General features: G+C 65.5%; 210 protein-coding genes (2 of these 210 running past the window's edge). 101 read left to right on the top strand and 109 right to left on the bottom strand.

The features are described 5' to 3' along the window. Positions 1–668, top strand: the end of a protein-coding gene (locus tag ACVRRC_RS01310; protein ID WP_472996529.1) for a complex I subunit 5 family protein. The gene continues 982 nt to the left of window position 1, outside the view; 668 of the gene's 1,650 nt are visible here — the last part of the coding sequence; its start codon lies beyond the left edge, outside the window; it ends in the stop codon at positions 666–668. Here ACVRRC_RS01310 and ACVRRC_RS01305 read toward each other — a convergent pair whose 3' ends face one another. From ACVRRC_RS01305 to ACVRRC_RS01270, 8 genes are all read right to left on the bottom strand, one after another. Next, complete coding sequence (locus tag ACVRRC_RS01305; protein WP_013981526.1) at positions 669–1,112, bottom strand: ketosteroid isomerase-related protein; 444 nt, start codon at positions 1,110–1,112, stop codon at positions 669–671. A 76-nt stretch (positions 1,113–1,188) separates the two neighbouring features. Further along, positions 1,189–2,586, bottom strand: coding sequence for an ATP-binding protein (locus tag ACVRRC_RS01300; protein WP_013981527.1), 1,398 nt, complete (start codon positions 2,584–2,586; stop codon positions 1,189–1,191). Continuing rightward, a complete protein-coding gene (locus ACVRRC_RS01295; protein WP_011911625.1) occupies positions 2,583–3,260 on the bottom strand; it encodes a response regulator in 678 nt (225 codons plus the stop codon). The genes ACVRRC_RS01300 and ACVRRC_RS01295 overlap by 4 nt, the downstream gene beginning before the upstream one ends. A 75-nt stretch (positions 3,261–3,335) precedes the next feature. After that, positions 3,336–3,941, bottom strand: a complete 606-nt coding sequence (locus ACVRRC_RS01290) for an outer membrane beta-barrel protein (protein WP_013981528.1) — start codon at positions 3,939–3,941, stop codon at positions 3,336–3,338. A 133-nt stretch (positions 3,942–4,074) separates the two neighbouring features. Next, positions 4,075–4,485 carry a hypothetical protein gene (locus ACVRRC_RS01285; RefSeq protein ID WP_011911627.1) on the bottom strand — a complete coding sequence of 137 codons (411 nt, stop codon included), beginning with the start codon at positions 4,483–4,485 and terminating at the stop codon, positions 4,075–4,077. A gap of 44 nt (positions 4,486–4,529) precedes the next feature. Beyond that, entirely contained in the window at positions 4,530–5,411 is an 882-nt protein-coding gene (locus tag ACVRRC_RS01280; RefSeq protein ID WP_011911628.1) for a hypothetical protein, read from the bottom strand. Between the two features lie 17 nt (positions 5,412–5,428). Beyond that, complete coding sequence (locus tag ACVRRC_RS01275) at positions 5,429–5,920, bottom strand: curli production assembly protein CsgB (RefSeq protein WP_013981531.1); 492 nt, start codon at positions 5,918–5,920, stop codon at positions 5,429–5,431. 194 nt (positions 5,921–6,114) lie between these two features. Beyond that, a complete protein-coding gene (locus tag ACVRRC_RS01270) occupies positions 6,115–6,699 on the bottom strand; it encodes a helix-turn-helix transcriptional regulator (protein WP_014595614.1) in 585 nt (194 codons plus the stop codon). A gap of 262 nt (positions 6,700–6,961) precedes the next feature. Here ACVRRC_RS01270 and ACVRRC_RS01265 point away from each other — a divergent pair, with 262 nt between their 5' ends. The 4 genes from ACVRRC_RS01265 to ACVRRC_RS01250 all read left to right on the top strand — a co-directional run bounded on the left by ACVRRC_RS01265 (position 6,962) and on the right by ACVRRC_RS01250 (position 10,756). Beyond that, positions 6,962–8,674 (top strand): OPT family oligopeptide transporter, encoded by a 1,713-nt coding sequence (locus tag ACVRRC_RS01265; protein WP_111481897.1) that lies wholly within the window; start codon positions 6,962–6,964, stop codon positions 8,672–8,674. Positions 8,675–8,744: 70 nt separating this feature from the next. Next, on the top strand, positions 8,745–9,815 hold the full coding sequence (locus ACVRRC_RS01260) for an AI-2E family transporter (protein WP_019407546.1): 1,071 nt from the start codon (positions 8,745–8,747) through the stop codon (positions 9,813–9,815). Positions 9,816–9,937: 122 nt separating this feature from the next. Beyond that, positions 9,938–10,309, top strand: a complete 372-nt coding sequence (locus ACVRRC_RS01255; RefSeq protein WP_472996528.1) for a hypothetical protein — start codon at positions 9,938–9,940, stop codon at positions 10,307–10,309. 150 nt (positions 10,310–10,459) lie between these two features. Continuing rightward, positions 10,460–10,756, top strand: coding sequence for a hypothetical protein (locus ACVRRC_RS01250; protein ID WP_013981536.1), 297 nt, complete (start codon positions 10,460–10,462; stop codon positions 10,754–10,756). Between the two features lie 82 nt (positions 10,757–10,838). On the opposite strand, the gene serA is transcribed toward ACVRRC_RS01250, so the two are convergent. Beyond that, positions 10,839–12,068: a phosphoglycerate dehydrogenase gene (gene serA, locus ACVRRC_RS01245; RefSeq protein WP_020306786.1), complete on the bottom strand. Its 1,230-nt coding sequence runs from the start codon at positions 12,066–12,068 to the stop codon at positions 10,839–10,841. A gap of 199 nt (positions 12,069–12,267) precedes the next feature. Here serA and ACVRRC_RS01240 point away from each other — a divergent pair, with 199 nt between their 5' ends. The 4 genes from ACVRRC_RS01240 to ACVRRC_RS01225 all read left to right on the top strand — a co-directional run bounded on the left by ACVRRC_RS01240 (position 12,268) and on the right by ACVRRC_RS01225 (position 16,327). Then, positions 12,268–13,662 (top strand): FAD-binding oxidoreductase, encoded by a 1,395-nt coding sequence (locus ACVRRC_RS01240; RefSeq protein ID WP_472996526.1) that lies wholly within the window; start codon positions 12,268–12,270, stop codon positions 13,660–13,662. 27 nt (positions 13,663–13,689) lie between these two features. Next, a complete protein-coding gene (locus ACVRRC_RS01235; protein ID WP_011911636.1) occupies positions 13,690–14,355 on the top strand; it encodes a fumarylacetoacetate hydrolase family protein in 666 nt (221 codons plus the stop codon). Between the two features lie 95 nt (positions 14,356–14,450). Next, positions 14,451–15,353 carry an SdiA-regulated domain-containing protein gene (locus ACVRRC_RS01230; RefSeq protein ID WP_045633281.1) on the top strand — a complete coding sequence of 301 codons (903 nt, stop codon included), beginning with the start codon at positions 14,451–14,453 and terminating at the stop codon, positions 15,351–15,353. A 77-nt stretch (positions 15,354–15,430) separates the two neighbouring features. Next, positions 15,431–16,327 carry an SdiA-regulated domain-containing protein gene (locus ACVRRC_RS01225; protein WP_045157933.1) on the top strand — a complete coding sequence of 299 codons (897 nt, stop codon included), beginning with the start codon at positions 15,431–15,433 and terminating at the stop codon, positions 16,325–16,327. Positions 16,328–16,360: 33 nt separating this feature from the next. Here the strand turns inward: ACVRRC_RS01225 and ACVRRC_RS01220 are convergent, their stop codons facing one another. Together ACVRRC_RS01220 and rpiA are read right to left on the bottom strand one after the other, a co-directional pair. Then, positions 16,361–16,708 (bottom strand): YegP family protein, encoded by a 348-nt coding sequence (locus tag ACVRRC_RS01220; RefSeq protein WP_014595622.1) that lies wholly within the window; start codon positions 16,706–16,708, stop codon positions 16,361–16,363. A gap of 88 nt (positions 16,709–16,796) precedes the next feature. Next, positions 16,797–17,468, bottom strand: coding sequence for a ribose-5-phosphate isomerase RpiA (gene rpiA, locus ACVRRC_RS01215; protein WP_019407549.1), 672 nt, complete (start codon positions 17,466–17,468; stop codon positions 16,797–16,799). 166 nt (positions 17,469–17,634) lie between these two features. Between rpiA and ilvA the strand changes: the two genes are divergently transcribed. Then, entirely contained in the window at positions 17,635–19,149 is a 1,515-nt protein-coding gene (gene ilvA, locus ACVRRC_RS01210) for a threonine ammonia-lyase, biosynthetic (protein ID WP_014595623.1), read from the top strand. Between the two features lie 20 nt (positions 19,150–19,169). Continuing rightward, positions 19,170–19,598 (top strand): DUF2269 family protein, encoded by a 429-nt coding sequence (locus ACVRRC_RS01205; protein ID WP_013981545.1) that lies wholly within the window; start codon positions 19,170–19,172, stop codon positions 19,596–19,598. On the opposite strand, the gene ACVRRC_RS01200 is transcribed toward ACVRRC_RS01205, so the two are convergent. Then, positions 19,599–20,825, bottom strand: coding sequence for an MFS transporter (locus ACVRRC_RS01200; protein WP_045157931.1), 1,227 nt, complete (start codon positions 20,823–20,825; stop codon positions 19,599–19,601). It lies immediately after the preceding gene. A gap of 114 nt (positions 20,826–20,939) precedes the next feature. Beyond that, positions 20,940–21,596, bottom strand: coding sequence for a histidinol-phosphatase (locus ACVRRC_RS01195; protein WP_049340649.1), 657 nt, complete (start codon positions 21,594–21,596; stop codon positions 20,940–20,942). A 193-nt stretch (positions 21,597–21,789) separates the two neighbouring features. On the opposite strand from ACVRRC_RS01195, the gene ACVRRC_RS01190 reads away from it, so the two are divergent. Together ACVRRC_RS01190 and ptsP are read left to right on the top strand one after the other, a co-directional pair. Then, on the top strand, positions 21,790–22,269 hold the full coding sequence (locus tag ACVRRC_RS01190; protein ID WP_011911645.1) for an RNA pyrophosphohydrolase: 480 nt from the start codon (positions 21,790–21,792) through the stop codon (positions 22,267–22,269). A 25-nt stretch (positions 22,270–22,294) separates the two neighbouring features. Next, positions 22,295–24,568, top strand: a complete 2,274-nt coding sequence (gene ptsP / locus ACVRRC_RS01185; protein ID WP_011911646.1) for a phosphoenolpyruvate--protein phosphotransferase — start codon at positions 22,295–22,297, stop codon at positions 24,566–24,568. A gap of 21 nt (positions 24,569–24,589) precedes the next feature. Here the strand turns inward: ptsP and ACVRRC_RS01180 are convergent, their stop codons facing one another. Then, positions 24,590–25,345 (bottom strand): NRDE family protein, encoded by a 756-nt coding sequence (locus tag ACVRRC_RS01180; protein ID WP_061373836.1) that lies wholly within the window; start codon positions 25,343–25,345, stop codon positions 24,590–24,592. Between the two features lie 145 nt (positions 25,346–25,490). On the opposite strand from ACVRRC_RS01180, the gene ACVRRC_RS01175 reads away from it, so the two are divergent. The 4 genes from ACVRRC_RS01175 (at position 25,491) to ACVRRC_RS01160 (ending at position 28,844) form a co-directional block, all read left to right on the top strand. Further along, positions 25,491–26,273, top strand: a complete 783-nt coding sequence (locus tag ACVRRC_RS01175) for a sulfite exporter TauE/SafE family protein (RefSeq protein ID WP_048328373.1) — start codon at positions 25,491–25,493, stop codon at positions 26,271–26,273. Between the two features lie 10 nt (positions 26,274–26,283). After that, positions 26,284–27,084: a prolipoprotein diacylglyceryl transferase gene (lgt, locus tag ACVRRC_RS01170; RefSeq protein ID WP_011911649.1), complete on the top strand. Its 801-nt coding sequence runs from the start codon at positions 26,284–26,286 to the stop codon at positions 27,082–27,084. Positions 27,085–27,189: 105 nt separating this feature from the next. Then, positions 27,190–27,984, top strand: a complete 795-nt coding sequence (locus ACVRRC_RS01165) for a thymidylate synthase (RefSeq protein ID WP_048328375.1) — start codon at positions 27,190–27,192, stop codon at positions 27,982–27,984. An 86-nt stretch (positions 27,985–28,070) separates the two neighbouring features. Then, positions 28,071–28,844 carry a ParA family protein gene (locus ACVRRC_RS01160; protein WP_011911651.1) on the top strand — a complete coding sequence of 258 codons (774 nt, stop codon included), beginning with the start codon at positions 28,071–28,073 and terminating at the stop codon, positions 28,842–28,844. A 5-nt stretch (positions 28,845–28,849) separates the two neighbouring features. On the opposite strand, the gene ACVRRC_RS01155 is transcribed toward ACVRRC_RS01160, so the two are convergent. The 6 genes from ACVRRC_RS01155 to ACVRRC_RS01130 form a co-directional block, all read right to left on the bottom strand. Next, a complete protein-coding gene (locus tag ACVRRC_RS01155) occupies positions 28,850–29,836 on the bottom strand; it encodes a branched-chain amino acid ABC transporter permease (RefSeq protein ID WP_125459936.1) in 987 nt (328 codons plus the stop codon). Beyond that, positions 29,836–30,723, bottom strand: a complete 888-nt coding sequence (locus ACVRRC_RS01150) for a branched-chain amino acid ABC transporter permease (protein WP_011911653.1) — start codon at positions 30,721–30,723, stop codon at positions 29,836–29,838. Before ACVRRC_RS01150 ends, ACVRRC_RS01155 begins: the two co-directional genes overlap by 1 nt. After that, the gene (locus ACVRRC_RS01145) at positions 30,723–31,427 is read right to left on the bottom strand and encodes an ABC transporter ATP-binding protein (protein WP_011911654.1); all 705 of its coding nucleotides are present in this window, start codon (positions 31,425–31,427) and stop codon (positions 30,723–30,725) included. Before ACVRRC_RS01145 ends, ACVRRC_RS01150 begins: the two co-directional genes overlap by 1 nt. Then, on the bottom strand, positions 31,420–32,220 hold the full coding sequence (locus ACVRRC_RS01140) for an ABC transporter ATP-binding protein (RefSeq protein WP_011911655.1): 801 nt from the start codon (positions 32,218–32,220) through the stop codon (positions 31,420–31,422). The genes ACVRRC_RS01145 and ACVRRC_RS01140 overlap by 8 nt, the downstream gene beginning before the upstream one ends. Beyond that, complete coding sequence (locus tag ACVRRC_RS01135) at positions 32,217–33,422, bottom strand: ABC transporter substrate-binding protein (protein ID WP_011911656.1); 1,206 nt, start codon at positions 33,420–33,422, stop codon at positions 32,217–32,219. The genes ACVRRC_RS01140 and ACVRRC_RS01135 overlap by 4 nt, the downstream gene beginning before the upstream one ends. 403 nt (positions 33,423–33,825) lie before the next feature. Next, positions 33,826–34,623 carry a universal stress protein gene (locus ACVRRC_RS01130; protein ID WP_181119452.1) on the bottom strand — a complete coding sequence of 266 codons (798 nt, stop codon included), beginning with the start codon at positions 34,621–34,623 and terminating at the stop codon, positions 33,826–33,828. A gap of 198 nt (positions 34,624–34,821) precedes the next feature. Here ACVRRC_RS01130 and ACVRRC_RS01125 point away from each other — a divergent pair, with 198 nt between their 5' ends. Both ACVRRC_RS01125 and ACVRRC_RS01120 read left to right on the top strand, forming a co-directional pair. Continuing rightward, positions 34,822–35,736, top strand: coding sequence for a response regulator (locus ACVRRC_RS01125; RefSeq protein WP_472996525.1), 915 nt, complete (start codon positions 34,822–34,824; stop codon positions 35,734–35,736). A 143-nt stretch (positions 35,737–35,879) separates the two neighbouring features. Beyond that, positions 35,880–36,776 (top strand): peptidoglycan DD-metalloendopeptidase family protein, encoded by an 897-nt coding sequence (locus ACVRRC_RS01120; RefSeq protein WP_196111909.1) that lies wholly within the window; start codon positions 35,880–35,882, stop codon positions 36,774–36,776. Between the two features lie 54 nt (positions 36,777–36,830). On the opposite strand, the gene ACVRRC_RS01115 is transcribed toward ACVRRC_RS01120, so the two are convergent. The 12 genes from ACVRRC_RS01115 to glcC all read right to left on the bottom strand — a co-directional run bounded on the left by ACVRRC_RS01115 (position 36,831) and on the right by glcC (position 57,338). After that, positions 36,831–38,930, bottom strand: a complete 2,100-nt coding sequence (locus ACVRRC_RS01115) for a site-2 protease family protein (RefSeq protein WP_472996524.1) — start codon at positions 38,928–38,930, stop codon at positions 36,831–36,833. A 2-nt stretch (positions 38,931–38,932) separates the two neighbouring features. Then, on the bottom strand, positions 38,933–40,234 hold the full coding sequence (locus ACVRRC_RS01110; RefSeq protein WP_045157920.1) for an efflux RND transporter periplasmic adaptor subunit: 1,302 nt from the start codon (positions 40,232–40,234) through the stop codon (positions 38,933–38,935). After that, on the bottom strand, positions 40,234–47,466 hold the full coding sequence (locus ACVRRC_RS01105) for a VCBS domain-containing protein (RefSeq protein ID WP_472996523.1): 7,233 nt from the start codon (positions 47,464–47,466) through the stop codon (positions 40,234–40,236). Before ACVRRC_RS01105 ends, ACVRRC_RS01110 begins: the two co-directional genes overlap by 1 nt. 49 nt (positions 47,467–47,515) lie before the next feature. After that, on the bottom strand, positions 47,516–48,295 hold the full coding sequence (locus ACVRRC_RS01100) for an efflux RND transporter periplasmic adaptor subunit (RefSeq protein ID WP_196111913.1): 780 nt from the start codon (positions 48,293–48,295) through the stop codon (positions 47,516–47,518). Next, positions 48,292–49,812, bottom strand: a complete 1,521-nt coding sequence (locus tag ACVRRC_RS01095) for a TolC family protein (protein WP_313288329.1) — start codon at positions 49,810–49,812, stop codon at positions 48,292–48,294. Before ACVRRC_RS01095 ends, ACVRRC_RS01100 begins: the two co-directional genes overlap by 4 nt. Before the next feature lie 606 nt (positions 49,813–50,418). Continuing rightward, positions 50,419–51,180 (bottom strand): outer membrane protein, encoded by a 762-nt coding sequence (locus ACVRRC_RS01090; protein WP_014595635.1) that lies wholly within the window; start codon positions 51,178–51,180, stop codon positions 50,419–50,421. A 173-nt stretch (positions 51,181–51,353) separates the two neighbouring features. Further along, complete coding sequence (locus ACVRRC_RS01085) at positions 51,354–52,697, bottom strand: hemolysin family protein (protein WP_019407567.1); 1,344 nt, start codon at positions 52,695–52,697, stop codon at positions 51,354–51,356. A gap of 100 nt (positions 52,698–52,797) precedes the next feature. Then, complete coding sequence (gene phoR, locus ACVRRC_RS01080; RefSeq protein ID WP_013981562.1) at positions 52,798–54,099, bottom strand: phosphate regulon sensor histidine kinase PhoR; 1,302 nt, start codon at positions 54,097–54,099, stop codon at positions 52,798–52,800. Positions 54,100–54,161: 62 nt separating this feature from the next. Next, positions 54,162–54,851, bottom strand: a complete 690-nt coding sequence (gene phoB / locus ACVRRC_RS01075; RefSeq protein WP_011911663.1) for a phosphate regulon transcriptional regulator PhoB — start codon at positions 54,849–54,851, stop codon at positions 54,162–54,164. Between the two features lie 118 nt (positions 54,852–54,969). Next, complete coding sequence (ubiA, locus tag ACVRRC_RS01070) at positions 54,970–55,863, bottom strand: 4-hydroxybenzoate octaprenyltransferase (protein ID WP_125886312.1); 894 nt, start codon at positions 55,861–55,863, stop codon at positions 54,970–54,972. Positions 55,864–55,904: 41 nt separating this feature from the next. After that, entirely contained in the window at positions 55,905–56,444 is a 540-nt protein-coding gene (locus ACVRRC_RS01065) for a chorismate--pyruvate lyase family protein (RefSeq protein ID WP_472996522.1), read from the bottom strand. 120 nt (positions 56,445–56,564) lie between these two features. Beyond that, a complete protein-coding gene (gene glcC / locus ACVRRC_RS01060) occupies positions 56,565–57,338 on the bottom strand; it encodes a transcriptional regulator GlcC (RefSeq protein ID WP_472996521.1) in 774 nt (257 codons plus the stop codon). Positions 57,339–57,571: 233 nt separating this feature from the next. Here glcC and glcD point away from each other — a divergent pair, with 233 nt between their 5' ends. From glcD to ACVRRC_RS01010, 10 genes are all read left to right on the top strand, one after another. After that, on the top strand, positions 57,572–59,071 hold the full coding sequence (gene glcD / locus ACVRRC_RS01055) for a glycolate oxidase subunit GlcD (RefSeq protein ID WP_045159313.1): 1,500 nt from the start codon (positions 57,572–57,574) through the stop codon (positions 59,069–59,071). Beyond that, positions 59,071–60,132: a glycolate oxidase subunit GlcE gene (gene glcE, locus ACVRRC_RS01050; protein ID WP_013981566.1), complete on the top strand. Its 1,062-nt coding sequence runs from the start codon at positions 59,071–59,073 to the stop codon at positions 60,130–60,132. Before glcD ends, glcE begins: the two co-directional genes overlap by 1 nt. Positions 60,133–60,138: 6 nt before the next feature. Then, positions 60,139–61,356: a glycolate oxidase subunit GlcF gene (gene glcF / locus ACVRRC_RS01045; RefSeq protein WP_343427057.1), complete on the top strand. Its 1,218-nt coding sequence runs from the start codon at positions 60,139–60,141 to the stop codon at positions 61,354–61,356. A gap of 73 nt (positions 61,357–61,429) precedes the next feature. Next, positions 61,430–61,834 (top strand): heme-binding protein, encoded by a 405-nt coding sequence (locus ACVRRC_RS01040; protein ID WP_011911670.1) that lies wholly within the window; start codon positions 61,430–61,432, stop codon positions 61,832–61,834. 20 nt (positions 61,835–61,854) lie between these two features. Continuing rightward, on the top strand, positions 61,855–64,035 hold the full coding sequence (locus ACVRRC_RS01035) for a malate synthase G (RefSeq protein WP_472996520.1): 2,181 nt from the start codon (positions 61,855–61,857) through the stop codon (positions 64,033–64,035). 216 nt (positions 64,036–64,251) lie between these two features. Further along, positions 64,252–65,955, top strand: a complete 1,704-nt coding sequence (locus ACVRRC_RS01030) for an L-lactate permease (protein ID WP_197860978.1) — start codon at positions 64,252–64,254, stop codon at positions 65,953–65,955. A 114-nt stretch (positions 65,956–66,069) separates the two neighbouring features. Continuing rightward, on the top strand, positions 66,070–66,237 hold the full coding sequence (gene rd / locus ACVRRC_RS01025) for a rubredoxin (RefSeq protein WP_011911673.1): 168 nt from the start codon (positions 66,070–66,072) through the stop codon (positions 66,235–66,237). A gap of 35 nt (positions 66,238–66,272) precedes the next feature. After that, entirely contained in the window at positions 66,273–67,457 is a 1,185-nt protein-coding gene (locus ACVRRC_RS01020) for an FAD-dependent oxidoreductase (RefSeq protein ID WP_243363764.1), read from the top strand. 149 nt (positions 67,458–67,606) lie between these two features. Continuing rightward, complete coding sequence (locus ACVRRC_RS01015; RefSeq protein ID WP_003283322.1) at positions 67,607–67,879, top strand: HU family DNA-binding protein; 273 nt, start codon at positions 67,607–67,609, stop codon at positions 67,877–67,879. Positions 67,880–68,021: 142 nt separating this feature from the next. Continuing rightward, entirely contained in the window at positions 68,022–68,396 is a 375-nt protein-coding gene (locus ACVRRC_RS01010) for an SCP2 sterol-binding domain-containing protein (RefSeq protein ID WP_020306777.1), read from the top strand. A gap of 147 nt (positions 68,397–68,543) precedes the next feature. Here the strand turns inward: ACVRRC_RS01010 and ACVRRC_RS01005 are convergent, their stop codons facing one another. Next, the gene (locus ACVRRC_RS01005) at positions 68,544–69,446 is read right to left on the bottom strand and encodes a LysR family transcriptional regulator (RefSeq protein ID WP_279643130.1); all 903 of its coding nucleotides are present in this window, start codon (positions 69,444–69,446) and stop codon (positions 68,544–68,546) included. Positions 69,447–69,620: 174 nt separating this feature from the next. On the opposite strand from ACVRRC_RS01005, the gene ACVRRC_RS01000 reads away from it, so the two are divergent. Beyond that, positions 69,621–70,802, top strand: a complete 1,182-nt coding sequence (locus tag ACVRRC_RS01000; RefSeq protein ID WP_111481758.1) for an acyl-CoA dehydrogenase — start codon at positions 69,621–69,623, stop codon at positions 70,800–70,802. A gap of 65 nt (positions 70,803–70,867) precedes the next feature. Further along, a complete protein-coding gene (locus ACVRRC_RS00995; RefSeq protein ID WP_472996756.1) occupies positions 70,868–72,091 on the top strand; it encodes a CaiB/BaiF CoA transferase family protein in 1,224 nt (407 codons plus the stop codon). A gap of 17 nt (positions 72,092–72,108) precedes the next feature. Here ACVRRC_RS00995 and ACVRRC_RS00990 read toward each other — a convergent pair whose 3' ends face one another. Then, positions 72,109–73,122: a zinc-binding alcohol dehydrogenase family protein gene (locus tag ACVRRC_RS00990; RefSeq protein ID WP_061373846.1), complete on the bottom strand. Its 1,014-nt coding sequence runs from the start codon at positions 73,120–73,122 to the stop codon at positions 72,109–72,111. Between the two features lie 101 nt (positions 73,123–73,223). On the opposite strand from ACVRRC_RS00990, the gene ACVRRC_RS00985 reads away from it, so the two are divergent. Genes ACVRRC_RS00985 through ACVRRC_RS00970 form a run of 4 tightly spaced genes read left to right on the top strand, consistent with a single transcriptional unit; the run spans position 73,224 to position 76,226 of the window. Next, complete coding sequence (locus ACVRRC_RS00985; RefSeq protein WP_019407005.1) at positions 73,224–74,171, top strand: LysR family transcriptional regulator; 948 nt, start codon at positions 73,224–73,226, stop codon at positions 74,169–74,171. A 46-nt stretch (positions 74,172–74,217) separates the two neighbouring features. Beyond that, complete coding sequence (locus ACVRRC_RS00980; RefSeq protein ID WP_017246143.1) at positions 74,218–74,841, top strand: LemA family protein; 624 nt, start codon at positions 74,218–74,220, stop codon at positions 74,839–74,841. Beyond that, positions 74,838–75,590, top strand: coding sequence for a TPM domain-containing protein (locus tag ACVRRC_RS00975; protein ID WP_013981578.1), 753 nt, complete (start codon positions 74,838–74,840; stop codon positions 75,588–75,590). Before ACVRRC_RS00980 ends, ACVRRC_RS00975 begins: the two co-directional genes overlap by 4 nt. An 18-nt stretch (positions 75,591–75,608) precedes the next feature. Then, positions 75,609–76,226 (top strand): TPM domain-containing protein, encoded by a 618-nt coding sequence (locus tag ACVRRC_RS00970; protein ID WP_011911684.1) that lies wholly within the window; start codon positions 75,609–75,611, stop codon positions 76,224–76,226. A gap of 51 nt (positions 76,227–76,277) precedes the next feature. Here ACVRRC_RS00970 and ACVRRC_RS00965 read toward each other — a convergent pair whose 3' ends face one another. After that, positions 76,278–77,555: a tetratricopeptide repeat protein gene (locus tag ACVRRC_RS00965; RefSeq protein ID WP_472996519.1), complete on the bottom strand. Its 1,278-nt coding sequence runs from the start codon at positions 77,553–77,555 to the stop codon at positions 76,278–76,280. Positions 77,556–77,666: 111 nt separating this feature from the next. Between ACVRRC_RS00965 and ACVRRC_RS00960 the strand changes: the two genes are divergently transcribed. Beyond that, positions 77,667–78,746 (top strand): GlxA family transcriptional regulator, encoded by a 1,080-nt coding sequence (locus tag ACVRRC_RS00960; protein WP_013981580.1) that lies wholly within the window; start codon positions 77,667–77,669, stop codon positions 78,744–78,746. Between the two features lie 27 nt (positions 78,747–78,773). On the opposite strand, the gene ACVRRC_RS00955 is transcribed toward ACVRRC_RS00960, so the two are convergent. After that, on the bottom strand, positions 78,774–80,747 hold the full coding sequence (locus ACVRRC_RS00955; protein WP_017246146.1) for an AAA family ATPase: 1,974 nt from the start codon (positions 80,745–80,747) through the stop codon (positions 78,774–78,776). 506 nt (positions 80,748–81,253) lie between these two features. Here ACVRRC_RS00955 and ACVRRC_RS00950 point away from each other — a divergent pair. Beyond that, a complete protein-coding gene (locus tag ACVRRC_RS00950) occupies positions 81,254–82,009 on the top strand; it encodes a substrate-binding periplasmic protein (protein ID WP_013981582.1) in 756 nt (251 codons plus the stop codon). A gap of 35 nt (positions 82,010–82,044) precedes the next feature. On the opposite strand, the gene ACVRRC_RS00945 is transcribed toward ACVRRC_RS00950, so the two are convergent. From ACVRRC_RS00945 to ACVRRC_RS00935, 3 genes are read right to left on the bottom strand one after another with little or no spacing between them, the layout of a single operon-like run. Continuing rightward, positions 82,045–83,274 (bottom strand): c-type cytochrome, encoded by a 1,230-nt coding sequence (locus ACVRRC_RS00945; RefSeq protein WP_472996518.1) that lies wholly within the window; start codon positions 83,272–83,274, stop codon positions 82,045–82,047. 11 nt (positions 83,275–83,285) lie between these two features. Next, a complete protein-coding gene (locus ACVRRC_RS00940; RefSeq protein ID WP_472996517.1) occupies positions 83,286–85,484 on the bottom strand; it encodes a xanthine dehydrogenase family protein molybdopterin-binding subunit in 2,199 nt (732 codons plus the stop codon). A gap of 11 nt (positions 85,485–85,495) precedes the next feature. Then, on the bottom strand, positions 85,496–85,948 hold the full coding sequence (locus tag ACVRRC_RS00935) for a (2Fe-2S)-binding protein (RefSeq protein WP_011911691.1): 453 nt from the start codon (positions 85,946–85,948) through the stop codon (positions 85,496–85,498). A 264-nt stretch (positions 85,949–86,212) separates the two neighbouring features. Between ACVRRC_RS00935 and ACVRRC_RS00930 the strand changes: the two genes are divergently transcribed. Both ACVRRC_RS00930 and ACVRRC_RS00925 read left to right on the top strand, forming a co-directional pair. Continuing rightward, the gene (locus tag ACVRRC_RS00930) at positions 86,213–86,671 is read left to right on the top strand and encodes a FecR domain-containing protein (RefSeq protein WP_013981585.1); all 459 of its coding nucleotides are present in this window, start codon (positions 86,213–86,215) and stop codon (positions 86,669–86,671) included. Positions 86,672–86,682: 11 nt separating this feature from the next. Further along, positions 86,683–87,246 carry an OmpA family protein gene (locus tag ACVRRC_RS00925; RefSeq protein ID WP_472996755.1) on the top strand — a complete coding sequence of 188 codons (564 nt, stop codon included), beginning with the start codon at positions 86,683–86,685 and terminating at the stop codon, positions 87,244–87,246. A gap of 40 nt (positions 87,247–87,286) precedes the next feature. On the opposite strand, the gene ACVRRC_RS00920 is transcribed toward ACVRRC_RS00925, so the two are convergent. From ACVRRC_RS00920 to ACVRRC_RS00900, 5 genes are all read right to left on the bottom strand, one after another. Next, positions 87,287–87,667: a RidA family protein gene (locus ACVRRC_RS00920; protein WP_011911694.1), complete on the bottom strand. Its 381-nt coding sequence runs from the start codon at positions 87,665–87,667 to the stop codon at positions 87,287–87,289. A gap of 149 nt (positions 87,668–87,816) precedes the next feature. Further along, a complete protein-coding gene (gene spoT / locus ACVRRC_RS00915) occupies positions 87,817–89,925 on the bottom strand; it encodes a bifunctional GTP diphosphokinase/guanosine-3',5'-bis pyrophosphate 3'-pyrophosphohydrolase (protein WP_013981587.1) in 2,109 nt (702 codons plus the stop codon). Positions 89,926–89,985: 60 nt separating this feature from the next. Next, on the bottom strand, positions 89,986–90,249 hold the full coding sequence (gene rpoZ / locus ACVRRC_RS00910) for a DNA-directed RNA polymerase subunit omega (protein WP_003295433.1): 264 nt from the start codon (positions 90,247–90,249) through the stop codon (positions 89,986–89,988). Between the two features lie 119 nt (positions 90,250–90,368). Next, the gene (gmk, locus tag ACVRRC_RS00905) at positions 90,369–90,989 is read right to left on the bottom strand and encodes a guanylate kinase (RefSeq protein ID WP_014595655.1); all 621 of its coding nucleotides are present in this window, start codon (positions 90,987–90,989) and stop codon (positions 90,369–90,371) included. Positions 90,990–91,050: 61 nt separating this feature from the next. Next, positions 91,051–91,914: a YicC/YloC family endoribonuclease gene (locus ACVRRC_RS00900; RefSeq protein ID WP_340065737.1), complete on the bottom strand. Its 864-nt coding sequence runs from the start codon at positions 91,912–91,914 to the stop codon at positions 91,051–91,053. 149 nt (positions 91,915–92,063) lie between these two features. Between ACVRRC_RS00900 and rph the strand changes: the two genes are divergently transcribed. Further along, on the top strand, positions 92,064–92,786 hold the full coding sequence (gene rph, locus ACVRRC_RS00895; RefSeq protein WP_013981593.1) for a ribonuclease PH: 723 nt from the start codon (positions 92,064–92,066) through the stop codon (positions 92,784–92,786). 17 nt (positions 92,787–92,803) lie between these two features. Next, positions 92,804–93,172 carry a DUF4870 domain-containing protein gene (locus ACVRRC_RS00890; RefSeq protein ID WP_011911699.1) on the top strand — a complete coding sequence of 123 codons (369 nt, stop codon included), beginning with the start codon at positions 92,804–92,806 and terminating at the stop codon, positions 93,170–93,172. Positions 93,173–93,244: 72 nt separating this feature from the next. Here the strand turns inward: ACVRRC_RS00890 and ACVRRC_RS00885 are convergent, their stop codons facing one another. Beyond that, a complete protein-coding gene (locus tag ACVRRC_RS00885; protein WP_011911700.1) occupies positions 93,245–94,024 on the bottom strand; it encodes an exodeoxyribonuclease III in 780 nt (259 codons plus the stop codon). 85 nt (positions 94,025–94,109) lie between these two features. Here ACVRRC_RS00885 and pyrE point away from each other — a divergent pair, with 85 nt between their 5' ends. The 3 genes from pyrE (at position 94,110) to ACVRRC_RS00870 (ending at position 97,044) form a co-directional block, all read left to right on the top strand. Beyond that, on the top strand, positions 94,110–94,751 hold the full coding sequence (gene pyrE / locus ACVRRC_RS00880; protein WP_013981594.1) for an orotate phosphoribosyltransferase: 642 nt from the start codon (positions 94,110–94,112) through the stop codon (positions 94,749–94,751). 46 nt (positions 94,752–94,797) lie between these two features. Further along, on the top strand, positions 94,798–95,364 hold the full coding sequence (locus ACVRRC_RS00875; protein ID WP_041771627.1) for a DUF4124 domain-containing protein: 567 nt from the start codon (positions 94,798–94,800) through the stop codon (positions 95,362–95,364). 204 nt (positions 95,365–95,568) lie between these two features. Further along, complete coding sequence (locus ACVRRC_RS00870) at positions 95,569–97,044, top strand: DUF3360 family protein (RefSeq protein ID WP_011911703.1); 1,476 nt, start codon at positions 95,569–95,571, stop codon at positions 97,042–97,044. A 56-nt stretch (positions 97,045–97,100) separates the two neighbouring features. Here the strand turns inward: ACVRRC_RS00870 and argB are convergent, their stop codons facing one another. From argB to coaBC, 4 genes are read right to left on the bottom strand one after another with little or no spacing between them, the layout of a single operon-like run. Then, a complete protein-coding gene (gene argB, locus ACVRRC_RS00865; protein WP_011911704.1) occupies positions 97,101–98,003 on the bottom strand; it encodes an acetylglutamate kinase in 903 nt (300 codons plus the stop codon). A gap of 16 nt (positions 98,004–98,019) precedes the next feature. Beyond that, positions 98,020–100,590: a phosphomannomutase/phosphoglucomutase gene (locus tag ACVRRC_RS00860; RefSeq protein WP_013981596.1), complete on the bottom strand. Its 2,571-nt coding sequence runs from the start codon at positions 100,588–100,590 to the stop codon at positions 98,020–98,022. A gap of 44 nt (positions 100,591–100,634) precedes the next feature. Then, complete coding sequence (gene dut, locus ACVRRC_RS00855) at positions 100,635–101,090, bottom strand: dUTP diphosphatase (RefSeq protein WP_011911706.1); 456 nt, start codon at positions 101,088–101,090, stop codon at positions 100,635–100,637. 1 nt (position 101,091) lies between these two features. After that, positions 101,092–102,300, bottom strand: a complete 1,209-nt coding sequence (gene coaBC / locus ACVRRC_RS00850) for a bifunctional phosphopantothenoylcysteine decarboxylase/phosphopantothenate--cysteine ligase CoaBC (RefSeq protein WP_472996516.1) — start codon at positions 102,298–102,300, stop codon at positions 101,092–101,094. A gap of 137 nt (positions 102,301–102,437) precedes the next feature. Here coaBC and radC point away from each other — a divergent pair, with 137 nt between their 5' ends. Next, on the top strand, positions 102,438–103,112 hold the full coding sequence (gene radC, locus ACVRRC_RS00845) for a RadC family protein (protein ID WP_014595659.1): 675 nt from the start codon (positions 102,438–102,440) through the stop codon (positions 103,110–103,112). A gap of 6 nt (positions 103,113–103,118) precedes the next feature. Here radC and ACVRRC_RS00840 read toward each other — a convergent pair whose 3' ends face one another. Then, the gene (locus tag ACVRRC_RS00840) at positions 103,119–104,447 is read right to left on the bottom strand and encodes a hypothetical protein (protein WP_256518576.1); all 1,329 of its coding nucleotides are present in this window, start codon (positions 104,445–104,447) and stop codon (positions 103,119–103,121) included. 3 nt (positions 104,448–104,450) lie between these two features. Continuing rightward, complete coding sequence (locus tag ACVRRC_RS00835) at positions 104,451–104,879, bottom strand: PaaI family thioesterase (protein ID WP_013981598.1); 429 nt, start codon at positions 104,877–104,879, stop codon at positions 104,451–104,453. Positions 104,880–104,994: 115 nt separating this feature from the next. On the opposite strand from ACVRRC_RS00835, the gene ACVRRC_RS00830 reads away from it, so the two are divergent. The 3 genes from ACVRRC_RS00830 to ACVRRC_RS00820 all read left to right on the top strand — a co-directional run bounded on the left by ACVRRC_RS00830 (position 104,995) and on the right by ACVRRC_RS00820 (position 108,878). Further along, positions 104,995–106,518 carry a 3-hydroxyacyl-CoA dehydrogenase gene (locus tag ACVRRC_RS00830; protein ID WP_106442713.1) on the top strand — a complete coding sequence of 508 codons (1,524 nt, stop codon included), beginning with the start codon at positions 104,995–104,997 and terminating at the stop codon, positions 106,516–106,518. A gap of 171 nt (positions 106,519–106,689) precedes the next feature. After that, entirely contained in the window at positions 106,690–108,252 is a 1,563-nt protein-coding gene (locus ACVRRC_RS00825; protein WP_014595662.1) for a methyl-accepting chemotaxis protein, read from the top strand. A gap of 101 nt (positions 108,253–108,353) precedes the next feature. Then, positions 108,354–108,878: an Mpo1 family 2-hydroxy fatty acid dioxygenase gene (locus ACVRRC_RS00820; RefSeq protein WP_068506899.1), complete on the top strand. Its 525-nt coding sequence runs from the start codon at positions 108,354–108,356 to the stop codon at positions 108,876–108,878. A gap of 6 nt (positions 108,879–108,884) precedes the next feature. On the opposite strand, the gene ACVRRC_RS00815 is transcribed toward ACVRRC_RS00820, so the two are convergent. The 4 genes from ACVRRC_RS00815 to ACVRRC_RS00800 form a co-directional block, all read right to left on the bottom strand. Further along, positions 108,885–109,622 carry a hypothetical protein gene (locus tag ACVRRC_RS00815; RefSeq protein WP_472996515.1) on the bottom strand — a complete coding sequence of 246 codons (738 nt, stop codon included), beginning with the start codon at positions 109,620–109,622 and terminating at the stop codon, positions 108,885–108,887. Positions 109,623–109,824: 202 nt separating this feature from the next. Further along, a complete protein-coding gene (locus ACVRRC_RS00810) occupies positions 109,825–111,372 on the bottom strand; it encodes a phospholipase D family protein (protein WP_053526902.1) in 1,548 nt (515 codons plus the stop codon). Positions 111,373–111,432: 60 nt separating this feature from the next. Then, positions 111,433–112,767, bottom strand: coding sequence for an NAD(P)/FAD-dependent oxidoreductase (locus ACVRRC_RS00805; protein ID WP_017246159.1), 1,335 nt, complete (start codon positions 112,765–112,767; stop codon positions 111,433–111,435). Between the two features lie 102 nt (positions 112,768–112,869). Continuing rightward, positions 112,870–113,358, bottom strand: coding sequence for an Lrp/AsnC ligand binding domain-containing protein (locus ACVRRC_RS00800; RefSeq protein ID WP_003295466.1), 489 nt, complete (start codon positions 113,356–113,358; stop codon positions 112,870–112,872). 147 nt (positions 113,359–113,505) lie between these two features. On the opposite strand from ACVRRC_RS00800, the gene dadA reads away from it, so the two are divergent. The 5 genes from dadA (at position 113,506) to ACVRRC_RS00775 (ending at position 117,069) form a co-directional block, all read left to right on the top strand. After that, positions 113,506–114,804 carry a D-amino acid dehydrogenase gene (dadA, locus tag ACVRRC_RS00795; protein WP_013981605.1) on the top strand — a complete coding sequence of 433 codons (1,299 nt, stop codon included), beginning with the start codon at positions 113,506–113,508 and terminating at the stop codon, positions 114,802–114,804. Continuing rightward, on the top strand, positions 114,779–115,153 hold the full coding sequence (locus ACVRRC_RS00790; RefSeq protein ID WP_014595665.1) for a RidA family protein: 375 nt from the start codon (positions 114,779–114,781) through the stop codon (positions 115,151–115,153). The genes dadA and ACVRRC_RS00790 overlap by 26 nt, the downstream gene beginning before the upstream one ends. A 112-nt stretch (positions 115,154–115,265) precedes the next feature. Next, on the top strand, positions 115,266–115,814 hold the full coding sequence (locus ACVRRC_RS00785; RefSeq protein ID WP_011911718.1) for a cupin domain-containing protein: 549 nt from the start codon (positions 115,266–115,268) through the stop codon (positions 115,812–115,814). 159 nt (positions 115,815–115,973) lie between these two features. Continuing rightward, positions 115,974–116,399 (top strand): c-type cytochrome, encoded by a 426-nt coding sequence (locus ACVRRC_RS00780; RefSeq protein ID WP_011911719.1) that lies wholly within the window; start codon positions 115,974–115,976, stop codon positions 116,397–116,399. A gap of 133 nt (positions 116,400–116,532) precedes the next feature. Further along, a complete protein-coding gene (locus ACVRRC_RS00775) occupies positions 116,533–117,069 on the top strand; it encodes a cupin domain-containing protein (RefSeq protein WP_045159340.1) in 537 nt (178 codons plus the stop codon). 17 nt (positions 117,070–117,086) lie between these two features. Here the strand turns inward: ACVRRC_RS00775 and ACVRRC_RS00770 are convergent, their stop codons facing one another. The 4 genes from ACVRRC_RS00770 to ACVRRC_RS00755 form a co-directional block, all read right to left on the bottom strand. After that, positions 117,087–117,659 carry a xanthine phosphoribosyltransferase gene (locus ACVRRC_RS00770; RefSeq protein WP_013981607.1) on the bottom strand — a complete coding sequence of 191 codons (573 nt, stop codon included), beginning with the start codon at positions 117,657–117,659 and terminating at the stop codon, positions 117,087–117,089. Between the two features lie 136 nt (positions 117,660–117,795). Further along, entirely contained in the window at positions 117,796–118,380 is a 585-nt protein-coding gene (locus ACVRRC_RS00765; RefSeq protein ID WP_011911722.1) for a 3-keto-disaccharide hydrolase, read from the bottom strand. A 9-nt stretch (positions 118,381–118,389) separates the two neighbouring features. Further along, positions 118,390–120,012, bottom strand: coding sequence for an alpha-amylase family protein (locus ACVRRC_RS00760; protein WP_011911723.1), 1,623 nt, complete (start codon positions 120,010–120,012; stop codon positions 118,390–118,392). Positions 120,013–120,014: 2 nt separating this feature from the next. Then, on the bottom strand, positions 120,015–121,550 hold the full coding sequence (locus ACVRRC_RS00755) for an alpha-amylase family glycosyl hydrolase (RefSeq protein WP_068506850.1): 1,536 nt from the start codon (positions 121,548–121,550) through the stop codon (positions 120,015–120,017). A 186-nt stretch (positions 121,551–121,736) separates the two neighbouring features. Here ACVRRC_RS00755 and gap point away from each other — a divergent pair, with 186 nt between their 5' ends. The 5 genes from gap to ACVRRC_RS00730 all read left to right on the top strand — a co-directional run bounded on the left by gap (position 121,737) and on the right by ACVRRC_RS00730 (position 127,050). Continuing rightward, the gene (gene gap, locus ACVRRC_RS00750; RefSeq protein WP_068506851.1) at positions 121,737–122,747 is read left to right on the top strand and encodes a type I glyceraldehyde-3-phosphate dehydrogenase; all 1,011 of its coding nucleotides are present in this window, start codon (positions 121,737–121,739) and stop codon (positions 122,745–122,747) included. Beyond that, positions 122,744–123,331 carry a cyclodeaminase/cyclohydrolase family protein gene (locus ACVRRC_RS00745; RefSeq protein ID WP_472996514.1) on the top strand — a complete coding sequence of 196 codons (588 nt, stop codon included), beginning with the start codon at positions 122,744–122,746 and terminating at the stop codon, positions 123,329–123,331. The genes gap and ACVRRC_RS00745 overlap by 4 nt, the downstream gene beginning before the upstream one ends. Positions 123,332–123,490: 159 nt before the next feature. Next, entirely contained in the window at positions 123,491–124,657 is a 1,167-nt protein-coding gene (locus ACVRRC_RS00740; protein WP_019405720.1) for an iron-containing alcohol dehydrogenase, read from the top strand. 4 nt (positions 124,658–124,661) lie between these two features. After that, positions 124,662–126,164 carry a CoA-acylating methylmalonate-semialdehyde dehydrogenase gene (locus ACVRRC_RS00735; RefSeq protein WP_472996513.1) on the top strand — a complete coding sequence of 501 codons (1,503 nt, stop codon included), beginning with the start codon at positions 124,662–124,664 and terminating at the stop codon, positions 126,162–126,164. A gap of 91 nt (positions 126,165–126,255) precedes the next feature. After that, positions 126,256–127,050, top strand: coding sequence for an IclR family transcriptional regulator (locus ACVRRC_RS00730; RefSeq protein ID WP_472996512.1), 795 nt, complete (start codon positions 126,256–126,258; stop codon positions 127,048–127,050). Here ACVRRC_RS00730 and trhA read toward each other — a convergent pair. Then, entirely contained in the window at positions 127,038–127,655 is a 618-nt protein-coding gene (trhA, locus tag ACVRRC_RS00725) for a PAQR family membrane homeostasis protein TrhA (RefSeq protein ID WP_045632858.1), read from the bottom strand. The two genes, ACVRRC_RS00730 and trhA, sit on opposite strands and share 13 nt — an antisense overlap. Positions 127,656–127,749: 94 nt before the next feature. Next, positions 127,750–129,759, bottom strand: coding sequence for a DNA helicase Rep (gene rep, locus ACVRRC_RS00720; protein WP_079328072.1), 2,010 nt, complete (start codon positions 129,757–129,759; stop codon positions 127,750–127,752). Positions 129,760–130,003: 244 nt separating this feature from the next. Between rep and ACVRRC_RS00715 the strand changes: the two genes are divergently transcribed. After that, on the top strand, positions 130,004–131,641 hold the full coding sequence (locus ACVRRC_RS00715) for a putative bifunctional diguanylate cyclase/phosphodiesterase (RefSeq protein WP_017246172.1): 1,638 nt from the start codon (positions 130,004–130,006) through the stop codon (positions 131,639–131,641). A 39-nt stretch (positions 131,642–131,680) separates the two neighbouring features. On the opposite strand, the gene ACVRRC_RS00710 is transcribed toward ACVRRC_RS00715, so the two are convergent. From ACVRRC_RS00710 to ACVRRC_RS00700, 3 genes are all read right to left on the bottom strand, one after another. Beyond that, positions 131,681–133,654: a BCCT family transporter gene (locus tag ACVRRC_RS00710; protein WP_084902368.1), complete on the bottom strand. Its 1,974-nt coding sequence runs from the start codon at positions 133,652–133,654 to the stop codon at positions 131,681–131,683. Positions 133,655–133,783: 129 nt separating this feature from the next. Then, on the bottom strand, positions 133,784–135,280 hold the full coding sequence (locus tag ACVRRC_RS00705) for a YifB family Mg chelatase-like AAA ATPase (RefSeq protein WP_019405714.1): 1,497 nt from the start codon (positions 135,278–135,280) through the stop codon (positions 133,784–133,786). Positions 135,281–135,316: 36 nt separating this feature from the next. Then, the gene (locus ACVRRC_RS00700) at positions 135,317–135,577 is read right to left on the bottom strand and encodes an accessory factor UbiK family protein (protein WP_013981620.1); all 261 of its coding nucleotides are present in this window, start codon (positions 135,575–135,577) and stop codon (positions 135,317–135,319) included. Positions 135,578–135,973: 396 nt separating this feature from the next. Here ACVRRC_RS00700 and glnK point away from each other — a divergent pair, with 396 nt between their 5' ends. The 5 genes from glnK to sutA all read left to right on the top strand — a co-directional run bounded on the left by glnK (position 135,974) and on the right by sutA (position 139,968). Continuing rightward, on the top strand, positions 135,974–136,312 hold the full coding sequence (gene glnK / locus ACVRRC_RS00695; protein ID WP_003096476.1) for a P-II family nitrogen regulator: 339 nt from the start codon (positions 135,974–135,976) through the stop codon (positions 136,310–136,312). Between the two features lie 38 nt (positions 136,313–136,350). Next, entirely contained in the window at positions 136,351–137,667 is a 1,317-nt protein-coding gene (locus ACVRRC_RS00690; protein WP_011911736.1) for an ammonium transporter, read from the top strand. A 116-nt stretch (positions 137,668–137,783) separates the two neighbouring features. Then, positions 137,784–139,034, top strand: coding sequence for an ammonium transporter (locus ACVRRC_RS00685; protein ID WP_014595677.1), 1,251 nt, complete (start codon positions 137,784–137,786; stop codon positions 139,032–139,034). 101 nt (positions 139,035–139,135) lie between these two features. Further along, complete coding sequence (locus ACVRRC_RS00680) at positions 139,136–139,561, top strand: secondary thiamine-phosphate synthase enzyme YjbQ (RefSeq protein WP_011911738.1); 426 nt, start codon at positions 139,136–139,138, stop codon at positions 139,559–139,561. A 77-nt stretch (positions 139,562–139,638) separates the two neighbouring features. Further along, positions 139,639–139,968, top strand: a complete 330-nt coding sequence (gene sutA, locus ACVRRC_RS00675; protein WP_011911739.1) for a transcriptional regulator SutA — start codon at positions 139,639–139,641, stop codon at positions 139,966–139,968. Positions 139,969–140,037: 69 nt separating this feature from the next. Here the strand turns inward: sutA and ACVRRC_RS00670 are convergent, their stop codons facing one another. From ACVRRC_RS00670 to lptM, 6 genes are read right to left on the bottom strand one after another with little or no spacing between them, the layout of a single operon-like run. After that, on the bottom strand, positions 140,038–140,739 hold the full coding sequence (locus ACVRRC_RS00670) for an HAD family hydrolase (protein WP_011911740.1): 702 nt from the start codon (positions 140,737–140,739) through the stop codon (positions 140,038–140,040). Next, positions 140,736–141,635: a tyrosine recombinase XerC gene (xerC, locus tag ACVRRC_RS00665; RefSeq protein ID WP_068506857.1), complete on the bottom strand. Its 900-nt coding sequence runs from the start codon at positions 141,633–141,635 to the stop codon at positions 140,736–140,738. The genes ACVRRC_RS00670 and xerC overlap by 4 nt, the downstream gene beginning before the upstream one ends. 56 nt (positions 141,636–141,691) lie before the next feature. After that, a complete protein-coding gene (locus tag ACVRRC_RS00660) occupies positions 141,692–142,384 on the bottom strand; it encodes a DUF484 family protein (protein WP_011911742.1) in 693 nt (230 codons plus the stop codon). Next, entirely contained in the window at positions 142,381–143,211 is an 831-nt protein-coding gene (gene dapF / locus ACVRRC_RS00655) for a diaminopimelate epimerase (RefSeq protein ID WP_053526887.1), read from the bottom strand. Before dapF ends, ACVRRC_RS00660 begins: the two co-directional genes overlap by 4 nt. A 10-nt stretch (positions 143,212–143,221) precedes the next feature. Continuing rightward, the gene (lysA, locus tag ACVRRC_RS00650; RefSeq protein WP_019405709.1) at positions 143,222–144,469 is read right to left on the bottom strand and encodes a diaminopimelate decarboxylase; all 1,248 of its coding nucleotides are present in this window, start codon (positions 144,467–144,469) and stop codon (positions 143,222–143,224) included. A 12-nt stretch (positions 144,470–144,481) separates the two neighbouring features. Further along, positions 144,482–144,622, bottom strand: a complete 141-nt coding sequence (gene lptM / locus ACVRRC_RS00645; RefSeq protein WP_003283423.1) for an LPS translocon maturation chaperone LptM — start codon at positions 144,620–144,622, stop codon at positions 144,482–144,484. A 187-nt stretch (positions 144,623–144,809) separates the two neighbouring features. On the opposite strand from lptM, the gene cyaY reads away from it, so the two are divergent. Both cyaY and rnk read left to right on the top strand, forming a co-directional pair. After that, a complete protein-coding gene (gene cyaY, locus ACVRRC_RS00640) occupies positions 144,810–145,142 on the top strand; it encodes an iron donor protein CyaY (protein WP_011911746.1) in 333 nt (110 codons plus the stop codon). Between the two features lie 160 nt (positions 145,143–145,302). Next, on the top strand, positions 145,303–145,707 hold the full coding sequence (gene rnk / locus ACVRRC_RS00635) for a nucleoside diphosphate kinase regulator (protein WP_068506860.1): 405 nt from the start codon (positions 145,303–145,305) through the stop codon (positions 145,705–145,707). 82 nt (positions 145,708–145,789) lie between these two features. On the opposite strand, the gene ACVRRC_RS00630 is transcribed toward rnk, so the two are convergent. The 8 genes from ACVRRC_RS00630 to argH all read right to left on the bottom strand — a co-directional run bounded on the left by ACVRRC_RS00630 (position 145,790) and on the right by argH (position 153,656). Further along, positions 145,790–146,020, bottom strand: coding sequence for a FecR/PupR family sigma factor regulator (locus tag ACVRRC_RS00630; RefSeq protein WP_068506861.1), 231 nt, complete (start codon positions 146,018–146,020; stop codon positions 145,790–145,792). A gap of 77 nt (positions 146,021–146,097) precedes the next feature. After that, positions 146,098–146,565, bottom strand: a complete 468-nt coding sequence (locus ACVRRC_RS00625) for a sigma factor-like helix-turn-helix DNA-binding protein (RefSeq protein WP_014595680.1) — start codon at positions 146,563–146,565, stop codon at positions 146,098–146,100. An 85-nt stretch (positions 146,566–146,650) separates the two neighbouring features. Continuing rightward, positions 146,651–149,467: a class I adenylate cyclase gene (locus ACVRRC_RS00620; RefSeq protein WP_068506863.1), complete on the bottom strand. Its 2,817-nt coding sequence runs from the start codon at positions 149,465–149,467 to the stop codon at positions 146,651–146,653. Positions 149,468–149,617: 150 nt separating this feature from the next. After that, positions 149,618–149,863 carry a TIGR02647 family protein gene (locus ACVRRC_RS00615; protein WP_011911750.1) on the bottom strand — a complete coding sequence of 82 codons (246 nt, stop codon included), beginning with the start codon at positions 149,861–149,863 and terminating at the stop codon, positions 149,618–149,620. A gap of 78 nt (positions 149,864–149,941) precedes the next feature. Further along, positions 149,942–150,382, bottom strand: a complete 441-nt coding sequence (locus tag ACVRRC_RS00610) for a hypothetical protein (RefSeq protein WP_011911751.1) — start codon at positions 150,380–150,382, stop codon at positions 149,942–149,944. A 70-nt stretch (positions 150,383–150,452) separates the two neighbouring features. Further along, on the bottom strand, positions 150,453–150,980 hold the full coding sequence (locus ACVRRC_RS00605) for a hypothetical protein (RefSeq protein WP_011911752.1): 528 nt from the start codon (positions 150,978–150,980) through the stop codon (positions 150,453–150,455). A gap of 77 nt (positions 150,981–151,057) precedes the next feature. Then, complete coding sequence (locus ACVRRC_RS00600) at positions 151,058–152,206, bottom strand: NnrS family protein (RefSeq protein WP_013981626.1); 1,149 nt, start codon at positions 152,204–152,206, stop codon at positions 151,058–151,060. 55 nt (positions 152,207–152,261) lie between these two features. Then, positions 152,262–153,656, bottom strand: a complete 1,395-nt coding sequence (argH, locus tag ACVRRC_RS00595) for an argininosuccinate lyase (RefSeq protein WP_068506866.1) — start codon at positions 153,654–153,656, stop codon at positions 152,262–152,264. A gap of 206 nt (positions 153,657–153,862) precedes the next feature. Here argH and ACVRRC_RS00590 point away from each other — a divergent pair, with 206 nt between their 5' ends. The 9 genes from ACVRRC_RS00590 to ACVRRC_RS00550 all read left to right on the top strand — a co-directional run bounded on the left by ACVRRC_RS00590 (position 153,863) and on the right by ACVRRC_RS00550 (position 162,240). After that, positions 153,863–154,921, top strand: coding sequence for a sensor histidine kinase (locus ACVRRC_RS00590; protein ID WP_013981628.1), 1,059 nt, complete (start codon positions 153,863–153,865; stop codon positions 154,919–154,921). Next, positions 154,918–155,664: a LytR/AlgR family response regulator transcription factor gene (locus ACVRRC_RS00585; RefSeq protein WP_013981629.1), complete on the top strand. Its 747-nt coding sequence runs from the start codon at positions 154,918–154,920 to the stop codon at positions 155,662–155,664. Before ACVRRC_RS00590 ends, ACVRRC_RS00585 begins: the two co-directional genes overlap by 4 nt. A gap of 155 nt (positions 155,665–155,819) precedes the next feature. Beyond that, positions 155,820–156,758 (top strand): hydroxymethylbilane synthase, encoded by a 939-nt coding sequence (hemC, locus tag ACVRRC_RS00580; protein WP_014595684.1) that lies wholly within the window; start codon positions 155,820–155,822, stop codon positions 156,756–156,758. After that, the gene (locus ACVRRC_RS00575) at positions 156,755–157,525 is read left to right on the top strand and encodes a uroporphyrinogen-III synthase (protein WP_068506868.1); all 771 of its coding nucleotides are present in this window, start codon (positions 156,755–156,757) and stop codon (positions 157,523–157,525) included. The genes hemC and ACVRRC_RS00575 overlap by 4 nt, the downstream gene beginning before the upstream one ends. 16 nt (positions 157,526–157,541) lie before the next feature. Then, complete coding sequence (locus tag ACVRRC_RS00570; protein ID WP_041755264.1) at positions 157,542–158,726, top strand: uroporphyrinogen-III C-methyltransferase; 1,185 nt, start codon at positions 157,542–157,544, stop codon at positions 158,724–158,726. Next, positions 158,723–159,943 carry a heme biosynthesis HemY N-terminal domain-containing protein gene (locus ACVRRC_RS00565; protein ID WP_472996506.1) on the top strand — a complete coding sequence of 407 codons (1,221 nt, stop codon included), beginning with the start codon at positions 158,723–158,725 and terminating at the stop codon, positions 159,941–159,943. The genes ACVRRC_RS00570 and ACVRRC_RS00565 overlap by 4 nt, the downstream gene beginning before the upstream one ends. Before the next feature lie 118 nt (positions 159,944–160,061). Next, positions 160,062–160,553, top strand: coding sequence for a disulfide bond formation protein B (locus ACVRRC_RS00560; RefSeq protein ID WP_011911761.1), 492 nt, complete (start codon positions 160,062–160,064; stop codon positions 160,551–160,553). Between the two features lie 263 nt (positions 160,554–160,816). Further along, positions 160,817–161,278, top strand: coding sequence for an Rsd/AlgQ family anti-sigma factor (locus ACVRRC_RS00555; protein ID WP_011911762.1), 462 nt, complete (start codon positions 160,817–160,819; stop codon positions 161,276–161,278). 104 nt (positions 161,279–161,382) lie between these two features. Further along, positions 161,383–162,240 carry an AlgP family protein gene (locus ACVRRC_RS00550; RefSeq protein ID WP_017244278.1) on the top strand — a complete coding sequence of 286 codons (858 nt, stop codon included), beginning with the start codon at positions 161,383–161,385 and terminating at the stop codon, positions 162,238–162,240. Here the strand turns inward: ACVRRC_RS00550 and ACVRRC_RS00545 are convergent. After that, on the bottom strand, positions 162,216–162,692 hold the full coding sequence (locus ACVRRC_RS00545) for a TIGR02444 family protein (protein ID WP_045159361.1): 477 nt from the start codon (positions 162,690–162,692) through the stop codon (positions 162,216–162,218). The two genes, ACVRRC_RS00550 and ACVRRC_RS00545, sit on opposite strands and share 25 nt — an antisense overlap. Before the next feature lie 69 nt (positions 162,693–162,761). On the opposite strand from ACVRRC_RS00545, the gene ACVRRC_RS00540 reads away from it, so the two are divergent. From ACVRRC_RS00540 to ACVRRC_RS00520, 5 genes are read left to right on the top strand one after another with little or no spacing between them, the layout of a single operon-like run. After that, positions 162,762–164,672, top strand: a complete 1,911-nt coding sequence (locus tag ACVRRC_RS00540; RefSeq protein ID WP_045159362.1) for an ATP-binding cassette domain-containing protein — start codon at positions 162,762–162,764, stop codon at positions 164,670–164,672. Beyond that, complete coding sequence (locus ACVRRC_RS00535) at positions 164,669–165,250, top strand: mechanosensitive ion channel domain-containing protein (RefSeq protein WP_045159363.1); 582 nt, start codon at positions 164,669–164,671, stop codon at positions 165,248–165,250. Before ACVRRC_RS00540 ends, ACVRRC_RS00535 begins: the two co-directional genes overlap by 4 nt. A 9-nt stretch (positions 165,251–165,259) precedes the next feature. Further along, entirely contained in the window at positions 165,260–166,018 is a 759-nt protein-coding gene (locus ACVRRC_RS00530) for a TerC family protein (RefSeq protein ID WP_011911767.1), read from the top strand. Positions 166,019–166,048: 30 nt separating this feature from the next. Then, a complete protein-coding gene (locus ACVRRC_RS00525; protein ID WP_011911768.1) occupies positions 166,049–166,681 on the top strand; it encodes a LysE family transporter in 633 nt (210 codons plus the stop codon). Positions 166,682–166,695: 14 nt separating this feature from the next. After that, on the top strand, positions 166,696–167,151 hold the full coding sequence (locus tag ACVRRC_RS00520) for a YaiI/YqxD family protein (RefSeq protein ID WP_013981638.1): 456 nt from the start codon (positions 166,696–166,698) through the stop codon (positions 167,149–167,151). Here the strand turns inward: ACVRRC_RS00520 and ACVRRC_RS00515 are convergent. The 3 genes from ACVRRC_RS00515 to elbB all read right to left on the bottom strand — a co-directional run bounded on the left by ACVRRC_RS00515 (position 167,126) and on the right by elbB (position 170,647). Then, positions 167,126–169,258 carry a putative bifunctional diguanylate cyclase/phosphodiesterase gene (locus tag ACVRRC_RS00515; protein ID WP_472996501.1) on the bottom strand — a complete coding sequence of 711 codons (2,133 nt, stop codon included), beginning with the start codon at positions 169,256–169,258 and terminating at the stop codon, positions 167,126–167,128. The genes ACVRRC_RS00520 and ACVRRC_RS00515 overlap by 26 nt on opposite strands. A gap of 111 nt (positions 169,259–169,369) precedes the next feature. Then, on the bottom strand, positions 169,370–169,837 hold the full coding sequence (locus ACVRRC_RS00510) for a thioesterase family protein (protein ID WP_013981640.1): 468 nt from the start codon (positions 169,835–169,837) through the stop codon (positions 169,370–169,372). Between the two features lie 144 nt (positions 169,838–169,981). Then, positions 169,982–170,647 carry an isoprenoid biosynthesis glyoxalase ElbB gene (elbB, locus tag ACVRRC_RS00505; protein WP_011911772.1) on the bottom strand — a complete coding sequence of 222 codons (666 nt, stop codon included), beginning with the start codon at positions 170,645–170,647 and terminating at the stop codon, positions 169,982–169,984. 303 nt (positions 170,648–170,950) lie between these two features. On the opposite strand from elbB, the gene hemB reads away from it, so the two are divergent. Together hemB and ppk1 are read left to right on the top strand one after the other, a co-directional pair. Then, complete coding sequence (hemB, locus tag ACVRRC_RS00500) at positions 170,951–171,964, top strand: porphobilinogen synthase (RefSeq protein WP_011911773.1); 1,014 nt, start codon at positions 170,951–170,953, stop codon at positions 171,962–171,964. Positions 171,965–171,984: 20 nt separating this feature from the next. Next, the gene (gene ppk1, locus ACVRRC_RS00495; RefSeq protein WP_019405691.1) at positions 171,985–174,201 is read left to right on the top strand and encodes a polyphosphate kinase 1; all 2,217 of its coding nucleotides are present in this window, start codon (positions 171,985–171,987) and stop codon (positions 174,199–174,201) included. Between the two features lie 55 nt (positions 174,202–174,256). Here the strand turns inward: ppk1 and ppx are convergent, their stop codons facing one another. After that, on the bottom strand, positions 174,257–175,759 hold the full coding sequence (gene ppx / locus ACVRRC_RS00490) for an exopolyphosphatase (RefSeq protein ID WP_102839576.1): 1,503 nt from the start codon (positions 175,757–175,759) through the stop codon (positions 174,257–174,259). Between the two features lie 183 nt (positions 175,760–175,942). Between ppx and trxA the strand changes: the two genes are divergently transcribed. The 4 genes from trxA (at position 175,943) to ACVRRC_RS00470 (ending at position 180,397) form a co-directional block, all read left to right on the top strand. Continuing rightward, positions 175,943–176,269 carry a thioredoxin TrxA gene (trxA, locus tag ACVRRC_RS00485; protein ID WP_013981643.1) on the top strand — a complete coding sequence of 109 codons (327 nt, stop codon included), beginning with the start codon at positions 175,943–175,945 and terminating at the stop codon, positions 176,267–176,269. 233 nt (positions 176,270–176,502) lie between these two features. Further along, positions 176,503–177,762, top strand: coding sequence for a transcription termination factor Rho (gene rho / locus ACVRRC_RS00480; RefSeq protein ID WP_011911776.1), 1,260 nt, complete (start codon positions 176,503–176,505; stop codon positions 177,760–177,762). A gap of 123 nt (positions 177,763–177,885) precedes the next feature. Then, on the top strand, positions 177,886–179,352 hold the full coding sequence (ubiD, locus tag ACVRRC_RS00475; protein WP_045632881.1) for a 4-hydroxy-3-polyprenylbenzoate decarboxylase: 1,467 nt from the start codon (positions 177,886–177,888) through the stop codon (positions 179,350–179,352). A 73-nt stretch (positions 179,353–179,425) separates the two neighbouring features. Further along, positions 179,426–180,397 (top strand): CDP-6-deoxy-delta-3,4-glucoseen reductase, encoded by a 972-nt coding sequence (locus ACVRRC_RS00470; RefSeq protein ID WP_048328479.1) that lies wholly within the window; start codon positions 179,426–179,428, stop codon positions 180,395–180,397. 54 nt (positions 180,398–180,451) lie between these two features. Here ACVRRC_RS00470 and ACVRRC_RS00465 read toward each other — a convergent pair whose 3' ends face one another. From ACVRRC_RS00465 to ACVRRC_RS00455, 3 genes are all read right to left on the bottom strand, one after another. Then, positions 180,452–181,117: an SPOR domain-containing protein gene (locus tag ACVRRC_RS00465; protein WP_472996499.1), complete on the bottom strand. Its 666-nt coding sequence runs from the start codon at positions 181,115–181,117 to the stop codon at positions 180,452–180,454. Beyond that, a complete protein-coding gene (gene argS, locus ACVRRC_RS00460) occupies positions 181,118–182,857 on the bottom strand; it encodes an arginine--tRNA ligase (protein ID WP_045159366.1) in 1,740 nt (579 codons plus the stop codon). Between the two features lie 114 nt (positions 182,858–182,971). Continuing rightward, positions 182,972–185,194, bottom strand: coding sequence for a primosomal protein N' (locus tag ACVRRC_RS00455; protein ID WP_061373874.1), 2,223 nt, complete (start codon positions 185,192–185,194; stop codon positions 182,972–182,974). A gap of 194 nt (positions 185,195–185,388) precedes the next feature. On the opposite strand from ACVRRC_RS00455, the gene rpmE reads away from it, so the two are divergent. The 3 genes from rpmE to ACVRRC_RS00440 all read left to right on the top strand — a co-directional run bounded on the left by rpmE (position 185,389) and on the right by ACVRRC_RS00440 (position 187,826). Continuing rightward, positions 185,389–185,601 (top strand): 50S ribosomal protein L31, encoded by a 213-nt coding sequence (gene rpmE, locus ACVRRC_RS00450; RefSeq protein WP_003301052.1) that lies wholly within the window; start codon positions 185,389–185,391, stop codon positions 185,599–185,601. A gap of 20 nt (positions 185,602–185,621) precedes the next feature. Continuing rightward, on the top strand, positions 185,622–186,416 hold the full coding sequence (locus tag ACVRRC_RS00445; protein WP_407042658.1) for a thermonuclease family protein: 795 nt from the start codon (positions 185,622–185,624) through the stop codon (positions 186,414–186,416). 141 nt (positions 186,417–186,557) lie between these two features. Next, positions 186,558–187,826 (top strand): malic enzyme-like NAD(P)-binding protein, encoded by a 1,269-nt coding sequence (locus ACVRRC_RS00440; RefSeq protein ID WP_011911783.1) that lies wholly within the window; start codon positions 186,558–186,560, stop codon positions 187,824–187,826. 66 nt (positions 187,827–187,892) lie between these two features. Here ACVRRC_RS00440 and ACVRRC_RS00435 read toward each other — a convergent pair whose 3' ends face one another. Continuing rightward, entirely contained in the window at positions 187,893–190,316 is a 2,424-nt protein-coding gene (locus tag ACVRRC_RS00435; RefSeq protein ID WP_472996497.1) for a penicillin-binding protein 1A, read from the bottom strand. A gap of 179 nt (positions 190,317–190,495) precedes the next feature. Between ACVRRC_RS00435 and ACVRRC_RS00430 the strand changes: the two genes are divergently transcribed. The 11 genes from ACVRRC_RS00430 (at position 190,496) to hemE (ending at position 206,094) form a co-directional block, all read left to right on the top strand. Then, positions 190,496–191,560: a pilus assembly protein PilM gene (locus ACVRRC_RS00430; RefSeq protein WP_019405683.1), complete on the top strand. Its 1,065-nt coding sequence runs from the start codon at positions 190,496–190,498 to the stop codon at positions 191,558–191,560. Then, entirely contained in the window at positions 191,560–192,132 is a 573-nt protein-coding gene (gene pilN, locus ACVRRC_RS00425; protein ID WP_045159371.1) for a type 4a pilus biogenesis protein PilN, read from the top strand. Before ACVRRC_RS00430 ends, pilN begins: the two co-directional genes overlap by 1 nt. Beyond that, the gene (gene pilO / locus ACVRRC_RS00420) at positions 192,129–192,755 is read left to right on the top strand and encodes a type 4a pilus biogenesis protein PilO (protein ID WP_020307760.1); all 627 of its coding nucleotides are present in this window, start codon (positions 192,129–192,131) and stop codon (positions 192,753–192,755) included. The genes pilN and pilO overlap by 4 nt, the downstream gene beginning before the upstream one ends. Beyond that, on the top strand, positions 192,752–193,279 hold the full coding sequence (gene pilP, locus ACVRRC_RS00415; RefSeq protein WP_014595707.1) for a type 4a pilus biogenesis lipoprotein PilP: 528 nt from the start codon (positions 192,752–192,754) through the stop codon (positions 193,277–193,279). Before pilO ends, pilP begins: the two co-directional genes overlap by 4 nt. A 53-nt stretch (positions 193,280–193,332) precedes the next feature. Next, complete coding sequence (locus ACVRRC_RS00410) at positions 193,333–195,453, top strand: type IV pilus secretin PilQ (protein WP_181119374.1); 2,121 nt, start codon at positions 193,333–193,335, stop codon at positions 195,451–195,453. 3 nt (positions 195,454–195,456) lie between these two features. Next, entirely contained in the window at positions 195,457–196,002 is a 546-nt protein-coding gene (gene aroK / locus ACVRRC_RS00405; protein ID WP_017244294.1) for a shikimate kinase AroK, read from the top strand. A 24-nt stretch (positions 196,003–196,026) separates the two neighbouring features. Then, the gene (aroB, locus tag ACVRRC_RS00400) at positions 196,027–197,130 is read left to right on the top strand and encodes a 3-dehydroquinate synthase (protein WP_472996495.1); all 1,104 of its coding nucleotides are present in this window, start codon (positions 196,027–196,029) and stop codon (positions 197,128–197,130) included. Positions 197,131–197,140: 10 nt separating this feature from the next. Further along, entirely contained in the window at positions 197,141–198,742 is a 1,602-nt protein-coding gene (locus ACVRRC_RS00395; RefSeq protein ID WP_472996493.1) for an AAA family ATPase, read from the top strand. Positions 198,743–198,915: 173 nt separating this feature from the next. Next, entirely contained in the window at positions 198,916–203,364 is a 4,449-nt protein-coding gene (gene gltB / locus ACVRRC_RS00390; protein WP_472996492.1) for a glutamate synthase large subunit, read from the top strand. A 107-nt stretch (positions 203,365–203,471) separates the two neighbouring features. After that, the gene (locus ACVRRC_RS00385) at positions 203,472–204,890 is read left to right on the top strand and encodes an FAD-dependent oxidoreductase (protein WP_014595713.1); all 1,419 of its coding nucleotides are present in this window, start codon (positions 203,472–203,474) and stop codon (positions 204,888–204,890) included. A 139-nt stretch (positions 204,891–205,029) separates the two neighbouring features. Continuing rightward, positions 205,030–206,094: a uroporphyrinogen decarboxylase gene (hemE, locus tag ACVRRC_RS00380; RefSeq protein ID WP_014595714.1), complete on the top strand. Its 1,065-nt coding sequence runs from the start codon at positions 205,030–205,032 to the stop codon at positions 206,092–206,094. A 58-nt stretch (positions 206,095–206,152) separates the two neighbouring features. On the opposite strand, the gene ACVRRC_RS00375 is transcribed toward hemE, so the two are convergent. Continuing rightward, positions 206,153–207,379, bottom strand: coding sequence for an MFS transporter (locus ACVRRC_RS00375; protein ID WP_411848501.1), 1,227 nt, complete (start codon positions 207,377–207,379; stop codon positions 206,153–206,155). Positions 207,380–207,609: 230 nt separating this feature from the next. On the opposite strand from ACVRRC_RS00375, the gene ACVRRC_RS00370 reads away from it, so the two are divergent. Further along, positions 207,610–208,509, top strand: coding sequence for a LysR family transcriptional regulator (locus ACVRRC_RS00370; RefSeq protein WP_017244300.1), 900 nt, complete (start codon positions 207,610–207,612; stop codon positions 208,507–208,509). A gap of 8 nt (positions 208,510–208,517) precedes the next feature. Here the strand turns inward: ACVRRC_RS00370 and ACVRRC_RS00365 are convergent, their stop codons facing one another. From ACVRRC_RS00365 to trxC, 21 genes are all read right to left on the bottom strand, one after another. Continuing rightward, positions 208,518–208,808: a hypothetical protein gene (locus ACVRRC_RS00365; RefSeq protein WP_013981662.1), complete on the bottom strand. Its 291-nt coding sequence runs from the start codon at positions 208,806–208,808 to the stop codon at positions 208,518–208,520. Between the two features lie 117 nt (positions 208,809–208,925). After that, positions 208,926–209,366 (bottom strand): hypothetical protein, encoded by a 441-nt coding sequence (locus tag ACVRRC_RS00360; protein ID WP_045159379.1) that lies wholly within the window; start codon positions 209,364–209,366, stop codon positions 208,926–208,928. A gap of 30 nt (positions 209,367–209,396) precedes the next feature. Continuing rightward, the gene (locus tag ACVRRC_RS00355) at positions 209,397–210,629 is read right to left on the bottom strand and encodes a beta-ketoacyl-ACP synthase (protein ID WP_019405672.1); all 1,233 of its coding nucleotides are present in this window, start codon (positions 210,627–210,629) and stop codon (positions 209,397–209,399) included. Next, on the bottom strand, positions 210,629–211,357 hold the full coding sequence (gene fabG, locus ACVRRC_RS00350; RefSeq protein ID WP_472996491.1) for a 3-oxoacyl-ACP reductase FabG: 729 nt from the start codon (positions 211,355–211,357) through the stop codon (positions 210,629–210,631). Before fabG ends, ACVRRC_RS00355 begins: the two co-directional genes overlap by 1 nt. Further along, positions 211,354–211,806, bottom strand: coding sequence for a hotdog family protein (locus tag ACVRRC_RS00345; RefSeq protein WP_019405670.1), 453 nt, complete (start codon positions 211,804–211,806; stop codon positions 211,354–211,356). Before ACVRRC_RS00345 ends, fabG begins: the two co-directional genes overlap by 4 nt. Further along, complete coding sequence (locus ACVRRC_RS00340) at positions 211,803–212,996, bottom strand: beta-ketoacyl-[acyl-carrier-protein] synthase family protein (RefSeq protein WP_068506891.1); 1,194 nt, start codon at positions 212,994–212,996, stop codon at positions 211,803–211,805. The genes ACVRRC_RS00345 and ACVRRC_RS00340 overlap by 4 nt, the downstream gene beginning before the upstream one ends. Next, complete coding sequence (locus ACVRRC_RS00335) at positions 212,993–213,499, bottom strand: DUF3261 domain-containing protein (RefSeq protein ID WP_423565952.1); 507 nt, start codon at positions 213,497–213,499, stop codon at positions 212,993–212,995. Before ACVRRC_RS00335 ends, ACVRRC_RS00340 begins: the two co-directional genes overlap by 4 nt. A 10-nt stretch (positions 213,500–213,509) precedes the next feature. Beyond that, a complete protein-coding gene (locus tag ACVRRC_RS00330; RefSeq protein ID WP_019405667.1) occupies positions 213,510–214,760 on the bottom strand; it encodes an NAD(P)/FAD-dependent oxidoreductase in 1,251 nt (416 codons plus the stop codon). Further along, positions 214,747–217,095: an MMPL family transporter gene (locus ACVRRC_RS00325; protein ID WP_472996490.1), complete on the bottom strand. Its 2,349-nt coding sequence runs from the start codon at positions 217,093–217,095 to the stop codon at positions 214,747–214,749. The genes ACVRRC_RS00330 and ACVRRC_RS00325 overlap by 14 nt, the downstream gene beginning before the upstream one ends. Then, complete coding sequence (locus tag ACVRRC_RS00320) at positions 217,085–217,696, bottom strand: outer membrane lipoprotein carrier protein LolA (RefSeq protein WP_472996489.1); 612 nt, start codon at positions 217,694–217,696, stop codon at positions 217,085–217,087. Before ACVRRC_RS00320 ends, ACVRRC_RS00325 begins: the two co-directional genes overlap by 11 nt. Beyond that, positions 217,693–218,118: an acyl-CoA thioesterase gene (locus tag ACVRRC_RS00315; RefSeq protein ID WP_015278361.1), complete on the bottom strand. Its 426-nt coding sequence runs from the start codon at positions 218,116–218,118 to the stop codon at positions 217,693–217,695. The genes ACVRRC_RS00320 and ACVRRC_RS00315 overlap by 4 nt, the downstream gene beginning before the upstream one ends. Beyond that, a complete protein-coding gene (locus ACVRRC_RS00310; RefSeq protein ID WP_472996488.1) occupies positions 218,111–219,643 on the bottom strand; it encodes an HAL/PAL/TAL family ammonia-lyase in 1,533 nt (510 codons plus the stop codon). The genes ACVRRC_RS00315 and ACVRRC_RS00310 overlap by 8 nt, the downstream gene beginning before the upstream one ends. Further along, positions 219,636–220,580 (bottom strand): LpxL/LpxP family acyltransferase, encoded by a 945-nt coding sequence (locus ACVRRC_RS00305; RefSeq protein WP_472996487.1) that lies wholly within the window; start codon positions 220,578–220,580, stop codon positions 219,636–219,638. Before ACVRRC_RS00305 ends, ACVRRC_RS00310 begins: the two co-directional genes overlap by 8 nt. Then, the gene (locus ACVRRC_RS00300; protein ID WP_472996486.1) at positions 220,577–221,392 is read right to left on the bottom strand and encodes a glycosyltransferase family 2 protein; all 816 of its coding nucleotides are present in this window, start codon (positions 221,390–221,392) and stop codon (positions 220,577–220,579) included. The genes ACVRRC_RS00305 and ACVRRC_RS00300 overlap by 4 nt, the downstream gene beginning before the upstream one ends. Then, on the bottom strand, positions 221,389–223,065 hold the full coding sequence (locus ACVRRC_RS00295) for an ApeI family dehydratase (protein ID WP_472996485.1): 1,677 nt from the start codon (positions 223,063–223,065) through the stop codon (positions 221,389–221,391). The genes ACVRRC_RS00300 and ACVRRC_RS00295 overlap by 4 nt, the downstream gene beginning before the upstream one ends. Beyond that, the gene (locus ACVRRC_RS00290; RefSeq protein ID WP_243363819.1) at positions 223,062–223,637 is read right to left on the bottom strand and encodes a COG4648 family protein; all 576 of its coding nucleotides are present in this window, start codon (positions 223,635–223,637) and stop codon (positions 223,062–223,064) included. Before ACVRRC_RS00290 ends, ACVRRC_RS00295 begins: the two co-directional genes overlap by 4 nt. 49 nt (positions 223,638–223,686) lie before the next feature. Continuing rightward, positions 223,687–223,944 (bottom strand): acyl carrier protein, encoded by a 258-nt coding sequence (locus tag ACVRRC_RS00285; RefSeq protein WP_019405658.1) that lies wholly within the window; start codon positions 223,942–223,944, stop codon positions 223,687–223,689. 12 nt (positions 223,945–223,956) lie between these two features. Further along, entirely contained in the window at positions 223,957–224,220 is a 264-nt protein-coding gene (locus ACVRRC_RS00280) for a phosphopantetheine-binding protein (protein ID WP_048328508.1), read from the bottom strand. Further along, on the bottom strand, positions 224,201–225,007 hold the full coding sequence (locus tag ACVRRC_RS00275) for a lysophospholipid acyltransferase family protein (RefSeq protein ID WP_472996484.1): 807 nt from the start codon (positions 225,005–225,007) through the stop codon (positions 224,201–224,203). The genes ACVRRC_RS00280 and ACVRRC_RS00275 overlap by 20 nt, the downstream gene beginning before the upstream one ends. Then, a complete protein-coding gene (locus ACVRRC_RS00270) occupies positions 224,983–225,708 on the bottom strand; it encodes a beta-ketoacyl synthase chain length factor (RefSeq protein ID WP_427756428.1) in 726 nt (241 codons plus the stop codon). Before ACVRRC_RS00270 ends, ACVRRC_RS00275 begins: the two co-directional genes overlap by 25 nt. A gap of 196 nt (positions 225,709–225,904) precedes the next feature. Next, positions 225,905–226,185: the 3' portion of a thioredoxin TrxC gene (trxC, locus tag ACVRRC_RS00265; RefSeq protein ID WP_472996483.1), read on the bottom strand. It continues 157 nt past the right edge of the window; only the last 281 of its 438 coding nucleotides appear in the window; the start codon falls outside the window, past its right edge — the gene reads right to left on this strand; the stop codon is at positions 225,905–225,907.

Genomic DNA, 226,185 nt, shown 5'->3' with positions numbered 1-226,185 from the left:
TGTTCCTGGCCGCCGGGATGGTGCACGAGGGGCGCCTGCCACGCCCGGGCTGGCTGCTGCTGGTCCTGCCGGCGCTGGCGATCATGGGGGCGCCGCTGACCAGCGGGGCGGCGGTGAAATACCTGTTCAAGGACGCCCTGCACGACAGCCATTTCGCCGCCTGGGCGCCCTGGCTGACGCTGGCCAGCTTCGCCACCGCGCTGTTGCTGTTGCGCGCGCTCTGGCTGATGTGGCGCGACCAGCAACATGCCAGCGCACCACCGGCGGCCGGGCAATGGCTGCCCTGGGCGCTGCTCAGCCTGGCGTCGGTGGCGCTGCCTTGGCTGTGGTCGGCCCTGCGCGAGCCGTTGCTGGCGGGGTTGTATCCGGCCGGCCTGTGGGCAGCGCTGTGGCCATTGCTGCTGGCCGTCGTGCTGGCGGGGCTGGCCCGGCAGCGCCACTGGCGTGTGCCGGCGCGCCTGGCCCGGCTGCCGAATCCGGCACTGTCGGCTTCGCTGGCGCTGACCCGGCTGCTGCGGCAGCCGCCTTTGCCCGAGCCGTCGGTTCGCCTCGATGGGAGCCGCTGGCGACAGCGTGAACGGCGCTGGAATCGCCGCTGGGAAGGCGGCGCGCTGACCCTCAGCGCCTGGCTGCTGGTGCTGTTGCTCTGGCTGGGCTGGTGGTGGTGATCAGGGCAACGCCTTGTCGGCGTAGGGGCGGGTATCCAGGCCCAGCTGGGCGCGGAAGCTTTCCATGTCGAACATGGTGCAGATCTCCTGCACCTGCTGCGTCGGGGTGATTGTCCAGAACGCCATGGCGGAGATGCTCAGCACCTTGTCGCTGGGCGGGTAGCCGAACGCCGCATGCTCGATGGTGCCGATCAGCGTGCTCCAGGTGACCACCCGGTTGCCTTCGGCGATGCATTCTTCGACCACCACTTCCAGCTCCGGCATGGCGTGACGGATCTGCCGGACCATGTCGAGAAACTCGGCACTGACCAGCGGCCGGCCGATAAAGGAGCTCTTGTAGAGAAAATCCTTGCTGTGGAGATGCTCGGCGAGCGCCAGGTGCCCGCGGTTCCAGGTCAGGTCGATGTGCTGACGGACGAGTTTCTTGCGGTCATCCAGTGACATGCGCGTTCCATGAGGCTGCGGGTGGCTCGGTAGCGAACTCTAGCAGCGGTCGGGACGCAACGGGAGTGCCGTTCGTTCAGTCGGCGCGCAGCCGTACCTGGAAAGCCGCGCCGCCCAGGGGCGACTCGCCCAGGCTGAGTTCGCCGCCGTAGCTGTCGAGGATGTCCTTGACGACGGCCAGGCCGATGCCCTGGCCGGGATGCTGGGCGTCGAGGCGTTCGCCGCGACGGATGATCCGTGCGCGCTGGTCCACCGGCACGCCGGGGCCGTCGTCCTCGATGCCTAGCAGCAGGTCGCCGTCATGCGTGCGGGCGCTGATGCGGATCTGCCCAAGGCACAGCCGGTAGGCGTTTTCCAGCAGGTTGCCGAGCAGCTCCATCAGCGCGCCCTGTTCCATCGGTACGACACAGGGCTCGACCAGCTGCACGTCGATCTGCACGCGCTTGTCGCGATAGACCTTGTCCAGCGTGCTGCACAGGCTGTCGAGCAACGGTCGCAGTTCGACCCGGTGGCGCACCAGGCCGCTCTTGCCGAGGCTGGCACGCTGCAGCTGATAGCCGATCTGCTGGCTCATGCGCTCGATCTGCGCCTGCATCACCTGCGCCTGCTCGCGGCTTTGGCTCTGCGCCGAGAGCGTCTCGCCGACGCCCTGCAGCACGCTGAGCGGGGTTTTCAGGCTGTGCGCCAGATCGCCCAGGGAGTTGCGGTACTGCTCGCGCTGGCGACGTTCGCTGTCCAGCAGGCGGTTCAGCGAACGGGTCAGGCGCAGCAGTTCGCGCGGGTGGTCGTCGCTCAGACGCTCGCGCTGCCCGGCTTCGACCTGGTCGAGTTCGGCGCTGACCCGCTTGAGCGTGCGAAAGCCCCAGGTCAGGCCTAGCCAGAGCAGGGCCAGCAGCACCAGCAGACCGCTGCCCAGCCAGAGATAGAGCTGCCGGCGAAATTCCTCGAACAGGCTGAGGTACTCGCTGGTCGGCTGCATGGTGACGAAGCTGAAGGCGTTGTCGCGGCTGCCGGCCAGGTGCAGTTCCACGTCGTAGACGAAGTACTCCACGCCATCGGCATCGCGCACCCGCAGGAATTCGGTGGCGCCGCCCTCATAGCGCGGACGGTAGTCGATGCGTTCGTCGGCAGCCGAGCGGGAATGCCAGATCAGCTCGCCGCGGCGGTCGTAGATGAAGCCGAGCAGCTGTGCATCCGGCAGGTCGAACTCCTCGTCCGGCAGCCGCTCGGGCATCTGCAGCCGGCCGCCTTCGACCTGGGCGGCGGTGATCAGGGTGCTGGCATCGGCCGCCAGGCGCTGTTCGATGACCTTCTCGAAGGTCAGGCTGAAGGCGCCCTGCAGTGCGGGCAGCAGTGCCAGCATGAACAGCGCGGCCAGGCTCGCGGCGCCGAGCATCAGCCGCAGGCGCAGCGACATGGCGCCGGTCAGGCGGGTTCGCACGCGCGCCTGCAGCCGGCGCCAGCGTCGGCTCATCGGCAGCGCTCGGTGAACAGATAGCCGAGGCCGCGTACGGTTTCGATGGGTTTCATCGCGCACTGCGCCTCGAGCTTGCGACGTAGCCGTCCGACCAGCACCTCGATCACGTTCGGATCGCGCTCCTCGTCGCCGCTGTAGAGCTGTTCCATCAGCCGCTCCTTGGCCACCACCTGCTGCTGATGACGCATCAGGTACTCGAGGATGCGGTATTCGTAGGCGGTCAGCGCCAGCGGCTCGCCGTTGGCCGTGGCCTGTTTGCGGTTGAGGTCCAGCAGCAGCGGGCCGGCTTCGATGGTGGCCTGGGTGAAGCCGCTGGAACGGCGCAGCAGGGCGTTCAGCCGGGCTTCCAGTTCCTCGAACTGGAACGGCTTGACCACATAGTCATCGGCGCCGGCCGCCAACCCCTCCACCTTGTCCTGCCAGTTGCCGCGGGCCGTGAGGATCAGGATCGGAAAGGTCTTGCCGCGGCTGCGCAGCTGGCGGATCAGGTCCAGCCCGCTGATGCCCGGCAGGCCGAGGTCGATGACGGCAAGGTCATGATTGAATTCGTGGGTCTGATACAGCGCTTCTTCGGCATTGGGCACGGCATCGACGATATGCCCGCTTTCACCGAGCCGCGTCTGCAAGTGGTGACGCAGCAGCGCCTCGTCTTCCACCACCAGCACTTTCATGTTTTTGTGCTCCCAGTGCAAAAAACGGCCGGGTTCGTCCCGGCCGTCGTTCGACATTCTGTCAGCGAAACGCCATCAGAAGTGATAGTTCAGACCCAGGTAGGCCTGCTTGCTGCTGTGCACGTCGATCGAGCCCAGCTTGCCGACCCCTCGCTCGGAGACCTCGGTACCGGCGTTGCTGCGCAGGTAGCGGTAACCGGCTTCCACCGAGGTGTTGTCGCCGAGCTTCTGCAGGATACCGGCCTGCAGGCCGACCAGGTAGCCGATGTCGGTATCACGGCTGTAGCCCTTGGACTCGTTCTCCAGCTTGGTCAGACCGGCGCTGGCACCGCCGAACAGGCGGGTGGTGTCGCCCAGCGGGACGAACATGTCGTAGCTGCCGATCAGGTTCTGCTGACGCAGCTTGAGGCTGCTGCCGTAGTCGTCCGAAACGTTCTCGTAGGTCATGTAGTAGCGGCCTTCGTCGGTCATCTGACCGGCGCGCACGCCCCAGGTGCCGCTGTTCTTGATCACGTCATCGAAGCGGTTCTTGCCGTCCATGTTCTGCTTCAGCGAGCTGGAACGGTCGGTATTGACGGTGCTTTCGCCCCAGGTGAAACCGGCGAAGTTCTCGGCGGCATGAGTGCCGAGGCTGAAGATGCCGAAGGTGGTGGCGATGGCCAGGGTGCTGAGTTTTTTCATCGGTGACTCCTTTTCAGGCAGCGGGATACTGACGGCCCCTAGCCTGAACGGGTATCACTGAACCCAGACTGAACCTTGCCTGAACCTGCGCTGAACGGATGCCCCATGGGCTGCCATTGGTCGGTCGCGACCTTCAGGCGAGCTGTTGCGGCTGGTCCGGATCGGGCTCTTCGTCGCTGTCGCTGCCGCGCGGCGGATAGCGCTCGAGCAGCGGCGGCTGCTCCTGATCATCGATCCACCACTGCAGTTCGGCCTCCACGGCGGTATCGGCGGCGATGCCGAGCCGGTTGCGCAGCGGGCACTGTTCGCTTTCGCCGGCAGTCAGGCTGCCGCTCTGGGTGGTCTGGCCCGTGCCGGCGGTGCCACTGGAGCGGACCTTGAGACGGTAGCGGACCTGCTGGCCGCTGCCCTTGAAGCATAGCGAGAGCGTCAGTCGTTGCTCGGCGGCGGCGGGCTGCAGGTCGAGGCGGACCTGCACCGGGGCGTCGGTTGTCGCGGCGGCGGCGGCCGCCAGCAGCCAGGGGGCGAGGGTCATGACGAGCATCCTTGTGGTTCCTGCGAGCCGGTCCGTGGCCTTGGATGATGGTGCTACTGCTGGATGATGGTGGCGCTGTTGCCGGTGCCGCTCTGATGAATCGTCGCGACGCCCGGCAGGCGCGTGTTGTCGTTCGCCGGGAAGCCCTGGCGAATCATCGCCTCGTTGGCGCTGCCCAGCTGCATGATGGTGGCCTGATGGCCCCAATTGCCCTGCTCGATGCTGGCCAGGTTGTCGTCGCCGTTCTGGGTCACCGATGCACGGTTCGAAGCAAAACGCTGATCGATGTCCACGCTGTTGCGGTTGCCGGTGGACGAGCCGCTGATGACGCCGCCATAGCCGTTCTGGTCGACGGTCAGGCGGTTGTCGTCACCGCTCTGGGTGAAGCTCAGTTCGTTGTGGTAGTCGCCTTGGCGGATGTCGGCGTCGTTGTAGTTGCCATCCTGCACGAGCGCCAGGCGATTGCCGTCACCCTGCGCGATCTCGGCCTGGTTGCTCACGCCGTCCTGGCTGACGCTCAGCCGCGAACCTTCGTAGTAGGTCTGCTGGCTGAAGCTGAGCGAGTTGTTGTCACCGCGCTGGGTGATCTCGGCCACGGCGAAGCCGGTCTGGCTGCCGCTGAGCTGGTTGCCGTCACCGGTGCTGCTGGCGGTCAGGGTGTTGGCTCGCCAGGTCTGCTCCAGTGAGGCGACGTTGAGGTTGCCGGTCTGCTGCAGATTGGCGACGTTGAAATGGCTTTCGCCAACCTGGGTGACACTGGCGTCATTGAAGTCGCCCACTTGGCTGACGGCGATGTCGCTGGATTGCACCAGGCCGATCTGCTGGAGCACGGCGACATTGCCGGTACCCGTCTGCTCCAGCTCGGTGCTGTTCTGCGCCATGACCTGGGTGGCGCCGAAGGCGAGCAAGGTAGCGATTGCTGCGGGTTTCAACATGCGATTCTCCATGGCCTCTAGCGGCCCTGCACGATATTGATCTGCTGGCCGTAGCCATATTGCGTGACGGTGCTGCGCAGGCCGTCGCCGACCTGTTCGATACGCGCGTCGTTGTAGGCGCCGTACTGGCTGATGCTGGCCTGGTTGTCGCTGCCGGTCTGGCGGATCTCGGCGTAATTGCCGTGGCCGACCTGTTCGATGACGGCCAGCAGGTCTTCCCCGTGCTGCAGGATAAAGGCTTCCTGGTCGCTGCCTTGTTGCAGCACCTGGGCGCTGAGCGCCTGACCGTTCTGCCGCAGTTCGGCCAGGTTGCCCTGACCCAGCTGCTGCAGATAGGCCTGCTGCGCACCTGCCGCCTGTGTCAGTCGGGACGGTGCGGCGCCGAGCGGGATGCCGCCCGGCGCGAGGTCGCCGTTGTCCATCAGGTCGGCAGCGAGCAGCGGGGAGCCGATCAGGCTGAGGATCAGGGCCAGCAGCAGTGCGGCGCGGGGCGGAGAGCAAAGGGTCATTGGTAGATACCGGATGACAGTGGAGGCGATTCTTGAACGCCGCGCGCGACCTTGGATATCCATCGGATGATGTAAAAGTCCGCCTGGATAACGCGTTTCATGGATTAATCCCAGCGGTGCCATGGAGCTCCACTCAGCTCGAGCGCGCCCCGGAATGCCGCCTGCTCGGCGTGCGCTGCCGGGGCGGCCCGCGCTCAGACGCTGCAGGACTTGTCCCAGTCCAGATGGCTGCGCAGCAGGTAGGCCGCCTCGGCGCGGTTGGAGGCGCCGATCTTGCGCAGCAGGTTGTGGATATGACTCTTGATCGTGTGCGGGCTGAGGCACAGCTGCTCGGCGATCTCGGCATTGGACAGGCCCTTGCCGGCAAGGCTGAGGATTTCCCGCTCGCGCAGCGTCAGGCTGGTCTTGCTTTCCGCCAGCTGGCGCATGCGCCGCCACTGGCCCAGTAGCCGCTCGGTGAGCACCCGCGGCAGCCAGTCGCCGCCCTTGAGCAAAACGCGAATGCCTTCGAGCAGGTGTTCGCGGGTGGCGTGGCTGTAGAACACCCCACGGATAACCGGGTGTTTCTCCACCAGCTGTTCGGCCTGTTCCGGGACGATGTTCACCAGTGCCACCGGGGTGTGGTCGTCCAGTTGGTCGATCAGGCTGGAAATCTGTTCGGCCTCGCTGTGGCCGGCGTCCACCAGAAACAGGTCGGCATCATGCTGCTCCGGCGGTTCCAGGCCGGCGAGGGAGACTTCGACCTGGGCCTGTTCGCCGAGGAAGTGGCGGAAGAACAAGCCAAGCAGTTCGTTGCCGGTTAATAGCGTGACGGTTGGGGATGTGTTGCCCCGCGTAAGATCCGCGTCCATGTTCGGTACCTAGTCAGTCGGGCGTAATCGTTTAAAAAGCTACTAAACGACCAGCACCTTGCAGCGAAGTTCAGCCCAGAGATGGCGAACGGGCACTATCCGGCCAGCAGGTGCGCAACCTGGCCCAGAGACGGGCGAGCCGCCGGTAAGGCCGCGCGTTTTTGCACGGAACGGCTGCTAAGGTAGCTGCATGAGCCAAACCTCTGCTGCCGTTTCACCTCGCGAACTCAGCGCACGCGCTCTGGCGACCGGGTTGTTGCTGGGGGCGCTGCTGGCGCCATCGAATGTCTACTCGGGCCTCAAGATCGGCTGGTCGTTCAATATGTCGATCATTGCGCTGCTGGTCGGCTTCGCCTTCTGGCAGGGAATCGCCAGGGCATTCGGGCGCCCGCGCTGGTCGTTGCTGGAGAGCAACATCAACCAGACCACCGCCTCGTCCTGTGCCTCGATCATCTCCGGCGGGCTGGTGGCGCCGATTCCGGCCTACACGCTGCTCACCGGTCAGCAGCTGGACAGCCTGGCGCTGATGGCCTGGGTGTTCTCGGTGAGCTTTCTCGGGATCTGGGTGGCCTGGTACCTGCGCCCGGGGCTGATCGCCGGCTCTGGGCTGCGCTTTCCCGAAGGCATGGCGACGCTGGCCACCCTGCAGCAGATCTACAGCCAGGGTGCCGAAGCCGGGCGCCGGTTGTGGGTGCTCGGCAGCGCTGCGCTGCTCGCCGCCGGCACCAAGCTGATCGATACCTTCTTCTGGAGCCTGCCGCGCTGGGCACCCTCGGCGCAGCTCGAGCGACTGACCTTCACCTTCGAGCCGTCGCTGCTGCTGGTGGGTTTCGGTGGCATCGTCGGCCTGCGCGTCGGCTTGTCGTTGCTGCTCGGCGCACTGCTGGCGTGGGGGCTGCTGGCGCCCTGGCTGCTTGCCGAGGGTCTGGTGCGCCTGCCAGCCGCTGCCACGGGTCCGCAGTTCGCCACGCTGATCGAGTGGCTGCTGTGGCCCGGGGTCAGCCTGATGGTCTGCGCCACGCTGACCTCGCTGGGGCTGCGCCTGCTGCGTTCGCGCACGGCGACACGGCGCGGGTCACGCCGGTGGCGTCCACAGGGCTGGCCGGCCGCTGGCCTGGCGCTGGCGATCACGCTGGTGGTGGCGCTGCAGATCAGCCTGTTCGGCATCGCCCCGGCGCTGGCCTTGCTTTCGATCCCGCTGGCGCTGCTGCTGGCGATGGTCGCCGCGCGAGTGGTCGGCGCTACCGGGATTCCACCGATTGGCGCAATCGGGCAGCTGTCGCAGCTTGGCTTCGGCGTGTTCGCACCCGGGCAGGTGCCGGTCAACCTGATGAGCGCCAACACCGCCGGCGGCGCGGCCGGGCAGTGCACCGACCTGCTCAATGATTTCAAGGTCGGGCACGCCATCGGTGCCACGCCGGCCCGCCAGGCGGTGGCGCAATGCGTCGGCATCCTGCTCGGCAGTGTGGTGGGTGTGCTGGCCTATCAGTTGCTGATCCCGGACCCGCAGGCGATGCTGATCACCCCCGAGTGGCCGGCGCCGGCGGTGGCGACCTGGAAAGCGGTGGCCGAAGCGCTGACCGGCGGGTTGGGGGCGCTGACGGTCGATGTCCGCTGGGCGATGCTGGTCGGCGCGCTCTGCGGGGTACTGCTAGGTGCGCTGGAAGGTCTGTTGCCGGAGGCGCAGCTGCGCTGGCTGCCAAGTTCGGCAGCGCTCGGCCTGGCGTTCATCATTCCCGCTTCGATCTCGCTGCTGATGACCTTCGGCGCCGTGCTCGCCTGGGCCTTCACCTCGCGCTGGCGTAGTCTCGGCGAGCGTTTCGTGATCGTCGCCGCCGCGGGGCTGGTGGCCGGCGAAAGCATGGCGGGCGTCGGTGCATCGCTCTGGCAATTGCTGCGCTGATTTAGCGAAACGCCTGAATTAAAGCGCCGCGTGGTCGGTCGTACCCCTTGTACTCATCTGGGGGAGAGGCATGACCAAGCCAACATCGCCGGACGACAACAAGCAGGTCGCCAACCGCGCCATGGTGCAGGCGGCCGTCCTGGCCGCTGTGGTGCTGCTGTGCATCGTCGCCTGGCTGGCCTTCGACTTTCTCTTGCTGCTGTTCGCGTCCATCCTGTTCGGCGTGTTGATCCACGGCGTGAGCTGCTGGCTGAGCAGGCACAGCCCGTTGCCCTACAAGGCTTCGATGGCCGCATTCTTCGTGGTCCTGCTGCTGGGCCTGGGCGGCGGGGGCTGGCTGGTGGCGCCGAGCATCGCCGAGCAGGCCGACGCGCTGTCCGATTCGCTGCCGGAGGCGGTCGAGCGGCTGCGTGAGCGTGCCGAGCAACTGCCCTGGGCCAACGAGCTGCTGCAGCAGAGCGATCGGCTGGCGGATTCGTTGCCGGAGGGCTCCAGCGCCTTCAGCGTGGTGACCAAGGTGATGGGCTCGGTGGCGGGCGCGCTGAGCAGTTTCGTCATCGCCTTCGCCATTGGCATCTGCCTGGCGATTGACCCGCGAATCTACCGCAGCGGGTTGCTCAAGCTGGTGCCGCAGGGCTATCGCCCGCGTGCCGCCGAGGTGCTCGACGAGAGTGGCGCGACGCTGCGCGCCTGGTTGCTGGCCAAGCTGCTGGAGATGCTGCTGATCGGCGTGCTGACCACCCTCGGCCTCTGGCTGCTGGGCATCGAGCTGGCGCTGGTGCTCGGGCTGATCGCCGGATTGCTGTCGTTCATCCCCAACATCGGCCCCGTCCTGGCGGTGATTCCCGCGCTGTTGCTGGCCTCGCTGGAGGGTGGGCGCACAGTGCTCTATGTCGCCGGGCTCTACCTGTTCGTCCAGGCGCTGGAGAGCTACGTCTTCACGCCGTTCATGCAGCAACGCATCGTTTCGATCCCTCCGGCGCTGACCATCGGCGTTCAGCTGCTGTTCGGCTTGCTCGCCGGCACCCTCGGTCTGCTGCTGGCCACACCGCTGGCGGCGCTCGGCATGGTGCTGGTGCGCATGCTGTACGTGGAGGATCTGCTCGGTGATCGCGAGCAGGTGACCGACGGTTCGTCGTAGCGGCCGCTCTGCGCCGCCGCCTGGCGGGCATGTCATGTTTTGTAAAGGCTGGCGAGGAAACCCCTGGCCAGCCCTGCTGCCGGAACCTGTGTACCCCCTGAAAAAATGGCAGGAGACGCATCATGAACATGCACAAGATCGCGGCATTCACCCTGGCGGGTCTGCTTTCCGGCGCGGCGTTCGCGGCGGACAACACCGGCACCGGCACGCACAATTCCATGGATCACGGGACCCATGAGCAGGGCACCATGGGCGGCACTGGCACTGGCACTGGCACTGGCACTGGCACTGGCACTGGCACCGGCGGCATGGACAACGGAACCGGTACGGGCACAGGCACAGGCACGACCGATATGCCGGGTTCGGCAGATCGTCCGGCCACCACTACCGGCAGTGACCAGGGCACCGGTGCCGATACCGGCGCGGATGGCGCCACCGGTGCGCCGGGTACCACTGGTACCGGCGGCGAGGGCGGCGAGCGCGGCGCTTACTGATTCCGCGAACAGCACGACGGCCCGGCAAGCCTCTGGCTTCCGGGCCGTTTCGCGTCCTGCCGGTGACCGCTCGGCCGAAGACCGTGGCGCCGGCGAAACCTTGGCGGCGCGGATGTGCCGAAAGCGCAAGAGACGATCGGAGGTGCGACGATGAATTTTGTGCGCTACGGCATCCTGCTGCTTTCGCTGGCGTTCGCCTCGGGCGTGATGGCAGAAGGCACCGGCCCCACCCAGCCCGACAAGGCGCGGCAGCACCCGCTGGACAACAGCGAGCCCCGTGACGAACCGGCCGAGCAGCCGAGGCAGCAACAGCAGCTCGATCAGCCGCCGACGCTGCAACCGCGCCAGTCGCCGATCGAAACCGATGTTCCGCCTCAGCTCGATCCGGTGGACGAGCAGCCCGGTAGCGATGTGGACGCGGCCGGCCCGCGCGTGCTGCGCAGCTAGCGCGCCGCTGCGTGCCTGGCGAAGGCTGCGGGAATGAAAAAGGGAGGCCGAAGCCTCCCTTTCACTCGACCGCTTCGCAGCGTCAGAACAGCACGCGACTGCGGATGGTGCCGTTGACGTGCTGCAGCTTTTCCAGCGCCAGGTCGGAGTATTCCTTGTCCACGTCGATGACGACGTAACCGACCTTCTCGTTGGTCTGCAGGAACTGGCCGCAGATGTTGATGCCGTTGTCGGCGAAGACCTTGTTGATCTCGCTCATCACGCCCGGAATGTTCTGGTGGATGTGCAGCAGACGGTGCTTGCCCGGGTGCGACGGCAGGGCGACTTCCGGGAAGTTGACCGAAGACACCGAGGTGCCGTTGTCGCTGTACTTGACCAGCTTCTCGGCGACTTCCAGGCCGATGTTGGCCTGCGCTTCGGCGGTGGAACCACCGATGTGCGGGGTCAGGATCACGCGATCCAAGCCACGCAGCGGGCTTTCGAATTCCTCGTCGTTGGACTTCGGCTCGACCGGGAACACGTCGATGGCGGCGCCGATCAGGTGCTCGTCCTTGATCGCGGCGGCCAGGTGATCCAGCTCGACCACGGTGCCGCGGGCGGCGTTGATCAGGATGGCGCCTTTCTTCATGGCGCGGATTTCCTTCTCGCCGATCATCCACTGGGTGGACGGCAGCTCCGGAACGTGCAGCGAGACGATGTCGCACATGCCCAGCAGCTCGTACAGCGAGCCGATCTGGGTGGCATTGCCCAGCGGCAGCTTGGTCACCACGTCATAGAAGAAGACCTGCATGCCCAGCGCTTCGGCCAGTACCGACAGCTGCGTGCCGATGGAGCCGTAGCCGATGATGCCGAGCTTCTTGCCGCGGATCTCGAAGGAGTTGGCTGCCGACTTGATCCAGCCGCCGCGATGGCAGGAAGCGTTCTTCTCGGGGATGCCGCGCAGGAGCAGGATGGCTTCGGCCAGCACCAGTTCGGCCACGGAACGGGTGTTGGAATAGGGCGCGTTGAACACCGCGATGCCGCGCTCGCGGGCGGCGTTGAGGTCGACCTGGTTGGTGCCGATGCAGAAGCAGCCGACGGCGATCAGCTTCTTGGCGCAGTCGAAGACTTCCTCGGTGAGCTGGGTACGCGAGCGGATGCCGATGAAATGGGCGTCGGCGATCTTTTCCTTCAGCTCATCGCCGGACAGCGCGGTCTTGAGGTACTCGATGTTGGTGTAGCCGGCCGCCTTCAGGGTATCGACAGCGTTCTGGTGCACGCCTTCGAGAAGAAGGAACTTGATCTTGCTCTTGTCGAGAGAGGTCTGGCTCATCTGCATTAAAACCTTAAGGCCGAAGGATAGGACTGAAGTGTCCAGCGAAGGCTGGCCGACCCGGCAATGCCGGTGCCGGGAGTCTGCCGAGGCACGTTTCAAAGGGGTGCGTATGCTAGCATACGAGCCCCTCGAAACACCCCCACCCCTGTGCTGAAGCGTGCTCAGGGTGACCATGAATCGTATGAGAGTTCCCGTGATGACCGACCCCGCCCTGATCGATGAGCTGAAAACCCTGGTCGAGCCCGGCAAAGTGCTGACCGACGCCGATTCGCTGAACGCCTACGGCAAGGACTGGACCAAGCATTTCGCTCCCGCGCCGTCGGCCATCGCCTTCCCCAAGAGCATCGAGCAGGTGCAGGCCCTCGTGCGCTGGGCCAACGCCCACAAGGTCGCGCTGGTGCCGTCGGGCGGTCGCACCGGGCTTTCGGCCGCCGCCGTAGCGGCCAATGGCGAGGTGGTGGTGTCGTTCGACTACATGAACCAGATTCTCGGATTCAACGAGATGGATCGCACCGCCGTCTGCCAGCCCGGCGTGGTCACCGCGCAGCTGCAGCAGTTCGCCGAGGACAAGGGCCTGTACTACCCGGTGGACTTCGCCTCCGCCGGCTCCAGTCAGATCGGCGGCAACATCGGCACCAATGCCGGTGGCATCAAGGTGATCCGCTACGGCATGACCCGCAACTGGGTCGCCGGCATGAAGGTGGTGACCGGCAAGGGCGACCTGCTGGAGCTGAACAAGGACCTGATCAAGAACGCCACCGGCTACGACCTGCGCCAGCTGTTCATCGGCGCCGAGGGCACGCTGGGCTTCGTCGTCGAGGCGACCATGCGCCTGGAGCGTCAACCGACCAACCTCACCGCGCTGGTGCTGGGCACCCCGGATTTCGACTCGATCATGCCGGTGCTGCACGCCTTCCAGGACAAGCTGGATCTGACCGCCTTCGAGTTCTTCTCCGACAAGGCGCTGGCCAAGGTGCTGGCGCGTGGCGACGTGCCGGCCCCGTTCGAAACCGACTGCCCGTTCTACGCGCTGCTGGAATTCGAGGCCACCACCGACGAGCGCGCCGACCAGGCACTGGCGACCTTCGAGCATTGCGTCGAGCAGGGCTGGGTGCTCGACGGCGTGATGAGCCAGAGCGAGCAGCAGCTGCAGAACCTGTGGAAGCTGCGCGAGTACATCTCCGAGACCATCAGTCACTGGACACCGTACAAGAACGACATCTCGGTCACCGTCGGCAAGGTGCCGGCCTTCCTCAAGGAAATCGATGCGATCGTCGGCGAACACTACCCGGATTTCGAGATCGTCTGGTTCGGCCATATCGGTGACGGCAACCTGCATCTGAACATCCTCAAGCCCGACGCCATGGACAAGGACGAGTTCTTCGGCAAGTGCGCGACGGTGAACAAATGGGTGTTCGAGACCGTGCAGAAGTACAACGGCTCGATCTCCGCCGAACACGGCGTCGGCATGACCAAGCGTGACTACCTCGAATACAGCCGCTCGCCGGCGGAAATCGAATACATGAAAGCGGTCAAGGCGGTGTTCGATCCGAACGGCATCATGAACCCCGGCAAGATCTTCGCGGCCTGAGTCGCCCACCGACCCAAGGAGTCATCGATGAGCTACCAGCACCACTACACCGACGGCACGCCGATCCACTACCCGCTGGGCAAGGTGGTCTGCATCGGCCGCAACTACGCCGAGCACGCCAAGGAACTGAACAACCCGGTGCCCACCGAGCCGCTGCTGTTCATCAAGGCCGGCAGCTGCACCGTGCCGCTGGAAGGCGGCTTCAGCATCCCGAGCGATCGTGGTGCGGTGCACTACGAGGCTGAAATCGCCGTGCTGATCGGCAAGCCGCTGTCGCGCAAGCCCAACGAGGAAGAGGTGCGCGATGCCATCTCCGGCTTCGCCCCGGCGCTGGATCTGACCCTGCGCGACGTGCAGGCCAGGCTCAAGGAAAAGGGTCACCCGTGGGAAATCGCCAAGAGCTTCGACGGCGCCTGCGTGCTGGCGCCCTTTGTGCCGGGCGACGCGGTGGAGGATCTGGGCGACATCGGCATCCGCCTGAGCATCAACGGCGAAGTCCGCCAGGACGGCAACAGCAGTCAGATGCTCAATGCCATCCTGCCGCTGCTGCAGCACATCGCCGGGCATTTCAGCCTGCAGCCGGGCGACGTGGTACTGACCGGCACGCCGGCCGGTGTCGGCCCGCTCAACCAGGGCGATGAGCTGGTGCTGGAGCTGGTCGGCCTGTCCCGCTTCGAGAGCCGCGTGCTCTGATCCATCGACGCGGCGGGATTCACCCGCCGCGTTTGCCGCTTCTTTGCGAAACGTTCTCGTGTTGTAATCCGGCACCCTCCGCTGGAACGCTTTTCATGCCCGTTCGTTATTCCCGTTGGCGCCTGCTCGTCGCTGTCGCCCTGTTGTTGCTGTTCGTTGCGCTGCTCGTCGCCGGTCGGCTGCTGCATTGGGATGACCAGCTGCGGCTGTACTGGAGCGAGCGCTCGGTCACTGCCGAACAGCGTGCCGCCGGCATCTGGCTGCCGGACTATGAGCTGGCGCTGGAGACCACGCTGGCCGGGCTCGAGGACGACGAAACCTCCGGGCTGACCTGGAACCCGCTGACCGGCACGCTGTTCACCGTTACCGGCAAACATCCGCAGCTGATCGAGTTCACCCCGGCCGGTGTCGTATTGCGGCGCATCGCACTGACCGGCTTCTCCGATCCGGAAGCGGTGGAGGCGCTGGATGATGGCCGCCTGGCGATCGTCGACGAGCGCCGCCGGCTGGTCGCGGTATTCCGCCTGGAGCCGGGCGTGGAGAGCCTGGAGCTGGACGACCTCGCCAGCTATGACCTCGGGTTCGCCGAGGCCGGCAACAAGGGCTTCGAGGGGCTGGCGTGGAATCCGCATACGCAACGCCTGCTGCTGGCCAAGGAACGCGACCCGCAGGGGCTGTTCGAGCTGCCATTCCCCGGTGAGGACGGTGCCGTCGGCGCGCTGAAGGCATTGCCCAGCCAGCCGCTGCTGGTGCGCGACCTGTCATCGGTGACGATCGATCCGCGCAGCGGTCATACGCTGCTGCTCTCGGACGAGTCCCGGCTGCTGGTGGAGCTGGACCTGCAAGGCAAGCCACGCAGCTTCATCGCCTTGTTCGGTGGTCTGAATGGCCTGGTGCAGGGCATCGAGCAGGCCGAGGGCGTCGCCATGGACGGTGAAGGCAACATCTATGTGGTAGGCGAGCCGAACCGCTTCTACGTGTTCAGCCGCAAGCGCTGAGACGTTGCGCCCGTTAAGCCTGGTGTAAGCCGGGCCCGACACAATCGCGATTTCAGAATTAGAAGAAAGTGGGTGTCATGCGTGCGTTGAAAATCCTTCTGGCTGCGCTGCTCGGCGTTGCCCTGTTACTGGCCGTGGCGGCCGGTGTTCACTACCGTCTGTTCGAGCGCGGCTGGTTCCACTTCACCCAGTGGCAGCAGGGCGAGCAGAGCGGCAGCGCGTCGTTGTGGCTGCCGGACTACCGGGTCGCGATCCAGGGCAAGGTCGTCGCCGGTATCGACGATGACCTGTCGGCGCTGACCTTCGATCCGGATCGCAACAGCCTGATCGCCGTCACCAACGGCGATCCGCACTGGCTGGAACTCAGCCTGGAAGGCGATCTGCTGCGCGCCATTCCGCTGGTCGGCTTCGGCGATCCGGAGGCCATCGAGTATATCTCCGAAGGCGTCTACGTGATCAGCGATGAACGCCTGCAGCGGTTGCTGCGCGTCGAGGTCAATGAGCAGACGAGCGTCATCGATGCCGAGCAGGCGCAACAGCTGTCGCTGGGGATCGACCTCAACGGCAACAAGGGCTTCGAGGGGCTCGCCTACGATACGGCGGGCCAGCGCCTGTACGTCGCCAAGGAGCGCAACCCGGTGCGCATCTACGAGATATCCGGCTTTCCGTTTGCCGAGCCGACGCCCTCGGTGCATATCAGTGAGCACCAGGCGCGACTGTTCGTGCGCGACCTTTCCAGCCTGCAGTTCGACGAGCAGACCGGCCACTTGCTGGCGCTTTCCGACGAGTCGCGCCTGGTGGTCGAGCTGGACGCCGATGGCCAGCCGCTCAGCAGCCTGTCGCTGAGCGCGGGCCGGCACGGGTTGGAGCGGGACGTGCCGCAGGCGGAGGGGATGGCGATGGGACCGGACGGCACGCTCTATCTGGTCAGCGAACCGAACCTGTTCTACGTGTTTCGCAAACCGGCCAGGTGATCGGACGACCAGCCGATCACCTGGCACCAGCGATCAGGCGACCGGCGAGGCGCTTTCGTCCTGCAGGGCGGCGTTCGGGGCGTGGCGACGGACCGAGTCGCAGCCCTGCTCGGCGCTGTGCAGGCTGGCGTACATCTGGCTCTGACCGATGACCTGGCCATTCGTGGCCTTGAGCACGAAGTAATGCTTGCCGTTGCTCGACTCCCTGACCTCGAACGCCTCTTCGCGCACGGCATTCTTGCGTACCGAATCGATGCCGTTGAGCGCCGAAGCGTGGGCCTTGTACTGTTCGCTGGACAACACGACCTGGCCGTTGCTGGCCAGCAGATTGAAATGAAACTGGCCATTGCTGGCGCGTTTCAGCTGGAATTTGCCGGACATGGCGACACCTCCTGTGAATTGCTGCGACGGACTCGGCGCAGCAATTCAAGCGTAGTCGCCCGTGGCGAGAGGCGCCGCTGTGTGACGGTCAGCGCGTGAGGGTCTGCACGCCGTCCTGGGTGCCGAGCAGCAGCAGGTCGGCCGGGCGCATGGCGAACAGGCCGTTGCTGACCACGCCGACGATGTCGTTGATCTTGCCTTCCAGCTCCGGGGCGAAGCCGATCATCAGGTTGTGCACGTCAAGGATGACGTTGCCGTTGTCGGTCACCACGCCGTCGCGGTAGACCGGGTCGCCGCCGAGCTTGACCAGCTCGCGCGCCACATGGCTGCGCGCCATCGGGATGACCTCCACCGGCAGCGGAAAGGCGCCCAGCTGCTCGACCAGCTTGCTGCCATCGGCGATGCAGACGAAGGTCTTGGCCACCGCCGCGACGATCTTCTCGCGGGTGAGTGCCGCGCCGCCGCCCTTGATCAGCTCCAGGTGCTTGTTCGCCTCGTCGGCGCCATCCACGTAGAACTCCAGTTCGCTCACCGAGTTCAGGTCGTAGACCGGAATGCCGTGTTGCTTGAGACGTTCGGCGGTGGCTTCGGAGCTGGCCACGGCACCGTCGAAGAAGCCCTTGTGCTTGGCCAGCAGGTCGATGAAGAAGTTGGCGGTGGAGCCGGTACCGACGCCAACGATGCTGCGATCGTTGAGCTTGGGAAGGATATGGTCGACAGCGGCCTGGGCGACGGCCTGCTTGAGCTGGTCCTGGGTCATGGGGGAATCCGGGCGGGAAAGACGAAGCGCGGATTATAGCCCCGCGCCGGCGACCGGTCTCGTGTGCTGCGGCAATGCCGAGGCCTTCGCGGATTGCCGGTGGTCGCCGGGGCGCTCGCGAGGGTAGACTCGGCGTTCCCCGCAAGGCCCGCCCAAGATAGCCAGAATGCTCGAACACTACGTCAAGAAGATCCTCACTTCGCGCGTCTATGACGTCGCCGTCGAAACGCCGCTGCAACCCGCCCGCCAGCTTTCCGAACGGATCGGCAACCAGATTCTGCTCAAGCGCGAGGATCTGCAGCCCGTGTTCTCCTTCAAGGTGCGTGGCGCCTACAACAAGCTGGCGCAGCTTTCGCCCGAGGAACTGGCGCGCGGTGTGGTCACCGCGTCGGCCGGCAACCATGCCCAGGGCGTCGCGCTGGCGGCCAAGCAACTGGGGATCAAGGCCACCATCGTCATGCCGCGCACCACGCCGGAGCTGAAGGTGCAGGGCGTGCGAGCCCGTGGCGGCAAGGTGGTACTGCATGGCGATGCCTTCCCCGAGGCGCTGGCCTATTCGCTGAAGCTGGTGGAAGAGAAAGGCTACGTCTATATCCACCCGTACGACGATCCCGACGTGATCGCCGGACAGGGCACCGTGGCGATGGAAATCCTCCGCCAGCATCAGGGGCCGATCGATGCGATCTTCGTTCCGGTGGGCGGTGGCGGGCTGGTGGCGGGAATCGCCGCCTACGTGAAATACCTCTATCCGCAGACCCGGGTGATCGGTGTCGAGCCGGACGACTCCAACTGCCTGCAGGCGGCCATGGCGGCCGGCGAGCGGGTGGTGCTGGAGCAGGTCGGGCTGTTCGCCGACGGCGTGGCCGTGGCGCAGATCGGCCAGCACACCTTTGATGTCTGCAAGCATTACGTCGATGAGGTGATCACCGTCAGCACCGACGAGATCTGCGCGGCGATCAAGGACATCTACGACGACACCCGCTCGATCACCGAGCCGGCCGGTGCCCTGGCCGTGGCCGGGATCAAGAAGTATGTCGAGCGCGACGGCGTCAGCGGTCAGGTGCTGGTGGGCATCGACTCGGGCGCCAACGTCAATTTCGACCGCCTGCGCCATGTCGCCGAGCGCGCCGAACTGGGCGAGAAGCGCGAAGCGATCATCGCCGTCACCATTCCCGAGCAGCCCGGCAGCTTCAAGGCCTTTTGCGAGGCGATCGGCAAGCGCCAGATCACCGAATTCAATTACCGCTACCACACCGACCGCGAGGCGCACATTTTCGTCGGCGTGCAGACCCATCCGGAAAACGACCCGCGCGCGGCGCTGGTGCAGGGCCTGCGTGACAAGGGCTTCCCGGTGCTCGATCTGACCGACAACGAACTGGCCAAGCTGCACACCCGACACATGGTCGGTGGGCACGCGGCCGGGGTCAGCGACGAGATGGTGCTGCGCTTCGAATTCCCGGAGCGGCCCGGCGCGCTGTTCAACTTCCTCAACAAGCTGGGCGGGCGCTGGAACATCTCGATGTTCCACTACCGCAACCACGGTGCGGCCGATGGCCGGGTGGTCGCCGGCCTGCAGGTGCCGGCCGAGGAGCGCCACCTGGTACCCGCGGCGTTGGACAAGATCGGCTACCGCTACTGGGATGAAAGCGACAACCCCGCCTACAAGCTGTTTCTCGGCTGAGCGCAGATAAAGGAAAGCCAATGGAACACTACCTGACCCTCCGCATCGTGCATGGCGCCACCGCAGTGCTCTTGCTGCTGGGCGTGATCGTGCACTTGCTGATGCTGTGGAAGGCGGCCCGCGGCGGCGACCAGGCCGTGCTGCAGCGCAAGTTGCAACGCACCCGCCGGCTGTCCCTGCCGCTGTTGGCGGTGATCGGCCTGTCATTGCCGCTGACCGGATGGTGGATGACACATCTGGCCGGATGGCCGCTGGGGCAGCTATGGCTGCTGGCCAGCTCCGTGCTGTTCGTCGTGCTGGTAGCGCTGGTGCCGCTGCTGGCCGGCCGCCTCGCCGCCTGGCAGGCACCGGGCAACGCCACCGCCGCACGCAATGCCGGCATCTACGGCGTGCTGGTACTGCTGGTGCTGATCGCAATCACGGCGCTGATGGGCGCCAAGCCGGTCTGATCAATCGCCCGCACGGCCCCTGCGGCGCAGCCAGGCCAGGGCCAGCAGCAGGTAGATCGCCGAGCCGCCCCAGTACAGCCAGGCGAAGCCGTCGGCCAGCCCGATCAGCAGGTAGGCGAGCAGCGGCCCGAGGGCGGCGCCCAGGTCCTGGGCGATCGAATAGCGCGTCATGAAGGCGACGACGTTGCCGGCGCTGGCGACGTCGCTGGCCAGCGCATCGGTAAGGGTGGTCAGCGCCGTCGCCAGCAGCATCACCAGCAGGGTCACGGCGAGCCAGGGCAGCAGCGGCAGGCCGCTGGCCATCAGGCCGAAACTCAGCGCCGCCACCAGCAGCGTTCCGCCATAGAGCCGCGAGCGGCCGCGCGGGCCGTCGGACCAGGCACCGAAGCGCCGACCCAGCCAAGGCTCCCATGACCAGCGCAGCGCCTGCAGGATGCCAGACAGCGCGGTCGCGCTGAGCAGCAGGCCGAACAGGTCGAGCCGGTTGCCGTAGAAGCGTTCGATCAGTGCGCTCAGGGTCGCCGCCAGCACGCCCTGGATCAGCATGGCGGTGCAGAAGCCGCTGACGATTACCCGGTATTTGCCGTTCAGCCGTGCGGACCGTCGCGGGGTGTCGGCGGCGGGCGCCGCCGGCAATTGGCGCTCGTCGAGCGCCGCCGGGGGCTGGAAGTGGCGCAGCAGCAATGGCAGGCCCAGCAGGGCCATGGCGGCGAAGCTCAGGGCCAGTGCCGGCAGGCCGTAGACCGGCACCAGCAGGCCGCCGAGCAGCATGCCGACGAGGCTGCCGAGTCGATAGAGACCGTTGTACAGGCCCATCGCCTGGCCGCGCGACTGGCCGGCGGCACAGTAGACCACCGCCGATAGGCCGCCGATGCGGAAGAACGACCAGCCGATGCCCCACAGCGCGCGCAACAGCAGCCAGGCGATGAACCCCTTGGCGATGCCGTAGCCCAGGGTGGTCAGGGTGCCGAGCGTGGTGGCCAGCAGCAGGCCGGCGCGCAGACTGATGCGCTGGTACAGCCACCCGATCAGCGGGTTGAACGGCAGGCGGATCAGGCGGTTGACCGAGAGCAGTACGCCCACCTGCCAGAGCGCCTCGAGGCCGACTTCGTGCCAGTAGATCGGCAGGGCGATGTACAGCATGGAATCGCCGGTCAGGCACAGTGCGGTGGCCAGGGCGACCACCACGATCGGTCGGGAACTGCGTTGTTCGAGGGACGCGGGCATGCTGCTCCTCTTGTGAGCGTGCGAGCGGTGTCCCGGGCAGGCTGACCGCGGTGTCGGGCCCCTTTGGGGTGTCGCATTAGCGCCGCGCCGCAGCACGGCGCGTCATTCGTCGGATCACGGGCGCAGCGAGATGACCTGCCAGCCGCGCTCCTCGGCGACCGCCCGCAGCACCGGGTCGGGATCGACCGCCACCGGATGGGTGACCCGCTCGAGCAGCGGCAGGTCGTTGCGCGAGTCGCTGTAGAAATAGCTGCCTTCCAGGCTCTGCTCGGTTTCCGCCAGCCAGCGCTCGATACGCTGGACCTTGCCTTCCTGGAAGCAGGGGATGTCGGTCAGGCGGCCGGTGTAACGGCCGTCGCGCATCTCGCATTCGGTGGCCAGCAGGGTGTCGACGCCCAGGCGTGCGGCGATCGGTCCGGTGATGAAACGGTTGGTGGCGGTGACGATCGCCACCTTGTCACCGGCTTCCAGGTGCTGGCGCAATAGCGCTTCGCCCTTGCTCAGCACGATGGGCTCGATGTGCTCGCGCATGAACTCCTCGTGCCAGGCCTGAAGCTGCGTCATTTCGCTGCGCCCCAAGATTTCCTGGCAGAAGTTCTGGTAGGCGTGCACGTCGAGGTTGCCGGCCAGGTAGTCCTGATAGAAGGCATCGTTACGGGCCCGGTAGTGGCTCGCATCGACGATGCCGCGCTGGCAGAGGTATTCGCCCCAGGCATGGTCGCTGTCACCTGCCAGCAGGGTGTTGTCGAGATCGAATAGAGCCAGGCGCACGGAAGATTTCCTCGGGGATGGTCAGGGCAGCGCCAAGCATAGCGGTTAGATCGTCCGCGGTGCAGTCTCGGCCCATCTGCCAGGCGGTGCAGCGCGGGTCAGGAGCGCGGGCCGAACGGCGGCTTGCTGCGCTTTCGGCTTGTTGCGGTTTTGTGGAACAATGCCGCGACATGCGTCTGCGAGGTGGTATGCCGTGATCGATTCCGATGGTTTTCGCCCCAATGTCGGCATCATCCTGACCAATGATGTCGGTCAGGTGCTGTGGGCTCGGCGGATCAATCAGGATGCCTGGCAATTCCCCCAGGGCGGTATCAACGCCCGTGAAACGCCGGAAGAGGCGTTGTTTCGCGAACTCAACGAAGAAGTGGGCCTGGAAGAGCAGGATGTGAAGATCCTCGCCTGCACCCGTGGCTGGTTGCGTTATCGTCTGCCGCAACGCCTGGTGCGAACCCACAGCCAGCCGCTGTGCATCGGCCAGAAACAGAAGTGGTTCCTGCTGCGCCTGACCGGCGCCGAGGACCGTGTACGCATGGATCTGACCGGCAAGCCCGAGTTCGATGGCTGGCGCTGGGTCAGTTACTGGTATCCGCTGGGGCAGGTGGTCACCTTCAAGCGCGAGGTCTATCGTCGCGCACTCAAAGAACTTGCGCCGCGTCTGCCGGTGCGGGACTGAAAAATCGGGGAGAAAGCCTCTGAGCATGCTCGGCACGCTGCGCAAGATTGTCCAGGAAGTGAATGCCGCCAAGGACCTCAAGGCGGCGTTGGGCATCATCGTGCTGAGAGTCAGGGAGGCCATGGGCAGCCAGGTCTGCTCGGTCTATCTGCTCGATCCGGAAACCGAACGCTTCGTCCTGATGGCCACCGAAGGTCTCAACAAGCGCGCCATCGGCAAGGTCAGCATGGCGCCCAACGAGGGTCTGGTGGGCCTGGTGGGCACCCGTGAGGAGCCGCTCAACCTCGAACACGCCTCCGAACATCCGCGCTACCGCTACTTCGCCGAGACCGGCGAGGAGCGCTACGCCTCCTTTCTCGGTGCACCGATCATCCACCACCGTCGGGTGATGGGCGTACTGGTCATCCAGCAGAAGGAACGCCGCCAGTTCGATGAAGGCGAGGAAGCCTTCCTGGTGACCATGAGCGCGCAGCTCGCCGGGGTTATCGCCCATGCCGAGGCGACCGGTTCGATCCGCGGCCTCGGCCGCCAGGGCAAAGGCATTCAGGAAACCCGCTTCATCGGCATTCCCGGCGCCCCGGGCGCCGCGGTGGGAACCGCGCTGGTGGTGCTGCCGCCGGCCGATCTGGACGTAGTGCCGGACAAGCACATCGATAATATCGAGGCCGAGCTGACATTGTTCGAGGCGGCGCTGGAGGCGGTGCGCGCGGACATGCGCAACCTGTCGGAAAAGCTCGCCACGCAGATGCGCAAGGAAGAGCGCGCGCTGTTCGATGTGTACCTGATGATGCTCGATGACTCGGCGCTCGGTGGCGAGGTGACCAAGGTCATCCGCACCGGCCAGTGGGCCCAGGGCGCGCTGCGCCAGGTGGTCACCGAGCACGTTCGGCGCTTCGAAATGATGGACGATGCCTACCTGCGCGAGCGCGCCTCGGACGTCAAGGACATCGGCCGGCGCCTGCTCTCCTATCTGCAGGAGGCACGCCAGCAAGCGCTGGTGTATCCGGACAAGACCATCCTGGTCAGCGAAGAACTGTCGCCGGCCATGCTCGGCGAGGTGCCCGAAGGCAAGCTGGTGGGGATGGTCTCGGTGCTGGGCTCGAGCAACTCCCACGTCGCCATCCTGGCCCGTGCCATGGGCATTCCGACGGTGATGGGCGCGGTCGACCTGCCCTACTCGAAGGTCGACGGCATCGAGCTGATCGTCGACGGCTACCGCGGCGAGATCATCACCAACCCCGGCAAGGTGCTGCGCGAGCAGTACGAGGTGCTCGCCGAGCAGGAGCGGCAGCTCTCCGAAGGCCTCGACGTACTGCGCGAGCTGCCCTGCGAAACCACCGATGGTCACCGCATTCCGCTGTGGGTCAATACCGGATTGCTGGCCGATGTGGTGCGCGCCCAGGAGCGTGGCGCCGAAGGCGTGGGACTGTATCGCACCGAAGTGCCCTTCATGATCAAGGAGCGCTTCCCCAGCGAGAAGGAGCAGATGGCCATCTACCGCGAGCAGCTGGAAGCCTTCCATCCGCTGCCGGTGACCATGCGCAGCCTCGACATCGGCGGTGACAAGTGCCTGCCGTACTTCCCGATCAAGGAAGAGAACCCGTTCCTCGGCTGGCGCGGCATTCGCGTCACCCTCGATCATCCCGAGATCTTCCTGCTGCAGACCCGCGCCATGCTCAAGGCCAGCGCCGGGCTGAACAACCTGCGCATCCTGTTGCCGATGATTTCCGGCATTCGCGAGCTGGAAGAGGCGCTGCACCTGATCCATCGCGCCTGGTGCGAGGTGCGCGACGAGGGGCTGGACGTGATCATGCCGCCGGTCGGCGTGATGATCGAGGTGCCGGCGGCGGTCTACCTGACCCGCGAGCTGGCGCGCATGGTGGACTTCATCTCGGTCGGCTCCAACGACCTGACCCAGTACCTGCTGGCGGTGGACCGCAACAATCCACGGGTCGCCGATCTCTACGACTATCTGCATCCGGCCGTGCTCGAGGCGCTGCAGCGGGTGGTCAAGGAGGCCCATGGCGAGGGCAAGCCGGTGAGCATCTGCGGCGAGATGGCTGGCGATCCGGCGGCGGCCATGCTGCTGCTGGCGATGGGCTTCGACAGCCTGTCGATGAACGCCACCAACCTGCCCAAGGTGAAATGGCTGCTGCGTCAGATCAGCATGGACACCGCCCAGCAGCTGCTCGCCCGCGTAATGCTGCTGGACAGCCCGCAGGTCATCCACAGCACGGTGCAGCTGACGTTGCGCAACCTCGGCCTTAACAAGCTGATCAACCCGTCCGCCGCGGTCTGAGCCCGCCGCGGTCGCGCGCTATCAGCTGGCGGGTGGGTGGCGGTAGCGCACCTCGCCCGATGGCCCGGCCGGGCCGAAGCTGCGTTCGATGATGTTCAGCGAACCGTCTGCATGACGGATCAGCGCCGTACTGGCGCGAGTGCCGTACTCAGGGCTGGCGATGAAGATGCTCGACAGCCGCCGCTCCCACTCCAGTGGCACCCCAGTCTGTGGGAGCTCATGCTCGGCGGCCGGCTCGGCATCGGCGAGCAATGCCAGCAGGCGTTCCGGCTCCGGTTGCTGAAGGATGGCGGTGAGTGCTGCGCGGGCTCTTCTCAGCTTGGGCCAGGGCGTATCCAGCCCGGCGTTGGACAGGCCGTACACGCCGGGCTGCAACTCCTTGGGCTCGCCGTCATGGGAATTCAGATGCCACAGCGTCTGCCGATCGCCTACCAGCAGGTTGTAGCCGGCGTAGTCGCCGCGACGCTCGGCCAGTTCGGCCAGGTAGTCGGCCGGCGGCAATTCACCCCGCAGATAGCGTTCCGGCAGCTCGCCCCGTGAGCGCGCGCCGATCGGCTGGTCGGGTGCGCGGATGTTGGTCAGCGCGGCGAAGCGGCCGCGGGCGGTGACGCCCATCCAGGTGCCGCCGGCTTGCAGATCGCGTCCGCCGATGATCCAGGGTGCGTCTTCCCAGCAGCCGAGCGGCAGACTGGGACGCGCGTGGAACTCGTCGCGATTGGCCGCCACCACCAATGGCTGGGAGTGGTCGGGGCGCCAGGCGAAAACGATCAGGCACATGGGACACCTTCGCAGTTGTAGACCTGCAAGGGTACAGGCGCGGCGGCGTAAAGGGCCATGGCCAGCCGGCGGCAGCGCGTCGGCGAGCAAGCGCCAGTCGGGCATTTTCGCTACCATGCCGGTTTGTTTCGCCGGGACGGGGCGCATGGAGTTTCTGCTTTATCTGCTGCTGGGCGGCTTCGCCGGAGTGCTGGCCGGTCTGTTCGGCGTGGGTGGCGGGCTGATCATCGTGCCGGTGCTGGTGTTCAGCTTCAGCGCGCAGGGCTTTTCCCAGGACATTCTCACCCACCTGGCGGTTGGAACCTCGCTGGCGACCATCGTTTTCACGTCGGTCAACTCGATTCTCACCCACCATCGCCTAGGTGCGGTGCGCTGGCCGATGGTGCTCTGGATGACCTTCGGCATCCTGCTCGGCGCGGCGCTGGGCAGCCTGACCGCGGCGGCGATCCAGGGGCCGATGCTGCAGAAGATCATCGGCGTGTTCGCCCTGGCGATGGCGGTACAGATGGGCTTCGACCTGCGTCCAAAGGCCACCGGTCGTGTACCGGGACGACCCGAACTGTCGCTGGTGGGCGTGGTGATCGGCTGGGCGTCCGCGATCTTCGGCATTGGCGGCGGCTCGTTATCGGTCCCGTACCTGACCTGGCGCAGCGTGCCGATGCAGCAGGCGGTGGCGACCTCGGCAGCCTGCGGGCTGCCGATCGCCATCGCCGGGGCGTTGAGTTTCATGGCGGTAGGCTGGCACGAGGCGCACCTGCCACAGTGGAGCCTGGGTTTCGTCTACCTGCCGGCCCTGCTGGGCATCGCCGCCACCAGCATGTTCTTCGCACGGCTCGGCGCGCGGCTGGCGCATCGCCTGTCGGCCAAGGTTCTGAAACGGCTGTTCGCTCTGCTGCTGCTGAGCGTCGGCATCAACTTTCTGGTTTGAGGAGTAACGGATGCTGCCCTATCCGCAGATCGATCCGGTGGCCATCGCCATCGGACCCTTGCAGATTCACTGGTACGGCCTGATGTACCTGATCGGCATCGGCGGCGCCTGGTGGCTGGCCTCGCTGCGGGTGCAGCGCTTCGCGCCGGAATGGCCGAAGGACAAACTTTCCGACCTGGTGTTCTGGGTCGCCATGGGGGTGATCGTCGGCGGCCGCCTGGGTTACGTGCTGTTCTACGACCTGGCCGCCTACATCAATCAGCCGAGTCTGATTCTGCAGGTGTGGAAGGGCGGCATGTCGTTCCACGGCGGCCTGATCGGCGTGCTGCTGTGCAGCTGGATCTTCGCCCGGCGCAACGGCAAAAGCTTCTTCGAGCTGATGGACTTCATCGCACCCTTCGTGCCGATCGGCCTGGGTGCCGGGCGCATCGGCAACTTCATCAATGCCGAGCTGTGGGGCAAGGCCACCGATGTGCCCTGGGCGATGGTCTTCCCGACCGATCCGCAGCAGCTGGCGCGACATCCGTCGCAGCTCTACCAGTTCGCCCTGGAAGGCGTCGCGCTGTTCGTCATCCTCTGGCTGTATTCGCGCAAGCCGCGGCCGACCATGGCGGTGTCCGGACTGTTCGCGGTGTGCTACGGCATTTTCCGTTTCATCGTCGAGTTCGTCCGCGTGCCTGATGCGCAGCTGGGCTACCTTGCGTTCGGCTGGCTGACCATGGGCCAGGTGCTGTGCATTCCCATGGTGTTGCTGGGCGCCGGGATGATTGCCTGGGGTTACCGGCGCGAAGCCGGCCGGGCACCGGCCTGAATCTGATCCCGGCTTGTCGCCGCACACGCGACAAGCCGGGCGTCGCCTTTTACTATTCGCGCAGCCTTTTTTCACCGCGCTTTGGCGCCTGCTTCGAGTCAATCGATGAAACAGTATCTCGACCTGATGCGCCACGTGCGCGAACACGGCACCTTCAAGAGCGACCGCACCGGCACCGGCACCTATAGCGTGTTCGGCTACCAGATGCGCTTCGACCTGGCCGAAGGCTTCCCGCTGGTGACCACCAAGAAGTGTCACCTCAAATCCATCATCCACGAGCTGCTGTGGTTCCTTCAGGGCGATACCAACATCAAGTACCTGAAGGAAAACGGCGTGCGCATCTGGGACGAGTGGGCCGACGAGGACGGCGAGCTGGGCCCGGTCTACGGCTACCAGTGGCGCTCCTGGCCGGCGCCGAACGGCGAGTCCATCGACCAGATTGCCAACCTGCTGGCGATGATCAAGAAGAATCCGGATTCGCGCCGGCTGATCGTCTCGGCCTGGAATCCGGCGCTAGTCGAGCAGATGGCGCTGCCGCCGTGCCACGCCCTGTTCCAGTTCTACGTCGCCGACGGCAAGCTCAGCTGCCAGCTGTACCAGCGCTCGGCCGACATCTTCCTCGGCGTGCCCTTCAACATCGCCAGCTATGCCCTGCTGACGCTGATGGTGGCGCAGGTCTGCGACCTCGAGCCGGGCGAGTTCATCTGGAGTGGCGGCGATTGCCACCTTTACGCCAACCACCTGGAGCAGGCCGATCTGCAGCTGACCCGCGAGCCGCTGCCGCTGCCGACCATGAAGCTCAATCCCGAGGTGAAGGACCTGTTCGCCTTCCGCTTCGAGGACTTCGAGCTGGTCGGCTACGAGGCGCACCCGCACATCAAGGCGCCCGTCGCCGTCTGACTTTGGTCGGGTTTGCCGCCGCGGATAACGCGGCTGTCATATTTGCCGTATAGACTCGACCGCTCAGGGTTCTTGGGAGGCGAGTCATGCGCAGGGTCGTGTTCAATCAGAAGGGTGGTGTCGGCAAGTCGAGCATCGCCTGCAATCTGGCCGCGGTCAGCGCATCGCAGGGCTACCGCACACTGCTGGTGGACCTGGACGCCCAGGCCAACTCCACGCACTACCTGACCGGCCTGACCGGCGATGACATTCCTACCGGCATTGCCGACTTCTTCAAGCAGATTCTCGCTGGCGGCAACGCTGGCAAAAAGGCGCGCCCGCCGATCCTCGAAACAGCGTTCGACAACCTGCACCTGATCAGCGCCACGGCCGAACTGGCCGACCTGCAGCCCAAGCTGGAGGCCAAGCACAAGATCAACAAGCTGCGAAAGCTGCTCGAAGGCCTCGCCGAGGATTACGACCGGATCTACCTGGACACCCCGCCGGCGCTGAACTTCTACACCGTGTCGGCGCTGATAGCGGCCGACCGCTGCCTGATCCCCTTCGACTGCGACAGCTTTTCCCGTCAGGCCCTGTACGGCCTGCTGAACGAGATCGAGGAGATGAAGGACGACCACAACGAGGCGCTCGAAGTCGAGGGCATCGTGGTCAACCAGTTCCAGCCACGGGCCGCGCTGCCGCAGCAGATGATCGACGAGTTGCTGGGTGAAGGCCTACCGGTGCTGCCGATCAACCTGATGAGTTCGGTGAAGATGCGCGAGTCGCACCAGGCCTGTACGCCGCTGGTGTACCTGGATCCGCGGCACAAGCTCAGCCAGCAGTTCGTCGAGCTGCACGACCTGCTCGAGTCCGCCGGCTGAGGAAATCAGTCCTCGGCGCGCCGCTCCAGCTTCTTGCCCAGCCGCGAGGCATAGAGTTCGCCGATCATCCCACGGCGGAACACCAGCACGCAGACCATGAAGATGATCCCGGTGACCAACGTCACCGGCAGTTCCGAGGTGGCGAAGTAGTTGCCCAACGTGGTCACCAGTGCGGCGCCGAAGACCGGCCCGACCAGGGTGCCGATGCCGCCAAGCAGCGTCATCAGCACCACTTCGCCGGACATCTGCCAGCTGACGTCGGTCAGCGTGGCGAACTGGAACACCAGCGCCTTCAAGCCACCGGCGAGCCCTGCCAGCGCGGCGGACATCACGAAGGCGCCCAGCTTGTAGCGCGACACCGTGTAGCCGAGGGAGATCGCGCGGTTTTCGTTCTCGCGGATCGAGCGCAGGATCATGCCGTACGGCGAATGGATCACCCGCCAGATCAGCAGCATGCCGGCGAGGAACACCGAGAGCACGAAGAAGTACATGTACAGCGGCTCTTCCAGGTCGATCAGGCCGAACAGGTGGCCGCGCGGGATATTCTGGATGCCGTCCTCGCCGTGGGTGAACGAAGCCTGCAGGCAGAAGAAAAAAAACATCTGCGACAGTGCCAGGGTGATCATCGTGGAGTAGATGCCCTGCCGGCGTATTGCCAGGAAACCTATGATCAGCCCGAGAAACGCCGCGCCGGCAACGCCGACGAGAATCCCCAGTTCCGGCGTCAGTCCCCATTCCTTCACCGCATGGGCGGTGAAATAGGCGGAGCCGCCGAAAAAGGCCGCATGGCCGAACGAGAGGATGCCGGTGTAGCCGAGCAGCAGGTTGAAGGCGCAGGCGAAGAGGGCGAAGCACAGCACCTTCATCAGGAAGATCGGGTAGAAGTAGAACGGCGCCATGGTCAGGGCGGCCACGCCGATCAGGATCAGCACGGTTTCCAGGCGCAGCAGCGGACGTTTGGTGGTCGGGGTGACGCTCAGCTGGCTGTTCATCAGGCATCTCTCCCCATCAGGCCGGCCGGGCGTACCAGCAGCACGATCGCCATGATCACGAAGATCACGATATTGGACGCTTCCGGATAGAACACCTTGGTCAGCCCCTCGAGGATGCCCAGCAGGTAGCCGGTGATAATGGCGCCGAGAATCGAGCCCATGCCGCCGACCACCACCACGGCGAACACCACGATGATCAGGTTCGAGCCCATCAGCGGGCTGACCTGGTAGATCGGCGCGGCGAGCATGCCGGCCAGCCCGGCCAATGCCGCGCCCATGCCGTAGGTGAAGGTCAGCAACAGCGGCACGTTGATGCCGAAGGTGCGCACCAGGGTCGGGTTCTCGGTGGCGGCGCGCAGGTAGGCGCCGAGCTTGGTCTTCTCGATCAGCAGCCAGCTGGCGATGCAGATCACCAGCGAGGCCAGCACCACCCAGGCGCGGTACTTGGGCAGGAACATGAAGCCCAGGTTGTAGCCGCCGGCCAGCTCCTTGGGCACCGCATAGGGTTGCCCGGAGGAGCCGTAGAAGTAGCGGAAGGCGCCCTCCAGGGCGAGCGCCAGGCCGAAGGTGAAGAGCAGGCTGTAGAGGTGGTCGAGGTTGTACAGCCGCGACAGCGCCAGGCGCTCGATCACCGCGCTGCACAGGCCGACGACGATCGGCGCAAGGATCAGTGCCGGCCAGTAGCCGATGCCCAGGGTGGCCAACAGCAGGTAGCCGGCGAAGGCGCCGATCATGTACTGCGCACCGTGGGCGAAGTTGATGATCTTCAGCATGCCGAAGATGATCGCCAGGCCCAGGCTGAGCATGGCGTAGAACGAGCCATTGATCAGGCCGATCAGGAGCTGGCCGAGAAACGCCTGGATCGGCACATCGAAAATCGTTGTCATCAGACCCCCAGGGCTTCGTTGAGCATGCTCATGCGGCCAGGCAGATCGGCAACGTCGAAGGTGTCGATGACCTGGCCGTGGTCCACCACGTAGAAGCGGTCGGCCACCTTGCTGGCGAAGCGGAAGTTCTGCTCCACCAGCAGGATGGTCATGCCGCGCTGCTTGAGCGTCTGCAGCACCTCGCCGATACGCTGGATGATCACCGGCGCCAGGCCTTCGGTGGGCTCGTCGAGGAGTAGCAGCCGGGCGCCGGTGCGCAGGATGCGCGCCATGGCGAGCATCTGCTGCTCGCCGCCGGAGAGCTTGGTGCCCGGGCTCTTGCGGCGTTCCTCGAGGTTGGGAAACAGCTGGTAGATCTCCGCCAGGCTCATGCCGCCCTTGGCGATCACCGGCGGCAGGGTGAGGTTCTCCTCGACGGTAAGCGTGGAGAAGATGCCGCGCTCCTCCGGCACGTAGCCGATGCCGTGGCGGGCAGTGCGGTGCAGTGGCACGCGCAGCATGTCCTTGCCGTCGAAGCGGATCGTCCCGCTGCGCTTGCGGATGATGCCGACGATGGCGCGCAGCGCGGTGGTCTTGCCCACCCCGTTGCGGCCGAGCAGGGTCACCGTCTCGCCCGCATGAACGTCCAGGTCGATGCCGTGCAGGGCATGGCTTTCGCCATACCAGGCATTCAGCTCGCGCACGCTGAGCAGCGGTTCAGTCATCGTCTGTCCCCATGTAGGCCACGCGCACGCGCTCGTCCTGGCTGACTGTGCGGTAGTCGCCGGAGGTGAGGATTTCGCCGCGCTGCAGCACGGTCACCTGATGGCAGAGGTCGGCCACCACCTTGAGGTTGTGCTCGACCATCAGCACCGCACGCTGGGTAGCCACTTCGCGGATGATCTCGGCCACCACGTGCACGTCTTCATGGCCCATGCCGGCCATGGGTTCGTCGAGCAGCAGCACCTTGGGCTCCAAGGCCAGGGTGGTGGCGATTTCCAGCACGCGCTTGCGCCCGTACGAGAGATCGGCGGCCGGTTCGTGGCGCTTGTCGGCCAGGCCGACCGACTCGATCAGCTGCATGGCACGTTCGTTCAGCCGGTTCAGCGAACGCATCGGCAGCCAGAACTGGGTGGCCAGCCCGCCCGGGCGCTGCAGGGCGACGCGCACGTTGTCCAGCACCGAGAGGTGCGGGAACACCGCCGAGATCTGGAACGAGCGAACCAGCCCCATGCGCGCCACCTTGGCCGGGTCGGTACGGGTGATGTCATGGTCGAGCAGGCGGATGCTCCCGGCGGTGGGCTGCAGGAACTTGGTCAGCAGGTTGAACACCGTGGTCTTGCCCGCACCGTTGGGGCCGATCAGGGCGTGTACCCGGGCATGATGCACGTCCAGATCGACGTTGTTGACCGCGACGAAGCCGCCGAACTCCTTGCGCAGGCCGCGCGCCGAGAGCATCACGGGAGTATCCCGTCCGACGTCGCCAGCCGCGCTGGGCTGAACGGCGGCCATGCTCATTGCCCGACCAGCTCGCAGCCGCTGTCGGCCGGCTTGATGTAGGCCTCATCGCCCGGCACGGTGGCCAGCACCTTGTAGTAGTCCCAAGGCCGCGAACTCTCCTCGGGTTTCTTCACTTCCATCAGGTAGACGTCGCTGATCAGCCGGCCGTTGGCGCCGACCTTGGCGTTGCGCGCGAAGACGTCGTCCACCGGCAGCTCGTGCATCGCCTTGGCCACCGGCTCGGTGGCGTCGGTGCCGGCCTTCTCGATCGCCTTGAGGTACTGCATGACGCCGGAATAGGTGCCGGCGTGGACCATGTTCGGCATGCGCCCGGTGCGCTTGAAGAAACGCTCGCCGAACTCGCGGGACTTGTCGTCGCGGTCCCAGTAGAAGCTCTCGGTCAGGGTCAGGCCCTGGGCGGCGTCCAGGCCCAGGCCGTGCACTTCGGCGAGGGTGAAGAGCAGTGCGGCGAGGCGCTGGCCGCCGGCGACGATGCCGAACTCGGCCGCCTGCTTGATGCTGTTGGCGGTGTCCAGACCCGCGTTGGCGAGGCCGATGACCTTGGCCCCGGAGGATTGCGCCTGCAGGAGGAACGAGGAGTAATCGGTGCTCGCCAGCGGATGGCGCACCGCGCCCTTGACCTCGCCACCCTTGGATTTGACGAACTTGGAGGTCTGTTCCTCCAGCGAATAGCCGAAAGCGTAGTCGGCGGTCAGGAAGTACCAGCTGTCGCCGCCCTGGGACACCAGCGCACCGCCGGTGCCGACCGCCAGCGCATGGGTGTCGTAGGCCCAGTGGAAGCCGTAGGGCGAGCACTGCTTGCCGGTCAGCTCGGTGGTGGCAGCGCCGGTGACCAGGTTGATCTTCTTCTTGCTCTTGGAAATGCCCTGTACCGCCAGCGCCACCGAGGAGGTGGTCAGCTCCATGATCGAGTCGACCTGCTCGCGGTCGTACCACTGCCGCGCGATGTTGGAGGCGATGTCCGGCTTGTTCTGGTGATCGGCGGTGACGATCTCGATGGGCGCGTCGAGCACCTTGCCGCCGAAGTCTTCGGCCGCCATCTTCGCCGCTTCGAACGACCACTTGCCGCCGAAGTCCGCGTACACGCCGGACTGGTCGTTGAGGATGCCGATCTTCACCTTGCCGTCGGAAATCTCGGCCGAGGCGGGAACGGCGACCGCGGCCGTCAGGGTTGCCGCTGCGATTGCTGAAAGCTTCATGCGTATCTCCTTGCACGGTTTGTTCGGCATACGGGCGCGCGCCGATGCGAGGCGAGCCGTACGGGCGGTTTAGGGGAAAGCTGGGGAGGCGGGTAACAACGCAGCGCCGGGCTCGCTCCGCGCGAGGGCCGCCGTGGTGCACCGGCGGACGACAGTGCGTGGCAATCCGCGCATCAGGCAGGCTGCCGCCGTCGCGTCATGCTGCGAAGTCGAATGGCTGGATAGCGAAAGGGTAGGGCGAGAATCAGTCGAAGCAGGGCACATGGGCGTCTTCTTCTTATTGTTGTTCTGGCTCTAACCGTAGCAGGGCTTCGACGGGACGCAACTCGATGCCGCTGCGATGATGGCGCTGCGGCGCAGATTCACGCCCGTAGCGGGGCCACGGGCGCAGGCGGGCGGGGGATCAGCGGGCGATCAGGATGTCGCAGGGCGGCTGGTCGAGAAACTGACGCGCCAGGCTGCCGAGTAGCGCACTGCTCATCTCGCCACGGCTGTGGCTGCCCAAGGCGAGCAGCTGCGGTTGCCAGTCGCGCAGGGCGGCGTCCAGACAGTTGCTGCGCTCGCCCTGATGCAGGCTGTAGCTCAGCAACGCACCGGTTTGCGGCAGTTGCTGCTGGATATCCTCCACCAGCTGATCGAACAGCTCCTGCTGCAGCACCAGACCCTCGGGGTCCGGGCCGTGCACCTCGGCCATCTCATGCACGTGCAGGGCATGCAGCTCGGCGTCGCCATCCAGCAGCTGCCAGGCGCACTGCATGGCGCGGGTGGCGCAGCGGGAGAAGTCCAGCGCGGCCATCGCGCGACGGTACGGCGCCTCGGCCGGCGCGACCACCAGCAGCAGCGGCGAGGTGCTCTCGAGCATGATGCGTTCCAGCGTGGTGCCGGCGAAGCCCTGGCTGGAGCCACGGTGGTGGCGGCCCAGGACCAGCAGGTCGGCTTCCAGCCCTTCGGCCTGGGTGAGGATTTCCTCCACCGCCGGGCCGCGGCGAATCCAGGGCTCGAGCTGGTCCAGCTGCTGCTCGCGCAGACGCTCCTGCAGCCAGGCGCGTGCCGCGTGCTCGTCGGCTGACGGGTCGCGCTCGTCGAGCACGTGCAGCAGGCTGAGCCGTGCGCCTGTCTGTCGCGCCAGCTGGACGGCACGCTGCAGGGCCAGATCGGCGTCCGGGCTGAGATCGTGAGCGACGAGAATGTGCTGGAACATGACTGGCCTCGCGAAGCTGGAGAAGAGGCGAGTATGCCGCGCCGCGGCAAGGCTGTCCTGCTGCAAGCCAGCAGCGGAGGGGGCGTCGCGGCGGTTTCTGGCTGATCCGGCGCAACAACTTGCGCATCCATGCCCTTGCGCGCTTTTGTCGATACGCTCCTGCGGCTATGCTTGCCGGCATTCGAGCAGGAGTGAAGGATGAGCAAGGTCAGTGTGCTGGTAGTGGATGACGCGCCCTTTATCCGCGACCTGGTGAAGAAGGCGCTGCGCAGCCAATTTCCCGGGATTCGCACCGAGGATGCGGTGAATGGACGCAAGGCCCAGCAGATGCTCGCCCGTGAGCGCTTCGACCTGATCCTCTGCGACTGGGAGATGCCGGAGATGTCCGGCCTGGAGCTGCTGACCTGGTGCCGCACTCAGGACGCGCTGAAGGCCGTGCCGTTCATCATGGTGACCAGTCGTGGCGACAAGGAGAACGTGGTACAGGCCATCCAGGCCGGCGTATCCGACTTCATCGGCAAGCCCTTTTCCAACGAACAACTGACCAGCAAGGTGCGCAAGGCCCTCGGCCGTGCCGGCAAGCTGGATGCGTTGGCTGCCAGCGCACCGACACGGGTCCTGTCCACCGGCGTGGCCAATGACTCGCTGGCCGCACTGACCGGCGGCAAGGCGGAGGTCGTCCGTCCCGCTGCCGCTCCTGCTCCGGAAGCGAAGGCTGCGCCACTGATCCAGCCCTCATCGGCAGCCCCTGCCGCCGCCCCGGGTGCCGCCTCGTCCGGGCGCGGCCAGGGCCAGCTGCGGCTGGCCCATGGCAGCATTGCCTGTGTGATCAAGGCGCTGAGCCTCAAGGAAGCGCTGCTGGTGGTCAAGCGTGGCGAGCCGCTGCCGCAGGTGCTGGAAAGCGCCGTGCTCGACCTGGAGCAGGGCGAGGGCGGCGAGATCGCGCGGCTCAATGGCTATCTGCATGCCGTCGCGGCGTTCGAGCCCAAGCCCGACAGCGACTGGCTGCAGCTCTCGTTCCGCTTCGTCGATCGCGATCCGCAGAAACTCGACTACCTGTCGCGCCTGATCGCCCGCGGCACCGCTCAACGCCACTTCACGCCCGGCGCCTGAATGCGGACCAGGCGACCGTTCGGCGCCTGGTCCACGCGACAAGCTGACAAGCTTCACACCCCGACGGTCGGTGGCTCGCGTAGGCCAACCGCCACTGCTAGTCTTTGCGCTCCAACACCATAATCACTAGAAAATCTGCCGTTATGCTGGGGCGCATTCTTCTGTTGCTCGGGCTGCCGCTGCTGGCCTCGCCGGCCTTGGCCCTGACCATCTACAAATACACCGACGCCAATGGAGTCGTGACCTATAGCGACCAGGCCGCGCCTGGTGCGCAGGTGTTCGTCTTCCGCGACCGCATGGTGGAAAAGCTCGACACTCAGGTGAAGCTGGAAACCCGCAAGCACGATGCGGGCGAAACGCTGCTGGTGCGCAACGACCTGTTCGCGCCGGTGGATATCGAGCTGAAGCTGGAGAACGTCGAGAACGCCGTGGGCGCACCGACCAAGCCGATCCGCTGGGTGCTGCCGCCACGCAGCCAGATCCGCCTGGCGACCCTGGCGCCGCGTGACGCCAGCAAGCCGCTCAAGTACACGCCCAAGCTGCGTCATGCGCTGGGCGATCCGCGTCTGATACCCAAGCCCTACAAGTACCCGCTGCCCTGGCGCGGTGGCCCGTTCCGCCTGACCCAGGGCGCCAACGGCCAGTACAGCCACTTCACACCCAAGGGCCGCTATGCCGTGGATATCGCCATGCCCGAGGGCACGCCGATCGTCGCGGCGCGCGGTGGCATGGTAGTGAGGATCGAGAACGAGCAGAGCGGCCGCGGCAACAATCCTGCCGGCAACTTCGTGCGCATCCTGCACGACGACGGCACCATGGGCGTCTATCTGCACCTGATGAAAGGGTCGGTGGCCGTGCGCGAAGGCCAGCGGGTCGAGACTGGCACCCGCATCGCGCGCTCCGGCAACACCGGCAACAGCACCGGCCCGCACCTGCACTTCGTGGTGCAGCGCAACGTGGGCTTAGCCATCGAGTCCATCCCGTTCGACTTCTCCCAGCCGGTCAACAGCCTGCCGAACTTCGCAGTCGGTGGCGAATAAGGCGCCGTTGCGCGGCCAGTGTCTTGGCGGGCGCAGCGATTGCTGCGCGGCCCGTCAGAAGCCCGCCTCGCGCAGCAGCACGGCCAAGGCATTGCGCAGATAACGCAAGGCCGGCGCTTCCCCCTCTCCATGGATCACCAGCGTGCCGCGCCAGGAGCCGCCGGCCAGCGCGCCGACGGGCGTTTCCACCGCCAGGCTGACCCGATACTGAGCGTGCTCGGGAATGAGTTCGCCGCGTCGTTCGCGGACCATGATGTGGCCGCCGGCCTGTGCTGCCAGCCGGCCGTCGTCGAGGGTGCGCGTGGCGTCCAGGTCCACATGACTGACCCGCAGGCGCAGTACGGTGCCTTCCCCTCCATCGCTGACGAAGCGAGCCGTGTCGCCGACGCGCACGCGCTTGACCACGTCCTCGTCCAGGTAGGTGTCGACCCGATAGCCATCGTCGCCCACCAGCAGAGCCAGGCGCTCCTTGTCCGCCAGCCACTGGCCGCTGTGCAGATCTGGGTCGAGATCATGCAGGTGGCCGGCGAAGGGCGCGCGCGGCTCGTAGCGAGTGAGTTCGCGGTCCAGCGCGGCCAGTTCCGCTTCGGCAGTGGCCAGTTCTTCCTGCACGCTCTGCAGCCGCGCCCGGGAGTCCGCGCCGAAACCGGCGGAGGCCGCCAGCCAGCGCAGTCGCTCCGCCTTCGCCGCCGCGGCCTCGCGCTGCGCCAGCAGCATCGGCGACACCATTCGCGCAATGGGCTCGCCGGCCGCCACGACGGCGCCTTCCCGGTGGGGTAATGCCTCGAGCTGGGCCGGGCCGGGCGCATGCACCGGCCACACGGAAACCGGCCGCAGTATGCCGCTGGCGCTGATGCGCCCCGGCCAGGGCATCAGCATCAGGGCGATCACGACCGCCAACAGCACAACCGTCAGCAGGCTGCGGCGCCGGCGGCGGATCGCCGGCCAGCGCTCGCGCCAGGCGCGCAGCTCGTGCCGTATCGGCTTGAGGATGAACCAGGCGATTTCCACGGCGAACAGCAGGATGCCGATCAGCTTGACCGCGAAGTGGTAGACCAGCACTGCAATGCCCAGGAACACCACCAGACGATAGAGCCAGGTGACCCAGGCGAAGGCGATCAGCGCTCGTTCCTTGCCGCGGGCAAAGTGTTCGGGGCGCTCCTCGCCCAGGTCGAACAGCCATTCGCGCAGCTTCCAGCGCGCCAGGGCGAAGCTGCGCCCGTGCAGGTTCGGCATGTCCAGCCAGTCGGAAAGAATGAAATAGCCATCGAAGCGCATGAACGGGCTGGCGTTGATCGCCAGGGTGGCTACCCAGCTGGTGGTCGCGAGCACGAACGCCGCCGACCGTAGCTCGCCGTCAGGTAACAGGCCCCAGGCCAGGGTGGCCCAGGCGGCTACGCCCAGTTCGGTGACGATGCCGGCAGCGGCGACCCGGAGCCGCTGCCAGCGGCTGGACAGGCGCCAGGTCTCGTTGGTATCGGTGTAGGCCATCGGCCAGAGCACCAGGAACGCCACGCCCATGCTCGGCACGCGACAGCCCAGGCGCTTGGCGGTAAAGGCGTGGCCCAGCTCGTGCAGCAGCTTCACCACGAACAGTGCCACACCATAGGCGGCCAGGCCGCGCCAGGTGAAGGTATCCACCAGGGAGGCTGCAAAGCTGTCCCAATGGCGCGCGACCTGGGTAAGCCCCAGGAGCAGGGCGGCAAGCGTGAGAAGGGCGAAACCGCGGCTGTCCAGGCGCCCGGCCAGGCCCTGCCAACGGCTGAGCCAGGCGTCCGGCCTCACCAAGGGCACGCGAAAGAACAGGTAGTGGTGCAGCAGCCAGTTGAAGCGGCTACCCCGTGCCGTGGCCAACCGCTCCGCCTGTTGCCGCGCGTTGCCTGGGCGCGCTTGCAGGAGCTGGTTTTCGCCGAGGAAGCGGGCGACCTGCTCGACATCTTCTGCACCGAGCTGCAGCGCCGAATCCTGACTGATGCTGGCGGCGATGGCCTGGTGATCGCCGAACGACCACCGGCTGAGAATCTCGAAAGTCGGCCAGTCGAGGCTGAAGAAGCGGTTGCGGGTGGGGTCGTGCAGCGTCCAGCTGGGCTGCCCGTCGGCCAGGCGTGGTCCGGGCAGCAGAGCCAGTTCTTCGCGCAGCGGCAGCCAATTCATGGTCACCACCCGATGGCGGCGCGCAGGCTGGCCAACGGCCGGCGCAGCGCCCAGTAGCCAAGGGGCACCCAGCCGCCACTGAAGCGCGCGGTGCCCTTGAGGCCGACGCGATGTTCGGTGGGGGCGTCGAGGCGGGCACGGACGCGGTAGGCGAAGCTGCCGTCCGGACGTTCCACCGCGTCGTGGGCGAAGTAGCGCAGGGTGGCGCGGGCCGGCGCCAGCGGGCTGGCGTTGAGGTGCAGGGCTACCGGGCTGCCTTCGTCCAGCGGAATCGCATCGGCCAGCGGCACCCAGGCCTCGACCTCGACGTCGGCCGGCGCAGCGATACGCATGATGCGCTCGCCGATGCCAAGCGGGCGGCCGATCCACTCGGACGGATCATCGAACAGCGCAATGCCGTCCCGTGGTGCCAGCACCCGGGCGCGGGCCAGCTGGTCGGTGCCGTAGACCACCTCGGTGCGTTTCTCCTCGATACGCCCGGTAAGGACTGCCAGCTGCGCCTTGGCGCGGGGATCGCCGAGCGCCTGCTGGGCCGTCTGGCGATACTCGGCCTCTGCCGTGGCGAGGGCCTGGCGGGCGATTTCCAGGCGATTCTGGATCAATACCTCATCGAAACCGAACAACGGCTGGCCCTGGCGAACCTGCTCGTTGGGCTGCACGTGGAACACGTCGATGACGCCTTCCAGCGGCGCGCGAATCACAGCCGGGCTGGCCGGCACCAGTTCGCCGGGCGCCAGCACGGTCAGCCGCACGGGAATCAGCGCAGCTACCAGTAACGAGACGGCGACATACAGGGCCCGCCGACGTCCGCGTGAAGCCGGCCGCGGGCGACGACCACGGGCCCATCGATGCCGTGGCGCCTGGTGCGATTGCCAAGCGTGATGCCAGATTCCGGCCCACTCGCCGAGCAGGGCGATTTCGCCCTCGCGCCACGGCAGGTCGCGCGCGAGCAGCACGCCACCGGCATTGCCCAGCGACAGCCACAGCACGTCGGCTGGCAGCCATTCGTCCCAGTCACGGACGAGTGCGTCTGGCAGCGCGTCGCGTGCGACCACGCGGGTGCCCTGAGTCTGCGCCAACTGTCGGCACAGTGCCTGCAGCCAGAGCACGTAGGGCACGTTGGCTTCCACCTGCATCACGCCGGACAGCGCCCGCACGCCGTCGTCGAGCCACAACGCGGCCTGCCTGTAGGGGGCCAGGCCGTGGCTGTCGTTGACCAGCAGAAACTGCAGCTCGGCCGACGACTCGGCCTGTCTGGCTTGCCGACCGAGTTCCAGCAGCGTGGCGAGTGGCGAGCGCTCCATCAGCCGGCCCGGTGCGCTTTGCCGGCAGCGTCAGCCGATGCGCTGACGGCCTCCACCGCCGGGCTGGCCAGCGCGCGCTCCATTGCCTGCACCGGGCGCTGCGCCGCAGCCTTGCGCAGCAGGTCCGAGAGACCGGCGCGGCCGGCCTCGCTCGCCCTGCGCTCGCCGACACTGAAGCGGAACAGTGCACTGGCTTCCCGGCCTTGGCTGTCACGCGCCACGACCTTGATGGTCAGCTCGCCGCGATAGCCGGACGGGGCAACCAGTTCGAACTTGCCGCTCTGCGGGTCGAAGCGCACCCAGCCGGGCAGTGGCTGGCCGTTGGCCTGGGTTGCGCTGAGCAGGATGCGCTCGTTCGGATCGGTGTGCGCGAAGGCGTCATAGGGCACCGAGAAGCTGCTGGTCGCACCGGCGTCGGCGTACTGATCAGAGATGCCGTGATACAGGCTCAGGCGTGGCTGAGGGGACTCGATGACGACGATCTGGAAACCACTCCGTTGGGTATAGAGGTCCCCGAAGTCGCCGCGGGCCTGGAACGTGATATCCAGTTCGCGGCTCTGCACCGCCGCGATCAGTGGCGCAGCAACCGCCGATGGTGCCGCCAGGGTAGTGGCCGGCGCCACTGCCGTGTCGAACGGTGCGGGCGCGGGCGGCGGTGCTGCAGGCTCCGGTACGGCCGGAGCCGGAAGCGGCACTGGCGCAGCCGGCTGGGGCGGGCTGACGACCACTGGAGGCAAAGGTTGCGGCTGCGGTGGCTGCGGCTGAGGCTGTACCGGCTCGGGTTGTGGTTGTGGTGCGGGCTGCGGTGGTGTTGGCCGCGGTGGTTGAGGTTGAGGCGCGACGGCCTCGTCCAGCCCCTGCACGGTAATGGACACCGTCGTCGTACTGCCGTCGGCCGTGGTGACGGCAAAGGTCTCGGTGCGAATGTCCGCGGTGCCGAGCGCTTGCACGATGGGAGCGGTGTTATCCAGTACATAGCGCCAACGCCCGGCTGCGTCGATGCTGAACTCGCCATACGTGCCGCGCGTTCCCGGCTGCGCTACCACAACCGCTTCGCCCAGGTCGGCATCCGTCACGCTGAGCTGCCCCTCCGAGGTGAGCAAGGTGTCCTCCTGAACATAGCCCTGTTGGCCGCTCGGCGCGAACTGCGCTGGATCGTTCACGCCGTGGATGGTCACGGTGATGGTGTGCGCGGTGCCATCGGCGGACTGGACGGTAAAGGTTTCCACCTTGGTCTGACCGGCTTTCAGATACTGCACCGCGCTGTTGGCCACGCTGTAGGACCAGGTGCCGTTGGGGGCGATGGTCAGGGTGCCGAGGGCGCCGGCCGAAGGCGTGACGGTGCCTTGGAAGCTGGCGTCGCCGGTATCGGGATCGGTGATAGTCAGGCTACCGCCCGTGGTGAGGTTGCCCTGTCCGTTGACGTTGAGGTCCTCGGTCACTGCGCCCACCGCGTTGCCGCCGATCACGGCTATGTCGCTTACGCCGTGGATGGTCACGGTAACGGTGTGTGCGGTGCCATCGACGGACTGGACGGTAAAGGTCTCGACCTTGGTTTCACCGGACTTCAGGTACTGCACCGCGCTGTTCGGCACGCTGTAGGTCCAGGTGCCGTTGGGGGCGATGGTCAGAGCGCCCAGTGTTCCGGCCGGAGCGCTGGCGGTGGGCTGGAAGCTGGCTTCACCGGCATCCGGGTCGGCGACGGTCAGCGTGCCACCGGTGGTCAGGTTGCCCTGTCCGTTGACGTTGAGGTCCTCGGTCACTGCGCCCGCCGCGTCGCCGCCGATGACAGCTGTGTCGCTTACGCCGTGGATGGTCACGGTAACGGTGTGTGCGGTGCCATCGACGGACTGGACGGTAAAGGTCTCGACCTTTGTTTCACCGGACTTCAGGTATTGCACCGCACTGTTGGCCACGCTGTAGGACCAGGTGCCGTTGGGGGCGATGGTCAGGGTGCCGAGGGCGCCGGCCGAAGGCGTGACGGTGCCTTGGAAGCTGGCTTCACCGGCATCCGGGTCGGTAACGGTGAGTGCGCCACCGGTGGTCAGGTTGCCCGCTGTGACGTTGAGGTCCTCGGTCACTGCGCCCGCCGCGTCGCCGCCGATCACGGCTATGTCGCTTACACCATGGATGGTCACGGTGACGGTCTGCTGGGTGCCGTCCACGGTGCTGACGGTAAAGGTCTCGACCTTTGTTTCACCGGATTTCAGGTACTGCACCGCGCTGTTCGGCACGCTGTAGGTCCAGGTGCCGTTGGGGGCGATGGTCAGGCTGCCGAGGGCGCCGGCCGAAGGTGTGACGGTGCCATGGAAGCTGGCTTCACCGGCATCCGGGTCGGTAACGGTGAGTGCGCCACCGGTGGTCAGGTTGCCCGCTGTGACGTTGAGGTCCTCGGTCACTGCGCCCGCCGCGTCGCCGCCGATCACGGCTATGTCGCTTACACCATGGATGGTCACGGTGACGGTCTGCTGGGTGCCGTCCACGGTGCTGACGGTAAAGGTCTCGACCTTTGTTTCACCGGATTTCAGGTACTGCACCGCGCTGTTCGGCACGCTGTAGGTCCAGGTGCCGTTGGGGGCGATGGTCAAAGTGCCCAGTGTTCCGGCCGGAGCGCTGACGGTGGGCTGGAAGCTGGCTTCGCCGGTATCCGGGTCGGCAACGGTCAGCGTGCCGCCGGTGGTCAGGTTGCCCGCTGTGACGTCTAGGTCCTCGGTTACCGAGCCGGTATCTGTACCGCCGATTACGGCAGGATCGTTCACCGCCGCTACGGTGATGGTCACCGTGGCGGGCGCCGAGAGCAGGTTGCCGTCGCTTACGGTGTAGGTGAAGGTCGCGGTGCCGTTGAAGTTCGGAGCCGGCGTGAACGTGACAGTGCCGTCCGGGTTTAGCGTCACATCGCCGCCGACCCCGCGAGTCACGGAGGCAATGAAGATGCTGTCGTTGTCCGGGTCGCTGTCGTTGCCGAGCAGCTGCGTGGCGGTGTAGCTGGCGGTAGTGTCTTCGGTGGCGCTTAGCGTGTCGTTGACGGCGATCGGTGGGCGGTTGTTCGGGGCCGGCAGGTCATTGTCCAGAATGGTGGCAATACCCTCGGCGCCGCCCAGGTTGGTGACCGTGCCGGAGACTGCGCCGGTACGCAGGGCGAAGGTCTCGCTGGTTTCGACGAAGCTGTCATCTTCCGTGGCGATGCGCAGACGTACGGACAGCTCGCCGGCGGCAATGGTGACCGGTCCTCTGACCTCGACCCAGGCGCTGCCATCGAACCACTCCAGCGTCCCGGTCGTATCAACACCGATACCTGCCGTTGCGCTGGCCAGTACCGGGCTGAAGCTGACCGGCTGGGTGGAGCGCTTGTCGAGACTGACGATGAACTCGGCGTACGCACCCTCGTTGACCGACGGACTGGATACGCTGAGCGTAGGCCGATCGTCGTCCAGGACTGCGCCGCTATCGGGCGTGCCGCTGGTATTGCCGGGCTGATAGATGTCGCCCTCGCCTTCGTCGTTGATGGTGCCGATGCCGGTGCTGCTGTTGTCCTGACTGACAAATGCGGTCAGGGTGAAGGATTCGTTGCCTTCATGAACGTCGTCCTGCCGGACCGCCACGCGCACCAGCAGCTTGTCGCCGGTGGGAATGACGACCGAGCTGTTGGCGACATAGGTCTGCCAGCTGCTGCCGTTGAAATATTCCAATGTACTGGCGATATCTGCGCCCGCGCCGGACAGCGTGGCGCGTGCATCGGTCGGCGGCAGGCCCGCGCTGCCCAGTTCCAGGCGCACCGCGACACCGGCGCTGCCGGTGACGGTGAACACGGCGTAGGGCGAGGCCTCGTTGACGAACACGCTGTTGACCGCGACGGTGTCCTGAGCCCCTTCGATGGTGATGGTCAGGACTGCGATATCCGTCAGCCCGTTGCCGGAGCGGTCGGTGACGGTGTAGTTGAAGCGTTCGGTCAGCGTCTGGCCGGGGCTCAATGCCTGGACGGCGGCGTTGCTGTTATTGAGGGTGTACGTCCAGCGACCATCGGCAGACAGCGTCAGAGACCCATACAGGCCGGCCAGTGGCGAGCCGAGTGTGCCGGCTGTGCCGCTGCCTTCCGTGCCGCCCACGCGCACGGCCGTCACGCGCAGTTCGCTGCGCGCGTCGTCCACGTCGGTGACCGAATCCAGCACGTTGCCGCCTGGGTTGTAGCCAGGAGTGCCATTGTTGATGCCGCCAGCTTCGATTGCCGTGGCGATGGTGTCCGCAGCCACCGGCGCATCGTTGGCGCCACGGACGGTGATGGTCAGGGTGGCGGAGTCCTGCAGACGAGCGCCGTTGGCGGCAGTCAGGCCGTTCTCGACGGTGTAGATGAAGGTTTCCGTCAGCGTGGTGCTGGTGTCCCGCAGGGCCTGCACGGTGGCGTTGCTGTTGTCGACGACATAGGTGTAGCTGCCGTTGGCGCTGAGGGTCAGGGTGCCGTAAAGGCCGACCAGCTGGGTGTTGGTCCCGACGGCGGTGCTCGCGCTACTGCCTGTGGCGCGTGCCGAGACGATGCTATTGCTGCCGCTGGGCGTAGTGTCGTTGGTGAGCAGATTGCCGCTCGGGTTGGTACCGACGGTGCCATTGGCGATGCCGCCCGCTTCGGTGGCCGTCGCAACATCGTTCACTGCATTGGGATCATTGGTACCAGAGCCGAGCACCGTGATGTGCAGGGTCGCGCTACTGGTTGCACCACTGGCGTCGCGTGTCGTGTATCTGAACTGCTCGACGCCTGACTCACCTGCACTCAATGCTGGGTTGTTGGCCGTGGGCGTATAGACATAACTGCCATCTGCGTTGAGCTGGAGCGTGCCGTAACGGCCGGTGATTGTGCTTCCGACCGCTGCGTAGAACGACAGGGTCGCGTCCGCTGTGCTGGTGATGGTCTTGTTAAGCACGATGGAGATCGGTGTGCCCTGCGCGTCATAGGTAACGCTTTGCACCGAAGTACCTTCGGATACTCCATTGCCAGAGACCAGCATGCCTGCTGCGATCAGCCCACTCGAACGGTTCGGCGTCAATGTGACGGTTGAGGTGCCGACACTCTGCGACGTTGCGACGTCGCCGATTTTCATCGAGTTGGTACCTTCGGTTGTCGTCGAAGTGGAGTTCTTGAAACCGATCTTCTGTCCATCGAGCGACGTGATAGCCACGCGATTGCCCGGGGCAGCAGAGTCGTAATAGGTGGCAGGCGAGCTGCTCAACGGAATGGTGCGTGCTGTGCTGTCATAGCCGCCGGTGGCCGTGATCTGCACACCGGTGGCGCTGAACATGGCCCGGTAGGTGCCGTTTACCAGAATCCAGGCTTCGTCACCGTTGCCCACAGGGCTGAACGTAGTACCGGGTACGAAAACCAACGTAGCTGATGTGGCTGTCGTGCTTACCGCGCCAATCACCGCGCTGCCAGCGAGATCAGCAACCGTCTTCGTGTCGCCACGATCCACATCGGTGTCGTTGGTCAGCACATTGCCCGTCGCAAGCGAGCCCTGAGGGTCGTTAGTGCCGTAGGCGCCGCTGGTCTGCAGCGACTCCTTCGCCGTGTTGTAGTCATCCCTGGCCACCGGCGCATCGTTGGCACCCTGGATGGTCACGCTGAGGGTGGTGGTGGAGGTCGCGCCGGAGGCATCGGTCATGCGGTAGGTGAAGGTATCGACCAATGTATCGCTGGCAGTTCGCAGGGCCTGCACCTGCGCATTGGTGTCGTTGACCACGTAGCGGTAGCTGCCATCGGCACCAAGGGTCAGCGTGCCGTAGAGGCCCGTCACGACCGCACCGTTGGCCGAAGTGGTCGCAACGGTGACGCTCTGGCTGGCGGAAGTGGTGCCCGCTGCGGTTACCCGCTTGCCGTCGCCGCCGGTGTCGTTGCTCAGTACGTTGCCGGTGGCTGCGCTGCCAGCGATGCCGTTCGCGATACCGCCGGCTTCCACCGCCGCGCCGCCGCTGGTACCGGGTGTGCCGTTGGCGACATCGGCGACGGCGGTCGGCGTCGGCACCGGACCGACCAGGGTGTTGAGTGCTGCGTCGACACGGTCGGACGAGGAGCCGACGTTCTTGATGTTCAGCGCCTGGTTCTTCCACCCCAGGCTGTCGAACCAGGCCTGATCCACCACCAGCAGGAAGCCACGGTTGTCGGCGACATTGCTGTCGCCATCCATGTTGCCGTCGGCCTGGGCGGCGGCCAGAGAGGTGAAGTCCGCGTCGGTCCAGAAGTAGAAGCCGCGCACGATGCCGCCGCTCTTGATCGGACGGCTGATCCACCCGTAGTAGGTGGTGTTGCCAATCGTCACGGCCGTTGCCGAGACGTCGTTGCCGCTGAAGAAGCGACTGTTGATCGCGTCGCTGACGATCACCTGGCCGAGGGGGGCATAAACGAAATCGTGCGAGTTCGATTCCTTCCCTGCCGGGGTGGTTGCGGTGTTGACTTCATAGGCGTTGCTGAAGGTCAGGGTGGCGAATTCCACCGCAACGGCTTCGCCGTCCAGGTCCAGAGTGGCGTGGTCGTCATCGCCGGCGAAGCCGGGCGTGCTGCTGTCCAGGCCGGTGACTGCAGCGGCGAAGCGCTGGCCTTCGTCTCCCGGCGTGTCCAGCCCCTGATTGAGCAGGTGGTCCAGGTGATGGCCGTACTCCTCGACCAGCAGGCGCGACACCTGCTGGGTGTCGAGCACCCCGAGCCAGTCGCTGTTGAGATAGATCACCGGTGCGGCGCCAGGACCTTCCGGGGCGTAGGCGGCCATGGCGCCCTTGATCTGGGCGTTGTCCAGCAGGGCTACATCGATCTGCATGGTGCCGTCCGCGATTGCCGTGCGCAGTTGGGCCAAGGTTTGCTGCCAGGCCTCGTTTGGTGCGCTCTGGTCACCGTTGAAGAGCGCGAACAGCTGTCCGTCACTGGCCTGGGCGAGGAACTGGCGGATCTGCTCGGCGGCGCTCGCTGAGGCCTCGCTCAGAGCAGGGTCGTCGCTGCCTGGGCGGAATAACCCGGGTTGTGCCGTGATGCCCGCTGGCAGCGACACCGCAGCGGCGTGGTCGAAATCGGTCGTCGGCTCGTGTGCAGCGTCTGCCATATCGGCCGTGTCGGCGAGCGGGGCGCTGGCGGCATCCACCGCGTCGGCCGCTGCCGCCCCGTCGAAGACGAAGCGCTGCTCGAGCGCCATGGGCCGCGGGCGATTGCGCACCAGGCGGGAGGGGGCGGTGTTGGTTCGGGTCTTGTCAGCCATGTCGGACCTCGATGGGCAGCGTCAGCAGCACCAGCGGAAATGCCTGCGTTTATTGATTGGGCGTCTGGTTGGCATTGGGCGGCGTGACACGCACGCGGCCGCTCATGCCAGCGATCAGTTCGGGGAAGCGGCCATCGATGGCCGCAGCGACCTTGACCGACTGGCTGACCGGGTCGACCCGCGCGCCTATGCGCTCGAAGCGTGCCGGGTAACGCTGGCCGGTCTCGTCGATTTCCACATCGAAGGTCTGCCCGGTGCGTAGCCAGACCAGCCAGGCAGACGGCACCAGAAATTCGAGCTCCAAGACGCTGTCGTCGAGGATGTCCAGCAACGGCTGGCCGGGCTGGACGAACTGCTGCTCGCGCACCTTCTGCTCGGCGACGCGCCCGGCGAAGGGCGCGCTGATACCGCACTTGCCGAGCACCGCCTGCTGCGCGCCGACTTCGGCGACGGCTTTCTGCCGACCGGCGCGACCGAGGTCCACTTCCAGCTGACCGACGGAATTCAGCTCGGCCAGACGCTGGTTGGCCTTGTCGGTCGCCTCGGCGGCGTTCAGCTCGGCGCGCGCCTTCTGCAACATCGCCTGTTGCACACTGCAATCGAAGCTGACCAGCAGCTGCCCGGCCTTGAATGCGCCGCCCTCGGGAACCGGCAGCCTGTTGACCTTGGCACCGATCTCCGCAGCCAGGGTGGTGAACTGCCGTGGCAACAGCTGTGCGCGGATTTCCTGACGCTCCAGCCCGGCGCGTGCCGGCGCGGTTTCCGCGGTTTGCGCCTGGGCCATGCCAGTCGCGGCGATCAGCAGCAGAACCAGAGGGATTGTCTTCATCGGCTGGATTCCTGGCCGTCGCGGCGGGCGAGCGTCTGCCAGTTGCCGTGGCCGGCGGCCAGCTTCCGGGTCAGTTCGGCCAGCGTCAGATCACCGACGCTGCCGATCTCCGGCTCCACCCCGAGCGTGGCCTGCAGCCGCGCTTCGGCGGTCTGCGCCTGGGCGAGCGCCTGGTAACGGCGCAGCAGGCTGAGAATGGTGGTGGTCTGGTTGGCGACCCGGTCGAGCTTGCTCTGCACCTGCATCGCCTCACGGTTATCCATGTGCTCGCTGATGCGGCGGTCGATGGTCCAGATGGCATCGGCACGGCTGAATTGATGCTGGGCGTTGACCAGTTGCTGACGTGCCAGGTGAACCTGGGCGAGCACCGCCATCTGCATGGACACCCGCCGCTGGTCGGCCAGCGCGACACCGGCCTCGGCCAGCTTGAGCTGTCCCGGGCCGGTCAGCAGGTTGAACAGGTTGAAGGAAAGCTGCACACCGGCTTCGTTCCACTGGCGGTTCACCAGGTAGCTGTCGGTGTCGTAGTTCAGGCCGTAGCTGAAGTTCAGGCTGGGAAACAGCCGCACCAGTGTCTTACGGGTTTCCTCGCGGGCGATGCGGGCGTTGTAGTGGGCCTCGCGCAAATCGGCGTTGGCGCCCAGCGCAGTGTCTTCCATCACGGCGACCGGCACGGCCAGTGCCTGGCGGTCGAGCTCGAAGGCCGGCTCGACGAGGGTGATCGGCTGGCCCAGCGGGGCGTTGATGAGCAGCGCCAGTTCGGTCTGGGCGGTGGAGAGTTCCTGTTCGATGGCTTCGAGCAGACGCAGGTTTTCCAGCACCTGGCGCTGGTAGCGCAGCGAGTCGAGCGGGTTGCGCAGGCGTTCGGCCTCGGCCTGGCGGGCATCGGCAAGCGCTTCTTCGGCCATCTGGGTGGCGGCACGTACTTCGCTGCCGAGCTTCTGTGCGCTCACGGCGCGCCAGAAGGCGGTGCGCACATCCTGCATCAGCAGATGCATGGCCTTGCGCCGCTTCTCGCCGGCCACCAGCGCGCGGTCGGCCTGCTGGCGCGCTCCGTAGTAGCCAACTCCCAGATCGAGCATGTTCCAGCTCAGCGCCAGGGAGCTGACGGTGTGATCGCGGTCCTGGGAGATGAAGCGTGATTGCGACAGGGAGCCGTCTTCGGCATTGCGGCTCTGACTGATCTTGTCGTTGTCGCGCGAGCTGTAGCCGGCCTGGGCCAGCAGCTTGGGCAGCATGTCGTAGCGCGATACGTCGTACTGCTGGAAGGCCAGCGCCTGCTCGAGCAGGCGCGCGCGGCGATCGAGGTTGTACTTGAGGGCGCGGGCCATGGCCTCGTCAAGCGTCAGAGCGCCGATGATGGGCTCCACGTCCTGCTGCGCGCTCTGCTGATCAGCGCGGTTCTGATCGATCAGCGTCTGCTCGGTCAGCGGGCGCGGCTCCAGCTGTGCACAGGCGGTAAGGGACAGGGCGGCAACTAGGGCCAGGGTGGTCTTAGCGTAAGGTAGATACGTCATCGGAAGCGTCTGCGAAACGGTTTGGGTTACCGCGCGGTCGTAGCTGCGCGAAATCGGTCGATCTCCGGCTTCCATGCCGGACGTGCACCAGGCACGGCGGTTTCGCACAGGCACCAGCAGTCCTCACAGCACCGTTGTGCTCCGATCGCTTCGAGTCCACTGAGGCGAGGGTCTAGCTCCCGACCCTGACCAGGCCGGGGAATTCGGCTGGCGCAGGAAGCCGCAGCCGATGTTGTTTTCTTGTCGTTAAGTAGGCATTAGCAAGTGATATGCCTCACAGACCAACTGTGATGCAGTTCCCGACGAACTGTATGGGGATTAATTCTTATCGTCTATTCCCGAAATTCTGGCGCCAAACGGGTGGCTAAGCGAGCGTCCCGGGCGTGTCAGTCGTCGGATCAGTACTAAGGGATTAGTCCACTCCGCCTTTCGTATCGGTCGGCGGATAAGTGCGGCAGGGATCAGGGGGGCGTTGCCGCCGTCAGAAGGCTGGCGGTAGCCCTCGGGGCGCCGAGCGCACCCCGGGACTTCACAATTTGCAGTTGCCTTTCTGCCCGCCCGGCTGCGGCGAGGCGCGCGCTGAGCGGCGGCGGGCAGTCTTCTAGGCTAGAACGCCAGACCAACCTTCAGGCCGACCTGCTCCTGCTTGAGCTTGCTGTTCTCGGCGAGCTCGCTGTTGCTGTCGAGTTCGTAGCGGGTCTGGGTGTAGTACAGGCTGGTGCTGATCGGCATGTTGTTGATGCCCTTGTTCCACAGCACGGTCAGCTCGCCGTAGGGGTTGACCTTGTCCTTCAGGTCGACGGTATCGCTTTCACCGCCGACCTTGAGCTTGCTGTCGGCCTCGATGGAATAGCGGGCTCCGACCTCCAGGCGCACGGTGTAGTCGGGCGTCAGGTAGTTGTAGCCGAGGCCGGCCTTGGCGAAAGGTGAGCGCGTGGTCAGCTTGACGTCTTCCTCGAACGGACCGACCCGAACGTCGTCCTGCTCGATGCGGCCCCAGTCGTAGCCACCGCCGACGATCACATCCACGTAGTTGTTGGTGCTCAACGCTGCGCGCAGGCCCAGGTCGAGATCGGCGCGAGCGGAGAGGAACTCGACATCATCCTTGTCGCGGTACTGCCCCTCGATGCCGGCCTGGTAGATGAAACCTTCCTGGCCGGTGAGCTTGTTGCCGAAGTTGTAGTACAGGCCGCCCTGGTTCAGGCGCTCCTTGTCACTCTCGTCATCGATGGTCAGCTTGTACTGATTGTGCGAGCCGATGACGCCGATGTTGGAGATCGGGCCGGTAGCGGACTGGGCGAAGGCGTGGGACGTGCCGGCCAGGCACAGGGCCAGCGCCGCCGTGGTGGTCAAACCGTTGATGCGCATGAGATTGCTCCATCGTCACTTGAAAGCCATGGCGCCCCGGGCGAGGCGCCTATGCCGTGGAGCAGGGCGAGGCGGCAAAATTCTCGAGATCACGATGAGCGGTCGTAAATTCTTGTAAATCAAGTATTAGCGAGCGGCATGTAAAGCAGAATGTAAATATCGGGCCAGCGACGCTAGCCCTGATATTTCAGCACCTTGGCCAGTACGATCTTGGGGCCGCGCATCTTCTTGATGACGATCTGCAGGCCTTCGACCTGCAACACTTCATCTTCGTCGGGAACGCGCTTGAGCGTTTCGTAGACGAGTCCGGCCAGGGTCTCGGCCTCCACATGATCGAGGTCGATGTCCAGCAGGCGCTCCAGCTTGAACAGCGGCGTGTCGCCACGCACCAGCAGCTTGCCGGGCTGGTAGGCGAGAACCCCGCGTTCGGTCTTGCGGTGCTCGTCCTGGATGTCGCCGACCAGCACTTCCAGCACATCCTCCATGGTCAGGAAGCCGATCACCTTGTGGTCGCCTTCTTCCACCAGCACGAAATGTGCGCCGCCCTGGCGGAACTGCTCCAGCAGGCTGGCCAGCGGCATGTGCTTGGACACCCGCTCCAGCGGACGCAGCAGCTCGTCCAGGCAGAAATGCTCGGCCAGGCGATCGTCGGCCGCCAGCGCCAGCAGCAGGTCCTTGATGTGCAGCAGGCCGACGTACTCGCCCTTGATGCCGTCATAGACCGGGTAGCGGCTGTACTTGTGGCGGCGGATGACTTCCAGAATCTCGCTCAGCGGAGCGTCGTGCTCCAGCTGCAGCAGGTCCTCTCGGGAGTTGGCCCAGTCGACGACCTCCAGTTCACTCATCTCTACCGCCGAGGCCAACACCTGGATCTGCGGGTTGCTCGGGTCGCGGGCGCGGTTGGAGTGCAGGATCAGCTTGAGCTCCTCGCGGCTGTAGTGATGGTCGTGGTGTGCGCCTGGCTCGCCCTGGCCGGCGATGCGCAGGATGGCATTGGCGCTGGCGTTGAGCAGGTAGATCGCCGGGTACATCAGCCAGTAGAACAGGTACAGCGGCACGGCCGTCCATAGCGACAGCAGCTCGGGCTTGCGGATCGCCCAGGACTTGGGCGCCAGCTCGCCGATGACGATGTGCAGGTAGGAAATGATGAAGAACGCCGTGAAGAAGGCGATGCCGTGCACCAGTGCCGGCGACTGGATGCCGAAGCTGGCCAGCACGGGTTCGAGCAGGTGGGCGAAGGCCGGCTCGCCGACCCAGCCAAGCCCCAGCGAGGCCAGGGTGATGCCCAGCTGGCAGGCCGAGAGATAGGCGTCCAGTTGCTGGTGCACGGTGCGCAGGATGTGTCCGCGCCAGCCGTGACGGCTGGCAATGGCTTCCACCTTGGTGGCGCGCAGCTTGACCATGGCGAACTCGGCGGCGACGAAGAAGCCGTTGAGCAGCACGAGGAACAGGGCAAAGAGAATCAGACCGAAATCGGCGAAGTAGGAGGAGGCGGTGTAACTAGGGGAAGGGTCCATGAAGGGGTCGGGTGGCCAATGATCGCGACAGGATGGCGGCGGCGCAGCGGCTTTTCAAGCGACGAAGCGGGAAATTCCCGCCTCGCCGTCGGCTGATCGGTCAGCGTCCGGGCACCTGGGCGGTGGGGAAGTGGCAGGAAAAGCAGCTGCCCCGGCCCGGCGCGCTGGTGATGTCCAGACGGCCCTGATGGCGCAGCAGCACGTGCTTTACGATGGCCAGGCCAAGGCCCGTGCCGCCGGTGCTGCTGGCACGGCTCGAGTCGACGCGGTAGAAGCGCTCGGTCAGGCGCGGCAGGTGCTTCTGTTCGATGCCGATGCCGCTGTCCTCGACGCTCAGGTGCGCACCGGCCTCGTCGCCCCACCAGCGCACATGGATGGTGCCGCCGTCGGGGGTGTATTTCACCGCGTTGAAGACCAGGTTGGAGAAAGCGCTGCGCAGTTCCGTCTCGCTGCCCTTGAGCTGCAGCTGCGGATCGGCATCCAGGCTGATCAGATGGGCGCGGGCTCCGGAGAGCGCGCGGGCATCGCTGATGATCGACTGCAGCAGCAATCCGACCGCCACTGGCTGGTTGTCGGTCGGGCGGCTGCTGGTCTCTAGTCGCGCCAGCAACAGCAGGTCGTTGAGCAGGTGCTGCATGCGCCCGGCCTGCTGGTTCATCTGCTGTAGCGCGCGGAGCCAGCGCGGGTTCACCCCCTCGGCATGCTCCAGCAGGGTTTCCAGATAACCCGCGATGACGGTGAGCGGCGTGCGCAGTTCATGGGAGACGTTGGCAACGAAATCCTTGCGCATCTGCTCCAGCTGATGCAGCCGGGTGACATCGCGGACCAGCAGCAGGTGCTCGCGATTGCCGTAGCGGGTGATGTTGAACTGCAGGCGGATGCGATCGTCCACCGGCGAGGCCAGCTCCAGCGGCTGGTCGTAGTTGCCGCTGTCGAAGTACTCCTTGAACGCCGGGTGACGCACCAGATTGCCGATCGGATGGCCGGCATCCTGGGGCTTCTTCAGCCCGAGCAGGCGGTTGGCGGCTGGGTTCCACCACTCCAGGTTGCCATCGCTGTCGAGCATGATCACCGCATCCTTGAGCGCTGCGGTGGACCCCTGGGCGCGATCGATGATGCCCTGCAGCTCGCCTCGCAGGCGCAGGTCGCGGCGCTGCAGCTGGTAGAGGTTGTCGAACACGTCGCCCCAGATGCCGGCCGAATCGGGCGGTGGTTCGTCCGGATCGCTGCGGTGCAGCCAGCGCTGCAGGCGCAGCAGCTGGCGCAGGGTCCAGATGAGGTAACCGCTCAGACCGAGCACCAGTGCCCAGGCATATTCGCCACTGATCAGACCGAGCAGCAGGCAGCCGCCCAGCAACAGCAGCAGGCGGCGAACGAGGGCTCCTTGCCAGTCCTGATTCAAGCGATGTACTCCGAAGAGAACGCGACGGTGCGCGGTTGGGAACGCATGCTAAGGCGGCGCGCTCAGCTCTTGCTGGAGAAACGATAGCCGGTGCCGCGTACGGTCTGCACCAGGTTCTCGTAGGCCTCGCCGAGGGCCTTGCGCAGCCGGCGGATGTGTACATCCACGGTGCGTTCCTCGACGTAGACATTGCCGCCCCAGACCTGATCGAGCAGCTGGCTGCGGGTGTAGGCGCGTTCCTGGTGGGTCATGAAGAACTGCAGCAGGCGGTATTCGGTCGGGCCCATCTCGGCCGGTTTGCCGTCGATGGTGACTCGGTGGCTGACCGGGTCGAGCAGCAGGCCGCCGATCTCGATGGGCGCCTCGCTGTCCACCGGCGTCGCGCGGCGCAGCACGGCCTTCAGCCGGGCCACCAGTTCGCGTGGCGAAAAGGGCTTGGTGATGTAGTCGTCGGCGCCGACCTCCAGGCCCTGGATCTTGTTGTCCTCTTCGCCTTTGGCGGTGAGCATGATGATCGGCGTGTCGGCGGTCAGCTCGTCGCGCTTGAGCCGTCGCGCCAGTTCGATGCCCGATGTGCCGGGCAGCATCCAGTCGAGCAGGATCAGGTCCGGTTTGCGGTCGATGATCAGCGCGTGGGCCTGTTGGGTGTTTTCCGCTTCGAGACAGTCATAGCCGGCCATTTCCAGGGCGACGACGATCATCTCCCGAATCGGCGCCTCGTCATCGACGATCAGTATGCTCTTGCCATTCATGGTCACGCCTCGGGTCCGTTCTTGTCGCTCGGCATTAGATAACGGAAATATTGCAGCCATGTGACAGGCAGACGGCAAGCCGGAGCAAGAAAGATTGCCTTCGATAGTGGCGTTTTGCTCAGGCCTTCGTCGCGTAATCCAGCACGATGCCGGCGAGAATCGCCAGGCCCGCCCAGTGATTGTGCAGGAACGCCTTGAAGCAGGCTTGTGGCTTGCGCGAGGCGGTCTTCCAGTATTCCCAGGCGAAGCAGCCGGCTGCGACCACCAGCCCCAGGTGGAACCACTGGCCCAGCTCGAAACGCACTCCGGCGAGGATCAGGCAGAACAGCGCCAGCCCCTGCAGGGTGACGATGATGATGCGGTCCGCTTCACCGAAGAGGATGGCGGTGGACTTGATGCCGATCTTCAGGTCGTCTTCGCGATCGGCCATGGCGTAGTAGGTGTCGTAGGCCACTGTCCACAGCAGGTTGGCGATGAACAGCAGCCAGGCTTCCGGCGGCAGGCTGCCGGTCTCGGCGGTGAAGGCCATCGGCATGCCCCACGAGAATGCCGCGCCGAGCACCACCTGAGGGTAAAAGGTGTAGCGCTTCATGAACGGGTAGCAGGCGGCCAGCGCCAGCGCGCCGAAGGACAGATAGACAGTGGTTGCGTTGGTCAGCAGCACCAGCACGAAGCTCAGTCCCACCAGGATGGCGAACAGCGTCCAGGCCTCCCGCGAACTGACCCGCCCGGCGGCCATGGGGCGCGCCTGGGTGCGCTGCACGTGGCCATCGAAGTTGCGATCGGCGAAATCGTTGACCACGCAGCCGGCTGCGCGCATCAGGATCACCCCGGTGATGAAGATGAGCAGGTTCTTCGCGCTGGGCACGCCTTCGGCGGCGATCCACAGTGCCCACAGCGTCGGCCACAGCAGCAGATAGGTGCCGATGGGCTTGTCCAGGCGCATCAGCTGGATGAAATCCCAGGCGCGCGGGTGCAGGCGATTGCACGATTGCAGCAACTTCAAATACATCAGCGGCTCTCCTTGGCGAAGGGGGACATGCAGCGGTTCGCTCAGGGTGTGACGGCAGCGGCCTGCCACAGCGCGGGCAGGAACACCTCGGCGACCAGCACGCCGAGTCGATTCTGGCGGAAGCACGAGCGCCGCGCCCAGAGGCCGTCGACACGCTGTGCTTGCGGCAGCCATTGCGCCGGGTAGTGACAGGCTTCGAGCTGCCCGCGGGCGAAGGCGGGGTCGCTGAACAGCAGTTCGCCCAGGGAGCGATTGCCCAGGCTTTGCAGGTCCAGCCCGGCGGCGTCCAGCTGGGCGCGCGCAGCGACGCTGCGGGCGAACACCCAGGGTTGTTCATGCCCGCACAGGTAGACCTCGCGCACCCATCCCACGCTCGCCTCGCCCACGCCGAGCGCGGCGCACTCGTCGGCGCGCAGGGGCTGCCAGGCCTGGTGCAGGGGAATCACACTGAAGGCGCCATCGGCCAGCTCGGTCAGGCGGCGGGTCAGTGAGCCCTTGTCGACGTAAAGCCAGTCGTGCAGGGCGGGGTCGAGCGGGAAGGGCAGGCGGTCGGGGCTCAGCCAGTCTGGATTCGGGGACACGGCGATTCGGGCATGACGGAAAGAGCGGCGAGTCTAGCATGCGCCTGGCTGGCGGGCGGCTGCATGCGTCCCTGTGCCGGCGCGCGGCCTGTAGCAGCGCGGGCGGGACGCTACAGGGGGTCAGGTCCAGCCTTCCAGGCGCATGGTGGCGCGCACCAGGCGCTGTTCTTCCTGCTCGATCTCCTTGAGATTGTCGCGAATGCCGTGGATATGGTCGCGCGCGGCACGCTGGGCCTGCTCGGGCAGGCGTTCGATCACCGCGTAGTAGAGCCGCGAGTGCTGGCGGTCGATCTGTCGTTTCTGCGCCGGCCGGTGATAGAGGTTGTTCACCGAGGCGAACACGGTGCTGAGCATCAGGTCGGTCAGCGACTGCAGCGTATGCACCAGTACCGGGTTGTGCGAGGCCTCGCAGATGGCCAGGTGGAAGGCATGGTCCAGGCGCGCGTGTTCACGCGGGTCGGCACCCTGCTCGCTGGCGTGGGCGGCGAGCATCTCCTCGTAGCGCCGACGCAGCAGGACGAAATCCGCGTCGGTGCCGCGCAGTGCGGCGAGCCGTGCGGATTCGCTTTCCAGCAGCGCGCGCACTTCCAGCAGGTCGTAGAGGGTGCGCGGCTGCGAGTTGAACAGGTGCATCAATGGGCTGGCGTCGTGGTTGCCGGACAGCTCGGCGACGAAGGAGCCGCGGCCCTGGGAGGTCTCGATGATGCCGCGCCCGCGCAAAACGCGCAGGCCTTCGCGCAGTGCCGACCGGGAGATGCCGAGCTTCTCGCACAGGCGGCGCTCGGAGGGCAGCGCCTGGCCGACCTTGAGCACGCCGTCGACGATCAGCCGTTCGATGCGCTCGGCCACCACGTCGGCGACTTGACGGCGGTCATTGTTGGGTTCGTTCGACATGCCACTTCTCCAGCTGGTAGGACCAGTTGGCTGGCAGTTTACCTCGAATGCTGAAAAGCACCTAACGGCGCAGTCTGGAGGGGCTCCAGGTAGTGCTTTGAACGGGATGACTACAAAAAACTGGTAGGACCAGTTGGTGCGGGCATGGACGGCTCGCGGCCATCGGCGCTAAAGATGCGTCATTCCACCGCAGCTGCCCGCGCTGGCGGTGACTCACGAAAGCGGAACCTGCCATGAACATTCTCTACGACGAACGCGTCGATGGTGCGTTGCCCAAGGTCGACAAGGCCGCCCTGCTGGCCGAGCTGCAGGCGCAGTTGCCCGATCTGGACATCCTCCACCGCAGCGAGGACCTCAAGCCCTACGAGTGCGATGGGCTGTCCGCCTATCGCACCACGCCGCTGCTGGTGGTGCTGCCCGAGCGCATTGAGCAGGTCGAGACGCTGCTCAAGCTCTGCCATCAGCGCGGCGTTCCGGTAGTCGCTCGCGGCGCCGGTACCGGGCTGTCCGGCGGTGCGCTGCCGCTGGAGCAGGGCATCCTGCTGGTCATGGCGCGCTTCAACAAGATTATCGAAGTGGACCCGGCCGGTCGTTTCGCCCGCGTCCAGCCCGGTGTACGCAACCTGGCGATCTCCCAGGCCGCGGCTCCCTTCGATCTGTATTACGCACCGGACCCCTCGTCGCAGATCGCCTGTTCCATAGGCGGCAACGTCGCCGAGAACGCCGGTGGCGTGCACTGCCTGAAATACGGGCTGACCGTGCATAACCTGCTCAAGGTGGACATCCTCACCGTCGAAGGCGAGCGCATGACGCTCGGCTCCGACGCCCTGGACTCGCCGGGCTTCGACCTGCTGGCGCTGTTCACCGGCTCCGAAGGCATGCTCGGCATCGTCACCGAAGTCACGGTCAAACTGCTGCCCAAACCGCAGGTGGCCAAGGTGCTGCTGGCCGCCTTCGACTCGGTTGAAAAGGCCGGTCGTGCGGTGGGCGACATCATCGCCGCCGGCATCATCCCCGGTGGCCTGGAAATGATGGACAACCTGTCGATCCGCGCCGCCGAGGACTTCATCCACGCCGGCTACCCGGTGGATGCCGAGGCGATCCTGCTCTGCGAGCTGGATGGCGTGGAAGCCGACGTGCACGACGACTGCGCGCGCGTCAGCGAAGTGCTCAAGCTGGCCGGCGCCACCGAAGTGCGCCTGGCCAAGGACGAAGCCGAGCGCGTTCGCTTCTGGGCCGGGCGCAAGAATGCCTTCCCGGCGGTTGGACGTATCTCGCCGGATTACTACTGTATGGACGGCACCATCCCGCGCCGCGAGCTGCCCGGCGTGCTCAAGGGCATTTCCGATCTGTCCGAGCAGTTCGGCCTGCGCGTGGCCAACGTGTTCCACGCCGGCGACGGCAACATGCACCCGCTGATCCTCTTCGATGCCAACCAGCCCGGTGAGCTGGAACGCGCCGAAGACCTGGGCGGCAAGATTCTCGAGTTGTGCGTGAAGGTGGGCGGCAGCATCACCGGCGAGCACGGCGTCGGCCGCGAGAAGATCAACCAGATGTGTTCGCAGTTCAACGCCGACGAGCTGACGCTGTTCCATGCGGTGAAGGCGGCCTTCGACCCGAGCGGCCTGCTCAACCCCGGCAAGAACATCCCGACCCTGCATCGCTGCGCCGAATTCGGCCGCATGCACATCCACAACGGCCAGCTGCCTTTCCCCGAACTGGAGCGTTTCTGATGTCCGTAATCGCCAACGACGCCAGCGCGCTGTTGCTGGACCAGGTCAACCAGGCGCTCGCCGCCAAGACCCCGCTGCGCATCCAGGGCAGCGGCAGCAAGGCCTTCCTCGGCCGCGCGGCCGAGGGTCAGCTGCTCGACGTGCGCGAGCACCGCGGCATCGTCAGCTACGACCCCACCGAGCTGGTAGTGACAGCGCGTGCCGGTACGCCGCTCGCCGAACTCGAGGCCACGCTGGACGAGGCCGGGCAAATGTTGCCTTGCGAGCCGCCGCACTTTGGCGAAGGCGCCACCGTCGGCGGCATGATCGCCGCCGGGCTGTCCGGGCCGCGTCGCCCGTGGAGCGGTTCGGTGCGCGATTTCGTGCTCGGCTCGCGGGTCATCACCGGCCAGGGCAAGCACCTGCGTTTCGGCGGCGAGGTGATGAAGAACGTCGCCGGTTACGACCTGTCGCGCCTGATGGCCGGCAGCTTCGGCTGCCTCGGCGTGCTCACCGAAGTCTCGCTCAAGGTACTGCCCAAGCCACGCCTGTGCACCAGCCTGCGTCTGGAAATCGATCTCGAACGTGCGCTGCTCAAGCTCGCCGAATGGGGCCAGCAGCCGGTACCGATCAGCGCCGCCAGCCATGACGGCAAGGCCCTTTACCTGCGCCTGGAAGGTGGCGAAGGGTCGGTCAATGCCGCGCGCGAACGCATCGGCGGCGAGGATCTCGACCCTGGCTACTGGAACGAGCTGCGCGAGCAGCGCCTGGCCTTCTTCGCCGACCCGCGCCCGCTGTGGCGCCTGTCGCTGCCGAACAACACGCCAGCCGTGGCGTTGCCGGGCGACCAGCTGGTGGACTGGGCCGGTGCCCAGCGCTGGCTGAAGTCCGACGCCGATGCGGTGACCATCCGCGGCATCGCCATCGAGGTCGGCGGCCACGCCACCTGCTTTACCGCAGGCGCCACGAGCAATCCGTTCCAGCCGCTGTCGGCGCCGCTGTTGCGCTATCACCGCCAGCTCAAGGCCGCGCTGGATCCGCAGGGGATCTTCAACCCCGGCCGCATGTATTCTGAGGTCTGACGACGTATGCAAACGAATCTGAGCGAAGCCGCGAAAAAACTGCCGCGCGCCGAGGAAGCGGAAAGCATCCTGCGCTCCTGCGTGCACTGTGGCTTCTGCAACGCCACCTGCCCGACCTACCAGCTGCTGGGCGACGAGTTGGACGGCCCGCGCGGGCGGATCTACCTGATGAAGCAGATGCTCGAGGGCGGTGAGGTGACCGAGAGCACCCAGCTGCACCTGGACCGCTGCCTGACCTGCCGCAACTGCGAGACCACCTGCCCGTCCGGGGTGAAGTACCACAACCTGCTGGACATCGGCCGCGACTTCATCGAGCAGCAGGTGCAGCGCCCGTTGGGCGAGCGCGTCGTGCGCGGCGGCCTGCGCACGGTGATCCCGCGACCGGGCCTGTTCAAGGCACTGCTGGGTGCCGGCAATGCGCTCAAGCCGTTGATGCCGGCCTCGCTGAAGGATCACCTGCCGCGCGAGATCCGCCCGGCCAAGCCACGCCCGCAGGTGCTGCACAGCCGCCGCGTGCTGATGCTCGAAGGCTGCGTGCAGCCGAGCCTGTCGCCGAACACCAACGCCGCCGCTGCACGGGTGCTCGACCGCCTGGGCATTAGCGTCAGCCCGGCGCGTGAGGCCGGCTGTTGCGGTGCGGTGGACTACCACCTCAACGCCCAGGAGGCCGGCCTGGACCGCGCGCGGCGCAATATCGACGCCTGGTGGCCGGCCATCGAGGCCGGTGCCGAAGCCATCGTGCAGACGGCCAGCGGCTGCGGCGCCTTCGTCAAGGAATACGGCCATCTGCTCAGGGACGACCCGGCCTACGCGGCCAAGGCCGCCCGTGTCAGCGAGCTGGCCAAGGACCTGGTCGAAGTGCTGCGCAGTGCCGAACTGGAAAAGCTCGACGTGCGTGCCGACAAGCGCATGGCCTTTCACTGCCCGTGCACCCTGCAGCACGCACAGAAGCTCGGCGGCGCGGTCGAAGACGTGCTCACCCGTCTGGGCTACCAGCTCACTGCGGTGCCCGATGCGCACCTGTGCTGCGGCTCGGCCGGCAGCTATTCGATCACCCAGCCGGAGATTTCCCACCAGCTGCGCGACAACAAGCTCAACGCGCTGGAGAGCGGCAAGCCGGAAGTGATCGTCACCGCCAACATCGGTTGCCAGACCCACCTCGATGGCGCCGGCCGCACGCCGGTCAAGCACTGGATCGAAGTGGTCGAGGAATCGATGCAGTAGCAATGCCTCATGGTTCGGCCGCCCAGACAGGGCGGCCAACGAACAACCGAAATACGAAGACAGGAGAATCGAGATGAAAAGCAAAGCCGTACTGAGCCAGACCGAAGTCGCCACCATCCTCGCCGCCGCCCGTGCCGAAGCGCAGGCCAACGGCTGGGCCGTGACCATCGTCGTCGCCGACGACGGCGGCCATCCGCTGGCGCTGGAGCGTCTGGACGGCTGCGCGCCGATCGCCTCCTACATCGCCACCGAGAAGGCCCGCAGTTCGGCCCTCGGTCGCCGCGAAACCAAGGGCTATGAAGACATGGTCAACAACGGCCGCACTGCCTTCCTCTCCGCGCCGGTGGTCTGCTCGCTGGAAGGCGGCGTGCCGGTGGTGGTCGACGGCCACGTCATCGGTTCGGTCGGCGTATCCGGCGTGACCGCCGCGCAGGACGCCCAGATCGCCAAGGCCGGCGTCGCCGCCCTGGCCAACTGAACAGACAAGGAGAACGACAGATGACCGAGCGTGTAACCCTGGGCCGCCTGCAGGTCGCGGCCAATCTGCAGCGATTCATCGAAGACGAAGTCCTGCCGGGCACCGGTATCGAAGCCGCCGCCTTCTGGCAGGGGCTGGACACCCTGGTCCACGACCTGGCACCGAAGAACCGTGAGCTGCTTGCCGAGCGCGATCGCATGCAGGTCGAGCTGGACAGCTGGCACAAGGCCAATCCGGGCCCGATCAAGGACATTGCGGCCTACCGCGCCTTCCTCGAGTCCATCGGCTACCTGCTGCCGGTGCCGGGTGAGGTGAAGATCGAGACGGCCAACGTCGATAGCGAGATCGCCACCCAGGCCGGCCCGCAGCTGGTGGTGCCGATCATGAACGCGCGCTATGCGCTGAACGCCGCCAACGCCCGCTGGGGCTCGCTGTACGATGCGCTCTACGGCACCGACGCCATCTCCGAAGAGGGCGGTGCGCAGAAGGGCCCGGGCTACAACGAAGTCCGTGGCGCCAAGGTCATCGCCTATGCACGCACCTTCCTCGATCAGGCCGCGCCGCTGGCCGAAGGCAGCCACGCCGACGCCACCGCCTATCGCGTGCAGGACGGCCAGCTGAAGGTCACCCTGGAGAACGGCAGTGTCACCGGCCTCAAGCAGCCAGAGAAGTTCGTCGGCTTCCAGGGCGAAGCGGTCGAGCCGAAGGCCGTGCTGCTGAAGAACAACGGCCTGCACATCGAGATCCAGATCGACCCGAACAGCCCGATCGGCCAGACCGATGCCGCCGGCGTGAAGGACCTGCTGATCGAGTCCGCGGTTTCCACCATTCTCGACTGCGAAGATTCGGTCGCCGCGGTGGATGCCGACGACAAGGTGCTGGCCTACCGCAACTGGCTGGGCATCGTGCAGGGCACCCTCAGCGAGGAAGTGGCCAAGGGCAGCTCGAGCTTCGTCCGCCGCCTGAATCCGGACCGCGAATACAGCGCGCCCAACGGCGGCGAGCTGAAGCTGCACGGCCGCTCGCTGCTGTTCATCCGCAACGTCGGTCACCTGATGACCAATCCGGCGATCCTGCTGGAAGACGGCCGCGAGATCCCGGAAGGCATCATGGACGGCGTGTTCACCAGCCTGATCGCCAAGCATGACCTCAAGCGCAAGGGCAACTCGCGCACCGGCAGCGTCTACATCGTCAAGCCGAAGATGCACGGGCCGAAGGAAGTCGCCTTCGCCGACGAATTGTTCGGTCGCGTCGAGGACCTCATCGGTGTGCCGCGCTACACCCTGAAGATGGGCATCATGGACGAGGAACGCCGTACCAGCGCCAACCTCAAGGCCTGCATCGCCGCGGCCAAGCACCGCGTGGCGTTCATCAACACGGGCTTCCTCGACCGTACCGGCGACGAGATGCACACCTGCATGGAAGCCGGACCGGTGCTGCGCAAGGGCGACATGAAATCCACCCCGTGGATCCAGTCCTACGAGCGCAACAACGTACTGGTCGGCCTGGCCTGCGGCCTGCGCGGCAAGGCGCAGATCGGCAAGGGCATGTGGGCCATGCCGGACCTGATGGCGGCCATGCTCGAGCAGAAGATCGGCCATCCGAAGTCCGGCGCCAACACCGCCTGGGTGCCGTCGCCCACCGGCGCCACCCTGCATGCGCTGCATTACCACCAGGTGAACGTGCAGGCCGTGCAGAGCGAGCTGGAAAAGGTCGACCTGGCCGCCGAGCGCGAGCAGCTGCTCAACGATCTGCTGACCATCCCGGTGGTCGCCGAAGACAAGTGGAGCGCGGAGGAGAAGCAGCAGGAGCTGGACAACAACTGCCAGGGCATCCTCGGCTACGTGGTGCGCTGGGTCGAGCAGGGCGTCGGTTGCTCCAAGGTGCCGGACATCCACAACGTCGGCCTGATGGAGGACCGCGCCACCCTGCGCATCTCCAGTCAGCACATCGCCAACTGGCTGCACCACGGCGTGGTCAGCCGCGAGCAGGTGCAGGAAACCCTGGAGCGCATGGCCAAGGTGGTCGACCAGCAGAATGCCGGCGATCCGCTCTATCGCGCCATGTCCAGCGACTACACTCAGTCGATCGCCTTCCAGGCGGCGTCCGATCTGGTGTTCAAGGGCCGCGAGCAGCCGTCCGGTTATACCGAGCCGCTGCTGCACCAGTGGCGCCAGCGCTTCAAGGCCGCCCAGGGCTGATGAACAGGGGGAACCGCGTGCGGCCGGAGGTTCGGCCCCCGCGGTGAGGACAGGAGCCCCAGGCGTCCAACGGCGCCCGGGGCTTTCGAGCATGAGCGGCACGGCTTCGGCCGGGCCGTCGGGAAGCGCACCGCGTGGCTGCGCTTCATGCGAAGCACCGGGCACGCCCGGACACAATAGAAGTGGTTCACAACAAAAAACGCAGGGACCCAACAAATGAGTCAAACACTACTGTCCATCCTGGCCTTCGTGCCGCTGGTGCTGGCGGGTGTGCTGCTGATCGGCTTTCGCTGGCCGGCCAAGTACGCCATGCCGCTGGTTTTCGTCCTCACTGCGCTGATCGGCCTGCTGGCCTGGGACATGACCCTCAACCGGGTTATCGCCTCGACCTTCCAGGGCCTGATCCTCACCGCGGCGATCCTCTGGATCATCTTCGGTGCGATCCTGCTGCTCAACACGCTGAAACATTCCGGGGGGATCAGTTCGATTCGGCGTGGCTTCTCCAACATCAGCCCTGACCGTCGTGTCCAGGTGCTGATCGTCGCCTGGCTGTTCGGCTGCTTCATCGAGGGGGCCTCGGGCTTCGGTACGCCAGCGGCGGTGGCGGCACCGCTGATGGTGGCGCTGGGCTTCCCGGCGTTGGCGGCGGTGGTGATGGGGATGATGGTGCAGTCCACGCCGGTGTCCTTCGGTGCGGTGGGCACGCCGATTCTGGTGGGTGTCGGTGCCGGCCTGGACAAGACCGGCATCAGCGAGCAGCTGGCGGCGGTGGGCAGTAACTGGGAGGTGTTCTTCCACCTGATCTTCTCGCGCGTCGCGATCATTCATGCGCTGTGCGGGATTCTCATGCCGCTGATCATGGTCAGCATCATGACCCGCTACTTCGGCCGCAACAAATCCTGGACCGAAGGCCTGGCAATCGCACCGTTCGCGGTGTTCACCGGCCTGGCCTTCGTCATCCCGTATGCCGCGGCCGGTGTGTTCCTCGGGCCGGAATTCCCGTCGATGATCGGTGCGCTGGTCGGTCTGGCCATCGTCGTGCCCGCGGCCAAGGCCGGTTTCCTGCTGCCGAAGGACAGCTGGGATTTTGCCCCGGCGAGCGAGTGGCCATCCGAGTGGATGGGCAAGATCGAGATGAAGATCGAGGACGTCGCCGGCAAGACGCCGATTTCCGTGCCGATGGCCTGGGCGCCGTACCTGATCCTGGCCGGCTTGCTGGTGGCCTCGCGGGTGTTCCCGGACTTCAAGGCCTTGCTGATGTCGCTGTCGTTCGGCTGGAAGGACATTCTCGGTGAGACCGGCGTCTCCGGCACGCTGGAGCCGCTGTACCTGCCCGGTGGCATTCTCTGCATCGTGGTGCTGATCACCTTCTTCCTGCATCGCATGAGCGCGCGGGAACTGGGCGCGGCGATCTCCGAGTCGAGCAAGACCCTGCTCGGCGCGGGCTTCGTGCTGATCTTCACCATCCCGATGGTGCGCATCCTGATCAACTCGGGCGTGAACGGCTCCGACCTGGTGTCCATGCCGGTGGCCATGGCGCAGCTGGTGGCCAACAGCGTGGGTGACGTCTATCCGTTCTTCGCGCCGGCGGTCGGTGCGCTGGGCGCCTTCATCGCCGGTTCCAACACCGTGTCCAACCTGATGCTGTCGCAGTTCCAGTTCAACACCGCGGGCCTGCTGGGGCTGTCCGGTGCGCTGATGGTGGCGCTGCAGTCGGTCGGTGCGGCGGCGGGCAACATGATCGCCATCCACAACGTGGTGGCGGCCTCGGCCACCGTCGGCCTGCTCGGTCGCGAAGGGATCACCCTGCGCAAGACCATGCTGCCAACCCTGTACTACCTCATCGTGGCCGGCACCATCGGCCTGATCGGGTTCTACGTGATGGGTATCAGCGATCCGCTGGTGGGTGCCGCAGGCTAAGCCTGGCGGTAGTTTGACGGGCGGCCCAGGCCGCCCGTTTTCATTTGTGCAGTTGGTGCGGCGCGCCGTTCTGGTATAGCGTGCGTCGCAGTCGACGGAACATCGAGGTTACCCATGAAGAAATGGCAATGTGTGGTGTGCGGCTACATCTATGACGAAGCGCTGGGCGCGCCGGAAGAGGGCATCGCCCCCGGCACGGCCTGGGAAGATGTGCCGGAAGACTGGGTCTGCCCCGATTGCGGCGTCGGCAAGCTGGACTTCGAAATGATCGCCATCGGCTGATTCCGTTTCGCCAACCTACCCCATGAGGACCTGACGTGAGCGCACCCGTAGTCATCATCGGCACCGGCCTGGCCGGTTACAACCTAGCGCGGGAGTTCCGCAAGCTGGACCCGCAGACGCCGCTGTTGCTGATCACCGCCGACGACGGTCGTTCCTATTCCAAACCACTGCTGTCCACCGGTTTCGCCGCCAACAAGGACGCCGACAGCCTGGGTATGGCCACCGCCGGGGCCATGGCCGAGCAGCTGAACGCGGAGATTCGCACGCACACCCGCGTCACCCGTCTGGACCCGACGCACCGCCGTGTCTGGATCGGCAACGAGCCGGTGCCCTACCGGGATCTGGTGCTGGCCTGGGGCGCGCAGACGATCCGTGTGCCGGTGGCGGGCGATGCGGCGGATGCGGTCTATCCGATCAACGACCTGCACGACTATGGACGCTTCCGTGCCGCTGCCGCCGGCAAACGCCGCGTGCTGATCCTCGGCGCCGGGTTGATCGGCTGCGAGTTCGCCAACGACCTGCTGCAGGGCGGCCACGAGGTGGATCTGGTCGCCCCCAGCGAGCAGGTCATGCCGGGCCTGCTGCCGCTGCAGGCCGCCGAGGCGGTGAAGCGCGGCCTGGAGGGCATCGGCGCGCGCTTTCATCTCGGGGCCACGCTGGAGCGCCTGCAGCGCAGCACCGACGGTCTGCAGGCGACCCTGTCCGACGGCTCGCAGCGGGCCTGCGATCTGGTGGTCAGTGCCGTCGGCCTGCGGCCGCGTACCGAGCTGGCCGCCGAGGCGGGGCTTGAGGTCAAGCGCGGCATCGTCGTCGATCGCCTGCTCAAGACCTCGGCGGAGCACGTCTATGCCCTGGGCGATTGCGCCGAGGTGGAAGGGCTCAGCCTGCTCTACGTGATGCCGCTGATGGCCGGCGCACGGGCCTTGGCTAAAACGCTGTTTGGCAATCCGACCTTTGTCAGTTATGGCCCCATGCCGGTAACCGTGAAGACCCCGGCCTGTCCGGTAGTGGTCTCGATGCCCGCCGTGGGCAGTGCCGGCAGCTGGTCCGTCGAGGCCCGGGGCAACGACGTCAAGGCGCTCTATCTCGGGGCTTGCGGAGAGTTGCTCGGCTACGCGTTGACCGGCGCGGCGGTGCAGGAGCGACTGGCGCTGAACAAGCAGTTGCCACCGGTATTGGCGGAACTACCGCAAATTCTGTCGCTAAAGTCCCCCAACTGAGCTTGCAGGGCGTCCGCGGGGACTGGCGCAGGTGCTAGCGCCGTGCCATTCTCCATGGGTCTGCCCCAGCCTAGAGCTGTTGCAGCGCCTTTAGCGCTGTTCTTGTGAACAGTACGGACACAACAACAAAAACGTCTCAGAGGCTCCCAATGCGTAAACCGGAACTCGCCGCAGCCATTGCCGAGAAGGCTGATCTGTCCAAGGACCAGGCCAATCGCGTACTCAACGCCGTGCTGGATGAAATCACCAATGCGCTGAACCGCAAGGACAGCGTCACCCTGGTCGGTTTCGGCACCTTCGTTCAGCGCCACCGTGGCGCCCGCACCGGGAAAAACCCGCAGACCGGGCAACCGGTCACCATCAAGGCCAGCAATACCGTCGCGTTCAAACCGGGCAAGATGCTCAAAGACGCCGTCAACTGACGCTGCGCCGACCCGGAGCCGATCGGCTCCGGGTAAACCTGACCGACTGGTCTTCCCCGGACCCGTTCGTACCCGTCCTTCCCCCCGCCGACCAAGCCACTACAATGCGGCCTTCCTCTCGTACCGGTCGGGACAACACGTCATGAAATTCCGCTTTCTGCTTTGGATGCTGGGCCGCCTGATGGCCAAGGCCAGCCGCACCAACCCCGAGTTCCAGCAGCAGCTGGGCGACAAGGATCTGACCTTTCAGCTGCACACCTTGGATGGCAAGGTCGCCCGGCACTTCGTGGTGAAAGACCAGCGCGTCACCAGCAAGCGCGGCCCGGCGAGCGAGCCGGCGTTCTCCCTGGGGTTCAAGGATGCCGCCTATGGCTTCGCCACCATGACGGCGAAGAACAAGCAGCTGGCGTTCATGCAGGGGATTCAGAACAAGGACATCCAGATCCAGGGGAACCCGGCGCTGGTGATGTGGTTCCAGGGGCTGACCAAATACCTGAAGCCGAAAAAGAAGAAGTAGTGTCGCCCTGAGCCCGCGATTCGGCGCGCTCATTTCTGGATGTCCGGCACCCGGCTCGTCAGACCCAAGCCTGCACGCCACCTGTGGTGGAAAACGCTGCGCGGCTTCCACCCTGCCGCCTTCCCGGTGCCAGATTCCTACACCTTCCTACGCCCCCTCCCGCCAGACCCTCGCCTCATCCTTCAGCCAGTCCCGAAACGCCACCAGCCCCGCCGACTCCACCTTGCGCTCCGGAATCATCAGGTAGTACGCCCGCGTCTCGCTGCGATAGGCGTGGGGATGCGCCAGCACCAGCCGCCCCTCGGCCAGTTCCCGCTGGATCAGGAACGGCGGAATCAGCGCTACCCCCATGCCGTGCTCGGCCGCCTGCGCCAGCATGGAGAACAGCTCCAGCCGCGGGCCGGTCATGTCGCGGGCGACTTTCAACCCCAGTGAATCGAACCACTGCCGCCAGGCATAGGGTCGGGTGGTCTGCTGCAGCAGCGGCAGTTCGGCCAGGGCTTGGGTCGTGAACGGCTGACCGTCGCCCAGCAGGGCGGGGCTGCAGACGGGCTGCAGGTCCTCGGGCATCAGGTAGTGCGCCTCGGTACCGGACCAGTCGGCATCGCCGAAGTAGATGGCGGCATCGAACTCGGTATCGGCAAAGAGAAAGGGCCGGGTGCGGTTGGTCAGGTTCACCGTGATATCCGGATGCAGCGCCTGAAAATGCCTGAGGCGCGGCACCAGCCACTGGGTGCCAAAGGTCGGCACCACGGCCAGCTGCAGGCTCATCGCGCCCTGCTGGCCCATCACCGACAGCGTGTCGCGCTCCACCGCGTCCAGCTGCGCTGCGATGCGGCGGGCGTAGGACTGGCCGGCGGCGGTGAGCTTCACGCCGCGCCGCGAACGACGGAACAGCGCCAGGCCGAGGAATTCCTCCAGCCCGCCGATCTGCCGGCAGATGGCGCTCTGGGTCAGCGCCAGCTCGTCGGCCGCGCGGGTGAAGCTCTCATGGCGGGCAGCGGCCTCGAAGGCGATCAGCGCGGCGGTGCTGGGAATCTTGCGGCGCATTATGCAAAGACCTCACGGGATAAGCCTCACAATGGCCAAGGAGCTTATCTCGGAGTGAGCGAAACGCACAGTTTGGTGCGAAATCCTCGTTTGCGACGCACCGTTGCGGCGCCTAGGATCAGCTCATCCCGCCCCGCGCCCGCGGTGCCGAAGACAACAAGAGGAGCCTCCCGAATGGCCGGCAAAGCAAGCTTCAACTGGATCGACCCGCTGCTGCTCGACCAGCAGCTGACCGAGGAAGAGCGCATGGTGCAGGCCAGCGCCGCGCAGTTCGCCGCCGACAAGCTGGCGCCGCGGGTGCTGGAAGCCTTCCGCCATGAGCGCACCGATCCGGCGATCTTTCGCGAGATGGGCGAGACCGGTCTGCTCGGCGCGACCATTCCGGAAGCCTACGGCGGCAGCGGGCTGAACTACGTGTGCTACGGCCTGATCGCCCGCGAGGTCGAGCGCATCGATTCGGGCTACCGCTCGATGATGAGCGTGCAGTCCTCGCTGGTGATGGTGCCGATCTTCGAGTTCGGCAACGAGGCGACCAGGCAGAAGTACCTGCCCAAGCTGGCCAGCGGCGAATACATCGGCTGCTTCGGCCTCACCGAGCCGAACCACGGCTCCGACCCTGGCTCGATGGTCACCCGGGCGAAAAAGGTCGACGGCGGCTATCGCCTATCCGGCAGCAAGATGTGGATCACCAACAGCCCGATCGCCGATGTCTTCGTGGTCTGGGCCAAGGATGACGCCGGCGAGATTCGCGGCTTCGTGCTGGAAAAGGGCTGGGAAGGGTTGTCCGCCCCGACGATTCACGGAAAAGTCGGTCTGCGCGCCTCGATCACCGGCGAGATCGTCATGGAAAACGTGTTCTGCCCGGAAGAGAACGCCTTCCCCGACGTGCGCGGGCTGAAGGGCCCGTTCACCTGCCTGAACAGTGCCCGCTACGGCATCAGCTGGGGCGCACTGGGCGCCGCCGAGTTCTGCTGGCACACCGCGCGCCAGTACGTGCTCGACCGCCAGCAGTTCGGCCGGCCGCTGGCGGCCAACCAGCTGATCCAGAAGAAACTGGCCGACATGCAGACCGAGATCACCCTGGCCCTGCAGGGTTGCCTGCGCCTGGGCCGCATGAAGGACGAGGGCACCGCCGCGGTGGAAATCACCTCGATCATGAAGCGCAACAGCTGCGGCAAGGCGCTCGACGTGGCGCGCATGGCGCGCGACATGATGGGCGGCAATGGCATCAGCGACGAGTTCGGCGTGGCCCGGCACCTGGTCAACCTGGAGGTGGTGAACACCTACGAGGGCACCCATGACGTGCATGCACTGATCCTCGGCCGTGCGCAGACAGGCATTCAGGCGTTCTTCTGAAACTGCACCCCTCTCCCAGGAGGAGAGGGTGCTTGCTCCGTCCAATAGCCTTCGAGGTTTCGTCCATGCCCGGCGCCCTGTCCCATATCCGTGTTCTCGACCTGTCGCGCGTGCTCGCCGGGCCCTGGTGCGGGCAGATCCTCGGTGATCTCGGCGCCGAGGTGATCAAGGTCGAGCGCCCTGGCACGGGCGACGATACCCGCCATTGGGGCCCGCCCTATCTCAAGGACCAGCACGGCGAGAACACCTCGGAGGCTGCCTATTACCTGACCGCCAACCGAAACAAGCAGTCGCTGACCGTCGACTTCACCCGGCCCGAGGGCCAGCGCATCATCCGCGAGCTGGTGGCGCAGTGCGATGTGCTGCTGGAGAACTTCAAGGTCGGCGGGCTGGCCGCCTACGGGCTGGATTACGAAAGCCTGAAGGCGATCAATCCGCGGCTGATCTACTGCTCGATCACCGGTTTCGGCCAGGACGGCCCCTACGCCACACGTGCCGGCTACGACTTCATGATCCAGGGCCTCGGCGGGCTGATGAGCCTGACCGGCCGCAGCGATGCGGAGGAGGGCGCCGGGCCGGTGAAGGTCGGCGTGGCGCTGACCGATATCCTCACCGGCCTGTACGCCACCGTTGGCGTGCTCGCTGCGCTGGCACATCGCGAACGCAGCGGCGAGGGCCAGCATATCGACACGGCGCTGCTCGACGTGCAGGTCGCCTGCCTCGGCAACCAGGCGCTCAACTATCTCACCACCGGCGTGGCGCCCAGGCGCATGGGCAATGCCCATCCGAACATCGTGCCCTATCAGGATTTCCCCACTGCCGACGGCGACATCATCCTCACCGTTGGCAACGACGGTCAGTTCCGCAAGTTCTGCGAGGTGGCCGGGCGTCCCGAGTGGGCGGCCGATGCCCGCTTCGCCACCAATCGCGCGCGCGTTGCACATCGCGCCGAACTGATTCCGCTGATCCGCCAGGTCACGGTGTTCCGCACCACGGCCGAATGGGTCAGTGCGCTGGAGCAGGCCGGCGTGCCCTGCGGGCCGATCAACGACCTGGCGCAGGTGTTCGCCGACCCGCAGGTGCAGCATCGCGGGCTGAGCGTGGAGATGCCGCACCCGCTGGCCGACCGCGTGCCGCAGGTGGCCAGCCCGCTGCGGCTGTCCGCTTCGCCAGTGGCGTACCGCAACCCGCCACCACTGCTCGGCGAGCACAGCGAGGCGCTGCTGCAGCGCCTGCTGGGCATGAGCGACGAGCAGATCGCCGGCCTGCGCGCGGCCGGAGTGGTCTAGCCTGGAGGCTATCTAGCTCAGAAGCCTTCCAGCACGATCTTGCCCTTGGCCTTGCCGCTTTCCAGCAGGGCATGGGCGCGGCGCAGGTTGGCCGCGTTGATGGTGCCGAAGTGCTCGCCGAGGGTGGTGCGCAGCACGCCCAGATCGACCAGCTGGCTGACGCGCTGCAGCAGGTGGTGCTGCTCGATCATGTCCGGCGTCTCGAACAGTGAGCGGGTGAACATCAGCTCCCAGTGCAGCGACAGACTCTTGCGCTTGAGCTTCATCACGTCCAGCGGCTGGGCCGGATCGTCGATCAGCGCCAGGCGGCCCTGGGGCGTCAGTGCCTCGACCAGCTGGTCGAAATGCTGATCGGTCTGGGTCAGGCTGGCGACATGGCTGACGCTGGCGAAACCGGCGCGCTGCAGCTCGGCGTGCAACGGCTGGCTATGGTCGATGACATGATGGGCGCCGAGTTCGCGGGCCCAGGACTGGGTTTCCGGACGCGAGGCGGTGGCGATCACGCTGACCTTCGTGAGCTGACGGGCCAGCTGCAGCATGATCGAACCGACGCCGCCGGCGGCACCGACGATCAGCAACTGCTGCCCGGCGCCCTGGCCTTCCACCAGTTGCAGGCGTTCGAACAGCAGCTCCCAGGCGGTGATGGCGGTCAGCGGCAGTGCGGCGGCCTCGCCGAAGCTCAGGCTCCGCGGCTTGCGCCCGACGATGCGCTCGTCCACCAGATGGCGTTCGCTGTTGCCGCCGGCGCGGGCGATGGAGCCTGCGTAGAACACCTCGTCGCCGACCTTGAACAGGCTGACTTCGCTGCCCACCCCGACGACCACACCGGCGACGTCCCAGCCCAGCACCTTCGGCTGACCGCCCTCGGGCTGCGTGTTGCGGCGTACCTTGGTATCCACCGGGTTGACCGAAATGGCGCGCACCTCCACCAGTAGATCGCGCGGGCCGGGTACCGGCTCGGGCAGTTCCACGTCCTGCAGCGCGCGGGGATCGTCAATGGCGAGGGATTCGAAGTAGGCGACCGCTTTCATGCTGTTGCTCCGTATGGATTCGGTTGGGAGGGCATGCTCAGCTATTTGACTCGGCGGAAAAACGGGGTGATAAGCGAGGCTCTTTCAACAGGATTTTGAAAATGCTGCGTATCGACGACCTCCAGCTGTTCGTCCGCACCGCCGACAGCGGTAGCCTTTCCGCGGCCGCGCGCGGGCTCGACGTGTCGCCGGCGGTGGCCAGTGCGGCCTTGAAGCGCCTGGAGGCGAGCCTGGGGGCGCGACTGTTCGCGCGCTCCACCCGCAGCCTGCGCTTGACTGCCGAGGGTGAGGCGTATCTGCTGCATGCCCGGGCGGCACTGGCCAGCCTGCACGAGGGCGCCCAGACCCTCGCTGGCGGGCGCGAGGCGATCCGCGGCGTGCTGCAGCTGTCGGCGCCATCGGACTTCGGTCGCAACGTTCTGCTGCCCTGGCTCGACGAATTCCAGGCGCGCCACCCGCAGTTGCAGCTGCGCCTGCTGCTGGGCGACGGGTTGACCGACCTGTTCCGGCAGCCGGTGGACCTGGTCCTGCGTTACGGTGAGCCGCAGGATTCCAGCCTGGTGGCGCTGCCGGTGGCGGCTGGCAATCGCCGGGTGCTGTGCGCTTCGCCGGCCTACCTGCAGCGCCATGGCGCGCCGCAGCGGCTGGACGAACTGGCCGGGCACAACTGCCTGCGCTTCATGCTCGCCGGACGCGTGCACGACCGCTGGTGCTTTCAGGAAGGGCGCCGCGCGCGCACCGTGCAGGTCAGTGGCGACCGCGTCAGCGATGATGCCGATGTGGTGCGACGCTGGGCCCTGGCCGGCCTCGGGCTGGCCTACAAGTCCTGGCTGGACATCGCCGATGACGTGACGGCCGGTCGCCTGCGGGTGCTGTTGCCGGAGTGCCTCGGCGAAGCAGCGCCACTGGGCCTGCTCTGCGCCCATCGGGCCCAGCTGAGCAAGCCGGTACGGCTGCTCCACGAGCATCTGCAGGCGCGTTGTGCAGCCCTGCTGACGAGGGCACCGTGGGCGCAGCGTGCGGCGGAGGGAGTTTCATCGTCGGCCTGAACTCTTATGGCCCTTGGCTATTCTTATCTGCGTACTGGTTAACAGAATGGACAAGCGCATCATGCAGACGCAGCGTTTTCGAAACACCTGGCAACTGGCGGTTGTCGTCCTCATGTCCTGGCTGCTGGCCGGCTGCGGCATCAATAACATTCCGCGTTACGACGAGCAGGTGAAATCTGCCTGGTCGCAGGTAGAGAACCAGTACCAGCGGCGCGCCGACCTGATTCCCAACCTGGTCGAAACGGTCAAGGGCTTCGCGCGCCAGGAGCAGGAAACCCTCACCGCGGTGGTCGAGGCGCGGGCCCGGGCGACCTCGATCCAGGTCGATGCCAATACCCTCGACGATCCGCAGAAGCTGCAACAGTTCCAGCAGGCACAGAACCAGCTGACCGGCGCCCTCAGCCGCCTGATGGCGGTGTCCGAGCGCTACCCGGAGCTCAAATCCAACCAGAACTTCCTCGCCCTGCAATCACAGCTCGAAGGCACCGAGAACCGCATCGCGGTGGCCCGGCGTGACTTCATCGCAGCGGTGGAGCGCTACAACACCGAGATCCGCACCTTTCCCGGCCGCATCTGGCACAAGCTGATGTACAGCGACATGCCGATCCGCGAGAACTTCGAGGCGACGGCCGAGAACGCCGAGCAGGCGCCGCAAGTGCAGTTTCAATGACGCGCCGGTTTCCGCTGCTGCTGGCCCTGCTGCTCTGGGCCGGCAGCCTGTTCGCGCAGCAGGCCGAGCTGCCGGCGTTGACCGGTCGGGTGGTCGATCGCGCCGAATTGCTCGATACCCAGGCCGAGGCGCGCCTGACCAGCATGCTGGCGGCCCACGAGCAGGCCACCGGCGAGCAGGTGGTGGTGGTCACCGTACCGGACCTGGGCGGGCGCAGCATCGAGGAATTCGGCCTGGAGCTGGGTCGCACCTGGGGTATCGGGCAGGAGGGCGAGGACAACGGCGCACTGCTGATCGTCGCCCGTGACGACCGCAAGATCCGCATCGAGGTCGGCTACGGGCTGGAGGATCGCCTGACCGACGCGCAGTCTTCGGTGATCATCAACCGGGTCATCGCGCCGGCCTTCCAGCGCGGCGACTTCACGGCCGGCATCACCGAAGGCACGCAGGCGATCATCACCGTGCTCGGCGGCGATCCGCTGCCGGCGGAGCTGCGGCCGGTCATGCCGATGGGCCAGCAGGAACCCGGTGGCTTCGGCGTGCTGGCGTTCTTCCTGATGCTGGTGGCGATCTTCGTGCTCGGCGGTGGCCGTGGCGGTCGCGGCGGTGGACGTCGCGCCCTGCTACTCGGCGCGCTGCTCGGTGGCATGGGGCGCGGAGGTGGCTTTGGCGGTGGCGGTTTCGGCGGCGGAGGCTTCGGTGGAGGCGGTGGTGGCTTCGGTGGCGGCGGCGCTTCCGGTGGCTGGTAAACGGACGATGGACGAACGATGACCTTACTCAGCGAAAGCGAACTGCGGCAGGTGGCCGAGGCGATCGAGCGCGTAGAGCGCAGCACCGACGCCGAACTGGTGACGGTGCTCGCCGCGCAGGCCGACGACTACCACTACATCCCACTGCTCTGGGCCAGCCTGATCGCGCTGCTGCTGCCTGGTGCATTACTGTTCTTCAGCGGCTGGCTGAGCGCCTGGCAGCTGCTGTTGGTGCAATGGGCGACCTTCATCGTGCTGGCGCTGCTGTTCAGGCTACCCGGGGTGACCAGCCGACTGATTCCGCGTTCGGTGCGCTGCTGGCGCGCCTGCAATCTGGCGCGGCGGCAGTTCATCGAACTCAATCTGCACCACACCGAGGCCGATACCGGCGTGCTGATCTTCGTCTCCGAAGCCGAACGCTATGTGGAAATCCTGGTGGATCGCGGTATCTCAAGCCGCATCGACAACGCCGCCTGGGAATCCATCGTCGGCTGCTTCACCGAGCGGGTGAAGCAGGGACAGGTGCTCGAAGGTTTCCTCGGTTGCATCGAAGCCAGCGGTGCACTGCTGGCGCAGCATGTACCCAAGACCCACGAGCGCAACGAACTGCCCAACCGCCTGGTGCTGCTGCCTTAGCGTCACGCAAGGGGAGAGGCGTGCATTGCCTCTCCCCGTCACTCCCTTCCTTCACTGCATGCGCCGCTGCTCGGCCAGCATCAGGCGCTCGCGCTGCAACGCACGAGCGAGACCCTGCTGGCCCGCACGCTGGGTGGCGACGATCAGCGTCTGGTCGATCAGGTCTCGCTGGGCGTGGCTGCCGCCGAACAGCTGCGCCTGATTGCGGATGCCCCGCAGCCGATCGACGCAGCGCGCATGGTCGCCCTCGACGAAGGCTTCGACCGCCTCGACTCCCGGAGCGCCGACCAGGGCGGTAAAGCGTGCATTGTCGTCAGCGCGCCCGCAGGCCCGCCGCTGTGCGTCGTGCAACAGGTCGAGCAGGTCGTCGCGACCGGCGCAGGCGAAGGCCATCGCCGCATGGAAGTCGTTGAAGGCGTAGCAGCCATCCGCGGCCATCGCCGCCCAGCGCTCGGCCACGCCGGACCAGCGCTGGCCGACCTCCACCCCGCGCAGCTGCAGGCGCCACAGCAGCGCGCTGGCGTCGATCAGCTCCAGCGCCAGGGTGCTGCCGTGGCCGTTCAGCGGGCCGTCGAACAGGGCCAGGACGCTGTCGAAGTCGTCCATTTCCAGATGGTGCAGCGCCAGGTGCCACCAGTTGTGCACGGCGAGCATGCTGTCCTGCTGCCAGGCCGGATTGCCGCGTATCCAGGCGATGCCTTCCTCGCGCCGCCCCTGCATTTCCAGTACATGCGCAACGGCGTGCTGGGCCCAGGCATCGTCGGGCTGCAGTGCCACCGCTTCACGGCCCAGGCGCTCGGCAAGGCGGTAGTCGCCGCTTTCCTCGAGGCCGAACGCGTACAGCCCGAGCAGGGCGTGGTAGCCCGGCATTTCCAGCGACCAGTCCGGCAGTACGCGGGCGATGCGGTCGCGCAGCATGCGGGCGTCGCCGGTGAAGAAGTCGATCTGGTGGCCGGCCTGCAGGGCGAGCAGGTCGTGGGGGTAGTCGACGCTGAGGTCTTCCAGCGCGCGGCCGGCGGCGTACCAGCGGCCATCCATGAGCAGCCCCAGGGCGTGCAGGTGACGGGCTTCCCGCTCGTTGTGTGGCAAGGCCAGGGCGCGGTCACGCGAGGCCCGGGCCACCGGGAGGGCAGCTGCCTCCGTGCCAAGCAGATAGAGCCAGGCGTGCAGGACATGGCCCATCACCAGTTCAGGCGAGGCCTGCAGCGCGGCCTCGGTGGTTGCCAGCGAGGCGGCGTGCAGGCAGCGGAATTGCGCCAGCGCCTGGTCGAGCAGGGCCTGCGCCGCGCCGTTGCAGCCGGTCAGTTGGTACCCGTGTGCGTCTTTCATTGTTCTATGCTCCATGAGTCCGGTTCGTTGGTGTCGGCCAACGCGCCAGTACTCGGGGTTACGCTTGCTTTGCACCCCAGTCATCCTGGAAACAAAACGGCTATTTCCGCCATGGCCCGCTCCGAGATCGCCGAACGTCCGCCATTGACCGTCGCCCTGCTGGCGACGCCGGACAGCACGGCCTCGACGCTCTTCGGCCTCTATGACCTGCTGCTTGGCACCCGTCGCGACTGGCAGCAGCTGATGCACCGCTGCGATGTGGCGTCGCCGTTCCGGCCACTCATCGTCAGCCGTGACGGCGGGCTGCTGCGGGTCTATAACGACATTCCGGTCCAGCCCCATGCGAGCCTCGCCGAAGCTCCGCCGGCGGACGTGGTGATCGTCAGCAATCTAGCCGTCAGCCCCTGGGAGCCCTTGGACGAGCGCTATGCGCCCGAGGCGCAATGGCTACGCGAGCGCTACGCGGCCGGGGCGACGCTGGCCGCGGCCTGCTCGGGGGCGATGCTGCTGGCGCAGACCGGGCTGCTGGCCGGTTGCGAAGGCACCTCGCACTGGGGTTACTGCGATTGCCTGCGCCGCGAGTATCCGGACGTGCACTGGCATCCGGACAAGGCGCTGGTCAGTACCGGCATCGGCCAGCGCCTGGTGATGTCCGGCAGCGGCAGCAGCTGGCACGCGCTGGGGCTGTTTCTCATCGCCCGTTTCGTCGGTGCGCGCGAGGCGATGGAAGTGGCGCGGCTGAACCTGTTCGACTGGGACGCCACCAGCCCGTTGGCCTACGCGGCGATGATGCGCACCGGTCAGCTGGCCGATCCGATCATCGCCCGCTGCCAGGAATGGGCCGCACAGCATTACGAGGAGGAGGCGCCGGTGAGTGCCATGGTGCGCATCAGCGGCCTGCCGGAGCGCACCTTCCAGCGCCGCTTCGCCCTGGCCACCGGGCTGACGCCGCTGGACTACATCCACACCCTGCGTCTGGAGGAGGCCAAGCAATTGCTAGAGAGCGGCGAGCTGTCGGTGGAGGCGATCGCCTGGGAGGTGGGCTATCAGGATGCGGGCTTTTTCGGCCGGCTGTTCCGGCGCAAGGTCGGCCTGACCCCGGCACAGTACCGCCGACGCTTCGGCGTGCTGTCGCGGCGTCTGGCCGGTATCGCCACGCTGCAGGAGGAGCGGGCGCCGGCCTTGCACTGAGCGGGCCGGCACCCGGTTATACCCGACTCAGAGCCGGGTCGGGCCTTCGTCGTCCTCGTCCGGCGAGACCACCGGAGCCAGTTCGAAACGGTCGGCCCCCTCCATGGCGCTGGCGGCGACACGGTCGATGCTGCTCAGCGCATGGCCGATGATGGAGCTGACGCTGGCTTCGTGATGCTGCGCCGGCAGTCGCTCGATGGCCGCCAGCACGTCTTCGCCCGGCACGGTTTCTTCGGCCAGCAGCTTGTCGGCGATCTCATCCAAGGCCGGCTTCAGACGCTGCAGCAAGGCGATGCAGTCGCTGTAGAGCTGCTGCAGCAACTGGTCGGCGGCGCGGATGGACTCGCCGGAATCGAACTCGATATGGGCGTCGCGCACGGCCTGCAGGCTGAGCAGCGAGCCGTTCGGTCCCATGCCCAGCGCGCCGACCATCGACAGGGCGATCTTCGAGGCTTCCTGCAGATCCTGGCCTGCGCCGGAGGAGACTTCGTGGAAATACAGCTGCTCGGCACCGCGCCCGGCCAGCAGCATCTGGATGCGGTTGCGCAGCTCGGAATACATGTGCAGGCGCTTGTCCTCCACCGGCGTCACCAGGGTCACGCCCAGTGCCTGGCCGCGTGGCAGGATGGTGACCTTCTCCACCCGGCCGACATTCAACGCCGCGGCCACCAGCGCGTGGCCGGCCTCGTGCACGGCGATGCGCTTGCGGTCGGTGGGCGACATCGGCGTCACGCCGGACGGCTGCTCACCGATGCGGCAGGTTTCCACTGCATCGACGAAGTGCGCCATGTCCACCTGCCGCGCGCCGGTACGGGCGGCCAGCAGCGCGGCATGGTTGGCGATGTAGGCGATCGCCGCCGGCGTCAGGCCGACGGTATTGCGCGCCAGCTGCGGGAAATCCAGGTCGTCGGCGGCGTTGAGCTTGCCGGCGTAGAGGCGGAACAGCGCCTCGCGGTCATCCAGTCCCGGCAGGCCGACGGCGATGGAGCGGTCGAAGCGGCCTTCGCGCACCAGCGCCGGGTCGAGCGAGTTGGGGAAGTTGGTGGCACCGAGCACCAGCACGCCGCTGGCGCCGTCGAAGCCGTCCATCTCGGCGAGGAACTGGTTGATGATGCGGTTGCTCTCGGCATCGCTGGAACGTGTCTGCTCGGCGCGCTTGCCGATGCCGTCGATCTCGTCGATGAAGATGATGCACGGCGCCTGCTTGCGCGCGGTGCGGAACAGCGCCTTGACCTTCTGGATGCCGACGCCGAAGTACATCGAGGAGAAATCGCTGCCGGTGACCTGGATGAAGCTGGCATTCGATTCACTCGCCAGCGCCTTGGCCAGCTGGGTCTTGCCGGTGCCCGGCTCGCCGGTCAGCAGCACGCCCTTGGGTGGGCGGGCGCCGAGACGCGCATAGGCGCCCGGGTCACGCAGGTAGGCGGTGACGTCGCTGAGCGCCTGCTTGGCCTCGGCGGCGCCGATCACGTCGGCGAAGGTGATGCCGCTGCCCTTGCGCTGCACCTCGAAGCTGCGCGTCTTCATGGCGAAGAAGATTGCCGCGCCGAGCAGCAGCAGGGCGATCGGCGAGTAGGGCAGCAGGTAGGTGTAGAAGGGCTTTTCCGCGTCGGTCTGGAACATCGCCAGCGGGAACAGCTCGCCGTTGCTCTGCGCGTACTGCTCGAGCAGCAATCCAGCCACGCGTCCGGACTGGTCCGGCACCCAGTAGCGCAGGCCGTCGTGCAGGCTGACGTAGACCGCATCCTTGCCCAGCGCGGCGCTGGCGATGCTGGCGCCACGCAGGTCGGCCAGCAGTACCGAGAGATCGCGGCGATTGGCCTGCCAGGGGGCGGTGGACTCCTGCAGGGCTTCGAGCATGCTCGCCGCCGCGCCAGTGGCTGGCGTCGACGGCGCGGCTGGGCGCAGCTGCCAATAGGCCACGCAGGCGGCGATCAGCAGAAGCAGGAAAACGGAGAGCACAGGGCCGCGACGACCTTGTAGCAGACGTGGTGTTTTCATTTCACATCCAATCGGGAAGGCCCGATGTTTCGACAAACCACCGCCCGCAGGCGGACCACAGTTGTTGTGCGGGAAACCCGCGGCGCCAAAGGTATGGCGCGCCACAGTTCGGATGTGTTGGATGCGATTTATATGCCCGACTGTGTCTCGGATCGGCAGACTCCGATAGCCGGCGAGAATACGGCAAGTGCCACCATGGGGGCGGCTGTGCGACGAACGGACGGCAGGTTTTCGACGAATGACCGTTCGCGCCGGGAACGAAATCGTCGCTGCACAAGCACGGCAGGGCTGCTGGTGCAGCGCCATTGCGTCGACGCGCCGCAGCGGCACGTGCCACATAAGTGACCGGCTGCAGAGATTGCCGCGCAAGGGCCTGTTACCGTTCGACGCCGCATGGACGTCCGTCACGCTCCGTTGCGGACATGCGACACACTGCCGACAGCCGACCCTGCCACGATGCCGGGCGCGCTCATAAAAACAACGTTCGATCGACCCGAGACTTCAACATGCCAACCCGCAACAAGACCCTGCGCTCTGCCGTTCTGGGCGCGCTGTTCGCACTACTCCCGTTCGCCTCGGCCAACGCCCAGGATACGGTCAACCTGCTCACGCAGAACTTCCCGCCGTTCAGCATGGCCAATGACGGCAAGAACTTCGCGAAGGAGGAGGCCATCAGCGGCATCGACGCCGAGGTTGTGGCCGCTCTGTTCAAGCGTGCCGGCATACCCTACACGCTGACCCTGCGCTTCCCCTGGAGCCGCCTGCAGCAGCTGGCGGAAAAAACGCCCGGCTTCGCCGTGTTCTCCCTCAGCCGTACGCCTGAGCGTGAGCCGAAATACAAGTGGGTCGGCCCGCTCAGCGAGATCCAGATCGTGCTGCTCAAGCGCCCCGACAGCCCGATCCAGATCTCCAGCCTGGAGGAGGCCCGGCAGTACCGCATCGGCTCGAAGGACGGCAGCGTCGGCAGCCAGTACCTGATCAGCCGGGGTATCGAGGTGCAGAGTTCGCTGATCGATACGCCGGCCAAGCTGAAGGCCGGCCAGTTCGATCTCTGGGCGACCACCAACCCCTCCGGCGAATACGAAGCCAAGCAGGCCGGCGTCGGCCCGCTGGCGGTGGCCCTGACCCTGAGTCGGGTCGACCTCTACCTGGCGATGAACAAGGAAACTCCCGACGAGGTCGTCGAGAAGCTTCAGCGCACCCTCGATCAGATGAAGCAGGAAGGCCTGCTGCAACAGGCTGCGCGCCGCTACGTGAACTGAAGTGAGCCCGCGCCGCGGGGGCGGCGCGACGGGCTTCAGCGCCGCTCGGAAATCGTCCCTGCGCTCAGCGCTCCGGGCTGCGCACCGAAATGCTCGAGCATGAAGTTGGCCAGCTCCGCCACTTCCCGATCGTTGAAGTGCCGGTTGAAGGCCGGCATCAGGTGATGCCCGCTGGGACCGTGCAGGGCGTCGCCATCGAGGATGACCCTGACCAGATTCAGGCCCTGCGGGTCGTTCAGCGTGCGCAGGCCGCGCAATGCGGCGTAGTCGCTCTGGCGGCCGCTGCCGTCCCACTGGTGGCAGCTGGCGCAGGCGTCGGCGAAGAGCTTCTGCCCCAGCGGGTGCTGGCTTTCGGCGGGCGGCTGATTGGCCAGTGAGCGGGCTTCGGGGCGTTTCACGTCCGCCGGCTGGGCGGGCACCGATTTGAGATAGACGACCATGGCCTGGATATCCTCGGGTGTGAGGTGGCGCAGGCTGTGGTTGACCACCTCGGCCATCGGCCCGCCCGCCACGCCGTAGCCCGGTGCGACGCCGGTAGCTAGGTAAGCCGCCAGGGCTTCGTCCGGCCAGCCGCCGATGCCGCTCTGCTCGTCGCCGGTGATGTTCCAGGCGGCCCAGCCCTGGATGGTCGCGCCACCGAGCGCCTTGGAGCTCTGCTTCGCCTGCATGACGTTGCGTGGCGTATGGCATTCACCGCAGTGCCCCGGCCCTTCCACCAGGTAGGCGCCGCGGTTCCATTGCTCGGACTGCTGCGGGTCCGGCTCGAAGCGTTCGTCATCGAGAAACAGCAGGTTCCACAGGGCGATGCCCCAGCGCTGGTTGAACGGAAAGCCGATGTCGTTCTCCCGGTTCGGTTGGTTCACCGGTTCCAGGCTGAACAGGTAGGCCTTGATGGCGAGGATGTCCTCGCGCGGCATCAGGGTGTAGGAGGTGTAAGGAAAGGCCGGGTAGTAGTGGCGGCCATCCGGGCCGACGCCCTTCTGCATGGCCTCGACGAACTCATCGTCGGTCCAGTTGCCGATGCCGGTTTCCTTGTCCGGCGTGATGTTGGTCGAGTACAGCGTGCCGAACGGCATCTCCACCGGCAGGCCGCCGGCGTAGGGCTTGCCACCTTCGGTGACGTGGCAGGCCAGGCAGTCCGCGGCGCGGGTCAGGTATTCGCCGCGTTCGAGCAGGGCGTCGTCCGCCTGCTGCGCCAAGGCCGCCGTGCCGAACAGGGCCAGGGCAGCGCCCAGCAGGCTGCCGGTTGTGAATCGATTGTTCATGCTGGGACTCCTCAGATCACGTAGTAGCCGGCGCGCGCCAGCGGCAGGCGGCGGATGCGCGTGCCGTTGGCGGCCGCCAGGGCGTTGACCAGCGCTGGGGCGATCATCGCCGTGCCGGCCTCGCCGACCCCGCCGGGCGCCTCGCGACTTTCGACGATGTAGGTTTCCACTGGCGGCGCATCACTGATGCGCAACTGCCGGTAGTCGTGGAAGTTGGTCTGCTCGACGCGGCCCTCGCGCACGGTGATTTCGTTGAACAGCGCGGCCGACAGACCGAACAGGGTGCCGCCCTCGATCTGCGATTTGACCGATACCGGGTTCATCACCTGCCCGCAGTCGATGGCCACCACCAGTCGCTTGAGCCTGATGCCCTTGTCCTCGCTGACCTGCAGCTCGACCACGGTGGCGAGAAAGCTGCCAAAGACCTCCTGCACGGCCACGCCGCGACCGTGCCCGGCCTCGAGCGGTTCGCCCCAGCCGGCCTTTTCCGCAGCCAGACGCAGAACGCCCTGGGCACGGGGATGGCTGCCGAGCAGGGCCATGCGGTAGTCGACCGGGTCCTGCTCGGCGCTGCGGGCCACCTCGTCGATGAAGCTTTCCAGCATGTAGGTACTGCGCAGCGGGCCGACGCCGCGCCACCAGGACTGGTGCAGTGCCCGGGGTGGTACCGGCACGTAGTTCACCCGCAGGTTCGGCATCGCGTAGATCGGATGCATGGCGACTTCCACCGCATCGCCGTCCAGGCCATTCTCCGGCACCGCCTCGGGCGCGAAACGGGCCAGCACCGAGGCGCCAGCGATGGTGTGGCGCCAGCCCTGCAAGCGACCTTCGGCATCCAGCGCGGCAGCGAAGCTGTCGATGTAGTGCGGGCGGTACATGTCGTGGGTGGTGTCTTCCTCGCGGGTCCAGGTCAGCTTGATCGGATAATCGACCTGCGCCGCGATCGCCACCGCCTGGCTGATGAAGTCCACCTCCAGCCGCCGGCCGAAGGCGCCGCCGATGAGCTGGTTGTTGACGATCACCTGCTCGGCCGGGCGCCCGGCGGCCTCGGCGGCGGCCGTCTGCGCGCGCACCGGCACCTGGGTGCCGACCCACAGCTCGACGGCGTCTGCGCGCACCTCGGCGACGCAGGTCATGGGCTCCAGCGCGGCGTGGGCGAGGAAGGGCATTTCGTATTCGGCTTCGAAGGTGTTGGCTGCGTCCTTCAGTGCTGCATCGATGTCGCCCTGCTCGTTGGCGATGGCGCCGGGCTTGTCCAGCGCCTCCCTGATCTCGCGCTCCATCTGCGCCGAGTCGATGCCGGCGTTGCCGCCCAGCGCCCAGTCGATCTCCAGTGCGCGCACGCCGGCGAAGGCGGCCCAGGTGTGCTCGCCGATGACCGCCACGGCATTGTCCAGTCGCACCACCTCGATGACCCCCGGGATCTGCCGGGCCGCGCGTTCGTCGACCTCGCGCAGGGTGCCGCCGAGCACCGGGCAGGCGCGGATCGAGGCGTACTTCATGCCCTGCACCACCAGGTCGATGGTGAAGCGCGCGGTGCCGTCGACCTTGGCCGGTGTGTCCAGGCGCCGGGTCGGCTTGCCGATCAGCCTGAACTGATCGGCCGGCTTGAGCGGAATGTCTTCGGGGACGGGCAACTTCGCGGCGTCCTCGACCAGCTCGCCATAGCCGAGGCTCTGGCCGTCCGGGCCCAGTACGCGGCCATTCTCGGCGCGCAGCTGATCGGCGCCCAGCTGCCAGCGCTGGGCCGCGGCCTGGATCAGCAGCAGGCGCGCCGCCGCGCCGGCCTGGCGCAGCGGCTCCCAGTTGCTGCGGATCGAGGTCGAGCCGCCGGTGGCCTGGAAATTCAGCAGCTTGTCGTTGTAGATCTGCTCGTTCGGCGGGGCTTCCTTGAGGGTGATCTGCTCGAGGCCGATCTCCAGCTCCTCGGCGACCATCACCGCCAGGCCGCTCTGCGCGCCCTGGCCCATCTCGATCTTCGGCACGGTGAAGGTGACCTGGCCGTCGCGGTCGATGCTGATGAAGGCATCCAGCGCCGTGGCGTTGGACATCGGCTGGTCTTCCGGGCCTTCGTTCAGGATCTGCTCGGCGAAGCTGCGTCCGGCGAACGGCAGGGTGAAGCCGATCACCAGCCCGCCCAGGGCGAGGCTGCCGACCTTGAGCAAGGTGCGGCGCGAAGGGGACTGCAGGGTCGTGTCGGGTTGGCTCATCTCGCGCCTCCTCATGCCTGGGCGACGCGCTTGATGGCGCTGCGGATGCGGGTATAGGTGCAGCAGCGGCAGAGGTTGCCGGCCATGCCCTGGTCGATGGCGCGGTCGTCGGGCTGCGGGTTTTGCTCCAGCAGGGCAACGGCGGACATGATCTGCCCGCACTGGCAGTAGCCGCACTGCACCACCTCATCCTCCAGCCAGGCCTGCTGCACCTTGCGGCCGAGCTCCGTGTTGCCGATGCGTTCGATGGTCACCACCTTGCGGCCCTTCACCTCGCCGACCGGCAAGACGCAGGCGCGCGCCGCCTGGCCATCCAGGTGCACGGTGCAGGCGCCGCACTGGGCGATACCGCAGCCGTACTTGCTGCCGGTGAGCCCTAGCACGTCGCGCAGGACCCAGAGCAGGGGCATGTCTTCGGGCACGTCGACCTGCAGGTCGGTGCCGTTGATGGAAAGCGTCAGCATGGAACGGGGACCTCACGTCAGGCTCGGAAACGGCGCGCTTATGTCTGGTTGGATGCGCGCGTTAGATCGAGACAACGGGAGCGGCAAAAATCGCGAAATTTTTCTGCTCCGCGCAGCCGGCGCCATGGCATTTGCGAAGCGCTGCCAGCGGTGGAGCGCAGAAAACGGAACGCTGCGGGATTTTTTGCCGATTTGGACTGCCTTAGTTCTCTGGAGTCGAGCGGGACCCTTCCCTTGTGCAATTCTGTCGATTCGAGAGCTTCGATGACCTGTCTGGATCATTACATGCGCGCGTTCTGCACGTTGGCGGCCGTCTGGCTGGTGCCGGCCTTCGGCAGCACCTTGCCCGAGCCCGTCGGCCACGTGGCCCGTGTGGAGGGTGCGGCCTTCGTCAGCAGCCGCGGCCATACCAATGCGGCCAAGGTCGGCCAGGCGATCATCCCGGGCGTTGCCCTGAGCACCGGTGCCGAGGGTGGGCTGGGGGTGATCATGGGCGACGGCAGCGTGTTGTCGTTCGGCCCGGACAGCGAGCTGACGCTGGACGATTACCGCTTCGCACCGGCGAGCGATGAGCTGCGTCTGCGCGCGACGCTCAACCGCGGCACGCTCAACCTGATCGCTGGCGACATGGCTCGGCTCGATCCCCAGGCCATCGCCGTCGAGACCCCGGAGGGCCGGGTCGGAGTGCGTGGCGGGCAGGTGCTGCTGAAGGTGAAACCGTGAAAGCCCGGTTGATGAGCGGCACGCTGCTGCTGGCAATGGCCGCGCTGGGCGGCTGCGCGCAGCATTCCTACGTGATGCTGGCGGATGATTCGGGCGGGCGTGGCGCTGCCGTGCTGGGCGACGAACAACGGGTGCTGGACATGCCGGGGCAGGGCATGGCGATTGCTCCTGGCGGGCAGGCCTTTGCGGTGTCGGACATGCAGCGCAAGGCCGATTTCGCCAAGGCGCTTTCGGCGCAGCCTGCATTGCCGGAGCGTTTCACCTTCCATCTGGCGCCTTCCAGCGAATTGGATGCCGGTGCGGAGCAGCTGCTGGACAGCGTGCTGCTTGCCGCGCGCCGCCGGGATTATCCGGTGGTTACCGTGATCGGCCATACCGACACCCTGGGCCACCGTGCCGCCAACGAGCAGGTCGGCATGCGCCGAGCCCAGCGCATGGCCGAGCTGCTGCGCGCCCGGGGGCTGGAGGCAATGGAGCTGCGGGTGGAGTCCCACGGCGAGCGCAACCTGCTGGTGGCGACGCCGGATGCCACCGCCGAACCGCGCAATCGGCGGGTCGAGGTGCTGGTGCGCTGAAGGGCACCGGCGCGGCGCGGGCCACGCCGGCTGGAGCGGGTCAGTCGATGACCAGGATCGCGTCCATCTCGACCTGCGCGCCTTTCGGCAGCGCAGCAACGCCAATGGCGGCGCGCGCCGGATAAGGCTGCTGGCAGTAACGACTCATCACCTCGTTGACGGTGGCGAAGTTGCCGAGGTCGGTGAGGAAAATGTTGAGCTTGGCAATGTCCTTCAGCGAGCCGCCAGCCGCTTCGGCCACCGCCTTGAGGTTCTCGAACACCTGCACGGCCTGCGCCTCGAAGCCTTCCACCAGCTCCATGGTCTTGGGGTCCAGCGGGATCTGCCCGGACAGGTAGACGGTGTTGCCGGCCTTGATGGCCTGGGAGTAGGTGCCGATGGCGGCCGGGGCCTTGTCGGTGTTGATCACGGTCTTGCTCATGGAAACTCCTCTGGGAATTGGGCAACGGGCAGCCAGCATAATGGCTGATGCCGGCAGCGGCCACCCGCGACAGTCGTCTGGGTGGGCAAGTATCAGGGCAGGCGGGCGCGGCGGGGCGACAGCACCGCCGCCGTGAGCGGGGTAGGCGATCAGGCCTTGACGCGGGTGATGCGGGTGACGCCCTTGATGGTGCGCAGCTTCTTGATCACGCGGGCCAGATGCACGCGGTCATGCACACTGACCACCAGCTGGACCACGCTGATGCGGCCGTCGCGCTCGTCCATGCCGATCTTCTCGATATTGCCGTCGGCGGCATTGACGCTGCCGGCGAGCAGGGCGATCAGGCCGCGCTGGTGCTCCAGTTCGACGCGCAGTTCGACGTTGAACTCGCCGGTGACGTCCTTGGACCAGGACAGCTGGATGCACTTGTCCGGATTGTGGCGGACGTCGGCGATGTTCCGGCAGGTTTCCAGGTGCACCACCATGCCCTTGCCGGCCGACAGGTGCCCGACGATGGGGTCGCCGGGGATCGGTGTGCAACACTTGGCGTAGTTGAGTACCAACCCTTCGGTGCCGCGGATAGCCAGCGGCCCTTCGAGCGCTGGTGCCTGTTCGTCGTCCCGGGCAATCAGACGCCGGGCGATGACATAGGCCATGCGGTTGCCCAGGCCAATGTCTTCCAGCAGGTCCTCGACGTATTCCATGTGGTATTCGGCAAGCACCTGCTGGATGCGCTCGGGGCTGATCTTGTCCAGGCTCGTCTCGAAACCGCTGAGGGCCTTGCTCAGCAGCCGCTCGCCGAGATTGATGGACTCCGAGCGGCGCTGCAGCTTGAGCGCATGGCGAATGTGTGTGCGCGCCTTGCCGGTGACGACGAAATTCAGCCACGCCGGGTTCGGCCGAGCCCCCGGTGCGGTGACGATCTCCACCGTCGAGCCGCTTTCCAGCGGTTGCGACAGCGGCGCCAGGCGACGGTTGACGCGGCAGGCGATGCAGGTGTTGCCGACATCGGTGTGCACCGCGTAGGCGAAGTCGACCGCGGTGGAACCCTTGGGCAGTTCCATGATGCGGCCCTTGGGCGTGAAGACGTAGACCTCGTCCGGGAACAGGTCGATCTTGACGCTCTCGATGAATTCCAGCGAGTTGCCGGCGCGCTGCTGCAGCTCCAGCACGCCCTTGACCCATTGCCGTGCGCGGGCGTGGGTGCCCTTGGGCACTTCATCCTCGTTGGATTTGTACAGCCAGTGCGCGGCGATGCCGTTGTTGGCCATCTCTTCCATTTCGCGTGTGCGGATCTGGATCTCGATGGGCACGCCGTGCATGCCGAACAGGGTGGTGTGCAGCGACTGGTAACCGTTGGCCTTGGGGATCGCGATGTAGTCCTTGAATCGCCCTGGCAGCGGCTTGTACAGGCTGTGCACCGCGCCGAGCACGCGGTAGCAGGTATCGACCTTGTCCACCACGATGCGGAAGGCATAGACGTCCATGATCTCGTGGAACGCCTTGCGCTTGCCGCGCATCTTCTTGTAGATGCTGTACAGGTGCTTCTCGCGACCCAGCACCTCGCCTTCCAGACCATCGCGCTCGAGGCAGTGAATCAGCGACTGCTCGATCTTCTCGACGATCTCGTTGCGGTTGCCGCGAGCGCGGCGCACCGCGGCGCGGATACGCTCGGAGCGCATCGGGTGCATGGCTTTGAAGCCGAGGTCCTCGAACTCCACGCGCATCGTGTGCATACCGAGGCGATTGGCGATCGGTGCGTAGATTTCCAGGGTTTCCTTGGCGATGCGCCGGCGTTTCTCGCCGGCCAGCACCTCCAGGGTGCGCATGTTGTGCAGGCGGTCGGCGAGCTTGACCAGGATCACGCGGATGTCGCGGGCCATGGCCATGGCCATCTTCTGGAAATTCTCGGCCTGGGCCTCGGCCTTGGTCTCGAAGTTCATCTGGGTCAGCTTGCTGACCCCATCGACCAGCTCGGCGACGGTTTCGCCGAACTGGGCGACCAGAGCTTCCTTGGGAATGCCGGTATCCTCGATGACGTCGTGCAGCATCGCGGCCATCAGGCTCTGATGGTCCATGTGCATGTCGGCGAGGATATTGGCTACCGCGAGGGGATGGGTGACGTAGGCTTCACCGCTGCGCCGGCGCTGCCCGTCATGGGCCTGCTCGGCATAGAAATAGGCTCGGCGAACCAGGTTGACCTGGTCCGGGCCGAGATAGGTCGACAGGCGATCCGCGAGTGCGTCTATGGCTGGCAAGGTCGTACTCCCTGCCGGCTGACTTCGATCTTCTCGGTTCGACTTCGACCTGGCATTTAATCAGATGGCCTCGTTCGGCTCTTCCTCGTACTGGGTGAAGAGCGGTTCATCGTCAACGATTTCGTCCTGAGCAATGACATCGTAGTCGACCAGGCCGGAAGCGATCTCGCGCAGCGCGACAACGGTAGGCTTGTCGTTTTCCCAGGCCACTTTCGGCTCCTTGCCGCCGGTCGCCAGTTGACGTGCGCGCTTGGTGGCAAGCATGACCAGCTCGAAGCGGTTATCAACGTTGTCCAGGCAGTCTTCAACGGTAACGCGGGCCATGGTGTTCCTCGTGATCAGTAACGGTAGAGCATGCCCGGATGGGCGAGCGGACGGAGTAGTCTAAAAAATCACCAGCCGTAATGGAAGCGCTGTTTCTCAGGCGGTAGCGCCGTGCCGGCTTACGCCAGCAATTCGCTGAGCAGGCGCGCATGGCGCTGCTGCTGGGCCTGCTGCTTGAGCTGATTGGCGCGGAAGATCGACTGCAGATCGATCAGCGCGTGGGCGAAGTCGTCGTTGATCACCAGGTAGTCGTACTCGACGTAGTGACTCATCTCGCTGACCGCTTCGCGCATGCGCTTCTCGATGATCTCGTCGCTGTCCTGGCCGCGGTTGTTCAGGCGCTGGCGCAGGGCCTCCTGGGTCGGCGGCAGGATGAAGATCGATTTCGCCTGGGGCATCAGCCGGCGCACCTGCTGCGCGCCCTGCCAGTCGATCTCGAGGATCAGGTCGTAGCCCTCGGCCAGCGTCTGTTCCAGCCAGCGCTGGGAGGTGCCGTAAAGATTGCCGAACACTTCGGCGTGTTCGAGAAACTCGTTGCGCTCCAGGCGCGCGAGGAATTCGTCGCGGCTGACGAAGTGATAGTTGACCCCGTCTACCTCACCCGGACGCATGGCGCGGGTGGTGTGGGAGACCGACACCCGCACCTGCGGCTGTGCATCGACCAGGGCCTTGACCAGGCTGGTCTTGCCGGCCCCGGAAGGCGCGGAAACGATATAGAGCGTACCGGTGGTGGCGGACATGACGGCTTCCTGGAAAACGCTGTGGGACAAAAAATAGACCAGCCGCAACGGCTGCTGGCAGTTATTCGAGGTTCTGTACCTGTTCGCGCATCTGCTCGATGAGGACTTTCAGGTTTACCGCGGCCTGAGTGCTGCGCGGGTCGAAGGCTTTCGAGCCGAGGGTGTTGGCCTCGCGGTTGAGTTCCTGCATGAGGAAGTCGAGGCGGCGCCCGGCGGCACCGCCGGCCTTGAGCACCCGCCGCACTTCGCTGACGTGGGTGCTCAGGCGATCGAGTTCCTCGGCGACATCGCTCTTCTGCGCCAGCAGAACCATTTCCTGCTCGAGGCGCTGCGGATCCAGCTCGGCACGCACCTCGCTGAAACGGTCGAGAATCTTCTGCCGCTGGGCGGCGAGCATCTGTGGCACTTGCTCACGCAGCGTGGCGACTTCCTCGAGGATGCTGTCCAGGCGTTCGCCGAGCAGCTTGGCCAGCTCCTCGCCCTCGCGGCGGCGACCTTCCTTGAGCTGTTCCAGTGCCTTGTGGAACAGTTCGAGTGCGCTCTGGTTGAGCGCTTGCGGATCGAGTGCATCGCCGACCAGTACACCAGGCCAGCCGAGCACCTGCAGCGGATCAATGGCAGCAGGCTGGCGGATCAGCGCGGCAACGCTTTCAGCGGCGGCGATCAGCTGGCTGGCGCGCTCCTGATCGACCTGCAGGTTGCCGCGCTGGCTTTCCTCCGCGAAGCGCAGGGTGCATTCCACCTTGCCGCGCGAGAGCCCTTTGCGCAGGGCATCGCGCGCCTGGCCTTCGAGGTCGCGAAAGGCTTCCGGCAGGCGCAGGTGCGGCTCCAGATAGCGATGATTGACCGAGCGGATTTCCCAACTGAGGGTGCCATGGGCGCCGGCCTGCTCGCTGCGGGCAAAGGCCGTCATGCTGTGGACCATCGGGTTAACCTCTCGGATGCGGACTGCGAAAGGCGGAGGATTGTAAAGGAAACCGGCAATCGCTGCAGAGACGACCGGACTGTCGCGACCCTTTCCCGGCCAAGGGGCTCTATAATGCCGCTCACATTCTTCTCTAGCAGGACCTACCCATGAAGCGACCCAGTGGCCGTGCCGCCGATCAGCTGCGCTCGATCCGCATCACCCGCAACTACACCAAGCATGCCGAAGGCTCGGTGCTGGTGGAGTTCGGTGATACCAAGGTGATCTGCACAGCCAGCATCGAGACAGGCGTACCGCGCTTCCTCAAGGGGCAGGGCCAGGGCTGGCTGACCGCCGAATACGGCATGCTGCCACGCGCCACGGGTGAGCGTAACCAGCGCGAAGCGGCGCGGGGCAAGCAGGGCGGACGTACCCTGGAAATCCAGCGTCTGATCGGCCGTTCGCTGCGGGCCGCGCTGGACATGAGCAAGCTCGGCGAGAACACCCTGTACATCGACTGCGACGTGATCCAGGCAGACGGTGGTACGCGCACCGCCTCGATCACCGGCGCCATGGTGGCAGTGATCGACGCCCTCAAGGTGCTGAAGAAGCGCGGCGGTCTGAAGGGCGGCGATCCGGTCAAGCAGATGATTGCCGCCGTATCGGTCGGCATCTATCAGGGCGAGCCGGTGCTCGATCTGGACTATCTGGAAGACTCGGCTGCCGAAACCGATCTGAACGTCGTGATGACCGACGCCGGTGGCTTCATCGAGGTTCAGGGCACGGCCGAGGGCGCGCCGTTCCATGCCGACGAGCTCAACGCCATGCTGGCGCTGGCACACGATGGTGTGCGTCAGCTGTTCGAACTGCAGCGCGCGGTGCTGGCGGACTGAGCGAGAGGTAAGGCGAAATGAGCGATCAGGATCTCGTGCCGTTGCCCAGCCGCGAAGCGCGTCAGTGGGCGATGTTCTGCCACTACTCGGCGTTCTTCTGGTTCCTGGCGCCGATGATCGGCAACGTGCTCGGCCCGCTGATCGTCTGGCAGTTGAAGAAGGACATGGACCCCTTCGTCGACCAACAGGGCAAGGAGGCGCTGAATTTCCAGCTGACCTTCAGCCTTGCGATGATGATCTGTGGCGTGCTGGCCTGGATCCTCATCGGCTTTCCGCTGATGGTGCTGGTGAGCGTGGTGGCGCTGGTGCTGGTGGTGATCGCCGGCATCCGTGCCAACGAAGGCAAGCCCTATCGCTACCCCTTCTGCTGGCGGATCGTCAGATAGGACGGTTTCGATTCCCTGACAGCTGAACGGCGGCCGACACATCGCGTGTCGGCTGCCGTTGCGAATCGCGTATTACAGGCTCAGCGTCCAGTCGTAATCGACGATCAGCGGAGCGTGCTGCGAGAAGCGCGGTTGGCGCGGCAGGCGGGCGCTGCGCACGAAGCGGCGCAGGCCTGAGGTCAGGATCTGGTAGTCGAAGCGCCAGCCGAGGTTGAGCATCTCGGCCTGCTCGGTATCCGGCCACCAGCTGAACAGGTCGCCTTCGCGATTGACCTCGCGCAGCGCGTCTATATAGCCCATGTTGCCGAAGATCTCATCCAGCCAGGCGCGCTCGGGCGCGAGGAAGCCCGGATCCTGCTGGCAGTCGCGCCAGTTCTTCACGTCCAGCTTCTGGTGGGCGACGTACAGCGAGCCGCAGTAGATGTACTCGCGGCGCTTGCGGCGCTGCTTGTCCAGATAGTGGGCGAAGTCATCCATGAACTTGAGCTTGTGGTTCAGGTTGGCATCGCCGCCCTGACCCGAAGGCACCAGCAGGCTGGCGATACTGACCTTGTCGAAGTCGGCCTGCAGATAACGCCCGTAGCGATCCGCCGTCTCGAAGCCCAGACCGGTGATCACGGCTTTGGGCTGCAGCCTGGAATAGAGCGCCACGCCTCCCTGCTCCGGAATCTCGGCATCGCAGGCGTAGAGGAAGTAGCCATCCAGTTGGTAGGCGGGGTCGTCGAGTTCCAAGGCGGAGGCGCGGGTATCCTGCAGGCAGATGACATCGGCATTCTGCGCTTGCAGCCAGCTGAGCAATCCCCGCTGTGCCGCCGCTTGAATGCCATTCACGTTGACGCTGATGATCCGCATAAATGGCCCCTAAAAACACGTGCGTGTATGATAACCCAAGCTCTTCGCAATTAGCTAAAACAGTGGTTTTCCGGGAAATTTCTTCATGCAGGCGTACCAGCGCGAGTTCATCCGCTTCGCCATCGAGCGCGGCGTTCTGCGTTTCGGTGAGTTCACCCTCAAGTCGGGGCGTACCAGTCCCTATTTCTTCAATGCCGGCCTGTTCAACAGCGGCAGCGCGCTGGCACAGCTCGGGCGGTTCTATGCCTCGGCGGTGATCGAGAGCGGCCTGGATTTCGACGTGATCTTCGGTCCGGCCTACAAGGGCATCCCGCTAGGCGCAGCCACGGCCATCGCGCTGGCCGAGCAGCATCAGCGTGACCTGCCGTGGTGCTTCAACCGCAAGGAAGCCAAGGATCACGGCGAGGGCGGCACCTTGGTCGGCGCCCCGCTGACTGGCCGCGTGCTGATCGTTGACGACGTGATCACCGCCGGCACCGCCATCCGTGAAGTCATGCAGATCATTCGGGCACAGAATGCCGAGGCGGCAGGTGTGCTGATTGCCCTGAATCGGCAGGAAAGAGGGCAGGGCGAGCTGTCGGCGATTCAAGAAGTTGAACGTGATTATCGAATGCCGGTGATCAGTATTGTGTCCCTGGAGCAAGTGCTGGAATATCTCGCCGATGATGTTCAGCTGAAACAGCACCTGCCCGCGGTTCAGGCTTATCGCGAGCAGTACGGAATCTGACCCAGGGTAGGTATTGCACATGCGTAGATCGGTAGCCACTCGAACGATGCTCCTGTTGGGGGTCATCTGTCCGGTAATGGCCTCGGCTGCCGAGCTTTATCGCTATGTCGACGAACGAGGCGTGGTGGTTCTCGATCGCCACGGCGTGCCGCCGCAGCATATCTCCCGCGGTTATCAGGTGCTCAACGAGCAGGGACGCGTGGTCCGCGAGGTGCCGCCGGCGCCGACCGCCGAAGAGTTCGCCCGGCTGCAGGCGAAGAAGGCGCGCGATGCGTCGGATGCACAGCTGCTGCGTCTCTATGCCAGCGTAGAGGATGTCGAGCGAGCTGAAACGCGCAAACTGGCCGAGCTCGATAGCGTGATCGGTTTGTCTCAGGGCAACCTGCAATCCATCCGCAGTCAGCACAGCAGTCTGCGCAAGCAGGCGGCGAACCACGAGCGGGCGGGGCGCAATGTCCCTGAGAATCTGCTGGCGCAGATCGAAAACCTCGAGAAGGAAGAGCAGAGCCTGTTGCGAGACCTGGCGCGTTTCGAGAAGACGCGTGCCGAGGCGGAGGTCAGCTTCGCCCAGGATCGGCAGCGAGTCGCCGAGCTGCTCGGGCAGAATCCATAAGCGCGTCGACCTGGCGCGCCCCTTCGAAACTTCCTGCTGAAAGCAATCTCGACGCATTAATGGCGATTCGCCATTTTTCTGGATGAATGCGTAGCTTGCTTACTATCATAAAAGACCGCTCTAACTCAATAGTTTCAAGGTCGTGATGAGTTGCTTGGAGTCAGTCTGTACCGTTGCGCAAAATTTTCGGTATGGCTGACTGGCATGAATGATAGGAACCTACGCAGTTATCAGGAGCTTCACAAGCCGAAGGGAAATTTCGCGACTCGCGCTGAATACCTTGAACACGAATTGGAGATCATGGCGCCGAAACGCTGGGGCGTGAACCTGCCGTTTCGTGACTACCGTTTCGAGTACGAAGACTGGGTGCCAGCCATGGCGGCAACCATCGGCAAGATTGTCATGGTGGCCGCAGTGGTCGCAGCGTTCGCCGGTCCGATGGGGCTGTCCAACGAGTTCGTGATCGAGAACGCGCGCTACGAGATGCTGATTGCCGCGCTGCTGTTCGTGGTGCTGTTTTCCGGCTTCCTCAATCCCACCGCCAACCTGGCCGGAACCCATGGTCCGCTGATCCCGCTGATTCCACTGATCGTCGCCTCGGGCGGTCATCCGATGGCGCTGGGCATCATGGTTGGGGTGCTCGGTTTTACCCTCGGCGTGTTCAAGGGTGGCAGCTTGCTGGCGCGGCTGACCAGCGACGGGGTGTGCGGCGGTCTGTTGCTCTACCTCGGCTTCATCGGCATCACCTCGCAGATCAAGAAGCTGTTCGGCTGGGCGGACAGTTTCGACATGGGCTATATCGCCTTTGTCGTGGTCTTCGCGACCATCGTCATGTATGCCTATCTCGAGCATATCCGCATGCGCTGGCTGGCGATTCCGCTGGGCTCGGCTCTGGCTGCGCTGATCGCCTTCGTGATGGGCGCTCCGTTCGAGTTCACCACCGAGCCGGGCGTGCCGAATCTCAATCCAATGTATTGGTGGGGCGAGGACACCGGCTGGCAGATCGGCCTGCCGGACCTGCATCATTTCATCGCGGTCGCGCCTTTCGCCGTGCTGGCGGTGGCCATGTGGTCACCGGATTTTCTCGGCCATCGCGTGTTTCAGCAGCTCAACTATCCGCCCAAGGCGAAGAAGGTGCTGATGAACATCGACGACACCATGTGCGTCGCGGCAGCGCGGCAGATCGTCGGCACTTCGCTGGGCGGGGGCAATCTGGCGTCGTCCTGGGGTACCTTCATGGTCCCGGCGGCCATCGCCAAGCGTCCGATCCCCGCAGGTGCGCTGCTCACCGGCCTGCTCTGCGTGGTCGCCGCGCTCTGGGGCTATCCGATGGACCTGGCCATCTGGCCGCCGGTTCTGAGCGTGGCGCTGATGGTCGGCGTGTTCCTGCCGCTGCTGGAAGCCGGCATGCAGATGACCCGCGAGGGCAAGACCTCGCAGTCGGCAGCCATCGTGATTTTCTCTTCGGCGCTGGTCAATCCGGTGTTCGGTTGGTCACTCACCGTGCTGCTGGACAACCTCGGACTGATCGGTGACAAGGAGCGCGGTCAGTCGCTGAGCCATCTGCACCGCTGGGTGATTCCGACGATTGTGTTCATCGTGCTGTGCGCGGTGATGCTGGGCATCGGCATGTTCCCAGGCATTCCGGCGATGCTCGAATCGTTCCGCATCGATCTCTGAGGTTCTAGCGCACACGAAAAAGGGGAGCCTGGGCTCCCCTTTTTCATGTACAGGTATCAGCGCTGACTGTTGGTGATCAGCGTGCCGACCCCAACGTCAGTAAAAATCTCCAGCAACACCGCATTGGGCACGCGGCCGTCGATGATATGCGCGCTGTTGACGCCGCCCTGCACGGCTTCCAGTGCACAGCGGATCTTCGGCAGCATACCGCCATAGATGGTGCCATCGGCAATCAGCGCATCGACCTGAGCGGTGGACAGCCCGGTCAGCACGTTGCCCTGCTTGTCCATCAGGCCGGCGATGTTGGTCAGCAGCATGAGCTTTTCGGCCTTCAACGCCTCTGCCACCTTGCCGGCCACCAGATCGGCGTTGATGTTGTACGACTCGCCGTTCTCGCCCACGCCGATCGGCGCGATGACCGGGATGAAGTTGCCCTGCACCAGCATTTCCAGCAGCTCGGCGTTGACGCCGGTAACCTCGCCTACATGGCCGATGTCGATGATTTCCGGCTTGGTCATCTCCGGCGTCTGACGGGTCGCCTTGAGCTTCCTGGCGCGGATCAGGCCGGCATCCTTGCCGGTCAGGCCAATGGCGCTGCCGCCATGCTGGTTGATCAGGCTGACAATGCTCTTGTTGACCTGGCCGCCGAGGACCATCTCCACCACATCCATGGTCTGGCTGTCGGTGACCCGCATGCCGTCGATGAAGTGGCTTTCGATGTTCAGGCGCTTGAGCAGATCGCCGATCTGCGGGCCGCCGCCGTGCACCACCACCGGGTTGATGCCCACCGCCTTCATCAGCACGATGTCGCGGGCGAAGCCGGTCTTCAGCTCCTCGCTCTCCATCGCGTTGCCGCCGTACTTGATGACCAGCGTCTTGCCGACGAATCGGCGGATGTAGGGCAGCGCTTCGGACAGGACCTTGGCGAATTGGGTGGCAGCTTCACGGCTGAGGGTCATGCAGGACTCCGCAAAATCAGAACGGCAGTTTGAGGTCGGGTGCAACGCTGAGCAGCTGGCCGCGGAAGACGTCCTGGATGCGGCTGAGCTCTTCTTCGCTGTCGGCCTCGAAGCGCAGTACCAGCACCGGGGTGGTGTTGGAGGCGCGGATCAGGCCCCAGCCCTTGGGATAGTCGACCCGCACACCGTCGAGGGTGATCAGGTTGGCTTCGCCCCATTTGGCGTCGCGTTGCAGGGCGTCCATGATGGTGAATTTGCTTTCCTCTGTCACCGTGATGTTGATCTCCGGCGTCGAGATATCGCAGGGGAAGGCGGCAAACACCTGTTCGGCGTCACGCTTGTCCTGACTGAGGATCTCCAGCAGGCGTGCAGCACTGTAGATGCCGTCGTCGAAGCCGAACCAGCGTTCCTTGAAGAAGATGTGGCCGCTCATCTCGCCGGCCAGCAGCGCGCCGGATTCCTTCATCTTCTTCTTGATCAGCGAATGGCCGGTCTTCCACATCACCGGGCGGCCGCCATAGCCGCTGATCAGCGGGGTCAGGCGGCGGGTGCATTTGACGTCGAAGATGATGTCGGCGCCTGGATTGCGCGAAACCACGTCCTTGGCGAACAGCATCAGCAGGCGGTCCGGGTAGATCATGGTGCCGGCGTTGGTCACCACGCCGACGCGATCGCCGTCGCCGTCGAAGGCCAGGCCCAGATCAGCCTTCTCGGATTTCACCTTGGCGATCAGGTCGACCAGGTTCTCCGGCTTGCCGGGATCGGGGTGGTGATTGGGGAAGTTGCCGTCGACCTCGCAGTACAGCGGGATCACGGTGCAACCCAGGGCCTCGATCAGCTTGGGCGCGATGACGCCGGCCACACCGTTGCCGCAGTCGACCACCACCTTCATCGGCTTGGCCATGGCGATGTCGCTGCGGATCTGCTCGAAGTAACGCTCCAGTACATCGACCTGTTCGACCTTGCCGACACCGCTGGACAGGTCGTTGGTCTCGATCCGCTTGCGCAGCACCTGGATCTGCTCGTTGGCCAGGGTGTCTCCGGCGATGACGATCTTGAAGCCGTTGTAGTCCGGCGGGTTGTGGCTACCGGTGAGCATCACCCCGGACTTGCCGGCGAGGATGTTGGCCGCGTAGTAGAGCACCGGCGTCGGCACCATGCCGATGTCGCTGACGTCGCAGCCGCTGTCGAGCAGGCCCTGGATCAGGTGCTGGACCAGCTCCGGGCCGGACAGGCGACCGTCGCGGCCGACGGAAACGTTGGGTTCACCCTTGGCGAGGCTCTCGGACCCGATGGCGCGGCCGACCCAGTACGCGGTTTCGGTGGTCAGGCTGTCGCCGACAACGCCACGGATGTCGTAGGCGCGGAAGATACTGGCGGGCAAGTTCGGGGCTTTGGCGCTGCTCATTGCGGTTTCTCGCTCCTTGGTGTCGAGGCCGAAGATGTCCTGGTCCTCGTCGAGAATGTCGATGTCGAGAATATCGGTCTCCGGCAGGGGCGGAGCGACGTACTCGGTAGGTTTGGCGGGCCGTACGGCGGGGGCCGCGGCAGGTGCCTGAGTCGGAGCCGATCCGGCGGGGCGGACGGGCAGTCGGACCATGTTCCTGGCCAGTGCGTCGAGGACCGGCAGGCTCAAGGCCGGTATTTGGATGGTCTTGCCCGTGGAGAGTTCCTGCAGCAGGCGACTGATCCGCAGCACGTCTTCGCGCAGCTTGCGTTGCTGGCTGCCGAGCACCAGTTGCAGGCCGATCAGTACGCCGGCCAGTGCCAGCAGCGCCGCGGCGATCAGGTGCAGGGGCGTCAGCATGGCCGGCGCGGCTTCGCTGCCCGGAACGTAGCTCAGCGTCCAGTTGGAATTGCCGCTGGGCAGTGTCAGGGCCGTGGCATTGCCCGGGGTGCCGCGCTGCAGCAGCACTTGCTCCGGTGCGCCGGCGAATTGCTGGCTCAACCGCAGTTGCCCGGCGCCGGCGGGCAGCGTCGGGAGGCCGGCGAGGAGGCGTTCGAGGTCAGTCACCAGCAGCAGCGTGCCGCGAATCGCCTGCTGACCTTCGCCGCGCAGGGCGACGGCGCTGTACAGCAGCCAGCGGTTGTCGACCTTGTACGCTTCGGGGGCGGGCGCCTGGCCGGCTTCCGCACGCTGCAGCAGATCGAGCGCGGCGAAGTTCAGCGGTCCCGGGCGGCTGGTGTCGGGTACGGCGCGGCCGCGGACATTCAGATGCGCGTCGACCACGCCGGGCAGGTCCAGCAGGCGCTGCTCGGCATCGCGTCGACGCTCACCGTCGCCACGCAGCGCGTCGACCAGCATCAGTCGCTCCGTCACCGCCTGGGTATCGCCCTGCAGCTGACGCAGCGCTTGCTGCAGCGCGCTGGCCTGGCTCTGGCCCCAGGCGCTGGCCAGCTGCGTCCGTTGCTCCTGCTCGGCATTCTGCAGGCCCAGCCAGAGCAGCGCTGCCGCTGCGCCGAGGCCGATCAGGCAGCTCGCCAGGCCACCGAGCAAGGGTTTGATGTTGATGCCGCTGCGCTTGCTGCGGGTCTCGGCCGGGTTCAGTACGCCTGAATCCTTGGCGGTGCGCTTGAAGAGTGCCATGAAGCTCCTCGGATCATCCTGAAAGAAGTAAGCGGGGGTATCGCTCAGTGGCTGCCGGAGTGGCCGAATCCGCCGGCGCCGCGATCACTGCTGTCGAAGCTGTCGACCAGTTCGAAACGCGCCTGCACCACCGGCACCAGCATCAGCTGCGCGATGCGCTCGCCGACGGCGATGGTGAATGCGCTCTGGCCGCGGTTCCAGCAGGACACCATCAGCTCACCCTGGTAGTCCGAGTCGATCAGCCCGACCAGGTTGCCGAGCACGATGCCGTGCTTGTGGCCGAGGCCCGAACGCGGCAGGACCAGCGCGGCCAGGGTCGGGTCGGCGATGTGGATGGCCAGGCCGGTGGGGATCAGCAGGGTCTGGCCGGGTTCCAGGACGGTGTCCTGTTGCAGCATGGCGCGCAGGTCGAGACCGGCCGAGCCAGGTGTGGCGTATTCGGGCAGTGGGAAGTCCCGACCGAGGCGCGGGTCGAGGATCTTGGCTTGGAGTGCGTGCATGTCAGGACTCTTTGTAGCGCTCGGCGATGAAGGCTACCAGCGCACGGGCAATATGCCCCTTGCTGGCCTGGCCGAAGCGGGTTTCGTGCTGTTGGCGGTCGATCACGCTGACCGCGTTGTCTTCGCTGTTGAAGCCGATGCTGGGGTTGGCCACGTCGTTGGCGACGATCAGGTCGAGGTTCTTGTCGCGCAGCTTGCGGGCGGCATATTCGAGAAGATTCTCGGTCTCCGCGGCGAAGCCGACGCAGAACGGGCGATCCGCACGGCCTGCGAGGGTGGCGAGGATGTCCGGGTTGCGCACCATCTGCAGCAGCAGGCCATCGCCAGTGCTGGGGTCTTTCTTCAGTTTATGGGGTGCCACCACTTCCGGACGGTAATCGGCGACGGCTGCCGCGGCGATGAGGATGTCGCAGGGCATCGCCGCTTCGCAGGCCGCGAGCATGTCACGGGCACTGACGACGTCGATGCGCTGCACACGATCGGGAGTGGGCAGGAACACCGGGCCGGTCACCAGGATGACCCGCGCGCCGGCTTCGGCAGCGGCCTCGGCGAGGGCGAAACCCATCTTTCCCGAGCTGTGGTTGGTGATGTAGCGCACCGGGTCGATGTTCTCCTGGGTGGGGCCGGCGGTGATCAGCAGGTGCTTGCCGGTCAGCATGCCGGTCTCGAAGCAGTCGGCGGCGGCACGCGCCAGCTCCTCGGCTTCGAGCATGCGCCCCATGCCGATGTCGCCGCAGGCCTGGCTGCCGGAGTCGGGTCCGAACAGGCGAATGCCACGTGCCAGCAGCTGCTCACGATTGGCCTGGGTAGCGGGGTCGGCCCACATGGCCTGGTTCATGGCCGGCGCCAGCGCGACCGGGGCGTTGGTCGCCAGCACCACGGTGGTCAGCAGATCATTGGCGACGCCCTGAGCAAGGCGGGCCATGAGGTCGGCGGTGGCCGGCGCGATCAGCACGAGGTCTGCCCAGCGAGCCAGTTCGATGTGCCCCATGGCCGCTTCCGCCGCGGGGTCGAGCAGGTCCAGGTGGACGGGATGGCCGGAGAGCGCCTGCAGGGTGAGGGGGGTGATGAACTCGCGCCCGCCCTGGGTCATCACCACCCGGACTTCGGCGCCATGGTCGCGCAGGCGGCGGACCAGTTCGGCGCTCTTGTAGGCGGCGATGCCGCCGCCGACGCCCAGGACGATGCGTTTACGATACAGCCGCTGCATAGGCCTGCCTTGTTATCTGGTAGGGATGTCCGGAGTGAGAACCAGGTCTGAAGTTGCCCGGTGCCCCGGAAAAATGACGGGCTAAGATAGCACAGCGCCCACAGCGGAAAAGTGGGCCTGCTCGACAGGGAGATGACATGAGCATACGTGACTGGCCGGCGTCGGAGCGGCCGCGGGAGAAGCTTCTCGATCAGGGCGCGGCCGCGCTTTCCGATGCCGAATTGCTGGCGATATTCCTGCGCACCGGCGTCGCCGGAAAGAGCGCGGTGGACCTGGCGCGCTACCTGCTCGCCGAGTTCGGTAGCCTGCGCGCGTTGCTGGAGGCGGATCTCGATCAGTTCAGCGCACACCTGGGGCTTGGGCCGGCCAAGTTCGCCCAGTTGCAGGCCGTGCTGGAGATGGGTCGCCGGCACCTGGCCGAACGGCTGCGCCGCCATTCGGCACTGGAATCGCCGCAGGCGGTACGCGATTACCTCAAGGCGCGCCTGCGCCACGAACCGCACGAGCTGTTCGGCTGCCTGTTTCTCGACGCCAAGCACCGGGTCCTGGCCTTCGAAGTGTTGTTCCATGGCACCATCGATGGCGCCAGCGTCTACCCTCGGCAGGTGGTCAAGCGTGCCCTGGCGCAGAACGCGGCGGCGGTGATCCTCACCCACAACCACCCGTCGGGCGTGGCCGAGCCGAGCCAGGCCGACCGTCAGCTGACCCAGCGGCTGAAAGACGCCCTGGCGCTGATCGACGTGCGGGTGCTCGATCATTTCATCGTCGGTGACGGCGAGCCGCTGTCGATGGCCGAATATGGCTGGATGTGAGCGTCGCTACGCCAGCAGCGGTACCAGCAGCAGCGGACCGAGCACCAGCAGCACGAAGCGGCCGTTCCAGCCGAAGGCGATGCGCCACGGGGAGATCCCCGCGTGGCGCGCCAGCATCAGCGCCGACGGCCCATAGGGCGACAGCAGCATCGCCAGAGAAAAGCCCACCAGCAGCGCCACCGCCGGCTGCATCACCGCGACGCCGTGGCCCGCCAGCTGGGCCAGCAGTGCGGCGCACAGGCTCAGCGAGATGATCGGCGCGACACCCAGCAGCGCCAGGGCGATGATGGCGAGCATGCCGATGGCGCCGAGGCCGAACAGCGCCAGGGGCGTACTGCTGAAATGACCTGCCAGACGTTCGACCGGAATCAGGATGGCGGTCAGCCCGCCCAGCAAGGCGGAGCAGGCGAAGATGAAAGTCTCGTTACGCATTCCGGCGAGGGTGTCGCGTACCTCGCCGTAGACGGCGGTTGGCGAGCCGCCCTGGCGCAGTAGCAGGCCGATCACGGCGAGCGGCACCAGCAGCATCGCTGCCTGGGTCGCTGAGAGCCAGGTCAGGCTGGCCAGCAGGGCGATCAGCGCAATGCCCAGGAGGCTGCCATACAGCAGCCTGCGCAGCTCACCGGCTGGCGCGGGCGGCCGTTCGCTGCCCATCTGCAGTTGATGCAGCCGGTGATTGTCCATCGTCCAACCGACCACTAGTAGGATTGCCGCACAGAGCAGCCCGAACGGCAGCAGTGCGCTCCAGCTGAGCCCCGGCAGCTCGCGAGTGAGGATCGCCACGGCAACGCTGGTGGGCGCCAGCAGAGGCACCAGGGCGAAGCCGCGCAGTGCCGTGACCATCACCCCGCGGGCGCCCTCGCGCCGCTGTGCCGGACTGTAGCCGCGGCCGTCCAGATGACGTTCCAGCGAGCCGCAGACCAGGTTGAGCATGCCGAAACTCAGCACCGAACTGATGGCGAAGGTGCTCAGCAGATAGCTCGGGTAGAGGCGCCGGCGCGGTTGTCGCAGCAGCAAGCGGTGCAGCTCGCCCAGTTGTGGCAGCCGCTTGACTGCGCAGTGCGCGAGCCCCAGCGCGCCGATGAACGCGCCGTAATAGGCAGCGGCAGCCAGCATCCGCTGCGCCTGTTCCCAGCTGGGCGTGCCAAGCAGCAACCAGTAAGCGAGCAGGCCGAGCGTGACCAGCCCCAGCCGGCGCGGGTAGGGCATCAGCGAGCGCCAGTGCCAGAGGAAGAACAGTACCAGCAGGGCGCCGCTGATCACGCTCGGCCATTGCAGGCGGGAGACCAGCGCGAACAGCTCGCAGGCGAGCGCCAGTGGCAGCAGGGCCAGCATCGGTCAGGGCAGCTCGCTGCGCAGCTTGCCGCGCTGGTAGACGCCTTCACCAAAGGCCAACAGGCGATCTTGCTCGTCCAGCAGGTCGCAGCTGGCCATGAATACCTTGTGCCCGGAGGAGCGGCAGCGTGCCACCGCGCGGATGCGGCTGCCGGCTGGCGCCGGTGCGCTGAAGTTGACGTTCATCGACAGTGTGGTCGCCACGCGGCGCTGGTCCGCCTGCTCGGTCCAGGTGCCGCACAGGCCCATCGCCACGTCGAGCAAGGTTGCGCTGACGCCGCCGTGCAGGTTGCTGGCGTTGTTCAGGTGGCGCGGCTGCAGCAGCAGTTCGATCACCACCCGCTCGGGGCCGTACTCGGTCAGGCGGCAGCCGAGATCCTGAAAGAAGCCGGTTATGGAGGCTTCGACCTGCTGGCGTGAATGCTCGGACATAAGGGCGTATCGGTAGGAAGTTGCGCCGCAGAGTGGCAGCCTTTAGCCTGCTGGTCAATCTGACGGAATGCCATTCCGCACTGCGGAATATGCGGAATGTGAGGAGGGACTTGGGATGTTCGAACGTATCGGAATCATCGGTGCCGGCGCCATGGGGCGGGGCATCGCTCAGCTGTTTGCCAGCGCGGGCAAGCAGGTGTGGCTCTACGATGCGCGCGGCGAGTCGGTCGCCGAGGCGCTGCGTTTCAATCGCGAGCTGCTGGAGCGCAGCCTGGCCAAGGGCCGCCTGAGCACCGAGGCGCTCGACGCAACCCTGGCGCGGATGCGGCCGGCGTCGACGTTGCAGGAGCTGGCCGGTTGCGACCTGCTGATCGAGGCCATCGTCGAGAATCTCGAGGCCAAACAGGCGCTGTTCGTCGAGCTGGAGGCGCTGGTTGCCGAGGACGCGGTACTGGCGACCAATACCTCGTCACTGTCGGTCACGCGGATCGCCGCGGCCTGCCGGCACCCGCAGCGGGTGGCCGGTTTCCATTTCTTCAACCCGGTGCCGTTGATGAAGCTGGTGGAAGTGGTGCGCGGCGAGCGCAGCGATCCGCAGGTGATCGAGCGGCTGGTCAAGCTGGCGGAAGAGGCCGGGCATTTCCCTGCGATCACACCGGATACTCCCGGTTTTCTGGTCAACCATGCCGGTCGCGCCTACAGCACCGAGGCGCAGCGCATCCTCGCCGAGGGCATCGCTGATGCCGAGCAGATCGACCGCATCCTGCGCGACGGCCCGGGCTTTCGCATGGGGCCGTTCGAACTGTTCGACCTCACCGGTCTGGACGTCTCTCACGCCGTGATGGAGTCGGTGTACCAGCAGTTCTACCAGGACCCACGCTATACGCCGTCCTACCAGGCAGCGCAGCGGGTCGCCGCCGGTCTGCTCGGGCGCAAGAGCGGCCAGGGCTATTACCGCTACGACAATGGCCAGCAGATGCGAACGCCGGCGCCGGCCGTCGAGCCAGTCCCGGTGGACCGCCCGTTCTGGCTGGACAGCCAGGACGCCGAGCTGCGCGGTTGGCTGGCAGCCTTGCTGGGCCAGACGGGTGCGCAGCTGGAGTCGGGCGAGACGCCGTCGGAACGGGCCATCTGCCTGATCACTCCTTTGGGTGAGGACGCCAGCTCGATGATCGCGCGTCTGGATTTACCGGCGGCGCGTTGCGTCGCCTACGACCTGTTTAGCGATCGCGAACGGCGGCACGTGCTGATGCGTACGCCTGCGCTCGACCCCGCGCTGGAAGCCCAGGCGCGGCAGGCGCTGGGTGGCGACGGCGTGCCGGTGGAGGTGATCAACGATTCGCCGGGGTTCGTCAGTCAGCGCGTCGTGGCCAGCATCGTCAACCTGGGCTGCGAGATCGCGCAGAAGGGCATCGCCGATCCGCATACGCTGGACCGGGCGATTACCCTGGCGCTGGGCTACCCGAAGGGACCGCTGGGTTTCGCCGAGCATTATGGTGCGGCGCGCGTCCTCGCCATTCTCGAGGCGATGCAGGCCTGCTATGGCGGTGAGGCGCGCTACCGGCCGAGCCCCTGGCTGCGCCGGCGGGTACAGCTCGCGCTGCCCCTGAGCGCGCCGGAGCGGGCGTCGGCACCCTAGTTATCGAGGCGACCGGAGGCGCGCGCCGGCGCCTTCAGTTTGTCCGGCCGCGGCCGTTAAGCCTGGGGTGAGCCTTCGATAACGGCACGGTGCTACTAAGGCACTACTGTTCTTTGTCGGAGGCTGTGGGTACAACGTCGGATCAATCCGACAAGAACAAGAGGCCCGTCCATGAGCCCCGCCAACCGCCACCCCAAGGCCATCGTGTTCCATGTAGCGCTGATCGTCGGTCTGCTGCTCATGCATTACTGGCTGGCCCCGCCCCTGCTGTTGACGGCGCTGTTGCTGCTCGCCGCGGCGCTATGGCCTTGGTTCACCGTCTGGCGCGCGGCAGACGACGGCGCGACGGCTGCCGATACGCCGCCGGCGTTCAGTGAGCTGACCAAGAATCTGTCGCGCAACACCTGCCACAACGCGCTTTCCGCCGCTCAGGTCGCCTTCAGCGCCGAGCAGCTCGCCAGCCGCCTGCAGTCGCAGCTCAAGGCAGTGAGCGAAATTGCCAACGGTGCCGAGGCGATTGCGGCCACCGAGCAGGACAGCGCCGAGCGCGCCCGACACACGCTGGACGCCGCACAGTCGGTGCGTCAGCGCAGCGATGCCGGTCAGGCCGAGTTGCAGCGCGCCATCGAGCGGATGCAGCAGCTCAGCGCGCAGACCCATGCCAGTCGCGAGCTGATCGACGGCCTGTCTGCCCGCACCGAAGAGATTCGCCGGATCACCGACGTGATCCAGTCCATTGCCAGCCAGACCAATCTGCTCGCGCTCAACGCAGCCATCGAGGCCGCCCGCGCCGGCGAGGCGGGGCGCGGCTTTGCCGTGGTGGCCGACGAGGTGCGCAGCCTGGCGGCGCGTACCTCCAGCGCCACCGAAGAAGTGGGGCGCATGGTGGCCGACATTCGCCAGCAGAGCGAAGCGGTGGTCAGCTACATCCAGCGCCAGGCCAACGAGCTGGACGCCGCCGCCGAGCAGATCGCCACCACCGGCGAGCAGCTCAGCGGTATCGCCGGGCTGGCCGGCAGCGTCGAGTCCCAGGTGGAGCAGATCACCACCGGCACCGCCGACAACCATCAGCGCCTGACCGGGCAGTTCGTCGCCCTCGACCAGCTGCGCGCCGACGCACTGGACAGCGAGAAACAGACCCGCCAGCTGGAGCAGGCCGCCGAGCGGCTGGTGGCCCAGGCCGAGAGTGCCAGCGAGCAGCTCGCCGAGGTGCAGCTGGACGACTATCACCAGGCCATGTTCGATCTGGCGCGGCAGGGCGCTGCGGCCATCGCCGAGCGGTTCGAGGCGGACATCCAGGCCGGGCGGGTCAGCCTCGATGATCTCTTCGATCGCAACTACCGGGCGCTGCCCAATACCGACCCGGTGAAGTACCAGACGCGCTTCGACAAGTATGCCGACGAGGTTCTGCCAGCGATCCAGGAACCGCTGCTGCAGCGGCATCCTGCACTGGTCTACGCCATCGCGACGACCCCGGAAGGCTATGTACCGACCCACAACCGTGCCTTCAGCCAGCCGCCGGTGGGCAATCCGGAGATCGATCGGGTCAAGAGCCGCAGCAAGCGGCTGTTCAACGATCGCACCGGCGGCCGCTGCGGCAGTCATCAGCGGCGCCTGCTGTTGCAGACCTACAGTCGCGACACCGGCGAGCTGATGCATGATCTGTCGGTGCCGATCATGGTTCGCGGGCGCCACTGGGGTGGGCTGCGGCTGGGCTATCGCCCCGAGCAATAAGGCCGATCCCGAGGTTGGCGCGATCGCCCTGGCCCTGTGCAGCTGCACGGGCCAGGGAGCGACTAAGCTTGCTGGCTACTGGTTCTGCGGAGATGCAGCCGATGAAGACGCTCACCGATCACCTCGCGCAATACGCGGCCTACCACCGCGACCCGCGCAACCTGCTCACCCATTTCGTTGGCATTCCCCTGATCGTGGTGGCCGTGGCCGTGCTGCTGTCGCGCCCCGGCATCGCCTGGGCGGGCCTGTGGCTCAGTCCGGCGGCGCTGGTGTCGCTTGTCGCCGCGCTGTTCTATCTGCGTCTGGACCTGCGCTACGGCATGCTGATGAGCGCCGTGCTGGCGCTCTGCCTGTGGCTGGGTGCGCTGGCCGCCGGAGCGGGCACGGCGCTCTGGCTGGGTATCGGCGTGGGGTTGTTCGTGGTCGGCTGGATCATCCAGTTCATCGGCCACTATTTCGAGGGGCGCAAGCCGGCGTTCGTCGACGACCTCAGCGGGCTGATCATCGGGCCGCTGTTCGTCGCGGCCGAACTCGGCTTCATGCTCGGGTTGCGCGAGCCGCTGCGCCTCGCCATCGAGGCGCGGGTCGGGCCGGTGCGTCTGCGCCACACGGCCGCTCACGGCTGACGGTCCTCAGGGCTTGGCGGCCATCCACTGGTCGCTGAGGCTGCGCGCATGGCGGTCGACCATGATCGGCGCGAACGGGCGGCCCGAGGCGGTGGTGAGGTTGTTGCTGGCGCTGTTCATGTCCTGCAGCGCCACCCGGAGGAAATCCCAGCGGGTCTTGAGCTTGGCCAACAGCGGGTCGCGCTTGCCGTCCAGCTCGGCGAGCTGGGCGTCGATGGCCGGCACCAGGTGGCGCTCATCCTGGCCGAGGTAGGTATCCGGCTGTTCGCGGGCGATTTCGAAGGAGCCGATATAGGCGCGGCTGAGGTATTGCACGGCAAGGTATTCGACCTTGGCCGGCAGTTCGGCCTGGCTGTCGGCGCCCTGCTGGGCGCGCACGGCCGTGAGGAAATCGCGTAGCGCCTTGCTCATCTGCAGCGGAAAGCCCCAGGGCATGTCGTCTTCGGCGGTGCCGAAGCTCGCACCTTCGCGAAGCCGGGCCAGCAGTTCCTGATGGCTTTCGCGTAATGCGCTGGTGGGGTTGGGTACCTGCATCAGGGCGGCGTTCAGCGCCCGCAGATCGTCTTCCAAGCGCAGCAGGTGTGCCTTCTGAAACCCTTCGCCACGGTAGAGCAGCAGGCTGCTGGTCGCGCGGTTGGCGTGAATCTGCATGTTCTGCAGCGGGGTGGTCGGCTCGGCAGCCTCGGTGAGGCCGGGCAGCATGCCGAGGATCAGCAATAACCAGAAGCGAGTGAAACGGTCCATTGTCGTGCTCCTTTTTTATTTTTATAGAAGCGATGCGTGCGTGGCAGCAGCATTCCTGAGCCTAACGGACCACTGGCTATCTGGTATCACCCCAAAGAATGATTTGCAGGGGGAGGACAGAAGGGCGGAGATGTGCTGCAGCTGACGCGCCGGCAGGTACTCGCTGCGCAGTCACCGGCGGCAGGGCGGTCCAGAGCGGATGCTAGAGCATCTTCTCCAGTCCGATCACGTCGGCGAACCAGGCGTTGAAGCGTCGCCAGAGCCCGCCGGGCTCCTTCTCCAGCACGCGCAGGCGACCGCCGTCCTCGGCGATCCAGACCAGCTGCTGGCGCCCGTCGCGCTCCTCCAGGCGTACCTCGTAGCTGAGCGCGGGCGACATGCCCTCCAGGGTCAGGCGATGGACCTCGCGGGCCAGCTCATGGCTTTCCACCAGCACGCCGACTTCGCTGTTCCAGAGCACCGAGCGCGGATCGAAATTCAGCGAGCCGATGAACACCTTTTCCTGATCGAACACTGCCGCCTTGCTGTGCAGGCTGGATTCGGACTCGCCGAGAAAGCTGTAGGACGGCTCCTGTTGCGGCTGCCGGCGCAGCTCGAACAGGCGCACGCCATGCTCCAGCAGTTCGCGGCGGTAGGGTGCATAACCACCGTGCACGGCCGGCACGTCGGTCGCCTCCAGCGAATTGGTGAGGATGCGTACCGTCACCCCCGCACCGGCGCGCTCGGCCAGGTACTCCACGCCACTGGCGGTCGGCACGAAGTAGGCCGATATCAGTGTCAGCTCGCGGCTCACCGCTTGCATGGTCGGTGCCAGCTGAGTGGTCAGCAGCAGCGAGGTGGCCGGTATGCCCTCGGCGAGCAGCTTCTCCGGGGCATCCCACATCGCCTCGCCCGGTGCCCAGATGAGCTCATCGAGCCATTGCTGCAGCTGCGGCTCCTGTTTGTACTGCATCAACCGCTGGTACTGCTCGCTGTTGTCCTGCCGCGCCTGCTGCAGGTAGTCGCGCAGCTGCCGGCGGGCCTTGTCCAGGCCGCTGGCCTTCGGCTGCCACCAGAGAAAGCGCTGGATCGGCACGCTCAGTTGATTGTTCCAGTACTCGTCGAAACTCCGCGCCAGCTGCTCGGCCACCGGGCCGGCGCCAAGCAGGTCGATGTCGGTGAAGTTCATCGCCTGGTCGGCCTCGAAGTACTCGTCCCCCAGGTTGCGCCCGCCAACGATGGCCAGGCTGCCGTCGACCAGCATGAGCTTGTTGTGCATGCGCCGATGCTGCAACGACAGGTGCAGCAGGCGGCCCATGGTTCGGGTAATCGCGTTGCTGCGGCCCAGGTGCAACGGGTTGAAGACGCGGATCTGGACGTTGGGATGGGCGGCGAGGGCGCCGATGCGGTAGTCCTGGCCGTCGCTGGTGGTGTCGTCCAGCAGCAGGCGTACACGAACGCCACGGTCAGCCGCCTGCAGCAGCTCGTCGATGAGTGCGCGGGTGGTCAGGCCGTCATGGACGATGTAGTACTGCACGTCCAGGCTGAGCTGGGCGGCGCGGATCATTTCGCTGCGGGCCGTGAAGGCCTCGGTGCTCTCGGCCAGCAGGCGAAAGCCGGAGTAGCCGTCCGGCTGGGTGGCAGCGAGCTGCTGTAACCGCCGGCCGAGGGGAGAGGCGTCCGGGGCGACCGAGTAGGACTCGGTCGGGGCTGGATGGCTGGCGCAACCGGCCAGCAGCACGAGCAGCAACAGCGTCAGATAGGCGCGCAAGGTTTCTCCGGGTCTGCATCCATTCATTCCATGCTTGGACGCTGCGCTTCGTCGGAAAATTCAGAAGCGATCCTTCAGTCGATACCAGAGCATGCCCATGGCCAGCAGCGGCGAGCGCAGCAGGCGGCCACCGGGAAAGGTCGGGTGCGGCACCTTGGCGAACAGATCGAAGCCATGGCTCTGCTGCGCCGTGATGGCTTCGGCCAGCAGGCGACCGGCCAGATGAGTGGCATTCAGCCCGTGCCCGGAATACGCCTGGGCGTAGAACACGTTGGGCTGCTCGGGCAGGCGCCCGATCTGCGGCAGGCGATTGGCGCCGATGCCGATCATGCCGCCCCACTGGTAGTCGATGCCGATGCCGATCAGCTGCGGGAACACCTCGAGCATTTTCGGCTGCATGTAGGCGGTAATGTCTTTCGGGTCGCGGCCCGAATAGTGGCAGGCGCCGCCGAACAGCAGACGGCCGTCGGCCGAGAGGCGGAAGTAGTCGAGCGCCACGCGCTGGTCGCAGACTGCCGTATTCTGCGGCAGCAGTTCGCGGCACAGCGGTTCGGGCAGGCGCTCTGTGGCGATGATGTAACTGCCGGCCGGCAGCACCTTGCCGGCGAGCTTCGGCTGCAGGCCGTTGAGGTAGGCGTTGCAGGCGAGCACCAGGGTTTCTGCCTGCACCACGCCATTGGCCGTGTGGACCTTGACCTGCGGGCCATACTCGATGCGTTCGACCTTCGACTGCTCGAACAGGCGTACGCCCAGCGACTGCGCCGCGGCCGCCTCGCCAAGCGCCAGATTCAGCGGGTGCAGGTGCCCGGAGCCCATATCCAGCAGGCCGCCGAGGTAACGCTGCGAGCCGATCACGGTGGCTAGGTTCGGTCGCGATACCCGTTGCAGCGGATGCGGATAACCCAGGCGCAGCAGGTCGGAATAGTCTTCGTCGAAGCCCTTGAGATGACGCGGCTTGGTTGCCAGGTCGCAATAACCCCAGGTCAGGTCGCAATCAATGGCATAGCGTTCGATGCGCTGGCGAACGATCTCCACCGCCTCGAAGCCCATGCGCTTGAGCTCGTCCACACCCTCTTCGCCGAGGATGTTGGTGAACTGCTCGACATCATGGCCGACGCCGCGGATCAGCTGGCCGCCGTTGCGCCCGCTGGCGCCCCAGCCGATACAGTGCGCTTCCAGCAGGATGACGCTGAGCCCGCGTTCGGCCAGTTCGATGGCGGTATTGAGGCCGGAGAAGCCGCCACCGACGATGCACACGTCGGCCCGCTGTTCGCCCTGCAGGGGCTCGAAGGACAGCTCGCGGTTGACGCTCGCGGCATAGTAGGAAGGTGCATGGTCGCTGGTGTTCGAAGCGGATGCACGATGATTCACTGAAGTGTCATGAAAGGTCTGCATCTTTCTAGGGTAGACCGGAGCGGTGCCGCGGGGCAAAGGCGAGCTGGACCGACGGTGCCACGACTGGCTTGTCGCGGTACGTCCGGATGTGCACCGGAGGCTCTAGTCCGGGACCGGCAGGTCGAGGGACTCCTTGATCTCTTCCATCACGATATAACTCTTCGATTCCCGCACGTGGGGCAGCTTCAGCAGGATGTCGCCAAGCAGCTTGCGGTAGGAGGCCATCTCCGAAATGCGCGCTTTGACCAGGTAATCGAAATCACCGGACACCAGATGGCACTCCAGTACATGGGGTAGCTTGAGCACCGCGCGGCGGAATTCCTCGAAAATGTCGCCGGACTTGTACGCCAAGCTGATCTCGACGAACACCAGCAGACCGGCCTTCAGATGCTGCGGATTCAGCCGCGCCGAATAGCCCATGATGATGCCCTCGCGCTCAAGGCGCCGGACCCGCTCGGTGCAGGGCGTGGTGGACAGGCCGACGCGCTCGCCCAGTTCGGTGAACGGCAGACGCCCCTCGGCTTGCAGGATGCGCAGGATATGACGATCGATCTTGTCCAGTTCGCGTCGGGTCTGATGGCGAGTTCGCAAGGGAAATACGCTCCAAATAAAGCGGCTCTGGCGTGAATTATGGCCAAAGATAGCTTTTTATATGGTGAATAACACTGCTTCAGCCTTTTTATACTCCGAATCAATAGTGAATCCGGAAAAGCCTGTTCGAGCGGGCGGGAGGCTGCAATGCGTGTACTGGTACTGGGTAGCGGAGTCGTCGGCACCGCCAGCGCCTACTATCTGGCGCGGGCCGGTTTCGAGGTGGTTGTGGTCGATCGGCAACCGGCCGTGGCAATGGAAACCAGCTTCGCCAATGCCGGCCAGGTGTCGCCGGGTTATGCCTCTCCCTGGGCCGCGCCGGGTGTGCCGCTGAAGGCGATGAAGTGGCTGCTGCAGCGTCATGCGCCGCTGGCCATCAAGCTTACCGGTGATATCGACCAGTACCTGTGGATGGCGCAGATGCTGCGCAACTGCACTGCGGCGCGTTATGCGGTGAACAAGGAGCGCATGGTGCGATTGTCCGAGTACAGTCGCGACTGCCTCGACGAGCTGCGCGCCGAAACCGGTATCGCGTACGAAGGGCGCCAGCTCGGTACCACGCAGCTGTTCCGCACTCAGGCCCAGCTGGATGCAGCGGCCAAGGACATCGCCGTGCTGGAGCGCTCCGGCGTGCCGTACGAACTGCTCGATCGCGCCGGTATCGCACGGGTCGAACCCGCCCTGGCCAAGGTCTCGCACAAGCTCAGTGGGGCCCTGCGTCTGCCCAACGACCAGACCGGTGACTGCCAGCTCTTCACCACCCGTCTGGCGGAGATGGCCCGAGCCCTGGGCGTCGAGTTCCGTTTCGAGCAGAACATCCAGCGTCTGGAACATGCCGGCGACCGCATCGCCGGGGTGTGGATCGACGGCAAGCTGGAAACTGCCGATCGCTACGTGCTGGCCTTGGGCAGCTACAGCCCGCAGATGCTCAAGCCGCTGGGCATCCGCGCGCCGGTCTACCCGCTCAAGGGCTATTCGCTGACCGTGCCGATCAGCGATCCGGCGATGGCGCCGCAGTCCACCGTGCTCGACGAGACCTACAAGGTCGCCATTACCCGCTTCGACCAGCGCATCCGCGTCGGTGGCATGGCGGAGATCGCCGGCCACGACCTGTCGCTCAACCCGCGTCGGCGGGAGACCCTCGAAATGGTGGTGGGCGACCTCTATCCGCAGGGCGGGGATCCGTCTGACGCGGTATTCTGGACCGGCCTGCGACCGGCCACGCCCGATGGCACACCGATCATCGGCGCGACCCCGTATCGCAACCTGTTCCTCAACACCGGTCACGGCACACTGGGCTGGACCATGGCCTGCGGCTCTGGCCGGGTGCTCGCCGATCTGCTCGCCTCCAAGCGCCCGCAGATCAGCACCGAGGGCCTGGATATCTTCCGTTACGGCAAGCACAAGGAGAATCACAAACATGCCCATCCGGCGGCTGCACACTGAGACGCGCTACAGCGAGGCGGTGATCCACAACGGCGCGGTCTATCTGTCCGGGCAACTGGCCGATGACCTGACCGGAGACATCCGTCAGCAGACCCGCGAGACGCTTGCCAGCATCGAGCGCCTGCTGGACGAGGCGGGCACCAGCAAGGCCCGCCTGCTCTCGGCGACCATCCACCTCAAGGATATCGCGGGCGACTATGCCGGGATGAACGAGGTATGGGACGCCTGGTTGCCCTCGGGCACCGCGCCGGCGCGGACCACCGTTCAGGCACTGATGTACGCCCCTGATGTGCGGGTGGAAATCACGGTCGTCGCTGCGATGCCCGACTTGGCAGGCCCGGTACTCTGACCATCGGCCGCGTGCCGCGCGACGAGCCGCCCGGTACGCGTGTTGTAAATTCTGAACGCCATTGCCATCATAAGCCCCCTCATCGCTTCGCTCTTGAAAGGGGGCTCCCGTATTGGACGTCGGTGTTCGACTGCAAACCATCCGCAAGCTCAAGGGCCTGTCCCAGCGCGAACTCGCCAAGCGCGCCGGCGTCACCAACAGCACCATTTCCATGATCGAGAAGAACAGCGTCAGCCCGTCCATCAGCTCGCTGAAAAAGGTGCTGAGCGGCATTCCGATGTCGCTGGTGGAATTCTTTTCGCCTGACTTCGATCAGGACAGCGATACCCAGGTGGTCTACAAGGGCAGCGAACTGATCGATATTTCCGACGGCGCGGTGAGCATGAAGCTGGTGGGCAAGGCGCACCCCGGTCGTGCCATCGCCTTTCTCGACGAAACCTATCCGCCGGGCTCCGATACCGGCATGGACATGCTGTCGCACCAGGGCGAAGAGGCCGGCATGCTGGTCGAGGGGCGCCTGGAGCTGACGGTGAGCGGCCAGGTCTACGTGCTGGAAAGCGGCGACAGCTATTACTTCGAGAGCAGCAAGCCGCATCGTTTCCGCAATCCGTTCGATGTGCCGGCGCGGCTGATCAGCGCCACCACACCGGCGAATTTTTAACGCGACCAGCGCGTCTCGTTCGAAAGTTCGATGCGACAAAGCGTCGCTGGGAATAGCTGGGCCTTTCGTATTGTTTCAGCCGGCATGGCTTGCCGGTATACTGACCGCCGCTCGCGATACCGTGGCCGCGGGCGTGTCTAGCCACAATGAGGGTGTAAGGTGAACCTGATTAAGAAGATCCTGGTAGCACAGACTGCCGTATTGGCCCTGTGGGCAATGAGCGCTCAGGCTGCGACCGACGAAGCAATCGCCGAGCGCCTCAAGCCGGTGGGCGAAGTATGTATCCAAGGTGAAGAGTGCGCAGCCGCTGGTGCCGGTGCTGCCGCAGCCGCCGGTGGTGCAGCTCGCAGCGGTTCCGACGTGTATGGCAAGTTCTGCACTGCCTGCCACGGCTCCGGTCTGTTGAACGCACCGAAGACCGGTGACAGCGCCGCCTGGTCCGCCCGTGCCGACGCTGCCGGTGGTCTGGACGGCCTGCTCAAGCACGCCATCAGCGGCATCAACGCCATGCCGCCGAAGGGCACCTGTGGCGACTGCTCCGATGACGAGCTGAAGGCCGCCATCCAGCACATGTCCGGCCTCTGATCGAGCGCCGCGTCATCAACAAAGCCGCCTCCGGGCGGCTTTGTCGTTTCTGGAGGGAGCAAAGCGCGGCTGCCTCGAGTCGAAACCGATAGGCCGATTGGCCTGACTCATCGACCCGAGCAGGAGGCCCCGCATGCCCAGTACCGCGCCGCATCCCGAACAGCTGCAGCTCTGTAGTGACGGGCGCACGCCCAACAGCCCGCACCCGGTGCTGATCTATCGCCAGCTACCCTTGGCGGGGCCGAGCCCGGCCGAGGCGTTCGAGCGATTGTTCGACAGCCATCTGTGGCCCTCCGCCTGGCGCGGAACGGTTTACGACTACCACCATTACCATTCCACCGCCCACGAAGTGCTCGGCGTGGCCAGCGGCTGGGCGCGGCTGATGCTCGGCGGGGAGAAAGGCGAGGAGGTCGAGCTGCGTGCCGGCGATGCGCTGGTATTGCCTGCCGGCACTGGCCATTGCGCACTGGAGGCCAGCGAGGATTTTCAGGTGGTAGCCGGTTATCCGCTGGATCAGCAGTACGACATGCAGCGCCCCGATGCGGCCAGCCATGATGCCTCGCGGGCACGCATCGCCCGCGTCGGCGTGCCCGTCAGCGATCCGCTGGCCGGCACGCAGGGCGCACTGGTGACGCTCTGGCGCGGGGAGGCCGTGCCTGTCAGCCGATGAGTCGGCGCAGGTCGCGCTCAGTCGATGAACTGCACCGCGCCATCGGCCAGCGAGGCGACCCGGGCGAGTGACTCGACGCGGTAGCCAGCCTCTTCCAGTTCCTTGCGACCGGTCTGGAAGGATTTCTCGATGACGATGCCGAGACCGGCGATGCTCGCACCGGCCTGGTTGATGATCGAGATCAGACCCTTGGCGGCTTTGCCGTTGGCCAGGAAGTCGTCGATGATCAGCACGCGGTCGTTGGCAGACAGGTGCTGCGTCGATACAGCGATGGTGCTTTCCACCTGCTTGGTGAACGAATAGACGGTCGCGGTGAGCAGGTTGTCATGCAGGGTCAGCGACTGATGCTTGCGGGCGAAGATCACCGGTACGCCCAGCTCCAGGCCGGCCATCACGGCCGGTGCGATGCCCGAGGCCTCGATGGTGACGATCTTGGTGATCCCGTCATCGCGGAAGCGACGAGCGAATTCTCGGCCAATGGCCTGCATCAGCACCGGGTCGATCTGGTGATTGAGGAACGCGTCGACCTTGAGAACCCGGTCGGAAAGCACGATGCCATGACTGCGAATCTTATCTTTCAGCTGTTCCACGAACGCTACCTCAAGCGTGGGCGGCCGCGGCTTGCCTGACGCTCGGCGCGGTGGCGCTTCTGCCGTCACTGCGTTTCGCAGCCTGGAAAAGCCGCGCATTCTCGCTCAATTCGCGGCGCCGATCCAAGGGCGACGTTCAGCTGAGCGGTTCGATCGACAGGCGGCGAAAGCGCACGGCCTCGCCATGGTGCTGCAGCACGATGTGGCCGGCGGTGGCCTGTGCATACAACGGCTTGTCGGCGAACTTGCTGGTCCGAATCTGCATGCGCAGATCCGGGTCATCCAGGCGATAAGAAAGCACCATGCGGTTGTCCAGCCAGTGTTCGACGTCCGCGTCGCGAACCACCAGCGCGCCTTCCATGAAACTGCCCGGTTCGATCGGCGTTTCCTGCTGCGTTGCCCGCAGGCCGTACAGGGCGCCGTTGCGTGTGGTCGGCTCGGCGCCGTCGGGATGCACGGCATCGTCCAGCAGCTGCATTTCCGGCCCGCTGTGCCAGGCAAGTTCGGCGGCCTCGTCGACGCGGTAGAACACCCCGGAGTTGCCGCCGACCGGCAGCGCGTATTCGAAACGCAGGATGAAGTTCGCGTAGCGCTCGCGGGATATCAGGTCGATCCGCGGCGCACCGACGATGGCGCACAGCTGCTCCTCGTCGCGGTACCAGCTGCCCTCGGGAAAATCGTCACCGTGCCAGGCACGCCACTGTGTTGCGTCGAGAATCATGCGTCGCTCCTATCCGAACAGTTGCTGCTTGCGCCGCAGCCAGCGGTAGCCGTACGGACCCAGCCGCAGCTGGAGCGGGGTGCCCTCGGGCTGCCCGTAGTCGCAGTCGGCGAGTACATCGACCATGTCCTGCAGGTCGTCGTCGGTGATCGTCACGGTGGTCTCGCGGTCCGCCAGATTCACCAGCATCAGCACCGTGGAGTCGTTGTCGTGGCGAATGGCGAACACGCTCGGGTCGTCCACCTCCACCGTGCGCCGCTTGCCGATGCCGATCTCGCGCAGGCCGATGCGGGTGCGGATCATGTTGCCGGTGCGCGCCATCAGTGAGTCGCTGCGCAGGGTCTGGGCGAATACGTTGACCCTGTCGAAGGCGAAGGGCCCTTCATCGATCACCGGGGCGATCAGCCGTTGCGCGTCGATGCAGGAGAAGCCGGCGTTGGGCTCGTTGGACCACTGCATCGGCGTGCGCACCGCCAGCCGTTCCGGGCGCTCGAGATCGTCGCCCATGCCGATTTCCTCGCCGTAGCGGATGATCGGCGTGCCGGGCAGGGAGAAGAGCAGGGCGTGGGTGGCGGCGATGCGTCGCTCGTCGCCGTCGAGCATGGGCGCCAGGCGTCGGCGAATACCGCGGTTGTAGGCGCGCATGTTCTGGTCGGGGGCAAAGGTATCCAGCACCTCGTTGCGCTCATCCTCCTCCAGCCGGTCGAGGCTCAGCTCGTCGTGGTTGCGAATCCACAGGGCGTATTGCGAATGGCTGGGTGGCAGCGGCTGGCTGTTCAGCGCGCGACAGAGCGGCTCGGCCTGCTGCCTGGCGAGGGCGAGGAACAGATGGTTGTTGACCCAGAAGTCCAGCAGCAGGGTGACGCGGTCGGCCTCGTCACCGAAGTACTCGATGTACTTCTCCGGATCGGTATCGATCTCGCCGAGCAATACGGTCTCCGGGCGGCGCATGGTGACGAAGTCGCGCATGTGTTCCAGCAGCCAGTAACCCTGGCGCAGGTCTCCACCGCCGGCCTGGCGCACCATGTGCACCGCGGCGTCGATGCGAAAGCCCGACACGCCCAGGCGTAGCCAGAACGACATGATCCGCTCGATCTCGTGGATCACCCGCGGGTTGGTCAGGTCCAGGTCCGGCTCATGCTTGTAGAACAGATGGCGATAGTACTGGCCGGCCTGCTCGTCCCAGGTCCAGACGCTGTCTTCGACCGTGGGAAAGATCGGCTCGATGGCGTCGTCCGGCTCGTCGGCCCAGATGTAGTAGTCGCGATAGGGCGAGTCGCGGTCGCGGCGCGCTTCCTGGAACCAGCGGTGTTCGCTGGAGGTATGCTGCACGACCAGCTCGATGATCACGTGCAGACCCAGTTCCTCGGCCTTCTCCAGCAGGGCGACGATGTCGGCCAGGTCGCCGAAGCGCTCGGCCACCTGCAGATGGTCGCTGATGTCGTAGCCGGCATCCTCGAATGGCGACTGGTAGAAGGGCATGAGCCAGATCGCGGTGCAACCGAGGCCGCGAATGTAGTCGAGGCGCTCGGTGATGCCGCGCAGATCGCCGCAGCCATCGCCGTTGCTGTCACGGAACAGCGAGGGGTCGATCTGATAGATCACCGCGTTGCGGTACCACAGTGGGCGCATGGTCAGGCCTCCGTGGGGCGCAGCACGAGTGCCTGGCCCGGGTTCAGGGTGCCGGCATAGGGCTCGCCTTCGCCGAGGCCGTCGCTGGCGATTTCCACCGTCCAGTCGCCACTCTGCGGGCAGGCATGCGCCGCTTCGGCGAAATTGATGCAGACCAGCCGCAGGTCATCGCCCAGCTGTCGGCGGTAGGCAAGCACCTCGGGGTGCGAGGGCAGTTCCACGAAGTCGCCGTGCAGCAGCGCCGGGCTGGCCTTGCGCACTGCGAGCAGGCGCTGATAGAGGGCGAACATCGAGTTCGCCGCGCCGACCTGCCGTTCCGCGGCCAGCTCGTCGGCATCGGGCGGAAAGGGCAGCCAGGGTGACGCGCCATTCCAGTCATGGGGCGGTTCGGCCAGCCAGGGAATGGGAGCACGACAGCCGTCGCGGCCGCCCGGGTCGATGCGCGCCTCGTCGGCGATGTGTGCGTCTTCCAGGCCCAGTTCCTCGCCCTGGTAGATGAACGGTGTGCCGCGCAGCGTCAGCAGCAGTACCGCGGCAGCGCGGGCGGCGCGCTCGGAGCCCTGGTAGCGGCTGCGCTGACGCACATTGTCGTGGTTGGACAGCACCCAGGTCGGCCAGGCGCCGGCCGGCTGCAGCCAGTGCTCGACCTCACGGATGCAGGTGCGAAACAGCACCGGGTCCCAGGGCGCATCGAGCGGATTGAAGTTGAAGGCCAGGTGCAGCTCATCGCCGGCGCCGTAGTACTGCAGCACGCGCTCGGTGGAGCGGATGTTCACCTCGCCGACCAGCATGCGATCACCGGGATAGCTGTCGACCAGCTTGCGCAGGCCGCGCAGCACCTCGTGGCTGTAGGGCTGGTCGTTGAAGTCCGACAACGGCTGACCGGCCTGGCAGCGCGGATCGTCGGCGAAGCTCGGATCCTTGCCGGTGCAGTGAATGACGTCGATGCGAAAGCCATCGATGCCGCGATCGAGCCAGAAGCGCAGCACGTCGTGCATTGCCGCGACCACTTCGGGGTTGCGCCAGTTCAGGTCCGGCTGCTTGGCCAGGAACAGGTGCAGGTAGTACTGCTGGGTGTGCTCGTCCCAGGTCCAGGCGCTGCCGGCACCCAGCGCAGCGCGCCAGTTGTTCGGCTGGTCCCGCCAGATGTACCAGTCGCGCTTGGGGTTGTCCCGCGAGCTGCGCGACTCGACGAACCAGGGATGCTCGTCGGAGGTGTGATTGGGCACGAAGTCCAGCAGCACGCGAATATCGCGGGCATGGGCCTCTGCGATCAGCCGGTCGATGTCGGCCAGCGAGCCGAACAGCGGGTCGATGTCGCAGTAGTCGCTGATGTCGTAGCCGGCATCGGCCATCGGCGAGCGGAAGATCGGCGATAGCCACAGAGCATCGACCCCCAGCCGCTTGAGGTAGTCGAGGTGCCGCAGTACGCCCTGGAGGTCGCCGATGCCGTCGCCGTTGCTGTCAGCGAAGGATCGCGGGTAGATCTGATAAACGGTCGCACCCATCCACCACGGCGTTCGCGTTGTCTCGCTCATGCAGCGTACCCCCTGATTCGTCTGAGGTCGCGGCGGCTCGGCAACGCCGCCTCGTCAGCCATACGACTGGCAAGCGGGACACGGGTTCGCCACTTCCCTTGATCCCGGTCGGTTCATGGAGAACGCAAGGGTGGATACTGCGCCTAAGCTAACGACTGACTTTCAACCCCTCCGAGGAGATTTGCCATGCTGCGTATTGCCATCAATGGGTATGGGCGTATCGGTCGCGCGGTGGTGCGCGCGTTGTTCGGGCGCGGACTGCAGAATCAGGTGCAGGTGGTCGCCATCAACGACCTCAGCGAACACAACACGCTGGTGCACCTGACCCGTTTCGACTCGACCTTCGGTCGTTTTCCCGAGCCGGTGACGCTCGAGGGCGACTCGATGGTGGTGCGCGGTCAGTCCATCCGCCTGCTGGCCGAACGCGACGCCACCCAACTGCCGTGGAAGGAGCTGGGCGTCGATGTGGTGCTCGAGTGCACCGGCAAGTTCAAGCAGCGCGCGGCCATCGAGCAGCACCTGCAGGCCGGTGCCGGCCGGGTGTTCGCCTCGCATCCGCTGGATGGCGGCGACCTGACCGTGGTCTACGGCGTGAACCATCAGCTGCTGGCCGACCAGCGGGTGATCTCCAACGCCTCGTGCACCACCAATTGCCTGGCACCACTGGCCAAGGTGCTGCACGAGGCGGTCGGCATCCGCCAGGGGCTGCTCAACACCGTGCACTCCTATACCAACGACCAGAACCTGTTGGACAAGGCCCACAAGGACCTCTATCGAGCCCGCGCCGCCGGGCTGTCGATGATTCCGTCCACCACCGGTGCGGCCAAGGCCATCGGCCTGGTGCTTCCGGAACTGGCCGGGCGGCTGGACGGGCTGTCGGTGCGTGTGCCGACGCCGAACGTCTCGCTGGTGGACCTGACCTTCATCGCCGAGAACGCGCCGGCAAGCGTCGAGGCGATCAACCAGATCCTGCGCGACGGTGCGCAGAAGCTGCCGGCCGGTGTGATGGAGTGCAACGACGAGGCGCTGGTGTCCTGCGACTTCAACGGCTATCCCGCCTCCTGCGTCGCCGACCTCAGCCAGACCCGCGTGCAGGGTGAGCTGGTCAAGGTGATGGCCTGGTACGACAACGAGTGGGGCTTCTCCAACCGCATGCTCGATGTGCTGCTGCACTGGCAAGGCGCCAACGCCGGATGACCGACGCCGACCGACCTGGTGTGGGGCAGGGGCTCTGGCAACTGCCCCTGGCGCAGTTTCGCAATGCCGTGGCCGAGCGCGCCCTGCCCGGCTGCGGCGCAGTCGCGGCGGTGACCGCGGACCTCGCCGTAGCGCTGATCGTCAAGGCGCTGCGGGTCACGGCCGGGCAGCGCGACGATGACCGCTGTTGCGCGTTGCTCGACGAGGCGCGGGCACTGCTCGGCCGTCCTGGTGCCTTTGCCGACGACGATGTGGCGGTGTTCCGCGAGGTGCTCAAGGATCAGCACGATGATCGCTTGGCGTCCTCGGCGGCGCGCCAGGCCTGTGCCGTACCGCTGGCCACCGCCCATGCCTGTATCGAGGCGCTGGGCATAGCCGAGCGTGCCGTGCCGCTGGTCGACCCCGCGCTACGGTGCGACGTCGAGGCTGCCGTCCTGTTGCTGGTCGCCTGTGTCGATGCCGTGCTGCTCAATGTCGACGCCGACCTGCAAGGGCTGGACGACGCGCAGGCGCGCGAGCGAGTGCAGGTGCGGGCCGAGCGGCTGGCCATGGCAGTGGAGCGGCATCGGCAACGTTCGGTTTGATCAGCACGCGCACTGCGCAGCGAATAAAACGAGACCATCGGTCTCGTTTTTTATTGACGTCTACCCATTCGCTTTCTACTCTCCAGGCTCGATAGTGAGACATAAAGTCTCAGAATAAGAAGCCGCCATGCCTCAGGCGGCCCACCTCGGAGAATGCTCATGAGCCACCGCATCGTCCTGCCGCGCCTGATGGAAGTCGGCGCTGGCGCCAGCGGGCAACTCGCCCGCGTGTTGCAGGAACTGGGCTGCAGTCGCCCGCTGATCGTCACCGACCGCATGATGGTCGAGCTCGGCTATGTCGCGCGCATCGCCGGTCAGCTGGAAGAGGCCGGCATCGCCAGCCAGTGCTTTGCCGATACCCTGCCCGAACCGACCGCTGCCTCCATTCGAGCCGGAGTAGAAATGGTCCGCCAGGGCGATTTCGATTCCATCGTCGCCCTCGGCGGCGGCAGCCCGATCGATTCGGCCAAGGCCATCGGCATCCTCGGCAAGTTCGGCGGCGAGATGCGCGACTACCGCTTCCCGCGCGATGTCAGCGAAGCCGGCCTGCCGTTGATCGCCATCCCCACCACCGCCGGCACCGGCTCGGAGGCGACGCGTTTCACCATCATCACCGACGAGACCAGCGACGAGAAAATGCTCTGCGCGGGCCTCGGCTTCATGCCCATCGCCGCGCTGATCGACTACGAGCTGACCCTCTCGCTGCCGCCGCGAGTCACCGCCGACACCGGCATCGACGCGCTGACCCACGCCATCGAAGCCTATGTCAGCCGCAAGGCCAGCCTCTACAGCGACTCTCAGGCGCTGGAAGCCATGCGCCTGCTGGCGCCGAACCTGCGCACAGCGTTCCACCAGCCGGACGACCGCGCCGCGCGTGAAGCGATGATGCTCGGCGCGACACTGGCCGGAATCGCCTTCTCCAACGCCTCGGTGGCGCTGGTGCACGGCATGAGCCGGCCGATCGGTGCCTTCTTCCACGTGCCGCACGGGCTGTCCAACGCCATGCTGCTGCCGGCGATCACCGCTTTCTCGATTCCCGCGGCGCCCGAGCGCTACGCCGACTGTGCGCGGGCCATGGGCGTCGCCGCACAGACCGACGGCGTCGAGGTGGCGAACGACAAGCTGCTCGCCGAGCTGCGGGCGATCAATCAGGAGCTGAAAGTGCCGAGCCCGGAACAATTCGGCATCGCCCGCGAACGCTTCTTCGAGCTGCGCGCGACCATGGCGCGTCAGGCGCTGGCCTCCGGCTCGCCGGGCAACAACCCGCGCGTGCCCACGGAAGCGGAAATCATCGACCTCTACGAAACCGTCTGGAACCAGGAGTGAAGCCATGCAGACCCTCGGCAACCTGATCAACAACGAGGCCGTCGCCGGCCGCTCCGAGCGCCATGCCACCGTCTACAACCCGGCCACCGGTGAGCCGCGCTTGTATGTCTCGCTGTCCTCGGCGGACGAAACCCGCGAAGCGATTGCCGCTGCCCAGGCCGCCTTCGATGGTTGGTCGAAGACGCCGCCGCTGGTGCGCGCGCGGGTCATGTTCCGCTTCAAGGAACTGCTCGAGCGCCGCCGCGACGACGTCGCCCGCTTGATCACCAGCGAGCACGGCAAGGTGTTTTCCGACGCCCAGGGCGAAGTGACCCGCGGGCTGGAAGTGGTGGAGTTCGCCTGCGGCATCCCACATCTGCTCAAGGGCGAGTTTTCTTCCAACGTCGGCCGCGACATCGATTCGAATTCGCTGATGCAGCCGCTCGGTGTCTGCGCCGGGATCACCCCGTTCAACTTCCCGGCCATGGTGCCGCTGTGGATGCTGCCGGTGGCCATCGCCTGCGGTAACACCTTCGTCTTGAAGCCCTCGGAAAAGGACCCCAGCGCGACGATGCTGATCGGCGAACTGCTGGCCGAGGCGGGGCTGCCGGCTGGTGTGCTGAACATCGTCAACGGCGACAAGGAGGCGGTGGACGTGCTGCTCACCGATGAGCGGGTGCAATCGGTCAGCTTCGTCGGCTCGACGCCCATCGCCGAATACATCTATACCACCGCCTCGGCCCACGGCAAGCGCTGCCAGGCGCTGGGTGGGGCGAAGAACCACATGGTGGTGATGCCCGACGCCGATCCGCAGCAGGTGGTCAGCTCGCTGATGGGCGCGGCCTACGGCTCTGCCGGCGAGCGCTGCATGGCGATTTCCGTAGCGGTGTGCGTCGGCGACGAGGTGGCTGACAAGCTGGTCGAAATGCTCAAAGGCGAAATCAGCCAGATGCGCACCGGCCCGGGCCTGGGCGTCGAGCCCGAGCCGCACATGGGCCCGCTGGTGACCCGCGAGCACCAGCAGAAGGTCAGCGGCTACATCGATCTGGGCGTGGAGGAAGGTGCAACGCTGGTCTGCGACGGCCGCGGCATCAAGGTCGAGGGCTACGAGAAAGGCTTCTATGTCGGCCCGACGCTGTTCGACCGGGTCACGCCAGACATGCGCATCTACCGCGAGGAAATCTTCGGCCCGGTGCTGGCCGTGGTACGGGTGAAGCGCTTCGATGAGGCGCTGCAACTGATCAACGACCACGAGTTCGGCAACGGCACTTCGATCTTCACCCGTGACGGCGATACCGCGCGGCAGTTCGAGGAGAACGTCAAGGTCGGCATGGTTGGCGTCAACGTGCCGATTCCGGTACCGATGGCCTTCCACTGCTTCGGCGGCTGGAAGCGCTCGGTGTTCGGCCCGCTGAACATGCACGGCCCGGATGGGGTGCGTTTCTTCACCCGGATGAAGACCGTGACCCGGCGCTGGCCCACCGGTATCCGTGCCGGCGCCGAGTTCGCCATGCCGACCATGAAGTAACCCGCGCGGTACCGTTGCACTGGCGGTGCCGGTCGCTACACTCCCGGGCGCCCTGTGGGGCGTCCATCTTCATCGAACGACAAGGCAGACGATGCGCAGCACTCCCCGCGAGAAAGGCTCTTCCATCACCCGCGTGCTGGAAATCATCGAGGCGGTGGCGGCGGCGAAGGAGCCGCTCAGCCCGACCGCGCTGGCCGAGCGCCTGGACATCCCCAAGGCCAGCGCGCACCGGCTGGTGCAGACCCTGGAGAAGGAAGGCTTCCTGCAGTTCGGCCTGCGCGGCGGGCTGCTGCCGGGCGAGCGCCTGCATGTCGCGGGGCTGAACATTCTGCGCAGCAGCCGGCACAAGGCGCTGCGCCAGGCGATCCTGCGCCAGCTCTCCGAAGCCATCGGCGAGACCTGCGGGCTGGCCATCCCGGACGGGCTGGACATGCTCTATTTCGATCGGGTGCAGACCAACTGGCCGTTGCAGATCAACCTGCCGATCGGCAGCCACACGCCGCTCTGGTGCACCGCCAGCGGCAAGCTCTATCTGGCCTCGCTGCCGCCGGAGCAGCTGGAGCGGGTGCTGCCGCGCCTGCCGCTGCAGCGCATGGCGCGCAACACCCTCACCGATCTCAGCGCGCTGCGCGACGACCTGGCCCGCGTACGCGAGGAACAGCTGGGAACCGACTGCGAGGAGTTCATCGACGGCATGGTCGCCTGTGCGGTGCCGGTACGTGCCTCCGACGGCGAGCTGCTGGCCTGCCTGTTCAGCCACGCGCCGGTGATCCGCTGTTCGATGGCGCAGCTGCTGGCATTCGTGCCACGAATGCGTGCCGCTGCACGCGAACTGGAGGCGGTGCTCGGCAGCGCGGCGGCGCTGGAGGCCGATCAGAGCACGTAGAACAGAATGGCGATGAAGTGCAGTAGGCTGCCGACCATCACGAAGATGTGCCAGATGCCGTGCCAGTGCTGGAAGCGGTCGTCGAAAACGAAAAAGACGATGCCCACCGTGTAGCAGATGCCGCCGGCCAGCAACCAGCTGAAACCGGCGCCACCCAGGGCGGCGAACAGCGGCTTGACCGCCACCAGCACGATCCAGCCCATCACCGCGTAGATCACCAGTGACAGCACCCGTGCTTCGGAGCGCGGCTTGATCTCCTGCAGCATGCCGATCACGGCGAGGCTCCAGACGATGCCGAACAGCGTCCAGCCCCAGGTGCCGGCCAGGGTGACCAGACAGAACGGCGTGTAGCTGCCGGCGATCAAGAGGTAGATCGACAGGTGATCGAGCTTGCGCATGACCACCTTCGCCCGCCCGCGCAGGCTGTGATAGAGCGTCGAGATGCTATACAGCAGGATCAGGCTCAGACCGTAGATCGCAACGCTGACGATCTTTACCGGCGAGCCGTCGAGCGCGGCGAGGACCAGCAGCCAGATCGCGCCGAGACACGCCAGCGCAGCACCGACCAGGTGCGTCCAGGCATTGAAGCGTTCGCCGTGATACATCCCAACCCTCCCGAAAACCACGATGCCAGCAGCATGCCGCGTCAGCGTTACGGGATTCAAACCGGCCGCGAAAAAAGATCGGCGCGGCGAGCCTTCAGCGCTTGAGCATCGCCCGCATCGCTGCCAGGGCGTCGTTGCCGCGCGCGGCCTTGACCTCCACCGGCGCTTCTTCCATGCCTTCCCAGACCAGATCCTCGGGCGGCAGCTCGTCGAGGAAGCGGCTCGGCGTGCAGTCGATCACCTCGCCATACTGCTTGCGCTTGGCGGCGAAGGTCAGCGCCAGGTTGCGCTTGGCGCGGGTGATGCCGACGTAGGCCAGGCGCCGCTCTTCCTCGATGGTGTCGGCCTCGATGCTGGAACGGTGCGGAAGGATTTCCTCCTCGAAACCGATGATGTACACCGAAGGGAATTCCAGGCCCTTGGAGGCGTGCATGGTCATCATCTGTACGCCCTCGGCACCTTCTTCCTCTTCCTGCTGGCGCTCGAGCATGTCGCGCAGCACCAGCTTGCCGATGGCATCCTCGATGGTCATGTCGCCGTCTTCGTCTTTTTCCAGGGTGTTCTTCAGCGCATCGACGAGAAACCAGACGTTGCCCATGCGCGCGTCGGCCACCTTGTCGCTGGAGGCGTTCTGCCTGAGCCAGTTCTCGTAGTCGATGTCCATCACCATGCTGCGGATGGCGGCGATCGGGTCGTTCTGCGCGCACTGCTGGCGCACGTTGTCCATCCAGTGCTTGAAGCGCGCCAGGCGCTCGGCGTAGCGGCTGTCCAGATGCGCGCCGAGGCCGATTTCGTCGGCGGCGGCGTACATGCTGATGCCGCGCTCGCTGGCGTAGTTGCCGAGCCTTTCCAGGGTGGTGGAGCCGATCTCCCGTCGCGGCACGTTGATCACCCGCAGGAAGGCGTTGTCGTCGTCCGGGTTGACCAGCAGGCGGAAGTAGCTCATCAGGTCCTTCACCTCCTGGCGGGCGAAGAAGCTGGTGCCGCCGGACAGGCGATAGGGAATCTGGTGGTGCTGCAGCTTCAGCTCCATCAGCTTGGCCTGGTAGTTGCCGCGGTAGAGGATGGCGAAGTCGCTGTAGGGGCGCTGGGTGCGCAGGTGCTCGGTGAGGATTTCCAGTGCCACCCGCTCGCACTCGGCCTCTTCGTTGCGCGTGCGGATCACGCGGATCTCGTCGCCATGGCCCATTTCCGACCACAGTTGCTTCTCGAACACGTGGGGGTTGTTGGCGATGAGGATGTTGGCGCACTTGAGGATGCGGCTGGTGGAGCGGTAGTTCTGCTCCAGCATCACTACCTTCAGGGACGGGTAGTCCTCCTTCAGCAGCATCAGGTTTTCCGGACGCGCGCCGCGCCAGGCGTAGATCGACTGGTCGTCGTCGCCGACCACGGTGAACTGGTTGCGCATGCCCACCAGCATCTTCACCAGCAGGTACTGGCTGGCGTTGGTGTCCTGGTATTCGTCCACCAGCAGGTAGCGGATGCGGTTCTGCCACTTCTCGAGGATGTCGGGGTGTTCTTGGAAGAGCTTGACCGGCAGCAGGATCAGGTCGTTGAAGTCCACCGCGTTGTACGCCTTGAGCGTGCGCTGGTAGTGCAGGTAGACGATGGCGGCGGTCTGCTCCTTGGGGCCGCGCGCCTTGGCCAAGGCCTCGTCGGGCAGGATCAGGTCGTTCTTCCAGCTGTCGATGAGGTTCTTGATCTCGTCGGCGCCGTCATCGCCGGCGTATTCCTTCTGCATGATGTCGGTGAGCAGCGCCTTGATGTCGCCGTCATCGAAGATCGAGAAGCCGGGCTTGTAGCCCAGGCGCGCGTATTCCTTGCGGATGATGTTCATGCCCAGGTTGTGGAAAGTGGACACGGTCAGGCCGCGCGCCTCGCTGCCCTTGAGCAGGGTGCCGACGCGCTCCTTCATCTCCCGCGCCGCCTTGTTGGTGAAGGTCATGGCGACGATGTGACGGGCCTGGATGCCGCAGTTCTGCACCAGGTGGGCGATCTTGCGGGTGATCACGCTGGTCTTGCCGGAGCCGGCACCGGCGAGCACCAGCAGGGGGCCGCCGACGTAGTTCACGGCTTCCTGCTGCCGAGGATTGAGTCGGGACATGTTGTTCAGGTCGTTCGAAACGGGGGCGCGAGTTTAACAGGCCGAAAGGGTGATGCAGGCGCGTTACAGACGCAATAAAACGCCGGTCGTCGCGCGTGGGGCTTGGCTAATGGCAAGAATCGATTAGTCTTGTCGCGCTGCAGGATGCTGGGGTGGTTGCACAGGGACTGGTGGGATCGGAGACCCTTTGGTGTCTTCAACAGCTCAAGAGTCCGGAGGCCGCTTGCCAGCGCCTGCCCAACCCATGCCATTGTTGCTGTTGGCGCATCGCCCAGACTGGGCGGTGCGGCTGCGCGCCTGCCTGCAGGGTTCGGCCCACGCCGAACAGCTGGTCGTGGCGACGGACTGGCAAACCGTCAGCCAGCAGCTCGAATCTCCCTGTCTGGTCCTGGCGACGCCGCAATGCCGGCCCGCACCCGGGCGCTTTCCCTGGCCGCTGATCCTGCTGCTCGACGAGGAGCCGGAAGAAACCCCGGAAGGTGCGGTCGACTGGCTGGTGGCCGACCAGCTCAGCGCCGAGGTGCTGCGCCGTTGTCTGCGCTACGTGCGCGAGCGCTGCAACCTGCAGGGAACCCTGCAGAAGCTTGCGGTGCGCGACCCGCACACCGGCATCGCCAATCGTCAGGGCTTCCAGGCGCAGCTGCTCGACGCCCTGAGCGAGCACGACGGTCATGGCCTGGAGCTCGGCTACCTGGACCTGGACAATTTCCGCCACGTCAACGACGCCCTCGGCCACGATGCCGGAGATCGGCTGATCCTGCAGGTGGTCGCCCGGCTCAAGGCGCAGCTGGAGGTGGGCGATCTGCTGGCGCGGCTGGGCGGCGACGAGTTCGCCTTGCTGCTCGACACCCGTGACGATGCCGGGCGCGCCGATGCGATCGCCGATCGCATCGTCGAGGCGCTGGCCGAACCCTACTGGGTGGACGGTGAAAGCCTGATGCTCGGCTGCAGCCTCGGGCTGGCGCGAGCCAGCGCCGGCACCTCGGCCGATGCGCTGCTCTGGCATGCGCAACTGGCGATGCGTCAGGCCAAGGCCAGCCAGGGCTGCACCTGGTGCCTGTACGACGAGCACGTCAGCCGCAGTGCCCGCAGCCTGGCCGACCAGGAGGGCGAGTTGCGCCGCGCGCTGCGCCGTGGTGAGCTGGAGCTGCACTACCAGCCGCGGCTGTGTCTGGACACGGGCCGCGTGGTCGGCATCGAGGCGCTGGTGCGTTGGCTGCATCCCGAACGCGGTCTGCTCGGGCCGGACGCCTTCATTCCCATGGCCGAGGAAAGCGGCCTGATCGTGCCGCTCGGCTACTGGGTCATCGCCCGCGCCCTGCGCGACCTGCAGAGCCTGCACGAGCAGGGTGCGGACTCGCTGCACATGGCGGTCAACCTGTCGTTCCGGCAGTTCCAGGACAGCCAGTTGCTGCCGACATTGACGCGGCTGATCGACGAGCGCGCCATCGACCCGCACTGGCTCGAGTTCGAGCTTACCGAAACCGCCGTCATGCGCCGCAGCGAGCAGGTGCAGACTGCCATGCAGGCGCTTGGCCAGCTGGGCGTGCGCTTCTCGCTGGATGACTTCGGCACCGGCTTTTCCTCCTTCGTGCACCTGTCCAACCTGCCGATCACGCTGCTCAAGATCGACAAGAGCTTCGTCGCCAGCATGGGCGCCCGCCCGGAAAAGCGGCAGCTGGTAGAGGCGATGGTCGGGCTGGCGCACAACCTGCGGCTGGAGGTGGTGGCCGAGGGCGTGGAAACCGCCGAGCAGCTGGAGCTGCTGCGCCAGTTTGGTGCGCAGCAGGTTCAGGGCTATCTGGTCAGCCAGCCGTTGCCGCTGGCCGAACTGCTGAGCTTCATGAGCGCCGAGCGCCAGACCGCCGGCCTGGCGCACTGAGTCGAGGCGCCCCGGCACCACGGCCGGGGCGCGCCGCCATCAGCGCACCATGTGCAGGAAGTGCATGTGCTTCTCGTACTGGCCGAGGATGTCGCCAATGACGTCTTCGCGGCTCCAGCCCATCACGTCGTAGTCCTGACCGCCTTCCTTGAGATGCACCTCGGCGCGGAAGTACTTGCGCTCCTCGCGCTCGTCGTCCTCGCTGGTCACCACGAAGCTGGGCATGGCGTAGGCGCGCGGGCGTACCTCGTAGATGAAGTCCGGCTCGCCTTCGTGGGTGATCTCGAAGCGCAGGCGGCGGTCTTCGCCTTCGCTGATCTCCACCTCGTAGCCCTGCTTGCGCATTTCTTCGGCGATGGCCTCGTAGGCCGGACGCACCACCTCGGCGATGAAGCGCACCACATGGGCGCGCCGAGGGAACAGCATCAACGTGCGCAGGCGCCGTTGCCAGCCACCGGCCGTTGGCGCTGCGCTCGGCGAGATGCTCAGCGCCTGATAACGCAGGCCCTGCTTGGTGGCGTCAAGGCGTAGGGCCTTGAGCAGACCCCACATGGAGCAGAGCAGGGCGATGGTGAAGGGCAGGGCGCTGGCGATGGTCGCTGTCTGCAGCGCGGTCAGGCCATCGGCCAGCAGCAGCGCGATGGCCACCCCGCCCATGGACAGCGCCCAGAAGATGCGCTGCCAGATCGGCGTGCCCTGCTTGCCGCCGGACGCGAGCATGTCCACCACCAGTGCGCCGGAGTCGGCGGAGGTGACGAAGAACACCACCACCATGATGATCGCCACGAGGGAGATCAGTGCCGAGAACGGAAAATGTTCGAAGAAGGCGAACAGTGCCAGTGAGCTGTCCTGTTCGATGGCCTCGCCGAGGCTGCTCACGTGCTCCCAGAGGATCATGTGGATGGCGGTATCGCCGAACACGGTCATCCACAACAGGGTGAAGGCGGTGGGTACCAGCAGCACACCTGCAACGAATTCGCGGATGGTCCGCCCGCGGGAAATGCGCGCGATGAACAGGCCGACAAAGGGCGACCAGGCCAGCCACCAGCCCCAGTAGAACAGCGTCCAGCCGCCGATCCAGTCGTTCGGCTCGTAGGCGTAGAGGTTGAAGGTCTTGTTGACGATGTCCGACAGGTAGCTGCCGATGTTCTGCACGAAGGTCTGCAGGATGAACACCGTCGGCCCCGCGATCAGCACCATCAGCATCAGCAGGCCGGCCAGCGACAGATTCAGCTCGGACAGCCGCCGCACGCCCTTGTCCAGCCCGGTCACCACCGAAATGGTGGCGAGCAGGGTGGTGGCGACGATCAGGCCGATCTGCACCGGAATGGTCACCGGCAGGCCGTAGAGGTGGTTCAGCCCGGTGTTGATCTGGGTGACACCCAGGCCGAGCGAGGTGGCGACGCCGAGCACCGTGCCGATGATGGCGAAGATGTCCACCGCGTGCCCGATGGGACCGTAGATGCGCTCGCCGATCAGCGGGTAGAGCGCCGAGCGCAGTGTTAGCGGCAGGCCGTGACGGTAGGCGAAGTAGGCGAGGATCATCGCCACGATGGCGTAGATCGACCAGGCGTGCAGGCCCCAGTGAAAGAAGGTGATCTTCATTGCTTCGCGGGCGGCGAGCGTCGTGCCGCCTTCGCCCACCGGCGGCGAGAGGAAATGCATGACCGGCTCGGCTACGCCGAAGAACATCAGGCCGATGCCCATGCCGGCGGAGAAGAGCATGGCGAACCAGGTCAGGGCGCTGTAGTCCGGTTCGCTGTGATCCGGGCCGAGCTTGATGTCGCCGTAGCGACTGAAGGCCAGCAGCACCACCATCAGCAGGATGAGTGCGACGGCGAGAATGTACAGCCAGCTGACATTGGCGATGATCCAGGCCTGGGCGTCGCCGAACAGGGCCTGCGCGTGTTCCTGAAAGGCGACGCTGTAGATCACCAGTGCCAGGATGATGACTGCCGAGCCGTAAAAGACCGGGGCGTTGAGGTGGGAAGACGAGGGCTGTTTTGCCTCCATGCTGCGCTCCTTCGGTTGTGTCTGGGGAGTGGCCGCCTGTGGCGAAAGCCAGGCAACTTAACACAGACCGCAAAAGCGTCCGCTTGTCAGCAGGCATCCGGCAACGTCGAATGCCCCGGCCGGAGGGGCTCAGGCCTGGCTGCCGGGGCGATATTGCAGCGCTTCGGCCAGATGTTGCCGGCCGATGCGTTCGGCCTGCTCCAGGTCGGCCAGGGTGCGTGCGACCTTGAGCAACCGATGTGCGGCGCGCAGGGACAGTGCGAGACGCTCGCAGGCGCGCTCCAGCCAGGCCTGGTCCTCGGCGGTCAGCTGGCAGTGCTCACGCAGGCCGACCAGGTCGAGAAAGGCGTTGGCGCAGCCCTGGCGGGCGAGTTGCAGTCGCCGCGCCTCGGCCACCTGTGCGGCGAGCACGGCGCTGCTCTGGGCGGTCTGTGGCGCTGCGTTGAGGGCGGTGGCCTCGCGCGCCACGGTCAGATGCAGGTCGATGCGGTCGAGCAGCGGTCCGGAGAGCTTGTTGCGGTAGCGCTGGATCTGCTCCGGCGTGCAGCGGCAGCGACCATTAGGGTCGCCCAGATAGCCGCACGGGCAGGGGTTCATTGCCGCCACCAGCTGGAAACGCGCCGGAAAACGCACCTTGTCCCGCGCCCGGGCGATGACGATATGGCCCGATTCCAGTGGCTCGCGCAGCACCTCCAGCACCTTGCGGTCGAACTCCGGTAGCTCGTCGAGAAACAGCACACCCTGATGCGCCAGGGTGATCTCGCCCGGTTGCGGCCGGCTGCCGCCACCCACCAGTGCCGGGCCCGATGCACTGTGATGGGGCTGGCGGAACGGGCGCTGCGGCCAGTGCTGCAGCGGGCTGTGGCTGGCCACCGAATGAATCGCGGCCACTTCCAGCGCCTCCTGCTCATCCAGCGGCGGCAGCAGGCCGGGCAGACGGCTGGCCAATAGCGTCTTGCCGGTGCCGGGCGGCCCGGAGAACAACAGGTTGTGTGCGCCGGCCGCGGCGATCAGCAGGCCGCGTTTGGCCGCCTGCTGGCCCTGTACGTCGGCCAGGTCGGGGTAGGGCTGGACCTGCCGCAGCAGCCCCTGGGCCACGTAGGGCTCGAGCGGGGTAACGCCGTTGAAGTGGGCGGCAACTTCCAGCAGATGCTCGGCGGCAAACACGGTCAGGCCCGAGGCGAGGCTGGCCTCCTCGGCATTGGCTCGCGGCACCAGCAGCGCACGGCCGGCGGCACGCGCGGCGAGGGCGGCCGGCAGCACGCCCTGGACCGGGCGCAAGGCACCGGACAACGCCAGTTCGCCCAGGCATTCCAGCTGCTCCAGACGTTCGCCGGGCAGCTGTCCGCTGGCGGCGAGGATGCCCAGCGCGATGGCCAGGTCGAAGCGACCACCGTCCTTGGGCAGATCGGCAGGGGCGAGATTGAGCGTGATGCGTCGGGCGGGGAAATCGAAACCGGAGGTAAGGATGGCGCTGCGCACTCGGTCCTTGCTCTCCTTGACGGCGGTTTCCGGCAGGCCGACCAGGGTCAGCGCCGGCAGGCCGTTGGCCAGATGCGCCTCGACGGTCACCGCCGGGGCTTCGACGCCGATCTGAGCGCGGCTATGGACGATGGCCAGGGACATTCGATCACTCCTTTGATCGTGTCACGGCCCGGTCGGTCAGGACGCGGGCGGTGTGAGCTTCTCTTCCAGTTCGGCGACCTTGGCTTCGAGCGCCTCGAGCCGGGCGCGGGTGCGGGCGAGCACCACCATTTGGCTGTCGAACTCGTCGCGGCTGACCACGTCGAGCTTGTTCAGTGCACCCTGCACCACGCCCTTGAGCTGGGCTTCGAACTCGCCGCGCGGCAGCGGCGTTTCACCGTTGAACAGGCGCGAGGCCTGGGAGCCGATGGCATCTAGGAAAGCTTTTGGCGGCAACATTGAAAACACCTGTCGTTGAACGGGGCGCAGTGTAGCACGGCGTTTTTTTCGCCTTTCCCGGCTGCGGTGCACAAAAAATGAGCAGGCCATGGTGCAGCTGCGCACCATTTTCGTGCGTTCGTTGTGCTCAACCGTCTGTCGGGCCGCTTCGTTTGCGGCCGAGCCCCCGCAGCAAGCGGCTCGCGCAAAGCTGGCATCGATTCTGCTTTGTCCCCGTTGACGCACGCACCGGTTCGTTGCGGTGCATGGGCGATTCGCGACGCTTCGTCGGCGAGATTGGTGGTGTCGGTCCGCGGCCCGGCTGAAGCCGGAGCGTTACAAGAGCCAGACACTGAGCTTAGACTTGAGCCGGGTTCGTACTTCTGGGGCAAGTCCACCTAAACGGGAGAAGTTTTCATGAAACTAGTCACTGCCATCATCAAGCCGTTCAAGCTGGACGACGTGCGCGAGTCGCTGTCGGAGATTGGCGTACAGGGCATCACCGTCACCGAAGTCAAGGGCTTCGGCCGTCAGAAGGGCCACACCGAGCTGTACCGCGGCGCCGAATACGTCGTCGACTTCCTGCCAAAGGTGAAGATCGACGTGGCCATCGCCGACGATCAGCTCGATCGCGTGATCGAGGCCATCACCAAGGCGGCCAACACCGGCAAGATCGGTGACGGCAAGATCTTCGTGGTCAACCTGGAACAGGCCATCCGCATCCGTACCGGCGAAACCGATACCGACGCGATTTAAGCAGCACCTCCGAACCCCCACGCCCCAGGAGTAAAACCATGACTCTGCGAAGATTCGCAGGGCTAGGAGCCCTTTTGTCTCTGTTAAGCCCAGGCCTGGCCATGGCGCAGGAGGCAACGCTGGATTCAGGCGATACGGCATGGATGCTGACGGCCACTGCGCTGGTGCTGTTCATGACCATCCCCGGACTGGCGTTGTTCTACGGCGGCATGGTCCGCTCGAAGAACATCCTCTCGGTGATGATGCAGTGCTTCGCCATCACCGGCCTGATGAGCATCCTCTGGATGGTCTATGGCTACAGCCTTGCATTCGATACCACCGGTATGGAAGCGGGCGTCACCAACTTCAATTCCTTCGTCGGTGGTCTGGATCGCGCCTTCCTCAGCGGCCTGACTCCTGACAGCCTGGTCGGCGCCTTCCCGGAAAGCGTCTTCATCACGTTCCAGATGACCTTCGCCATCATCACCCCGGCGCTCATCGTCGGCGCCTTCGCCGAGCGCATGAAGTTCTCGGCGATGCTGGTGTTCATGGGCGTCTGGTTCACCCTGGTCTATGCGCCGATCGCGCATATGGTCTGGGGCGGTGACGGTGGCCTGATGTGGGACTGGGGCGTGCTGGATTTCGCCGGTGGCACCGTGGTGCACATCAATGCCGGTATCGCCGGCCTGGTGGCCTGCCTGGTCCTGGGCAAGCGCAAGGGCTTCCCGACCACGCCGATGGCACCGCACAACCTGGGGCTGACCCTGGTCGGCGCGGCGATGCTGTGGATTGGCTGGTTCGGCTTCAACGCCGGTTCGGCCGTGGCTGCCAACGGCACCGCCGGCATGGCCATGCTGGTGACCCAGATCGCCACCGCCGCAGCTGCGCTGGGCTGGATGTTCGCCGAGTGGATCGGCCACGGCAAACCCAGCGCGCTGGGCATCGCCTCGGGCGTGGTCGCCGGTCTGGTCGCCATCACCCCGGCTGCCGGCACCGTCGGACCGATGGGCGCGCTGATCATCGGCCTGGTCTCGGGGGTGGTCTGCTTCTTCTGCGCCACCAGCCTGAAACGCAAGCTCGGCTACGACGATTCGCTGGATGCCTTCGGCGTGCACGGCGTGGGCGGCATCGTCGGCGCGCTGCTCACCGGCATCTTCGCCGCACCCATGCTGGGCGGTTTCGGTGAGGTGGAGAACATCGGCCTGCAGCTGTGGATTCAGTTCAAGGGCGTGCTCTTCACCGTCGTCTACACCGGCATCGTCACCTACCTGATCCTCAAGGCGATCGACCTGGTGATGGGCCTGCGGGTGAACGAGGAGCAAGAGACCATCGGCCTCGACCTCAGCCTGCACAACGAGCGCGGCTACAACCTGTAACCCATTTCAGCGCAGTACCCCGGAGCCAACACCGGGGTCAGGGCAGGCCCGCCGGAGCAGCGTGCGGCGGCCTGCGGACCGAACAGCGCACACAGCGCGACAGCAAGAGGTGACACATGGATAGCACTGCATTGATACCCGTCCAGTACGGACTCGATACCTTCTACTTCGTGATCTGCGGAGCGCTGGTGATGTGGATGGCGGCGGGTTTCGCCATGCTCGAGGCCGGTCTGGTGCGGGCCAAGAACACTGCCGAGATTCTGACCAAGAACATCGTGCTCTACGCGCTGGCGTCGATCATGTACCTGCTGGTCGGCTACTACATCATGTACTCCAGCCCGGAAGGCGGCATTTTCCCGAGCCTGGGCTTCCTCATCGGTGACGAGCATGCGGTCGACCTGGTCGCCGCCGGCGGCGAGGATGCGCCTTACTATTCGGCCCGCGCGGACTTCTTCTTCCAGATCGTCTTCGCCGCGACCTGCATGTCGGTGGTCTCCGGTGCGGTGGCCGAGCGCATGAAACTGTGGGCCTTCATCGCCTTCGCGGTGGTGATGACCGGCTTCATCTACCCGATCCAGGGCTTCTGGAAATGGGGCGGCGGCTTCCTCGACGCGGCCGGCTTCCTCGACTTCGCCGGTTCCGGTGTGGTGCACATGGCCGGTGCTGCTGCGGCCCTGGCCGGTGTCCTGCTGCTCGGGGCGCGCAAGGGCAAGTACGGTCCGAACGGTCAGATCAATGCCATTCCGGGTGCCAACATGCCGCTGGCGACCCTCGGGGCATTCATCCTGTGGATGGGCTGGTTCGGCTTCAACGGCGGCTCGCAGCTGAAAATGAGCACCATCGAGGACGCCAACGCGGTGGCCCAGGTCTTCGTCAACACCAACATGGGTGCCGCTGGTGGCCTGATCGCGGCCCTGATCACCGCGCGCCTGCTGTTCGGCAAGTCCGACCTGACCATGGTGCTCAACGGCGCCCTGGCCGGCCTGGTGGCGATCACTGCCGAACCACTGACCCCGAGCGCGTTGCAAGCCACCCTGATCGGCGGTGTGGGCGGTGTGCTGGTGGTGTTCAGCATCCTCGGTCTGGACAAGCTCAAGCTCGATGACCCAGTCGGTGCCATCTCCGTGCATGGTGTCGCCGGCATGTGGGGCCTGCTGGCCGTGCCGCTGACCAATGCCGACGCTTCTTTCGGCGCGCAGCTGCTGGGCCTGGTGTCGATCTTCCTCTGGGTGTTCATCGCCAGCCTGATCGTGTGGGGCATCATCAAGGCGGTGATGGGCCTGCGCGTCAGCGAGGAAGAGGAGTACGAGGGCGTGGACGTGGTCGAGTGCGGCCTGGAGGCGTACCCGGAGTTCACTCGCCAGTAATGTTTCGCTGATACATGACAAGGGCGCCTTTTGGCGCCCTTTGTTTTTTCCGGCGCCACGCTAGAATGCGCGCGACCAGCCGTCGAACATGAGTGCTGCACATGTGGCAACAGACCCTGATCACCTTGCGCGCGCGCCCACGTGGTTTTCATCTGATCACCGACGAGCTGCTCGCCGCGCTGCCGGAACTGCGGCAATGTCAGGTCGGTCTGTTACACCTGTGGCTGCGGCATACCTCGGCCTCGCTGACGATCAACGAGAATGCCGACTCAGCGGTACGGCGCGATTTCGAACGGTTCTTCAATCGTCTGGTGCCGCAGGGCGAGGACGGTTACGAGCATGACTACGAAGGGCCGGACGACTTGCCGGCACACTTCAAGGCCAGCCTGCTCGGCTGCCAGCTGAGCCTGCCGGTAAGCGCGGGGCGCCTGGCACTGGGGACTTGGCAGGGCGTCTATCTCGGAGAGCACCGCGACCAGGGTGGCGCGCGGCAGATAGTGGCAACGCTGCACGGGACGGCAAGTTGAATTTTTTTTGGTGATGCCGGTCATTCCGCATCGCTGGGCTATAACTTACTCCGCTTTGGCAAGCCATGAGGTAGAACATGAGCGACGAAGAACTAGAACAAGACGATCTGGAAGTGGGCGACGAGGAGGAAGGGGAGGAGCTGAACGCTGCCGATGACGGCGACGACAGCCTCGACGAGGAGGGCACCGACAGCGAGCGGGCCACGCCGACCAAGAAGGCCAAGGCCAAGTCCGCCGAGCCGGACGAGCTGCCGAGCCTGGAAGCCAAGCAGAAGGAGCGCGAAGCGCTGGCGCGGGCCATGGAAGAGTTCCTGGCACGTGGCGGCCGCGTTCAGGAGGTCGAACCCAATGTGGTCGCCGACCCGCCGAAGAAGCCGGATAGCAAGTACGGCAGCCGTCCTATCTGAGCTGCACGGATCACGAAGAAGCCCGCTATTGAGCGGGCTTCTTCGTTTCAGCGGCGCGCTGGCGGTGGCTCAGTTGTCGCGCCAGGCGAGCAGCAGCTTGGGCAGGTCGGCCAGGCGCTGGATCTCGGCGTCGGGCTGGTAGTCGTGCGCCCAGGCGATCCGCTTCGGGTTGAACCACACCGCGCGTAGCCCAGCCTGCTGTGCGCCGGCGATGTCGTCCAGGGCATGGTCGCCGATGTGCACCGCCTGTTCCGGGCGCGCATCACCCAGGCGCAGGGCCTGCTGGAATGGATGCGGATCCGGTTTGCCGACGCCCAGATCCTCAGCGCACAGGGTGAACTGGAAGTAGTCCGCCAGGCCCAGGCGGCGCACATCCGCATTGCCGTTGGTGATCACGCCGAGGGTGTAGTGATTGGCCAGGAACTCCAGGGTGGGTTGCACGTCGGGGAAGATCTGCACCTCGTGACGAGCATCGAGGAACACCTGGAACGCCTGCTCGGCCAGGCCGTTCGCCTCGTCGGCAGGGTAGCCGGCATCCTGCAGGGCATGCTGCAGAATGCGCCGGCGCAGCTCGCTGATGCGGTGGCGCAGCGCCGGCTCCTGCTCCACCAGCATGCGACGTATTGCACCCAGCGCCTCGATGGGAAAATCGCCGAGCCGCGGTGCATGGGCGGCGAGCCAGTCGCGCAGTGCGGTTTCCGCGCTCTGGATGGCTGGCGTGGTTTCCCAGAAGGTGTCGTCGAGGTCGAAGGTGATCAGGCGAATGCTCATGTGTCGGTGTCCTGCTTGCGCTTGGCGCGCGGATGCGCATGGTCGTAGACCTTGGCCAGGTGCTGGAAATCCAGGTGGGTGTAGATCTGCGTCGTGCCGATGTCGGCATGGCCGAGCAGCTCCTGCACCGAGCGCAGGTCCTGCGAGGATTCCAGCAGATGGCTGGCGAAACTGTGGCGCAGCATGTGCGGGTGCAGATGCTGGCCGAGTTCGCGCACACCGACCTGGCGCACCCGCAGCTGCACGGCACGGGCGCCGAGGCGACGCCCTTGCTGGCCGATGAACACCGCACCGTCGGCGGGCCCGGCCAGCGTTCGCAACGGTAACCAGGCCTGCAGCGCCTCACGCGCCTTGCTGCCGACCGGCAGTTCGCGCACCTTGTTGCCCTTGCCCACTACCCGCACCAGACCGGCGGCGAGGTCGAGCTGGTCGAGGTTCAGGCCGACCAGTTCGGACAGGCGCAGACCGGAGGAATAGAACAGTTCGAGCATCGCCTGATCGCGACGGGCGATGAAATCGTCCTCGACACCGCCATCGAGCAGCTGCATGGCGCGATCGGTATCCAGCAGGCGCGGCAACCGGCGTTCGCCCTTGGGGGCGGACAGGCCGGTGGCCGGGTCGTGCTCGCAGAGCCCTTCCTGGTTTAGGTAGCGATACAGTCCGCGCACCGATGACAAGAGGCGTGCCAGGCTGCGGCTGGACTGTCCCTGGCGATGCTGTTCGGCGATCAGGTGGCGCAGATGACGGCCCTGCAGGTCACGCCAACCGGCGATGCGCTCGCGCTCGCAGTAGGTGAGAACCTTGTCCAGATCGCGACGATAGGCATCCAGCGAATGGCCGGACAGCTGCCGCGCGCTGCGCAGGTATTCGAAGTAGGCGTCGAGTTCTTTCTGCACCGGGCTCCCTCGCTCGCGAAAAGAACGGCCGCGCCAGCCGACGCCGGCGGCTGCGCTCAGCGTACCGAGCGCAGCGGGGTGCCGAAGCGCGGCAAGACGCGCGCGAGCACTTCGGCGATATAACCGAGGAACAGAGTGCCCAGCGAGCTCTTGTAGTGCTGCGGGTCGCGGCTGCCGATGGCGAGAACCCCCAGCTGGTCGTCGAGGCTGACCACCGCGGCGGAGCCGACGCTGGGGCCATCCTCGCCGAACAGAAAGCTGAGCTCGTGGGGACGCAGCACGCCGCAGATGGTCTTGCCACCCTCGAGCAGGCCACCGATGTTCTGCTTGGCCTCGGCGGTGCTGACGCAGCGGCCGACCGGCAATGTCGCCTCGCTGAACAGGATCAGGCTGACGTAGGGCACCTGAAACTCATGGCGCAGGCTGTCTTCCACCGCGCTGACCACCTCTTCCAGGCTACCGGCGTCGAGCAGGTCGAGCACCAGGCGGCGGGTCTTGTCGAACAGGCGATCGTTGTCGCGGGCCACGTCCATCAGCTGCGACAGGCGATGGCGCATCTCGATGTTGCGCTCGCGCAGCAGCTTGACCTGGCGTTCCACTAGCGACACGGCGGTGCCCGGCTGGTGTGGGATACGCAATTCCGGGATCAGCTCGTCGTGGTCGACGAAGAACTCCGGATGGGCGCGCAGGTAGGCGGCGACGGCTTCGGCGTCGGGTAGCGGAGTGCTGCCCTGGGTCTGGTCGGTCATAGGCGAACCTGTCCTTCAAAAACGCGAACGGCGGGGCCGGTCATCATAACCGGCTGCCCCGGACCTGCCCATTCGATGGACAGACGGCCGCCGGGCAGTTCGATCTGCACCGGCGAGTCCATCCAGCCCTGGCGAATGGCGGCTACCGCGGCCGCACAGGCACCGGTGCCGCAGGCCTGGGTCTCGCCAGCCCCGCGCTCCCAGACGCGCAGGCGTGCATGGCGGCGATCAACCACCTGCAGGAAGCCGACGTTGACCCGCTGCGGAAAGCGCGGGTGATGCTCGATCTTCGGCCCCAGTTCATGCACCGGCGCACGCTCGACGCTGTCCACCAGCAGCACCGCATGGGGGTTGCCCATGGATACCGCGGCCAATTCCACCTGCTGCCCGTCCACCTCGAGCAAATAGCTCAGGGCTTCGCGTTCGGCCTGAAACGGAATCTCGGCCGGCACCAGGCGCGGCGGGCCCATGTCGACGCGGATCTGTCCATCGGGGCGGATGTCCAGCTCGATGATGCCGCCCTTGGTTTCCACCTTGATCTTGCGTTTGACAGTCAGGCGCTTGTCGACCACGAAGCGGGCGAAGCAGCGCGCGCCGTTGCCGCATTGCTCCACTTCCGAACCGTCGGAGTTGAAGATGCGGTAGCGAAAATCCACGTCCGGATTCTGCGGCGGCTCGACGATCAGCAGCTGATCGAAGCCGACGCCGGTGTGACGATCGCCCCATTGCTTGGCGTGCTTGGGCTGGATATGCGCGTGCTGGCTGACCAGGTCGATGACCATGAAGTCGTTGCCCAGACCGTGCATCTTGGTAAAGCGCAGAAGCATGATCGTGGCCTCAAGTGGGCAGCAGGCTTTCGCCGGCGTACAGCTCCTGAACGCTCTCGCGACGGCGCACTTCGAAGGCTTGGTCACCATCCACCAGCACCTCGGCGGCGCGGCCGCGGGTGTTGTAGTTGGAGCTCATGACGAAGCCGTAGGCGCCGGCCGAACACACCGCCAGCAGGTCACCTTCGGCCAGTGCCAGCTCGCGATCCTTGGCGAGGAAGTCGCCGGTCTCGCAGATCGGCCCGACGATGTCGTAGCGGCGCGTATCGCCTTCGTGCGGCTGCACCGCGACCACGTTCATCCAGGCCTGGTACAGCGCCGGACGGATCAGGTCGTTCATCGCTGCATCGACGATGGCGAAATCCTTGTGCGCGGTGTGCTTGAGATACTCCACGCGGGTCAGCAGCAGGCCGGCGTTGGCGACGATGGAGCGGCCCGGCTCGAACACCAGCGCCAGGCCACGGCCTTCGATGCGCTGGCGCACGGCCTGGATGTAGTCACCGGCCAGCGGCGGCTGTTCGTCGCGATAGCGCACCCCGAGACCGCCGCCCAGGTCCAGGTGACGGATCTGGATGCCGCGCGTGGCGAGCCGATCGATCAGCGCCAGCAGGCGGTCGAGGGCATCGAGGAAGGGCGGCAGGCTGGTCAGCTGCGAGCCGATGTGGCAGTCGACGCCGACCACTTCCAGGTTCGGCAGCTCGGCCGCGCGGGCGTAGACCGCCTCGGCGTTGTCGATATCGATGCCGAACTTGTTCTCTTTCAACCCGGTGGAGATGTAGGGATGGGTGCCGGCATCCACGTCTGGATTGACCCGCAGGGAAACCGGCGCCTTCATGCCCAGTTCGGCGGCGACCTGCTGCAGACGCTCCAGCTCGTCGGTGGACTCGACGTTGAAGCAGTGCACACCGACTTCCAGCGCGCGGCGCATGTCGTCGCGAGTCTTGCCGACGCCGGAAAAGACGATGCGGCCCGGCTCGCCGCCGGCGGCGAGCACGCGCTCCAGTTCACCGCGAGAGACGATGTCGAAGCCCGCGCCGAGACGTGCCAACACGTTCAGTACACCGAGGTTCGAGTTGGCCTTGACGGCGAAGCAGACCAGGTGCGGCATGCCTTCCAGCGCATCGGCGTAAGCCCGGTACTGGGCCTCGATGTGGGCGCGGGAATAGACGTAGGTCGGCGTGCCGAAGCGTTGCGCGAGTGCGGGCAGTGCCACGCCCTCCGCGAAGAGTTGACCGTCGCGGTACGAGAAGGCCTCCATGAACAGCCTCCTTTAGAGTTCGAAACGGTCTTTGGAACGTTCTTTGACGGTCTGCTCGTCATCCGGCAGATACAGCGGACCTTTCTGGCCGCAGCCGCTGAGCGCGGCGGCGAAGACGGCGAGAGCGATGAAGGGAAGCAGAAGGCGCTTCATGGGGACTGGAATCCTTGAAAAATCTAATCGCCGGAGTATACCCAGCACCCGCCGGATTGCCTATGCGAGCCGCACGTCACACGGCGGCTGACCTGGCGGTCGGCTCGCTTGACCCGTCCGCGCCCTGCTAAGCTCGCCGCCGTCGAGCGCGACCTGCGTCGCGCGCAGAATCATCGAGGAAAGTTGCATGAGCCTGAGCGAAGCCCGTTACCACGACCTGGTCGATGCCGTGCAGGAAAGCGTCGAGGACGTGTTCGACGACACCAGCCTGGATGTCGACCTGGAGAACTCCGGTGGCGTACTGACCGTGCGTTTCGACAACGGCAGCCAGCTGATCCTCAGTCGGCAGCCGGCGCTGCGTCAGCTGTGGGTGGCGGCACGTTCCGGCGGCTTTCATTTCGACTATGACGAGGGCAGCCAGCTGTGGCTTTGCGATGCCAGCGGCGAGCGCCTCGGCGAACTCCTGACGCGGGTCACGCAGGAGCAGGGTGGTGAGGCGCTGGAGTTCGAGGATCTCTGAGCCGGCTGGTCTGCAGCCCGCGAGTTTACTGGCCTGCGGGCTGGGGTCTTGCTTATTCGGGCTGCTGTGATAGTGTCTCCGGCAGGTCAGCAAAACCCCGCCTTCGGGCGGGGTTTTGCTTTTTTCAGCATTTCATTTTCCCAGGAGCTAGCCAGAGCCCATGACCAGTGCACCGCCGATCATCCTTACCAAACTCGACCTGCAGCGCCTCGAGCGGCTGCTCGACAGTCTGGACGATTACGGTCCGGCCGCCGAAGCGCTCGAGCAGGAACTGTCGCGGGCGCAGGTCGTGGAACGCAGCGAGATGCCTGCCGGTGTCGTGACCATGAACTCGCGCGTGCACTGCCGCGACGAGGGCAGCGACAAGGACTACCACCTGACGCTCGTCTACCCCCACGATGCCGGCAAGGAAGGCACCGTGTCCGTCCTCGCTCCGGTCGGCACCGCGCTGCTGGGCATGAGCGTCGGCCAGCACATCGACTGGCCAGCCCCGGGCGGCAAGATGATCAAGCTCACCCTGCTGGCCATCGAGTATCAGCCCGAAGCAGCCGGCGATCCGTTCTGATCCTGCGGTTGTCCGCTCTATAGGACCGGCGTCCCGCCGGTTCCATCGATGTGTGGCAGCGCCTGCTGCAAGGGTGGGCGCGTCAGGCTCGCCGAGCGCGACGGCAGAAGGTCCTGACGATCCAGGCGCCAGCGTTCTCGTCAGGTCGTGGCTGCCGTTGGGCTTCCGGCGGAAGCTGTCCGGTCAGCCGCCATATCTGCTCCGCTCGTTGCCAGGCGCTGGCATTGACAGGCGAGGCCCGCTGCCAGGCCTCGCAGGCAGCACGCAATTCCTGGTCGTCGGGCGAAGCCTGCAGCCAGAGAAGCCATTCCATGGCGCAATTCCATTGAGGTGCGGGAATTTCACTCATTCGAGCTCACCGGCGGTTGGAATAAACCCAGATTTGGCTTGTTACGGCCGCTTTGTCGCTCCGTCCAGCGCGGCTGCGCAGCGGCTGAGTGCCGTGCGTATCGCCTGGTGGGCCATGCCCGCGGTGATGTCCAGTTCCCTTGCGACCTGCTCCAGCGTGTAGCCGCGAAGGCGATGCAGTTCGAAGGCCATGCGGGTATGCGCCGGCAGCTGTGCCAGAGCGTCGGCGATCAGCCTGAGCTCGTCCGGCTGTGCAGATACCTGCTCGGCCCTATGCTCTCGTACGCGAGGCGCGTGGTCGTCCGCCCTGGTGGGCGCGGGTTTGGTCACGATATGCAGGAAGATGCTCATGGCCTTGCTCAGCCAGAAGCGGGCTTGAGCGACCCGGCGGGACGTCTTGTGGCCATCCATGGCGGTTTGGCTTGTCGGCGCTCGGTTCGCCGGCAATGAGCCGACGAGGATGCCGTGATCAGCCGCGAACAGATCGGTTTTGTTGTCTTGCTCGTTCACGATGGTGCGCTCTCGAAGAAATGCGCGGATGGCCCGGGCATCCTAGCTTGAAGGCAAAATGACATCAAGCAAGAATAGTTATCATTCAGGCGTCCATGGCGGCGTTCAGCGCGGCCTCCAGCCGCGACTTGTAGCGCAGGTACTGGACGGTCTGGCTGCGCCCATTGCCGTGCAGCCCGGACAGATCGATATCGGTGATGTAACAGGGGTAGCGTTCGCCGTCGCGGCGGCGGGCGACGATCGTGCGTGTCACGGCGGCGAACAGGTCGTTGCCGTATTCAAGGCCGGAGAATTCCTGCTGGTTGCAGTACAACGTGACCTGCGAACGACCGTTGTCGCCGGCTTCGACGATCGCCTGCACCTCATAGAACGGATCGGTGACCTCGCCCAGGGGGGCTGGACGCCGCTCCAGCGTCGACGGCTGCGGACCCTGACCGGGCTGGATGCGGTAGACCAGAATCGTCGGATCCAGCGGGGCGACACCCTCACCCGGCTGCTGCGCGGCGCGGCGGAACATCAGTGATTCGAGAAAACGCAGCAATGGGCGCAGCAGCGTGCGTTCATCGCGATAGGGCAGTTGCTGGCGCCACAAGGCGTTGCACTCGTCGAGCACGCTGAGTTCGGCGCTGCCGTCCTCCGCACGGTAGAACACCTGCAGGCAGCCAGGCCGCCCCTGGGTCAGGATCAGCGCCAGGTCGTCGCCGGCCAGCGCCGCGCGATCGAGCTGCAGTGGGCTGTAGAGATGATGGGCCTCGCCAAGGTATTCCAGCAGTGCCGCCCGGTCGACCAGGCTGGTCAGCCGCAGGTCGCTCCCGTCGCGCTGCAGCACATGAAAGTGCTGGCGGATCTGCAGGAGATAGCGGCCGTGAGTAGCGCCGGCCAGGCTGCGTCGAGCGTCATCGAAGATCTGCTCGAGGCGTCGCGCAATGGCTTGCCCACGGTTGCGGGCAAAGCAGAACACCTGCAGTTGCGGGGGCTGGTCGCTGGCTCCGAGGTCGACGAGGTTGTCGCGCAGGCACAGGGCGAGCGCTTTCGGCCCTTCGTAGCGCGTTACCAGCATCTCGTTCCAGCTGTTGAGCGTCACCTGATCCACGCTCTGCACCAGATTCTCAACGGCGCCGGCGAGGATCGACTCGCTGCTGGCCAGTCCGGCGGCATGCAGCGCGGGATCCATCCCGATGTTGACCAGCAGCAACACACGGCTGGCCCTGCTCGGTGCGAGCAGCGCCTCCTCGTCCACGGCCGGTAGCGGCATGGGCAGCGCACGGCGCAGGTCGCTCAGCAGCGCGAACAGCTCGGCTTCGCTCAAGCCGCTGTCGCCGGGGAAGAGCGACAGATGGGTGCCGGTATCCACCACGCCGTTGCGGTGGCCCCAGGCGAGTAGCGCCAGCAGTTCGCGGGCGCGCTTCAATGGCGCGTAATTGGGCAGTTCCGGCGCCGTGAGCTGGCCCTGGTAGAGCGACCAGTGCACGTCGCCCGCACCGTCATAACCGTGCACCAGCGTCAGGCTGTCCTCGGACATGTCCGGCGAGATGCCGAGGTTGACCACCTCCACCTTGCCAGCCTTGCGTTCGATGGCCGCGTACAGGCGGCGGCCTAGTACGCCGAGATCGCGACTGGTGAGCGGGCTGGTCGCTTGCACGCGCCGGGTGAAATCGCTGAGGAAGCGATAGCCATAGGTCAGTTCGTTGACCAGCGCGCGGCGTTCCTGGCTGACCTGGCGCACCTTCCACTGGCTGCGATTGTCGAGCAGAACGAACTGCCGCTCGTCCCAGCGCCAGTCGCGGGTCAGGCGTTCGAGCAGGCTGCGTTGCCAGCTCTTGTTGCGGTTGACCGGTGGACGACTCAGCGGTCGGTTGATCTTCAGGTACAGGCAGCGTCGGGCGAGCTCCAGCCGCTCCTGAGCACCGCGCTCGCACAGGTAGCGTTCGATGGCGTGATAGGCGGCGATATACGGATCGAGCTCGTCCAGGTCGGTGCGACCATGATAGATGGCCTGCTTGAAATCCAGCGCCAGGCAACGCAGCTGCGGGTACTGGCTGGCATAGACCTCCACCAGCAGCAGCTTGAACAGCGACTTGTACGGCGAGTCGATGGCCTTGTACAGCTGCCACAGGCCGGCGCCGACGAACTCGCCTGGCGGCACCTGGCCGAGATGACCGAGATCGAGCACCTCGTCGGCGCGCACGAAGCGCTTGGCCAGCAGCGTCGCCACGTAATCGTCGTAGCGATGCTCCTCGTAGTCGGGCACCATCCACCACAGTGGCGTTCGCCCGCCGAGCCACAGCGCGGTGCGGTAGAACTCGTCGAGCAACAGATAATGTTGCGTGGTGCCGCAGTCGTCGGAGGTCAGCTTGGCGTCGCGCTGGCCCTGGGTGAAACGTTCGGGGTCGACCAGAAAGAAGTGCGCTTCGCTGCCCTGGCTCGCCGCCCAGGCTCGTAGCGACTCGCATTTGCGGCGCAGTTCCTCGAGTTGCCGTCCGTCGAGTTCCGGATCATGGCAGACCCATACGTCCAGATCGCTGTGCTCGTCCTGGGCAGCGGTGCCCAGGCTGCCCATCAGAAACAGGCCGAGAATCGGCTGAGGTGCCTTGCCGCGCACGGGCTTGTAGGCGAAGGAGCGGCTCAGGCGCTGCGCCTCGGCCAGCTGCTCGGCGTCCGGCTCGAAGTTGGCGAGACCGGCCGGCGTGGTGGCCGAGATGTAACCGGGCAGAATCGGATGATTGACGTGAAACAGCAGCGGCAGGAGCTTGAGCACCTGCTGCTGACGGGTCGACATGGCGGCCAGGGCCCGTTCCAGGCGTGCAGCGTTGACTGCCAGAAAGCGCGTGCGCAGGGTGGCCAGCACCTTGCGGTCGATGCCTTCTTCGAGAACCAGGTGGATGTGCTGAGTACGGGTCATGGGGCTTCGTGCAGGCGAGGCTAACCCTGTTGATCGGCCGGTATGGGCAGGGCTTGAGCCCGGCAGGGCGCCCGCCGACCGGTGGCTGCACCTGCCCGCGGCCGCACATTATCCGCGGCCCGGGCAAGCGAAGCAAAATGCAGTGGCGGATCAGGCCGGAACGGTCTCCGAAAGAATGGTCAGCAGCGTCTGTGCCTGTTCGGCGGCGTCGCGCCCGAGGCTTGTGAGATAGCCGCCGTCGGCCTGGGTGATCAGGCCCTTGGCATGCAAGCGGCTGAAGGCGGCGATGGTGGAGGGGCTGGCGTTGTGGTGCACCTTCAGCCCTTCCTGCAGGTTTTCCAGATTGAACTGGCAGAGGACTTCCAGCTCGGCGACCAACTCAGGGGTGTACGACATGCTCGCTCCTCGGATGGTGGGCTCATGCCCTGTTCGCTGAGTGTAGATGCTGTCGGCGCCCCTGCCTTGATCCAGATCCTATTCGGATGCTTCCGGCAATTCCGGCAGCTTGCGCAGCATGGTTTCGTAGGCGGCGCCGTCGAAGGGCCGATCGTCGCGCAGCATGGCGCGGATCTCGTGCGCAAGCACCAGCGCCATCATCTGCAGACACTCGTCGCGCTCGTAGCCGACCAGGGTCAGTTTGTTCAGCGTCGCCTGGGTGGCCGCCGGCTCGCCGCTCTCCAGCTGGTTCTCGATGGCCTGGAGCAGGGCTTCTTCGGCGAAGGCTTCGTCTTCGTCGCTGGTATGCGTGTCGTTGGTCATGGGATTCCTATCGAGCGGCGCCGGATTTTCCTCGTCCAGCTGACAGAGCGTACAGCTGCCGTCGTCCGGCCGGTTGGTTTCGACGTAGCGTACCCGCCGCTGGGCGGCCTGGCGATCGGCATCGACGCGGTAACGCGGGCGGTCTGGGGCGGTCATGGTGCATCTCCTGGCTCTTTCCAGCTAAGCACCCGCACGCGCCGAGAGCAATGCATGCCGTGCCGCGGGCTCAATCCATGAAGCTTAGCGCCAGGCAGAGCAGGCCGAACGCGCCCCAGACCAGCGAGAAGATGATCGGCGTGCGTAGCGAGAACAGCAGCGTGCGCTTGTAGCGATGCCCGCCGACCGGGCTGTTGCCCTCGCCGAACAATGCCGATTCGTTGTTCGGCAGCATGCCGACCCGGCCTTCGATCTGCAGCAGCTCGGCCTGTTTCTGATGCCAGCGCTCGATGACGTCGAAGTTGGCCTTGATGCCAGGCATGGCGTGGATCGAGGTGAGCAGGCCGAGCAGCGACAGGATGGCCGGCACCACCAGGCGGAACAGGTCGCCCCATTCGGGGTTGCTGTTGGCCATGGACGACGCGAAGGCGATCATCAGGAACGACTGCGAGGCCAGGTAGGCGCTGGTGCGTTCGGCCAGCAGGCTGGACTCGAAGTGGATTTCGGAGCGGTAGAACAGCAGGCGCTCCTTGGGCGACTCGAAGAGCTCGCCGCCCTGGGTGTCCTGATTCAACAGCAGGGTGCGCAGGTCGGGCATGCGGGTTCCGTGTCATCGGTGAATGGCGGTTGCTGCATGTAGGTCAAGCGTGGAGCGCGAGAGTTCCGAGCGATGCGCTATCGGTCAGGCTGGGCGCGCGGGCTGTCGACGTGCGCAGCGCGGCACTGCCAGAGCAGCAACGCCAGGCTGAGAAAGGCCAGGGACCAGCAGCCTGCCGCGATCAGCAGCCAACCCGGCTGTGGCAGCGCCAGCAGCGCGGGCACGACGCGGGCGAGGGCGGCCAGGCTGATCAGCAGCGCCATGGCCTGGATCCAGGGCCGCGCAGCCGGGTCGCGGAAGCGGTAGAGCAGACGCGTACGTGCCATCACCGCGAAGGTCAGGCTGCCCAGAGCGCCTACGCTCAGCGCATGCAGCGTTGCGCTCAACGACAGCGCTGGCAGCAGCAAGCCCAGCCCGAGCAGCAGCAGGCCGAACGCCAGCCAGGCGTAACCGAGCAGCAGGATCAGCAGGTCCGCGCGCGCGCAACGCCACGGTTGCCAGCGCAGCAGGCGGATCGCGCTGAGCACGCCGGCGCTGATCACCAGCGCGGCCGCGAGTTGACGCAGCAGCGGCCAGGGCAGCGGATTCAGCACGAAGGCGAGGCCCAGCAGAATCAGGACGGCGCCTTCCAGGCCAGGCTGTACCCGAGCATCCAGCCGCCGACCCTCACTCTGCGCATAACCGGCCATCGCCGGCGCGATGATCCGGCCGCCCATGAAGGCCATCAGCGTGGCGAACAGCAGCAAGGCTTCGACCAGCAGCAGCCGCTCGACGGCCACCCCCAGTTCGTTGCCGGCCATGGCGCTGAGCAGGGCGAGCCCGGCCAGCAGTGGCGCGACGCTCTGGTTGCGCCATTTCTTCGCGGCGCCGAAAAAGCGCGGCAGCACCTTCCAGGCCACGCCGCCGGCGAAGGTCGCGGCGCTTGCCAGCGCCAGCCAGGAGCCCGGCCACAGCAGGAAGCTCAGGCGCGCCAGTGCCCAACAGCCGAGCAGCGAGAGGATCAGGCGCAGTGGTTGCGGACCGAGCAGGTAACCGGCGACCACCGCCAGGGCGAAGCCGAAGAGCATTTCGTGGGCGTGCCCGCTGGGCGTGCTCAGGCCGGGCGGTGTGGGGATCAGGCCGAGCAGCGCGAATACCGAGATGGGCAGGATGAAGGCCGCATAGAGTGCGGCGACGGGGAAGAACCAGGCGTTGGCGAACGGCAGGCGCGGTTGGCGTGGGTGCATTGCGCACCTCCTGCGGGATGCGTGACGGGGCCTGAGCCCCGTCACCGAATGGCCATCAGCGGCCGGCGAGCAGCGCCTGGCCGCGCTTGACTGCGGCGCGCACCTGCGCCGGCGCAGTACCGCCGATGTGGTCGCGGGCGTTGACCGAGCCCTCCAGGGTCAGCACGGCGAAGACGTCGTCGCCGATCTCTCCGCTGAACTGGCGCAGCTCGTCCAGCGTCATCTCGGCCAGATCCTTGCCGGTCTGCACGCCGTACTTCACCGCGTGGCCGACGATCTCGTGACAGTCGCGGAACGGCAGCCCCTTGCGCACCAGGTAGTCGGCCAGGTCCGTGGCGGTGGAGAAGCCGCGCAGCGCCGCTTCACGCATGATTTCGCGCTTGGGCTTGATCGCCGGGACCATGTCGGCGAAGGCCCGCAGCGAGTCGCGCAGGGTGTCGGCGGCGTCGAACAGGGGTTCCTTGTCTTCCTGGTTGTCCTTGTTGTACGCCAGCGGCTGGCCCTTCATCAGCGCGAGGAGACCGGTCAGCGCGCCGAACACGCGGCCGGTCTTGCCGCGTACCAGCTCGGGCACGTCCGGGTTCTTCTTCTGCGGCATGATGGAGGAGCCGGTGCAGAAGCGATCCGGCAGGTCGATGAACTGGAACTGGGCGCTGGTCCAGAGCACCAGCTCTTCGGAGAAGCGCGACAGGTGCATCATCGCCACGGAGGCGGCGGCGCAGAATTCGATGGCGAAGTCGCGATCGGAGACGCCGTCCAGCGAGTTGCCGGAAATCGCTTCGAAACCCAGCAGCTCGCAGGTGATTTCCCGCTGGATCGGGTAGGTGGTGCCGGCCAGTGCGGCCGAGCCGAGCGGCATGCGGTTGGTGCGCTTGCGGCAGTCGACCAGGCGCTCGTAGTCGCGGCTGAGCATCTCGAACCAGGCCAGCAGGTGATGGCCGAAGGTCACCGGCTGGGCGGTCTGCAGGTGGGTGAAGCCGGGCATGATGGTGTCGGCTTCGGCCTCGGCGAGACCCAGAAGACCCTGCTGCAGACGGGTGATTTCGCCGAGGATCACGTCGATTTCGTCGCGCAGCCACAGGCGGATGTCGGTGGCGACCTGGTCGTTGCGGCTGCGTCCGGTGTGCAGCTTCTTGCCGACGATGCCGATGCGGTCGGTCAGGCGCGCCTCGATGTTCATGTGCACGTCTTCCAGGTCCACGCGCCAGTCGAAGGTGTCGGCCTCGATCTCGCCCTGGATGTCCTTCAGGTTGGCGATGATCTGGTCGCGCTCGGCATCGGTCAGCACGCCGGCCTTGGCGAGCATGGTGGCGTGGGCGATGGAGCCCATGATGTCGTGGCGGTAGAGGCGCTTGTCGAACTCGACGGAGGCGGTGAATCGGGCGACGAAGGCGTCGACGGGCTCGCTGAAACGGCCGCCCCAGGACTGGTTGGTCTTGTCGGTGCTCATGAATGCGCTCGCTGAAATCCGAAGGCTGAGGAAAGGCGGCGATGATAGCAGGGATGGCGCCCTGGGCGGGCACGACGGCAGGCGTCGGCGAAGGGTGAGCTGGCTGGCATTTTCGCATTATTCCGCCCGCGCAGCCTGACACGCGGCTTGCCGTTGTCCGGGCCTGCACGGAAACTGCCGGGCAGTCGAACCGCCGGGTTGAACCTGTGAAATCCACTGCCGTATCCGATGATTTTTTCGTGCCCGAGCTGTGCCAGCCTGAGGCGTTGCTCGGCCTCGTCCTGCTCGCCGAGCTGCTGGTTTTCGTGCTGGTGCTGGCCGAGCCTATGCAGCCGGGCTTCAACTGGATGCGCCTGGCGCTGACCTCGCTGTTCGTGCAGTGGATCGTGCTGCTGTCCGCCGGCACCATGTGCCTGCTGCGTCCTCTGCTGGCGAGGCTCAGAGCGGCATTCGCCGGGCTGGCGTGCTGCGCGCTGGTGGTCGGGCTGACCCTGGCCTGCACCGCCGTGGCGGACATCTACCAGCTCGGGGGGCCGCTCTCGCGCGACGGCGAGGTCAATCTCTACCTGCGCCACGCGCTGATCAGCCTGATCATGTCGGGTCTGCTGCTACGCTATTTCTATCTGCAGAGCCAGTGGCGGCGCCAGGAGCAGGCCGAGCTGCGGGCGCGGATCGAATCGCTGCAGGCGCGCATTCGTCCGCACTTCCTGTTCAACAGCCTCAACAGCATCGCCGCACTGGTGGCGAGCGATCCGGCCAAGGCGGAGCAGGCTGTACTGGACCTGTCCGACCTGTTCCGTGCGAGCCTCGCGCGGCCGGGCACACTGGTGGCCTGGCGGGATGAGCTGGAGCTGTCGCGGCGTTACCTGTCGATCGAGCAATACCGCTTGGGCGACCGGTTGCAGATGGACTGGCGGGTCGATGGCGTGCCGGACGACTTGCCGATTCCGCAGCTGACGCTGCAGCCGCTGCTGGAGAACGCATTGGTCTATGGCATTCAGCCACGTATCGAGGGGGGCGTGGTCAGCGTAACCGCCGATTATGTCGACGGCATGTTTCAGTTGGTGGTCAGCAACCCGTTCGACGAAGCCGCTCAAGCGCAGGCCTCACGGGGCACACGGCAGGGTTTGCAGAACATCGACGCACGATTAGCGGCACTTTTCGGTCCGCTAGCGAGTCTCAGCGTGGAGCGCCGTGAAGGCCGCCATTACACATGTCTACGCTATCCGTGTGCGAGACAACCGCAGGAAGCCAGATCTATATGAATGTCCTGATTGTCGATGACGAACCTCTAGCCCGCGAGCGCCTGAGCCGACTGGTAGGTGACCTCGACGGCTATCGTGTCCTCGAGCCTGCCGCCAGCAATGGCGAAGAAGCACTGACGCTGATCGAGGAACTGCGCCCTGATATCGTGCTGCTGGATATCCGCATGCCCGGGCTCGATGGCCTGCAGGTCGCAGCCAGGCTCTGCGAGACGGATGCGCCGCCGGCGGTGATCTTTTGTACTGCCCATGATGAATTCGCGCTGGAGGCGTTCCAGGTCAGCGCGGTTGGCTACCTGGTCAAGCCGGTGCGCCCGGAGCATCTGTCGGAGGCGCTGAAGAAGGCCGAGCGGCCCAACCGCATGCAGCTGGCGGCGCTGACCCGACCGGCCGCCGTTTCCGGTGCCGGGCCGCGCAGCCACATCAGCGCACGTACCCGCAAGGGCATCGAGCTGATTCCGCTGGATCAGGTGATCTACTTCATCGCCGACCACAAGTACGTCACCCTGCGCCATGTCGGCGGTGAGGTGCTGCTGGACGAGCCGCTCAAATCCCTGGAAGACGAGTTCGGTGAACGCTTCGTGCGCATCCATCGCAACGCGCTGGTGTTCCGCGATCGGATCGAGCGTCTGCAGCGCACGCCGCTCGGGCACTTCCAGCTGTTCCTCAAGGGACTCGATGGCGAGGCGTTGACCGTGAGTCGGCGTCACGTGGCCGGTGTGCGCAAGCTGATGCAGAACCTCTGAAGCATACCGCCGGTGGCGCTGGCGTCCGCGGCCCGAGGGTCGCGGGCGCCAGCGCTGACGCTGCGTCGCGCCCACGCTTTCCTTGATTCCGGCCAACCCAGCCCGGACGTCCGGCCTGTTATCATCGCCGGCAATTCACTGTTCTGGAATTGCCCATGTCTCGCGAAATTCGCATCGCCACCCGCAAGAGTGCCCTGGCCCTGTGGCAGGCCGAATACGTCAAGGCACGCCTGGAGGCGTCGCATCCAGGGCTGAAGGTCAGCCTGGTGCCGATGGTCAGCCGTGGTGACAAGCTGCTCGATGCGCCGCTGGCGAAAATCGGTGGCAAGGGGCTGTTCGTCAAGGAACTGGAAACCGCACTGCTGGAAAACGAGGCGGACATCGCCGTGCACTCCATGAAGGACGTGCCGATGGAATTTCCCGAAGGGCTGGGCCTGTATTGCATCTGCGAGCGGGAAGATCCGCGCGATGCCTTCGTCTCCAATCGCTTCGACAGCCTTGACGCGCTGCCGCCGGGAAGCGTGGTCGGCACCTCGTCGCTGCGTCGCCAGGCCCAGCTGCTGGCGCGCCGACCTGACCTGAAAATCCAGTTCCTGCGCGGCAACGTCAACACTCGGCTGGCCAAGCTCGACGCCGGCGAATACGACGCCATCATCCTCGCTGCCGCCGGGTTGATCCGCCTTGGTTTCGGTGAGCGCATCCGTTCCAGCATCGGCGTCGATGAAAGTCTGCCGGCCGGCGGACAGGGCGCGGTGGGCATCGAGTGCCGCACCGGCGATAGCGAAGTGCATGCGCTGCTGGCCTGCCTCAACCATGCGCCGACTGCCACCCGCGTCGTCGCCGAGCGCGCGCTGAACAAGCGCCTGAACGGCGGCTGCCAGGTGCCGATCGCCTGTTATGCGGTGCTCGAAGGCGAGCAGCTGTGGCTGCGTGGGCTGGTCGGGCAGCCGGACGGTACCCTGCTGTTGCGCGCCGAAGGTCGTGCGCCGGCCGCAGAAGCCGAGGCGCTGGGCGTGCAGGTCGCCGAGGAACTGCTGGACCAGGGCGCCGAGCAGATCCTCAAGGCAGTCTATGGCGAGGCTGGTCACGCGTGACCGGCTGGCGCCTGCTGCTGACCCGGCCGGCCGAGGAATGCGAGGCATTGGCCGCGACTCTCGCCGAGGCTGGTGTGCACAGCACCAGCATGCCGCTGCTGGCGATCGAGCCGCTGCCGGAGTCCGCCGAGCAGCGTGCAACGATCCTCGAGCTGGATCGCTATTGCGCCGTCGTCGTGGTCAGCAAGCCGGCCGCCCGCCTGGGCCTGGAACTGCTCGATCGCTACTGGCCGCAGCCTCCGTTCGGTCAGGCCTGGTTCAGCGTCGGTGGCGCCACCGGGGCGATCCTCGAAGCCTACGGGCTGGACGTCAGCTGGCCCGAGCGGGGTGACGACAGTGAAGCGCTGCTGGCGCTGCCACGATTGGCACAGGCGCTGGCCAGGCCCGATCCCAAGGTATTGATCATGCGCGGCGAGGGCGGCCGCGAGTTCCTCGCCGAGACGCTTCGCGGGCGCGGCGTGCAGGTCGACTTTCTCGAGCTGTACCGTCGCAGCCTGCCCGACTATCCGCCTGGAACGCTGGTGCAGGTCGTTCGGTCGGAACGGCTCAACGGCCTGGTGGTCAGCAGTGGGCAGGGTCTGCTGTCGCTGCATGAGCTGGCAGCCGATACCTGGCCCGAATTGTGTGAGCTACCCTTGTTCGTACCCAGTCCGCGGGTGGCGGAGATGGCTCGACAGCTGGGCGCCAAACGAATTGTGGATTGCCGTGGCGCAGGAGCTGCGGCCTTGCTGGCGGCCTTGCGGGAAACCGCGGTGGCCGCTTCCTGATGCAAAGGATGGAAACGTGAGCGAAGCAGATTCCAAGAAAGAACCGCTGCAACCCCCCGCCAGCGAGCCGGCCCCCGCGACCGAGCCTGCGAAACCCGCAAAGCCCGCCAAGCCCGTCCCATCCAAGCCTGCCGCCAACGGCGGCGCCAAGTCCCTGGCAGCCTTGGCGCTGCTGGTCGGCCTGGGCGGCGTGGCGCTCGGTGGTTATGGCATCTGGCAGCTGCAACAGCTCGGTGCTCAGCAAGACCAGCGGCTCGAAGCCATGCAGGGGGCTGCCGAGCAGACGCGTCAGCTGGCCGAGCGCGAACGCCAGTTGGCTGCGCGGCTCGGTCGGCTGGAACAGCTGCCGTCGGCCAGCGAGCTGGAGGAGCGCCGTCGCCTGCTGGCCGCGCTGCAGAGTGATCAGCAGCGCCTTTCCGGGCGGGTCGAGCAGGTGCTGGGCGCGAGCCGCGAGGAGTGGCGCCTGGCCGAAGCCGAGCACCTGCTGCGCATGGCGATGCTGCGACTCTCGGCCATGCAGGACGTGAAAAGCGCCGAGATGCTGGTTCACGAAGCCGATCTGATTCTGCAGAAGCAGGACGATCCCGGTGCCTATGGCACCCGGCAGAAGTTGCTCGAAGGTCTCGAAGCGCTGCGCAGTCTGCCGGAGCTGGACCGTACCGGGCTGTTCCTGCAGCTGGGGGCGTTGCGTGGGCAGACCGGCCAGCTCAGCGCGCTCGCCCCGGAATTCGTCAACGGCGAGGCGCTGCCGGAAAACGCCCAGGACAGTCGCTGGCAGCGCTGGCTGAACGAATTGACGCGCTACGTGCGGGTGGACTTCGATGCCAGTGCCGACGTCAAGCCGCTGCTCGCCGGCCAGACCCTGGGCCAGGTGCGCCTGGCACTGTCGCTGGCCATCGAGCAGGCGCAATGGGCCGTGCTCAATGGCAACACCCGGGTCTATCGGCAGTCGCTGGAGCAGGCGAGCACACTGCTCAAGGATCATTTCAGCGATGATAACGGCCAGGCCCGTGGCCTGCGCGAGCGCCTGGAAGCCCTTACCCAGCGCGAGGTTGAGGTGAGCCTGCCCGATCTCGCACCCGCCCTGCAGGCGCTGCAGGCCTACGTGCAGAAGCGTGAGCGCCGCGATGAAAGCGACGCGGGCGAGACGTCCGCTCAGCCCGAGGCGCAGGACGCGGAGCAGGAGGCCCAGCGCACATGAGACGTCTGGTTCTGGTCTTCATTCTGCTGCTCGCGATCGCAGGTCTGCTCGGCTGGGCGATCAGCCAGAGCGCCGGTTATGTGCTGATCACCTATGACCGCTTCCGCTACGAATCGAGTTTCTGGGTCTTCCTCGCGCTGATTGGCTGTCTGTGGTTGCTGGCGCTGGCGGTGCACTGGGTGCTTGGGCTGCTGCACGTGTCCGGCGCGCTGATCAATCCCTGGTCGCGTCGCCATCGTGAGCGCCGTGTCGAGAAGGCCTCTCGACGTGGCCTGCGTGAACTTGCCGAAGGGCAGTGGGGGCCGGCGCTCGGCCATCTGCAGCTGGCTGCGGAAAGGGATCGTCAGCCGCTGGTACACTACCTGGGCGCGGCGCGGGCAGCCAACGAGCTGGGCGAGTACGCACAGAGCGACGAGTTGCTGCAGAAGGCTCGCGAGCGCGAACCCGAAGCCGCGCTGGCGATCGGCCTGACCCAGGCGCAGCTGCAAATCGCCCGTGGCCAGTATGTCGAAGCGCGGGCGTCTCTCAGCGCACTGCAAAGCGATCATCCACGGCACCCCTACGTGCTGACACTGTTGCAGCAGCTCTACGTGCAGCTCGAGGACTGGGCGGCGCTGTGCCGCCTGCTGCCGGAGCTGCGCAAGCATCGAGTGCTGCCACCGGCGCGCCTGAGCGAACTGGAAGTACTGGCGTGGACGGCGGCGGTAGAGCAGGCCGGGCAACCTTCCGAACTGACCGCGGAGGCGAGCCTGGAGGCGCTGAATCAGCGTTGGCAGACCGTTCCCAGCGCGCAGCGCGGGGAGCCATTGGTGGTGCGTGCCTATGCCGACGGGCTCGCCCGTCTGGGTGCGCAGGCGAAGGCCGAAGAGGTGCTCTACGCGGCGATCAAACGGCAGTACGACGATCGCCTGGTGGAACGCTATGGGCGTGTGCAGGGCAGCGATCCGGCGCGCCAGCTGGCCAATGCCGAGGGCTGGCTGAAGGATCACCCGCAGAATGCCGTCCTGTTGCTGGCTCTCGGGCGGCTCAGCCTGCGCAATGCGCTGTGGGGCAAGGCGCGCGACTATCTGGAGGCGAGCCTGTGTTTCGATCATCGTCCGGAAACCTGCGCCGAGCTGGCACGTCTGCTCGCGCAGCTGGGCGATACCGAAAGCAGCAACCGGTTGTTCCAGCAGGGCGTCGGTCTGCTCGATCGCAATCTTCCGGCTACGCTGTGACCGTTTCGTCAGGTCCGCCATGCGGCGGGCTTGACGGCTTCCTGCAGGCCTGCGAGCGCTTGTAACCACGACGGGGTTTCCACTACCGTAGCGAACTTTTCCTGCTAGCGGAGCCTCCATGCGCCTGGCCAGCCCTCGTTCCCTGTTCGTCATCGCCTTCCTGGGCAGCGCCTTGCTGATCGCCATCGCGCTCTACATGGAGCACGTGATGGGCCTTGCGCCATGCCCGCTGTGCATCGTTCAGCGCATCTGCGTGATTGGCTTCGGCCTGGTCTGCCTGGTGGCGGCGATCCATGGGCCGGCGAAGGTGGGGCGTCGCGTCTATGCGGCCATCGCCGCGCTGTTCGTGGCTGCCGGTGCCGCTACCGCGATCCGCCAGATCTGGCTGCAGAGCGTGCCGGCCGATCAGCTGCCGAGCTGCTTGCCAAGCCTGGAATACATGATGGAGGCGCTGCCCTTCCAGGAAATCGCCCGCCTTGTTCTGCACGGCACCGCCGAATGCGCCGAGGTCAGCTGGACCATGCTCGGCATGAGCATTCCCGAGTGGAGCCTACTGGGCTTCATCGGCATGGCGATCGTCTGCCTCTGGCAGCTGCTGCGCCGAGACTGATCGGACTTTTCTCTTTCCCCCGCCGAACTCCTGCTGCTTTTGCACGGTCTTCTCATGGACGTGCGGCGCAGCTGCGGCTGCCTGTGCGCTCGCGCGATTCGTTGGGCATTTTGCTTGATGCATCGAGCGGCGCGGCATAGTCTGCTCGTGCGGTGACGGATTCTTGCCATTCGCGCCGCCACTCACCCAAGGCCGCTACCGAAAGACAAAAAAACGTCTCGGAATGGCGTACAAGCATCATCGATTAGGGAAGTGAGGTCATCATGCTCGAGAGCTGTCGGAATGCCCAGGAACGCTGGGGCGGTGTACATCTGCTGATCGACCGTTGGCTGCATGAACGCCATGCGCTGATCAACGCCTACGACCGGTTGCATATCGAGCGCGATGACGCTCGCCAGGCCCTGCAGAGGTTCTGCGAATATCTGGTCGACTACGTCTCGGCCGGCCATTTCGAAATCTACGAACAACTGCTCGCCGAGGCCGAGGCGTTCGGCGATGCGCGCGCCATCGAACTGGCCAAGCAGATCTACCCGCGCATCGAGACCATCACCCAGGTGGCGCTGAGCTTCAACGATCGTTGCGAAAAGGGTGACTGCCTCGGCAGCCCCGGTCTGGCCGATGAGCTGAAGAAGCTCGGGCAGCTTCTGCACGAGCGTTTCGAACTGGAAGACTGCCTGATCGAAGTGCTGCATACGGCGCACAAGCAAGCGGCTGCTCCGGCCTGAGAACCGAGCCACCCGCTGCGGCGGGTGCAACGCTTCGCGTCCCCTGGCGGCCACCTGGCGGGCCGTCTAGTATGGGTGCACCGTTCCTGCCAGGAGGCACCTTCATGCCCGCGAAGAAGAAGTCGGTTACCACCCCGCTGCATCTGTTGCAGCAGCTTTCCCACAGCCTTATCGAACATCTGGACAAGGCCTGCAGCCAGGCGATCAAGGACGCCGAGGGCGCGCTCGCCAAGCTGCAGAAGCAGCGCGGCAAGGCGCAGGACAAGCTGACCAAGGCCCGGGCCAAGCTGGACGAGGCGGGCAGCACTGGCAAGCCCAAGGCGCAGACCAAGGCACGTGCCCGACTCGGCGAACTGGAAGAATCCCTTACCCTGCTGCAGACCCGTCAGAGCGAAACGCTGAATTACCTGGCGGAGCTCAAGCGCGACGCCGAGCACAGCCTGAAGCTGGCGCAGGGCATCCGTCAGGTTGCCGATGCTGCAGACCAGGCGCTGCAAGGCCGTCAGCAGCCAGCCAAGCCTGCAGCAGCGCGCCCGGCGGCTGGCAAGTCCGCGCCGGTGGCCGCCAAACCCCGTGCCTCTACGACCAGAGCTCCCGCAGCCAAAGCTGACAGTGCCCCAGCAAAAGCCGGCACGACCACGACTGCCTCCAAGCCGGCCGCCAAGCCTGCGGCAAAGTCGCCAGCCAAGGCTGCGGCCAAACCGGCTGCGAAAGCGCCCGCCAGTGCCGCGGTCAAGCCCGCCACGACGGGGGCGAGCGCAAGCAAGGCGCCGGCCCGTTCACGTGCGGCTGCCGGTTCGAAGGCACCCGCGTCGGCGGAGAAAAAGACTGCCGCGTCGGCAGAGGCGCCGGACAAGGCGGCAGCTGCCAAGCCTGCAACCAAGGCCACAGCCAAGAAGCCGGTGGCGCGCAAGCCAGCGGCCAAGCGCGCCGCCGCTCAGCCAGCAGCCAGCTCCAGCTGAGTCTGCAGCGCCGCGCTGCGCAGGACTTCCAGCGCGGCGCGGTTGTGCGCTACCGGGACGAGGGGTTCCAGCCAGGCGTCGGCAGCGCCGTTCGAAGGCCAGTCCTGGCTGATCTTCTGCAACCGTTCGAGCAGTTCGCGCTCGGCTTGCAGTTCCAGCGCTTTCAACGCCTCACGCAGGCTGTGTAACGCCAGGTCCTGTTCGGCCTGCGATCGCCATGCCTGACGCAACCCCCGCAGCGGCTCGATCACGTCCCCGCGCCAGGGCGCGGCAAGCGCGGTCAACGCCTGCAGACGCGCCTGGCTGCAGGCGACGCCGCGTGCTTGCAGCCAGGCGCCACACAACAGCAGGCAAACGTCCGCGCCCTGGTTTTGCAGCTCCAGGCAGGCCGTTTCGACGCCTGGTCGGGCATAGCAGGCTAGGGCGAAAGTCCAAAGGTCAGGGGTTCGCATTCGAGTGGCGCCTTTTTTTGTCGACCGCCCGGCTGGCTTTCCAGGCGAACTGATAAACTCGCGGCCATTATGATCCGACTTCTGAACCTCACTCTACAGCGCGGGCCCCAGCGACTGCTGGAAGGCGCCGAGCTGACCCTGCATCCCGGCCAGAAGGCCGGCCTGGTCGGTGCCAACGGTGCCGGCAAATCCACACTCTTCGCCCTGCTGCGTGGCGAGCTGGTGCCCGATGGTGGCGACTGCCAGCTGCCGCCGGACTGGCGCATCGCGCACATGCGCCAGGAGATCGAGACCCTCGAGCGCCTGGCGGTGGACTATGTGCTCGATGGCGATGTTGAGCTGCGGCGCATCCAGACCGAACTGGCTGCCGCCGAGCAGGCCCATGATGGCAACGCCCTGGCGCGCCTGCACACCGAACTGGACAACGCCGACGGCTACAGCGCCGATGCGCGGGCGCGCAAGCTGCTCGCCGGGCTGGGCTTTTCCAATGAGCAGATGGTGCTGCCGGTCGGCAGCTTTTCCGGCGGCTGGCGCATGCGTCTGAACCTGGCGCAGGCGCTGATGTGCCCGTCAGACCTCCTGCTGCTGGACGAACCGACCAACCACCTGGATCTGGATGCGATCCTCTGGCTGGAGGACTGGCTCAAGGGCTACCCCGGCACGCTGCTGCTGATTTCCCACGACCGCGACTTTCTCGATGCGGTGGTCGACCACGTCATCCACCTGGAGCAGCGCAAGCTGACCCTCTATCGCGGCGGCTACTCGGCGTTCGAACGCACCCGCGCCGAGCGTCTGGCCCAGCAGCAGCAGGCCTACGAGAAGCAGCAGGCGCAGCGCGCGCACATGGAAAGCTTCATCCGCCGCTTCAAGGCCAAGGCGACCAAGGCGCGCCAGGCACAGAGCCGGATCAAGGCGCTGGAGCGGCTGGAAGAGCTGGCCCCGGCGCACGTGGATTCGCCGTTCGACTTTCGTTTCCGCGAAGCGGACAAGGTCTCCAGTCCGTTGCTGGATCTGGCCGAGGGCCGCCTCGGCTATGGCGACAAGCTGGTTCTGGACAAGGTCAAGCTGCAGCTGGTGCCTGGCGCGCGGATCGGCCTGCTGGGTCCCAACGGTGCCGGCAAGTCGACCCTGATCAAGACGCTCTCCGGCGAGCTTTCGCCCCTCGGCGGCCGCCTGCAGCGCGGCGAGAACCTGGTGGTCGGCTACTTCGCCCAGCACCAGCTCGACTCGCTCGACCCCAAGGCCAGCCCGCTGCTGCACCTGCAGCGCATCGCCGCCAACGAGCGCGAGCAGACCCTGCGCGATTTCCTCGGCGGCTTCGATTTCCGCGGCGATCGTTGCGACGAGCCGGTGTTGAACTTCTCCGGTGGCGAGAAGGCGCGCCTGGCGCTGGCGCTTATCGCCTGGGGCAAGCCCAACCTGCTGCTGCTCGACGAGCCGACCAACCATCTGGATCTGGAGATGCGCCTGGCGCTGACCCTGGCGCTGCAGGACTTCGAAGGCGCGGTGCTGGTGGTGTCCCACGATCGGCATCTGCTCAAGAGCACCACCGACGAGTTCCTGCTGGTGGCAGACGGCCGGGTGCAGGACTTCGACGGCGATCTCGAGGATTACGCGCGCTGGCTGGTGGACTACCGTGCGCGGCAGCAGCCGTCTGTTGCCGCTGAAGCGATCGCCGACAAGACCGACAAGCGCGCCCAGCGCCAGGCCGCCGCCGCGCTGCGCCAGCAGCTGGCACCACACAAGCGCCAGGCCGACAAGCTGGAGAAGGATCTGGCTGGCGTGCACGAAAAGCTGGCCGCCCTGGAAACGCGACTCGGCGACAGTGCGCTCTACGAAGCGGCGCGCAAGGACGAGCTGCGCCAGTTGCTGGCCCAGCAGGCCGAGCTCAAGGTTCGTGAAGGCGAGCTGGAGGAGGCCTGGCTGGAGGCACTGGAAACCCTGGAAGCCTTGCAGGCGCAGCTGGAGGCCAGCGCATGAGCGAACCCTGGCTGACCCTGGTCGAGGAATGGCGCCTGCAATGGATGCTGGGCTTGCAGGTATTGCTGATCCTGCTGGTGGCTTACGTGCTGCAACGGCTGGTGGTACGCGGTCTGACGCGGGTTTCGTCGCGCTATCCGCTGCCGCCGGAGTTGCTGATCCCGGTGCGCGGCGGCATCCGCTGGTTCATCATCGGCGGCGCGCTGATCATGGTGCTGGAGCGCTTCGGGGTGTCCGCCACGGTGCTCTGGACGGCCATTTCCGGTTTCGTCGCGGTAGCCGCGATCGCCTTCTTCGCCATCTGGAGCGTGCTGTCCAACCTGCTGTGTGCGGTGCTGATCCTGACTGTCGGGCCGTTCCGTTTGGGAGATGTGGTGGAAATCGTCGAGGCGTTCGACAAGCCGATCGTCAAAGGGCGTGTCATCGATATCAACCTGCTCTATACCACCCTGGAAGAAGTGGCCGAGCCGGTTACCGGGGCTATCGTCCAGGTGCCCAACAGCCTGTTCTTCCAGAAAGCCGTGCGCCGCTGGCGTGGTGCCGACGTCCAGCTCTTCAACCGTAATCTCAACGAGTAGAACACCATCATGGAATGGCTCAGCAACCCGGAAATCTGGGTCGCGTTTCTGACGCTGACTGCCCTGGAAATCGTCCTGGGCATCGACAACATCATCTTCATCTCCATTCTGGTCAGCCGCCTGCCCAAGGAACAGCAGCCCAAGGCGCGCTTCTTCGGCTTGGCGCTGGCGATGGGCACACGCATCCTGCTGTTGCTGTCGATCGCCTGGGTGATGCGTCTGACCAACGACCTGTTCACGGTCCTGGGGGAGGGCGTATCGGGGCGTGACCTGATCCTGTTCTTTGGCGGCCTGTTCCTGCTGTTCAAGAGCACCCTGGAAATCTGGCACAGCGTCGAAGGCGAGGAGGAAGAACAGACCGCCGGCGGCGCGGCCAAGGCGGGTTTCGTTGGCATCATCCTGCAGATCGCAGTGATCGACATCGTCTTCTCGCTGGATTCGGTGATCACCGCGGTAGGCCTGGTGCAGCATGTGCCGGTGATGGTCGCGGCAATCGTGATTGCGGTGCTGGTGATGATGGTTTCGGCCGGGACCATCGCCGATTTCATCGACAAGCATCCGACGCTGAAGATTCTCGCGCTGTCGTTCCTCATCGTCGTCGGCACGCTGCTGATCGCCGAAGCCTTCGATGTGCACGTGCCCAAGGGCTACGTCTACTTCGCCATGGCTTTCTCGCTCGGCGTCGAGGCGCTGAACATCCGCATGCGCAAGGCCATGAAGCGCAAGCTCAAGGAACCGGTGAAGCTGGGCAAGGGCTCGCCGGACTGAACCCACGCGTCTGAAACGGAGGGCATCACGATGACACTGGAAACCTGGCTCGCATTCTTTGTCGCCTGTTGGGTGATCAGCCTGTCGCCGGGCGCCGGGGCCATCGCGTCGATGTCCTGCGGCTTGCAGTACGGCTTCTGGCGCGGCTACTGGAACGCCATCGGCTTGCAGCTGGCGCTGGTACTGCAGATTGCCGTGGTCGCCGCCGGCGTCGGCGCGGTGCTGGCCACCTCGGAACTGGCGTTCGGCCTGATCAAGTGGTTCGGCGTCTGCTACCTGCTCTGGCTGGCCTGGAAGCAGTGGCAGGCGCAGCCCGAAGCGCTGGACGATTCGGCGGCGCCGCGGCCCATCGGCCGGCCGCTGAGCCTGGTCTTGCGTGGCTTCCTGGTCAATGCCAGCAACCCCAAGGCGATCGTCTTCATTCTTGCGGTGCTGCCGCAGTTCCTCGATCCGCAGCGGCCGCTGCTGCTGCAGTACAGCGAGATGGCCGCGACCATGGTGGTGGTCGATCTGGTGGTCATGGCCGGCTACACCGGGCTTGCCGCCAAGGTGCTGCGCCTGCTGCGTACGCCGCGTCAGCAGCGCCTGGTCAACCGCAGCTTTGCCACCATGTTCGCCGGGGCGGCGGCCCTGCTGGCGACCGTTCGGCGTGCCGCGGCATGAGCGAGGCGGTTACGATGCGCGTATGGATCGACGCCGATGCCTGCCCGCGCGCAGCCAAGGATCAGGTGATCAAGTTCGCCCTCAAACGCAAGTTCGAGGTGCTGCTGGTCGCCGGGCAGAGCCAGGTCAAGCCGGCGTTCGCCTGCGTGCGTCTGATTGTCGTGCCGAGCGGGCCGGATGCCGCGGACGACTATCTGGTCGAGCATGCCGAGCCCGGTGACCTGGTGATCTGCAGCGACGTGCCACTGGCCGACCGGCTGGTGAAGAAGGGGGTCGCCGCGCTCGACCCGCGCGGGCGCGAGTTCGACGAGCGCAACATGGGCGAGCGCCTGGCGGTGCGCAACCTGTTCACCGATCTGCGGGATCAGGGGCAGGTGGGTGGCGGCCAGGCGGCTTACGGCGAGCGTGACCGTCAGGCGTTCGCCAATGCGCTGGACCGCTTGCTTACGCGGTTGTCACGGTCGCAGTGAGTGGCCGCTCGGCCAGCCAGTCGCGCAGCGCCGCTAACGGCAGCGGCCGGCTGTAGTAGTAACCCTGGATGAAGTCGCAGCCGTTTTCGCGCAGATAATCGAGCTGCACTGCCTCTTCCACCCCTTCGGCCACCACCTTCAGACCCAGCTTGTGCGCCATGGCGATGATCGCTGCGGTGATGGCGCGGTCGTTGGCCTGCTCGGCAATTTCCCGAACGAACGCACGGTCGACCTTGAGCGTATCGACCGGCAGCTGACGCAGGTAGGTCAGCGAGGAATAGCCGCTGCCGAAGTCATCGATCGAAACCTTCACGCCCAGCTCGCGCACCGCGTCCAGCGTGCGGATCGCCGCGCCGAGGCTGTTCATCAGGGCGTTCTCGGTGACTTCCACGGTCAGTCGCGCGGGCTCCAGCCCCGTGCGTTCGAGGATCCGCGCAACCACCGCGGGCATCTGCGGGTTGGACAGGTTGAGCGCCGAGCAGTTGACCGCCATGCGCAGATCGTGGCCTTCCTCCAGCAGCCCGACCAGGTCGGCGCAGGCGCGGCGCGCCACCCAGGTGTCCAGCTCGGCGACGAAGCCATGCTGTTCGGCCAGCCCGACGAAACGCTCCGGACTGATGAACCCCTGCTGCGGATGCTGCCAGCGCACCAGCGCTTCGAGGCTTACCGGGCGCCCGCTGCGGCCGTCGACGATGGGCTGGTAGTGCACGCTGAGCAGGTTCTCGTTCAGCGCTCGGCGCAGGTCCTGCTCCAGCGACAGGTCCTCCTGGGCGCGCAGTTCCAGTGCCGGATTGAAGCGCAGGCTGCGGTTGCGGCCGCTGACCTTGCACTGCCCGACGGCCAGGCCGGCGTGACGGAACAGGGCATCGAAGTTGAGGCCGTCCTCGGGGTACTGGCTGATGCCGATGCTGGCTGTCAGGCGCAGTTGGGTGTCGCCCAGGACGAACGGCGGGCGCAGCTGGTCGAGGATCCGCTCGGCGGTCGCCTGGGCATGCTCCCAGGCGACCAGGGTGAGCACGCAGAACTCGTCGCCGGAGAAGCGCGCCAGCATGTCGTGCTGACCGAGCACCGCGCGAATGCGTTGCGCCGCCTGTTGCAGTGCCAGGTCGCCGCTGCGGTGACCGAGGCTGTCGTTGATGCGTTTGAAGTTGTCCAGGTCCACCACCAGCACCGCCAGTGCCTGGCGCTCCTCGCGTGCTGCCAGCACCTGGGTGACCATCTCGGTGAAAGCGCGGCCGTTGAAAAGGTTGGTCAGCGGGTCGTAGTGGGTCATGGCGTTGAGCTGGTGCTCGGCCAGATCGAGCGCCTCGCGCTGCTCGCTGAAGCGCTGTTCGGCCCAGCTCGCAGCAATGCCGGTGACGATCACCAGCAGGGCTACCAAGCCGATCGCCGAGGCGAGGGCGCCCTGGCCGGTGTGGCTGCCGAATGGCGCGGCGTGCTCCACGAGACCGGCGGGGACAGCCAGGGTCAGCGCGTGCATGCCGGTGTAGTGCATGGAGACGATTGCCGCACCCATCACCAGGCTGCATAGCAGGCGCTGCCAGCGCTGATGGCGGCTCTGGCTGGTGCGAAAATGAAAGCCCAGTACCAGCGCGGCGATGGAAGCGCCAATGGCAATCAGCACCGAGGCGGCAAACGCCGCCGGCGCGTAGTACAGCGTGGCCAGCGAGCGAATCGCGGCCATCCCGGTGTAGTGCATCGCCGCAATGCCGATGCCGGCAGCGGTTCCGGCCAGGGCATACTGCGCCACGCTCAGGTGATCGCGGCCGAGCACGCGCATCACCACGTAGGACACCGCCACGGCGATCAGTAGCGAAAGGGCGGTGATGCCGTGCTCGTAGCGAATGTCCAGCGGCGCGCGGAAGGCCAGCATGCCGATGAAATGCATCGACCAGATACCGCCTCCCAGGGCGAAGGCGCCGACCCAGCGCCATAGCTCGCGCCCGCGCGGGCTGCTGCTGCGGCTGACCCGCTTGGCCAGGGCCAGGGCGGTGAAGGCCGCGGCGCTGGCGATCAGATAGGAGAGCACGACCAGCAGCGGGTCGTGGCTATGCCCGAGCAGGGCAACCTGGTCGGCGGGCAGGTCGGAAAACAGCAGTCTGGACACGCGGCGGCACTCGAACTGTCGGGCGTCCTGCCTCGTGGAGATGATGGCTCATGGCCATGTTCGGCAGAGTGTACGAGAGCGCACCCCGGCCGCCAATCTCCTATCGGCCGTTCAGCCGCAAAGATAAGTGCCGGTGCCCACGGCGATCAGCGTGTCCGATTCGTTGTGCAGCTCCGAACGCACCACCGCGACCTTGTTGCCCGAGCGCAGCAGGGTCGCGCTGGCAGTGAAGCGCGTACCGCGGCCGGGGCGCAGATAGTCGATGCGCAGGTCGATGGTGCCGAGGCGGGACAGGCGGGCGGCGCGTTCCTGCATGGTCAGGTGACGATGCTTGTCGAAGGCGCCCAGCATCGCCATGGCGCCACCGGCGACGTCGAGCAACGAGGCGATCACGCCACCGTGGAGGATGCCATGGACGAAGTTGCCGACCAGCTCGGGCTTCATTGGCAGGTGCATCACCACCCGCGACGTGGATATCTCATCGAGTTCGATGCCCAGGGCCTGGTTGAAGGGGATGCGCTCGAACATCTGGCGTACCGCCTGGGCCTGCTCGGCGAGCAGCGCATCGTCATGGTTCATGGTCGGCATTCCTGAAAAGGGTCGGACCAAACTGCCCGAGGTCGTCCGAGCTGAACAGGTCGACGGCAAGAGCACCCGCGGCTTTGGCGACTTACGCGCAAAAAAAATCCCGGGTTGCCCCGGGATTACAGTCTGTTCGAACACTCAGTCCTCGGTGGTCATCTCCAGCACTCGGTCGACCAGCTTGTAGATGCCGGACGCCGCTTCACTGATGGACTGCGCCAGCATGTAGGCCGGAGTAGTGACCAGGCGGTGCTGCTTGTCCACCACGATGTCGCTGACCTCGCAGGCCTGGTGGCTGGCTCCCATCTGGCCGACCGCCTTGGCGGCGTCGGCGTCGTCGCTGCCGAGGGTGCAGATCACGCCAGCGCCGAAGATCTCCGCGGCCATGGTTGGCGCGATGCACATCATGCCGACCGGCTTGCGCGCCTCGGCGAAGGCCTTGACCAGCGCCACCACGTCCGGCAGGGCCTTGCTGTTCGCACCTTCGGTGGCGAAGGTGGAGAGGTTCTTCGCGGCACCGAAGCCGCCAGGCATGATCAGCGCGTCGAAATCCTCGGCGCGTGCCTCGCGCAGATCCTTGATTTCGCCACGGGCCAGGCGTGCCGATTCGGTCAGTACGTTGCGCGATTCCGGCATTTCCTCGCCGGTCAGGTGGTTGATCACGTGCATCTGCGCAATGTTCGGTGCGAAGCACTGTACCTTGACGCCGCGCTGGTCCAGGCGCAGCAGGGTGATGACGCTCTCATAGATCTCCGAGCCGTCGTAGACGCCACAGCCGGATAGGATCACGGCGACTTTCTTGTTCATAGCGATACTCCTGGTCAGTTTCAACGGCCCTGGGGTGGGCGCTGCGGATGGGCTCGATGCTAATACCTGGGGCGGTTCCAGGTAAGCCCCGCATGCTGGTTTGGATTCGCCTGACTCGCCGGTGTTCATTGCCGCAGGTCTGGCACGCGACTTTGCGCCCGCTCAAAGCACTGGCAGTCGTGGGCGGGGCTGGCGACAATGGGACGATTTCGCTGGTCCGGCGGCATGGCGTTGTCATCATTTCGTCATGCGCCGGGCCTATAAAACGTCATATTCGCCCGTTTTGCGGGCCAGGAGTCCGTTGTGAGTTTCGTTCCTGCCAGCCGCCTGTTCCCCGCCACCCGCCTGCGCCGCAACCGTCGCGACGAGTTTTCCCGCCGTCTGGTGCGCGAGAACGTGCTGACGGTCGATGACCTGATCCTCCCGGTGTTCGTGCTCGATGGCGAGAACCGTCGCGAAGCCGTGCCGTCGATGCCCGGCGTCGAGCGGCTGTCCATCGACCTGCTGCTCGAGGAGGCCGAGGAGCTGGTGGCGCTGGGCATCCCGGCACTGGCGCTGTTCCCGGTGACGCCGCTGGAGAAGAAATCCCTGGATGCCGCCGAAGCCTGGAATCCGGACGGTATTGCCCAGCGTGCCACGCGCGCGCTGCGTGCGCGCTTCCCGGAGCTGGGCATCATCACCGACGTCGCCCTCGATCCGTTCACCACTCACGGCCAGGACGGCATCCTCGACGACAACGGCTACGTACAGAACGACGTCACCGTCGATGCGCTGGTCAAGCAGGCGCTCTCCCATGCCGAGGCCGGTGCTCAGGTGGTCGCGCCGTCTGACATGATGGATGGCCGCATCCAGGCGATCCGCGAGGCGCTGGAAGTGGCCGAGCACCACAACGTGCGCATCATGGCCTATTCGGCCAAGTACGCCAGTGCCTACTACGGCCCGTTCCGCGATGCGGTGGGTTCGGCAGCGAATCTCGGCAAGAGCAACAAGAACACCTACCAGATGGACCCGGCCAACGGCGACGAGGCACTTCACGAGGTGGGCGCGGACCTGGCCGAAGGCGCCGACATGGTCATGGTCAAGCCCGGCCTGCCGTACCTGGACATCGTCTGGCGGGTGAAGGAGGCCTTCAAGGCGCCGACCTTCGTCTATCAGGTCAGCGGCGAGTACGCCATGCACATGGCCGCCATCCAGAACGGCTGGCTGAGCGAGGCCGTCATCCTTGAGTCTTTGGTCGGCTTCAAGCGCGCCGGGGCCGATGGCATCCTCACCTACTTCGCCAAGCAGGCGGCACAACAATTAAAACGGGGCCAGTGAGCCCTTTTCGAGGCAAAGCGATGATCAACCAGGGACTCAGCGAAAAGGATCTGCAGGACGCCGTCGTCAGCGAGGTGCTGGAGGTGGTCGAGCCGGAAGCGGTAGCGGTGCCTTCCGCGCCGCCGGAAGTCGTCGAGGAGGCGCCGGTTGCACCGGTGACCAATCTGGATGACAGCGCGCTGTACATCCACCGCGAGCTTTCCCAGCTGCAGTTCAATATCCGCGTGCTGGAGCAGGCGCTGGACGAGTCCTATCCGCTGCTGGAACGGCTGAAGTTCCTGTTGATCTTCTCCAGCAACCTCGACGAGTTCTTCGAGATTCGCGTGGCCGGGTTGAAGAAGCGCGTCACCTTCGCCCGCGAGCAGGCCGGCGCCGATGGTCTGCAGCCGCATCAGGCGCTGGCGCGCATTTCCGAGCTGGTGCATGAACAGGTCGACCGCCAGTACGCGATCCTCAACGACGTGCTATTGCCGGCGCTTGCCGAACATCAGATCCGCTTCATCCGCCGCCGGCACTGGACGGCCAAGCTCAAGACCTGGGTGCGTCGCTATTTCCGCGACGAGATCGCACCGATCGTCACGCCCATCGGGCTCGATCCGACCCATCCGTTCCCGCTGCTGGTGAACAAGAGCCTGAACTTCATCGTCGAGCTGGAGGGCGTCGATGCGTTCGGTCGCGATTCCGGTCTGGCGATCATCCCGGCGCCACGGCTGCTGCCGCGGGTGATTCGCGTGCCGGAGTCGGTCGGTGGTCCAGGCGACAATTTCGTCTTCCTCTCCTCGATGATCCATGCCCACGCCGACGACCTGTTCCATGGCATGCGGGTCAAGGGCTGCTACCAGTTCCGCCTCACCCGTAACGCCGACCTCTCGGTGGACACCGAGGACGTCGAGGACCTGGCCCGCGCGCTGCGTGGCGAGCTGATCTCGCGGCGTTACGGCGATGCCGTGCGTCTCGAGGTGGCCGATACCTGCCCGCAACACCTGGCGGACTTCCTGCTCAAGCAATTCAGCCTCGGCGAGAGCGAGATGTACCGGGTCAATGGTCCGGTCAACCTGACCCGGCTGTTCAGCATCACCGGCCTGGATAGCCACCCGGAGCTGCAATACAGCCCGTTCACCCCGTCGATTCCGAAGCTCCTGCAGAACAGCGACAAGATCTTCAGCGTGATCAACAAGCAGGACATCCTGCTGCTGCACCCGTTCGAGTCGTTCACGCCGGTGGTCGACCTGCTGCGCGAGGCGGCCAAGGACCCCTGCGTGCTGGCGATCAAGCAGACGCTGTACCGCTCCGGCGCCAACTCCGAGATCGTCGACGCGCTGGTGGATGCGGCGCGCAGCGGCAAGGAGGTCACTGCGGTGATCGAACTGCGTGCCCGCTTCGACGAGGAATCCAACCTGCAGCTGGCCAGCCGCCTGCAGCAGGCCGGCGCGGTGGTGATTTACGGCGTGGTCGGCTACAAGACCCACGCCAAGATGATGCTGATCCTGCGTCGCGAGAACGGCGAGCTCTGCCGCTACGCGCACCTGGGCACCGGCAACTACCACGCGGCCAACGCGCGGCTGTACACCGACTACAGCCTGCTGACTTCGGACGACGCGCTCTGCGAGGACGTCTCCAAGCTGTTCAGCCAGCTGATCGGCATGGGCAAGACCATGCGCATGAAGAAGCTGCTGCACGCGCCCTTCACGCTGAAGAAGACGCTGCTCGACCTGATCACCCAGGAGACCCAGCATGCGGCCGAGGGCCGGCCGGCGCACATCATCCTGAAGATCAACGCACTGACCGATCCGAAGATGATCAAGGCGCTGTACAAGGCCAGCCAGACCGGCGTGCGTGTGGACCTTATCGTGCGCGGCATGTGCTGCCTGCGCCCTGGCATCGCTGGGGTCTCGCACAACATTCATGTGCGCTCGATCATCGGTCGCTTCCTCGAGCACAGCCGGGTGTTCTACTTCCAGAACGATGGCGACGAGAAACTCTATCTCTCCAGTGCGGACTGGATGGAGCGCAATCTCGATCGGCGGGTGGAAACCTGCTTCCCGGTCGAGGGCAAGAAGCTGGTGACGCGGGTGAAGAAAGAGCTGGAGGGCTTCCTCAGCGACAACACCCAGAGCTGGATCCTGCAGCCTGACGGCAGCTACGTGCGCAACAGCCCGACCGGCAACCAGAACGCGCGCAACGTGCAGAGCACCTTGCTCGAGCGTCTCACCGGACCGCAGGTCGGGACGCGTTGAGTCCCGACTGGCTGCCGGTTAGCTGAATGAACAAGGGCCCCTGCGGGCCCTTGTTTCATTTCATGCGCAGGTCGTAGCCCACGCGCGCGAGCCAGGCGGCTTCGGCCTCGAAGTCGGCGCGGGTCAGCGGGTTGGCGTTCAGCCAGTCGATCGGGAAGATCAGCTCCAGGCTGCGCTCGTCGGCCTTCAGTTGCACGTCGGAGACGGCATTGGCGCCGCGGATGTGGTGGAACAGGATCGCGAAGCGCAACAGGATGCACAGACGAACCAGGGCGTCGGCGTCGGCCCCGGTTTCACCGAACTTGTCCTGCGGAATATTGCGCCGATGGCCGCGCACCAGCAGTGCCAGCATGAGCTGGTCCTGCCGCGAGAAGCCGGGCAGGTCGGAGTGCTCGATCAGATAGGCGCCGTGCTTGTGGTAATGGTAGTGGGCGATGTCCAGACCCACTTCATGCACGCGCGCGGCCCAGGCGAGCAATTCGCGGTGCCAGTCCTGATCAAGGTTCCAGGCTTCGGCCACCTGGTCGAAGGCCTCCAGCGCCTTGGCCTCGACCCGTGCGGCCTGCTCCATGTCGACGTGGTAGCGCTCCATCAGGAAGCTCAGCGAGCGATCGCGAATGTCCTCGTCGTGATGGCGACCCAGCAGGTCGTAGAGCACGCCTTCACGCAGCGCGCCTTCGGAGTGGGTCATGCTGCTGATCTCGAGGGCATCGAAGATCGCCTCCAGAATCGCCAGGCCCGCCGGGAATACTCCGCGGCGGTCCGGCTTGACGCCGTCGATGTCGATCTTCTCCACGTCACCGAGCTTGAACAGCTTGCGCTTGAGCCAGCCGATACCTTCGGCGTTGACCTCACCGTTGCCGAAACCACCGCTCTTGATCGCCAGCCCGACGGCGCGAATGGTGCCGGACGCGCCGATGGATTCCTGCCAGCCAAGCCGGCGCAGGCCGTGTTCGATACCCATCAATTCGACGCGTGCCGCCGTGTAGGCCTGGGCGTAGCGCGCCGGGGTGATCTTGCCGTCTCGGAAGAAGCGCTGGGTATAGCTCACGCAGCCCATCTGCAGGCTTTCACGCAGCTGCGACTCGAAGCCTTCGCCGATGATGAACTCGGTGCTGCCGCCGCCGATGTCGGCGACCAGGCGCCGGCCCTGACTGGCCGGAACGGTATGTGACACGCCGAGGTAGATCAGGCGCGCCTCTTCGCGGCCGGAAATGACTTCCACCTGATGGTTGATGATCTCTTCGGCGCGGCGAATGAAGGTGGCGCGGTTGCGCGCCTCGCGCAGGGCATTGGTACCGACGATGCGTACCGCGCCCTGGGGCAGGTGGTTGACCATCTGCGCGAAGCGCCGCAGGCAGTCCAGGCCACGCTGCATGGCGGCCTCGTCGAGCAGGCGGTTCTCGTCGATGCCGGCAGCCAGCTGCACCTTTTCGCCGAGTCGTTCGAGGATGCGCATTTCACCGTTGCTGGTGCGCGCGAGCACCATGTGAAAACTGTTCGAGCCCAGATCCAGGGCGGCGATCATGGGAAAGGATTCAGCGGTGTTCTGGCGCATTGGGCGGTCTCGATGCAAAACCCCGACATCCTGACACGATCGACCCCATCCGCCAACGCAGTCATCGCCGCAGCGGCCTGCTCCAGACGGGCGCTCGTCGGCCGCCGACCGGTCTGCAGCTTTCGGTCCGCACGCAGTAGGGCTATGATGGCGACCTTTCCGTTCCGACCCTGGAGAAAATCCATGAGCGACTACATCAACAATGTCAGCGACAGCAGCTTCGAGCAGGACGTCCTCCAGGCCGACGGTCCCGTGCTGGTTGACTACTGGGCCGAGTGGTGTGGCCCCTGCAAGATGATCGCGCCGGTACTCGACGAGATCGCCAAGGACTATGAGGGCCGTCTGAAGGTCTGCAAGCTGAACATCGACGAGAACCAGGAAACCCCGCCGAAGTACGGCGTGCGCGGTATCCCGACCCTGATGCTGTTCAAGAACGGCAACGTCGAAGCGACCAAGGTCGGTGCGCTGTCCAAATCGCAGCTGGCCGCCTTCCTCGACAGCAACATCTGAGTACGACGAAGATCGCCTCCAAAGCCCTCGCAGATGCGGGGGCTTTTTTCATCTGCAGGGTGGACGCTTCGCCTGCACGGTGCTAAATTCGGCCACGCGACGCTTTCTTCCGTCGCCCTCTGCATGCCGTCGCCGACGCACTTCAGCCTCATAAAGCACAACGAACCTCGTTCGTCTCCTGCTGCGCGGCTTCTCAAGCTAATCGCTTTCTACATCCTTCCTGATCTCTTTCTATGAATCTGACTGAACTCAAGCAAAAGCCCATCACCGAACTGCTGGAAATGGCCGAACAGATGGGCATCGACAACATGGCCCGTTCGCGCAAGCAGGACGTGATTTTCTCCCTGCTGAAAAAGCACGCGAAAAGCGGCGAGGAAATCTCCGGTGACGGCGTGCTGGAGATTCTCCAGGACGGTTTCGGCTTCCTGCGCTCCGCGGATTCTTCCTATCTGGCCGGCCCGGACGACATCTATGTGTCGCCCAGCCAGATCCGTCGCTTCAACCTGCGTACCGGCGACACCATCGTCGGCAAGATCCGCCCGCCGAAGGAAGGCGAGCGCTACTTCGCCCTGCTCAAGGTCGACTCGATCAACTACGATCGGCCGGAAAACGCGAAGAACAAGATTCTCTTCGAGAACCTGACCCCGCTGTTCCCCAACGAGCGCCTGAAGATGGAGGCCGGCAACGGCTCCACCGAAGACCTCACCGGCCGCGTGATCGACCTCTGCGCACCGATCGGCAAAGGTCAGCGCGGCCTGATCGTCGCGCCGCCGAAGGCGGGCAAGACGATCATGCTGCAGAACATCGCCAGCAACATCACCCGCAACAATCCCGAGTGCCACCTGATCGTCCTGCTGATCGACGAGCGCCCGGAAGAAGTGACCGAGATGCAGCGCACCGTGCGCGGCGAAGTGGTGGCCTCCACCTTCGACGAGCCGCCGACCCGCCACGTGCAAGTCGCCGAGATGGTGATCGAGAAGGCCAAGCGTCTGGTCGAGCACAAGAAGGATGTGGTCATCCTGCTCGACTCCATCACTCGCCTGGCGCGTGCCTACAACACCGTGATCCCGAGCTCCGGCAAGGTACTCACCGGTGGTGTCGACGCCCACGCGCTGGAGAAGCCCAAGCGTTTCTTCGGCGCCGCACGCAACATCGAGGAGGGCGGCTCGCTGACCATCCTCGCCACCGCGCTGGTGGAAACCGGCTCGAAGATGGACGAGGTGATCTACGAGGAATTCAAGGGCACCGGTAACCTGGAGCTGCAACTGGACCGCCGCATCGCTGAAAAGCGTGTGTTCCCGGCCATCAACATCAACCGTTCCGGCACCCGCCGCGAGGAGTTGCTGACCGCCGAGGACGAGCTGCAGCGCATCTGGATCCTGCGCAAGCTGCTGCATCCGATGGACGAGATCGCCGCCATCGAGTTCCTGCTCGACAAGCTCAAGGACACCAAGACCAACGACGAATTCTTCATGTCCATGAAGCGCAAGTAAGCGATTCGTTGTTGCCAACAAGGCCGGGGAAACCCGGCCTTTGTCTGTCTGCAGGTTTTGGAAAACCCGGCGCTGGGGCTAAACTCTGCGCCCCGACCCTGCCGGCCCATGCGAGGCTCAAGCATGCAGTATCGCGATCTGCGCGACTTTATCAGCGGCCTGGAAAAACGCGGTGAGCTCAAGCGCGTCACGGCTGCTGTGTCTCCCGTCTTGGAAATGACCGAAATCTGTGACCGCACCTTGCGCAGGCAAGGCCCGGCACTGCTCTTCGAAAATCCGACCGGCTTCGACATGCCGGTGCTCGGCAATCTGTTCGGCACGCCGGGGCGGGTGGCACTGGGCATGGGCGCCGAGGATGTCTCCGAGCTGCGCGAGATCGGCAAACTGCTGGCCTTTCTCAAGGAGCCGGAGCCGCCGAAGGGGCTGAAGGACGCCTGGAGCAAGCTGCCGATCTACAAGAAGGTCATCAGCATGGCGCCCAAGGTGCTCAAGGATGCGCCCTGTCAGGAAGTGATCGTCGAGGGCGACGACGTCGACCTGACGAAGATTCCGGTGCAGCACTGCTGGCCAGGGGACGCCGCGCCGCTGATCACCTGGGGGCTGACCATCACCAAGGGGCCGAACAAGGAACGGCAGAACCTCGGCATCTACCGTCAGCAGGTGATCGGCCGTAACAAGGTCATCATGCGCTGGCTGAGCCACCGCGGTGGAGCGCTGGATTTCCGCGAGTGGTGCGAGAAGTACCCTGATCGACCCTACCCGGTAGCGGTGGCGCTGGGTGCCGATCCGGCAACCATTCTCGGCGCGGTCACGCCGGTGCCCGATACGCTCTCCGAGTACGCCTTCGCCGGCCTGCTGCGCGGCTCGCGCACCGAGCTGGTCAAGGCCATCGGCTCCGAGCTGCAGGTGCCGGCCTATGCCGAGATCGTCCTCGAAGGGCATATCCATCCCGGCGAGATGGCCGATGAGGGGCCCTACGGCGATCACACCGGCTACTACAACGAGGTGGACCGCTTCCCGGTGTTCACCGTCGAGCGCATCACCCACCGCAAGAATCCGATCTACCACAGCACCTATACCGGGCGTCCGCCGGATGAGCCGGCGATTCTCGGTGTGGCGCTGAACGAGGTGTTCGTGCCGATCCTGCAAAAGCAGTTCCCGGAGATCGTCGACTTCTATCTGCCGCCGGAAGGCTGCTCCTACCGTATGGCGGTGGTGACGATGAAGAAGCAGTATCCCGGCCACGCCAAGCGGGTGATGCTCGGCGTGTGGAGCTTTCTGCGGCAGTTCATGTACACCAAGTTCGTCATTGTCACCGATGACGACATCAATGCCCGCGACTGGAACGACGTGATCTGGGCCATCACTACGCGCATGGACCCCAAGCGCGACACGGTGATGATCGACAACACGCCGATCGACTACCTGGATTTCGCTTCACCGATCTCCGGGCTGGGCTCGAAGATGGGCCTGGATGCGACACACAAGTGGCCGGGCGAGACCAGCCGTGAGTGGGGGCGGGCCATCGTCCAGGATCCGGCAGTAAAGCGGCGGGTCGATGAACTCTGGTCGCAGCTGGGTATCGACTGACATAACCGAAGAGGCGGGCCCGAGCCCGTCCGAAGCCTTGGCGGGTTATCCCGTTCACAGAAAAGACGTGCAGATGAAAGTGACCTTGCAGCCCTCCGGCGCCGTGCTCGATGTACGCCCCGGCGAACGCCTCCTCGATGCAGCCAAGCGGCTGGGCTACGAATGCCCGCAGAGCTGCCGCAACGGCAATTGTCATATCTGCGCCTCGCTGCTGGTCGAGGGCAGTGTGCAGCAGGCCGGCGAGGTGCGGGATCATGGCGAGCTGCTGGCCTGCCTGGCCGAGCCGCTGGAAGACTGTGTGCTGCTCTGGGATGGCGTGCTGGCACCCGGCGAGCTGCCGGTGCGCGAGCTGAGCTGTCAGATCAGCGGCTACGAGGATGTGGGGGGCGACGTGGTGCGCCTGCGCTTGCGCCTGCCGGCCGGGCGTCAGCCGCGCTACCACGCCGGACAGTACCTGTTGCTGCAGCGCGAGGACGGCGAATGGTCGGCCTTCTCCCTGGCGTCGGCGCCGGGCAGTGGCCGCGAGCTGGAACTGCACGTGCTGGCTCGCGAGGAGTCGGCCGTCGAACTGCTGGCCTTCCTGCGTCGCCAGGGCTTCGCCCGAATCCAGATGCCCTTCGGCGACACGCACCTGGCCGAGCTGCCGGAGGGGCCGCTGGTGCTGATCGCCGCCGGTACCGGCATGGCGCAGATGCACAGCCTGATCGAGTACTGTCGGGCTGCCGGTTTCCCGCATCCGGTGCATCTGTACTGGGGTGTGCGGCGGCCGGAGGATTTCTACCGATTGCCGCATTGGGAAGAGTGGCAGGGCATGAGCAATCTGCATCTGCACCGTGTGGTCAGCGACGTCTGCGGCTGGGAAGGGCGCTGCGGCATGCTGCACGAGGCGATTCGCGAGGATTTCAGTGACCTCAAGCCGCTGCATATCTATGCCAGTGGCTCGCCGTCGATGGTGTACGGCACGCTGGATGCGCTGGTGGCCGCGGGGATGGACCCGCATCAGATGCGTGCCGATGTCTTCGCTTATGCGCCCCGGGAAAGCTGAGCGGAGCTTCCCGCTAACTTAGGAAAACACCGGGGCATGCCCGGCGTTTTATTGTCAGCGCGCTTGCCGTTGCTGCAGCAGTAGATTCTTGTAGCCGCTGGCGGCCAGCGTCTTCTGCGCAGCGTTTAGCTGCTCGCGGCTACCGAACGGGCCGACCAGCACCCGGTACCAGGGCTCGTCACGTACCTTGACGCTTTCCACCCGCACATCCTGGCCAAGCAGGATGATCTGCGCCCGTACCCGGTCGGCCTCCGCCTGTTGGCGGAACGAGCCGGCCTGCAGGAAGAATTGCGTCACCGGCGCCTTGGCCACGGTCGGTGGCGGCGGTGGCACCTGACCATTGAGTGCGGCCTGGGCGCGAGCCTCGTCGATCTTCGCCGCTTCTTCCGGTGTGACCGGCGCGCTCGGCGGCTCGGGCTGCTTGGCCTCCGGCGGCAGGATCACCTCGGACTCGGGCAGCAGGGTGTAGAAATCATACTTCGGCTTGGGTGGCTGCTCAGTGGCCGGCGTGCGCTTGGGCTGTTCCTTCACGGCGGTCTTGGGTGCTTCCTTGGCGCGTTTGACCTCTTCACCGCCCGGTTCGAGGCTCATCAGGAACATGATGAATCCGCCGATGACCAGGCCGCAGACCAGCCAGATCCAGCCAGGCACGGGATGCTTGGCCGGCGCCTGGTAACGGCTGGCGCCCCGCTTGGGTGCGGCTTTCTTCCTTGCTGCCACTTACATGCGCTCCAGTGGTTCCAGGCCGAGGAGTTCCAGGCCCTGCTTGAGGGTACGGCCGGTCAAGGCAGCCAGGCGCAGGCGGCTCTGCTTTTGCGCATCCTGTTCGGCACTGAGAATCGGACAGTGCTCATAGAAGCTGGAGAACAGCCCGGCCAGGTCGTAGAGGTAAGCGCATAGCAGATGCGGCTCGCCTTTTTCGCCCACACTGTTCAGCACTTCGCCGAACTGGGCGAGCTTGGCGGCCAGGGCGAGTTCCTGCTCAGCGTCCAGCTGGATCTGTCCGCTGATCTCGTCGATACCCTTGCCCAGCTTGCGGAACACACTGGCCACGCGGGTGTAGGCATAGAGCAGGTAAGGTGCAGTGTTGCCTTCGAAGCTCAGCATCAGTTCGAAGTTGAAGCGGTAATCGCTGGTGCGATGCTTGGATAGGTCGGCGTACTTGACCGCGCTGATGCCCACCGCACGGGCGATCTGACGCAGCTCGGCCTCCTCGAGTTCGGGATTCTTGCCCTTGACCAAGGCATAGGCGCGCTGCTCGGCTTCGTCGAGCAGGTCGATCAGCTTGACCGTGCCACCATCGCGGGTTTTGAACGGGCGACCGTCGGCGCCGTTCATGGTGCCGAAGCCCATGTGCTCCAGCTGCATGCCTTCATGGACGAAGCCTGCGCGGCGGGCCACTTCGAAGGCCATTTGGAAATGCAGGGCCTGGCGCTGATCGACGAAATACAACACGCGATCGGCGTGCAGTTGCTGGCTGCGATAGCGCATGGCGGCCAGGTCGGTGGTGGCGTAGAGATAGCCGCCACCGGCCTTCTGCACGATCACCGGCAGCGGGTTGCCTTCGGCGTTCTTGAATTCATCGAGGAAGACGCACTGGGCGCCATTGTCCTCGGTTAGCAGGCCTTTCTCGCGCAGGGCCTCGACGATGTCCGCCAGGTCGGCGTTGTAGGCACTTTCGCCCTTGACGTCAGCCGGGGTCAGCTTGACGTTGAGGCGGTCATAGATCTTCTGGCAGTGCGACAGCGAGATATCGTTGAAGCGCGTCCAGAGGCTCAGGCACTGGGCATCACCCGCCTGCAGCTTGACCACCAGCTCACGGGCGCGATCGGCGAACTCGGGCGACTCGTCGAAGCGTTGCTTGGCGGCGCGGTAGAACTGCTCGAGGTCGGCCAGCTCGCTTTCCGCGGCGGCCGGCTTCTCCTCGAGGTAGGCCAGCAGCATGCCGAACTGGGTCCCCCAGTCGCCGACGTGGTTCTGCCGGATCACCTCGTCGCCGAGGAACTCCAGCACCCGGCCCACCGCATCGCCGATGATGGTGGAGCGCAAATGCCCGACATGCATCTCCTTGGCCAGGTTCGGCGAGGACAGGTCGATCACCACACGCTGCTTGGCGCTCGCCTTGTGCACGGCAAGTTGCGCATCGGCCAGCGCGGTTTCGAGGCGCTGGGCCAGGGCGTCGCTGTTCTGAAAGAAGTTGAGAAAGCCGGGGCCGGCGATCTCGACCTTGCTGATCTGCGCGTCCTGGGGCAATGCGGCGATGAGCTTCTCGGCCAGCTCCCGCGGCTTCATGCCGGCCGGCTTGGCCAGCATCATGGCGATGTTGCTGGCGAAGTCGCCGTGACTCTTGTCCTTGGTGTTTTCCACCTGGATCGCGGGCGTCAGTCCCTCCGGCAGCACGCCCTCGCTGGTCAGGCGGACAAGGGCTTGCTGGATCAGGTGGCGAATGCTGTCTTTCATGGTCGGCTCGGTCCGCAGGAAGTGCGCGAAAACCCGGCATTATCGGGGCGTGATGGGGGCGGCTTCAAGCCGTGTGGTTCGCGCTGCCGGAAAGTCATGGTTCCGACGGCATAATCAGAACAGATCGATCGGGTCGACATCCAGGCTCCAGCGCACGGCGCGACCGCCGGGCAGCTGCTCAAGCAGCGGCACCCAGGCATCCATCAGACGATGCAGGGCTGCACGGGCGTTGCCCTGCAGCAGCAACTGCGCCCGGTAGCGCCCGGCGCGACGCTCCATCGGCGCCGGCACCGGACCGAGCAGCTCGATGCCGCTGAGCTGCAGCTGCCCAAACGTCTGCTCCGCCAGCGTGCAGGCTTCGTCGAGAAAGGCCTCGGCCTGGCCGGGCTTCTGCGCTTCGGCGCGCAGCAGTGCCAGGTGGCTGAAGGGCGGCAGGCCGGCCGCGCGCCGTTCGGACAGCGCCTGCTCGGCGAACGCGAAATAGCCCTGGTCGGTCAGCTGCACCAGCAGTGGGTGATCGGCCAGGTGCGTCTGAATGATCACCTTGCCCGGCTCCTCCGCGCGTCCGGCGCGCCCGGCGACCTGCACGATCAGCTGGGCCATGCGTTCGCTGGCGCGGAAGTCGGCGGAAAACAGCCCGCCGTCGGCATCGAGAATCGCCACCAGGGTCACCCGGGGAAAATGGTGGCCCTTGGCGAGCATCTGGGTGCCGACCAGCAGACAGGGGTCGCCACGGTTGATGGTGGTGAACATCTTTTCCATCGCGCCCTTGCGCGCCGTGCTGTCGCGGTCGATGCGCAGCACCGGGTAATCCGGGAACAGGACGCCAAGCCGCTCTTCGGCGCGCTCGGTCCCGGCGCCGACCGGGCGCAGGTCCACCTTGCCGCAATCGGGGCAGTTGCGCGGCGGGCGCTCGACGTGCCCGCAATGGTGGCAGCGCAGTTCGTTGTGCCGCTGGTGCAGGGTCATGCGCGCATCGCAACGTTGGCATTGGCTGAGCCAGCCGCAGTCGTGGCAGAGCAGGGTTGGGGCGAAGCCGCGGCGGTTGAGATAGACCAGTACCTGCTGCCCGGCTGCGAGCGTCTGGCCGATGGCCTGTTGCAGCGGGCCGGATATGCCGGCGTCCAGGGGGCGACTTTTCACATCCAGCCGCAGGAAGCGCGGTTGCTGGGCATTGCCGGCGCGCTGGCTCAGCTTCAGTAGCGCATAGCGTCCGCTGTGGGCGTTGTGCAGGCTTTCCAGAGAGGGTGTCGCCGAGCCGAGCACGATCGGCAGGTTTTCCTGGCGAGCACGGACCAGCGCCAGGTCGCGAGCGTGATAGCGCAGGCCTTCCTGCTGTTTATAGGAAGCGTCATGTTCCTCGTCGATGATGATCAGGCCGGGATTCTTCATCGGCGTGAACAGGGCTGAGCGGGTGCCGATGATGATGTCCGCTTCGCCATCGCGCGCCGCGAGCCAGGCATCGAGCCGCTCGCGGTCGTTGATGTTGGAGTGCAGCAGCGCGATCCGGGCATTGAAACGCTGCTCGAAGCGGGCCAGTGTCTGCGGGCCCAGGTTGATTTCCGGAATCAGCACCAGGGCCTGCTTGCCGGCCGCGAGCACTCGATGGATCAGCTGCAGATAGACTTCGGTCTTGCCGCTGCCGGTGACGCCGGCCAGCAGGAAGGCCTGAAAACCACCAAGGCCGGCGCTGATCGCTTCGAACGCCGCGCGCTGCTGCGCATTCATCGTCAGCTCGGCCTGCAGCAGCCAGCTGCCGCTGTGCTGTCGCGGCGGACTGGAGCGACGCGATTCGACTCGCACCAGGCCTTTTTCCAGCAGCAGATCGAGGCTGTCCTTGTTCAACTGCAGTTTGCCCAACAGGGCGTGGGGCAGGCCGTGGGCATGCTGCGCGATGATCCTCAGGGTTTCGCGCTGACGCGGAGCGCGCGACAGTCGGGGATCGTCCGGGTTGGCACCTTCCACCAGGCGCCAGTAGCGTTCCAGGCGGGCTTCGGCCGGTTCACCCTGGCGCAGCAGGACCGGCAGTGCCCAGCTCAGGGTGTCGCCCAGACTGTGCTGGTAGTACTGGGCGGTCCACAGGCAGAGCTTGAACAGGGCGGGCGGCAGCGGCGGCGTGCTGTCCAGCAGCTCGATGGCCGGTCTGAGCTTTTCCAGCGGCACTTCGCTCTGATCGCTCAGCTCTACCAGCACACCGATGACCTCGCGCCGGCCGAACGGCACGCGCAGGCGCATGCCCGGCTGCAACGAGCCGGCAGTTGCGCCGTGCGGTGGCAGGTAGTCGAACAGGCGGCGCAGCGGCGAAGGCAGCGCCAGACGGAGGATGCAGGAAGGCACGCGGTGATCCTTGATAATGAGCGCCGATGGTAAACGATCGCGGCGCTCGCCGCCGTCCCATAGCGCGATCCGGGTGGCGGGACGCCGGTCGCCTGCGCTTGCATCGCCTTTGTGCTCTGGTATGATTCGCGCCCTACTTCGTGCGGTACTCGACATAGGGTCGGGTGGCGGCACGCAATCCCAGAGGATTCACCATGAAAGCCGATATCCATCCGAACTACGTCGAAATCGAAGCCACCTGCAGCTGTGGCAACGTCATCAAGACCCGCTCCACCCTGGGCAAGAACCTGAACATCGACGTCTGCTCCGAGTGCCACCCGTTCTACACCGGCAAGCAGAAGGTGCTGGATACCGGCGGCCGTATCGATCGCTTCAAGCAGCGTTTCGGTGTGTTCGGCGCCAAGTAAGCCGACACGGCGGGAATCCGATGAGGTTTTCCGAACACATGAAAAAGGCGTCCCTCGTGGGCGCCTTTTTCGTTTCCATCTTCTGCAGCCTGCAGGCCCTTGCGTTCTGTCCCTCGCCTGGGCCACTGCCGTTGGTGAGCGTGGCAAAGGTGGTCGATGGCGATACGCTGCGTCTGGTCGATGGGCGAAGCGTGCGCCTGATCGGTATCAACACGCCGGAACTGGGGCGTGATGGGCGCAAGGCCGAGCCGTTCGCCGTGGCGGCGCAGCGCCGGTTGCGCGCGCTGGTCGAGGCCAGTAATGGGCGGGTGGGGCTGGTCCCCGGGCGCGAATCAAAGGATCGCTACGGTCGTACCCTGGCTCACGCCTATGACGAGCAGGGCCGTAATCTGGAATCGGCCTTGCTGGCCGAGGGCCTTGGCCTGATGGTGGCGATCGCCCCCAATACGACGCTGGTGGCTTGCCACCGGCGGGCCGAGCAGCAGGCGCGTCAATCTCGCCTGGGTGTCTGGCGCAAGTTGACGCCGCGTTCGACTCGCGCCGTGAGGCAGGGTGGGTTCGCCTTGTTGCAGGGGATGGTCGAGCGGGTCGAGCATAATCGCGGCGGCTACTGGCTGGAGATGGAGGGCCCGCTGGTGGTTCACATTCCGCCTCAGGCGTTCAGTGCCTTCGACCTGGCGCAGCTACCCAGGCTTGCTGGCAAGACACTCGAACCCAGAGGTTGGCTAGTAGATCGGCGCGGACGGGCTGGGACAGGGCAGGCTCGCTGGATGTTGCGGGTGACCCATCCCGCAATGCTCGGGTTACCACGCTGACCGGGCAGTCAGTGCTCTACCCGAAAAGTCGTATGGGTCTGGGCTTGACAGCCTGCTCCGCACGTTGGCTTGTGAGCGCGCTCGTTCTTGGCGTATGCTCGACCGCCTGTCTGTCCCAGTAAAAATAAGCGGAAATGCCACATGACTGACCTGAAAACTGCCGCGCTCGAATACCATGCCCAGCCCCGTCCGGGAAAGTTGAGCGTCGAGCTCACCAAGCCGACCGCCACCGCTCGTGACCTTTCTCTGGCCTATAGCCCGGGTGTCGCCGAGCCGGTTCGCGAAATCGCTCGCGATGCGGAGCTGGCTTACCGCTACACCGGCAAGGGCAACCTGGTGGCGGTTATCTCCGATGGCACCGCTATTCTCGGTCTGGGTAATCTCGGTCCGCTGGCTTCCAAGCCGGTAATGGAAGGCAAGGGCGTTCTGTTCAAGCGCTTCGCGGGTGTCGACGTATTCGACATCGAAGTCGACGCCGAGAGCCCGCAGGCCTTCATCGATACCGTCAAGCGCATCTCGATCACCTTCGGTGGCATCAACCTTGAAGACATCAAGGCGCCGGAGTGTTTCGAGATCGAGCGCGCGCTGATCGAGCAGTGCGACATCCCCGTCTTCCACGACGACCAGCACGGCACCGCCATCGTGACGGCGGCAGGCATGCTCAACGCACTGGAGATCGCCGGCAAGACGCTGGAACAGGCGAAGATCGTCTGTCTTGGTGCCGGCGCTGCCGCTACCTCATGCATGAAGCTGCTGGTCAGCATGGGCGCGAAGATCGAAAACATCTTCATGATCGACCGCAAGGGCGTGATCCACGCCGGCCGCGACGACCTCAACCAGTACAAGGCCGTGTTCGCCCACGAAACCGACAAGCGCACCCTGGATGACGCGCTCGATGGTGCTGATGTCTTCGTCGGCCTGTCGGGTGCCAACCTGCTGAGCCCGGAAGGCCTCAAGCGCATGGCGGCCAATCCGGTCGTGTTCGCTTGCTCCAACCCGGATCCGGAGATTAGTCCTGAGCTGGCGCATGCGACCCGTTCGGACGTGATCATGGCGACCGGTCGTTCCGATTACCCGAACCAGGTCAACAACGTCCTCGGCTTCCCGTTCATCTTCCGCGGTGCGCTGGACGTTCGTGCCAAGCGCATCAACGAAGAGATGAAGATCGCCGCCGCGCTGGCTCTCCGTGATCTGGCCAAGCTGCCGGTACCGGCCGAAGTTGCCGCTGCCTATGGTGTGGACAGCCTGGAGTTCGGTCGCGAGTACATCATTCCGAAGCCCATGGATCCGCGTCTGATCACGTTGGTATCGGATGCCGTGGCCAAGGCGGCGATCGAGAGTGGTGTGGCCACGCTGCCATACCCATCGCACTATCCGCTGCAGTCGGTCGGCGATGTGTTCAACGGCTGATTCGCTCTGAAAAAGAAAAACCCCGCCGAGGCGGGGTTTTTTTTGGCTGCGAAGTCCGCCTCTGGATCAGAACAGATCGAGTGGCGCGGCTTCGTCAGCGGGCAGCGGGCTGCCCGGCGCCTGGTAGCCAGGATCGAACTCGCCCATCGGCGGTGGTGAGTCTTCGCTCTTGAACACTTCGAAGTACGCATCGGGTGTGCTAGGCGTGGCAGCCCGGCCGCTGACAGGATCGATCCGCAGCTTGAGCAGTCCGTCGGGCTCAGCCGGAGGATGCTCAGGCATGTCCTTGAGCACGGCGCCCATGTAATTCATCCAGATCGGCAGCGCGACCGTTCCGCCATACTCGTTGCGTCCGAGGCTTTGCGGTTGATCGAAGCCGGCCCAAACGGTAGTGACCAGATCGGCGTTGTAGCCGGAGAACCAGCTGTCGATGGAGTCGTTGGTCGTGCCCGTCTTGCCGGCGATGTCGTCACGGCCCAAGGCTAGCGCGCGACGCCCGGTGCCTCGTTTGATCACATCCTGGAGCATGCTGGTCATGATGTAGGCGGTGCGTTCGTCGAGTACCTGTTCGGCAAAGTGCGGCGCGGCTGGCATTTGTTCACCGTCCGCAATGACCGGGTTGCTCTGCACCGGATGGACCTCGACATCTGCAGTCTGCGTTTCTCGCGGCGGGACGCGTGCCGGATTGGCTTCGAACAGCAGGTTGCCCTCGCGATCCTCTATTCGCTGGATCAGGTAGGGCTCGATCTTGTAGCCGCCGTTGGCGAAGGTGGTCCAGCCGGTGGCGATCTCCATTGGCGTGAGCGTTGCCGTGCCTAGCGCCAGGGAAAGATTGCGCGGCAGGTCCTGCGCGTTGAAGCCGAAGCGGGTGATGTAGTTGATCGTGTAGTCGACCCCCATGGTTTGCAGCAGCCGAATCGACACCAAGTTCCTGGACTTGTACAGCGCTTCGCGCATGCGGATCGGCCCTAGGAATGTGTTGTTGTCGTTCTTCGGCCGCCAGATGCGGTCCATGCCCTGCTCGACGAACACGATGGGCGAGTCGTTGACCAGGCTCGCCGCGGTATAACCGGCGTCCAGTGCGGCGCTATAAATGAACGGCTTGAAGCTGGAACCAGGTTGGCGCTTGGCCTGGATGGCACGGTTGTAATTGCTCTGCCCGAAGGAGAAACCGCCCGCCAGCGCTTCGATCGAACCATCCTCAGGGTCGAGCGAAACCAGTGCCGCTTGTGCCTGCGGAACCTGACTGAACACGGCGGCTTCGTCCTGCCAGCGAATGCGCACCACGTCTCCCGCCTTCACCACGTCCGCCGGACGCTGCGGGCGAGGCCCCATGCTATTGATGCCGAGGTACGGCCGGGCCCACTTCATGCTATCCCAGCTCACCGTGTGTTCCTGACCATCGCGGGTGATGACGAGGATTCCACTAGTCTCTACCTGGGTGACCGCGGCAGGCTGCAGGCCGGAAAGGCTTCGGTACTTGGCAAGTTCTTGAAGCCAGGTATCGCGGGGCGCGTTGGCAAGATTGGCTTCCGGCCCCCGATAGCCATGGCGCTGGTCGTACTCGATCAGTCCGCTGTTCAGTGCATTATTGGCCGCGATCTGGCGCTCGCTGGAAACCGTCGTGTAGACCCTGAAGCCATCCGTGTAGGCGGCGCTGCCGAAGCGGCCGACCATTTCTGCGCGTGCCATCTCGGCGATATAGGAGGCGTCGAGCTCCGGCGTTGCTCCGTGGTACCGAGCGGTCTCAGGTTCGGCCAGGGCCTGCCGATAGCTTGATTCATCCAGGGAGCCAAGGCGATACATGCGACCGAGGATCCAATCCCGTCGCTCCTTGCTGCGCGCCGGATTGACCAATGGGTTGAATGCGGATGGGGCCTTCGGCAGGCCGGCGATCATCGCCAGCTGGGCAACGCTCAGCTCGGAGATGGGCTTGCCGTAATAGACCTGAGCGGCGGCCTCGATTCCATAGGCGCGATTGCCGAGGTAGATCTTGTTGACGTACAGCTCGAGGATCTCGTTTTTGCTCAGCTCTCGCTCGATCTGCAGGGCCAGCAAAATTTCGTTGATTTTGCGTGAAAAGCTCCGCTCACTGGTCAGGAAGTAATTCTTTGCAACCTGCATGGTGATGGTGCTGCCACCGGTCTGAATCTGCCCGCTTTTCAATAATTGCGTGGCAGCGCGCATCAGGCCGGTTATGTCGACGCCATAATGATTGGCGAAATTGTCATCCTCCGCGGCAAGCAGCGCGTGGATGAAGGCTTGCGGTATGTCGTCGAAGCGAATGGGCGAGCGCCGCATCTCGCCAAACTCTGCGATCAGCTTGTCATCGGCGCTGTAGACTCGCAGCGGGATCTGGAGCTGGATGCTGCGAAGGGAATCGACCGAGGGCAGGTTAGGGCTGAGGTAGAGAAATGCACCGCTGATGCTGAGCAACAGGGCGCAAAAAACTGCGAAGCACGACCAGATAAGAAATTTCAAAAAACGCATCGGGGTTCTTGGAATCCAGGATTTGGGAGGGGGAGCGGCGACGATGCTGAAAGGGAAAACCGTTCACATTATATGCGCTTTTTTTGCCGGGTAGCCATTTGCGCTTCTGTCAAGGCTGTTATCTAATGTGGATAAACATAATTAATCCGTAAGTTGCGGATAAAGATAGGAAATCGGTCGTGCTAGGGCTCTTCACTAAGAAAGCGAACACGCTGCTTGGGATCGATATCAGTTCGACCTCAGTCAAGCTCCTCGAATTAAGTCGATCGGGTAATCGGTACCGCGTCGAGGCTTATGCCGTCGAGCCGCTACCGCCGAATGCCGTCGTCGAAAAGAACATCGCCGAGCTTGAGGGTGTCGGTCAGGCCCTGCAGCGACTCGTTGCCAAGGCCAAGACCGGCTGCAAGTCCGCTGTTGTCGCTGTCTCCGGGTCTGCCGTCATCACAAAGATGATTGAGATGGATGCCGGGCTTTCTGATGAAGAGCTCGAGAACCAGCTCAAGATCGAGGCAGATCAGTACATCCCCTACCCACTGGAGGAAGTCGCGATCGACTTCGAGGTGCAAGGTCCTGCGCCTCGCGCGCCTGGCAGGGTAGAAGTTCTCCTCGCCGCTTGCCGTAAGGAGAATGTCGAGATCCGTGAAGCCGCGCTGGCCTTGGCCGGACTTACCGCCAAAGTGGTGGATGTCGAGGCCTATGCGCTTGAGCGCTCCTACGGACTGCTTGCTTCACAGTTGGGTACAGGGCACGGCGAGCTGACCGTTGCCGTCGTCGACATCGGCGCGACCATGACAACCCTGAGCGTGCTGCATAACGGGCGTACCATCTACACGCGCGAGCAGCTGTTCGGTGGTCGCCAACTGACCGAAGAGATCCAGCGCCGCTACGGTCTGTCTCAGGAAGAAGCCGGCCTTGCCAAGAAGCAAGGCGGTCTCCCAGATGACTACGACAGTGAAGTCCTGCTTCCGTTCAAGGAGGCGGTGGTGCAGCAGGTATCCCGCTCGTTGCAGTTCTTCTTCGCTGCAGGGCAGTTTCACGACGTCGACTGCATCCTGCTCGCGGGCGGGACGGCCTCCATTCCGGGTCTCGATCACATGATTCAGCAAAAGATCGGAACGCAAACTCTAGTGGCTAATCCCTTCGCCGATATGGCTTTGAGCGGCAAGGTGAACGCCGGGGCGCTGGCTAGTGATGCGCCTGCATTAATGATTGCATGCGGTTTGGCGCTGAGGAGCTTTGACTGATGGCTCAGATCAACCTACTTCCGTGGCGCGAACAGCTGCGGGAAGAGCGTAAGCAGCGCTTTCTGGCTTCCCTCATGGGCGTACTTGTCGTCGCTGCCGGCTTGGTATTCCTAGGCGATCGCTATTTTCAGGGGGCGATCGAACAGCAGAATGCGAGGAACGAGTTCATCAAAAAAGAAATTGCAGTTCTGGATGCTCGGATCGCTGAAATCAAAGAGTTGAAGGAGCGTCGCCAGCAACTTCTGGAGCGAATGAAGATTATCCAGGACCTTCAGGGAAATCGCCCCATCATTGGTCGGGTATTCGATCAGCTCGTTAGAACGTTGCCCGAAGGTGTTTATTTCACGTCGCTCAAAATGACCGGAAAGAACATCGCGATCGTTGGTGCTGCTGAATCGAACAATCGGGTTTCAAACCTCATGCGTAATCTCGACGGCTCCGATTGGCTTGAAGCGCCGAATCTGAACGAGGTGAAGGCAGTCACTGCGGGGGCTGTCGATCAGGAAAATGTCTTCCAGTTGACAGTGCAGCAGACCCAGCCGGGCGCATCTACGGAAGGAGCTAAGCCATGAGTCTAGCTGAGTCGTTGGAAAGTCTTCGCAAGGTTGATCTTGCCGATCTGGATTTGAATAACCTGGGATCGTGGCCAGCGCCGGTCAAATTTATTACTGGTGTGATAGTGCTCGCGGCAGTACTCGGCCTGGGGTATTACTTTCACTTGCAGGATCTGCAGTTGCAACTCGAGCAGCACCGTGCTCAAGAGGTAACTCTAAAACAACAGTTTTCAACCAAGGCGTTTCAGGCCGCTAACCTAGAAGCTTACAAAGAGCAGATGGCCGAAATGGAAACATCATTCGGTGCGCTGCTTCGACAGCTGCCAAGCGATACTGAGGTCCCGGGGCTGCTGGAAGATATCACTCGTACTGGTTTAGGTAGCGGGTTGGAGTTCGAGGAGATCAAGTTGCAGCCCGAAGTGACTCAGCAGTTCTATATCGAACTGCCGATCAATATCAAGGTGATTGGCGGCTATCACGACTTGGCAACATTCGTAAGCGGCGTATCAAGTCTTCCGCGAATAGTTACCTTGCATGATTTCGAGATAGTTCCCGAAAAGGGTGAAACTGCTACATCGAAGTTGCGCATGAGCATCGTTGCCAAGACTTATCGCTATAACGACAAGGGGCTGCAGAAATGAAGGGGGGGCGACTGACTGCGCTGGGTCTGACCCTGGCGGTGCTTTCGGGCTGCAGTGGCAGTTCTGACTTCAACGACCTACAGCAGTATATGGATGAGGTGAGAATTAAGCCGAAGGGCACGATCGAACCTCTGCCGGCCTTCATCCCTTACGAGGCGTTCACCTATAGCGCAGCAGCGTTGCGTCATCCATTCCAGCCGCCCGTGAAGCTTGACTTGGCGCAGCGGCAGCGAGGTTCGAAGGACATCCAGCCCGACGAGTCGCGAGTCAAGCAGTTTCTCGAGGGGTTCAATATCGAGAATTTCACCATGGTTGGCACGCTGGCCAATGGAGGTGGCCGATATGCGCTGATCAAGGGGGGCGATGGTGTCCATCGAGTCAAGATTGGCGATTACCTGGGGCGTAACCACGGGCGCATCGTCGAAATCAGCGAGGCTGCGGTGGATGTGGTTGAAATCGTCCCTGATGGAGAGGGTGGGTGGCTTGAGCGCCCGCGCAGTCTGACCTTGAAAGAGCGCACCTAGCGCGGGGCAAAAGAATGGAAAACCTTTACCGGTCTGCACAACGGAAGCAATTTATGAACACTACCCTTTCTCGCCTGGGCGTATCTCTGCTGGCGGCATTTATATCGCCAGCACTGCTGGCGGCCAATCTCAACGCCTTGGATGTGGCTGCTTTGCCGGGCGATCGGGTTGAGTTGAAACTGGCATTTGACGAGCCTGTTGCGTCACCTCGTGGCTACACGCTGGATCAGCCTGCACGCATTGCTCTGGATCTTCCAGGCGTATCCAACAACCTGGGGGCCAAAAATCGGGAGCTGGGCGTTGGTAATGCGCGCAGCGTAACGGTCGTCGAGGCGCAAGGGCGCACCCGGCTCATCGTCAATCTGACCGCGCTTGTTCCGTATTCCACTCGAGTGGATGGGAACAATCTGTTTGTCGTGCTGGGAGAGAGCTCGGGGACGACCAGCCCTGCGGCTGCATCCGCCGCGGTCACTGCTCCGATTGCCAAGTCTGCTCCGGTAAAGCCGATGGCGGCCGGCAAGGCGATCGACAATATCGATTTTCGCCGCGGTGAGGATGGTGCCGGAAACGTGGTAATCACACTGTCCGATCCGTCGGTAGGTTCGACTATCGAAGAGCAGGGAGGAAAGATCCGCGTTGTGTTCGCCAAGGCGGAGCTGCCTGAAGCACTGCGTGTTCGGCTCGACGTTCAGGATTTCGCTACGCCGGTGAAGTTTGTCGACTCGACCGCTCAGGCAGGTGGTGCCAGTATCGCCATCGAGCCTACTGGGCGATACGATTATCTCGCCTACCAGACAGACAATAAGCTGACCATCAGCGTAAAGCCTCTTACAGAAGAAGAGGCCGATAAGCGCAAGGCAGACCGTTTCGCCTATTCCGGTGAAAAACTGTCGCTGAATTTCCAAGATATTGATGTTCGTTCCGTACTGCAGTTGATCGCTGATTTTACTGACCTGAACTTGGTTGCCAGCGATACCGTCAGTGGCAATATCACCCTTCGTTTGCAGAATGTGCCTTGGGATCAAGCGCTCGACCTGGTTTTGAAAACCAAGGGGCTGGATAAGCGGCAAGTCGGGAACGTGCTGCTCGTTGCGCCAGCTGACGAAATCGCTGCGCGTGAACGCCAGGAACTCGAGTCGCAGCGGCAGATTGCCGAGCTTGCACCGTTGCGTCGCGAGGTCGTGCAAGTCAACTATGCCAAGGCTGCGGACATTGCTCGCCTGTTCCAGTCAGTGACGAGCAACGGCGCCGTTGCAGAGGATCGTGGCTCTATAGCGGTGGATGATCGCACCAATAACATCATCGCTTATCAAACGCAGGAGCGACTTGACGAGCTGCGTCGCATAGTCGCTCAGCTCGACATTCCTGTGCGGCAAGTGATGATCGAGGCGCGCATCGTTGAGGCGAATGTGGGCTACGATAAAGCGCTTGGGGTTCGTTGGGGCGGAAACTACACCAACGACAATTGGGGCTTGTATGGCAAGGACGGTGCCATCGGTCGTGATGAAGATGGCGGTCGATATCTTCTCCCAGGTACAGACAAAGTCGGCAATTTTACCCTGGAAGATGCGTTGGCCCCGGTTCCATTTGTCGATCTAGGAGTGCTTAACAGCACCGCCGGTATTGGGATTGGCTATGTCTCGGACCATGGAATCCTAGACCTTCAATTGTCGGCTATGGAGAAAACCGGTAACGGTGAAGTCGTCTCCCAGCCAAAGGTGGTTACTGCGGATAAGGAAACGGCCAAAATCTTGAAAGGTGCGGAAATCCCCTACCAAGAAGCCAGTTCGAGTGGCGCAACGTCGACATCTTTCAAGGAGGCAGCCCTGTCGCTTGAGGTGACGCCGCAGATCACGCCGGACAACCGCATTATCATGGAGGTCAAGGTCACCAAGGATGCCCCTGATTTTGCTAACGCTCTGAATGGCGTGCCGCCGATCAACAAGAACGAAGTCAACGCCAAAGTTCTTGTTACCGATGGAGAAACAATCGTCATCGGTGGTGTATTCTCCAATAGCCAGATCAGCAGCATTGAAAAAGTGCCGTTCCTGGGTGACGTTCCGTTCGTTGGTCGCCTCTTCCGACGGGACATCGTGGAAGATAAAAAATCCGAGCTTCTGGTCTTCTTGACCCCTAGAATCCTCAACTATCGAGCGGTCGCCGTGGGCCAGTAATTGTTGCACAACTTCATCCTCATAGGCCCGATGGGAGCTGGTAAAAGCACCATCGGGCGCTTGTTAGCCAAAGAGCTGCGTCTGCCATTCAAGGATTCCGACAAGGAAATCGAGCAGCGGACCGGCGCCAGCATTCCTCTGATTTTCGATGTAGAGGGTGAGGCCGGTTTTCGCGAGCGTGAACGTGCAGTGATCGCCGATCTTTGTCAGCAGGACGGGGTGGTGCTCGCTACGGGTGGGGGCGCGGTGTTGCGCGAGGACAATCGCAAAGCACTTCGCTCCGGTGGTCGCGTCGTCTATCTCTGCACTTCTGTCGATCAGCAGCTCGAGCGCACTTCGCGCGACCGCAATCGTCCGTTGCTGCAGGCAAGCGATCCCCGTAGCGTTCTTGCTGGGCTCATGGCTATTCGCGACCCGCTGTACCGCTCCATTGCGGATATCATCATCGAGACAGACGAGCGTCCGCCCCGGCTGGTGGTCATGGAAATTCTCGATAGGCTCGCTTCATTGCCTCCCCGTGAAAGCCAGGATGAATCTGCGCTATCCTAGCCCCCTTTATTGTTGGGGGGCCCCATGCAGACTCTTCAGGTCGATCTCGGCGAGCGTAGCTATCCCATTCATATCGGCGAGCGATTGATCGATCGCAGCGATCTTTTTGCAAGCAAGATTCGCGGCCGTCAAGTCGCCATCGTGACCAATGAAACGGTTGCGCCACTGTACCTCGATCGTCTGACGAGCACGCTTTCCGGCTATGCCGTTACCCCCATAATCCTGCCTGATGGCGAAAGCCACAAGAATTGGGAGACGCTTCAGCTTATTTTCGACGCACTGCTCGGTGCTCGGCACGATCGCAATACAACGGTCGTGGCGTTGGGCGGCGGCGTCATCGGCGACATGGCGGGATTCGCAGCCGCCAGCTACCAGCGTGGTGTGGACTTCATCCAGGTGCCGACCACGCTTCTCTCGCAAGTGGACTCCTCGGTTGGTGGCAAGACCGGCATCAACCACCCACTGGGCAAGAACATGATCGGCGCGTTCTACCAGCCTCGTGCCGTGGTCATCGATACCACCACGTTGGCGACGTTGCCGTCTCGCGAGCTGTCTGCAGGGCTGGCTGAAGTTATCAAGTACGGGCTGATCTGCGACGAGCCCTTCCTGACCTGGCTTGAAGCCAATATCGATCGGATTCGCTCGCTGGATTCACTGGCGCTGACCGAGGCGATCCACCGTTCCTGTGCAGCCAAGGCCAAGGTGGTCAATGCGGACGAGCGAGAATCGGGTGTGCGCGCCACCCTCAACCTGGGCCATACCTTTGGCCATGCTATAGAGACTCATATGGGTTATGGGGTCTGGCTGCATGGTGAGGCGGTATCGGCGGGAACCGTGATGGCGCTTGAGATGTCCTCTCAGCTCGGCTGGATCGGCCAGGCGGATCGTGATCGCGCCATCCGGCTTTTGCAGCGAGCCGGGCTGCCGGTAGTGCCTCCTGCCGAGATGCAGCCGCAAGATTTCCTTGAGCACATGGCGGTGGACAAGAAGGTCCTGGATGGTCGCCTCCGTCTCGTGCTGCTTCGGCAGATGGGGGGGGCGGTTGTCACAGGCGACTTCCCTCGCGGCGTGCTCGAAACCACCTTGAGCGCCGATTACGGTGCTATGACGGAACACTTGGGAGTGTAAGAAAATTTCCATGAACAGTTTGTCCGCGGACGACGCGTTTCTGACTCACTATGGCTTCAGCCATGACCCTTTCGCGGCCCGTGTTCCGGGGTTCAAGTTCTTTCCCGCTCAGCGCAAGCCGGTGCTTGGGCAGCTGCACCACCTGGCCCGTTACAGCCAGTTGCTGTTGTTGGTGACCGGGCCGGAAGGCAGCGGCAAAACGTTGCTACGCCAGGCGCTTGTCGCCAGCAGCAACAAGCAGGCTGTGCAGAGCGTAGTCGTCACTCCGCAGAGCACCATGGACGCCAGTGCGCTGTTGGCGCAGATCGCTCAGGCACTCAACAGTCAGGACGCCGATTTCGATGGCATCATGGCGCAGGTAGTCCAGCTGGCTCTGACGGGGCAGGAAGTCTATCTGTTGGTGGATGATGCCGAGCGCCTGACTGGCGCTGCGGTGGAGACCCTGCTGCGTCTGGCTGCGGGGACACCTGAAGCGCGCCCGCACGTCTTTCTGTTTGGCGAGCCTGCGCTGGCCGGGCGACTTGAAGCCCTGAGCGAAGGCGAAGAACGACATCACGCTATCGCCTTGCAACCTTATGAAGAAGATGAGACGCGCGAGTATCTGGCGTTGCGGCTCGAAGGTGCGGGTAGCGGCATCGAGTGCCTGAACGAGGAGCAGATTGCGCGTATCCATGATCAGTCGGGCGGCTGGCCTGGAGCGATCAACCAGGTGGCGCGTGACGAACTTCTCGCGGCGATGCAGAGCAGTCGCGGACGGCGGAAGTCCAGCGGAATGGCATTGCCGCTGCCGAAGAAACATCTGTTGGCGGCGCTGGCCGTGATCGTGGTGGTCGCGATTGGCTTTCTGGTTCTGCGTGGTGGCGAGGGTGAGCGGTCGGTTGCGCCGCAAGCCACTCAGTTGCCGCTCGACGCTCCGGCGGGCTCATCAGCGGCTTCGTCTGAGCAGGGCGGGCAAACCGCGATCGAGTTCGATGGCGAGGAGCGGTCGTTGTCGCTGCCGCTGGGCGGTGATGCGCAGCCGGTGATTCGAGAGCCGCTCGCTGCCGCTGCAGGTGGCGAAGACGATGCTGAGGTTGCGCTTCCCGGTGCGCGCGAATCGACAATTCCTGCACCTGCACCTGCACCTGCACCTGCACCTGCACCTGCACCTGCACCTACACCTACACCTGCACCTGCACCTGTGGAGCGTGTCCAGCCTGCTCCGCCTGTTGCAACGGTGCCGACGCCGGCGCCGACACAGGCGCCTGCTCCGGCATCGCCGCAGGTGCGGCAGAATGTCGCTGAGCGTACGCCAGCGCCTACTGCTGCGCCCAGCGCTTCAGGCAATCGGTCTTGGTATGCCAGTCAGCCGGGCAGCAACTATCTGGTCCAGATCCTCGGGACACGTGTGGAAAAGAATGCTCAAGCGATCGTTCAGCAGCATGGCGCCAACTATCGCTACTTCACCAAGACGCACGAAGGCAAGCCGCTCTACGTCGTCACCTATGGCAATTTTGCCAACCGAGCGGCAGCGGTTGCAGCGGTGAAGTCGCTGCCCGCTTCGCTCCAGGCCGGCAAGCCATGGGTACGAAGTTTCGCCAGCGTCCAGCAGGAATTGGCGCCAGCTCGATAAAAAATGCCCCAAAAAAGTGCGCAACGCACTGTTTTGGGGCTTGCAAAAATAAATTGTGCCGATCTAGCGGGCTTTGTAAACTGCTCCCCCTTTTGCCCACGTGAATGACGGGGTGAGTCGCTGCGCCGTCAATAAGGGGTTGATTTACAACGCATTTAGCTGGTGGAGTGCCTATGAGAGCAGGTCTGTTTCGTCCTGAAGAGTTCAAGGATAACTGCGGCTTCGGTCTGATTGCCCACATGCAGGGCGAGGCAAGCCATCACCTGCTAAAGACTGCCATTCAGTCCCTGACATGCATGACTCACCGCGGCGGCATCAACGCCGATGGCAAGACCGGCGACGGCTGCGGTCTGTTGATGCAGAAGCCTGACGCCTTTCTGCGCGCGAAGGCCCTGGAGCATTTCAACGCCGAGCTGCCGGCCCAATATGCGGTTGGCATGGTCTTCCTCGATCAGGACGCCAGCAAGGCGGATCGCGCTCGTGCTCAGTTGAGCGAGGAAATCCAGGCGCAGGGGCTTACCCTGGTTGGCTGGCGTGAGGTCCCGGTGGACACCAGCGTTCTCGGGCAGCTGGCGCTCGAGCGTCTGCCGCGCATCGAGCAGGTGTTCGTTTCCGGCGAGGGCCTCGATGAGCGTCAGTTCGGCATCAAGCTGTTCTTCGCCCGCCGCCGCGCCGAAGTCGCACTGGCCGACGACAGCGCCTTCTACGTCTGCAGCCTCTCGGACAAGGACATCATCTACAAAGGCCTGATGATGCCGGCCGACCTGGCCCAGTTCTACCCGGACCTGGGTGACGAGCGCCTCGCGACCGCGATCTGCGTGTTCCACCAGCGTTTCTCCACCAACACTATGCCGCAGTGGCGGCTGGCTCAGCCGTTCCGCTTTCTTGCGCACAACGGCGAAATCAACACCATCACCGGTAACCGCAACTGGGCCCAGGCGCGCCGCCTGAAGTTCGCCAACGAATTGCTGCCGGATCTCGAAAGCCTGTCGCCGCTGATCAACCGCACCGGTTCTGACTCCTCGAGCATGGACAACATGCTCGAACTCTTGGTCACCGGAGGAATGGATCTGTTCCGTGGCCTGCGCATGATCATTCCGCCGGCCTGGCAGAACGTCGAGACCATGGACCCCGACCTGCGTGCCTTCTACGAATTCAACTCCATGCACATGGAACCCTGGGATGGCCCGGCCGGCGTGGTGCTGACCGATGGCCGCCACGCGGTTTGTCTGCTCGACCGCAACGGGCTGCGTCCGGCGCGCTGGGTAACCACCAAGAACGGCTATATCACCCTCGCGTCCGAAGTCGGCGTCTGGGATTACAAGCCGGAAGATGTGCTTGCCAAGGGTCGTGTCGGCCCGGGGCAGATCCTCGCGGTGGACACCCACACCGGCAAGGTGCTGCACACCGACGACATCGACAACCACCTGAAGGCGCAGCAGCCTTACAAGAAGTGGCTGCGGCAGAACGCGCTGCGCATCCAGTCGACGCTGGATGACAACGATCACGGTTCGGCCTTCTACGATGCCGACCAGCTCAAGCGGTACATGAAGATGTACCAGGTCACCTTCGAGGAGCGTGACCAGGTGCTGCGTCCGCTGGCCGAACAGGGCCAGGAAGCGGTCGGCTCGATGGGCGACGACACGCCCATGGCCGTGCTGTCGCGCCGCGTGCGTTCACCCTACGACTACTTCCGCCAGCAGTTCGCCCAGGTGACCAACCCGCCGATCGACCCGCTGCGCGAAGCCATCGTGATGTCGCTGGAAACCTGTCTGGGTGCCGAGCGCAACGTCTTCGAGGAAACCGCCGAACACGCCAATCGGGCGATCCTGACCACGCCGGTGATCTCGCCCGCCAAATGGCGCACGATCATGAACCTCGAGCGGCCCGGCTTCGAGCGTCTGGTCATCGACCTCAACTACGAGGAAGGTACCGGCCTCGAGGCGGCGATCCGCAACATCGCCGATCAGGCCGAAGAGGCCGTGCGCGGGGGCAAGGTGCTGCTGGTGCTGAGCGATCGGCACATCGCTCCGGGCAAGCTGCCGGTGCATGCTTCGCTGGCGGTCGGTGCGGTACACCACCGCCTGGTCGAGACCGGGCTGCGCTGCAGCTGCAACATCCTGGTGGAAACCGCCACTGCTCGCGATCCGCATCATTTCGCAGTGCTCATCGGTTTCGGTGCGACAGCTGTCTACCCGTTCCTCGCCTACGAAGTGCTGGGTGACCTGATCCGTACCGGCGAGGTGCTGGGCGATCTCTACGAAGTGTTCAAGCACTATCGCAAGGGCATCTCCAAGGGGCTGATGAAGATCATCTCCAAGATGGGCATCTCGACCATCGCGTCCTACCGCGGCGCGCAACTGTTCGAAGCCGTCGGCCTGTCCGACGAGGTCGTGGAGCTCAGCTTCCGCGGCGTCGCCAGTCGCATCAAGGGTGCCCGCTTCGAGGACCTCGAGGCCGAGCAGAAGGCGCTGGCGGCCGAAGCCTGGAGCAGCCGCAAGCCGATCCAGCAGGGTGGCCTGCTGAAGTTCGTCTACGGCGGCGAGTACCACGCCTACAACCCCGACGTGGTCAGCGCGCTGCAGCTCGCCGTGCAGAGCGGTGACTACAGCCGCTTCAAGGAGTACACCGCGCTGGTCGATCAGCGCCCGGTGGCGATGCTGCGTGACCTGCTCAAGGTCAAGCTGGCCGATCAGCCGCTGGCGCTGGAGGAAGTCGAGCCGCTGGATGCCATCCTCAAGCGCTTCGACTCCGCTGGTATCTCCCTGGGCGCTCTGTCGCCGGAAGCCCACGAGGCCATCGCCGCGGCGATGAACCGCATCGGGGCGCGTTCGAACTCCGGTGAGGGCGGTGAAGACCCGGCCCGCTACGGCACCGAGCGCAGCTCGAAGATCAAGCAGGTCGCAACCGGCCGCTTCGGTGTGACCCCGGAATACCTCGTCAACGCCGAAGTGCTGCAGATCAAGGTCGCTCAGGGCGCCAAGCCGGGTGAAGGCGGCCAGCTGCCCGGAGGCAAGGTCAATGGCCTGATCGCGCGTCTGCGTTACGCCGTGCCCGGCGTGACCCTGATCTCCCCGCCGCCGCACCATGACATCTATTCCATCGAGGACCTCGCGCAGCTGATCTTCGACCTCAAGCAGGTCAATCCGCAGGCGCTGGTGTCCGTCAAGCTGGTGGCCGAGCCGGGCGTGGGCACCATCGCCGCCGGCGTGGCCAAGGCCTACGCCGACCTGATCACCATCTCCGGTTACGACGGCGGCACCGGTGCCTCGCCGCTGACCTCGATCCGCTATGCCGGTTCGCCGTGGGAGCTGGGCCTGGCGGAAACCCACCAGACCCTGCGCGGCAATGACCTGCGGGGCAAGGTCCGGGTGCAGACCGATGGTGGCCTGAAGACTGGCCTGGACGTGATCAAGGCCGCGATCCTCGGCGCCGAAAGCTTCGGCTTCGGGACCGCGCCGATGATCGCCCTGGGCTGCAAGTACCTGCGCATCTGCCACCTGAACAACTGCGCCACCGGCGTCGCAACTCAGAACGAGCAGCTGCGCAAGGATCACTTCATCGGCACGGTCGACATGGTGGTCAACTTCTTCCAGTTCGTCGCCGAGGAAACCCGCGAGTGGCTGGCCAAGCTGGGCGTGCGCAGCCTCGGCGAGCTGATCGGCCGTACCGATCTGCTCGAAGTGCTGCCGGGCGACACCGCCAAGCAGAACAACCTCGACCTGACGCCGCTGCTCGGCGGCAGCAACATCCCGGCCGACAAGCCGCAGTTCTGCGAAGTGGAGAAGAACCCGCCGTTCGACCAAGGGTTGCTGGCAGAAGAAATGGTCAAGCTGGCCAAGAGTGCCATCGACGCCAAGAGCGGCGGCGAGTTCGAACTGGAGATCTGCAACTGCGACCGTTCCATCGGTGCGCGCGTCTCCGGCGAGATCGCCCGTCAGCATGGCAACCAGGGCATGAAGGATGCGCCGATTACCTTCCGCTTCAAAGGCACGGCGGGGCAGAGCTTCGGCGTCTGGAACGCCGGCGGCCTGAACCTGTACCTGGAAGGCGACGCCAACGACTACGTCGGCAAGGGTATGACCGGCGGCAAGCTGGTGGTCACCCCGCCGCAGGGCGCTGCCTATCGTTCGCAGGATTCGGCCATCATCGGCAATACCTGCCTGTACGGCGCCACCGGTGGCAAGCTGTTCGCCGCCGGTACTGCCGGTGAGCGTTTCGCCGTGCGCAACTCCGGCGCCCATGCGGTCGTCGAGGGTACCGGTGACCACTGCTGCGAGTACATGACCGGCGGTTTCGTCTGTGTGCTGGGCAAGACCGGGCACAACTTCGGTTCCGGCATGACCGGTGGTTTCGCCTATGTACTGGACATGGACAACAGCTTCGTCGACCGCGTGAACAACGAACTGGTCAACCTGCAGCGCATCACCGGCGAGGCGATGGAAGCCCATCGCAGCCATCTGCAGGATGTGCTGCGCGAGTACGTTGCCGAAACCGCGAGCGAGTGGGGGGCAGAACTGCTGGATAATCTTGACGACTATCTGCGTCGTTTCTGGCTGGTCAAGCCCAAGGCGGCCAACCTGGCCTCGCTGCTGTCGAGCACCCGGGCCAACCCGCAATAACAAGAAGCCGCTTCAGGCAGCGGCCCCGCCTTGGCTGGGGCCGCTGCTCACCCTGATTGTCTTGCAGCCGTATGTATCGTCTACGGCCGCTGTTGAGAGGTTATGAAATGACTGAACGTCTGAATAACGACTTCCAGTTCATCGAGGTCGGGCGCAAGGATCCGAAGAAGAAGCTGCTGCGCCAGCGCAAGAAGGAGTTCGTCGAGATTTACGAACCCTTCAAGCCGCAGCAGGCTTGCGAGCAGGCCCATCGCTGCCTGGGCTGCGGCAACCCCTATTGCGAGTGGAAATGCCCGGTCCACAACTACATCCCCAACTGGCTCAAGCTGGTTTCCGAGGGCAACATCCTCGCCGCTGCCGAGCTGGCTCATCAGACCAACACCCTGCCGGAAGTCTGTGGCCGCGTATGCCCACAGGATCGCCTCTGCGAAGGTGCCTGCACGCTGAATGACGGTTTCGGTGCGGTGACCATCGGCTCGGTAGAGAAGTACATCGCCGACACCGCCTTCGCCATGGGCTGGCGGCCGGACATGTCCAAGGTCAAGCCGACCGGCAAGAAGGTCGCCATCATCGGTGCCGGCCCGGCGGGCCTCGGTTGCGCGGATATCCTCGTGCGCAACGGCGTGACCCCGGTAGTGTTCGACAAGAACCCCGAGATCGGTGGCCTGCTGACCTTCGGCATCCCTGAGTTCAAGCTGGAAAAGACCGTGCTCAGCCGCCGCCGCGAGATCTTCAGCGGCATGGGCATCGAGTTCCGCCTGAACACCGAGGTGGGCAAGGACATCAGCATCGATCAGCTGCTGGCTGACTACGATGCCGTATTCATGGGCATGGGCACTTACACCTACATGAAGGGCGGCTTCCCTGGCGAGGATCTGCCAGGGGTGTACGACGCGCTGGATTTCCTCATCGCCAACGTCAACCGCAACCTCGGCTTCGAAAAGTCCGCCGAGGACTTCATCGATATGAAGGGGAAGAAGGTCGTGGTTCTGGGTGGTGGTGATACCGCGATGGACTGCAACCGGACTTCCATCCGCCAGGGCGCCAAGAGCGTGACCTGTGCCTATCGTCGTGATGCGGCAAACATGCCGGGTTCGCGCCGTGAAGTGAAGAACGCCAAGGAAGAGGGTGTGAAGTTCCTCTTCAATCGCCAGCCCATCGCCATCGTCGGCGAAGGCAAGGTCGAAGGTGTGAAGGTGGTCGAGACCCGTCTCGGCGCGCCGGATGCCCGTGGCCGCCGCAGCCCCGAGCCGATCCCGGGCTCCGAGCAGGTGCTGCCTGCCGATGCGGTGGTCATTGCCTTCGGTTTCCGGCCAAGCCCGGCACCGTGGTTCGAGGGCCAGGGTATCCAACTGGACAACCAGGGCCGCGTCGTCGCCCCGGAGCAGGGTCAGTTCAAGCACCAGACCAGCAACCCGAAGATCTTCGCCGGTGGCGATATGGTTCGCGGCTCCGATCTGGTGGTGACCGCGATCTACGAAGGGCGCCAGGCTGCCGAAGGCATCATGGACTACCTCGGCGTCTGATCGGTGTTGATCGAGCGCCGACAGGGGCTCGGAACGGCCTGATTTGAATCAAGCCCAAAGGTAAAAGGCACGGCACTCGCCGTGCCTTTTTTTTTCCGCTTTGCGACAATGCACGGCACTTTTTCGCTGGAACCCTGCCATGACTGCCTTGAAGAACGACCGCTTCCTTCGTGCCCTGCTCAAGCAGCCTGTCGACGTCACCCCGGTGTGGATGATGCGCCAGGCCGGCCGTTATCTGCCCGAATACCGGGCCAGCCGCGCCAAGGCCGGTGACTTCATGAGCCTGTGCATGAATCCGGAGCTCGCCTGCGAGGTGACTCTGCAGCCGCTGGATCGCTATCCGCTGGATGCTGCGATCCTGTTCTCCGATATCCTCACCGTGCCGGACGCCATGGGGCTCGGCCTGTACTTCGAGACCGGCGAAGGTCCGCGCTTCAAGAAGGTGGTGAGCAGTGCGGCGGACATCGAGGCGCTACCGATTCCCGATCCGGAGAAGGATCTGGGCTACGTGATGGACGCGGTGCGTACCATTCGCCGCGAACTCAACGGCCGCGTACCGCTGATCGGTTTCTCCGGAAGTCCGTGGACCCTGGCGACCTACATGGTCGAAGGCGGCTCCTCGAAGGACTTCCGCAAATCCAAGGCGATGCTCTACGAAAACCCGCAGGCAATGCACGCCTTGCTGGACAAGCTGGCCCAGTCGGTTACCAGCTACCTCAACGGCCAGATCCTGGCCGGCGCCCAGGCCGTGCAAATCTTCGATTCCTGGGGTGGCAGCCTGTCGGCCGCGGCCTATCAGGAGTTCTCCCTGGCCTATATGCGCAAGATCGTAGACGGTCTGATCCGCGAGCATGACGGCCGCCGCGTGCCGGTGATCCTGTTCACCAAGGGTGGCGGGCTGTGGCTGGAGTCCATGGCCGACGCTGGTGCCGAAGCGCTGGGGCTGGACTGGACCTGCGACATCGGCGAGGCGCGCCGCCGCGTCGGTGACAAGGTGGCGCTGCAGGGCAACATGGACCCGAGCGTGCTTTATGCCAAGCCCGACGCCATCCGCGCCGAGGTCGCGCGTATCCTGGCGAGCTTCGGTCATGGCAATGGCCACGTGTTCAACCTGGGCCACGGCATCACGCCGGAAGTCGATCCAGCCCATGCCGGCGCCTTCATCGAGTCGGTGCACGAACTGTCCGGGCAATACCACGCCTGATTTTTCAACGGCTCGAAACGAAACGCCCCGCATCAGCGGGGCGTTCTGCATTGCGGGCTCAGTGTGCCGTCTGCGGCTCCGGCAACGGACGCAGGCGCGCCAGGTGCAGCGCCACGGCGAAGGCGATCAGCAGCAGCGAGGCGATGAACAGGCCGACGCCATCCCAGCCGGCGGCATGCCAGAAGACCCCACCCAGCGTGCCGGCGATGCTGGAGCCCAGGTAGTAACTGAACAGATAGAGCGAGGAGGCCTGGCCGCGCGCCTGCCGGGCGCGGCGGCCAATCCAGCTGCTGGCAACCGAGTGGGCGCCGAAGAAGCCGAAGGTGAACAGCAGCATGCCCAGCAGCACCAGCGGCAGCCGGTCGAACAGGGTCAGGCTCACGCCTGCCAGCATCAGGGCGATCACCAGCCAGAACACCCGGCGCCGGCCGAAACGATCGGCCAGTGCGCCGACTTGAGCCGAGCTGTAGATACCCGACAGGTAGAGCACCGCCAGCAGACCGATCATGGTCTGGCTGAGGTGGAACGGCTCGGCAATCAATCGATAGCCGATATAGTTGTACAGCGTGACGAAGCTGCCCATTAGCAGAAAGCCCTGCAGGAACAGCCAGGGCAGGCCGGCATCGCGGAAGTGCAGGCGGTAGCCCTGCAGCAATCCCTGCGGGCGCAGCGGTCGCGGACGGAAGTGCCGCGATTCCGGTAGAAAGCGCCAGAGCAGCAGGGCCGCCAGCAGCGCCAGCCCGCCCATCAGTCCCAGCACGCTATGCCAAGACAGGTAGTCCACCAGCACGCCGCTCAGCAAGCGTCCGCTCATGCCGCCGATGGCGTTGCCGCCGATGTACAGCCCCATTGCCAGGCCCAGATGGTGGGGATGGATCTCCTCGCTCAGGTAGGTCATCGCCACTGCAGCCACGCCGCTGAGCGCCAGGCCGACCAGTGCGCGCATCAGCAGAACGCCATGCCAGCTGGGCGCCAGCGCACTACCGACGGTGAACACCGCGGCAGCGAGCAGGGAGGCGACCAGCACCTGCTTGCGGCCGATGGCATCGGAGATCGGCCCGGTGATCAGCAGGCCGACGGCCAGGGTCAGCGTCGAGAGCGAAAGGATCAAGCTGCTCTGCGCTGCGTTGATGCCGAATGCCTGCGACAGCATGGGCATCATCGGCTGCACGCAGTAGAGCAGGGCGAAGGTGGCGAAGCCGCCGGCGAACAGCGCCAGGGCGGTGCGCGCGAAGCGCGGGGTGCCTTTCTCTGTATGGCTGATGGGCGCGCCAGGCGCCGGTATCTCTGCTGACGCGTCGCTGGCGTCGTGCGTACTGCTCACGATGAAGACCTCTGTCCGATTCGCTTTTTCCGGCCAAAAGCGGCCCGTTACACCTGTGATCGCTTTTTCGATCGACGGGCGCGATTGCTGTTGTTTGGGTTTATGGGAGAAATGATAGGAAGCTTTGTTTAAGCTATCCAATATATTATTCGACCTGAATGATATGTTTTGCGACTCATAAGGAGCCCCTCATGGAGCTGCGTCATCTTCGCTACTTCGTGGCGGTCGCCGAGGAACTGCACTTCGGTCGCGCCGCCGAACAGCTGCGCATTTCACAGCCGCCGTTGAGCCAGCAGATCCAGGCGCTGGAACAGGAACTCGGCGTAAGGCTGTTCGATCGGACCAACCGGCGCGTGGCGTTGACCGACGCGGGCCGGCTGTTTCTCGAGGAAACGCGGCGCACGCTCGCGCAGGTCGACAAGTCGGTAGACGTGGCCAGGCGCGCCGAACAGGGCGAGATCGGCGAGCTCAAGGTGGGGTTCACCTCATCGGCGCCGTTCACCTCGATCCTGCCGCGGGCGATTCTGGCCTTTCGCCGCACCTTTCCTGCGGTGCATCTGGATTTGCAGGAGATGACCAGCAAGCAGGTGGTCGATGCCGTGCAGGACGAGACGCTGCAAGTCGGCATGATTCGCCCGTTCGCGTTGCCGGCGGGCCTGCAGACCGTCGAGCTGTTCAGTGAGCCGCTGGTGGCGCTGATGCATGCGGGACACCGGCTGGCGGATGCCGGGGACGAGGGGCTGACACTGGCTGATTTGGCCGAGGAGCCCTTCGTGTTCTTCCCGCGCAGCTACGGTACGGGGCTGTACGACCAGTTGCTCAGCCTGGCGCGCCGTGCGGGCTTCAATCCACGCATTGCCCAGGAGGCGAACGAGGCGCTGACCATCATCGGCCTGGTCGCCGCCGGGCTGGGAGTGTCGGTGTTGCCGGCGTCGTTCCAGCGCATCCGCATCGACGGCGTGCGCTTCCGCACCCTGCAGGACAAGGATGCGACCACCGCCGTCTGGCTGGTCAAACGCCGGCAGGAGCAGTCGCCGTTGGCGCAGGCCTTCATGGAGCTGGTAACGCGCGAGGCCTCCGCGCAGCGCTAGGCGTTCGCTCAGGGCTGCTTGTAGTGGCCGGGTGTATCGCCCTTCTCGTGCTTGTGCACACGGGTCACGCGGATGTCGGTGATGCCCATGACTTCGGCCTGCTCCAGCAGCTGCGCCTCGTCGGCATCGGCCTTCGGCATCACCAGGCTGTTCTCGGCGTCGGCATTGTGCAGCTGGATGAGGTGCCGCGCCGCCTCGCCCTGGGACAGGCTGTCGACGTCGGCGTCATAGGTCTCGGCGCGCGGATCGTTCTGGTAGATGTAGTTGATTTCGAAGGTGTGCGAAGACTTGCCGAACATGAGGCGCTCCCGTGGAGGTCACTGATGTTCAGTGGACTCGACGGCAACGGCAAACGTTCCAGCAGACGGTCGGTCGCGGTAGAGCCGATGCCTTGGCCAGCGCATCGGCAGGGATGCTTACTTGACGTTGGCCAGATCGCCCTTGAGGGCAACGCCGGCCATGATGGCGCCAGCATGGCACTCGTACTTCTGACTGTCCTTGTATTCGACATGCTTGTAGTTGCTGGCGATGTTCACCACCGCATTGGCACCGGCGGCCTTGGCGGCCTGCTGCATGGCGATCAGCGCCGATTGCAGCGCCCAGCTGCAGGCGCCTTCGTCGGTCTTGTTGAACGCATTGGTCTTCTTGCTGGTGGTAACGCCGCTGCGCACGACCGTGGCATTACCCGGCGTCTTGCCGGCCAGGTAGAACTTGACGCTGCCATCCAGTCGACCGGCCTGGGTCGCTTCGGCAACCACGGCATCGAAGGGCAGGTAGTGAGTGGTGTCACGGGCCTGGCTGATGCCGGGCAGCACCAGAAGGGTCAGCGCTGTGCCTATCCATGCGGTTGTTTTCATCGGCGTTTTCCTTGCGGTTGTGGGTGAAACTCAGGCCCAGCGACGGAAGATCAGCGAGGTGTTGATCCCGCCAAAGGCGAAATTGTTATTCATCACGTACTCGTGCTGCATGGTGCGCGGCGCACCCCGCAGGTAGTCGAGATCGCCGCAGCGCGGGTCGACCTCGTCCAGGTTGAGCGTGTGGATATAGCGGTCGCGGTTCATCATCTCGATGCTGAACCAGGACTCCAGAGCGCCACACGCGCCCAGGGTGTGACCGAGAAAGGACTTCTGCGAGCTGATCGGCATGCCGCTGCCGAACAGCGCCTGGGTCGCCTGGGTTTCGGCGATGTCGCCCTGTTCGGTCGCAGTGCCATGGCCATTCACGTAGCCGATGGCCGCCGGTGCGAGCCCGGCATCTTCCAGGGCCAGTTCCATGGCGCGGCGCATGGTCAGCTGTTCCGGCTTGGTGGCATGTTGGCCATCGGCGTTGCTGCCGAAGCCGACCAGCTCGGCGTGAATCGTCGCGCCGCGGGCCAGTGCGTGCTCCAGTTCCTCGAGCACCAGCATGCCGGCGCCTTCGCCAATCACCAGGCCATCACGGCCGCTGTCGTAGGGGCGCGGCGAAGTATGCGGTGCGTCGTTCTTCAGGCTGGTGGCATAGAGCGCATCGAAGACCATGGCCTCGGTGGCGCAGAGCTCCTCGGCGCCGCCGGCCAGCATCAGTGGCAGGCGGCCGAACTTGATCGCCTCATAGGCGTAACCGATGCCCTGGCTGCCGCTGGTGCAGGCGCTGGAGGTGGGGATAACCCGCCCGGTGAGGCCGAAGAAGATGCTGATATTGGCCGCGGTGGTGTGCGGCATCATGCGAATGTAGGAGTTGGCGTTCAGCCCGTCGGCCACCGAGTTCAGCAGCATGTTGCCGAACGCCTTGATCTCCTCGGTGCTGCCGGTGGACGAACCGCAGGCGACACCCATGCGGCCGTCCCGGATCGACGCGTCTTCCAAAAGACCGGCGTCGGCGAGCGCGCGTTCGGCGGCCAGCACCGACAGTCGTGACACGCGGCCCATGCTGCGCAGCTGCTTGCGTGTCCAGTGCGGAGGCACGCTGAAGTCGTCCACCGGGCCGGCCAGGCGGGTGTTGAGCTCCGTGAAGCGGTCCCACTCGGCCATGCGGCGGATGCCGCTGCGGTTGGCACTGAAATTGGCTTCGATGCTCGTCCAGTCGCTGCCCAGGGAGGTGATGCCGGCCATGCCGGTGACCACCACGCGTCTGCCGTTCATCAGCACAGCCCTCCGTTGACGGCGATCACCTGCCGGGTGATATACGCCGCCTCGGCGGACATCAGGAAATTCACCGCACCGGCGACCTCTTCCGGGGTGCCCATGCGCTGTGCCGGAACCATCTTCAGCATTTCTTCGATGGGCAGTTCGGCATCGAGAATCTCGGTATCGATCAGTCCGGGGGCAACGCAGTTGACGGTGATCCTGCGCTTGCCCAGCTCCACCGCCAACGCCTTCGCCGCACCGATGACGCCAGCCTTGGACGCGCTGTAGTTGACCTGGCCGCGGTTGCCGATCAGGCCGGATACCGAGGTGATGCAGACGATGCGCCCCGGCTGGCGGCGGCGAATCATCGGCATGGTCAGCGGCTGCAGCACATTGTAGAAACCGTCCAGGTTGGTACGCAGTACCTGGTCCCAGTCGTCGTCGCTGAGGGCCGGGAAGGCGCCGTCGCGAGTCAAACCGGCGTTGCAGACGACACCGTAGTAGGCGCCATGCGCTTCGACATCGGCTTCCAGCTCGCGCCGGCAGGCGGCGCGGTCGGCGATGTCGAACTGCAGGATGCGCGCGCTGCGACCCATCGCCTGTATCTCGGCCTGGACCGCTTCGGCCTGGTCGCGGCGCGAGCGGCAGTGCAGCACGATGTCATGGCCGGCGCGGGCCAGGCGCAGCGCGATGGCGCGGCCAATGCCTCGGCTGGAGCCGGTGACGAGGACGGTTTCACTCATGGGGCAGACTCTTGTAGGTAACTCGCCACTTCGGGCGGGCGGAACACGTTCAGACGGGCCTCGGCATGGATGCCGGGGCCGTCGAGATGACATTCGAACACGCCCATGCCGTTGTCGTCCTGCAGCGAACGAGTGGCACGGACGCGCAGCCGGGCGCCGACCGGGAAGGTTTCGACATTGCACTGGTAGCTACGGGTGCCGAGCAGGAAGCCCAGCTCCACCGGCTGACCGGCCTGACGCGCATGGCAGCCGGCGAAGGCCGCGACGCTTTGCGCCATGATCTCGACGCCGACCCAGGCAGGCAGACTGCCGTCGGCGGCGCTGAGCAGGCCGTCGGCGCGTACCTGCAGGTGTGTCTCCACGCTGTCTTCATCGAAGCGCTCGACAGCGTCGAGCAGGATCATGTCGCCAGCGTGGGGTAGCAGTTCGGCGAGGGGCCAGTCGATCACGGCGCGTCTCCCAGGATCAGGCTGATATTGTTGCCACCGAAGGCGAAGGAGTTGCTCATCATTCGGCGCGGCGAGGTTCTACCCATTCGCAGTTCGGCGGTCACCAGGCGCAGCGGTGGCAGCTCCGGATCCGGCTGGCCGTCCCAGCGATGCGGTGGCAACTGCTGGTCGGCGTTGAAGCGCGATAGCGCCAGCCAGCAGAACGCCGCCTCCAGCGCGCCAGCGGCGCCGAGGGTATGGCCGGTCAACGGCTTGCTCGAAGAACAGGCGACACCCTGAGGAAACAGCGTGGAAACGGCCTGGCTTTCCATGGCGTCGTTGTGCGCGGTGGCTGTGCCGTGCAGGTTGAGGTAATCGACCTCTTCCGGTGTGCAGCCGGCAGTGGCCAGCGCCTGGCGCATGGCGGCAAGCGCGCCGCGGCCTTCCGGTTCGGGGGCGGATATATGGTAGGCGTCGGAACTGGCGCCGCCGCCAAGCAGGGCGATGGCGCCATCAGCGGGCTCGCGGGTCATCAGAAACAGCGCCGCCGCCTCGCCGATGTTGATGCCGTTGCGGTTGCGCGAGAAGGGATTGCACAGCGACTCGCTGGTGGCTTCCAGCGCGGTGAAGCCTTGCAGGGTCAGGTCGCTCAGGCTGTCGACACCGCCGCACAGCACTGCATCGCAAATGCCGGCGTCGAGCAGGCGTTTGGCGCTGAGCAGGGCGCGGGCACTGGAGGTGCAGGCGGTGGAGATGGCATAGCAGGGGCCGCCCAGTTGCAGCCATTCGCCGAGAAAGCTCGCCGGCGCCGCCAGTTCCTGATGCCCATAGTGGTAGCCCGGCGGAAAGCTGCCATTGTGCAGCAAGCCGGCGATGCCTTCTCCGGCTTCCTGGATGCCTGTGGTGCTGGTGCCCAGGACCACACCGATGCGATGCCGGCCGTGGCGGGCGATGGCCTGGCGAATATCGCCTTCGATCTCCAGTGCAGCGGCCAGCAGCAGCTGGTTGTTGCGGGTGGCATGGCGTGGATCGTCATCAGGCATTGCCGGCAACGCTGAGCGGACCGCGCCCACCGGTAAGCGTCGACCGGCCACCGGCTGCGTATGGGGCTGCATGCCGGAGGTGTCGCCGGCGAACAGCCGTCGGGCCACCTCGGCCTTGCCACTGCCGAGCGCGCAGATCACGCCAAGGGCGTCGAGGTAGGCGGTCATCGTTGGCTTCCGGGCGAGTCGGGCAGGGGGGCGACACGATAGGTCAGCCCTGGCGCCACGTCGAGTTCGAAGCTCTGTGCCGCGCGATAGCGGACCTGCCAGCGCAGGTCGTCGCCCTGGCGCAGCCGGCGCTCGCCAGCACCTGGCTGTTCGGCTGCGGCGCCATACAGCGCGGCCAGCTGGTCGCGGTCGGTCAGGGCGAACAGCAGGGCGGCGAACAGCTCGCGCGCCTCCGGATTGGGTCGAAGCAGCCCATCAGCCTGCCAGGCACCATTGCGCAACTGCTGCCGCGCCAGTGGAATGCCCAGTGGGTCGAGCAGCGACCAGCGCAGCGACGCCCCTTCGCGCTGGATCACCAGCAACCAGTCGGCCGGCTCGCTGCCCTGGCGTTGCACATGCAGCTGCAGCGGTACCTGAAATGCGGGTGTGCTGGCAGGCAGCGGCAGGCGCGCCGCGCAACCGGCCAGCAAGACCAGACACAGGCCCAGCAGAAGTCGCCTCATCGCCGCGCGCTCACGCGTCGGCACCGGCCGAGCAGAGTTCGGCCAGGACGCGCAAGCGGCGTTTGGGTTCGGCGACATAGGGGTTCTTTTCGTCCCAGGCATAGCCGGCGAGGATCGAGCTGATCATCCGGCGGATCTCCGGCTGGGCGTGTTCGTAGTAGATCACGTCCTGGAAGCTGCAATCGTACCAACCCTCCACGTAGGTCCGGAAGGTATCGACGCCGCGCTTGAGCGGCGCGGCGAACTCGCGCTCCCAATCCACCGGTTCGCCGCTCAGCTGGCGATGCAGCACGGCGGCGGCCATGTGTGCCGAGCGCATGGCGATGGTCACGCCGGAGGAAAACACCGGGTCGAGGAACTCGGCGGCGTTGCCCAGCAGGGCGAAGCCCGGACCGTGCAGGCTCTTGACGTTGGCCGAGTAGCCGCCGATCAGGCGCGCCGGGGTGTCCCATTCGGCATTCGCGAGAATGCGCCTGAGGTTCGGTGCCTCCTGGACGAATTCGCGCAGGCAGGCATCGAGGTTCACCGGCCGGCCTTCGTAGCGCTCGGCACTGGCGACCACACCCAGCGAACAGCGGCCGTTGCTGAACGGGATGGTCCAGTACCAGACGTCCCGCAGCTCGGGATGGGTGGTGATAAGGATCTTCTCGCGGTCGAAGCGTGGATCGTCGATACGGTCCTCGATATGGGTGAAGATCGCCCGGCGCACCGGGAAGCCCGACGGCGCTTCCAGATCCAGCAGCTGCGGCAGTACCCGGCCATAGCCGCTGGCATCGAGCACGAAGGCGGCATCGACGCGGTATTCGCTGCCATCGGCCCGACGAATCTGCAGCCAGGGCTGCGCGCCGGTGAAATCCACCGCGGTGACTTCTTCCTCGTAGCGGATTTCCACGCCCTGCAGCTCGGCCTGGTCGGCCAGCAGCTTGTCGAAGTCGGCGCGCTGGACCTGGTAGGTGCTGCCATGGCCAGCGGTGAACTTGTCGCGGAAATCGAATTCCGTGTAGCGCTCGCCCCAGCCGAAGGCCGCGCCGTGCTTGGTCTGGAACCCCGCCGCGCGCACCGCCTCGAGCATCCCGGCTTCCTCGATGAAGTCCAGGCAGTGCGACAGCAGACTCTCGCCGATGGAGAAGCGCGGAAAGCGCTGGCGTTCGACGATCAGCACGTCGTGGCCCTGGCGCTTGAGCAGCGCGCCAGCGATTGCGCCGGACGGGCCGGCTCCGATGATCACGACTTCACGGTGTTGCGTCTCAAGCGGCGCCATACGGCCTCCCTGCCTGTGGTGGTGGGTCTTGCTGATGGATGGCCCAGGGGGCCAGGAAAAAACTGAATGCCAGGCCGAGGCTGACGGTGAGGCCGAAGTTGCTTACCGCCGGCGTGCTTGACACCGCCAGCAGGCCGAACGACAGCCAGGTGGTGGTGGCCGCCAGCAGGGTGCCGACCAGGCTGACCGCGGCGCCGCCGACCTGCTCGCGCATCAGAATGGCGTAATCCACGCCGATCGCCGTGACCAGCAGCAGGCCGAACAGGCCAAACAGCGTCAGCGGCTGACCGAGCCAGCCGAGACTGGCCAGGCTCGCCAGGGCGGCCAGCAGCGGCACGGCCAGGCAACGCAGGGCGCCGCTAGGCCCGAAGGGAAAGCAGAGCAGGGCAAAGATCAGCAGGCTGGCGAGCAGCTTGAGTTCGCCCGCTTGAAGCTTGGTCGCGGCAAACAGCTGGTTGAGGCGGGCCGGCTGGTCGACCAGTGTCGTGCCGGGCACGTCTTCAGCGATGAGTTCCAGGGCGGCTCCGTCGCGCAAGCCCTGCAGGCTGATCAGCCCGGCGACGCCGTCGTTCTGCGCGCCGAGCCAGAGCGCGCGCCAGGGCTCGCCCAACGGGCCTGCGAGCGCTGCCTCGATGGTCACCGGTGGCTGTGCCTGCAGGCGCTCGATCTCGGCCTGCAGGTTGCTCGTCGCGGCGCCCAGCGCGGCGAGCGGCTGACTGGCTGCGAGCAGGTGCGGCAGGGCGGCGCGCAGGCGGTCCTGTTCGGCAGTCGGTGCAACCAGCTGGCTCAGGGCAAGGTGCCCGCCCAGGCGTTGCTCGGCCTGCAGGTCGGACAGGCGGCGGCTGAGCTCGGCCTGGCGTTCGAGCAGCGCGTCGGCATCGGCGGCGCGCACGAGGAGGTACTGGCTGGTGGGCAGGAAGCCGGTGATCGTACCGATGCGCTCGGCTTGCTGCTGCAGTACCGGCGCGCGGCTGACCCACTGGCGCAGGTCGTCCTCGAATGACAGCTGCAGCACGCCGCTTACGCAGAACAGTCCGAACACGGCCAGCAGCCAGGGCGAGCCGATGCGTGCAAGCAGGGCCTGGCGCACCTGCAGCCAGCGCTGCGCCCAACCCAATGGGCGTGGCCAGGGCTGCAGGCGACCATTGAACAGCAGCGGCAGCAGGCAGGTGGTGCAGAGGAAGGCGCCGAGCAGTCCGGCTGTAGAGAAGACCGCCACCTGGGTCAGTGCCGGGAAGGGCGTGAAGGCCAGTGCGAGATAGCCGATCAGGTTGGTTAACAGGGCCAGCGCCAGTCCCGGCAGGATCAGACCCAGCGCGCGCCGGCCGTGCCAGGGCTGCAGGGTCCAGCTCTTGGACAGGTAGTGCAGCGGGAAGTCCAGGCTGACGCCGATCAGGCTGGCGCCGAGCACCAGGGTCAGTACGTGCATCTGGCCGAACAGCGCGACGCAGGCGGCCGACCCCGACAGCGCGCCGACCAGCACCGGCATGGCGGCGAGGAGGATGCGCGGCGTGCGGAACAGCCAGAGCAACAGTAGCAGAGTGGCACCCAGCGACAGGCTGCCGATCAGGCTCGCCTCGGCGCGGGCCGAGCGCTGACCATGGGCGGCATGTAGCACGCCGCCGGCAGCGAGCAGTTCGCCGCCGGCGGTTTCGACAGCGTTGCTGGCGGCCTCGACGAGTGCGGCTACCTGTTGCGGCAGGCGCTCATCGAACGCATCGCCCTGCGTGCGCGCGTGCACGACGGCCCAGCGCTGGCCGGCGTGCTCGGCAATCAGACGGCCATCGCCGCCGGTGCGAAGGCTGCCCGGCTGCGGCAACCGTTGCAGGGCCAGGCCGGCGATGCCGAACCAGTCCTGTTCGAGCGGCAGCGGGCTGGCGGCAAAGGGGTCGTAGAGGCGCTCGATGCGCTGCTGGACGAACCGCGCGGGATGTTCGATGAGCTGCTGGCGCTCGGTATCGCCAAGCAATCCGAGGGACTGCTCGCGCAGCTGGCGCGCGACCGCCGGCAGGTCGGGCTGTACCCGCTCGCGCACCTGGGCGAACAGGCCGCTGCCACGCAGTTCGGCTGCCAGGCTTTCAGTCAGGCGCCAGGTTTCACGCTCGGCGTCATGCCGGATCAGCAGCATCAGGTCGCGCTTGAGCGGCTCCTGCATGCGCTCGGTCGCCAGCCCTTCGAGCGCGCCGTGACTCGCGTCGGGCAGGAGCTGCAGCAGGTTGGCGCTCAGCGGCGGGCCGTCGCGCCATTGCCAGGCATTCAGCGCCAGCAGGCCGAGCAGCGCCAGGCAGAACAGCGCGGCCGGCCAGCGCCGGGTCTGCAGGCTCTCAGTCGGCAAGATCGCGTTGCTCGCTGGCCGTGAGGGCGAGGTCGGTCTGGCTGTCGAGCAGACGGATCAGCGTGCGATCACCCTGGGTTTCGTGCAGCTCGATTCGAGTCACCGTCTCACCGCCTTGGATCTCGATGTCGGCGAAGATCTGCTTGAGCAGCGCGCCGCGTGGCGTCAGTTGCAACCGCCACGCGTAGGGGTCGCCTTTCAGCTGCAGGTCGAAGTCGCGCTGCAACGCCTGGGTGTCGCCGCTCAGCACGGCGAGGAACAGCTGGTTCTGTCGGGCCGAACCGCCCTGCGGGTCGACCGCCTGCCAGCCCTGCTCGCCGCGCCGCGCGATCCCCTGAGGCGTAATGCGATAGTCCTGGCGGATCGGCTGTTGCAGCAGCCAGAGCAGGCCGTGGTCGCGGGACAGGGTGAACTGGCCGTGACTGGTCAGCGGCTGCGGCAAGGCTCTCAGGTGCTTGTCCTGAATGAAGTCGCCACGTACCACGGCCAGCCCGCTCAGTTGTTCGGCGAGCTGTGGCAGGTCGAAGGGCTGCGCCATGGCGATGGTGGTGGCCAGCAGCAGGACGGCGGCGGCCAGCCATTTCTTGAAGAGCGGCGTCATGCCAGCGCGCGTTCCACCGCGTCGACGAACACTCGTGGCGAGGCCAGCAGCATCTCGCGGCTGGCAATCTCCACGGCGACCTGCACGGTGCTGCCGCGGGTCATGCGCTCGCCGGTTTCGGCATCGCGGATCAGGTAGTTGATCTTCAGGCGGTTCTCCCACTCCACCAGGTCGGCGCGCACCACGATGCGCTGGTTGAAGCGCGCGCCGCGCATGTAGCGCAGCTGCACGTCGATGATCGGCCAGGCATAGCCGGCATCGCGCATCTGCTGATAGTTGTGGCCGATACGCTCGAGCAGCGCACAGCGGGCAACCTCGAAGTACTTGACGTAGTGGCCGTGCCAGACCACGTCCATGGAGTCGACATCGAAGAACGGCACGAGCATCTCGACCTCGGCCTGCAGTACGCCGTCCTTACGCATAAAGCCCCCAGTGGCGGTTGCGGATCTGTTCGAGGCACAGGCGCAGTTCGCCTTCCAGCGCCCGGTCTTCGATCAGCGGGGGGAAGGTCGCCGCCAGTTCGCTGTGCATGGCCGCCAGTGGTGCGGGCAGCGGGCGCGCGTCTTCCTGGCGCTGGCGCAGCCAGACGCCCTGCTGGGCGGCGAGCAGCGTGGCCGCGGCGACCTGCTCGCTCAGCTCCAGGCTGCGCAGCGCGTCGCGGGCGGCGATGGTGCCCATGCTCACCTTGTCCTGGTTGTGGCATTCGGTGGAGCGCGAGAAGACGCTGGCCGGCATGCTGTTCTTCAGCGCTTCGGCGGTCCAGGCGCTGGCACCGATCTGCACCGCCTTGAAGCCGTGGTTGATCATCGCCGTGGCGGCCGGCGCGCCGGAGAGGTTGCTCGGCAGGCCGTGGTTGTAGCGCGTGTCGACCAGCAGGGCGAGCTGGCGGTCGAGCAGATCGGCGACGTTGGCCACCAGGTTCTTCAGGCTGTCCATGGCGAAGGCGATATGCCCGCCGTAGAAATGCCCGCCGTGCAGCACGCGCTCGTTGTCGGCATCGATGATCGGGTTGTCGTTGGCGCTGTTCAGTTCGGTCTCGATGAACTGGCGCAGCAGGCCCAGGCTGTCGGCCAGCACACCGAGCACATGGGGCGCGCAGCGGATGGAGTAGCGGTCCTGCAATCGATGCAGCGGCGCCGCGGGCGCATCGATGGCCAGGTCCTGACGAATCCAGGCGGCGACCTGAACCTGCCCAGGATGCGGCTTGGCGGCGAACAGGCGCTCATCGAAGTGCTCGGGGTTGCCCTGCAGCGCGATTACGTTCAGTGCGGTGATGCGGGTCGCCAGCTGCAGCAGGTAGTCGGCGCGGGCGTAGGCCAGGCAGGCGAGTCCGGTCATCACCGCGGTGCCGTTCATTAACGCCAGCGCCTCCTTGGGGCGCAGGGTCAAGGGCGTCCAGCCGAGCTGGCGATGCACTTCGGCGGCGCTGCGGCGCTCGCCGCGATACAGCACCTCGCGCTCGCCGGCGAGGGCGGCAGCGACATAGGACAGTGGGGTCAGGTCGCCGCTGGCGCCGACGGAGCCTTCCTCAGGAATCAGCGGCAGCACATCGTGTTCGAGAAATGCCTGCATGCGTTCCAGCAGCTCGATGCGTACACCGGACATCCCATGGGTAAGCGAACGCAGGCGCGCGGCGAGCACGGCGCGGGTGGCTTCGGCGTCCAGCAACTTGCCCAGCCCGCAGCCATGAAAGGTGAACAGGTGCTGCGGCAACGCCTCGACCTGATGCAGCGGCACCGCCACCACGCAGGAATCGCCATAGCCGGTGGTAACGCCGTAGATCACGCCCTCGCGGTCCAGCAGGGTGTCGAGAAACTGTGCGCCGCGGGTGATGCGGCTGCGAAAGGTCTCGTCCGCCTGCAGCCGTGCCGGCGCACGGCGCTGCGCCACGGCCAGCACGTCCTCGATGCGCAGAAGGTGTTCGCCAAAGATCACGGGCTCAGTCACGACGCGGGTCCTGTGTGTTCCAGAAGGGGTAGAAGTTGAACCATTGCAGCGGCGCCTCCAGGCAACGCGTGGCGAGGTGGTCGGCGTAGCGCTGCACTGCCTGCGCGATCACCGCGTCGCGCTCGGCGCGGCGCCAGCGGATGCGTTCGGCGAAGGGCTCGAGATGCACATGGAAGCGCTCGTCCTGCTTGAGACAGAACAGCAGATTCACCGGGCATTCCAGCAGGCCGGCGAGCAGCCAGGGCCCCTGGGGAAAGGCTGCCGGCTGACCGAGGAAGTCCGCCACGGCGGTGCGCCCACCATGCAGCGGCACCCGATCACCGGCGATGGCCAGCCACTCGCCGCGCTCCAGACGCTGGGACAGCTGCAGCATGGTCGCCGGGTCCAGTTCGCTGACCTGGATCAGCCGCAGGTTGTCGGCGCCGGACTGGTCCAGCAGGCGATTGAACTGCTCGGCGTGACGGGTGTGCACCAGCACGTTCATCCGCACTTCGCCGCCGATCTCCGCCAGCGCCCGGCAGATCTCCAGATTGCCCAGGTGCGAGCCGACCAGCAGCTGACCGCGCGCCCCGGCGAGGCTGGCGTGCAGGTTGGCCGGGTCGTGGATCACGAGGCGTTCCCGTCCGACGCGCCCGCTCCAGACATCCAGCTTGTCCAGCAGCGCTTCGGCGAAACTCATGAACTGGCGATAGACCGAGCGCGTGCTCGGCTGCAGTTCGGCGTGACCGCTCCAGCGCGCCAGGTAGCCCTGATACTGGCGCGCGCTGTCACGGGCGCTGCGGCCGAACAGATAGAAATACAGCACGATCAGATACAGCAGCGGCGCCATGGTGCGCCTACCAAGTACCCGTACCGCCCAGGCGGTCAGGCGCATCAGCGCGAAACTGCCGCGCTCGCGCTGCGCCGCCCAGTGCGAGGGCATCGGGGCTTCGCTCATCGCTGCAGGCGCCGGGCAAGCAGTTTTGGCGCGCGCAGCAGCATGCCGAAGAACAGCCGGGCATGCATGGCGGAGATCAGTGCATTGTCCAGCCAGAGGCGGAAGTGCGAGACGCCATCGGCCGGGTAATGCACCCGCGTCGGTAGCCAGACCATCGGCTGCTGCTGCCAGTGCAGGCGCACAAGAATCTCGGTATCGAAATCCATGCGCCGGCCCAGGCGCACGCGGTCGAGCAACGCCAACGTCGGCTCCAGCGGGTAGACACGGAAGCCGCACATGGAGTCGCGGATCGCCAGCGACAGGGTGTTGATCCAGACCCAGACATGGGTCAGGTAGCGGGCATACAGGCGCCCCTTGGGCACGCTGGCGTCGTATCGCGGATAGCCGCAGATCACCGCGTCCGGCGCCTGGCTGGCGCGGTCGAGGAACAGCTCGACACCGGACAGGTCGTGCTGGCCGTCGGCGTCGACCTGCAGCGCATGGCTGAAGCCCAGTCGCCGCGCCTCGCGCAGGCCACTGATTACCGCACCGCCCTTGCCCTGATTGCGCGAATGGCGGAACAGGAAGACGCCGTCTTGCTCCGCCAGTCGGTCGATGACCGTTGCCGCGGCAGGGGAGGAACCGTCATCCACCAGCACGCAGGGCAGGTCCGCCGCCCGCAGCGCGGCGACCACTGCCGGCAGGCTGCGCTCGTGGTTGTAAACCGGGATCAGCGCGCAGGGCTTGAACCAATCCTCTTCGTTGGCCAGGGCGGGTGCCACGCTGGCGATCGGCTGCTCCTCGACGGGCGGCAAGGGATTCAGCGTGGTCATGGGCGAGCTCCCAGCAGGATGCGGCCGGACGAGCAGGGCTTGCCGGCGTTGTGATAGGCGAAGTACAGCTTGCCGCGGGCATGATCGAAACGCAGGCTCAGCTCCAGGTGATCGCCCGGGCGAGCGAGCTGCTGGAACTTGAGCACTTCCATGCCACCGAAACGTGGCGGCAGGTCGTCGATCAGTTCGCGCGCGAGGTTCATCGCCCACTCGATCTGAACGACGCCAGGCAGGACCGGCGTACGCGGGAAATGGCCGCTGAAGTGCGCCAGGTCCAGCGGCACGCGCAGCTCGATCTGCCAGTGATCGTCCTGCCACTGCTGCTGCAGACGCTCCGGTTCGCGCGGGCGCGGCGCCAGCAGCAGAGCGTCGAGTTCGGCCTGGGGCAGTTTGCCCTGGGCATTGCCCGGTAGCTGATGCAGCAGTCGCCAGCGTCGCGGCAGGGCCAATGCTTCGCAGTGGTCGTTCAGATGCTGGCGCAGAGCCTGGGTGACGGCGCGCCGGCCCTGGTTGCGCAGGGCGAATATGCCAGCCTCGCTCAGCGCCACCAACGCGCCGAGATAGGCCCGCTGGTCCTGGATGACGCCCAGGCGGGCCTCGCTGACGTAGGCGTGCTCGGCCAGGGCGCTTTCCAGCATCGGTAGCGAGATCCGCTTCTCTTCCAGCTTGACGATGCGATCCAGCCGGCCACGCAGGGCGAAACGGCCATCGGCATGCAACTCGGCACCATCGGCGGTCTGTTCGACGTGCCCGCCGGCGACCCAGGGCGAGGCCACGCGCAGCGCGCCCTGCTCGTCCTGGCCGAGCTCGACGCCCGGTAGCGGCTGCCACAGTTCGCCGCCCTGGCGCCAGGCGATGCCGCCGGTTTCGGAGCTGCCATAGATCTCCGTTGGCCACTGGCCGAGGCGCTCCCGGAGCAGTTGTGCGGCCTCGGCCGGCAGTGGCCCGCCAGAGGAGAACACCCGACGCACCTGGCGCAACGCCGGCCAGTCGAGGTTGTCGCCCATGCGCTTGAGCAGGGCGGGACTGGCCACCCAGCAGAACGCCGGTTGTTCACGGCTGGCGAGCTGCATGTCCTCGGCGAACGGCAGGGGGCGGCGCAGCATCGGGCGGCCGGCGCACAGCGGCCAGAGCACACGGAACAGCAGGCCATAGATGTGTTGCGTGGCGACGCTACCGATCACGCTGGCAGCTCCGAGGTCGGCGCCCCACAGCGCTTCCAGCGTCTCGATCTCACGGGCGAGCTGCGCCAGGCGCTTGTCGATCAGTTTGGGCTGGCCGCTGGAGCCCGAGGTGCAGAGCGTCAGGCCGAGCAGCTGCGGATCGAGTTCGGCGGCACTCAAGGGTTCGCCCAGCAGATCCATCAGGCTGTGATCACCAGGCTGATCGGTCAGCCACAGCTCGGCCTGGGCGTCCAGGCGCTCTCGGTTCGCCGGCTGCAGGTCCGCCGGCAGCAGCACACGCGCACCGGCGCGCCAGGCACCGAGCAGGGCGATCGCCAGCTGCGCGGCATCCTCCAGGTGCACGGCCAGGCTGCGCACATTGCGTCGCTGCAGCCCATCGGCCAGCTGCAACGCCTGCTGTTGCACCTGGCCGAGCGACAGCGCGGGGGCATCGGTTACCCGCCGCGATTCGCCGGAAGTCAGCAGTTCACACAGGGCGATCCAGCTCATGTGCGGCCTCTGACCCGCTGACGTACCAGCCACTCGCCGGCGAACAGCAGGCCCATCAACAGATAGGCGATCAGCCCGTTGTACAGCGTCCACCAGGCCAGCGGCGCCCAGAGCGTCAGGGCGGCGGCTATGGTGCCGTTGATGACGAAGAAGCCCACCCAGACTTTGGTCACCTGCCGCGTATAGCGCACGCCGGCTTCCGCCAGATCCGGCTCCTGTAGCCGGGCCAGACGCTCGATCACCGGCATGCCGACGAACAGGCTACCGGCGAACAGCGCGAGCATGGCGGCGTTGATCAGCACCGGATACCAGCGCAGCAGGACATCGTCGTCGAGCAACGCCAGGGCAAGGCAGAACAGCAACGCGACAACAGCCGTCGCGCGGCTGGCGGCGCGCTCGCTGCTCAGCAGGCGGGCAAGCCAGAGCGCCCCGAGTAGCGCGGCGAATACCCGCGGCGAGAGGTGCTCGATACCGAAGTAGACGGCGAACGGATAGGCCAGCCCGGCGAGCAGCAGGGCGAGGCCGGCCATGCGGGCCAGGCCGGGCGGGATGGTGGATGAGCGTGGAAGCATCAGGAGTCCGAAAAACCGTGGTTGTGCTGCGGGGCTGGCGCGATGCCGGTCAGGCTGTCTCCGTGCTGGTCAGGCGATAGACCGCCTCCACCACGTCACCGACGGTGCGCACGGCCTTGAACTCCTCGGCGGCAATCTTCTTGCCGGTCTGGCGCTTGATATGGTCGATCAGGTCGACGGCGTCGATGCTGTCGATCTCCAGGTCCTGATAGAGGTTGGCCTCGAGGGTGATGCGCTCGGGTTCGAGTTCGAACAGTTCCACCAGGGCGTCGCGCAGGGTCTGGAAAATCTCGTTACGGCTGTTCACGGCAGATGCTCCTCAGGCGATGGCGCGGCTGGCGCTGACGAAAGCTGCCAGGCTGTCGACGCTGGCGAAATGCTTGCGGGTGTCTTTGGCGTCGGCGTCGATCTTGATACCGAAGCGCTTCTGAATCGCCAGGCCGAGTTCCAGGGCATCCACCGAGTCGAGGCCAAGGCCTTCGCCGAATAAGGGCTGGTCGGCAGCGATGTCGTCCGGGCCGAGGTCTTCCAGACCCAGGGCGTCGATGATCAGTTGCTTGATTTCAAGCGTCAGTTGGCTCATCGAGTGCGAGCTCCTTTATGAAGTGTCGGTGCAGATGGTCGTTAAGGCGGCGCGAGGCGATCGGCGCGGCGCCCAAGGCGGCGAATGCCTGCGGGTCGATGTCGTCGCCCACACGCAGATGAAAGTGAAAGCGCCGCGAGGGGATGCGGTACCAGGGTTCGGCCTTGGTCAGGGTGGTCGGTGTCACGCTGATCACCACCGGCGTCACCAGCCGCGCGCCTCGCAGCGCGATGGCCGCCGCTCCGCGATGGAACTGCGGGGGTTGGCCGGGGGTGGTGCGGGTGCCCTCGGGAAAAATGATCAGCGTCTGACCCTGCTGCAGGGATTCGGCGGCTTCGTCGAGCATCTCGGCGCTGCCGTTGTTGCTGATGTACTGCGCGGCGCGAATCGGGCCGCGGGTGAAGGGGTTGTCCCACAGACTCTGCTTGACCACGCAGTTGGTGTCGCGGATCAGCGCGATCAGCACCACCACGTCGATCAGCGAAGGATGATTGGCGATGATCAGCTGGCCGGGACGCCCCAGCCGCTCGGCGCCTTCGACCTCATAGGTCAGCACGCCGCTGCGGTACATGTACTGCACGAACAGCCAGAATAGCTTGCTTACCGTCTGCCGCGCACGGCGACGATGGGTAGCGGCATCCCCCGGAAGCAGCGAAAGCAGCGGGAATATGATCAGCCGCAGGCACAGGCCGCCGATGCCGAACAGGGCAAACGACAGCCCGGTGGCGATCAGGCGCCACAGCCACGGCGCGTTGGGGCGCTTCAGCGTGTCCGCTGCCAGTTCCATCTGCGCGTTTTCCAGTGATGTGTGAATCGGCTCCGGCCATCGAGCAGCGCCCGAATCAGCTCCAGTGCATGTGGCGTAGATGTCTGCAGGGCGGGCTCGCCGGCCGGCTGCAGCTGCAGCTGCCAGGCGTCGCCAGCGGTCAGTCGCAGCGCCAGCGCGTAGGGAGTCTGGACATCATCGATCCACGGCCGGTAGGCGTCTGGTGGCGTTTCTTCGGCAATCACCAGCAGCACGGCCGGCGCGCCGTCGTTCAACAGAAGCATGGCTTCCAGCACCGCGTGCTCGAGCCCGTCACCTTCGGCGGCGAGGGCCGTCATTTCGCTGGTGTCGCCTTGAAAGATCGACCAGAGACCGATGATCGCATTGTGGACCGACAGGCTGAACTGGGTGGGCGATAGCGGCTGCTGTCCGGCGAGATCGCTGAGCAGGGCGAAATTGCGTGTGGTTTCACCGTGACGCGAGGCATAGACCAGTGGCATCGGCGGCTGATCTTCGACCAGGGGCGCCGCGACGGCGAAGACCATGCGCGCCAGCCGGCTCAAGCGACGACGTTGCATGGCCGGGAGAAAGGACACGTCTGGTTGCGCGTCCGGATCTTCCAGCCAGTCGTTGGCCTGCGCCCAGCGCGCCCAGTCTGTGCGGCAGGCGCGGCCCGGCGCCCAAGCCTGCCACTGCTCGATGTCGAAGCGTATTGCGCTCATGCTTGCGCGGCTCTCGTGGCGAGGCCAGCGCACAGACGTCCGTGTAATGCTTGCATTGGAAGTGCCGCTCGAAAAGTGCGGGCATTATCCAAGTGCCATCAGCGCTAGGCAAACATTGCGATACAGATCCTGATAGGAGGTCGCAAATGTCCGCGGAACTCCGCGTTGCCATGGTTGTCGCGCGGGAGTTGCCCCCTTACCGCACGCCCTGCTGTGCCAGCCAGGCGAGCAGTTGCGGCAGTGGCATGGCACCGCTCTGTCGTGCCACTTCGCGACCGTCACGGAACAGGATCAGGCTGGGAATGGAGCGGATACCGAGCTGTGTCGACAGCTGGGCATTGGCTTCGCTGTCGAGCTTGGCCAGGCGGCAGCGGCCCTGCAGCAGGCGGGCGGCCTGGGCGAAGGTCGGGGCGAAGCTGCGGCAGGGGCCACACCAGCTCGCCCAGACATCCACCAGTAGCGGCAGGTCGCCCTTGA

It is taken from the genome of Stutzerimonas sp. LR2, assembly GCF_055755175.1.
The sequence above is the reverse complement of the archived record's forward strand: the minus strand, read 5'-3'. Positions and strand labels throughout refer to the sequence as shown.

Coding starts and splice junctions, on each gene's coding strand:
- ACVRRC_RS01110 (WP_045157920.1), bottom strand. CDS start 40,234: ATGGAGCGCTCGCCACTCGCCACGCTGCTGGAACTCGGTCGGCAAGCC.
- dapF (WP_053526887.1), bottom strand. CDS start 143,211: ATGCTTCTGCGCTTTACCAAGATGCACGGTCTGGGCAACGACTTCATG.
- ACVRRC_RS00960 (WP_013981580.1), top strand. CDS start 77,667: ATGGCCCGCTCCGAGATCGCCGAACGTCCGCCATTGACCGTCGCCCTG.
- ACVRRC_RS00860 (WP_013981596.1), bottom strand. CDS start 100,590: ATGGCACTCTTCAAGCGCACCGCCAAGGATTCAGGCGTACTGAACCCG.
- ACVRRC_RS00520 (WP_013981638.1), top strand. CDS start 166,696: ATGCGCGTATGGATCGACGCCGATGCCTGCCCGCGCGCAGCCAAGGAT.
- pilP (WP_014595707.1), top strand. CDS start 192,752: ATGAAGGGGGGGCGACTGACTGCGCTGGGTCTGACCCTGGCGGTGCTT.
- ACVRRC_RS01030 (WP_197860978.1), top strand. CDS start 64,252: ATGAGTCAAACACTACTGTCCATCCTGGCCTTCGTGCCGCTGGTGCTG.
- ACVRRC_RS00730 (WP_472996512.1), top strand. CDS start 126,256: ATGCGCAGCACTCCCCGCGAGAAAGGCTCTTCCATCACCCGCGTGCTG.
- ACVRRC_RS01200 (WP_045157931.1), bottom strand. CDS start 20,825: ATGCCCGCGTCCCTCGAACAACGCAGTTCCCGACCGATCGTGGTGGTC.
- ACVRRC_RS00295 (WP_472996485.1), bottom strand. CDS start 223,065: ATGAGCTGGATCGCCCTGTGTGAACTGCTGACTTCCGGCGAATCGCGG.
- ACVRRC_RS00830 (WP_106442713.1), top strand. CDS start 104,995: ATGTTCGAACGTATCGGAATCATCGGTGCCGGCGCCATGGGGCGGGGC.
- ACVRRC_RS00925 (WP_472996755.1), top strand. CDS start 86,683: ATGAGCGGCACGCTGCTGCTGGCAATGGCCGCGCTGGGCGGCTGCGCG.
- rnk (WP_068506860.1), top strand. CDS start 145,303: ATGACCAGTGCACCGCCGATCATCCTTACCAAACTCGACCTGCAGCGC.
- ACVRRC_RS00585 (WP_013981629.1), top strand. CDS start 154,918: ATGAATGTCCTGATTGTCGATGACGAACCTCTAGCCCGCGAGCGCCTG.
- ACVRRC_RS00975 (WP_013981578.1), top strand. CDS start 74,838: ATGACGCGCCGGTTTCCGCTGCTGCTGGCCCTGCTGCTCTGGGCCGGC.
- ACVRRC_RS00710 (WP_084902368.1), bottom strand. CDS start 133,654: ATGGAGGCAAAACAGCCCTCGTCTTCCCACCTCAACGCCCCGGTCTTT.
- ACVRRC_RS01130 (WP_181119452.1), bottom strand. CDS start 34,623: ATGTTCCAGCACATTCTCGTCGCTCACGATCTCAGCCCGGACGCCGAT.
- pilN (WP_045159371.1), top strand. CDS start 191,560: ATGGCTCAGATCAACCTACTTCCGTGGCGCGAACAGCTGCGGGAAGAG.
- ACVRRC_RS00370 (WP_017244300.1), top strand. CDS start 207,610: ATGGAGCTGCGTCATCTTCGCTACTTCGTGGCGGTCGCCGAGGAACTG.
- ACVRRC_RS01005 (WP_279643130.1), bottom strand. CDS start 69,446: ATGCGCCGCAAGATTCCCAGCACCGCCGCGCTGATCGCCTTCGAGGCC.
- ppx (WP_102839576.1), bottom strand. CDS start 175,759: ATGCGCCAGAACACCGCTGAATCCTTTCCCATGATCGCCGCCCTGGAT.
- ACVRRC_RS00355 (WP_019405672.1), bottom strand. CDS start 210,629: ATGAACGGCAGACGCGTGGTGGTCACCGGCATGGCCGGCATCACCTCC.
- ACVRRC_RS00395 (WP_472996493.1), top strand. CDS start 197,141: ATGAACAGTTTGTCCGCGGACGACGCGTTTCTGACTCACTATGGCTTC.
- argB (WP_011911704.1), bottom strand. CDS start 98,003: ATGACCCTCAGCCGTGAAGCTGCCACCCAATTCGCCAAGGTCCTGTCC.
- ACVRRC_RS01175 (WP_048328373.1), top strand. CDS start 25,491: ATGGAGTTTCTGCTTTATCTGCTGCTGGGCGGCTTCGCCGGAGTGCTG.
- ACVRRC_RS00955 (WP_017246146.1), bottom strand. CDS start 80,747: ATGAAAACACCACGTCTGCTACAAGGTCGTCGCGGCCCTGTGCTCTCC.
- ACVRRC_RS00890 (WP_011911699.1), top strand. CDS start 92,804: ATGAGCGATCAGGATCTCGTGCCGTTGCCCAGCCGCGAAGCGCGTCAG.
- ACVRRC_RS00875 (WP_041771627.1), top strand. CDS start 94,798: ATGCTCCTGTTGGGGGTCATCTGTCCGGTAATGGCCTCGGCTGCCGAG.
- ACVRRC_RS00930 (WP_013981585.1), top strand. CDS start 86,213: ATGACCTGTCTGGATCATTACATGCGCGCGTTCTGCACGTTGGCGGCC.
- ACVRRC_RS01265 (WP_111481897.1), top strand. CDS start 6,962: ATGAGCCAAACCTCTGCTGCCGTTTCACCTCGCGAACTCAGCGCACGC.
- ACVRRC_RS01220 (WP_014595622.1), bottom strand. CDS start 16,708: ATGTCCGGCAAATTCCAGCTGAAACGCGCCAGCAATGGCCAGTTTCAT.
- ACVRRC_RS00815 (WP_472996515.1), bottom strand. CDS start 109,622: ATGGACCGTTTCACTCGCTTCTGGTTATTGCTGATCCTCGGCATGCTG.
- ACVRRC_RS01165 (WP_048328375.1), top strand. CDS start 27,190: ATGAAACAGTATCTCGACCTGATGCGCCACGTGCGCGAACACGGCACC.
- ACVRRC_RS00870 (WP_011911703.1), top strand. CDS start 95,569: ATGAATGATAGGAACCTACGCAGTTATCAGGAGCTTCACAAGCCGAAG.
- ACVRRC_RS01135 (WP_011911656.1), bottom strand. CDS start 33,422: ATGAAGCTTTCAGCAATCGCAGCGGCAACCCTGACGGCCGCGGTCGCC.
- ACVRRC_RS01085 (WP_019407567.1), bottom strand. CDS start 52,697: ATGGACCCTTCCCCTAGTTACACCGCCTCCTCCTACTTCGCCGATTTC.
- ACVRRC_RS00360 (WP_045159379.1), bottom strand. CDS start 209,366: ATGAAAACAACCGCATGGATAGGCACAGCGCTGACCCTTCTGGTGCTG.
- hemC (WP_014595684.1), top strand. CDS start 155,820: ATGTCTCGCGAAATTCGCATCGCCACCCGCAAGAGTGCCCTGGCCCTG.
- ACVRRC_RS00385 (WP_014595713.1), top strand. CDS start 203,472: ATGACTGAACGTCTGAATAACGACTTCCAGTTCATCGAGGTCGGGCGC.
- ACVRRC_RS01040 (WP_011911670.1), top strand. CDS start 61,430: ATGAAAAGCAAAGCCGTACTGAGCCAGACCGAAGTCGCCACCATCCTC.
- ACVRRC_RS00685 (WP_014595677.1), top strand. CDS start 137,784: ATGGATAGCACTGCATTGATACCCGTCCAGTACGGACTCGATACCTTC.
- ACVRRC_RS00935 (WP_011911691.1), bottom strand. CDS start 85,948: ATGCTGACGCTTTCCATCAACGGCACCGACCTGCAGGTCGACGTGCCC.
- ACVRRC_RS00840 (WP_256518576.1), bottom strand. CDS start 104,447: ATGCTGGCCCTGCTGCCACTGGCGCTCGCCTGCGAGCTGTTCGCGCTG.
- ACVRRC_RS01140 (WP_011911655.1), bottom strand. CDS start 32,220: ATGAGCATGGCCGCCGTTCAGCCCAGCGCGGCTGGCGACGTCGGACGG.
- ACVRRC_RS00760 (WP_011911723.1), bottom strand. CDS start 120,012: ATGCGCCCACTGTGGTACCGCAACGCGGTGATCTATCAGATCGACCCC.
- ACVRRC_RS01150 (WP_011911653.1), bottom strand. CDS start 30,723: ATGACAACGATTTTCGATGTGCCGATCCAGGCGTTTCTCGGCCAGCTC.
- ACVRRC_RS00820 (WP_068506899.1), top strand. CDS start 108,354: ATGAAGACGCTCACCGATCACCTCGCGCAATACGCGGCCTACCACCGC.
- pilO (WP_020307760.1), top strand. CDS start 192,129: ATGAGTCTAGCTGAGTCGTTGGAAAGTCTTCGCAAGGTTGATCTTGCC.
- ACVRRC_RS01250 (WP_013981536.1), top strand. CDS start 10,460: ATGAATTTTGTGCGCTACGGCATCCTGCTGCTTTCGCTGGCGTTCGCC.
- rpoZ (WP_003295433.1), bottom strand. CDS start 90,249: ATGGCCCGCGTTACCGTTGAAGACTGCCTGGACAACGTTGATAACCGC.
- ACVRRC_RS00410 (WP_181119374.1), top strand. CDS start 193,333: ATGAACACTACCCTTTCTCGCCTGGGCGTATCTCTGCTGGCGGCATTT.
- ACVRRC_RS01285 (WP_011911627.1), bottom strand. CDS start 4,485: ATGCTCGTCATGACCCTCGCCCCCTGGCTGCTGGCGGCCGCCGCCGCC.
- ACVRRC_RS01000 (WP_111481758.1), top strand. CDS start 69,621: ATGGCCGGCAAAGCAAGCTTCAACTGGATCGACCCGCTGCTGCTCGAC.
- ACVRRC_RS00700 (WP_013981620.1), bottom strand. CDS start 135,577: ATGTTGCCGCCAAAAGCTTTCCTAGATGCCATCGGCTCCCAGGCCTCG.
- fabG (WP_472996491.1), bottom strand. CDS start 211,357: ATGAGTGAAACCGTCCTCGTCACCGGCTCCAGCCGAGGCATTGGCCGC.
- ACVRRC_RS00620 (WP_068506863.1), bottom strand. CDS start 149,467: ATGACCCGTACTCAGCACATCCACCTGGTTCTCGAAGAAGGCATCGAC.
- phoB (WP_011911663.1), bottom strand. CDS start 54,851: ATGAATGGCAAGAGCATACTGATCGTCGATGACGAGGCGCCGATTCGG.
- lgt (WP_011911649.1), top strand. CDS start 26,284: ATGCTGCCCTATCCGCAGATCGATCCGGTGGCCATCGCCATCGGACCC.
- ACVRRC_RS00970 (WP_011911684.1), top strand. CDS start 75,609: ATGACCTTACTCAGCGAAAGCGAACTGCGGCAGGTGGCCGAGGCGATC.
- glcF (WP_343427057.1), top strand. CDS start 60,139: ATGCAAACGAATCTGAGCGAAGCCGCGAAAAAACTGCCGCGCGCCGAG.
- ACVRRC_RS01125 (WP_472996525.1), top strand. CDS start 34,822: ATGAGCAAGGTCAGTGTGCTGGTAGTGGATGACGCGCCCTTTATCCGC.
- ACVRRC_RS00605 (WP_011911752.1), bottom strand. CDS start 150,980: ATGCCCGACCTGCGCACCCTGCTGTTGAATCAGGACACCCAGGGCGGC.
- ACVRRC_RS01015 (WP_003283322.1), top strand. CDS start 67,607: ATGCGTAAACCGGAACTCGCCGCAGCCATTGCCGAGAAGGCTGATCTG.
- ACVRRC_RS00900 (WP_340065737.1), bottom strand. CDS start 91,914: ATGGTCCACAGCATGACGGCCTTTGCCCGCAGCGAGCAGGCCGGCGCC.
- rep (WP_079328072.1), bottom strand. CDS start 129,759: ATGTCCCGACTCAATCCTCGGCAGCAGGAAGCCGTGAACTACGTCGGC.
- ACVRRC_RS00715 (WP_017246172.1), top strand. CDS start 130,004: ATGCCATTGTTGCTGTTGGCGCATCGCCCAGACTGGGCGGTGCGGCTG.
- lptM (WP_003283423.1), bottom strand. CDS start 144,622: ATGAAGCGCCTTCTGCTTCCCTTCATCGCTCTCGCCGTCTTCGCCGCC.
- ACVRRC_RS00790 (WP_014595665.1), top strand. CDS start 114,779: ATGCCCATCCGGCGGCTGCACACTGAGACGCGCTACAGCGAGGCGGTG.
- ACVRRC_RS00435 (WP_472996497.1), bottom strand. CDS start 190,316: ATGCGTTTTTTGAAATTTCTTATCTGGTCGTGCTTCGCAGTTTTTTGC.
- rph (WP_013981593.1), top strand. CDS start 92,064: ATGAAGCGACCCAGTGGCCGTGCCGCCGATCAGCTGCGCTCGATCCGC.
- aroB (WP_472996495.1), top strand. CDS start 196,027: ATGCAGACTCTTCAGGTCGATCTCGGCGAGCGTAGCTATCCCATTCAT.
- ACVRRC_RS00330 (WP_019405667.1), bottom strand. CDS start 214,760: ATGGCGCCGCTTGAGACGCAACACCGTGAAGTCGTGATCATCGGAGCC.
- ACVRRC_RS00445 (WP_407042658.1), top strand. CDS start 185,622: ATGAGGTTTTCCGAACACATGAAAAAGGCGTCCCTCGTGGGCGCCTTT.
- ACVRRC_RS00555 (WP_011911762.1), top strand. CDS start 160,817: ATGCTCGAGAGCTGTCGGAATGCCCAGGAACGCTGGGGCGGTGTACAT.
- ACVRRC_RS00335 (WP_423565952.1), bottom strand. CDS start 213,499: ATGAGGCGACTTCTGCTGGGCCTGTGTCTGGTCTTGCTGGCCGGTTGC.
- ACVRRC_RS00980 (WP_017246143.1), top strand. CDS start 74,218: ATGGACAAGCGCATCATGCAGACGCAGCGTTTTCGAAACACCTGGCAA.
- rpiA (WP_019407549.1), bottom strand. CDS start 17,468: ATGACCCAGGACCAGCTCAAGCAGGCCGTCGCCCAGGCCGCTGTCGAC.
- ACVRRC_RS01035 (WP_472996520.1), top strand. CDS start 61,855: ATGACCGAGCGTGTAACCCTGGGCCGCCTGCAGGTCGCGGCCAATCTG.
- ACVRRC_RS00440 (WP_011911783.1), top strand. CDS start 186,558: ATGACTGACCTGAAAACTGCCGCGCTCGAATACCATGCCCAGCCCCGT.
- ACVRRC_RS01205 (WP_013981545.1), top strand. CDS start 19,170: ATGGAACACTACCTGACCCTCCGCATCGTGCATGGCGCCACCGCAGTG.
- ACVRRC_RS00560 (WP_011911761.1), top strand. CDS start 160,062: ATGCGCCTGGCCAGCCCTCGTTCCCTGTTCGTCATCGCCTTCCTGGGC.
- ACVRRC_RS00920 (WP_011911694.1), bottom strand. CDS start 87,667: ATGAGCAAGACCGTGATCAACACCGACAAGGCCCCGGCCGCCATCGGC.
- ACVRRC_RS00525 (WP_011911768.1), top strand. CDS start 166,049: ATGACACTGGAAACCTGGCTCGCATTCTTTGTCGCCTGTTGGGTGATC.
- ACVRRC_RS01280 (WP_011911628.1), bottom strand. CDS start 5,411: ATGTTGAAACCCGCAGCAATCGCTACCTTGCTCGCCTTCGGCGCCACC.
- ACVRRC_RS00510 (WP_013981640.1), bottom strand. CDS start 169,837: ATGAACCATGACGATGCGCTGCTCGCCGAGCAGGCCCAGGCGGTACGC.
- ACVRRC_RS00535 (WP_045159363.1), top strand. CDS start 164,669: ATGAGCGAACCCTGGCTGACCCTGGTCGAGGAATGGCGCCTGCAATGG.
- ACVRRC_RS01225 (WP_045157933.1), top strand. CDS start 15,431: ATGCGTGCGTTGAAAATCCTTCTGGCTGCGCTGCTCGGCGTTGCCCTG.
- lysA (WP_019405709.1), bottom strand. CDS start 144,469: ATGGAGGCCTTCTCGTACCGCGACGGTCAACTCTTCGCGGAGGGCGTG.
- ACVRRC_RS01160 (WP_011911651.1), top strand. CDS start 28,071: ATGCGCAGGGTCGTGTTCAATCAGAAGGGTGGTGTCGGCAAGTCGAGC.
- ACVRRC_RS00765 (WP_011911722.1), bottom strand. CDS start 118,380: ATGATTCTCGACGCAACACAGTGGCGTGCCTGGCACGGTGACGATTTT.
- ACVRRC_RS01145 (WP_011911654.1), bottom strand. CDS start 31,427: ATGACTGAACCGCTGCTCAGCGTGCGCGAGCTGAATGCCTGGTATGGC.
- radC (WP_014595659.1), top strand. CDS start 102,438: ATGAGCATACGTGACTGGCCGGCGTCGGAGCGGCCGCGGGAGAAGCTT.
- ACVRRC_RS00545 (WP_045159361.1), bottom strand. CDS start 162,692: ATGCGAACCCCTGACCTTTGGACTTTCGCCCTAGCCTGCTATGCCCGA.
- ACVRRC_RS01155 (WP_125459936.1), bottom strand. CDS start 29,836: ATGAACAGCCAGCTGAGCGTCACCCCGACCACCAAACGTCCGCTGCTG.
- dut (WP_011911706.1), bottom strand. CDS start 101,090: ATGCACGCACTCCAAGCCAAGATCCTCGACCCGCGCCTCGGTCGGGAC.
- ACVRRC_RS00300 (WP_472996486.1), bottom strand. CDS start 221,392: ATGACCACGCTGAATCCCTTGCCGCCCGTCGAGGAGCAGCCGATCGCC.
- ACVRRC_RS01290 (WP_013981528.1), bottom strand. CDS start 3,941: ATGAAAAAACTCAGCACCCTGGCCATCGCCACCACCTTCGGCATCTTC.
- gltB (WP_472996492.1), top strand. CDS start 198,916: ATGAGAGCAGGTCTGTTTCGTCCTGAAGAGTTCAAGGATAACTGCGGC.
- ACVRRC_RS00320 (WP_472996489.1), bottom strand. CDS start 217,696: ATGACGCCGCTCTTCAAGAAATGGCTGGCCGCCGCCGTCCTGCTGCTG.
- ACVRRC_RS00280 (WP_048328508.1), bottom strand. CDS start 224,220: ATGAGCCAACTGACGCTTGAAATCAAGCAACTGATCATCGACGCCCTG.
- serA (WP_020306786.1), bottom strand. CDS start 12,068: ATGAGCCAGACCTCTCTCGACAAGAGCAAGATCAAGTTCCTTCTTCTC.
- ACVRRC_RS01095 (WP_313288329.1), bottom strand. CDS start 49,812: ATGACGTATCTACCTTACGCTAAGACCACCCTGGCCCTAGTTGCCGCC.
- ACVRRC_RS01240 (WP_472996526.1), top strand. CDS start 12,268: ATGACCGACCCCGCCCTGATCGATGAGCTGAAAACCCTGGTCGAGCCC.
- ACVRRC_RS00615 (WP_011911750.1), bottom strand. CDS start 149,863: ATGTCGTACACCCCTGAGTTGGTCGCCGAGCTGGAAGTCCTCTGCCAG.
- glcD (WP_045159313.1), top strand. CDS start 57,572: ATGAACATTCTCTACGACGAACGCGTCGATGGTGCGTTGCCCAAGGTC.
- ACVRRC_RS00365 (WP_013981662.1), bottom strand. CDS start 208,808: ATGTTCGGCAAGTCTTCGCACACCTTCGAAATCAACTACATCTACCAG.
- ACVRRC_RS00965 (WP_472996519.1), bottom strand. CDS start 77,555: ATGAAAGACGCACACGGGTACCAACTGACCGGCTGCAACGGCGCGGCG.
- ACVRRC_RS01235 (WP_011911636.1), top strand. CDS start 13,690: ATGAGCTACCAGCACCACTACACCGACGGCACGCCGATCCACTACCCG.
- gap (WP_068506851.1), top strand. CDS start 121,737: ATGCTGCGTATTGCCATCAATGGGTATGGGCGTATCGGTCGCGCGGTG.
- ubiA (WP_125886312.1), bottom strand. CDS start 55,863: ATGTATTTGAAGTTGCTGCAATCGTGCAATCGCCTGCACCCGCGCGCC.
- argH (WP_068506866.1), bottom strand. CDS start 153,656: ATGAGCACCGACAAGACCAACCAGTCCTGGGGCGGCCGTTTCAGCGAG.
- ACVRRC_RS01115 (WP_472996524.1), bottom strand. CDS start 38,930: ATGAATTGGCTGCCGCTGCGCGAAGAACTGGCTCTGCTGCCCGGACCA.
- trxA (WP_013981643.1), top strand. CDS start 175,943: ATGAGCGACTACATCAACAATGTCAGCGACAGCAGCTTCGAGCAGGAC.
- ACVRRC_RS01105 (WP_472996523.1), bottom strand. CDS start 47,466: ATGGCTGACAAGACCCGAACCAACACCGCCCCCTCCCGCCTGGTGCGC.
- ACVRRC_RS00610 (WP_011911751.1), bottom strand. CDS start 150,382: ATGACCGCCCCAGACCGCCCGCGTTACCGCGTCGATGCCGATCGCCAG.
- ACVRRC_RS00660 (WP_011911742.1), bottom strand. CDS start 142,384: ATGACCGACCAGACCCAGGGCAGCACTCCGCTACCCGACGCCGAAGCC.
- rpmE (WP_003301052.1), top strand. CDS start 185,389: ATGAAAGCCGATATCCATCCGAACTACGTCGAAATCGAAGCCACCTGC.
- ACVRRC_RS01120 (WP_196111909.1), top strand. CDS start 35,880: ATGCTGGGGCGCATTCTTCTGTTGCTCGGGCTGCCGCTGCTGGCCTCG.
- ACVRRC_RS00690 (WP_011911736.1), top strand. CDS start 136,351: ATGACTCTGCGAAGATTCGCAGGGCTAGGAGCCCTTTTGTCTCTGTTA.
- ACVRRC_RS00290 (WP_243363819.1), bottom strand. CDS start 223,637: ATGCTTCCACGCTCATCCACCATCCCGCCCGGCCTGGCCCGCATGGCC.
- argS (WP_045159366.1), bottom strand. CDS start 182,857: ATGAAAGACAGCATTCGCCACCTGATCCAGCAAGCCCTTGTCCGCCTG.
- ACVRRC_RS00680 (WP_011911738.1), top strand. CDS start 139,136: ATGTGGCAACAGACCCTGATCACCTTGCGCGCGCGCCCACGTGGTTTT.
- ACVRRC_RS00775 (WP_045159340.1), top strand. CDS start 116,533: ATGCCCAGTACCGCGCCGCATCCCGAACAGCTGCAGCTCTGTAGTGAC.
- ubiD (WP_045632881.1), top strand. CDS start 177,886: ATGCAGTATCGCGATCTGCGCGACTTTATCAGCGGCCTGGAAAAACGC.
- ACVRRC_RS01260 (WP_019407546.1), top strand. CDS start 8,745: ATGACCAAGCCAACATCGCCGGACGACAACAAGCAGGTCGCCAACCGC.
- ACVRRC_RS00270 (WP_427756428.1), bottom strand. CDS start 225,708: ATGAGCGCAATACGCTTCGACATCGAGCAGTGGCAGGCTTGGGCGCCG.
- ACVRRC_RS00630 (WP_068506861.1), bottom strand. CDS start 146,020: ATGGAATGGCTTCTCTGGCTGCAGGCTTCGCCCGACGACCAGGAATTG.
- ilvA (WP_014595623.1), top strand. CDS start 17,635: ATGCTCGAACACTACGTCAAGAAGATCCTCACTTCGCGCGTCTATGAC.
- ACVRRC_RS00740 (WP_019405720.1), top strand. CDS start 123,491: ATGAGCCACCGCATCGTCCTGCCGCGCCTGATGGAAGTCGGCGCTGGC.
- ACVRRC_RS00745 (WP_472996514.1), top strand. CDS start 122,744: ATGACCGACGCCGACCGACCTGGTGTGGGGCAGGGGCTCTGGCAACTG.
- ACVRRC_RS01255 (WP_472996528.1), top strand. CDS start 9,938: ATGAACATGCACAAGATCGCGGCATTCACCCTGGCGGGTCTGCTTTCC.
- glcE (WP_013981566.1), top strand. CDS start 59,071: ATGTCCGTAATCGCCAACGACGCCAGCGCGCTGTTGCTGGACCAGGTC.
- ACVRRC_RS00670 (WP_011911740.1), bottom strand. CDS start 140,739: ATGAGCATTCGCCTGATCACCTTCGACCTCGACGACACCTTCTGGGAA.
- ACVRRC_RS00565 (WP_472996506.1), top strand. CDS start 158,723: ATGAGACGTCTGGTTCTGGTCTTCATTCTGCTGCTCGCGATCGCAGGT.
- trhA (WP_045632858.1), bottom strand. CDS start 127,655: ATGTATCACGGCGAACGCTTCAATGCCTGGACGCACCTGGTCGGTGCT.
- cyaY (WP_011911746.1), top strand. CDS start 144,810: ATGAGCCTGAGCGAAGCCCGTTACCACGACCTGGTCGATGCCGTGCAG.
- hemE (WP_014595714.1), top strand. CDS start 205,030: ATGACTGCCTTGAAGAACGACCGCTTCCTTCGTGCCCTGCTCAAGCAG.
- ACVRRC_RS00705 (WP_019405714.1), bottom strand. CDS start 135,280: ATGTCCCTGGCCATCGTCCATAGCCGCGCTCAGATCGGCGTCGAAGCC.
- ACVRRC_RS00940 (WP_472996517.1), bottom strand. CDS start 85,484: ATGAGCCAACCCGACACGACCCTGCAGTCCCCTTCGCGCCGCACCTTG.
- coaBC (WP_472996516.1), bottom strand. CDS start 102,300: ATGCAGCGGCTGTATCGTAAACGCATCGTCCTGGGCGTCGGCGGCGGC.
- ACVRRC_RS00340 (WP_068506891.1), bottom strand. CDS start 212,996: ATGACCGCCTACCTCGACGCCCTTGGCGTGATCTGCGCGCTCGGCAGT.
- ACVRRC_RS00985 (WP_019407005.1), top strand. CDS start 73,224: ATGCTGCGTATCGACGACCTCCAGCTGTTCGTCCGCACCGCCGACAGC.
- ptsP (WP_011911646.1), top strand. CDS start 22,295: ATGCTCGGCACGCTGCGCAAGATTGTCCAGGAAGTGAATGCCGCCAAG.
- ACVRRC_RS00950 (WP_013981582.1), top strand. CDS start 81,254: ATGCCAACCCGCAACAAGACCCTGCGCTCTGCCGTTCTGGGCGCGCTG.
- elbB (WP_011911772.1), bottom strand. CDS start 170,647: ATGAACAAGAAAGTCGCCGTGATCCTATCCGGCTGTGGCGTCTACGAC.
- ACVRRC_RS00885 (WP_011911700.1), bottom strand. CDS start 94,024: ATGCGGATCATCAGCGTCAACGTGAATGGCATTCAAGCGGCGGCACAG.
- ACVRRC_RS00305 (WP_472996487.1), bottom strand. CDS start 220,580: ATGAGCGAAGCCCCGATGCCCTCGCACTGGGCGGCGCAGCGCGAGCGC.
- ACVRRC_RS00835 (WP_013981598.1), bottom strand. CDS start 104,879: ATGTCCGAGCATTCACGCCAGCAGGTCGAAGCCTCCATAACCGGCTTC.
- ACVRRC_RS01305 (WP_013981526.1), bottom strand. CDS start 1,112: ATGTCACTGGATGACCGCAAGAAACTCGTCCGTCAGCACATCGACCTG.
- ACVRRC_RS01090 (WP_014595635.1), bottom strand. CDS start 51,180: ATGCGCATCAACGGTTTGACCACCACGGCGGCGCTGGCCCTGTGCCTG.
- ACVRRC_RS00995 (WP_472996756.1), top strand. CDS start 70,868: ATGCCCGGCGCCCTGTCCCATATCCGTGTTCTCGACCTGTCGCGCGTG.
- ACVRRC_RS00825 (WP_014595662.1), top strand. CDS start 106,690: ATGAGCCCCGCCAACCGCCACCCCAAGGCCATCGTGTTCCATGTAGCG.
- ACVRRC_RS00990 (WP_061373846.1), bottom strand. CDS start 73,122: ATGAAAGCGGTCGCCTACTTCGAATCCCTCGCCATTGACGATCCCCGC.
- ACVRRC_RS00735 (WP_472996513.1), top strand. CDS start 124,662: ATGCAGACCCTCGGCAACCTGATCAACAACGAGGCCGTCGCCGGCCGC.
- rd (WP_011911673.1), top strand. CDS start 66,070: ATGAAGAAATGGCAATGTGTGGTGTGCGGCTACATCTATGACGAAGCG.
- ACVRRC_RS00550 (WP_017244278.1), top strand. CDS start 161,383: ATGCCCGCGAAGAAGAAGTCGGTTACCACCCCGCTGCATCTGTTGCAG.
- ACVRRC_RS00315 (WP_015278361.1), bottom strand. CDS start 218,118: ATGCGTAAGGACGGCGTACTGCAGGCCGAGGTCGAGATGCTCGTGCCG.
- dadA (WP_013981605.1), top strand. CDS start 113,506: ATGCGTGTACTGGTACTGGGTAGCGGAGTCGTCGGCACCGCCAGCGCC.
- gmk (WP_014595655.1), bottom strand. CDS start 90,989: ATGTCCGCCACCACCGGTACGCTCTATATCGTTTCCGCGCCTTCCGGG.
- ACVRRC_RS01275 (WP_013981531.1), bottom strand. CDS start 5,920: ATGACCCTTTGCTCTCCGCCCCGCGCCGCACTGCTGCTGGCCCTGATC.
- ACVRRC_RS00755 (WP_068506850.1), bottom strand. CDS start 121,550: ATGAGCGAGACAACGCGAACGCCGTGGTGGATGGGTGCGACCGTTTAT.
- ACVRRC_RS00600 (WP_013981626.1), bottom strand. CDS start 152,206: ATGCACCCACGCCAACCGCGCCTGCCGTTCGCCAACGCCTGGTTCTTC.
- pyrE (WP_013981594.1), top strand. CDS start 94,110: ATGCAGGCGTACCAGCGCGAGTTCATCCGCTTCGCCATCGAGCGCGGC.
- ACVRRC_RS00945 (WP_472996518.1), bottom strand. CDS start 83,274: ATGAACAATCGATTCACAACCGGCAGCCTGCTGGGCGCTGCCCTGGCC.
- ACVRRC_RS00540 (WP_045159362.1), top strand. CDS start 162,762: ATGATCCGACTTCTGAACCTCACTCTACAGCGCGGGCCCCAGCGACTG.
- ACVRRC_RS01180 (WP_061373836.1), bottom strand. CDS start 25,345: ATGTGCCTGATCGTTTTCGCCTGGCGCCCCGACCACTCCCAGCCATTG.
- ACVRRC_RS01295 (WP_011911625.1), bottom strand. CDS start 3,260: ATGAAAGTGCTGGTGGTGGAAGACGAGGCGCTGCTGCGTCACCACTTG.
- rho (WP_011911776.1), top strand. CDS start 176,503: ATGAATCTGACTGAACTCAAGCAAAAGCCCATCACCGAACTGCTGGAA.
- ACVRRC_RS01100 (WP_196111913.1), bottom strand. CDS start 48,295: ATGAAGACAATCCCTCTGGTTCTGCTGCTGATCGCCGCGACTGGCATG.
- ACVRRC_RS00530 (WP_011911767.1), top strand. CDS start 165,260: ATGGAATGGCTCAGCAACCCGGAAATCTGGGTCGCGTTTCTGACGCTG.
- ACVRRC_RS00470 (WP_048328479.1), top strand. CDS start 179,426: ATGAAAGTGACCTTGCAGCCCTCCGGCGCCGTGCTCGATGTACGCCCC.
- ACVRRC_RS00275 (WP_472996484.1), bottom strand. CDS start 225,007: ATGGAACTGGCAGCGGACACGCTGAAGCGCCCCAACGCGCCGTGGCTG.
- ACVRRC_RS00805 (WP_017246159.1), bottom strand. CDS start 112,767: ATGCAGACCTTTCATGACACTTCAGTGAATCATCGTGCATCCGCTTCG.
- glnK (WP_003096476.1), top strand. CDS start 135,974: ATGAAACTAGTCACTGCCATCATCAAGCCGTTCAAGCTGGACGACGTG.
- ACVRRC_RS01230 (WP_045633281.1), top strand. CDS start 14,451: ATGCCCGTTCGTTATTCCCGTTGGCGCCTGCTCGTCGCTGTCGCCCTG.
- sutA (WP_011911739.1), top strand. CDS start 139,639: ATGAGCGACGAAGAACTAGAACAAGACGATCTGGAAGTGGGCGACGAG.
- ppk1 (WP_019405691.1), top strand. CDS start 171,985: ATGATCAACCAGGGACTCAGCGAAAAGGATCTGCAGGACGCCGTCGTC.
- glcC (WP_472996521.1), bottom strand. CDS start 57,338: ATGTCGAACGAACCCAACAATGACCGCCGTCAAGTCGCCGACGTGGTG.
- ACVRRC_RS01010 (WP_020306777.1), top strand. CDS start 68,022: ATGAAATTCCGCTTTCTGCTTTGGATGCTGGGCCGCCTGATGGCCAAG.
- ACVRRC_RS01300 (WP_013981527.1), bottom strand. CDS start 2,586: ATGAGCCGACGCTGGCGCCGGCTGCAGGCGCGCGTGCGAACCCGCCTG.